Origin of the sequence: Nocardia caishijiensis NBRC 108228, from assembly GCF_001612825.1 — a bacterium.
GTDB classification, from domain to species: Bacteria; Actinomycetota; Actinomycetes; order Mycobacteriales; family Mycobacteriaceae; genus Nocardia; species Nocardia caishijiensis.
Map to the genome: position 1 here is coordinate 344,357 of NZ_BDBE01000025.1, position 230,686 is coordinate 575,042.

The 230,686-nt window shown below is 69.3% G+C and carries 211 protein-coding genes and 2 pseudogenes (2 of these 213 cut by a window edge); 140 read left to right on the forward strand and 73 right to left on the reverse strand.

The window, feature by feature from the left end; translation table 11 throughout:
* The 3 genes from NC7_RS08470 to NC7_RS08480 form a co-directional block, all read left to right on the forward strand.
* Nucleotides 1-117, forward strand: the 3' portion of a protein-coding gene (locus NC7_RS08470) for a sulfite exporter TauE/SafE family protein (protein WP_067981286.1). Its footprint begins 618 nt before the window's first position; 117 of the gene's 735 nt are visible here — the last part of the coding sequence; its start codon lies off the left edge, out of view; it ends in the stop codon at nt 115-117.
* A 41-nt stretch (nt 118-158) separates the two neighbouring features.
* Nucleotides 159-935 (forward strand): inositol monophosphatase family protein, encoded by a 777-nt coding sequence (locus NC7_RS08475; RefSeq protein WP_067980974.1) that lies wholly within the window; start codon nt 159-161, stop codon nt 933-935.
* A gap of 160 nt (nt 936-1,095) precedes the next feature.
* On the forward strand, nt 1,096-1,596 hold the full coding sequence (locus NC7_RS08480; protein WP_067980975.1) for a WKL family lipoprotein: 501 nt from the start codon (nt 1,096-1,098) through the stop codon (nt 1,594-1,596).
* Nucleotides 1,597-1,649: 53 nt separating this feature from the next.
* On the opposite strand, the gene NC7_RS08485 is transcribed toward NC7_RS08480, so the two are convergent.
* Nucleotides 1,650-2,261: a nucleoside/nucleotide kinase family protein gene (locus NC7_RS08485; RefSeq protein ID WP_067981287.1), complete on the reverse strand. Its 612-nt coding sequence runs from the start codon at nt 2,259-2,261 to the stop codon at nt 1,650-1,652.
* Between the two features lie 80 nt (nt 2,262-2,341).
* Between NC7_RS08485 and NC7_RS08490 the strand changes: the two genes are divergently transcribed.
* The 3 genes from NC7_RS08490 to NC7_RS08500 all read left to right on the forward strand — a co-directional run bounded on the left by NC7_RS08490 (nt 2,342) and on the right by NC7_RS08500 (nt 4,661).
* Nucleotides 2,342-3,163, forward strand: a complete 822-nt coding sequence (locus NC7_RS08490; RefSeq protein WP_067980976.1) for an acyl-CoA thioesterase — start codon at nt 2,342-2,344, stop codon at nt 3,161-3,163.
* A gap of 38 nt (nt 3,164-3,201) precedes the next feature.
* The gene (gene pdxT / locus NC7_RS08495) at nt 3,202-3,813 is read left to right on the forward strand and encodes a pyridoxal 5'-phosphate synthase glutaminase subunit PdxT (protein WP_067980977.1); all 612 of its coding nucleotides are present in this window, start codon (nt 3,202-3,204) and stop codon (nt 3,811-3,813) included.
* 92 nt (nt 3,814-3,905) lie between these two features.
* Nucleotides 3,906-4,661, forward strand: a complete 756-nt coding sequence (locus tag NC7_RS08500; protein ID WP_067980978.1) for a YebC/PmpR family DNA-binding transcriptional regulator — start codon at nt 3,906-3,908, stop codon at nt 4,659-4,661.
* Between the two features lie 55 nt (nt 4,662-4,716).
* Here NC7_RS08500 and NC7_RS08505 read toward each other — a convergent pair whose 3' ends face one another.
* Nucleotides 4,717-5,208, reverse strand: coding sequence for an SRPBCC domain-containing protein (locus NC7_RS08505; RefSeq protein WP_067980979.1), 492 nt, complete (start codon nt 5,206-5,208; stop codon nt 4,717-4,719).
* Between the two features lie 352 nt (nt 5,209-5,560).
* On the opposite strand from NC7_RS08505, the gene ruvC reads away from it, so the two are divergent.
* From ruvC to NC7_RS08525, 4 genes are read left to right on the forward strand one after another with little or no spacing between them, the layout of a single operon-like run.
* A complete protein-coding gene (gene ruvC / locus NC7_RS08510) occupies nt 5,561-6,130 on the forward strand; it encodes a crossover junction endodeoxyribonuclease RuvC (RefSeq protein ID WP_067980980.1) in 570 nt (189 codons plus the stop codon).
* A complete protein-coding gene (gene ruvA / locus NC7_RS08515; RefSeq protein WP_067980981.1) occupies nt 6,127-6,726 on the forward strand; it encodes a Holliday junction branch migration protein RuvA in 600 nt (199 codons plus the stop codon). Before ruvC ends, ruvA begins: the two co-directional genes overlap by 4 nt.
* 3 nt (nt 6,727-6,729) lie before the next feature.
* Nucleotides 6,730-7,815: a Holliday junction branch migration DNA helicase RuvB gene (ruvB, locus tag NC7_RS08520; protein ID WP_067980982.1), complete on the forward strand. Its 1,086-nt coding sequence runs from the start codon at nt 6,730-6,732 to the stop codon at nt 7,813-7,815.
* Nucleotides 7,816-7,866: 51 nt separating this feature from the next.
* Complete coding sequence (locus NC7_RS08525; RefSeq protein ID WP_236573355.1) at nt 7,867-8,379, forward strand: GtrA family protein; 513 nt, start codon at nt 7,867-7,869, stop codon at nt 8,377-8,379.
* 29 nt (nt 8,380-8,408) lie between these two features.
* On the opposite strand, the gene NC7_RS30375 is transcribed toward NC7_RS08525, so the two are convergent.
* Nucleotides 8,409-8,987, reverse strand: coding sequence for a DivIVA domain-containing protein (locus tag NC7_RS30375; RefSeq protein WP_067980984.1), 579 nt, complete (start codon nt 8,985-8,987; stop codon nt 8,409-8,411).
* 137 nt (nt 8,988-9,124) lie between these two features.
* Between NC7_RS30375 and NC7_RS08535 the strand changes: the two genes are divergently transcribed.
* From NC7_RS08535 to NC7_RS08560, 6 genes are all read left to right on the forward strand, one after another.
* Nucleotides 9,125-10,615 carry a flavin-containing monooxygenase gene (locus NC7_RS08535; RefSeq protein WP_067981288.1) on the forward strand — a complete coding sequence of 497 codons (1,491 nt, stop codon included), beginning with the start codon at nt 9,125-9,127 and terminating at the stop codon, nt 10,613-10,615.
* A 110-nt stretch (nt 10,616-10,725) separates the two neighbouring features.
* Nucleotides 10,726-11,067, forward strand: a complete 342-nt coding sequence (yajC, locus tag NC7_RS08540; protein WP_067980985.1) for a preprotein translocase subunit YajC — start codon at nt 10,726-10,728, stop codon at nt 11,065-11,067.
* 99 nt (nt 11,068-11,166) lie between these two features.
* Nucleotides 11,167-12,894 (forward strand): protein translocase subunit SecD, encoded by a 1,728-nt coding sequence (gene secD, locus NC7_RS08545; protein ID WP_067980986.1) that lies wholly within the window; start codon nt 11,167-11,169, stop codon nt 12,892-12,894.
* Nucleotides 12,891-14,069 carry a protein translocase subunit SecF gene (secF, locus tag NC7_RS08550; protein WP_067980987.1) on the forward strand — a complete coding sequence of 393 codons (1,179 nt, stop codon included), beginning with the start codon at nt 12,891-12,893 and terminating at the stop codon, nt 14,067-14,069. The genes secD and secF overlap by 4 nt, the downstream gene beginning before the upstream one ends.
* A 22-nt stretch (nt 14,070-14,091) precedes the next feature.
* A complete protein-coding gene (locus NC7_RS08555; RefSeq protein ID WP_067980988.1) occupies nt 14,092-15,804 on the forward strand; it encodes an ABC transporter substrate-binding protein in 1,713 nt (570 codons plus the stop codon).
* A 26-nt stretch (nt 15,805-15,830) separates the two neighbouring features.
* Nucleotides 15,831-16,403: an adenine phosphoribosyltransferase gene (locus NC7_RS08560; protein ID WP_067981289.1), complete on the forward strand. Its 573-nt coding sequence runs from the start codon at nt 15,831-15,833 to the stop codon at nt 16,401-16,403.
* Here the strand turns inward: NC7_RS08560 and NC7_RS08565 are convergent.
* Nucleotides 16,393-17,007: a GNAT family N-acetyltransferase gene (locus NC7_RS08565; RefSeq protein ID WP_067980989.1), complete on the reverse strand. Its 615-nt coding sequence runs from the start codon at nt 17,005-17,007 to the stop codon at nt 16,393-16,395. The two genes, NC7_RS08560 and NC7_RS08565, sit on opposite strands and share 11 nt — an antisense overlap.
* A gap of 61 nt (nt 17,008-17,068) precedes the next feature.
* Nucleotides 17,069-18,175, reverse strand: coding sequence for an NAD(P)/FAD-dependent oxidoreductase (locus NC7_RS08570; protein WP_067980990.1), 1,107 nt, complete (start codon nt 18,173-18,175; stop codon nt 17,069-17,071).
* A 240-nt stretch (nt 18,176-18,415) separates the two neighbouring features.
* On the opposite strand from NC7_RS08570, the gene NC7_RS08575 reads away from it, so the two are divergent.
* The 19 genes from NC7_RS08575 (at nt 18,416) to NC7_RS08665 (ending at nt 40,170) form a co-directional block, all read left to right on the forward strand.
* Nucleotides 18,416-19,993 carry an ABC-F family ATP-binding cassette domain-containing protein gene (locus tag NC7_RS08575; RefSeq protein ID WP_067981290.1) on the forward strand — a complete coding sequence of 526 codons (1,578 nt, stop codon included), beginning with the start codon at nt 18,416-18,418 and terminating at the stop codon, nt 19,991-19,993.
* 69 nt (nt 19,994-20,062) lie between these two features.
* On the forward strand, nt 20,063-20,686 hold the full coding sequence (locus tag NC7_RS08580; protein ID WP_067980991.1) for an NUDIX hydrolase: 624 nt from the start codon (nt 20,063-20,065) through the stop codon (nt 20,684-20,686).
* Between the two features lie 204 nt (nt 20,687-20,890).
* Nucleotides 20,891-23,260: a RelA/SpoT family protein gene (locus NC7_RS08585; protein ID WP_067980992.1), complete on the forward strand. Its 2,370-nt coding sequence runs from the start codon at nt 20,891-20,893 to the stop codon at nt 23,258-23,260.
* A 254-nt stretch (nt 23,261-23,514) separates the two neighbouring features.
* Nucleotides 23,515-25,113 (forward strand): cutinase family protein, encoded by a 1,599-nt coding sequence (locus NC7_RS08590; RefSeq protein ID WP_067980993.1) that lies wholly within the window; start codon nt 23,515-23,517, stop codon nt 25,111-25,113.
* 54 nt (nt 25,114-25,167) lie between these two features.
* Nucleotides 25,168-26,454: a DUF8176 domain-containing protein gene (locus tag NC7_RS29020; protein ID WP_157101895.1), complete on the forward strand. Its 1,287-nt coding sequence runs from the start codon at nt 25,168-25,170 to the stop codon at nt 26,452-26,454.
* Between the two features lie 11 nt (nt 26,455-26,465).
* Complete coding sequence (locus NC7_RS08600) at nt 26,466-27,317, forward strand: MinD/ParA family ATP-binding protein (protein WP_067980994.1); 852 nt, start codon at nt 26,466-26,468, stop codon at nt 27,315-27,317.
* On the forward strand, nt 27,314-27,964 hold the full coding sequence (locus NC7_RS08605) for a hypothetical protein (RefSeq protein WP_067980995.1): 651 nt from the start codon (nt 27,314-27,316) through the stop codon (nt 27,962-27,964). Before NC7_RS08600 ends, NC7_RS08605 begins: the two co-directional genes overlap by 4 nt.
* Nucleotides 27,965-28,058: 94 nt before the next feature.
* Nucleotides 28,059-28,352 carry a hypothetical protein gene (locus NC7_RS08610; protein ID WP_067493819.1) on the forward strand — a complete coding sequence of 98 codons (294 nt, stop codon included), beginning with the start codon at nt 28,059-28,061 and terminating at the stop codon, nt 28,350-28,352.
* A complete protein-coding gene (locus NC7_RS08615; protein WP_067493516.1) occupies nt 28,352-28,606 on the forward strand; it encodes a hypothetical protein in 255 nt (84 codons plus the stop codon). The genes NC7_RS08610 and NC7_RS08615 overlap by 1 nt, the downstream gene beginning before the upstream one ends.
* A gap of 25 nt (nt 28,607-28,631) precedes the next feature.
* Nucleotides 28,632-29,237 (forward strand): DUF8175 domain-containg protein, encoded by a 606-nt coding sequence (locus NC7_RS08620; RefSeq protein ID WP_067981292.1) that lies wholly within the window; start codon nt 28,632-28,634, stop codon nt 29,235-29,237.
* On the forward strand, nt 29,234-30,049 hold the full coding sequence (locus NC7_RS08625; protein WP_067980996.1) for a DUF8175 domain-containg protein: 816 nt from the start codon (nt 29,234-29,236) through the stop codon (nt 30,047-30,049). Before NC7_RS08620 ends, NC7_RS08625 begins: the two co-directional genes overlap by 4 nt.
* Before the next feature lie 53 nt (nt 30,050-30,102).
* On the forward strand, nt 30,103-31,506 hold the full coding sequence (locus NC7_RS08630; RefSeq protein ID WP_167352414.1) for a hypothetical protein: 1,404 nt from the start codon (nt 30,103-30,105) through the stop codon (nt 31,504-31,506).
* Nucleotides 31,503-32,999, forward strand: a complete 1,497-nt coding sequence (locus NC7_RS08635) for an SCO6880 family protein (RefSeq protein WP_067980997.1) — start codon at nt 31,503-31,505, stop codon at nt 32,997-32,999. Before NC7_RS08630 ends, NC7_RS08635 begins: the two co-directional genes overlap by 4 nt.
* Before the next feature lie 7 nt (nt 33,000-33,006).
* Complete coding sequence (locus tag NC7_RS08640) at nt 33,007-35,304, forward strand: putative type IV secretion/conjugal transfer ATPase (protein ID WP_084458179.1); 2,298 nt, start codon at nt 33,007-33,009, stop codon at nt 35,302-35,304.
* Nucleotides 35,304-35,609 carry a transposase gene (locus tag NC7_RS08645; RefSeq protein WP_236573354.1) on the forward strand — a complete coding sequence of 102 codons (306 nt, stop codon included), beginning with the start codon at nt 35,304-35,306 and terminating at the stop codon, nt 35,607-35,609. The genes NC7_RS08640 and NC7_RS08645 overlap by 1 nt, the downstream gene beginning before the upstream one ends.
* A gap of 61 nt (nt 35,610-35,670) precedes the next feature.
* Complete coding sequence (locus NC7_RS08650) at nt 35,671-37,320, forward strand: peptidoglycan DD-metalloendopeptidase family protein (RefSeq protein WP_067980999.1); 1,650 nt, start codon at nt 35,671-35,673, stop codon at nt 37,318-37,320.
* Nucleotides 37,317-37,898 carry a hypothetical protein gene (locus NC7_RS08655; RefSeq protein WP_236573353.1) on the forward strand — a complete coding sequence of 194 codons (582 nt, stop codon included), beginning with the start codon at nt 37,317-37,319 and terminating at the stop codon, nt 37,896-37,898. The genes NC7_RS08650 and NC7_RS08655 overlap by 4 nt, the downstream gene beginning before the upstream one ends.
* Nucleotides 37,899-37,933: 35 nt before the next feature.
* Nucleotides 37,934-39,760 carry a type IV secretory system conjugative DNA transfer family protein gene (locus tag NC7_RS08660; protein WP_067981001.1) on the forward strand — a complete coding sequence of 609 codons (1,827 nt, stop codon included), beginning with the start codon at nt 37,934-37,936 and terminating at the stop codon, nt 39,758-39,760.
* Nucleotides 39,757-40,170 (forward strand): DUF4913 domain-containing protein, encoded by a 414-nt coding sequence (locus NC7_RS08665; RefSeq protein ID WP_084458181.1) that lies wholly within the window; start codon nt 39,757-39,759, stop codon nt 40,168-40,170. The genes NC7_RS08660 and NC7_RS08665 overlap by 4 nt, the downstream gene beginning before the upstream one ends.
* 46 nt (nt 40,171-40,216) lie before the next feature.
* Here NC7_RS08665 and NC7_RS08670 read toward each other — a convergent pair whose 3' ends face one another.
* Nucleotides 40,217-40,801, reverse strand: a complete 585-nt coding sequence (locus NC7_RS08670) for a hypothetical protein (RefSeq protein ID WP_067981002.1) — start codon at nt 40,799-40,801, stop codon at nt 40,217-40,219.
* Nucleotides 40,802-40,906: 105 nt separating this feature from the next.
* A complete protein-coding gene (locus NC7_RS08675) occupies nt 40,907-41,794 on the reverse strand; it encodes a peptidylprolyl isomerase (RefSeq protein ID WP_067981003.1) in 888 nt (295 codons plus the stop codon).
* A gap of 320 nt (nt 41,795-42,114) precedes the next feature.
* Between NC7_RS08675 and hisS the strand changes: the two genes are divergently transcribed.
* A complete protein-coding gene (hisS, locus tag NC7_RS08680) occupies nt 42,115-43,389 on the forward strand; it encodes a histidine--tRNA ligase (protein ID WP_067981295.1) in 1,275 nt (424 codons plus the stop codon).
* 222 nt (nt 43,390-43,611) lie between these two features.
* Nucleotides 43,612-44,256, forward strand: coding sequence for a hypothetical protein (locus tag NC7_RS08685; protein WP_067981004.1), 645 nt, complete (start codon nt 43,612-43,614; stop codon nt 44,254-44,256).
* Between the two features lie 2 nt (nt 44,257-44,258).
* On the opposite strand, the gene NC7_RS08690 is transcribed toward NC7_RS08685, so the two are convergent.
* The 3 genes from NC7_RS08690 to NC7_RS08700 are packed head-to-tail and all read right to left on the reverse strand — an operon-like array spanning nt 44,259 to nt 49,095.
* Complete coding sequence (locus NC7_RS08690; protein ID WP_157101896.1) at nt 44,259-45,326, reverse strand: alpha/beta hydrolase; 1,068 nt, start codon at nt 45,324-45,326, stop codon at nt 44,259-44,261.
* 8 nt (nt 45,327-45,334) lie between these two features.
* Complete coding sequence (locus NC7_RS08695; RefSeq protein WP_067981006.1) at nt 45,335-46,897, reverse strand: ArnT family glycosyltransferase; 1,563 nt, start codon at nt 46,895-46,897, stop codon at nt 45,335-45,337.
* Entirely contained in the window at nt 46,894-49,095 is a 2,202-nt protein-coding gene (locus NC7_RS08700; RefSeq protein WP_084458183.1) for an MMPL family transporter, read from the reverse strand. Before NC7_RS08700 ends, NC7_RS08695 begins: the two co-directional genes overlap by 4 nt.
* Before the next feature lie 274 nt (nt 49,096-49,369).
* Between NC7_RS08700 and NC7_RS08705 the strand changes: the two genes are divergently transcribed.
* Genes NC7_RS08705 through NC7_RS08720 form a run of 4 tightly spaced genes read left to right on the forward strand, consistent with a single transcriptional unit; the run spans nt 49,370 to nt 59,350 of the window.
* The gene (locus tag NC7_RS08705; protein ID WP_084458185.1) at nt 49,370-55,792 is read left to right on the forward strand and encodes a type I polyketide synthase; all 6,423 of its coding nucleotides are present in this window, start codon (nt 49,370-49,372) and stop codon (nt 55,790-55,792) included.
* Complete coding sequence (locus tag NC7_RS08710) at nt 55,792-57,198, forward strand: condensation domain-containing protein (protein ID WP_067981007.1); 1,407 nt, start codon at nt 55,792-55,794, stop codon at nt 57,196-57,198. Before NC7_RS08705 ends, NC7_RS08710 begins: the two co-directional genes overlap by 1 nt.
* Nucleotides 57,195-57,911, forward strand: a complete 717-nt coding sequence (locus tag NC7_RS08715) for a hypothetical protein (RefSeq protein ID WP_236573352.1) — start codon at nt 57,195-57,197, stop codon at nt 57,909-57,911. The genes NC7_RS08710 and NC7_RS08715 overlap by 4 nt, the downstream gene beginning before the upstream one ends.
* Nucleotides 57,908-59,350: an MFS transporter gene (locus NC7_RS08720; RefSeq protein ID WP_067981008.1), complete on the forward strand. Its 1,443-nt coding sequence runs from the start codon at nt 57,908-57,910 to the stop codon at nt 59,348-59,350. Before NC7_RS08715 ends, NC7_RS08720 begins: the two co-directional genes overlap by 4 nt.
* 104 nt (nt 59,351-59,454) lie before the next feature.
* On the opposite strand, the gene NC7_RS08725 is transcribed toward NC7_RS08720, so the two are convergent.
* Together NC7_RS08725 and NC7_RS08730 are read right to left on the reverse strand one after the other, a co-directional pair.
* Nucleotides 59,455-60,468: an Rv2578c family radical SAM protein gene (locus NC7_RS08725; RefSeq protein ID WP_067981009.1), complete on the reverse strand. Its 1,014-nt coding sequence runs from the start codon at nt 60,466-60,468 to the stop codon at nt 59,455-59,457.
* Between the two features lie 31 nt (nt 60,469-60,499).
* A complete protein-coding gene (locus tag NC7_RS08730) occupies nt 60,500-61,474 on the reverse strand; it encodes an NAD-dependent epimerase/dehydratase family protein (protein ID WP_067981297.1) in 975 nt (324 codons plus the stop codon).
* A gap of 191 nt (nt 61,475-61,665) precedes the next feature.
* Between NC7_RS08730 and NC7_RS08735 the strand changes: the two genes are divergently transcribed.
* The gene (locus NC7_RS08735) at nt 61,666-61,995 is read left to right on the forward strand and encodes a type VII secretion target (protein WP_067981010.1); all 330 of its coding nucleotides are present in this window, start codon (nt 61,666-61,668) and stop codon (nt 61,993-61,995) included.
* Nucleotides 61,992-63,611 (forward strand): hypothetical protein, encoded by a 1,620-nt coding sequence (locus NC7_RS08740; protein WP_067981011.1) that lies wholly within the window; start codon nt 61,992-61,994, stop codon nt 63,609-63,611. Before NC7_RS08735 ends, NC7_RS08740 begins: the two co-directional genes overlap by 4 nt.
* Before the next feature lie 42 nt (nt 63,612-63,653).
* Here the strand turns inward: NC7_RS08740 and NC7_RS08745 are convergent, their stop codons facing one another.
* Nucleotides 63,654-64,148 carry a hypothetical protein gene (locus NC7_RS08745; RefSeq protein WP_067981012.1) on the reverse strand — a complete coding sequence of 165 codons (495 nt, stop codon included), beginning with the start codon at nt 64,146-64,148 and terminating at the stop codon, nt 63,654-63,656.
* A 45-nt stretch (nt 64,149-64,193) separates the two neighbouring features.
* The gene (gene ypfJ, locus NC7_RS08750) at nt 64,194-65,120 is read right to left on the reverse strand and encodes a KPN_02809 family neutral zinc metallopeptidase (RefSeq protein WP_067981013.1); all 927 of its coding nucleotides are present in this window, start codon (nt 65,118-65,120) and stop codon (nt 64,194-64,196) included.
* A 197-nt stretch (nt 65,121-65,317) separates the two neighbouring features.
* Between ypfJ and aspS the strand changes: the two genes are divergently transcribed.
* A complete protein-coding gene (gene aspS / locus NC7_RS08755; protein WP_067981298.1) occupies nt 65,318-67,120 on the forward strand; it encodes an aspartate--tRNA ligase in 1,803 nt (600 codons plus the stop codon).
* Nucleotides 67,121-67,188: 68 nt separating this feature from the next.
* Nucleotides 67,189-68,157, forward strand: coding sequence for a DUF389 domain-containing protein (locus tag NC7_RS08760; protein WP_067981014.1), 969 nt, complete (start codon nt 67,189-67,191; stop codon nt 68,155-68,157).
* On the opposite strand, the gene NC7_RS08765 is transcribed toward NC7_RS08760, so the two are convergent.
* Complete coding sequence (locus NC7_RS08765) at nt 68,154-69,173, reverse strand: DUF2189 domain-containing protein (protein WP_067981015.1); 1,020 nt, start codon at nt 69,171-69,173, stop codon at nt 68,154-68,156. The genes NC7_RS08760 and NC7_RS08765 overlap by 4 nt on opposite strands.
* Before the next feature lie 193 nt (nt 69,174-69,366).
* Here NC7_RS08765 and NC7_RS08770 point away from each other — a divergent pair, with 193 nt between their 5' ends.
* Together NC7_RS08770 and NC7_RS08775 are read left to right on the forward strand one after the other, a co-directional pair.
* A complete protein-coding gene (locus tag NC7_RS08770) occupies nt 69,367-70,536 on the forward strand; it encodes a phosphotransferase family protein (RefSeq protein ID WP_067981016.1) in 1,170 nt (389 codons plus the stop codon).
* Nucleotides 70,537-70,605: 69 nt separating this feature from the next.
* Nucleotides 70,606-71,430, forward strand: coding sequence for a siderophore-interacting protein (locus NC7_RS08775; RefSeq protein ID WP_067981017.1), 825 nt, complete (start codon nt 70,606-70,608; stop codon nt 71,428-71,430).
* A 41-nt stretch (nt 71,431-71,471) separates the two neighbouring features.
* Here NC7_RS08775 and NC7_RS08780 read toward each other — a convergent pair whose 3' ends face one another.
* Together NC7_RS08780 and NC7_RS08785 are read right to left on the reverse strand one after the other, a co-directional pair.
* Nucleotides 71,472-71,669 carry a hypothetical protein gene (locus tag NC7_RS08780; RefSeq protein ID WP_067981018.1) on the reverse strand — a complete coding sequence of 66 codons (198 nt, stop codon included), beginning with the start codon at nt 71,667-71,669 and terminating at the stop codon, nt 71,472-71,474.
* 174 nt (nt 71,670-71,843) lie between these two features.
* Nucleotides 71,844-73,511, reverse strand: coding sequence for an alkaline phosphatase D family protein (locus NC7_RS08785; RefSeq protein WP_084458187.1), 1,668 nt, complete (start codon nt 73,509-73,511; stop codon nt 71,844-71,846).
* Nucleotides 73,512-73,626: 115 nt separating this feature from the next.
* On the opposite strand from NC7_RS08785, the gene NC7_RS08790 reads away from it, so the two are divergent.
* The 6 genes from NC7_RS08790 (at nt 73,627) to NC7_RS08815 (ending at nt 81,070) form a co-directional block, all read left to right on the forward strand.
* Complete coding sequence (locus NC7_RS08790; RefSeq protein ID WP_157101897.1) at nt 73,627-74,973, forward strand: replication-associated recombination protein A; 1,347 nt, start codon at nt 73,627-73,629, stop codon at nt 74,971-74,973.
* Between the two features lie 80 nt (nt 74,974-75,053).
* On the forward strand, nt 75,054-77,720 hold the full coding sequence (alaS, locus tag NC7_RS08795) for an alanine--tRNA ligase (protein WP_067981019.1): 2,667 nt from the start codon (nt 75,054-75,056) through the stop codon (nt 77,718-77,720).
* Entirely contained in the window at nt 77,720-78,262 is a 543-nt protein-coding gene (ruvX, locus tag NC7_RS08800) for a Holliday junction resolvase RuvX (RefSeq protein ID WP_067981020.1), read from the forward strand. The genes alaS and ruvX overlap by 1 nt, the downstream gene beginning before the upstream one ends.
* Nucleotides 78,259-79,734: an endolytic transglycosylase MltG gene (gene mltG, locus NC7_RS08805; protein ID WP_067981021.1), complete on the forward strand. Its 1,476-nt coding sequence runs from the start codon at nt 78,259-78,261 to the stop codon at nt 79,732-79,734. Before ruvX ends, mltG begins: the two co-directional genes overlap by 4 nt.
* Nucleotides 79,727-80,536: a shikimate dehydrogenase gene (locus tag NC7_RS08810; protein WP_067981022.1), complete on the forward strand. Its 810-nt coding sequence runs from the start codon at nt 79,727-79,729 to the stop codon at nt 80,534-80,536. Before mltG ends, NC7_RS08810 begins: the two co-directional genes overlap by 8 nt.
* A gap of 69 nt (nt 80,537-80,605) precedes the next feature.
* On the forward strand, nt 80,606-81,070 hold the full coding sequence (locus NC7_RS08815) for a B-4DMT family transporter (RefSeq protein WP_084458189.1): 465 nt from the start codon (nt 80,606-80,608) through the stop codon (nt 81,068-81,070).
* Between the two features lie 166 nt (nt 81,071-81,236).
* On the opposite strand, the gene aroB is transcribed toward NC7_RS08815, so the two are convergent.
* The 4 genes and pseudogenes from aroB to NC7_RS08835 form a co-directional block, all read right to left on the reverse strand.
* Entirely contained in the window at nt 81,237-82,352 is a 1,116-nt protein-coding gene (aroB, locus tag NC7_RS08820) for a 3-dehydroquinate synthase (RefSeq protein ID WP_067981023.1), read from the reverse strand.
* Between the two features lie 1,175 nt (nt 82,353-83,527).
* Nucleotides 83,528-84,034: pseudogene (locus NC7_RS08825) on the reverse strand (shikimate kinase); the annotation flags it as partial.
* A 149-nt stretch (nt 84,035-84,183) separates the two neighbouring features.
* Nucleotides 84,184-85,392: a chorismate synthase gene (gene aroC, locus NC7_RS08830; protein ID WP_067981301.1), complete on the reverse strand. Its 1,209-nt coding sequence runs from the start codon at nt 85,390-85,392 to the stop codon at nt 84,184-84,186.
* Nucleotides 85,393-85,577: 185 nt separating this feature from the next.
* Entirely contained in the window at nt 85,578-86,051 is a 474-nt protein-coding gene (locus NC7_RS08835; protein ID WP_067981024.1) for a prepilin peptidase, read from the reverse strand.
* Nucleotides 86,052-86,260: 209 nt separating this feature from the next.
* Here NC7_RS08835 and NC7_RS08840 point away from each other — a divergent pair, with 209 nt between their 5' ends.
* From NC7_RS08840 to NC7_RS08855, 4 genes are read left to right on the forward strand one after another with little or no spacing between them, the layout of a single operon-like run.
* Nucleotides 86,261-87,382 carry a M24 family metallopeptidase gene (locus tag NC7_RS08840; RefSeq protein WP_067981025.1) on the forward strand — a complete coding sequence of 374 codons (1,122 nt, stop codon included), beginning with the start codon at nt 86,261-86,263 and terminating at the stop codon, nt 87,380-87,382.
* Nucleotides 87,383-87,431: 49 nt separating this feature from the next.
* Nucleotides 87,432-87,995, forward strand: a complete 564-nt coding sequence (gene efp, locus NC7_RS08845) for an elongation factor P (protein ID WP_067981026.1) — start codon at nt 87,432-87,434, stop codon at nt 87,993-87,995.
* A gap of 2 nt (nt 87,996-87,997) precedes the next feature.
* Nucleotides 87,998-88,507 carry a transcription antitermination factor NusB gene (gene nusB / locus NC7_RS08850; protein WP_067981027.1) on the forward strand — a complete coding sequence of 170 codons (510 nt, stop codon included), beginning with the start codon at nt 87,998-88,000 and terminating at the stop codon, nt 88,505-88,507.
* A 2-nt stretch (nt 88,508-88,509) separates the two neighbouring features.
* Nucleotides 88,510-88,773 carry a YciI family protein gene (locus NC7_RS08855; protein WP_201449867.1) on the forward strand — a complete coding sequence of 88 codons (264 nt, stop codon included), beginning with the start codon at nt 88,510-88,512 and terminating at the stop codon, nt 88,771-88,773.
* A 196-nt stretch (nt 88,774-88,969) separates the two neighbouring features.
* Here NC7_RS08855 and NC7_RS08860 read toward each other — a convergent pair whose 3' ends face one another.
* The 4 genes from NC7_RS08860 to NC7_RS08875 all read right to left on the reverse strand — a co-directional run bounded on the left by NC7_RS08860 (nt 88,970) and on the right by NC7_RS08875 (nt 95,523).
* On the reverse strand, nt 88,970-91,114 hold the full coding sequence (locus NC7_RS08860; RefSeq protein ID WP_159372857.1) for a nuclease-related domain-containing protein: 2,145 nt from the start codon (nt 91,112-91,114) through the stop codon (nt 88,970-88,972).
* A 99-nt stretch (nt 91,115-91,213) separates the two neighbouring features.
* Nucleotides 91,214-92,407: a serpin family protein gene (locus tag NC7_RS08865; protein WP_084458193.1), complete on the reverse strand. Its 1,194-nt coding sequence runs from the start codon at nt 92,405-92,407 to the stop codon at nt 91,214-91,216.
* Nucleotides 92,408-92,468: 61 nt separating this feature from the next.
* Nucleotides 92,469-94,442: a UvrD-helicase domain-containing protein gene (locus tag NC7_RS08870; protein WP_067981029.1), complete on the reverse strand. Its 1,974-nt coding sequence runs from the start codon at nt 94,440-94,442 to the stop codon at nt 92,469-92,471.
* Nucleotides 94,443-94,572: 130 nt separating this feature from the next.
* The gene (locus NC7_RS08875) at nt 94,573-95,523 is read right to left on the reverse strand and encodes a quinone oxidoreductase family protein (RefSeq protein ID WP_067981030.1); all 951 of its coding nucleotides are present in this window, start codon (nt 95,521-95,523) and stop codon (nt 94,573-94,575) included.
* A 119-nt stretch (nt 95,524-95,642) separates the two neighbouring features.
* On the opposite strand from NC7_RS08875, the gene NC7_RS08880 reads away from it, so the two are divergent.
* Nucleotides 95,643-96,221, forward strand: a complete 579-nt coding sequence (locus NC7_RS08880; RefSeq protein ID WP_067981031.1) for a TetR/AcrR family transcriptional regulator — start codon at nt 95,643-95,645, stop codon at nt 96,219-96,221.
* Nucleotides 96,222-96,231: 10 nt separating this feature from the next.
* On the opposite strand, the gene NC7_RS08885 is transcribed toward NC7_RS08880, so the two are convergent.
* Nucleotides 96,232-96,855 (reverse strand): alpha-ketoglutarate-dependent dioxygenase AlkB, encoded by a 624-nt coding sequence (locus NC7_RS08885; protein ID WP_067981032.1) that lies wholly within the window; start codon nt 96,853-96,855, stop codon nt 96,232-96,234.
* 100 nt (nt 96,856-96,955) lie between these two features.
* Here NC7_RS08885 and NC7_RS08890 point away from each other — a divergent pair, with 100 nt between their 5' ends.
* Genes NC7_RS08890 through NC7_RS08905 form a run of 4 tightly spaced genes read left to right on the forward strand, consistent with a single transcriptional unit; the run spans nt 96,956 to nt 100,338 of the window.
* Nucleotides 96,956-98,404, forward strand: coding sequence for an alpha-L-fucosidase (locus NC7_RS08890; protein WP_067981303.1), 1,449 nt, complete (start codon nt 96,956-96,958; stop codon nt 98,402-98,404).
* Nucleotides 98,401-98,979, forward strand: coding sequence for a TetR/AcrR family transcriptional regulator (locus NC7_RS08895; protein WP_067981033.1), 579 nt, complete (start codon nt 98,401-98,403; stop codon nt 98,977-98,979). The genes NC7_RS08890 and NC7_RS08895 overlap by 4 nt, the downstream gene beginning before the upstream one ends.
* Nucleotides 98,980-99,035: 56 nt before the next feature.
* Nucleotides 99,036-99,530, forward strand: coding sequence for a VOC family protein (locus NC7_RS08900; RefSeq protein WP_067981034.1), 495 nt, complete (start codon nt 99,036-99,038; stop codon nt 99,528-99,530).
* A 7-nt stretch (nt 99,531-99,537) separates the two neighbouring features.
* Nucleotides 99,538-100,338 carry a MerR family transcriptional regulator gene (locus NC7_RS08905; protein ID WP_067981035.1) on the forward strand — a complete coding sequence of 267 codons (801 nt, stop codon included), beginning with the start codon at nt 99,538-99,540 and terminating at the stop codon, nt 100,336-100,338.
* A gap of 21 nt (nt 100,339-100,359) precedes the next feature.
* Here the strand turns inward: NC7_RS08905 and NC7_RS08910 are convergent, their stop codons facing one another.
* On the reverse strand, nt 100,360-100,740 hold the full coding sequence (locus NC7_RS08910) for a hypothetical protein (RefSeq protein ID WP_157101898.1): 381 nt from the start codon (nt 100,738-100,740) through the stop codon (nt 100,360-100,362).
* A gap of 124 nt (nt 100,741-100,864) precedes the next feature.
* Nucleotides 100,865-101,044 (reverse strand): hypothetical protein, encoded by a 180-nt coding sequence (locus tag NC7_RS08915; protein ID WP_067981037.1) that lies wholly within the window; start codon nt 101,042-101,044, stop codon nt 100,865-100,867.
* 37 nt (nt 101,045-101,081) lie between these two features.
* On the opposite strand from NC7_RS08915, the gene NC7_RS08920 reads away from it, so the two are divergent.
* The 8 genes from NC7_RS08920 (at nt 101,082) to pyrF (ending at nt 110,236) form a co-directional block, all read left to right on the forward strand.
* Nucleotides 101,082-101,285 (forward strand): hypothetical protein, encoded by a 204-nt coding sequence (locus NC7_RS08920; protein ID WP_067981038.1) that lies wholly within the window; start codon nt 101,082-101,084, stop codon nt 101,283-101,285.
* A 215-nt stretch (nt 101,286-101,500) separates the two neighbouring features.
* Nucleotides 101,501-102,130, forward strand: coding sequence for a bifunctional pyr operon transcriptional regulator/uracil phosphoribosyltransferase PyrR (gene pyrR, locus NC7_RS08925; RefSeq protein ID WP_067981039.1), 630 nt, complete (start codon nt 101,501-101,503; stop codon nt 102,128-102,130).
* Complete coding sequence (locus NC7_RS08930) at nt 102,127-103,080, forward strand: aspartate carbamoyltransferase catalytic subunit (protein ID WP_067981040.1); 954 nt, start codon at nt 102,127-102,129, stop codon at nt 103,078-103,080. Before pyrR ends, NC7_RS08930 begins: the two co-directional genes overlap by 4 nt.
* Nucleotides 103,077-104,372 carry a dihydroorotase gene (locus NC7_RS08935; protein WP_067981041.1) on the forward strand — a complete coding sequence of 432 codons (1,296 nt, stop codon included), beginning with the start codon at nt 103,077-103,079 and terminating at the stop codon, nt 104,370-104,372. Before NC7_RS08930 ends, NC7_RS08935 begins: the two co-directional genes overlap by 4 nt.
* Before the next feature lie 12 nt (nt 104,373-104,384).
* Nucleotides 104,385-104,891, forward strand: coding sequence for a PH-like domain-containing protein (locus tag NC7_RS08940; protein ID WP_067981042.1), 507 nt, complete (start codon nt 104,385-104,387; stop codon nt 104,889-104,891).
* Complete coding sequence (carA, locus tag NC7_RS08945) at nt 104,888-106,003, forward strand: glutamine-hydrolyzing carbamoyl-phosphate synthase small subunit (RefSeq protein WP_157101899.1); 1,116 nt, start codon at nt 104,888-104,890, stop codon at nt 106,001-106,003. The genes NC7_RS08940 and carA overlap by 4 nt, the downstream gene beginning before the upstream one ends.
* Nucleotides 106,003-109,365, forward strand: a complete 3,363-nt coding sequence (gene carB, locus NC7_RS08950) for a carbamoyl-phosphate synthase large subunit (protein ID WP_067981044.1) — start codon at nt 106,003-106,005, stop codon at nt 109,363-109,365. Before carA ends, carB begins: the two co-directional genes overlap by 1 nt.
* A 46-nt stretch (nt 109,366-109,411) precedes the next feature.
* A complete protein-coding gene (gene pyrF / locus NC7_RS08955) occupies nt 109,412-110,236 on the forward strand; it encodes an orotidine-5'-phosphate decarboxylase (RefSeq protein ID WP_067981045.1) in 825 nt (274 codons plus the stop codon).
* Nucleotides 110,237-110,365: 129 nt separating this feature from the next.
* On the opposite strand, the gene NC7_RS08960 is transcribed toward pyrF, so the two are convergent.
* Nucleotides 110,366-110,710, reverse strand: coding sequence for a DUF6463 family protein (locus tag NC7_RS08960; RefSeq protein WP_236573348.1), 345 nt, complete (start codon nt 110,708-110,710; stop codon nt 110,366-110,368).
* 30 nt (nt 110,711-110,740) lie between these two features.
* Between NC7_RS08960 and NC7_RS08965 the strand changes: the two genes are divergently transcribed.
* The 9 genes and pseudogenes from NC7_RS08965 to NC7_RS08995 all read left to right on the forward strand — a co-directional run bounded on the left by NC7_RS08965 (nt 110,741) and on the right by NC7_RS08995 (nt 118,619).
* Nucleotides 110,741-111,331 carry a TetR/AcrR family transcriptional regulator gene (locus NC7_RS08965; protein ID WP_067981047.1) on the forward strand — a complete coding sequence of 197 codons (591 nt, stop codon included), beginning with the start codon at nt 110,741-110,743 and terminating at the stop codon, nt 111,329-111,331.
* A 348-nt stretch (nt 111,332-111,679) separates the two neighbouring features.
* Nucleotides 111,680-112,000, forward strand: a complete 321-nt coding sequence (gene mihF, locus NC7_RS08970) for an integration host factor, actinobacterial type (RefSeq protein ID WP_030203531.1) — start codon at nt 111,680-111,682, stop codon at nt 111,998-112,000.
* Between the two features lie 5 nt (nt 112,001-112,005).
* Nucleotides 112,006-112,593 carry a guanylate kinase gene (gmk, locus tag NC7_RS08975; RefSeq protein ID WP_174550209.1) on the forward strand — a complete coding sequence of 196 codons (588 nt, stop codon included), beginning with the start codon at nt 112,006-112,008 and terminating at the stop codon, nt 112,591-112,593.
* A 27-nt stretch (nt 112,594-112,620) separates the two neighbouring features.
* Complete coding sequence (rpoZ, locus tag NC7_RS08980) at nt 112,621-112,899, forward strand: DNA-directed RNA polymerase subunit omega (protein ID WP_067493623.1); 279 nt, start codon at nt 112,621-112,623, stop codon at nt 112,897-112,899.
* A gap of 28 nt (nt 112,900-112,927) precedes the next feature.
* A complete protein-coding gene (coaBC, locus tag NC7_RS08985; protein ID WP_067981304.1) occupies nt 112,928-114,145 on the forward strand; it encodes a bifunctional phosphopantothenoylcysteine decarboxylase/phosphopantothenate--cysteine ligase CoaBC in 1,218 nt (405 codons plus the stop codon).
* A 167-nt stretch (nt 114,146-114,312) separates the two neighbouring features.
* Nucleotides 114,313-115,524 (forward strand): methionine adenosyltransferase, encoded by a 1,212-nt coding sequence (gene metK / locus NC7_RS08990; RefSeq protein ID WP_084458205.1) that lies wholly within the window; start codon nt 114,313-114,315, stop codon nt 115,522-115,524.
* A gap of 14 nt (nt 115,525-115,538) precedes the next feature.
* A pseudogene (locus tag NC7_RS30105) lies at nt 115,539-115,907 on the forward strand (primosomal protein N' family DNA-binding protein); the annotation flags it as partial.
* 805 nt (nt 115,908-116,712) lie between these two features.
* Nucleotides 116,713-116,964 (forward strand): hypothetical protein, encoded by a 252-nt coding sequence (locus NC7_RS29025; protein WP_157101900.1) that lies wholly within the window; start codon nt 116,713-116,715, stop codon nt 116,962-116,964.
* A 14-nt stretch (nt 116,965-116,978) separates the two neighbouring features.
* A complete protein-coding gene (locus NC7_RS08995) occupies nt 116,979-118,619 on the forward strand; it encodes a primosomal protein N' (protein WP_456237899.1) in 1,641 nt (546 codons plus the stop codon).
* A gap of 281 nt (nt 118,620-118,900) precedes the next feature.
* Here the strand turns inward: NC7_RS08995 and NC7_RS09000 are convergent, their stop codons facing one another.
* Complete coding sequence (locus NC7_RS09000) at nt 118,901-119,746, reverse strand: SDR family oxidoreductase (protein ID WP_067981050.1); 846 nt, start codon at nt 119,744-119,746, stop codon at nt 118,901-118,903.
* A gap of 73 nt (nt 119,747-119,819) precedes the next feature.
* On the opposite strand from NC7_RS09000, the gene NC7_RS09005 reads away from it, so the two are divergent.
* The 8 genes from NC7_RS09005 to NC7_RS09040 all read left to right on the forward strand — a co-directional run bounded on the left by NC7_RS09005 (nt 119,820) and on the right by NC7_RS09040 (nt 127,981).
* On the forward strand, nt 119,820-120,410 hold the full coding sequence (locus NC7_RS09005; protein WP_067981051.1) for a TetR/AcrR family transcriptional regulator: 591 nt from the start codon (nt 119,820-119,822) through the stop codon (nt 120,408-120,410).
* 143 nt (nt 120,411-120,553) lie between these two features.
* Nucleotides 120,554-121,351: an acyl-CoA thioesterase domain-containing protein gene (locus NC7_RS09010; protein WP_067981306.1), complete on the forward strand. Its 798-nt coding sequence runs from the start codon at nt 120,554-120,556 to the stop codon at nt 121,349-121,351.
* Between the two features lie 156 nt (nt 121,352-121,507).
* Nucleotides 121,508-122,185, forward strand: coding sequence for a PadR family transcriptional regulator (locus NC7_RS09015; protein WP_067981052.1), 678 nt, complete (start codon nt 121,508-121,510; stop codon nt 122,183-122,185).
* A gap of 62 nt (nt 122,186-122,247) precedes the next feature.
* Entirely contained in the window at nt 122,248-123,264 is a 1,017-nt protein-coding gene (locus NC7_RS09020; RefSeq protein WP_084458209.1) for an esterase/lipase family protein, read from the forward strand.
* A gap of 75 nt (nt 123,265-123,339) precedes the next feature.
* Nucleotides 123,340-123,879: a peptide deformylase gene (gene def / locus NC7_RS09025; protein WP_067981053.1), complete on the forward strand. Its 540-nt coding sequence runs from the start codon at nt 123,340-123,342 to the stop codon at nt 123,877-123,879.
* Nucleotides 123,879-124,802 (forward strand): methionyl-tRNA formyltransferase, encoded by a 924-nt coding sequence (gene fmt, locus NC7_RS09030; RefSeq protein ID WP_067981054.1) that lies wholly within the window; start codon nt 123,879-123,881, stop codon nt 124,800-124,802. The genes def and fmt overlap by 1 nt, the downstream gene beginning before the upstream one ends.
* Nucleotides 124,803-125,790: 988 nt before the next feature.
* Nucleotides 125,791-127,149, forward strand: coding sequence for an RsmB/NOP family class I SAM-dependent RNA methyltransferase (locus NC7_RS09035; RefSeq protein WP_084458217.1), 1,359 nt, complete (start codon nt 125,791-125,793; stop codon nt 127,147-127,149).
* Nucleotides 127,150-127,642: 493 nt separating this feature from the next.
* Entirely contained in the window at nt 127,643-127,981 is a 339-nt protein-coding gene (locus tag NC7_RS09040; RefSeq protein ID WP_067981309.1) for an MmcQ/YjbR family DNA-binding protein, read from the forward strand.
* 27 nt (nt 127,982-128,008) lie between these two features.
* Here NC7_RS09040 and NC7_RS09045 read toward each other — a convergent pair whose 3' ends face one another.
* Both NC7_RS09045 and NC7_RS09050 read right to left on the reverse strand, forming a co-directional pair.
* A complete protein-coding gene (locus tag NC7_RS09045; protein WP_067981310.1) occupies nt 128,009-128,788 on the reverse strand; it encodes an RNA polymerase sigma factor SigF in 780 nt (259 codons plus the stop codon).
* Between the two features lie 110 nt (nt 128,789-128,898).
* Nucleotides 128,899-129,321 carry an ATP-binding protein gene (locus NC7_RS09050; RefSeq protein ID WP_067981055.1) on the reverse strand — a complete coding sequence of 141 codons (423 nt, stop codon included), beginning with the start codon at nt 129,319-129,321 and terminating at the stop codon, nt 128,899-128,901.
* Nucleotides 129,322-129,417: 96 nt separating this feature from the next.
* On the opposite strand from NC7_RS09050, the gene rpe reads away from it, so the two are divergent.
* The gene (gene rpe, locus NC7_RS09055; RefSeq protein WP_067981311.1) at nt 129,418-130,074 is read left to right on the forward strand and encodes a ribulose-phosphate 3-epimerase; all 657 of its coding nucleotides are present in this window, start codon (nt 129,418-129,420) and stop codon (nt 130,072-130,074) included.
* A 4-nt stretch (nt 130,075-130,078) separates the two neighbouring features.
* Here rpe and NC7_RS09060 read toward each other — a convergent pair whose 3' ends face one another.
* Complete coding sequence (locus NC7_RS09060; RefSeq protein WP_236573346.1) at nt 130,079-130,552, reverse strand: hypothetical protein; 474 nt, start codon at nt 130,550-130,552, stop codon at nt 130,079-130,081.
* Nucleotides 130,553-130,952: 400 nt separating this feature from the next.
* On the opposite strand from NC7_RS09060, the gene NC7_RS09065 reads away from it, so the two are divergent.
* From NC7_RS09065 to NC7_RS09080, 4 genes are all read left to right on the forward strand, one after another.
* Nucleotides 130,953-131,576 carry a riboflavin synthase gene (locus tag NC7_RS09065; protein WP_067981056.1) on the forward strand — a complete coding sequence of 208 codons (624 nt, stop codon included), beginning with the start codon at nt 130,953-130,955 and terminating at the stop codon, nt 131,574-131,576.
* Between the two features lie 203 nt (nt 131,577-131,779).
* Entirely contained in the window at nt 131,780-133,024 is a 1,245-nt protein-coding gene (locus tag NC7_RS09070) for a bifunctional 3,4-dihydroxy-2-butanone-4-phosphate synthase/GTP cyclohydrolase II (protein ID WP_067981057.1), read from the forward strand.
* Nucleotides 133,025-133,049: 25 nt separating this feature from the next.
* A complete protein-coding gene (ribH, locus tag NC7_RS09075) occupies nt 133,050-133,526 on the forward strand; it encodes a 6,7-dimethyl-8-ribityllumazine synthase (RefSeq protein ID WP_067981058.1) in 477 nt (158 codons plus the stop codon).
* Complete coding sequence (locus tag NC7_RS09080) at nt 133,523-133,981, forward strand: PH domain-containing protein (RefSeq protein ID WP_067981059.1); 459 nt, start codon at nt 133,523-133,525, stop codon at nt 133,979-133,981. Before ribH ends, NC7_RS09080 begins: the two co-directional genes overlap by 4 nt.
* Nucleotides 133,982-134,126: 145 nt before the next feature.
* On the opposite strand, the gene NC7_RS09085 is transcribed toward NC7_RS09080, so the two are convergent.
* Nucleotides 134,127-136,076 carry a gamma-glutamyltransferase family protein gene (locus tag NC7_RS09085; protein WP_067981060.1) on the reverse strand — a complete coding sequence of 650 codons (1,950 nt, stop codon included), beginning with the start codon at nt 136,074-136,076 and terminating at the stop codon, nt 134,127-134,129.
* Between the two features lie 75 nt (nt 136,077-136,151).
* On the opposite strand from NC7_RS09085, the gene NC7_RS09090 reads away from it, so the two are divergent.
* Nucleotides 136,152-136,841, forward strand: a complete 690-nt coding sequence (locus NC7_RS09090) for an HAD family hydrolase (RefSeq protein ID WP_067981061.1) — start codon at nt 136,152-136,154, stop codon at nt 136,839-136,841.
* Nucleotides 136,842-136,943: 102 nt separating this feature from the next.
* Here NC7_RS09090 and NC7_RS09095 read toward each other — a convergent pair whose 3' ends face one another.
* The gene (locus tag NC7_RS09095) at nt 136,944-137,354 is read right to left on the reverse strand and encodes a hypothetical protein (RefSeq protein WP_067981062.1); all 411 of its coding nucleotides are present in this window, start codon (nt 137,352-137,354) and stop codon (nt 136,944-136,946) included.
* Between the two features lie 122 nt (nt 137,355-137,476).
* Between NC7_RS09095 and uvrC the strand changes: the two genes are divergently transcribed.
* The 7 genes from uvrC (at nt 137,477) to tpiA (ending at nt 145,798) form a co-directional block, all read left to right on the forward strand.
* Nucleotides 137,477-139,474, forward strand: a complete 1,998-nt coding sequence (gene uvrC / locus NC7_RS09100) for an excinuclease ABC subunit UvrC (protein ID WP_067981063.1) — start codon at nt 137,477-137,479, stop codon at nt 139,472-139,474.
* A gap of 106 nt (nt 139,475-139,580) precedes the next feature.
* Nucleotides 139,581-140,537 carry an RNase adapter RapZ gene (gene rapZ / locus NC7_RS09105; RefSeq protein WP_084456406.1) on the forward strand — a complete coding sequence of 319 codons (957 nt, stop codon included), beginning with the start codon at nt 139,581-139,583 and terminating at the stop codon, nt 140,535-140,537.
* The gene (locus NC7_RS09110) at nt 140,534-141,598 is read left to right on the forward strand and encodes a gluconeogenesis factor YvcK family protein (RefSeq protein ID WP_067981064.1); all 1,065 of its coding nucleotides are present in this window, start codon (nt 140,534-140,536) and stop codon (nt 141,596-141,598) included. The genes rapZ and NC7_RS09110 overlap by 4 nt, the downstream gene beginning before the upstream one ends.
* Entirely contained in the window at nt 141,589-142,572 is a 984-nt protein-coding gene (gene whiA, locus NC7_RS09115; protein ID WP_067493655.1) for a DNA-binding protein WhiA, read from the forward strand. Before NC7_RS09110 ends, whiA begins: the two co-directional genes overlap by 10 nt.
* A 201-nt stretch (nt 142,573-142,773) precedes the next feature.
* Nucleotides 142,774-143,790, forward strand: a complete 1,017-nt coding sequence (gap, locus tag NC7_RS09120) for a type I glyceraldehyde-3-phosphate dehydrogenase (protein WP_067981065.1) — start codon at nt 142,774-142,776, stop codon at nt 143,788-143,790.
* A 4-nt stretch (nt 143,791-143,794) separates the two neighbouring features.
* Entirely contained in the window at nt 143,795-145,009 is a 1,215-nt protein-coding gene (locus NC7_RS09125) for a phosphoglycerate kinase (protein WP_067981066.1), read from the forward strand.
* Nucleotides 145,010-145,012: 3 nt separating this feature from the next.
* Nucleotides 145,013-145,798, forward strand: coding sequence for a triose-phosphate isomerase (gene tpiA, locus NC7_RS09130; RefSeq protein ID WP_067981067.1), 786 nt, complete (start codon nt 145,013-145,015; stop codon nt 145,796-145,798).
* Nucleotides 145,799-145,852: 54 nt separating this feature from the next.
* Here tpiA and NC7_RS09135 read toward each other — a convergent pair whose 3' ends face one another.
* Nucleotides 145,853-146,638: an META domain-containing protein gene (locus NC7_RS09135; protein ID WP_067981068.1), complete on the reverse strand. Its 786-nt coding sequence runs from the start codon at nt 146,636-146,638 to the stop codon at nt 145,853-145,855.
* Nucleotides 146,639-146,749: 111 nt separating this feature from the next.
* Between NC7_RS09135 and NC7_RS09140 the strand changes: the two genes are divergently transcribed.
* Genes NC7_RS09140 through NC7_RS09150 form a run of 3 tightly spaced genes read left to right on the forward strand, consistent with a single transcriptional unit; the run spans nt 146,750 to nt 149,222 of the window.
* Nucleotides 146,750-148,357 (forward strand): MFS transporter, encoded by a 1,608-nt coding sequence (locus NC7_RS09140; RefSeq protein WP_067981313.1) that lies wholly within the window; start codon nt 146,750-146,752, stop codon nt 148,355-148,357.
* Nucleotides 148,358-148,391: 34 nt separating this feature from the next.
* Nucleotides 148,392-148,625: a preprotein translocase subunit SecG gene (gene secG, locus NC7_RS09145; protein WP_067493884.1), complete on the forward strand. Its 234-nt coding sequence runs from the start codon at nt 148,392-148,394 to the stop codon at nt 148,623-148,625.
* Nucleotides 148,626-148,661: 36 nt separating this feature from the next.
* A complete protein-coding gene (locus NC7_RS09150; protein ID WP_157101901.1) occupies nt 148,662-149,222 on the forward strand; it encodes a hypothetical protein in 561 nt (186 codons plus the stop codon).
* Here the strand turns inward: NC7_RS09150 and NC7_RS09155 are convergent, their stop codons facing one another.
* The 3 genes from NC7_RS09155 to NC7_RS09165 form a co-directional block, all read right to left on the reverse strand.
* Nucleotides 149,223-153,407, reverse strand: coding sequence for a non-ribosomal peptide synthetase (locus tag NC7_RS09155; RefSeq protein ID WP_067981070.1), 4,185 nt, complete (start codon nt 153,405-153,407; stop codon nt 149,223-149,225). It abuts the gene before it with no gap.
* Between the two features lie 144 nt (nt 153,408-153,551).
* Nucleotides 153,552-154,028 (reverse strand): hypothetical protein, encoded by a 477-nt coding sequence (locus NC7_RS09160; protein WP_236573342.1) that lies wholly within the window; start codon nt 154,026-154,028, stop codon nt 153,552-153,554.
* Between the two features lie 119 nt (nt 154,029-154,147).
* Complete coding sequence (locus NC7_RS09165) at nt 154,148-156,571, reverse strand: transketolase C-terminal domain-containing protein (protein ID WP_067981071.1); 2,424 nt, start codon at nt 156,569-156,571, stop codon at nt 154,148-154,150.
* Nucleotides 156,572-157,273: 702 nt separating this feature from the next.
* Here NC7_RS09165 and NC7_RS09175 point away from each other — a divergent pair.
* Nucleotides 157,274-157,810 carry a hypothetical protein gene (locus NC7_RS09175; protein WP_157101902.1) on the forward strand — a complete coding sequence of 179 codons (537 nt, stop codon included), beginning with the start codon at nt 157,274-157,276 and terminating at the stop codon, nt 157,808-157,810.
* 93 nt (nt 157,811-157,903) lie between these two features.
* On the opposite strand, the gene pgl is transcribed toward NC7_RS09175, so the two are convergent.
* From pgl to tkt, 5 genes are read right to left on the reverse strand one after another with little or no spacing between them, the layout of a single operon-like run.
* Complete coding sequence (pgl, locus tag NC7_RS09180; RefSeq protein WP_084458221.1) at nt 157,904-158,701, reverse strand: 6-phosphogluconolactonase; 798 nt, start codon at nt 158,699-158,701, stop codon at nt 157,904-157,906.
* Complete coding sequence (gene opcA / locus NC7_RS09185) at nt 158,694-159,602, reverse strand: glucose-6-phosphate dehydrogenase assembly protein OpcA (RefSeq protein WP_174550216.1); 909 nt, start codon at nt 159,600-159,602, stop codon at nt 158,694-158,696. The genes pgl and opcA overlap by 8 nt, the downstream gene beginning before the upstream one ends.
* Entirely contained in the window at nt 159,599-161,167 is a 1,569-nt protein-coding gene (gene zwf / locus NC7_RS09190; protein ID WP_067981075.1) for a glucose-6-phosphate dehydrogenase, read from the reverse strand. The genes opcA and zwf overlap by 4 nt, the downstream gene beginning before the upstream one ends.
* 4 nt (nt 161,168-161,171) lie before the next feature.
* A complete protein-coding gene (tal, locus tag NC7_RS09195) occupies nt 161,172-162,308 on the reverse strand; it encodes a transaldolase (protein ID WP_067981076.1) in 1,137 nt (378 codons plus the stop codon).
* 4 nt (nt 162,309-162,312) lie between these two features.
* The gene (tkt, locus tag NC7_RS09200; protein WP_067981077.1) at nt 162,313-164,454 is read right to left on the reverse strand and encodes a transketolase; all 2,142 of its coding nucleotides are present in this window, start codon (nt 164,452-164,454) and stop codon (nt 162,313-162,315) included.
* Nucleotides 164,455-165,004: 550 nt separating this feature from the next.
* On the opposite strand from tkt, the gene NC7_RS09205 reads away from it, so the two are divergent.
* On the forward strand, nt 165,005-165,997 hold the full coding sequence (locus NC7_RS09205; RefSeq protein WP_067981078.1) for a heme o synthase: 993 nt from the start codon (nt 165,005-165,007) through the stop codon (nt 165,995-165,997).
* 59 nt (nt 165,998-166,056) lie between these two features.
* Here the strand turns inward: NC7_RS09205 and NC7_RS09210 are convergent, their stop codons facing one another.
* Nucleotides 166,057-167,514, reverse strand: a complete 1,458-nt coding sequence (locus tag NC7_RS09210; RefSeq protein WP_067981079.1) for an FAD-dependent monooxygenase — start codon at nt 167,512-167,514, stop codon at nt 166,057-166,059.
* Nucleotides 167,515-167,610: 96 nt separating this feature from the next.
* Between NC7_RS09210 and NC7_RS09215 the strand changes: the two genes are divergently transcribed.
* Nucleotides 167,611-168,213, forward strand: a complete 603-nt coding sequence (locus tag NC7_RS09215; RefSeq protein ID WP_067981080.1) for a TetR/AcrR family transcriptional regulator — start codon at nt 167,611-167,613, stop codon at nt 168,211-168,213.
* Between the two features lie 147 nt (nt 168,214-168,360).
* On the opposite strand, the gene NC7_RS09220 is transcribed toward NC7_RS09215, so the two are convergent.
* Nucleotides 168,361-169,326 carry a quinone oxidoreductase family protein gene (locus NC7_RS09220; RefSeq protein ID WP_067981081.1) on the reverse strand — a complete coding sequence of 322 codons (966 nt, stop codon included), beginning with the start codon at nt 169,324-169,326 and terminating at the stop codon, nt 168,361-168,363.
* A gap of 76 nt (nt 169,327-169,402) precedes the next feature.
* Here NC7_RS09220 and NC7_RS09225 point away from each other — a divergent pair, with 76 nt between their 5' ends.
* The gene (locus tag NC7_RS09225; RefSeq protein ID WP_067981082.1) at nt 169,403-169,768 is read left to right on the forward strand and encodes a hypothetical protein; all 366 of its coding nucleotides are present in this window, start codon (nt 169,403-169,405) and stop codon (nt 169,766-169,768) included.
* Between the two features lie 89 nt (nt 169,769-169,857).
* Here NC7_RS09225 and NC7_RS09230 read toward each other — a convergent pair whose 3' ends face one another.
* From NC7_RS09230 to NC7_RS09250, 5 genes are all read right to left on the reverse strand, one after another.
* Entirely contained in the window at nt 169,858-170,829 is a 972-nt protein-coding gene (locus tag NC7_RS09230) for a COX15/CtaA family protein (protein WP_067981083.1), read from the reverse strand.
* A gap of 67 nt (nt 170,830-170,896) precedes the next feature.
* Nucleotides 170,897-171,676 carry an ABC transporter permease gene (locus tag NC7_RS09235; RefSeq protein WP_067981084.1) on the reverse strand — a complete coding sequence of 260 codons (780 nt, stop codon included), beginning with the start codon at nt 171,674-171,676 and terminating at the stop codon, nt 170,897-170,899.
* On the reverse strand, nt 171,673-172,608 hold the full coding sequence (locus tag NC7_RS09240) for an ABC transporter ATP-binding protein (RefSeq protein WP_174550217.1): 936 nt from the start codon (nt 172,606-172,608) through the stop codon (nt 171,673-171,675). The genes NC7_RS09235 and NC7_RS09240 overlap by 4 nt, the downstream gene beginning before the upstream one ends.
* Nucleotides 172,602-174,317 carry a polyprenol phosphomannose-dependent alpha 1,6 mannosyltransferase MptB gene (gene mptB, locus NC7_RS09245; RefSeq protein WP_067981086.1) on the reverse strand — a complete coding sequence of 572 codons (1,716 nt, stop codon included), beginning with the start codon at nt 174,315-174,317 and terminating at the stop codon, nt 172,602-172,604. Before mptB ends, NC7_RS09240 begins: the two co-directional genes overlap by 7 nt.
* A gap of 124 nt (nt 174,318-174,441) precedes the next feature.
* Complete coding sequence (locus tag NC7_RS09250) at nt 174,442-175,356, reverse strand: rhomboid family intramembrane serine protease (RefSeq protein ID WP_067981087.1); 915 nt, start codon at nt 175,354-175,356, stop codon at nt 174,442-174,444.
* Between the two features lie 188 nt (nt 175,357-175,544).
* On the opposite strand from NC7_RS09250, the gene NC7_RS09255 reads away from it, so the two are divergent.
* The 10 genes from NC7_RS09255 (at nt 175,545) to NC7_RS09300 (ending at nt 184,826) form a co-directional block, all read left to right on the forward strand.
* Nucleotides 175,545-177,020: an FAD-dependent oxidoreductase gene (locus tag NC7_RS09255; protein ID WP_067981088.1), complete on the forward strand. Its 1,476-nt coding sequence runs from the start codon at nt 175,545-175,547 to the stop codon at nt 177,018-177,020.
* A gap of 312 nt (nt 177,021-177,332) precedes the next feature.
* Nucleotides 177,333-178,109, forward strand: a complete 777-nt coding sequence (locus NC7_RS09260; protein ID WP_373861240.1) for a helix-turn-helix transcriptional regulator — start codon at nt 177,333-177,335, stop codon at nt 178,107-178,109.
* Nucleotides 178,106-179,542 (forward strand): Fe-S cluster assembly protein SufB, encoded by a 1,437-nt coding sequence (gene sufB, locus NC7_RS09265; protein WP_067981090.1) that lies wholly within the window; start codon nt 178,106-178,108, stop codon nt 179,540-179,542. Before NC7_RS09260 ends, sufB begins: the two co-directional genes overlap by 4 nt.
* A complete protein-coding gene (gene sufD, locus NC7_RS09270; protein WP_067981091.1) occupies nt 179,542-180,720 on the forward strand; it encodes a Fe-S cluster assembly protein SufD in 1,179 nt (392 codons plus the stop codon). Before sufB ends, sufD begins: the two co-directional genes overlap by 1 nt.
* Nucleotides 180,721-180,753: 33 nt before the next feature.
* The gene (sufC, locus tag NC7_RS09275) at nt 180,754-181,521 is read left to right on the forward strand and encodes a Fe-S cluster assembly ATPase SufC (RefSeq protein WP_067981092.1); all 768 of its coding nucleotides are present in this window, start codon (nt 180,754-180,756) and stop codon (nt 181,519-181,521) included.
* A 5-nt stretch (nt 181,522-181,526) separates the two neighbouring features.
* Nucleotides 181,527-182,789 (forward strand): cysteine desulfurase, encoded by a 1,263-nt coding sequence (locus NC7_RS09280; RefSeq protein ID WP_157101903.1) that lies wholly within the window; start codon nt 181,527-181,529, stop codon nt 182,787-182,789.
* Nucleotides 182,790-182,792: 3 nt separating this feature from the next.
* Complete coding sequence (gene sufU / locus NC7_RS09285) at nt 182,793-183,269, forward strand: Fe-S cluster assembly sulfur transfer protein SufU (protein WP_067981093.1); 477 nt, start codon at nt 182,793-182,795, stop codon at nt 183,267-183,269.
* Nucleotides 183,269-183,661: a metal-sulfur cluster assembly factor gene (locus tag NC7_RS09290; RefSeq protein ID WP_067981317.1), complete on the forward strand. Its 393-nt coding sequence runs from the start codon at nt 183,269-183,271 to the stop codon at nt 183,659-183,661. The genes sufU and NC7_RS09290 overlap by 1 nt, the downstream gene beginning before the upstream one ends.
* A 128-nt stretch (nt 183,662-183,789) precedes the next feature.
* A complete protein-coding gene (locus NC7_RS09295) occupies nt 183,790-184,221 on the forward strand; it encodes a DUF4189 domain-containing protein (protein ID WP_067981094.1) in 432 nt (143 codons plus the stop codon).
* 176 nt (nt 184,222-184,397) lie between these two features.
* Entirely contained in the window at nt 184,398-184,826 is a 429-nt protein-coding gene (locus NC7_RS09300) for a DUF4189 domain-containing protein (RefSeq protein WP_067981095.1), read from the forward strand.
* A gap of 49 nt (nt 184,827-184,875) precedes the next feature.
* Here NC7_RS09300 and NC7_RS09305 read toward each other — a convergent pair whose 3' ends face one another.
* Complete coding sequence (locus NC7_RS09305) at nt 184,876-185,508, reverse strand: TetR/AcrR family transcriptional regulator (RefSeq protein ID WP_067981096.1); 633 nt, start codon at nt 185,506-185,508, stop codon at nt 184,876-184,878.
* A gap of 147 nt (nt 185,509-185,655) precedes the next feature.
* On the opposite strand from NC7_RS09305, the gene NC7_RS09310 reads away from it, so the two are divergent.
* A complete protein-coding gene (locus NC7_RS09310) occupies nt 185,656-186,936 on the forward strand; it encodes a PucR family transcriptional regulator (RefSeq protein ID WP_084458223.1) in 1,281 nt (426 codons plus the stop codon).
* A 21-nt stretch (nt 186,937-186,957) separates the two neighbouring features.
* On the opposite strand, the gene NC7_RS09315 is transcribed toward NC7_RS09310, so the two are convergent.
* The 3 genes from NC7_RS09315 to NC7_RS09325 are packed head-to-tail and all read right to left on the reverse strand — an operon-like array spanning nt 186,958 to nt 189,498.
* On the reverse strand, nt 186,958-187,620 hold the full coding sequence (locus NC7_RS09315) for a methionine ABC transporter permease (RefSeq protein WP_067981097.1): 663 nt from the start codon (nt 187,618-187,620) through the stop codon (nt 186,958-186,960).
* Nucleotide 187,621: 1 nt separating this feature from the next.
* A complete protein-coding gene (locus NC7_RS09320) occupies nt 187,622-188,629 on the reverse strand; it encodes a methionine ABC transporter ATP-binding protein (protein ID WP_067981098.1) in 1,008 nt (335 codons plus the stop codon).
* Complete coding sequence (locus NC7_RS09325; RefSeq protein WP_084458286.1) at nt 188,626-189,498, reverse strand: MetQ/NlpA family ABC transporter substrate-binding protein; 873 nt, start codon at nt 189,496-189,498, stop codon at nt 188,626-188,628. The genes NC7_RS09320 and NC7_RS09325 overlap by 4 nt, the downstream gene beginning before the upstream one ends.
* A 161-nt stretch (nt 189,499-189,659) precedes the next feature.
* Between NC7_RS09325 and NC7_RS28425 the strand changes: the two genes are divergently transcribed.
* Nucleotides 189,660-189,800 (forward strand): NADAR domain-containing protein, encoded by a 141-nt coding sequence (locus NC7_RS28425; RefSeq protein ID WP_236573341.1) that lies wholly within the window; start codon nt 189,660-189,662, stop codon nt 189,798-189,800.
* Between the two features lie 95 nt (nt 189,801-189,895).
* Nucleotides 189,896-190,396 (forward strand): DUF4189 domain-containing protein, encoded by a 501-nt coding sequence (locus tag NC7_RS09330; protein ID WP_236573338.1) that lies wholly within the window; start codon nt 189,896-189,898, stop codon nt 190,394-190,396.
* 51 nt (nt 190,397-190,447) lie between these two features.
* On the opposite strand, the gene NC7_RS09335 is transcribed toward NC7_RS09330, so the two are convergent.
* Nucleotides 190,448-190,981, reverse strand: coding sequence for a GNAT family N-acetyltransferase (locus NC7_RS09335; RefSeq protein WP_067981101.1), 534 nt, complete (start codon nt 190,979-190,981; stop codon nt 190,448-190,450).
* A gap of 14 nt (nt 190,982-190,995) precedes the next feature.
* Nucleotides 190,996-191,904 carry a non-homologous end joining protein Ku gene (gene ku, locus NC7_RS09340; RefSeq protein ID WP_067981318.1) on the reverse strand — a complete coding sequence of 303 codons (909 nt, stop codon included), beginning with the start codon at nt 191,902-191,904 and terminating at the stop codon, nt 190,996-190,998.
* A 182-nt stretch (nt 191,905-192,086) separates the two neighbouring features.
* On the opposite strand from ku, the gene NC7_RS09345 reads away from it, so the two are divergent.
* Together NC7_RS09345 and NC7_RS09350 are read left to right on the forward strand one after the other, a co-directional pair.
* A complete protein-coding gene (locus tag NC7_RS09345; RefSeq protein WP_236573336.1) occupies nt 192,087-193,148 on the forward strand; it encodes a lycopene cyclase family protein in 1,062 nt (353 codons plus the stop codon).
* Nucleotides 193,149-193,331: 183 nt separating this feature from the next.
* Complete coding sequence (locus NC7_RS09350) at nt 193,332-195,746, forward strand: MMPL family transporter (protein WP_084458227.1); 2,415 nt, start codon at nt 193,332-193,334, stop codon at nt 195,744-195,746.
* 34 nt (nt 195,747-195,780) lie between these two features.
* On the opposite strand, the gene NC7_RS09355 is transcribed toward NC7_RS09350, so the two are convergent.
* A complete protein-coding gene (locus tag NC7_RS09355) occupies nt 195,781-196,545 on the reverse strand; it encodes an SDR family oxidoreductase (protein WP_067981103.1) in 765 nt (254 codons plus the stop codon).
* A gap of 149 nt (nt 196,546-196,694) precedes the next feature.
* Here NC7_RS09355 and NC7_RS09360 point away from each other — a divergent pair, with 149 nt between their 5' ends.
* Nucleotides 196,695-198,326: an ABC-F family ATP-binding cassette domain-containing protein gene (locus NC7_RS09360; RefSeq protein ID WP_067981104.1), complete on the forward strand. Its 1,632-nt coding sequence runs from the start codon at nt 196,695-196,697 to the stop codon at nt 198,324-198,326.
* A gap of 140 nt (nt 198,327-198,466) precedes the next feature.
* Nucleotides 198,467-198,736 carry a helix-turn-helix domain-containing protein gene (locus NC7_RS09365; protein WP_067981105.1) on the forward strand — a complete coding sequence of 90 codons (270 nt, stop codon included), beginning with the start codon at nt 198,467-198,469 and terminating at the stop codon, nt 198,734-198,736.
* Nucleotides 198,737-198,758: 22 nt separating this feature from the next.
* Here NC7_RS09365 and NC7_RS09370 read toward each other — a convergent pair whose 3' ends face one another.
* The 4 genes from NC7_RS09370 to NC7_RS09385 form a co-directional block, all read right to left on the reverse strand.
* Nucleotides 198,759-199,718 (reverse strand): MvdC/MvdD family ATP grasp protein, encoded by a 960-nt coding sequence (locus NC7_RS09370; RefSeq protein WP_067981106.1) that lies wholly within the window; start codon nt 199,716-199,718, stop codon nt 198,759-198,761.
* Nucleotides 199,719-199,732: 14 nt separating this feature from the next.
* Nucleotides 199,733-200,149, reverse strand: a complete 417-nt coding sequence (locus NC7_RS09375; protein ID WP_067981107.1) for a hypothetical protein — start codon at nt 200,147-200,149, stop codon at nt 199,733-199,735.
* A 322-nt stretch (nt 200,150-200,471) separates the two neighbouring features.
* On the reverse strand, nt 200,472-200,891 hold the full coding sequence (locus NC7_RS09380; RefSeq protein ID WP_067981108.1) for an acyl-CoA thioesterase: 420 nt from the start codon (nt 200,889-200,891) through the stop codon (nt 200,472-200,474).
* Between the two features lie 83 nt (nt 200,892-200,974).
* Nucleotides 200,975-201,391, reverse strand: coding sequence for a cupin domain-containing protein (locus NC7_RS09385; RefSeq protein WP_167352417.1), 417 nt, complete (start codon nt 201,389-201,391; stop codon nt 200,975-200,977).
* A gap of 140 nt (nt 201,392-201,531) precedes the next feature.
* Between NC7_RS09385 and NC7_RS09390 the strand changes: the two genes are divergently transcribed.
* Both NC7_RS09390 and NC7_RS09395 read left to right on the forward strand, forming a co-directional pair.
* Nucleotides 201,532-202,032 (forward strand): MarR family winged helix-turn-helix transcriptional regulator, encoded by a 501-nt coding sequence (locus NC7_RS09390; protein ID WP_067981110.1) that lies wholly within the window; start codon nt 201,532-201,534, stop codon nt 202,030-202,032.
* 114 nt (nt 202,033-202,146) lie between these two features.
* Nucleotides 202,147-202,920 carry an alpha/beta fold hydrolase gene (locus NC7_RS09395; protein ID WP_067981319.1) on the forward strand — a complete coding sequence of 258 codons (774 nt, stop codon included), beginning with the start codon at nt 202,147-202,149 and terminating at the stop codon, nt 202,918-202,920.
* Nucleotides 202,921-202,932: 12 nt separating this feature from the next.
* Here the strand turns inward: NC7_RS09395 and NC7_RS09400 are convergent, their stop codons facing one another.
* The 4 genes from NC7_RS09400 to acnA all read right to left on the reverse strand — a co-directional run bounded on the left by NC7_RS09400 (nt 202,933) and on the right by acnA (nt 209,313).
* Nucleotides 202,933-203,538, reverse strand: a complete 606-nt coding sequence (locus NC7_RS09400; RefSeq protein WP_067981111.1) for a response regulator transcription factor — start codon at nt 203,536-203,538, stop codon at nt 202,933-202,935.
* The gene (locus NC7_RS09405) at nt 203,535-205,706 is read right to left on the reverse strand and encodes a sensor histidine kinase (protein WP_157101904.1); all 2,172 of its coding nucleotides are present in this window, start codon (nt 205,704-205,706) and stop codon (nt 203,535-203,537) included. The genes NC7_RS09400 and NC7_RS09405 overlap by 4 nt, the downstream gene beginning before the upstream one ends.
* A 97-nt stretch (nt 205,707-205,803) precedes the next feature.
* Nucleotides 205,804-206,373: a TetR/AcrR family transcriptional regulator gene (locus NC7_RS09410; RefSeq protein ID WP_067981113.1), complete on the reverse strand. Its 570-nt coding sequence runs from the start codon at nt 206,371-206,373 to the stop codon at nt 205,804-205,806.
* 132 nt (nt 206,374-206,505) lie between these two features.
* Nucleotides 206,506-209,313: an aconitate hydratase AcnA gene (gene acnA, locus NC7_RS09415; RefSeq protein WP_067981114.1), complete on the reverse strand. Its 2,808-nt coding sequence runs from the start codon at nt 209,311-209,313 to the stop codon at nt 206,506-206,508.
* A gap of 290 nt (nt 209,314-209,603) precedes the next feature.
* On the opposite strand from acnA, the gene NC7_RS09420 reads away from it, so the two are divergent.
* Nucleotides 209,604-210,155, forward strand: coding sequence for an Rv1476 family membrane protein (locus tag NC7_RS09420; protein WP_067981115.1), 552 nt, complete (start codon nt 209,604-209,606; stop codon nt 210,153-210,155).
* Between the two features lie 265 nt (nt 210,156-210,420).
* Nucleotides 210,421-211,848, forward strand: a complete 1,428-nt coding sequence (locus NC7_RS09425) for an NlpC/P60 family protein (RefSeq protein WP_067981116.1) — start codon at nt 210,421-210,423, stop codon at nt 211,846-211,848.
* Nucleotides 211,849-211,866: 18 nt separating this feature from the next.
* Here NC7_RS09425 and NC7_RS09430 read toward each other — a convergent pair whose 3' ends face one another.
* Nucleotides 211,867-212,682 carry a barstar family protein gene (locus NC7_RS09430; protein WP_067981117.1) on the reverse strand — a complete coding sequence of 272 codons (816 nt, stop codon included), beginning with the start codon at nt 212,680-212,682 and terminating at the stop codon, nt 211,867-211,869.
* A 9-nt stretch (nt 212,683-212,691) separates the two neighbouring features.
* Nucleotides 212,692-214,653, reverse strand: a complete 1,962-nt coding sequence (locus tag NC7_RS09435) for a Hint domain-containing protein (RefSeq protein WP_067981118.1) — start codon at nt 214,651-214,653, stop codon at nt 212,692-212,694.
* A gap of 430 nt (nt 214,654-215,083) precedes the next feature.
* Between NC7_RS09435 and NC7_RS09440 the strand changes: the two genes are divergently transcribed.
* The 8 genes from NC7_RS09440 (at nt 215,084) to NC7_RS09475 (ending at nt 221,950) form a co-directional block, all read left to right on the forward strand.
* Nucleotides 215,084-216,250 (forward strand): AAA family ATPase, encoded by a 1,167-nt coding sequence (locus NC7_RS09440; protein WP_067981119.1) that lies wholly within the window; start codon nt 215,084-215,086, stop codon nt 216,248-216,250.
* Between the two features lie 23 nt (nt 216,251-216,273).
* Complete coding sequence (locus NC7_RS09445) at nt 216,274-217,230, forward strand: DUF58 domain-containing protein (RefSeq protein WP_067981120.1); 957 nt, start codon at nt 216,274-216,276, stop codon at nt 217,228-217,230.
* Nucleotides 217,227-218,231, forward strand: coding sequence for a VWA domain-containing protein (locus NC7_RS09450; protein ID WP_067981121.1), 1,005 nt, complete (start codon nt 217,227-217,229; stop codon nt 218,229-218,231). Before NC7_RS09445 ends, NC7_RS09450 begins: the two co-directional genes overlap by 4 nt.
* 84 nt (nt 218,232-218,315) lie before the next feature.
* Nucleotides 218,316-219,032 (forward strand): 3-oxoacyl-ACP reductase FabG1, encoded by a 717-nt coding sequence (gene fabG1 / locus NC7_RS09455; protein ID WP_067493761.1) that lies wholly within the window; start codon nt 218,316-218,318, stop codon nt 219,030-219,032.
* 70 nt (nt 219,033-219,102) lie between these two features.
* A complete protein-coding gene (gene inhA / locus NC7_RS09460; RefSeq protein WP_067981122.1) occupies nt 219,103-219,939 on the forward strand; it encodes an NADH-dependent enoyl-ACP reductase InhA in 837 nt (278 codons plus the stop codon).
* Nucleotides 219,939-220,988, forward strand: coding sequence for a ferrochelatase (locus NC7_RS09465; RefSeq protein ID WP_067981123.1), 1,050 nt, complete (start codon nt 219,939-219,941; stop codon nt 220,986-220,988). The genes inhA and NC7_RS09465 overlap by 1 nt, the downstream gene beginning before the upstream one ends.
* Nucleotides 220,989-221,073: 85 nt before the next feature.
* Nucleotides 221,074-221,466: a hypothetical protein gene (locus NC7_RS09470; protein ID WP_067981124.1), complete on the forward strand. Its 393-nt coding sequence runs from the start codon at nt 221,074-221,076 to the stop codon at nt 221,464-221,466.
* A gap of 91 nt (nt 221,467-221,557) precedes the next feature.
* Entirely contained in the window at nt 221,558-221,950 is a 393-nt protein-coding gene (locus tag NC7_RS09475) for a hypothetical protein (RefSeq protein WP_067981125.1), read from the forward strand.
* Nucleotides 221,951-221,997: 47 nt separating this feature from the next.
* On the opposite strand, the gene NC7_RS09480 is transcribed toward NC7_RS09475, so the two are convergent.
* Entirely contained in the window at nt 221,998-222,813 is an 816-nt protein-coding gene (locus NC7_RS09480) for an Rv1486c family protein (protein ID WP_067981126.1), read from the reverse strand.
* A gap of 58 nt (nt 222,814-222,871) precedes the next feature.
* A complete protein-coding gene (locus NC7_RS09485; protein ID WP_067981127.1) occupies nt 222,872-223,684 on the reverse strand; it encodes a DUF3097 domain-containing protein in 813 nt (270 codons plus the stop codon).
* A 142-nt stretch (nt 223,685-223,826) separates the two neighbouring features.
* Between NC7_RS09485 and NC7_RS09490 the strand changes: the two genes are divergently transcribed.
* On the forward strand, nt 223,827-224,258 hold the full coding sequence (locus tag NC7_RS09490; RefSeq protein WP_067981128.1) for an NfeD family protein: 432 nt from the start codon (nt 223,827-223,829) through the stop codon (nt 224,256-224,258).
* Between the two features lie 5 nt (nt 224,259-224,263).
* A complete protein-coding gene (locus tag NC7_RS09495) occupies nt 224,264-225,493 on the forward strand; it encodes an SPFH domain-containing protein (protein ID WP_067981129.1) in 1,230 nt (409 codons plus the stop codon).
* Nucleotides 225,494-225,515: 22 nt separating this feature from the next.
* Here the strand turns inward: NC7_RS09495 and NC7_RS09500 are convergent, their stop codons facing one another.
* Nucleotides 225,516-226,760: a molybdopterin-binding protein gene (locus NC7_RS09500; RefSeq protein ID WP_084458231.1), complete on the reverse strand. Its 1,245-nt coding sequence runs from the start codon at nt 226,758-226,760 to the stop codon at nt 225,516-225,518.
* Nucleotides 226,761-226,902: 142 nt separating this feature from the next.
* Here NC7_RS09500 and NC7_RS09505 point away from each other — a divergent pair, with 142 nt between their 5' ends.
* Nucleotides 226,903-227,766, forward strand: a complete 864-nt coding sequence (locus NC7_RS09505) for an isocitrate lyase/PEP mutase family protein (RefSeq protein ID WP_174550210.1) — start codon at nt 226,903-226,905, stop codon at nt 227,764-227,766.
* Between the two features lies 1 nt (nt 227,767).
* Here the strand turns inward: NC7_RS09505 and NC7_RS09510 are convergent, their stop codons facing one another.
* Together NC7_RS09510 and NC7_RS09515 are read right to left on the reverse strand one after the other, a co-directional pair.
* The gene (locus tag NC7_RS09510) at nt 227,768-228,394 is read right to left on the reverse strand and encodes a DUF305 domain-containing protein (RefSeq protein WP_067981132.1); all 627 of its coding nucleotides are present in this window, start codon (nt 228,392-228,394) and stop codon (nt 227,768-227,770) included.
* Nucleotides 228,391-229,953, reverse strand: coding sequence for an LVIVD repeat-containing protein (locus NC7_RS09515; protein ID WP_067981133.1), 1,563 nt, complete (start codon nt 229,951-229,953; stop codon nt 228,391-228,393). The genes NC7_RS09510 and NC7_RS09515 overlap by 4 nt, the downstream gene beginning before the upstream one ends.
* 216 nt (nt 229,954-230,169) lie before the next feature.
* On the opposite strand from NC7_RS09515, the gene NC7_RS09520 reads away from it, so the two are divergent.
* Nucleotides 230,170-230,686, forward strand: the beginning of a protein-coding gene (locus NC7_RS09520; RefSeq protein ID WP_067981134.1) for a BCCT family transporter. It continues 1,211 nt past the right edge of the window; 517 of the gene's 1,728 nt are visible here — the first part of the coding sequence; its start codon is at nt 230,170-230,172; its stop codon lies beyond the right edge, outside the window.

Consider the following 230,686-nt stretch of genomic DNA (forward strand, 5'->3'; position numbering starts at 1 on the left):
GGGGCGCTGGTCGGTGGGTGGTGCGGGCCGCCGGTGGTGAAGGTGATCCCGCCGAACCTGCTGCGGGTCGCGGTCGGCGTACTCGGACTCGGGCTCGCGGTGTACCTGGCGCGCTGAACCGGACCCCGAGCACCACCGGACTCCGTAGCCTGAGAACGGTGCACCACTCCGATGTCGACATCGCGATCCGCGCAACAGAACTCGCGTCACAGGTGATCCGGTCGTCGTTCCACGCACCTGTCACCCGCTACGCCAAACAGGGCGACGACTTCGCCACCCAGACCGACCTGGCCGCCGAACGCGCCATCCTGGAGGTCCTCGCCTCGGCCCGCCCGCACGACCGGTTCGTCGCCGAGGAATCCGGCACCACCGGCGCGCCGGACAGCGACCGCACCTGGTTCGTCGACCCGCTGTGCGGCACGAGGAATTTCGCGGTCGGCACGCAACTCGTCGCGGTGAATGTCGCCTTGCGAGTCGGTGACACCGTCCGCGTCGCGGCTGTCGGGGCGCCGTTCACCGGCGAGGTGTTCTGGACCTCGGGTGAGGACGCGTTCCGCCGCCACGACGGTCACGACACCGTCCTGCGCCCGGACGCGGGCAGTCGCCTGATCGACGTCGACCTGGACAACCCGCTGCCCTGGTCGAGGCCCACCCAGTTGCTCGACCGCCTCGCCGCCGACTTCCACCCGCGCGTGCTGTCGACCTCGCTCGCCCTGGTCTGGGTCGCGGCGGGCAGGCGCGCCGCCTATGTCGCGGGCGGCGACCACCGCGACGACGTCCACTTCACCAGTGCGGTGGCCGTCTGCCGTGCGGCGGGCTGCGTTGTCACCGGAATCGCCGGTCAACCATTGCATTCGGCGCCGCACGGACTCCTCGCCGCCGCCGATGCCGACACGCACGCCCGCCTGGTCGAGGCGGTCCTGGCGTTGCGTTGAGCAGCTGGTCACGGCGGGTTACCGGCCAGTCTCAGACTTTCCTCAATAACGCTGGGTAGCGTCCTGGCCGAGGCACCGTGGCCCGCGTCGTGTGGCGCCGGTACCGTGCCGTTGGCGCCCACTGGGCGAAAACCGTTGACCCGACGCAAAGGACGAGTGGATGAAGCTTCGTAGGACCGGACGTGTCGCGATCGCAGGCCTGGCCGTGGTCGCCGCATTGGGAATGAGTGCGTGCAGTGACGACAAGGGCGACAAGCCCGCCGCCAAGTCCACGACCAGTGCTCCGGCCACGACCACGGCCGCTGCCGCGAACCTGCCTCCCGTGCCGACGGTGGAGGAGCTCAACGCCCAGCTCAACACCGCACTCGACCCCTCGGTGCCCAACGAGCAGAAGCTGGACTTCGTGCAGGGCGGCGAGGCCGACCCCGAGCTGCCCAACCGCCTGGCCGTCGCCGCCCGCGACGCCGGGGCACAGGTGCAGGTCACCGAGGTGACCTCCTTCGGTGACAGCGTGAACGCCAAGGCCAACTTCACCGTCAACGGCCAGACCAATGTGGTCGACGTGCCGTTCGTCGCCGAGGACGGCAAGTGGAAGGTCCAGAAGTCGTGGGCCTGCACCATGCTCACCAACCTGGGCCAGCAGTCGGTCGCCTGCGCCTGACATCGCCCCGGTGAAGCCCCGGTCGCGTTCGCGGCCGGGGCTTCCCCTGTTTCTCAGCCGGTGCGCAGGGCAGCGCGGTCCGGATGATCCCAGCGCACGGTCCAGGTGGCGGTCTCGGGATGTTCCGCGTCGTGGTCGCGCAGCGCGGGCAGAGTCCACTGCTGTTCGGGTGGGGTGCGGCGGCGGGCCGCCGGTTCGCTGAGCTCGAGCCGCACGGACAGGTCGACGTCGAGCCCGCGACCGAGCAGCATCGGCCCGGCCACGATCAGCACCAGATCGGCCGGAGCGGTTCGGATGCCCGCCCGCGCCGACCGGTCGTTGGCCTCGTCCCAGAGCGCGGGCAGCCAGCGCCCCTCGGTCCGCAGCGGAACGAGAACCTCCCGGTGTAGCGCGTCGTAGTCGAACCACGCTGTGCGATAAGACCATTCATCGGTTCGGCCGTACTCCATCCGCAGCGAGGCGGGGCGGACGAAGGCGTGCAGCGACACCACCTCGGCCGACCGGCCCTGTCCCCGCAGCGCGTCGGCGACGAGCTGGGCGAGGGCGACCGGTTCGGCGGCATCGGCGGCGTCGACGACAAGTACCCGGCGACCGGGCAGCTCGGACAGCCGCTCGGCGACCGAGCGAGCCAGGGTGGTGGGGGAGACGGGGATGAACGACGGCACCACCCCATCTCAGCAAATTCCCGCCACTCGCCGCCGAGCCGGACATACCGCGCGGTTCGCCTAGCGATAATCTCGTCCGCATGGCGACAATCGAAGAGGCGCTCGAGGTCGAGCGGCTGGAACGCGACATCTTCCGTGGGGCGGCCACGGAATCCCAGCTGACCCGCACCTTCGGCGGTCAGGTCGCCGGACGCGCGCTGGTCTCGGCGGTGCGCACGGTCGACCCCGCCTACCAGGTGCATTCGCTGCACGGCTACTTCCTGCGCCCGGGCAATCCGGAAGAACCGACCATCTACCAGGTGGAACGCATCCGCGACGGGCGTTCGTTCTGCACCCGCCGGGTCACCGGTGTGCAGGACGGCGAGGCGATCTTCACCATGGCCGCCTCCTTCCACCGCGGCGACGTCGGCCCGGAGCACCAGGATGTGATGCCCGCCGTCGAGGGCCCGGAGAACCTGCCCGACGCCAAGACCACGCTGAGCCCGGAGCGCCTGTGGGCCATGCGCGAATGGGAGCACTGGGACATCCGCACGGTCCCGCAGGAGCAGGTCGCCCGCCGCGAAGGCACCGTGTCCCCGCAGCAGGTGTGGTTCCGGTACCGGCACCCGCTGCCCGACGACCCGATGTTCCACGTCTGCACCCTCGCCTACATGAGCGATATGACGCTGCTCGGCTCGTCGAAGGTGACCCACCCCGGCGTGCCGACCCAGGACGCGTCCCTCGACCACGCCATGTGGTTCCTGCGCCTCTTCCGCGCCGACGAATGGCTGCTCTACGACCAGTCCTCGCCGTCGGCGGGGTTCGGGCGCGCGCTGACCGGCGGCCGGATCTGGGACCGCGAGGGCAACCTGGTCGCCGCCGTCGTGCAGGAAGGCCTCATCCGCACGCCCCGGGAGGCGTGAGCGGGCCCACACGGGCCGGGCTCGTAAGCTCAGCGGCTGTGAACGCAACATCAACGCCGACGATCGGTGTCCTCGCGCTCCAGGGTGACGTGCGCGAACACGTTGCCGCGCTGCGCCACTGCGGGGCCGAACCGGTGCTGGTGCGGCGTGAGTCCGAGCTGGCCGCCGTCGACGCGCTGGTGCTGCCCGGTGGCGAGTCGACCGCCATCTCCAAGCTGCTGCAGGCCTTCGACCTGCTCGAGCCGTTGCGCGCCCGGTTGCGCGAGGGGCTGCCCGCGTTCGGGTCGTGCGCGGGCATGATCCTGCTCGCCTCCGAGGTGCTCGACACCCGGCCCGACGCGCAGCACCTGTCCGGCATCGATATGACCGTGCGCCGCAACGCGTTCGGCCGTCAGGTCGACTCCTTCGAGACCGACCTCGACTTCACCGGCCTGGACACGCCCGTGCGCGCGGTGTTCATCCGCGCGCCGTGGGTGGAACGGGTCGGCGACGGTGTCGAGGTGCTGGCGCGGGTCCCACACGGTCCGGCGCAGGGCCGGATCGTGGCCGCCAGGCAGGGCAATGTCGTGGCGACCTCGTTCCATCCCGAGGTCACCGGTGATCTTCGCGTGCACGAGCTGTTCGTCGACCTCGTGCGCAAGGCCGGGTGAACCTCCGCGTCCACCGGCGTGGCGGGCACGAGTAGGCTGGTTCGAGCTTGTCCGCCCGGGCAGACGCGCAACCGACCTGAAGGAAGTAGGGCATGAGCGGCCACTCCAAATGGGCCACCACCAAGCACAAGAAGGCGGGAATCGACGCCAAGCGCGGCAAACTCTTCGCCAAGCTGATCAAGAACATCGAGGTGGCGGCTCGCACGGGTGGTAGTGACCCGGGCGGCAACCCGACGCTGTACGACGCCATCCAGAAGGCCAAGAAGTCGTCGGTCCCCAACGACAACATCGAGCGCGCCCGCAAGCGCGGCGGCGGCGAGGAAGCCGGCGGCGCCGACTGGCAGACCATCATGTACGAGGGTTACGGGCCCAACGGTGTCGCCGTGCTGATCGAGTGCCTCACCGACAACCGCAACCGTGCCGCGGGCGAGGTCCGGGTCGCGATGACCCGCAACGGTGGCAACATGGCCGACCCCGGTTCGGTGGCCTACCTGTTCGCCCGCAAGGGCGTGGTGACCCTCGAGAAGAACGGCCTGTCCGAGGACGACGTGCTCGAAACGGTGCTCGACGCGGGCGCCGAAGAGGTCAACGACCACGGCGACGCCTTCGAGATCATCAGCGAGCCCGGCGATCTGATCGCTGTGCGAACCGCGCTGCAGGACAAGGGCATCGACTACGACTCGGCCGAATCCGGTTTCCAGGCGTCGGTGTCGGTGGCGGTCGACGCCGAGGGCGCCCGCAAGGTGCTCAAGTTGATCGACGCGCTCGAAGACAGCGACGACGTGCAGAACGTGTACACCAACGTCGACATCTCCGACGAGGTCGCCGCCGAGCTCGACGACGAGTAGATCGTAGGTTCAGGTTCCGCCCCGGCCGTGCGTTCGGCTGGGGCGGTTCGTGTTCCTACTCCCGGTAGTGGTCGGCCAGCGCGGGGTAGTAGTCGGCGAAATCGGGTCGTTCGGTGTTGGTGCAGGCGGCGACGAACATGTCCGCGTAGTACTCCCAGCCCGGCCCGATCTGGGAGGTCTCGGCCAGCTGGTACTCCGAGGTGAGGTGGTGGACCAGGCGCACCTGGGTGGCGGTGCCGGTGTCGAGCAGGGTCACCTCCATGCGCCACAACCCGATCTGATCGGACGAGGACAGGGCCAGGCGCATCGGTGGGGTGCAGTCGTCGATGCGCATCTCGGTCCACGGCTGCCCGTCCTCGAACCGCAACTGCACCTGGATCATGTTCCCGGCGCCGGGTTCGCCCTCCCAGGTGCCGTACCAGCCTGCGGTGAGATCGGGGTCGGTCAACCGCCCCCACACTTCCTCGATCGGTAGCGCCAGCGACCGGGTGATGACCAGGTCGCGACCTTCCTCGGTGGACACGATTTCGCCGGTCGGCATGGGCATGACGCGGTTCTCCCTCGCTCGAACGCCTCGGACAACAGCTCGACATCGACGGTACGCCGCCCGGAATCCGGTGGCGGGGATATCCGCGTGACCAGCACAATGTCGGTATGACACGGATCGAGGCGGTACGCGGGCGACCCCTCGCCTCCTGCAATCGCGAATCCTTGTGAGTGGCAGACGAACTGGGCGCTCGCACGGTGGTGTCTCCGGCATCTCCTCCGGCATCTACGGCCGGCCGCGCGCACGCTGCCGTCGGGTCCTCGGGCCGGCGGTCGCCGTGTCGCTGGTCGGGTGGTGTGCCGCAATGCCTTAGACTTTCGAACAACTGTTCGTGTCTTCGAAGGGGCTGCCGGTGCGGGTGATGGGCGTCGATCCCGGGCTCACTCGGTGCGGGCTCAGCATGGTCGACAGCGGTCCCGGTCGGAAGGTCGTCGCCCTCGACGTGGGCGTGGTGCGGACACCGCCGGAGAGCGAACTGGCCATGCGGTTGATGGCCGTGGCCGATGCGGCCGAGGAATGGATGGACACCCATCGGCCGGAGGCCGTGGCGATCGAGCGGGTGTTCGCGCAGCACAATGTGCGCACCGCGATGGGGACCGCGCAGGCGGGTGGGGTGATCGCGCTGGCTGCGGCGCGGCGGGGGATCCGGGTGGCGTTCCATACGCCCAGTGAGGTGAAAGCCGCTGTCACGGGCAATGGTTCGGCCGACAAGGCGCAGGTCACCGCCATGGTCACCAGAATCCTCGGGCTCCAGGTCGCACCGAAACCGGCCGATGCCGCCGATGCGCTCGCCCTGGCGATCTGTCATTGTTGGCGGGCGCCGCTGCTGGACCGGATGGCGGCCGCGCAGGCGAAGGCCGACGAGGTACGTCGCCGCTACGAACAACGGCTCGCCGAACAACGGAAGGTGGTGCGCGGGTGATCGCGTCGGTACGCGGTGAGGTCCTCGAGATCGCGCTCGACCATGTGGTGATCGAGGCCGCGGGCGTCGGCTATCGACTCAATGTCACCCCGGCCACCCTGGCGGGACTCACCCGAGGCGAGGAAGCCCGCCTCTACACGGCGATGATCGTGCGCGAGGACTCGATGACCCTGTTCGGGTTCGCCGACACCGAGGCCCGCGACCTGTTCGGCCTGCTGCAGACCGTCTCCGGTGTCGGCCCCCGCCTGGCCATGGCCGTCCTGGCCGTGCTGGAACCCGAGGCGCTGCGCAAGGCCCTGGCGGAGAGCAATGTCGCCGCGCTCACCCGGGTGCCCGGCATCGGCAAACGCGGCGCCGAACGCATGGTCGTGGAACTGCGCGACAAGGTGAACCTGGTGCCCGTACCGGCAGGCCCACCCGGCGCCGAAACGCCGAGCACCCCGGTGCGCGAGCAGGTCGCCGAAGCGCTCGTCGGTCTCGGCTTCCCGGCCAAACAGGCCGAACAGGCCGTCGACACCGTCCTGGCCGACCAGCCCGCCGCCACCACCTCTGTGGCCCTGCGCGCCGCCCTCGGCCTGCTCGGCAAGAACAGGTAACCCATGGACGACGAGTACGACACCGACGAATCCGCCCTCGCCGCACGCTATCTCAGCACCGACGGCGACACCGAGACCGGTCTGCGCCCCACCTCCCTCGACGACTTCATCGGTCAACCGCGCGTGCGCGAACAGCTCGCCCTCGTCCTGCGCGGCGCGCGGCAACGCGGCGCCACCCCCGACCACGTGCTGCTGTCGGGTCCGCCCGGGCTCGGTAAGACCAGCATGGCGATGATCATCGCGGGCGAACTGGGTACCGCCCTGCGCATCACCTCCGGGCCCGCCCTCGAACGTGCGGGCGACCTGGCCGCCATGCTGTCGAACCTGGTCGAAGGCGATGTGCTGTTCATCGACGAGATCCACCGCATGGCCCGGCCCGCCGAGGAAATGCTGTACCTGGCCATGGAGGATTTCCGGGTCGACGTGGTGGTCGGCAAAGGCCCCGGCGCCACCTCCATCCCGCTCGACATCGCGCCGTTCACCCTGGTCGGGGCGACCACGCGGTCGGGCGCGCTCACCGGCCCGCTGCGCGACCGGTTCGGTTTCACCGGCCACATGGACTTCTACGACCCCGACGAACTGCTGCGGATCCTGCTGCGCTCGGCCCGCATCCTCGGCGTCCACATCGAACACGACGCGGCCGCCGAGGTCGCGGGCCGCTCCCGGGGCACGCCACGCATCGCCAACCGGCTGCTGCGCCGGGTGCGTGACTTCGCCGAGGTCCGTGCCGACGGCGTCATCACCCGCGAGATCGCCCAGTCCGCGCTCGAGGTCTACGACGTCGACGTGCTCGGCCTCGACCGGCTCGACCGGGCCGTGCTCGGCGCGCTGGTGCGCGGTTTCGGCGGGGGACCGGTGGGAGTGTCGACGCTGGCGGTCGCCGTCGGCGAGGAGGCCGCCACCGTGGAAGAGGTGTGCGAACCGTTCCTGGTGCGCGCCGGACTCGTCGCCCGTACCCCCCGCGGGCGGGTCGCCACCGCCGCCGCCTGGGAGCACCTCGGCCTGGTCCCGCCACCGGATCTGGTCTTCGGCGCCATCGAAGTGCGTGGCCGCGAACCACAACCGAGCCTCGACCTGTTCGACCGGTGAGGGCACCCACCGGACGGGCGCGTCGCCGATCTGTCGTCTAAGGTCGGCCGAGTGGCAGTCCAAGCGGTGGTCCAACACGTTCCCGAACCGTTACGCTCCCTGCTGCTCAAGCACCGGGAGCTGCTGAAGTTCGCGATGGTCGGCGCCATCACCTGGTTCATCGACACCGGCGTGGTGTACGCGGTGAAACTCACCGTGCTCGGCGACAAGCCGCTCACCGCGCGTCTGCTCGGCGCGCTGATCGCGACCATCGCCTCCTACATCCTCAACCGCGAATGGTCCTTCCGCACCCGAGGCGGGCGGCAGCGCAGCCACGAGGCTGCCCTGTTCTTCACGGTCAGCGCCCTGGGCATCGTGGTCACCATGATCCCGCAGGCACTGTCGCTCTACGCGCTGAATCTGCGTGTGCCGCACGTGGATCCGATGGTGCAGATGGTCGCCAACTTCATCTCCGGCCAGATCCTCGGCGTGCTGCTGGCCATGGCGTTCCGCTTCTGGGCCTTCCGCCGCTACGTCTTCCCCGACGACCTCCGCGAAGCAGAGCTCCACAGCATTCAGGGTTGATTTGCGGCTGGCGCCGCGGGTTGTCGGGCCTAATGTGACCGTTCGAGGTTTTCCAGGGCGGCGATGACCAGGTCGACGAACGCGTCGACCTCCTCGCGGGAGTAGCCGCGCGTGCCGAGGCGGCTGTCGGTGAAGCGGACACCGCGCACGTCGGCGGCGGTGAGGCTGCCCGGGCCGTTGTGGGCCAGGGTGGCCGCGACCAGGTCGAGGAAGGCGTCGACCTCCTCCTCGTGGTAACCGCGGCGGCCGACCGCCGACTGACTGAACCGCATGCGGTGCACGTCGTCGGGGGTGAGCATCGCGGCGTGCTCGTCGCCGGTGCGCGGCGCCGGAACCGGGGAGCCGCCCTTCTGACGGTGTTCCAGCTCGGTCCGCACGCGGTCGAGGAAATCGTCGACCTGATCGGCCTGGTACCCGCGACCGCCGAAGCGGGGCGCGCCGAAGTGGACGTGGCGGACGTCGTCGGCGGTGAGGCCGCCGTGGCCGTGCAGGGTCGCCGACACCTTCTCCAGGAAAGCGTCGACCTCGTCGGCGTGGTAGCCACGATGGCCGAGGGTGGGCATGGCGAAGTGGGTGCGGCTCACATCGTCGGGCGTCACAGCGGTCATTGTGTCAGGATTGCCCTTCTATCCCAGAGGTTTTCGACGGCGGCGCATCGCGACTGTACACCGGCGAAGCGGCCGGTCGCGGGCCACGAAATTATGTGTCATGCTGTAACACATACATCGGTGTGTGGAGGTTCGACGTGGCACCTCAGCGGGACGCGGTCATCGTCGGGGCGGGTTTCGGCGGTATGGGCGCCGCCATCGAACTCGACCGGCTCGGGCTGCGCGATTTCGTCATCCTGGAACGTGAGGACGACCTGGGCGGTACCTGGCATGTGAACCGGTACCCGGGTCTCGCCGTGGACATCGCCTCGGTCACCTACTCCTACTCCTTCGCACCGAATCCGTACTGGAGCAGGTTGTTCGCGCCCGGCGCCGAGCTGAAGAAATACGCCGAGCACGTCGCGGACAAGTACGGGTTGCGTGCTCGGATGCGGTTCGGCACCGAGGTGCGAGGCGCGCGCTGGGACGACGACAACCAGCAGTGGGTGGTGAGCATCGCGGGCGGCGAACCCGTCACCGCGCGGTATCTGGTCACCGCCACCGGGTTCCTGTCCCAGCCCTACACGCCGCCGTTCCCGGGCATCGAATCCTTCGCGGGCACGATCATCCACTCCACCGCTTGGGACGCGGACTACGACCTCACCGATCGTCGCGCGGCGGTGATCGGGACCGGTGCCACGGCGGTGCAGCTGGTCCCCGAGCTGGCGGCGAAGGTGGCGTCGCTGACGGTGTTCCAGCGCACACCGATCTGGGTGGTGCCCAAGGTCGACACTCCGATTCCCGAGGTGGTGCAGCGCGCGTTCGCGGCGGTCCCGCTCACCCAGAAGGCCGCGCGACTGGCCAACACCGCCCTGCTCGAGGCGATCATGCTGGTGGGGGTGCTGCACTACAAGCAGGCCAAACCGCTCAACACCGCCGCCGCCCTGCTGGCCAAGGCGCACCTGTTCGCCCAGGTGCGCGATGCCGACACCCGGGCCAAGCTCACCCCGCACTACGACTTCGGCTGCAAGCGGCCCACGTTCTCCAACGCCTACTTCGCGACCTTCAACCAGCCGCACGTGCGCCTGGAAACCGAGTCGATCGACCACGTCGAACCCGATGGCATCGTCACCGCCGACGGGCACAAGACGGTGATCGACACCCTGGTCCTTGCCACCGGCTTCAACCTCTGGGACGCGAACTTCCCGGCCATCGAGGTGATCGGACGCGACGGGCTCGATCTCGGAAAGTTCTGGCGCGACAACCGCTTCCAGGCCTACGAGGGCATCACGGTGCCGAAGTTCCCGAACTTCCTCTCGCTGAACAGTCCCTACTCCTACAGCGGGCTGTCGTACTTCACCACCATCGAGACCCAGATGAAGCACATGGGCAGGCTGTTCACCGAACTCTCGCGACGCGGCGAGCACACCTTCGAGGTCACCGAGGAGGCCAACGCCCGTTTCCTGGACCGGGTGACCGCCGACCTCGGTTCCTCGGTGTTCTACGGCGGCGACTGCTCCGGGGCACGCAGCTATTACTTCAACCAGCACGGTGAGGCCGCGTTGCTGCGGCCGACCAGCACCCTCACGGCGCACCGGGAGGCCGTCGGCTTCCCGCTCGACGACTACACCTACGGTCGCGGTGCGTGACCGGCGTTTCGCCGCGCGCGACGGTGTCCGGTGTGTCGGCCCGGCGGGGAACTGGCAGACTGTCAGTCGTACCTGCACCGTCCACCACTGACTAGGGACTGACTTCGACGATGGACTTCCTGTTTCCGCTGCTGATCCTGGCCCTGCTCGTGCCGATGTTCTTCGGTATCCGCAAACAGAAGCGCGAGGCCGAGAAGGTCGCGAGCATGCAGGAGACCCTGAAGGTCGGTGACCAGGTGATCACCACCTCCGGTCTCTACGGCACCGTCGTCGAGGTGGACGATTCCTCCGTCGACCTGGAGATCGCCGAGGACGTCGTCACCACCTGGCTGCGTCAGGCCATCCGTGAGGTGCGCAACGAGGAGACGGTGGCCGCCGAGACCACCGAAGCCACCGACGCCCCCGTCGAAGAGGCCGTCGATCAGACCGAGACCCGGCTGACCAAGGACTGAGCAGTTCCCTTTCCCGCCGGGCGACGTACGAGCGCGCCCGGCCGGGCACCGTTGTGCCCACCGATTCGGCCTCGACTTCCGCCTAGGAGATGACCTGCTGTGCCACCTTCCCAAGGATCGGCGCATCCGTTCCGGCTGCTCGGCGTCTACGCCGCGCTGCTGGCCGTGATCTACGCGCTGGTGTTCTTCACCGGTGACCATTCGCCCAAGCCCAAGCTCGGTATCGACCTGCAGGGCGGCACCCGCGTCACGTTGACCGCGCGCACGCCCGACGGCAACGATCCGACCCGCGAGAGCCTGCAGAAGGCGCAGGAGATCATCGAGAACCGCGTGAACGGTCTCGGCGTCTCGGGCTCCGAAGTGGTCATCGACGGCACCAACCTCGTGATCACGGTTCCGGGTGAGGAAAGCCAGCAGGCGCGCGCCCTGGCCACCACCGCCAAGCTCTACATCCGTCCGGTGCTCTATGCCGCCCCGCCGCAGGCCGGTGGCGCCGCCGCGCCGGGGCAGCCGGTGCCCGGCGCCCCGTCCGTCGACCCGAACGCGCCCGCGCCGGGTCAGGCGCCCGCGACCGGTGACCCGAACCCGCCCGCGACCGGCGATCCCGCCACCCCGGCACCGGAGACGACCGCCCCCGCGCCGCAGTCGCGCGTGTTCCCGGCCCAGGCCCCGCCGACGCCGACCCCGCCGCCCGCCGATCTCACGCCCGCCCAGCAGCAGGCCAAGGAGATCGCCGACGCCAAGGCACTGCGGCAGAGCGCCGACCAGAACATGCAGCAAGTCGCGATGATGAGCATGGACTGCACCAAGCCCGATCCACTGGCGGGCAACGACGACCCGGCCCTGCCGCTGGTCACCTGCTCGCAGGACGGCACCGAGGTGTTCCTGCTCGGCCCCAGCCGCATCGACGGCCAGGAGATCGCCGACGCCACCTCCGGCTTCAACGCCCAGCAGGCCCGCCACGAGGTGAACCTCGAGTTCCGTTCCAGCGGCACCGAAGCCTGGGGCGCGCTCACCGGTGAGTACGTCAACAAGCGGGTCGCGTTCGTGCTCGACTCCAAGGTCGTGAGCGCCCCGCAGGTGCAGCAGGGTCCGCAGCTCGGCGGCAGCACCTCCATCTCGGGCAGCTTCACCGCCGACAGCGCAAGCGAGCTGGCCAATACGCTCAAGTACGGTTCGCTCCCGTTGTCGTTCACGACGTCGGAGGCCGAGACGGTGTCGGCCACGCTCGGCCTCGCCGCGCTCAAGGCCGGTCTGCTCGCCGGTGCGGTCGGTCTGCTCGCGGTGCTGTTGTACTGCCTGTTCGTGTATCGGATGCTCGGCTTCCTGGCCGGGTTCTCGCTGATCGCCGCCGGTTTCGCCGTGTACGGCATCATCGTGCTGCTCGGCCGCTGGATCGGATTCACCCTCGACCTGGCCGGTATCGCCGGTCTGATCATCGGTATCGGTCTGACCGCCGACTCGTTCGTCGTGTTCTTCGAACGCATCAAGGACGAGATGCGCGAGGGCCGCAGCTTCCGCTCGGCCGTGCCGCGCGGTTGGGCACGGGCCCAGCGGACCAACCTCTCCGGTAAGACGGTCAGCCTGATCGCCTCGGTGGTCCTGTACCTGCTCGCCGCCGGTCAGGTGAAGGGCTTCGCGTTCACCCTCGGTGTCACCACCGTGCTCGACGTGATCGTGCTCTACCTGGTCACCGCCCCGCTGCTGATGCTCGCCGCGCGGTCGCCGTTCTGGGCGAAACCGTCGGTGAACGGTTTGGGTTCGGTGCAGCAGATCGCCAGGGAACGTGGCGCGGGCCAGGTCCGGCCGAAGGAGATGTCACGATGAGAAACGCCGATCCGACGACCGAATCGCTGAGCCTGGACAAGGCCGAGCCGACGGCGTCGCCGCAGCACGGGTTCTTCGAACGCCTCTACACCGGCACCGGTGGCTTCCCGATCGTCAGCAGGCGCAAGTTCTTCTACACGATGTCGGCGGTGTTGCTGCTGATCTCGATCCTGAGCATCGCGGTGCGCGGTTTCACCCTCGGGATCGACTTCGAGGGCGGCACCCGCATCCAGGTTCCCGCGCTGGCGAACGTCAGCACCCAGGACGTGGAGGACACCTACGCCGAGACCCTCGGCCACGGCCCGGTGACAGTGCAGGAGGTCGGGTCCGGTTCCGCCGCCACCATCCAGGTGCGCTCGGAGACCCTCGACAAGGACCAGACCGACCAGCTCCAGGGTGCGTTGCGCGCGATGCTGGAAAAGGAGTCCGAGACCTCGGTCGGCCTCGACGCCATCAGCATCGCCGAGATCAGTGAGACCTGGGGTGGCCAGATCACCCAGAAGGCGCTGATCGCGCTCGCGGTGTTCGTGGCGCTGACGATGGTCTACATCGCCATCCGCTTCGAACGGGACATGTCGATCGCGGCGATCGTGTCGCTGTTCTTCAACCTCATCGTCACGGCGGGCATCTACTCGCTGGTCGGATTCGAGGTGACCCCGGCCGCGGTGATCGGTCTGCTCACGATCCTCGGTTACGTGCTCTACGACAACGTGGTCGTCTTCGACAAGGTCGAGGAGAACACCCGAGGCATCCTGCATCTGAACAAGCGCACCTACGCCGAACAGGCCAACCTCGCCGCCAACCAGACCCTGATGCGCTCGATCAGCACCACCGTCATCGGCATCCTGCCGATCATCGGCATGCTGGTGATCGCGGTGTGGATGCTCGGCGTCGGCACGCTCAAGGACCTCGCGCTGGTGCAGTTGGTCGGCATGATCGTCGGCGCCTACTCCTCGATCTTCCTCGCCGTGCCGGTGCTGGTGTCGATCAAGGAGCGCTGGGGTCCGGTCGCCGCGCACACCAAGAAGGTGCTCGACAAGCGCGCCGGTATCGGCACCACGCGGGTGCCGGTGACGGCGGGCGCTCGGGCCGCGCGCGGTCCACGCCCCACCGACGCGGGCGCGCCGAGGCCAGGTGCGCGACCGAGCGGAAAGCGGCACAAGGGCAGGCACTGACGGCACGAGCAGGGGTCTCATCATGCGACGCAGCACGATTCGGCTGATCACCGTCCTCGCCGCGACCGGCCTCGGTGCCGGTCTGGTCACCGGGTGCTCGACCAAGAACCAGGTGCCCTCGATCGGTTACGCCGTCGACGCGACCGTGGCCAGTTACAACGGTGGCAGCACCCTCGGTGCGACCAGCGGTGCGGCGGCGGTGTTCGGCCGGGTGCTCACCGGGTTCTTCTACACCGGACCCGACGGTCAGCAGGTCGCCGACACCGACGCGGGCACCGCCAAGGAGGTGCCGGGCGAGACGCAGACCGTGCAGTACCGGCTCAATCCCGACGGGGTGTACTCCGACGGGGTCGCGACCTCCTGCGACGATCTGGTGCTGGCCTGGTCGGCGCGGTCGGGCCGGTTCACCCGGCCCGGCGACCGCGCCCAGGCGCCGCTGTTCGACGCCGCGAGCACCGACGGTTACGACGACATCGAGCGGGTGGACTGCCAACCGGGATCCAAGGACGCCACCGTGGTGTTCCGGCCGGGCAGGCACTACCTGCCGTGGCGCACCCTGTTCACCGCCGCCGAGCTGATGCCCGCGCACGTGGTCGCCCAGGCCGTCGGGGTGCCGAATGTGGTCGACGCGCTGCAGTCCGGTGACGGTGCGGTGATCGGCCGGATCGCCGATTTCTGGAACTCGGGCTGGACCATGGCGCCGGGGGAGCTCGATCTCACCAAGTTCCCGTCGTCGGGTCCGTACCGCGTCGAATCCTTCTCCGCCACCGATGGTCTGGTGCTGGTGATCAACGAGAAGTGGTGGGGCTCGGCCCCCCAGACCAGTCGGATCGTGGTCTGGCCCAAGGGCACCGACTACGCGGCCAAGGCCGAGGAGAACGCGCTGGGCGTGGTCGACCTCGGTGCGGGCTCGGTGACCGACCTGTCGCTCGCGGGTTTCGACGAGCAGACCGTTCCCGGCCGCGGTGTCGAGCAGCTCGTGCTCGGGACGGCGGGCGTGTTCGCCCGGGTGGAGACGCGCCGCGCCTTCGCCCAGTGCGTCCCGCGTCAAGCGTTGTTCGACACCCTCGGCAAGGCCGGTGAGGTCCCGCCGCGTGGTCTGGGTTCGGGAACCCTGAATTCGCGGCTGGTACAGCAGGACTCGCTCTACTACGGCGCGGTCTCCGGGTCGGGGGACCGCTATCGCGGCACCGACATCCCCGGCGCCACGGCCACCCTCGCCTCGGCGGGCACCGCGCAACCGACCATCCGGATCGGCTACCGGACCCCCGACGCACGCCGGGCGAAGACCGTGGCGATGATCGCGGAATCCTGTCGCGGCGCTGGCATCACCGTCGTCGACGCGGGCGCACCGGATTTCACACCGACCACGCTCGGCGCGGGCGCGGTGGACGCGGTGCTCGGCAGCACGGCGGCGGTGCCGGGACCGGCCGGATCGGCGACCGGTGTCGCCGCGTTCGCCGCGTTGCGGGCCGGTAACGGGCTCGATGCGGGAGGTTTCGGGAACGCTCGCTACGATGCCATCACCGATCAGCTTGCGGGCGAGACCGATTCGACCGCGACGCTGAATCTGCTGACCGAGGCCGAGAACCTGTTGTGGGCGCAGCTGCCGAGCATTCCGTTGTTCGCCACCCCGCGCACCATCGCGTTCGGTAGCGGCATGCAGAACGGGATCCCCGGCCCCACCCAGGCGGGGACAGGGTGGAACATGGATCGCTGGGTGTTGCAGCGATGAGTCGTGGACGTGAGACAGAGGTGGCGATGAGCAAGCACGCGGTGGTGGAATCCGCCGATCAGGTCGGCGAACGGACCGAGAAGGCCGCCGCCGCGGTCGCCCGGCTCACCCGCTGGCACGACGACTTCCCGACCCCCGGTGTGCGTTTCGCCGATCTCACCCCCGTGTTCGCCGATGCCGAGGGCTTCCGCGCCGTCATCGACTGCTTCGCCGCCGTTGCCACCGACGTGGACCTGGTCGCCGGGGTGGACGCGCGGGGATTCCTGCTCGGTGCCGGGGTGGCCGCCACTCTCGGCACCGGTGTGCTCGCCATCCGCAAGGGCGGCAAACTGCCCCCGCCGGTCGTCTCGCGCGAGTACGAACTCGAATACGGCAGTGCCGCACTGGAAATCCCCGCCGACGGGGTGGAGTTGGCGGGCAAGCGCATCCTGCTGCTCGACGACGTCCTCGCCACCGGCGGCACCCTGGCCGCGGCGGCGGGTCTGTTCACCGAGGTCGGTGCCGAGGTGGTCGCGGCGGCCGTCGTGCTGGAACTGGAGTTCCTGAAGGGCCGCGAGCATCAGGGCGACTACCCGGTGACCTCGATCGTCAAGCTCTAGGTTCGCGCCACATCGGCCACACCGACGGGCCGTCGGGCAGGTGCAGTTCGTCGGTGACGACGAAACCGAACCGTTCGTAGTAGGCGAGGTTGGTTGGGCTGCTCGATTCGAGGTAGGCGGCGGTGCCCTCGGTGTCGCAGCGGTCAAGGCGCGAACGCAGCAGGGCACTGCCGTAACCGCCGCCGCGCACGTCGGGGGCGGTGCCGATCACCGACAGATACCAGTGTGGTTCGCGCGGGTGGTGTTTCTGCAGCAGGTCGCCGACGGTTTTGCCCGCGAGCATCCGCCGCCCGAACGCACGCCACAGCCCGGGCATCGCGCGCAGGTCGGCGCCGAAGGAACCGTAGGGTCCCGGAGGCGCCCACAGCGTCGCACCGCCGATGGTGCCGTCGGGTCGGGTCGCGAGTTCACACGCGCCGAGGGGAACGAAGTAGTGCCTGGCCAGGGTGCTGAAGAACCAGGGCAGACCGTCGGCGCGGCGCCGCGGGTCCGGCAGGATCCAACTCATCACGGGGTCGTGCTGGAACGCCGAGGCCAAAGTCTCCGCCAACGCTCCCACGTCGGCCTGTTTCGCCGCGCGCACTGTCGTCAACACATCTGTCACCTTCCTGACGGTGGACGCTGTTCGCCCGCCGATTGTCCATCGCGCGTCGCCGGGCCGATGTTCACCATGTCCAGCTCGTCCGCAGCGGTCCGATCTGCCCGCCGCGTACCGTCGAACGGCAGACCTGCTCTTTCACCAGCGCGGCCGGGCGGCCGGTGAGAATCGAGGGGAGCGGACGGTCGGCGAGATCGGAGAGCTGGACGAGCGCCTCGCGCCGCCCCAGGCTCAGCGCCTGACCGACGTATTTGCGGCGCAACGGTTTCGGTTCGCGACCCGCGAGCACACGCAGGACGGTCTCGGCGGCGTGCACGCCGCAAGGCACGGCGGCCTGACAGCTCATCCGCAGCGGATTCGTGCCGAGAGCGACCGCGTCACCGGCGCCGACGATGCTTGGTGTCGACGTGCTGACCAGGGTGTCGTCGACGAGCAGGGCCCCGGCCGCATCCACTTCCAACCCGCTGGACCTGGCCAGGTCCGAGGGCGCGAACGCGGTGGCGGTGATCGCGAGGTCGGTGTCGAGGACGGTGCCGTCGGCGAGGGTGATCTCGGCTCCGGTGATCGCCACGACCGCCGCCCGGTCGACCACCGTCACCCCGAGCGCCGCGAAGACCGTGCGCACCCGGGCGCGGGCGCGCGCGGACAGGCTGTGCCCCAGCTCGCCGGTCACCAATCGCACCCGGACAGCACCGGTTTCGGCGAGCTCCGCGGCGGTTTCGATGCCGGTGAGGCCGCCACCGATCACCGTCACCGTCGCACCCGTTGGCAGGTCGGCCAGGCGCGACCGGGCACGGTCGGCTTCGGCGCGGGTACCGAGCGAGACCGCGTGCTCGGCCGCACCGGCGATGTCGGTGGCGTCGGTGTGGCTGCCCGGGGTGTAGACGAGGTGGTCGTAGCCGATGTCGTCGCCGGAGTCGGTCCGCACGTGCTGGTGTCGCGCGTCGATGAGCCGCGCGGTGGCGGTGACGATGCGCACGGCATCGGGCAGGACGTCGCGCAGCGGCCGGTGGGCGGTGTGCGTGCCCGCGAGGTACTGGTGCAACCGGATTCGTTCCACGAAGTCCGGGACGGGATTGAGCAGCGTCACCCGGACACCGGGCCGACGGGCCAGGCGCTTCGCGGCGCTGATCCCGGCGTAGCCACCGCCGAGGACGAGCACGTCGGCGTTCATTTGCGACCCCCTTTGTCCGCGTTCGACTTTCACGATAGTGATCGGACGCGCACCGGGGGTATGCGGGTGAGCGGGCTCACCTGAGGAAAAGAATGCGGTGGCGTGCGGCGGGGGAGAGGTGTTATCAATGAAGGGTCTTGTTCCCGGCGATCGGAGTCATGCGTTGATTTCTTGAGGTAGCGCTTCCGGGCGGTCCGCATCGTGCGCACCGCGTATCCGTCGCACCTCGAGGTGGTCCGCATGTCTACCCTGTCTTTTTCCGATCTCACGTTCCACTGGCCCGACGGCACCGTCGTCTTCGACGGGCTCGACGCCACCGTCGGTCCCGGCCAGATCGGTCTCGTCGGTGCCAACGGCGCCGGGAAATCCACGCTGCTGCGCCTGGTCGCCGGTGAACTGCGCCCGATGCGCGGATCGATCAGCGTGCCGGGCGACCTCGGGTACCTGCGCCAGGATCTGGGTATGCGCACCGGTCAGCGGGTCGACGCCGTGCTCGGCATCGACATGCTGCGAGCGGCGCTGCACCGCATCGAGGACGGCACGGCCGACGCCGCCGACTTCGACACCGTCGGCAACCACTGGCAGGTGGAGGACGAGGCGATCGCCCTGCTCGGCAAACTCGGGCTCGACTACGTCGCCGGTTCGGTGGCCGACCTCGATCGCACCCTCGACACCCTCTCCGGCGGGGAAACGGTGCTGCTCGGCCTGGTCGCCGAGCTGCTGCGCGAACCCGACATCCTGCTGCTCGACGAACCGACCAACAATCTCGACGCGGTGGCGCGCACGCGCCTCTACACGGTGATCCGCCAGTTCACCGGCACCGTGATCGTGGTCAGCCACGACCGCGAACTGCTCGACCGGATGGACGGCATCGCCGAACTCCGGGCGCGCGAGATCCGGGTGTTCGGTGGCAATTTCACCGACTACGAGCGCATCGTCGACGCCGAACAACAGGCCGCGCTCGCCGCCGTCCGCGACGCGCGTAGTGACGTCCGCAAACAGGCACGCGAACTGGAAGCGGCCCGGATCAAGCTCGACCGCCGCAAGCGGTACGGGCAGAAGATGTCCGACACCAAGCGCGAACCGAAGATCGTGATGGGCAACCGCAAACGCAGCGCCGAGGTCGCGGCGGGCAAGCTACGCAATTCCCACATCGACAAGCTCGACACCGCGCGCGAAACCCTGGACCAGGCCGAGGAATCGGTGCGCGCCGACCGGGAGATCCGCATCGAACTGCCCGGCACCCGGCTGTATCCGGGGCAGGACGTGCTCGACCTCGAGCAGGTGCGCCTGGCCAACGGACCCGTCGTCGACCTGCGCGTGAGCGGGCCCGAACGGATCGCGCTCACCGGACGCAACGGCGCGGGCAAGACCACCCTGTTGCGGCACATCGTCGCGACGGGTCCCAAGGTGGCGTGGCGGTTGCTACCCCAGCGACTCGACGTGTTCGACGACACGCGAACGGTTGTCGAGAACGTGGCCGCCGCCGCGCCGCACGCGTCGGCCGAGCGGATCCGGGGACAACTGGCACGCTTCCTGTTCCGAGGTACCGACGCCGACATCCCGGCCTCGGCGCTGTCGGGCGGTGAACGTCTGCGGGCGGCACTGGCGACGCTGCTGCTGGCCGAACCGGCGCCCAAGCTCCTGATGCTCGACGAGCCGACCAACAATCTCGACCTGCCGAGCCTGGCGCATCTCACCCAGGCCCTGGCAAGCTTCGAGGGTGCCCTGATCGTGGTGAGCCACGATCAGCGTTTCCTCGACGACATCGGGGTGACCCGGACCCTCGAACTCACCCCCGACGGGCTGATCGAATAGGCGCGGGCATGATCGGGGGCGAGACGAGACCCGGGTCGTTGCCCGGAGCCGACGAACAGATGGGGTGACGTGGAGCAGTCCGTTGTGTCGATCGACGTGGTGACGCTGCGATGCTGGGACGAGGACACCGGCGTCCGGGTGGGGATCGCCGCCAGGGAGTTCGAGCCCTTCACCGGACAGCTGGCACTGCCCGGTGTCCTGCTCGGGCGCGGTGAGCGCCTGGCCGAGGCGGCCCGGCGCGCGGTCCGCGACAAGCTCGGGGTGCCCGACACCGCCGTCGTCGCGGTCGGCCAGCTGCGCACCTTCGACGAACCACATCGCGACCCGCGCGGACCGACCCTCGCGATCGCCATGTGGGCGGTGGTCGCCGCCCACGAGGGCCCTGCCGAATGGGTCGGCTTCGACGAGATACCCCCGCTGGCCTTCGACCACAACCACATCCTCGAGACCACCCGGCCCGCGCTCGCCGCCCTGCTCTGGAAGGACCCGGCGTTCACCCGCGCCCTGACCGGCGCCGAGTTCCCCGCCACCCGCGCCGTCGACCTCACCACCGCCCTGCACGGCGCCAGGCCCGACCCCGCCAACCTCAACCGCACCCTCGCCGCCATCCCCGGCCTGCGTCGCACCGGCGAACGCCGCCGCGTCCGGGCCACCGGTCGTCCCGCCGTCGTCTGGGCCTTCGACGAGGGCTGATGGGGCCCGTCGTCACCCGCGACGCCGCGGCCGGGGAGAGCGCGGCGGGTGGTCGAGGCGGTTCGTGTCGCCGCGTCGTACTACCGTCGCGTGTCTGTGACCCCGGGGAACCGAACACCAGGTCGGTGTGGGGACTAAAGTTGGTGGTCCGGGCGGTTGCGGCAGTCGACTGACATGGTCGAATGCGGCGTGAGAGGTGGTGGCATGACTCGACAACTCGGCGAGGCGAAGGTTGGGCAGGGGTCCACCGGCGCCGCGCCCGACGGTGGTGCCCAGGGCAAGCCCGAACCCGCGAAACAGTCACCGACCGCCGCGGTGCCGAGTTCGGCGTCCCGGCGCGTGCGCGCCCGGCTGGCCAGGCGGATGACCGGGCAGCGCGGGATCGCGGCGGTCAAGCCCGTCCTCGAACCGCTCGCCACGGTGCACCGCGAGCTGTACCCGAAGGCCAACCTGGCGCTGTTGCAGCGCGCCTTCGACGTGGCCGACGAGCGCCACGCCAAGCAGTTCCGCAAGTCGGGCGATCCGTACATCACCCACCCGCTGGCGGTCGCCAACATCCTCGCCGAACTCGGCATGGACACCACGACCCTGGTCGCGGCCCTGCTGCACGACACCGTCGAGGACACCGGCTACTCGCTCGACCAGCTCAAAGAGGAATTCGGCCAGGAGGTCGCCCACCTCGTCGACGGGGTGACCAAGCTCGACAAGGTCAACCTCGGCGCGGCCGCCGAGGCCGAGACCATCCGCAAGATGATCATCGCCATGGCCCGCGACCCGCGCGTGCTGGTGATCAAGGTTGCCGACCGGCTGCACAACATGCGGACCATGCGGTTCCTGCCGCCGGAGAAGCAGGCCAAGAAGGCCAAGGAAACCCTCGAGGTCATCGCGCCGCTGGCGCATCGACTCGGGATGGCCACGGTCAAGTGGGAGCTCGAGGACCTCGCGTTCGCGATCCTGCACCCCAAGAAGTACGACGAGATCGTGCGGTTGGTCGCCGACCGCGCGCCGTCGCGCGACACCTATCTGGCGAAGGTGCGCGCCGAGATCGTCAACACGCTGGCCGCGTCGCGGATCAACGCCGTGGTCGAGGGACGTCCCAAGCACTACTGGTCGATCTACCAGAAGATGATCGTCAAGGGTAAGGACTTCGACGACATCCACGACCTGGTCGGCATGCGCATCCTGTGCGAGGAGGTCCGCGACTGCTACGCCGCGGTCGGTGTGGTGCACTCGCTGTGGCAGCCGATGGCGGGCCGGTTCAAGGACTACATCGCCCAGCCGCGCTACGGGGTCTACCAGTCGCTGCATACCACGGTCGTCGGTCCCGACGGCAAGCCACTGGAAGTGCAGATCCGCACCCACGACATGCACCGCACCGCCGAGTTCGGCATCGCGGCGCACTGGCGCTACAAGGAGACCAAGGGCAAGCACTCCGGTGACGCCGCCGAGGTCGACGACATGGCCTGGATGCGTCAGCTGCTCGACTGGCAGCGTGAAGCCGCGGACCCGGCCGAGTTCCTCGAATCGCTGCGCTTCGACCTGAAGTCGCCGGAGATCTTCGTGTTCACCCCCAAGGGCGACGTGATCACGCTGCCGCAGAAGTCGACTCCCGTCGACTTCGCCTACGCGGTGCACACCGAGGTCGGCCACAAGTGCATCGGCGCCCGCGTGAACGGCAGGCTCGTCGCACTCGAACGTCAACTGGAGAACGGCGAGGTCGTGGAGGTCTTCACCTCCAAGGCGCAGAACGCCGGACCGAGCCGGGACTGGCAGAACTTCGTGGTCTCGCCCCGGGCCAAGGCCAAGATTCGCCAGTGGTTTGCCAAAGAGCGGCGCGAGGAGGCACTCGAGAGCGGCAAGGAGCAGATCTCCAAGGAAGTCCGTCGGGTCGGACTCCCGCTGCAACGGCTGATGAGCGTCGACGCCATGACCGCGGTGGCGCACGAACTGCACTACACCGACATCTCCACCCTCTACACCGCCGTCGGCGAACACCAGGTGTCGGCGCACCACGTGGTGCAGCGGCTCATGGCCCAGCTCGGCGGCATCGGCGACGTGGAGAACGAGCTCGCCGAACGGTCCACACCGTCGACCACGCCCAGCAGGCAGCGGGTCACCGGCGACGCGGGCGTGCTCATCCCCGGCGCCCCCGGCACCGTCGCCAAGCTCGCCAAATGCTGCACGCCCGTACCAGGTGACGAGATCATGGGCTTCGTGACCCGTGGTGGCGCGGTGAGCGTGCACCGCACCGACTGCACCAACGCGGGCTCGCTGCAATCGCAGTCCGAACGGATCATCGACGTGGAATGGGCGCCGTCGCCGTCGTCGGTGTTCCTCGTGGCCATCCAGATCGAGGCGCTGGACCGCACGCGGCTGCTCTCCGACGTCACCAAAGTGCTCGCCGACGAGAAGGTCAACATCCTGTCGGCCTCGGTGGCCACCCATGGCGACCGGGTGGCGATCAGCAAATTCACCTTCGAGATGGGCGACCCGAAGCATCTGGGTCACCTGCTCAACGTGGTGCGCAATGTGGAAGGCGTGTACGACGTCTACCGCGTGACCTCGGCAGCTTGACCGCCTCCCCGGCCCGGGCGCATGCGAATCGCAGCGCCCGGGCCGTTCACTGTGCACGCTTCGCTCCGAGTGATCGCCGGAAAGTTGCTGGCGGGAAAGGGTTTGCTGGGGGCAGCGGAAGGGCCGGTTAGGGCAGGGGTTGGGATACCCGGAATCTGTTACGGTTTACTGCGTTTCAACGTTCCACTGGTCAGCCGAAACGGACTGTGATGCGGATCGATATGGCTCGGTGCACGACACGACTCACGGTGACGATGATCGCGATCACCGTCGCCTCGGCGTCGGTGTCGGCGGGGGTGGCCGCCGCGGAAGAGGCCACCCCCGTCGCACCGTCGACCCGTGTGGTCATCGATGCCTGTCCTGCGTTGTACGCCTTGGGAATTCAGGGCACGGGGGAGTCCTCGCCCGACGCCGCGCCGAGCACCGACACCGGCATGTTGAGCACCGTCTTCCGGCCGTTGCTCGCCGCGGCCGCCGAACCGGGGCTCGTCGATCGCGCCTACGTCCCCTACGAGGCGGGTTTCGGCGGGGCCGTCCCCGGCGGGGTGGTGCCCTACACCGAATCGGTCGACGGCGGGCTCGAGCGCCTGCGGTCGATGGCCACCCAGGTAGCTCAGCGGTGCCCGGACTCGCGCATCGCCGTGGTGGGGTACTCGCAAGGCGCTCACGTGGCTTCGCTGTTCGCCCAGGAGGTCGGTGCGGGCACCGGTGTGCTGCCCGCCGACAAGGTCGCCGCCGTCGCGCTGTTCGCCGACCCGACCCGAGGTGAGAACGCGCCGCTGTTCCCCGGCGCGCCCGACCGCGACACCCCACTCGCCGCGCCCGGCACCGATGGCACCGCCGTCGCCGACCTCGGCCAGGTGCGACAGGCCCCCGCGCCCGGCGGCGGACTCGGCTCCCGCTACGACCAGGCGGGCGACTACGGCAAACTCACCGGCCGCGTCGCAAGTTTCTGCGCCACAGGCGATCTCGCCTGCGACGCACCACAGAACGCGCCACTGATGCGCGCGGTGACCAATCTGGTGAGCCAGGCCGAACTGTCCGGCGGCGACCCCATCGGTTCGCTGGTCTCCATCGCCCAGGCGCTCGCCTTCACCTCGATCAAGACCGCGACGGCCGTGGTCGAGCAGGACATCACCGGCAGTACGCTCGCCGATCTGTCGCTCGCGCCGAAGAAATCGATCTCCCAGCGCCTCGCCGACGCCGCCGACCCACGCAGCACGCTCGACGTGAACGCGGCGTTCCGGGCGCTGCTGAAGGTCGGGATGATCGGCCTCAACTCCGTCGCGACCGTGGTGAAGACCGTGCTCACGCCCGCGAGCATCGCCGAATTGGCCACCGCGGCGCTGTCGAATCCGCTGGCCGGGCTCACCCTGCTCGGCACGAAGCTCGTCGGCGCCGTCGCCCAACTGATCCCGCCGACCACCGGCGTGCGCCTGGTGAACGAGGCCTTCACCGCGGTGGCCCAGAACATCACCGACAATCGGGAACTCCTCGACGTGACCACCTGGGTGCGGTACTGGGATTCCATGCAGCGCCACGTCGCGTACTCGCAGATCGGTGTCGGCGCCGAGGGTGCGACGCCGACCCGGTACGTGGCCGACTGGTTCGCCGCGATCGCCCGCGACGCGGCGGCGACCTCCGGGCGCGGCGCGACACCGCTCGGCGGGCCCGACACGCCCGACCCCGGCATCTTCACCAGCCGAACCGGCGAGCCTACGACATCGAAACCCGGTAATGGGGGACAATTTCCGTTCGGGACAGGAGCCGATGGCGCCTCATCCGGCGGCGCGACGACTCCGCCTGCCGCGACACCCGAACCATCACCTACCAGCCTGTTCTCAGTGAACTGAGTACCGAGAGGTATCGATGCGAATCCATGTGCCCGGCGTAGCGGAAAGGGGGGAATGTTGAAGTCGTACAACGAACTGTCGCGCTGGTATTCGGCGCTGGAGCCGGAAACCGACACGGCCGACCCTGCGCGCCAGGACACCACCGACCAGGTGGCGGCCGACGACGAGGCCCCCGCCCGATATTCGCAGCGCCCCGAGCGCGCCCCGACGGCAGAGCCACCGGCCGACCCCGTCGCGCGCCCCGGGCAGTCCTGGACCAAGCCGGACCCCGACGTCGTCGAAACCTCCGCCGAGGACTTCGTCGACCGTGATTTCACCAAGCCGGAACAGACCCCCGGGTCTTTCGACCCGGTGCCGTGCTCGGCGGAGCAGGAGCCGACCCCGCGCACCGAGGACCCGCGGTGGGAACCGGATCCCGTACCGGTCGCCGGATTCCCGACGCGCGAGCGCGACTCGTTCGCGGTCGCCGACCGGGAGCGGACCCATGGCACCGACGACGACGCCGAATCGGGCGCGAACGAAGAGACACCCCGCGACGAGACGGAGATCGACTACTACGCGGTCGAGCAGGAACCGGCGCCGATCATGGAGGCACGGCCCTACGTGCCGGAACCCGTGCCGCTGGCCGAACACGCCGCGCGGCGCAGCGAATTCACCGGCGGCTGGGCGGACTGGGTGGATCACGCGCCCGGACCCGAGGACGACTACGACGCCGAACTCGTCCAGTTCCCCTGGGCCGACCCCGCCGACGACTACGACGAAGCGCACGTGCTCGAACCCTCCGGTGCCCTGCGGGAACGCCGGACCAGGCAGCGCAACCGCTCCTGGGTCGTGCTCGCGATCGCCGTGCTGGTCCTGGTGGTCGCCGCGACCGGTGTGATGTTCCTGTTGTTCGGCCGCGGCAATACCCATGCCGCCCAACCGGCCACCCCGCTGCACTTCACGGCGGGCAACCTCACCGCCGACACCGTGGGCGCCTGCCCGACCGAACGCACCGAACTCGTGGTGCGCAGCGCGGAGGCGGGCGGTACCGGATCGGGCCCCGACGCGGTGCTGGCCTTCCAGTACGCCTACTACGTGACGCGATCCGGGACGGCGGCGCGCGCGGTGGTCACCCCCGACGCCGAGGTGTCCTCGGCCGCGGTGATCCAGCGCGGCATCGATTCCATCCCGGTCGGCACCACGCACTGCGTGCGGATCACCACCGTCGCTCCCGACCGGTACACCGTTGAGGTCACCGAATTCCGGCCCGCGGGGGCGCCGGCCACCTACACCAAGCAGTTGGTGCGAACGACGCGCGTCGGCGATCGCACGCTCATCGCGGGCATCGCGGCAGGGTAAGGAGCAAGGCGATGACAGACGACTGGAGCCGATGGCTCGACGAGGCCCCCGAGGGGGACCCGTCGGACGACCTCGCGCGTGATCCGGCTCCGGTGGTGCGGTTGCGACGCCGAGGTGGGCGCTCCGGCGGTGCGCGCAGGCCGATCCTCGTCGTCGGCGGCTGCGGCGGCGCGGGCACAACGACCACCACTCTCGGCCTGGCGGCCGCCTCGGCGATCGACGGCGCGACGACCGTCGCCGTCGACGCCACCGCCGCGGGCAGCGACCTCGCCCTGCGCGGCGCCGACAAACATCTGCACCCGGTGAACCTGCAGTCGTGGGTCTACGGGCGCGGCGACGACGAACCGGCACCGATCGAGGACTGCCTGTCGCGCTCCACCTCCGGGTTCGGGCTGCTGTGGCGCGACGCGACCCCGCTGCGACGTCGCGCGACATATCTCACTGTCGCCAGGGCTTTGGACGCCGGTGGCTACACGGCGATCTACGACGGCGGCAACCCGATTGCCGGACGGCAACTGCGTCCCCTGCTCGACGACGCCGATATCGCGCTGGTGCTGACGATTCCGGCCCGGGTCGACGCCGCCAACCGGCTGCGGGTGACGCTGGAATGGCTCGACGACCACTACGGTGACGACGGCGCTGGAGTCGTCGCCGATACCACCATCGTTGTCTCCCATCAGTATTCGCAGGACGATTCGCGCGTTGCGGAGCATTTGCGCGAACACCTGTCCGGCTGGGTACGTGAGGTCGTCGAGATCCCCTACGACCCGCATCTGGCGCGTGGCGAACTGGTCAGGCACAGCGAGCTGGCCGAGGCGACGCGTGCGGCATATGGGAGCTTGCTCGCGGGGGTGGCATCATGACGGCAGCTATGAATCTTCGTCGTCGTCGTGAACCGGATGCGCCCGCCGGTGTCGTCGCGCCGCCTGAATCGTTGCGCGCCAAGATCTGGGAGCGCCCGGTCCCCGGGGTGGGACGGGCGCCGCTGGTCTGGTTGCTCGGCGTGCACGGCGGGGCAGGCGCCACCACGCTGGCCCATGTCTTCGCTCCCGCCGCGGACGCCCGTGGCCGCTGGCCGGGTGTCTTCGATCGGGAATCGCCCTACGTGGTGCTCGTCGCGCGCGAGACCATCTCGGGGCTCACCCGTGCCCACGATCTGCTGCGCCAGCATCACGCGGGGCTGGCCGGACCGTCGCTGGTGCTCGGCCTGATCACCGTCGCCGCCCGGCCCGGCCGGATGCCCGCCGAGATCCGCCGCTATCGCGACGTGGTCGGGTCGCTGGCCGGGCACGTCTGGCAGGTGCCGTGGATCGAGGAGTGGACCCTCGTGGAATCCGAGGCGCTGCCGGTGTGGTCCCCGGGTGAGGTGGTGGTGGCGCGCAAACGCAGGCCCGACCCGCTCGCGGAGGTCCCGATCGAGATCAACGAGCTCGGAACCGACCTGGTCGCCGCGATCAGGACGAGTCTCGGGTCGCCGATCTCGTCGGCGGCGCAGCGAGGTCGATCATGACGGCCGGGCGCGTCGGCCGTCTGTGGTGTACAAACGTGTGTCGGCGTCGAAGTGTTTGTGGCACAACACCTTTACAGTGGGAGAAAGGCACCCGATGAGCATGCTCCTCCTCGCCGTGCAGGACACGTACGGCACCGTGCTTGCCCAGGTCGGTAACCCGACCCCGGAAGCTCCTCCCGGCTCGGAGAAAATCCTGCAGCTGGTGCGCTACCTCACCTGGTTCGTGCTGCTGTCGGGTATCTGCGGCATCACCTACGCGGGCGGCAAGTTCGCGTGGGAGCGCTGGACCGGCGGCGGCCTCGAGTCGCCGAAGATGGTCGCGGGCGCGATGATCGGCGGCGTCGTCGCCACCAGCGCGGGCACGATCATGAATGCGGTCATCGGTTAGTGATCGCCGTGCTCGCCTACAAACAGATCCCGGCCGACGTGCTGGCGCCGCTGATGCAGTTGCTCAACTGGCTGCTGTGGTTCGTGCTGCTGTCGTGCCTGGCCTGGATGATCCTGTCGGCGGGTCGGCTGTGGATCGCCTTCCGCAGCGACCTCGCCGTGAACGACGCCTCACACGGTGTGCTGATGAGCCTGATCGGCGCCGCGGTCGCCAGTACCGCGTCGGCGATCGCGCTGGCCTTCCTGCCGGCGTGAGGTGACGGACGACGAAGGCCCGACCATGAATTCCACAGTGACGCGACCGGTGCTGGTCGGTATCGCCCTGCTCTCGGCCGCAGCGGGCTGCGGTGAGCAGGACGCGGGCCCCGACCTGTCCTCGGCACCGACCGGAGTGCGCTGGCAGCACTACCAGGGCATCGCCCTGCCCCACGCCGATCAGGGGCCCGCCGAGGTGCGCCAGGGCGCCGCGACCGGCTTCGAGCACTCGCCGCGCGGGGCGGGGCTGGCGGCGCTGACCCACACCATCCGGTTGTCGGTGGCACCCGACGACGACTGGGCCACCGTCGTCAATCGAGGCCTGGTCCCCGGACCGGCCCGCGACGAGTGGGCGATCAACCGGGTGCAGTTGTCGATCACCGGGCCCGCCGCGCCCGAGTACGCACCGAAATTGTTGGGTTACAAAATCACCGAATATCGCGACGAGCAGGCCGGTGTCGATGTGTACACCGAGTACTCGGACCGTTCCCGTGCGGTGAACCACACCGCGGTGAGTTGGTACGGACAAGACTGGCGACTGCGCTTACCCGACCCGGAGTCCACCACCCGACCCGTCGACGCGATCGACGAATTACCACCCGACATCGTGACATTGGAGGCACCGCAGTGAGCGAGAAGGAGGCGTCGACACGCGACCGCGCGTCGTTCGGCATGATCGCCTCTGGTGCCCTGCTCGCCCTGATCCTGGTCGTCGGCGCGGTCGTGTACTTCACCAGCAGCGGCGAGGCGGAGATCGACGCCGGACCGCCGCCCGCGCAGGCGGCGGGCGGTACGGGATTCGCCGAACCCGAAGTCGACCTGTTCGGCAGGCGCGTCGACGTGCCCAACAATCCGGCCGGGCAACCACTGGCCCAGGACCCGAGCACGCGACGCGCGCCCGACGACCCGGACTGGCTCACCGCCGCCCCGGCGGGCACGACGAAACCGCACGGCTGGCAGCGGGTCTACGGCGCGTCGGTGCCGTTCTCCACCTCCGACGGGCCGTCGCGGATCGAGGCCGGGCTGGCCGTCGGCTACGCGCACACCCCGCAGGGCGCGGCGCTGGCCGCCGCGCAGATCACCTACCGGCTCAACGCTCGACCCGCCGACCGCGATCTGTACGTCACCCAATTGCGGGTGAGCTCCACCCAACTGGCCGCCTACGACTCGGCGTTGGCCGCCGACAAACTGCCCGAGCAGCAGCCGGAGAAGGTGACGCGCTACTTCGTCGCCTCCGACGCCTTCCGCATCGACGACTACGCCGACGACATGGCGATCGTGCGACTGGCCTCGCGCGGTCCCGTGGTCGACGGCAAGCAGCTGTACGCGGCGATGCGGCTGATCGTGGTGTGGGACGACGGTGATTGGCGGCTCAAACCGTCGACCACCACCAACAACCGGACCGAATACGTGGAATCGCTGGCGGGGTGGACGACATGGTGACCAACCATCGAGGGGTGCCGACAATGCTGAGGCGGATAGTCACAATATTCGCGGTGATCTTCACCGTGATGATCGCGACCCCGACCGTGGCCTACGGTCAGACCTACGGCTTCGACGAGGCGTGCAACGAACTGCACGACACCCTCGACAGCGTCGCCATTCCCGGTGTGTCGCTGGGTGATGCCGCCTCGGCCGTCTGCAAGGCGGGCAACGCCGCCACCCACCCGGGCGACGCGGCGACCGCGGTCAAGGACAAGGCGTGGGACTCCACCTTCGGCAAGGTGGTCGACTCGCTGATGAAGGGCCTCGGTGAGGCGCTGATCCTGGCGCTGACCTTCTGGATGAAGGTGCCCAACGAGGCGGTGAGCGATTCGGGCGCGTTGTTCACCAAGATCAACGACTACACGTATCAGATCCAGCTACTGCTGTTGATCGCGTCGGTCATCATCACCGGCGGCCGATTGGCCGAGGCCAGACGCGGCGCGGCCGTGAGCGAGGCCGCCGAATCGTTCCGGCTGTTCGCCCGCGTGGTGTTCAGTTCGTGGATGCTCGGCGCCGTGATCGTGGCGGGCACGCGCGCCTCGGACAAGTTCTCCGAATGGATCATCGCCGACGCCACCGGCGGCAACGCCAAGAACATGGCCGAGCTGATGGTGAAAACCTCGAAGCTGCAAGCCTTCTCGCCGGGTCTGGTGCTCATCATCGCGATCGTCGGCCTGCTCGGCGCGCTCGCCCAGATCGTCCTGGCCATCGTGCGGCAGGGCCTGCTCGTGGTCGCGGCGGGTGTGCTGCCGCTGGCCGCGGCGGCGTCGGCGACCAGTACCGGCAAGCAGTCGTATCAGAAACTGGTCGGCTGGATCATCGCGTTCATGCTGTTCAAACCGGTGGCGGCGATCGTGTACATGATCGCGTTCACCACGGCGGGGCACACCGACGAGACCACCGCCTCGGGTGGGCTGCCCAGTGGTGAGGACGCCCAGCGGATGCTGGTCGCGCTGGTGCTGCTGTGCAGCGTGGCGTTCGTGCTGCCCGCGCTGATGCGGCTCGTCGCGCCCGCCGTCGCCACCGTCGGCACCGGCGGCTCGGGTCTGATCGCCGCCGGTGGTGTGGCGCTCGGTGCGATGGCGCTCGGTGCCGTCGGCACCAAGGCCGTCGCCGCGCGGCCCGTCGCGGCGCCGGGTACGGCAGGCTATTTCGGCAACCAGGCGGGCGGTACCGGCGGAGCGGCCGCGCAGCGCGGCGGCGCACCGCGACCCACGCCGCCACCACGAGGTGGCGGCTCCGCACCGCCACCGGCCAGTTCGGGCTCGGTGCCCTCGGGCGCGGCCCGCAACATGGCCGCCGCGCGGGCCGCGGCCGCAAGCGCGTCGCGCGCCGACGAACGGGCGGGCGACGTGGCCGGTGACCGCTGGGCCAACCGTTCACCCGACCTCGGTAGGAGCACGATTCCGCGATGAGCACCTCCGCGACCGACACCTACGAGCGCCGCTCCTACGGGCTGTGGCAGAAACCGCGCAGCGCGGGCCTGTTCGGCCTGCGTTGGGAAGAGACCGTCATCGGTTTCGTCGTGGTGATCACGGCACTGATCTGTGCGATGGTCGGCGGATTCAAATGGGGCTTCATCGTCGGCGGCCTCGGCGCGCTGGTGATGGTGCCGCTGGTGTGGCGGACGGGGGGCCGCTCGGGCTATGAGACGGGACTGATGATGTTCAACTGGATGCGCTCGCGCCGCAACGGCGAGCACGTGTACCGCGGCGGCCGGTTCTCCCGGATCCCCGGCGGCGTCACGAAACTCCCGGGCCTGCTGGCGCCGTCGAAGCTCTACGAGGGCATCGACGCGGGCGGCTACCACTTCGGGATGATCCACCTGCCCGCCTTCGCGCAGTACACGGTCGTGCTGCGCGCCTGGCCGCAGGGCCACGAGGCGGTGGACCAGCCGGTGATCGACCGCTGGGTCGCCGCGTGGGGCACCTTCCTCGCGTCGGTGGGCCAGACCAGCGACATCGTCGCGGTGGTTCCGGTGATCGACACCGTGCCCGAGACCGGTAACCGCCTGCTCAACGAGGTCTCCACGATCACCCGCCCGGAGGCACCGGATCTCGCCCAGCAGGTGATGTACGAACTGGCGACCGAATTGCCGCAGGAGCGCGTGCAATTGCTGCCGCGCGTGGCGATCACCTTCAAGGCAACCACCGCCGAACGGCGCAAGAACCCGGCCGAGGAGGCCGTGGAGATCGGGCGACGGCTGCCCGGCATCTGCGCGGCGCTGGCCGAGGCGGGCGTGCGCGCCCAGCCGATGTCGGCCGAGGAGGTCATCTCCTTCATCCGGCGCAGCTACGACCCGGCCGCCCAGGCCGATCTCGAGGTGGCCGCCGCCGACCCCGGCGGGCACGGCCTCGGCTGGGACGACGCGGGCCCGGTGTCCTACGACGAGAAGTGGGACCACTTCATCCACGACGGCGGCCGCTCGGTGACCTGGGAGATGGACGCCGCCCCCGAGGGCGCGGTCGACGAACGGGTGTTGCAGCGGTTGCTCGCGCCGAATCCCGAAGTGCCACGCAAACGCATCGCCATCGTCTACCGACCGCACTCGGCCGCCGACGCCGCCGAGATCGTCGACGACGACTTCAAGAACGCGCTCGTCGCGCAGCAGAGCGAACGCGGCGTGGTGTCAGCGGCCGCCACGCTGCGGGTGGGCGCGACCCAACAGGCGCGCGAGGAACAGGCGCGCGGCCACGGTGTCACCCGCTTCGGCGCCCTGGTGACCATCACCGAACCGCTGCGCGGTGACCTGCCGCGCATCGAGGCCATCACGCGCGACCTGTCCACGCAGGCGCGCCTCAAGATCCGCCGGTGCTACCGGTACCAGTCCGCGGCGTTCGCGGCCTCTCTCGGTTGCGGTGTGATCCTGCCCGAACACGCGACCATTCCGAAGGCATTGGCGGGGTGAGGCGATCATGGGACGCGACTACGAACCCCCGGTGCGCGACCGCGACGACATCGCGTTGCGCCCGGTCCACCGGCCACCACGCATCCGAGGCGAACGCGAGCCACGCCCCTCGGGGAGTACGTCGCGCGTGAGCGACGACGTGCTCGGCCTCGACGAGCGCACCGACCGCGACGACCGCGGCCGGGACGACCAGGAGTGGTCGCAGGACCGCGCCCCGCGCCGCCGGGGCGAGGAACCGCGCAGGTCACGCGAGGACGCCGCCCGACCGCGTCGCGAACCGGCCGACGGCGACCGCGCGCCACGCGGCGCGGAGAGCGAAACCCGCCGACGCGGCGACCGGACCGGTCGGTCGCGAGACGACGCCGGACGCCCGCGTGCGGACCGCCGCCCTCGACCCGACACGGTGCGGAGTCTGCGCGACGAGGACCACGGCCCACGGCTGGAACACGAACGACCACAACCCGATCCGCGCCGCCGTCCGAAACCGCCCGCCCCGAAGCAGGCGCGCAAGCAGCGTCCGGTGCGCGCGGTGCGTCCCGACGACGCCGCCGACCGGGCCATGGGCACCGGTCGTTCGGCACGCTCGAAGGCCGGGCCCGAACGCCGCCAGGGTCCGGCGCTGCTCGACGACGCCACTCGCGCCCGCTACGAGATGATCGCGCGCGAACAGTCGGGTCTGCGCGCGGCCTGGGCCACCTTCCGCATCCACACCGACGACCTGCGCCGCAACAACGCCCAGGCGCGCAGCGAGGCCGTCGTCAAGGACGGATTCGACCGCACCACCGCCGAATTGACCGACCGGGGCTACTCCGGTGCGGGCGGCGGCAAGATGAACGTCGTCGGCCGCCCCGTCGAGTACCGGGCGACCACCGCGCAGGTCGCCGGTCTGTGGCCGTGGTCGGTCGGCGCGGGCGCACCGCTGATCGGCACTCCGCTCGGTTCGCACCTGCACACCGGCGCCCCGGTGTGCTTCGACCCGATGAACTGGTTCATGCGCGGCAGTTTCATCACCGCGCCCAGCCTTTTCGTCCTGGGACTCAACGGTTTCGGCAAGTCCTCGCTGGTACGCCGGATCGTGCTCGGCGGCATCGCCCAGGGCATCACCCCGCTGATCCTGGCCGACGTGAAGCCCGACTACCGCAAGATGGTCGAACTCGTCGGCGGTCAGGTCATCGACCTGGGGTACGGCCACGGCAAATTGAACCCGCTCGCCGCCGGTGTGCTCGGTTCGGTGGTGCCGCGGCTCGAGGAATTCCCGGCGCTGCAACTGCAGGTGCTCCAGGATCTGCGCGCCCGGCAGGTCACCCTGATCGCGGGTCTGGTCGAACTGGTGCGCGGGGCGCGGGTGGCCGACTTCGAGGAAACGCTCATCGCCACCGCGCTGCGCATCCTGTACCAGCCGGGCAGCGGCTACGCGCCCGACAAACCGCCGATCATGGAGAACCTGCTCGAGGTGATCGTCGCGGGCGGACCGGAACTCATGCTCGACGCGGGCGCCGACGACGAGGACGAATACGCCCACGCCATCAAGCATCTGCGCCGCTCGCTGCGCGCGCTCACCCAGGGACCGTTCGGCGCCATCTTCAACGGCCAGACCAGTGTGCCGATCGACACCGGGGCCGTCGCCGTGTGCATCGACGTGTCCCACATCCCCACCGGTGACAAGAAGCTCAAAGCGGCCGTGATGCTGGCCTGCTGGGCCGACGGATTCGCCTCGGTGGAGGCCGCGCACGTGCTCGCCGACGCGAAACTCGGCCCGCAGCGCTACTTCCAGGTGGTGATGGACGAGCTGTGGCAGGTGCTCGGTCTCGGCGACTTCATGGTCGACCGGGTCGACGAGCTGACCCGTCTGCAGCGTGGTCTGGCCACCGCCCTGATCATGATCAGCCACACCATCAAGGACCTGCAGGCGCTCGGGTCCGATGCCGCGATCGCCAAGGCCATCGGCTTCCTGGAACGCGCCCGCGCCAAGATCTTCGGCGCCCTGCCCGCCGAGGAGATCTCGCGACTGGATTCGACGGTGCCGTTCACCTCCGCCGAACAGGAGATGGTCACCGGATGGTCGGCGCCGCAGGCGCTCACCGGGGAGGCGCTGAAGCCGGGCCAACAGCGGCCGTCGCCGCCGGGTACCGGCAAGTTCCTGCTCAAGATCGGTGAGGATCGCCGCCCCGGCATCCCCTTCCACATGGAGTTCACGGTGTCGGAGAAGGAAAGCGGAATCCACGACACGAACCAGCGGTTCAGCGAGTTCGGCGACAATCCGAGAGGCACTCCCGAGCCGCGAGGGGAGGAGGACCAGCCGTGATGCCGCACCGGTCCTACCGTCGCGTCTCACCCGAGGTGCGCAACGCCGCCGTCGAACAGGTGCTCGCGCTCACCGACAAGCTGCGCAGCGAGTCCGAGGCGTGCCGGGTGGTCGCCGATCAGATCGGCGTGCACGCCAATTCGGTGCGCAACTGGGTGCGCGCGGCGCAGGGACCGAGTCTGGACCGGATGGACGCCAACGCCCTGCGCCGCAAAGTGGTGCTGCTGCAACAACAACTGGCCGCGGCGGCCGAGATGAACCGCACCCTCGCCGACACGCTCAACGAAACCCGGCGACGCACGTGAACACCGCCGCGGCGGACGAGTGTGTCCTCGCCGCCCGGCGCGTGACCCGGGGCGGCCGCCGATGAACGCCCGCTCGGTGATCGTCGGCACCTTCGGCGCGGTCATCGGACTGGTGGCGATGGTGCTGGTGATCGTGCTGCCGTCCTCGGACGAGACCTGCGAGACCGGTGACGTGCTGGTCGGCTCCTCCGCGCCGACGCTGCCCCAACTCGGCGCCGACACCCGCGCGGGTGCCACGAGCGCCACGGCGACATCGAACGCGACCGTCACCGGCACACCGTCGTTGGCCGCCGGGGTGGGGCCGCTGCGCCGCACACTGCCGATGGAGGTCGGCACCTTCACCATCTCCGATGTGTTCGGGTCGCGTGGCGGTGGGCACAAGGGCATCGACATGGCCGCCGCGGACGGGACGACCATCTACTCGGTGTCCGACGGGCGCGTCGTCGCGGCCGGGCCCGCGTCGGGGTTCGGCAACTGGATCGTCGTCGACTCGGTCGACTACAACGGACGCGCCTACTCCTCGGTGTACGGGCACATGTGGGATCACGGGGTGAAGGTGCGCACCGGTGACACCGTCACAGCCGGTCAGCCCATCGGCATGGTCGGATCGGCGGGCGAATCCAGCGGTCCCCACCTGCATTTCGAGATCGTGCCAGGTGGGCGTTTCACCGGTGGCCGCCAGATCGACCCGATGCCGTGGCTCGACGGCGCACCGACTCCGGATGTCGGTGGGGCGCGCGCCTTTTCCAACGACCCGAGCTGTGTGCGCGGATTCGGTAGCGCCGGTGGCCTGCTCGCCGACGGGAAAGTGCCCGCCGAACTGGAGATCTGGTACCGGCGCGCGGGCACGGTCTGCCCGGAGATCTCCTCCTCGTTGCTGGCCGCCCAGGCCAAGCAGGAGTCGGGTTTCCGGCGCGGGCTCACCTCCCCGGCGGGCGCGCAGGGCCTGGCCCAGTTCCTGCCGGGTACGGCGGTGAGCATCAACCCCGACGACGGTCAGCCCTACATCATCGACGCCGACGGCAACGGCACGGCCAGCGTGTGGGACGACGGTGACGCCATCATCGGTCAGGCCCGCTACATGTGCGCCATCGCCCACAAGATCGCGGGCTGGATCGCCGAGGGCAAGGTGTCGGGCGACCTGGCCGCGCTCACCCTGGCCGGATACAACGCCGGTGAGGGCGCGGTGCTGGCCTCGGGCGGCATGCCGAACCGGTACGCGGCGCACTATTCCGAGACCCGCCCGTATGTCACCAACATCCTGGCGATGGAACCGCAGTACCGCGCCGCGGGCGCACAGGGCCGGTTCACCCCGGAACCCGGCGGCGGCGGTCCGCAGATCGCCGAGGCCGCCCACGACTGGCTCGGCGTGCCCTACGTGTGGGGCGGCGGCGGTCCGCAGGGGCCGAGTGGCGGTGGCTTCGACGGGCCGGGCCTGACCGCCGCGGCGGTGTTCGCGGCGACGGCGGGGGAGGTGGACCTGCCCCGCACCGCCGAACAGCAGTGGGAGGCGGGCGTCGAGGTGCCGCTCGGTCGGATCGCCGTCGGCGACCTGGTGTTCAGTGATTTCGGTCCGCACGGGCCCGCCCAGGTCGGGATCTACGCGGGCGACGGCCAGGTGATCCAGGCCGTCGCGCCGAGCGGACGCAGCGGGGGCGGGGTCGCCGAGGTGGCGGTGCCCGGTGACGCGCGAGCGAGGAGGGTCGTGTGACCACACCGGTGGCCCCATCAGGGATAACCTGGTGGCAGACAACACGAATCCGCACGATCCCGGCGGTGATGCTCGTGGCGTTCGTGAGTACGGCGCTCGTCGCCTGCGGTGGCGACGCCGATTCCGCGCGCCCGCAGGCGAGTTCGACCACCCGGCTGCTCGAGGCGGCCGCCACCGTCGACCCGACCACGCCCGACGGGGTCGCGGTGGTGGCGCTGCGCGAGGTGTACACCTGGCACCCGGTCACCGAGGAGCCCGGTGAGTCGTTGGGGCGCGCACGAAAATGGCTGGGGCCGAGCATGTTACGTATGCTTGACGCGCCGACCGGCACGGCGGCACCGAAACCCTCACTGCAGTGGGCCGATTGGGCGAAGGCGAAAGCGAACGTGACGGCCTTCACCTTCGCCTCGGGGGAGAAGGCGCCGCCGAGCGCCGACCCGGCCGTGGCGCAGTTCAAGATCGGCATCGAGCAGACCGTCGTCTACCCGAACGGGCGCACCGAAGACCTACCGCCGAGCACGGTCATCGCGACCGTGGTGCAGACGCCGCAAGGCTGGCGCCTCGACGGGTTCCGCTGAGATCCCTATCCCACCAGGTCCCCGAGGAGGCAAACGTGGCGAAGAAAAAGGTGAAGGACCCGGCCGCGGTCGGGCCCGACACGACGCTGATCCTGATCGTGTTCGGCTTCGCGACGCTCGGCGTCCTCGCCGTCGCCCTGCATCTCGGCAACGCCCTGTCGGTGCAGCCGCAGAACGTGCCCGTCAATCCGATCGCGGTGGTCGCCGACCTCGCCCGAGGCAAACTGCACTGGCCGCGGGCCTCGACGGTGATCGTGCTGCTGGTGATCGCGGCCGCGTTCGCCTACGTCTACCTCCGCAAGCAGATGAAGAAGCGGGCGGTCGTCGGTCGGCTGGCGATCGACGACAAGGCCGACTACATGGGTAGCGGCAGTGCGATCGCCTCGATCACCGAGGACGGGGTGCGGCAGAAGGCCAAGGACCTCGGTATGCGACTCGGCTCCGAGGACGCGCCCGGTGTGCCGATCGGGATCGCCGTCGCCGACGGTTCGCCGCTGTACGGTTCGTACGAGGATCTGCACCTCGACATCTGGGGCCCGAGGCAGGGCAAGTCCACATCCCGGGTGATCCCGGCCATCCTGTCCGCCATCGGTCCGGTGCTGGCCACCTCGAACAAGCGGGACGTGGTCGACGCGACCCGTGATGTGCAGGAGGCCAAGGGCAGCAAGACTTTCGTCTTCGACCCGCAGGGCGTCGCGGGCGAGCGCGCGACCTGGTACTGGGACCCGCTCTCGTGGGTGAACCCGCGCACCGAGGGCTGTGAGATGCGGGCGGCGCGCCTGGCGGGCCACTTCGCCGACGCCGAGACGAGCTCGAGCTCCGACGACGGCGACAGCTACTTCGGGCCGGAAGCCGAGGACCTGCTCGCGGCTCTGTTCCTCGCCGCCGCGATCGCCGGGAAACCGATCACCCAGGTGTGGGAATGGGTGACCAACCCCCAGGACCCCGAGCCCATCCAGCATCTGCGCGATGTCGGCCAGCATTTCATCGCCTCCGGCCTGGCGATGCAGTACAACGCCGAACAGCGCACCAAGGCAGGCATCTTCGGCTACGCCAAGAAGATGATCCGCTGCCTGCAGTTGTCGAACGTGCACGCCTGGGTGACGCCGGGCAGCGATGCGCGACCGCAATTCGACGAGCTCGAGTTCATCGAACGCAACGGCACGCTGTACTGCCTGTCGCTGGAGGGGCGCGGCTCGGCGGCCCCGCTGGTCAGCGCTCTCACCGAGGCCGTGATCGATGTGGCGATGCGCAAGGCATCGATGTCGTCGGGCGGCCGATTGCCGATCCCGCTGCTCGCGGTGCTCGACGAGGCCGCCAACGTGGTGCGCTGGAAGGATCTGCCCAAGCAGTACAGCCACTTCGGTTCCCGTGGGATCGTCGTGATGACGGTGCTGCAGTCGTGGGCGCAGGGGGCTCGCTGCTGGGGCGAGGACGGGATGAACGCCCTGTGGTCGGCGGCCAACATCAAGGTGCTCGGCAGCGGCGTCGACGACATGGCCTTCCTGCGTGACCGTTCCGAGGCGATCGGCGAGTACGACTCGATCTCGGCCTCGGTGTCGCAGTCGGGCAACAGCAAGAGCTACTCCCGTTCGCTCAGTTCGTCGGTGACGTTCACCCCGCAGGGGTTGGCGACCCTGCCACGCGGGCGCGCGGTGGTGTTCACCTCCGGCCAGCCCGCGGTGCTCGTGCGGACGGTGCCGTGGTGGGAGTCCAAGTACAACGACGCGGTGAAGCGGTCGATCGAGAACAACGACCCGACCCGCAAGACGCGTATCGACGATCTGTACGGATCGCCTGCGCTGGCGAAATCAGTTCCGCCGGATGAGATCGGTGAAGTCGAGGAGGTCAAGCCGCTGTGAGCGACGATATTCCGAACGTGCAGCAGGGACGGGTCTACGCCGGGGTGACGGAGTTCGTCGGTGAGTACCTGAGCCAGCTCTATCAGCGTCAGGTCACCGATATCAGTGACACGGTGTGGTGCCCCGAATGGTGGCGTCACCCGGAGGCCGCGGTGCGACTGGACGCGGTGTGGCAGGCCTGGGAACACTTCCGGATGAAGGGTGGCCCTGGTATCAGCGTGTGGTTCCTCGAGCACGCCGACCCGCACATGACCAAGCTGTTCGATCCGCGTGGTCCGTTCAAGTACTGCAGTGTGCGCAACGGGCACAAGGAGATGCTGTCCTCGTTGCCGCTGAAGAAGCCGGAGCAGGATCAGTGGTCGGAGCCGAACAACGGGCTCTGGGACAAGGGCGGCAACTACCCGGCCTGAGGGTGGCGCTGCCACGGTGCTCACCGGCACCGTGGCAGGGTCAGGCTCAGCGTCCCCGTTCGATGCCGCGTTCGACGCCCAGCTCGAGCCCGCGTTCCAGGCCGCGTGCCCGCACCTGCGGTGACCGTGCCGCCGCGTCGCGCAGCCGGATCGCCTCGTCGGGGGAGATGCCGTGTCCCATTTCGACGAGCATGCGTACCTGGCTCAATTCCGGTGCGACACCGGCACGTTGCAGATGCGCCGCGATCGCGGCTCGCCGTTCGGTCGAGTCGTAGCTCGGTGTGGCGCCCGCGAACGGTGACGCCGCGTCCTTGACGAGATTGACCCCGCGCGATTCCGTCGAGCGTGATTCGAGCCCGCGCGACTCGAGTCCACGGGACTCCACCGTGCGCGTGCCCACCGTCATCATCTGTTTCAGCTCGATATTGCGCGGATCCTTGGCTTTCAGATCGCGCGCCTCGCGGATCTGCAACTCGCGCGCTTCCTTCATCTTCGCCTCGATCGCCTTCGCGCGGGACTCGGCTTCTTTCTGACCGTGTTCGCGCGACTTGAGGGCGACCAAGGTGGCCATCTGCAGCATGGTGCGCATCATCGCCGCTGTTTCGCTGCCGATGTCGTCGAGCTCCGCCATGACTGCTCCCCGATGCCGCTGTGGAAGTGGACATCTGAGCCTACCCTGAAAACGACGAACGGGCCGGACACCCGAAGTGTCCGGCCCGTGTCGTGGTAGCGGGTGTCAGCCCACCTTGACGGTGTTGAACGAGATCGGCAGCTTCGGCTTGCCGCCGCCCGCCGGGTTGGACCCGTCGTCGCCCTCGGCGCCGACCTTGGCCAGCGTCTGCAGGCCCGGTTCGTCGATGGTGCCGAAGATCGTGTACTTCGGCGGGAGCGTGGTGTCACCGAAGACCAGGAAGAACTGGCTGCCGTTGGTGCCCTCCGGGGTGAGGCCGGAGTTGGCCATCGCGATCACGCCGCGCTTGTAGGTGACCGGGCTGTTCAGCGCCGGGTCGGACGGGTCGTACTGATCCGTCGGGTACTCGTTGGCGAAGGCGTACCCGGGACCGCCCTGGCTGGAGGCGGTCGGGTCGCCGCACTGCAGCATCTCGAATCCCTGCTGGGCCGAGATCCGGTGGCATTCGGTGTTGTCGAAGTAGCCCTGGCGCGCCAGGCTCACGAAGCTGTTCACCGTGCACGGCGACCCCGTGCTGTCGAGTTCGAGTCCGATCGGGCCCTGGGTCGAGTCGATGGTCACCGTCGTCCTCGGCGCGTCGGGACCCGCGGCGACCGAGGTCTCCGTCGGCGGGGTCACCGGCTTGGCGGCGGGCTCGGCTCCGGTGGGGTACGCGCAGGTCACCGTCTTGGACTCGGTCGGTAACGCCGGTAGTACACCGGGCTCCTGGGGCTTCTTCGTGCTGACGTTCGTCGTTTCCGACGCGGTCGGCGTGCCGTCCTCGCCCTTGGTGAGGAAGTACACCCCGACACCCGCGGCCGCGACCACGATCACGCCGAGCACCGACCCGGCGATCGTCAGGCGCTTGCGCTTCTTCTCCTGCTCGGCCCGTCGTGCCAGCTGGCGCTCCAGCTTGCGCTTGGCCGCCGCCCGTCGCTGTTCGTTACTCGGCACTACCGCGTTCCTCCCGTGTCGTCAGGTTCGCCTAGAGGGTAGTACGTCGTCCGGCGCACGCCCGGGCAGGAAGATGACGAAGAGCGCAATTCGGGCCGATACCGGCGTTGTCAGGTCACCGCGATGACGACCTCGCCCGCCGGGTGGCCGCTGTCGACGGCGGCGAGGGCGTCCGGAGCGTCGGCGAGTGCCGCTGCCCGGTCTCGGAGCGCCTACGTCGCGTCCGATGCCGGGTTCGGCCCGTCGATCACGGTGGTCACGGACGGCTCGTCGGTAACCGGTTGGACTCGGAGGGCGCCCGTGGGGAAAACTGGGTGATCGTGACCAAGACCAGCAGCTTCAGTGCCCCGAAGGGGGTTCCCGATTACGTGCCGCCCGGTTCGGCCGAGTTCGTCGCCGTGCGCGACGGGTTGGTCCATGCCGCCCGACTGGCCGGGTACGGGCACATCGAGCTGCCGATATTCGAGCTGACCGCCCTGTTCGCGCGGGGTGTCGGCGAGTCGACCGACGTGGTCAGCAAGGAGATGTGGACCTTCGCCGACCGCAAGGGCGAGAGCTTCACGCTGCGGCCCGAGGGCACCGCGGGTGTGATGCGGGCGGTGATCGAGCACGGGCTCGACAAGAGCGGTCAGCTGCCGATCAAGCTGTGCTACGCGGGTCCGTTCTTCCGGTACGAGCGGCCGCAGGCCGGGCGGTACCGGCAGCTGCAGCAGGTGGGTATCGAGGCGATCGGCGTGGACGATCCGGCGCTCGACGCGGAGGTCATCGCCGTCGCCGACGCCGGTTTCCGGGCGCTCGGTCTGGACGGTTTCCGGTTGGAGATCACCTCGCTGGGCGACGAGACCTGTCGCCCGCAGTACCGGGAGCTGTTGCAGCAGTTCCTGTTCGACCTGCCGCTGGACGAGGAGACCCGGCGCCGCGCCGAGATCAACCCGCTCCGGGTGCTCGACGACAAGCGCCCCGAGGTACGCGAACTCACCGCCGACGCGCCGCTGATGATCGATCACCTCTCGGAGTCGGCCAAGGCCCACTTCGAGCAGGTGCTGGCCCACCTGGACGCCCTCGGCGTGCCGTACGTGGTGAACCCGCGCATGGTGCGCGGCCTGGACTACTACACCAAGACCACCTTCGAATTCGTGCACGATCAGCTCGGTGCCCAGTCGGGCATCGGCGGCGGCGGGCGCTACGACGGGCTGATGGCCGAGCTCGGCGGGCAGCCGCTGTCGGGTATCGGCTTCGGCATCGGCGTCGACCGGACCGTGCTGGCGCTGGCGGCCGAGGGCAAGTCGGCCGCCGATCCGGCGCGCTGCCAGGTCTATGGCGTGGCCCTCGGTGACGCCGCCAAGGCGCGGATGGTCGCGCTGGCCGGTGAGCTGCGCGGCGCGGGCATCAGCGTCGACCTGGCCTACGGCGGGCGCGGCATGAAGGGTGCGATGAAGGGCGCCGACCGTTCCGGTGCCACGTACACCCTCGTTCTCGGCGACCGTGACCTCGAGGAGAAGGCGATCGGGGTCAAGGAGATGGCGACGGGCGATCAACGACAGGTCCCGCTCGGCGAGGTCGTCACGGTGCTGCGCGCGGGTCTCGCCCGCTGAGTTCGTCGCGGGTACCCGTGCGCCGATGACTCGGCAGGCCGTCGGCCCGTCCGAGATCGCCGCACGGTGCCGGTCGGTGCCTTCGAGTACGTGCTCCGGGTAGCCGTGTGGTCGATGCGGCAGCTGTGCGATGCGGCACTCGGGCACCGACCGCGGGCGTGGGGCGCGGTACGCTGACCGCGCCCCACGCCGGGTGGGCCGGTGGCGGTGAGAGGGACTGTGGTGAGCGGGGATTCCGGGCGGGCGGCGACGGAACCGATCGGCATCGACTTGGTCGCGCCCGAAGTGTTCGCCCCGATGCTGCGAAAACTCTCCCTCGGCGCGTTCGCCGTCGGTGTCGTGGTGACGCTGGTGGCCTCGCTCTGGTTGGGCCGGTCCTATGCCGTGCTGCTCGGCCTGATCGTCGCGGTGCCGACCCTCGCGTACGCGACGGCGTTCAAACGCAGGCGAATGTGGTTGCAGGGCACGGTGATCCATGCCCGCCGCCTCGTCGGTGAACGTCGGATCGACCTGGCCGACACGGCCGGTGCGCAACTGCTGGTGTTCCCCGGCAGGCTCAGCCGCATCGTGCTGCGTGTGACGGCGGGCGAGGACACCCAGCTGGTGCCGCTGGCCATGTACACCGACGCGGGCAGCGGTCGCGAGCTGCACCTGCTCGGCCTGCGCAAGCTGGCCGACGCCCTGGCCTCGGCGCCGCTGGCCGCCGCGGTCGCCGTCTCCGAAGTCCTGGTCGCACAGTTGCGCGCCGAGGCGCGTGACGCCGGGCTCGACGAACGACCGCTGTATCGCGGCGTCCGCCTGGTCCGCGCGCAGGATGCCGTGTCACCGGTGGTGCTCACGGATTCGCAAGTGGCCGAACTGGTCTGAGCCTACGGCTCGAGCAGCGGGGCGACGCGCTCCCAGTAGGTGTGCATGTCCTGTTCCCAGTAACCCCACGAATGGGTGCCCGCCGGACGGAAGTCGAAGTCGGCCGGGATGCCGAGTGCGGCGAGCCGGTCACGCAGGAGTCGAGTGCACACCACGGTGATCGCGTCGAGCACGCCGCCGATCACCAGTTGATCGATCAGTTTGACCGGACTCCGCCCGATACCCGGCCCGTCGAGGGTGTCCAGCGGACCGGGCAGGCCGTTGCCGGTGCTCACATACACTCCGACGCCGCGCAGCTTCTCGGCATGGAGCGCCACGTCGTTGGCACCCCAGGCCGGGTCGGTGGGCGGTCCCCACATGTTCAGCGGGTTGCCGCGGCGCGCGGTGACGATGGAGGCGACCATCGCCTGACCCGCCGGATTGCTGGTCTGCACGCACCCGCTGAACGAGCCGACCATCTGGAAGCGGTGCGGTGCTTCCTGTGCCATGCGGAAGACCGCCGAGCTGGCCATGGACAACCCCGCGACCGCGTCGCGCCCGGTGCCGTGGAACGCGGAGTCGATGATGGGCGGCAGTTCGGTGGTGAGGAAGGTGAGCCAGCGGTTGCGTCCGGTGCCGGGATCGTCGGACCGCCAGTCGGTGTAGAAGGTGCCCGCACCACCGATCGGCATCACGACGGTGGCCTGCTTGCCGGTGAAGAAGTTCAGGGCGTCGGTTTTGGTGAACCAGTTGCTGCCCTCGCGCCAGTCGAGGGTGTCGGTGCCGCCGTCGACGCCGTTGATCAGATACAGCGACCCCGCGGGCGCGTCCGGATCCGCGGCCGGGATCACCGCGACGGTGACCGGTCGGTTCATCGCCGCCGAGTGCACCGTCAGGTCGATCACCCGGCCCGGACCGTTCGCCGTGGCGGCTACCGCGAACGACCCGTTCGGTGCGGGCCGGGCCGCGTCCATCGCCCGGGCGGCCACCAGTTCCGGCGCCGCCTGGGCGGACACGGCGACGGGCAGACCCGCGACGGTGAGCGCCACCGCCAGGACGAGCCGTCGCACCAGCGTCTTCACCACTGTCATCTCTCCGTTCATCGCGCGTGCCTGGTGGTTCCGTCGACGAGCCGCAGCTCCCGGGCATCGGGCCACAGCGCCGACCACGGTCTGCTCGGCCCGGTGCACAGCCACACCGCGACACCTCGGTTCACGCCGGGAAAGCCGAGCGTTTCGTCCACGTGGCTGAGCAGGGTGGTGCTCGCGAAACGAGTACGCAGGCCCGTTTCGGGGCCGTCGACCCCGACGTAGAGGACCGTCGTCGCGCTGTCCGGGGGTGCGCCGAAGTAGCCGTAGCCCCGATTGGGGCTGTACACCGTCGGCAGTCCGGCCGCCGGACCGTATTCCTCCAGTGCCGCTGCCTGCCAATAGTTCTGGGTCACGATCACCAATCCGGCGCGCTGCCGCGCGGTCAGCTGCGCGTGTGCCCAGGTCACCGAGTCGACCAGGTCCTCCCAACCGCTCGGCCCGAACAGCACACTGCGCGAGTGGATCTGGGCGTAGTCCTCGGTGGCGGTGCGCAGCGCCGATTCCGGCCGGGGCAGCGCGAGGACGAGTGCGACACAGATCGTCGTGGCCAGACCGGCGACCGCCCCGCCGAAGACCAGTCCACGCCGCGACAGTCCCCGGTCCGTCAGATACACCGCGCCCGCGGCGAACAGACCGGGGAAAGCCCCCGCCACGAAGTAGGGCCGAAGTCCCGCGAGCACCACCGCGCTCAGCCCGATCGCGATCATCGGGATCAGAAACCGGTACGGCCGGAACCGCGGCGACCGCAGTCCCGCCCACATCCCCACGAGCAGCAGCAACCCGCCCACCCCGGTGACCTGGATCATCGTCCACGGTGCCGCGAGCACGCCCGCCGTGGCGAGCTGCTCGGCCCGCACGATCGCGCCCATCGCCAGCTGCGGCCACCCGTTGCGGTGCTGCCACCACAGGATCGGCACGGCCGAGCCGACCAGCAGTGCCGAACCGAGCCACCAGGCGGGCCGCCGCAGCATCGCGCGCGGACCGAACACCGCGACGCCGAACGCGAGGACCGCCCAGATGATCGGAATCAGCCACTTGACCTGGAAGTCGAGCGCGGCCACCGCCCCCGCCGCGAGCAGCAGCCCGTCCGCGCGCGTGCGCACCCACCGGATCCACAGCCACGCGATCACAGCCGTGAGCGTGATGTCGAGCGCGAAGGTGCTCAGCATCGCCGACTGCATCACCGCCATCGGCGTGGTCGCGTAGGCCAGGGCGGCGACGGTCTGCGGGAGCCGCCCGCCGCCGAACTCCCGGACCATCACCGCGCTGAGCACGACGGCCGCCACCGTGCACAGCAACGCGGGCAGGCGCAACGCCACGACCGACCCCGCCGCGAGCTGATCCGACAGTGCCGCCAACAGCGGTACCAGGGGTCCCTGATCGGCGTAGCTCACCGACGGATGTCGCCCGGCCGCAAGGAAATACAGCTCGTCGCCGCCGACGCGGTAGCGATCGAGGCGGGTGAGGAACAGTACTCCCGCGACGGCCGCCACCACCGACACCTCCCGCCAGGCCAGGGCGGGCAACGCGGTATCGGGCGCCGTGGGCGACTCGACGCCGCGCAGGCTCATGTGTCCCGGTCCCGCTCGCCGTGAGCCATGCTCTTCGCGGGAACCCCTGGGGGAGAAGATGATTCGACGACTGGCCGCTTCAGCCAGGCAGGTGCCCACCAGCACGCCTCGCCGAGCAATCGCATCGACGCGGGTACCAGCACCAACCGCAGCACGGTGGCGTCGATGACCAGCGCGGTGACCATGCCGAAGGCGATGTACTGCATCATCAGCAGTTCCGACAGCGCGAACGCGCCGGTCACCACCAGCAGGATCAGCGCGGCGGCGGTGATGATCCGTCCCGTCCTTGCCACTCCGGCGCGCACGGCCTCGGTGGTCGACGCCCCGGCCGCCCTGGCCTCGACGATGCGCGAGAGCAGGAACACCTCGTAGTCGGTGGACAGGCCGTAGATCACCGACACGATGATCACCAGCACCAGCGCCATCACCGGTTGCGGCGTGAACCCGAACACGCCCGCGCCGTGACCCTCGATGAACACCCAGGTGAGCACCCCGAGGGTGGCGCCGAGCCCGAGCAGGTTCAACGCGGCGGCCTTCAACGGCAGCACCACCGACCCGAAGGTCACCGCCAGCAACAAGGTGCTCGCGAGGAAGACGAACGCGATCATCAGCGGCATCCGCGCCACCAGCGCGTCGATGCTGTCCTGCTCGACGGCGGGCTGACCGCCGACCATCAGTGTGGCGCCCGGCGGCAGCGGCATCGAGCGCAGATGGTCGATCGTCACCTCGGCCTCGGCGCCGTCGGCCAGCACGGTGCCGGTGGTGAGCACCTGGGGCTGGAACGGTGAGCGCAACGGTGCGGGGAACGGCGCGGCCAGACCGGGTGCCCGGTTGGCGTCGGCACGCACGATGTCGGCGGTGTCGGGATCGAAGGTGACGATGACGAGGTCGATCGGGTCGATCTGGCGCAGCGGGAACGTCGCGTCGAAATGCTGCTGGGCCAGCCGGGTGGGGTGATCCGGCGGCAGGAACTTCTCGTTGATCGACCCGAAGGCCAGGTGCTGGATCGGGAGGATCAGCATCAGCAGGCCGAGACACACCGGAACAGCCACTGCCAGTGGACGTCTCATCACCGCGCCCGCCAGCCGACCCCAGGCGTTGTCGGTCGCCCGGTCGCGCGTGAGCGGTGTGCGGAACCATGCGACACCGAGCAGATCGACCCGCCTGCCCAGCACCGCGAGCATGGCGGGCAGCAGCGAGATCGAAGTCAGCGCGGCCAGCGAGATGGTGATCATCGCGCCGTAGGCGAACGAGCGCAGCAGACCCTGCGGGAACACCAGAATGCCCGCCGCCGCGACCACCACGATCAGCGCCGAGAACAACACGGTCCGCCCCGCGGTGGACACACTGGCGCGCACCGCGTCCTCCACCGAGCGACCGTCGGCCAGTTCTTCCCGGAACCGGCTGAGCACGAACAGGCCGTAGTCGATGGCCAGGCCGAGCCCGATCATCGAGACCACCGGGGACACGAAGGAATTCACCTCGGTCACCGTCGTGAGCAGGCGCAGCAACCCCCAGGCGCCGAGCATGGTCAGCCCGCCGACGATCAGTGGCAGCGCGGCGGCGACGACGCCACCGAAGACGAAGAACAACAGGACCGCGACGGCGGGCACGGCGAGCAGTTCCACCCGCCGCTGGTCCTCGACCATCGTGTCGTTCAACGCGGCCGCGACCGGTTGCCCGCCCGCCACCGCCATCTCGACCCCGGGAATCGTGAGCTCGTCGGCGATCTCCCGATAGTTGCGGCCCTGCTCGGTGGGGTCGAGCCCGCTGACCGCGATCGAGGCGAAGGCCTTGTCGCGCGTGGGCGAGCCGAAGACCTCGGGCATCGCTGTCCCGGTGTCGGTCGGCCAGTACGCGCCGTTGACCCGGTCGATGCGGTCGGGGAACCGCTGCGGCAGGCTGTTGAGCCCCGCCACCACGGTGGCGGCGAAGGCGGGGTCGTCGACGGTGGTGCCCTCCGGTGCGTGGAACACCAGCAGCAGGTCGGAACTGTGGTCGCGGCCGAAGGCGTTGTCGCGCACGTGGGCCGTGCGCACCGACTCCGAGGACGGGTCGTCGAACCCGCTCGAACTCAGGTCGGCGCCGAGCCCGAGACCATAGGCGCCCAGCGCCAGCAATCCCGCGACCACGGCCACGATGACGGCGTATTTGCGCCGCACGACGAAATCGCCCCACTGCCTCGAATCGGCGTACACATCCGGCTCCCAACGATATTTCGCGATGGGGTCGAACTTGTCACCGCCGATGGTCCGATGGTCGGTGAAACACCGATATTGCGGTCGGTCACAACGAATTACGGAATTGCCTTGTGAACCGTGACCTCGCGATATAGGGCCGGTCACAGGCGCTCGCGCGACCCGCAGTCAGAAATTCCAGACGTCGGTTATCGAACGATCGACACGGTGGCGGCCTTCTACGTTGACAGCAACGGTCTTTTTGCCACGGACCGGTCGAACCGGAGGAAATTGCGTGTCGGATATTGCCATTGTCGGAATCGGTTGTCGGTTCGCGGGCGGAATCGATTCGCCCGAATCGTTCTGGAACTTCGTCGTCGACAAGCGCGACGGTGTCGTGGAGATGCCCGCCGATCGCTGGGACTGGCGCCGCTACTACGACCCCGAGCCACGCACGCCCGGGCGCAGTTACACCAAGCACGGCGCCTTCATGACCATCGATCCCTGGGAATTCGATCCCGACTTCTTCGGGATCTCTCCGCGCGAGGCCACCGTGCTCGACCCGCAGCAACGGTTGATGCTCGAGGTGACCTGGGAGGCACTCGACGACGCGGGCATCGCCGGACGAGTCGCTGGCGAGCGGGTCGGGGTGTACGTGGGTGGTTTCGTGGTCGACCAGTCGGTGATCGGCGTGGTCGGGCCCGCGCTGTTCCACACCGACATGCACACCCCGGCCAGCGCCTCCTACACGATGCTGTCCAACCGCATCGCCTACGCGCTGAACCTGGTCGGCCCGGCCATCACGGTCGACACCGCGTGCTCGTCGTCGCTGGTCGCGCTGCACCTGGCCTGCCAGGCCCTCGACAACGACGACTGCCGCGTCGCGGTGGCGGGCGGGGTCAACGTGATGCTGCAGCCCGAGACCTTCGTGCTCATGTGCAAGGGCGGCTTCCTGGCCGCCGACGGCCGGTGCAAGTCCTTCGACGCCACCGCCGACGGCTACGGCCGAGGGGAGGGCGCGGGCATGGTTGTGCTCAAGAAGCTCGACGACGCCGTGCGCGACGGCGACCGGGTGTACGCGGTGATCAAGGCGACGGGCTCGAATCAGGACGGGCGGACCACCGCGATCACCGTGCCCAATGTCGATTCCCAGGAGGCGTTGGCGCGCACCGTGTGCGAGCGCTCGGGCATCGCCCCCGACCAGATCACCTATCTGGAGGCGCACGGCACCGGGACCCTCGTCGGCGATCCGGTCGAATTGCGGGCCCTGGGCCGGGTTTTCGGCGCCCCGTCGGGTCGCACGGGCACCATCGGGGTCGGTTCGGTGAAGGCGACGATCGGCCACACCGAGGCCGCCGCGGGCGTCGCGAGCGTGATCAAAGCCGCCCTGGCGCTGCGTCATCGCACGCTGCCGCCGCAGGGTTGGCTCGACAATCCCAATCCCGACATCCCCTTCGCCGAACTCGGCCTGCACGTGCAGACCGAGGCGCAGCCGCTGCCCGCCGACGCGGGGCCGATGTCGGTGGCCGTCAACGGTTTCGGCTACGGCGGCACCAACGCGCACGCGATCCTGCAGGAGTTCCGCGCTCCGGCCCCGGTGCGGGCCGAACCCCGCCACCTCGGCATCCTGCCCATCTCGGCCCGCAGCACCGGCGCGGCGCGCGCCCTGGCCGGACGGTTCGCCGACCTGATCACCTCGGGTGCCGACCCGCAACGTCTGGCCGAGGCGGCCTGGACCCGCATGGCCCACCATCCGTTCCGCACCGGCGTGCTGCTCGACGGCGACACCGGCGAGCTGGTCCGCGAACTGCGCGAATACGCCTCGGGCGGTGGTCGTGACGCGAGCCGCACAGTGTCCTCGGCCGCCGCCGAACCGGTGTTCGTGTTCTCCGGGATGGGACCGCAGCACTGGAAGATGGCCCGCGAACTGCTCGCCGCCGGTGGCGTGTTCGCCGACACCGCGCACGAGATCGACACCGAGTTCCGCGCGCTGTCGGGCTGGTCGATCATCGAGGAGCTGAACCGGCCCGAGGACGAGTCCCGGGTCACCCGCACCGAAGTCGCGCAGCCCGCCAACTTCCTCGTCCAGGTCGGGCTGGTCCGCGAGCTCGCCGAATACGGCATCACCCCGGCCGCCATCGTCGGCCACAGCGTCGGCGAGGTGTCGGCGGCCTACGTCAGCGGCATGCTGTCGTTGACAGACGCCGTGCGCGTGGCCTTTCACCGGGCCCGACTGCAGGCCACCACGGCGGGCACCGGCGGCATGCTCGCGGTCGGCATGAGCACCGAACAGGTGACCGCGCTCATCGGCGACGACCCGAGCGTCGACATCGCGGCGATCAACAGCCCGACCTCGCTCACGCTCTCCGGTGATGTCGACCGGCTCGACGAGATCGCCGAAAAGCTCACCGAAGACGGGATCTTCGCGCGCCGCCTGCGGGTGGAGGTGCCCTATCACAGCCGCCTGATGGACCCGATCCACGACGAACTGGGCGAGGCGCTCGCCGCCCTGACACCCCAGGCGCCCACCGTGCCGCTGTACTCCTCGGTGACCGGTGAACTCGTCACCGAAGGTGACTGGAACGCCGAGTACTGGTGGTCCAATGTCCGTGAGCCCGTGCGGTTCTTCGCCGCGATCACCACCCTGCTCGTCGCGGGCAACCGGGTGTTCCTCGAGGTCGGGCCGCATCCCGTGCTGTCGGGCAACATCCGTGAGGCGATGGTCGACGCCGACGTCAACGGCACCACCGTGCCGACCCTCGACCGCGAACAGTCCGACTCGCACAGCCTCCGGCGCACCCTCATCGGCCTGCACGCGGCCGGTGTGCTCGACCGCGAACGGCTGTTCCCGGCGAGCGCGACCGCGCACGTGCCGCTGCCGCGCTATCCCTGGCAGCGCACCCGTCTGCACTCGGCGCTGCCGCTGTTCGAACAGGCCCGTCTCGGCACGCCCGGCGCCTACGCCATGCTCGGTGACCCCGACGTCGAGGGCCGTCCCGAGTGGCTGCTGCAGGTCGGTACCCAGCTGCTGCCCTGGCTGGCCGACCACGTCGTCAACGGCGTCAAGATCATGCCGGGCGCGGCCTACCTCGACGCCGCGCTCAGTGCCACCGCCCAGCGGATCGGCAGTCGGCAGGTCGCGCTGGAAGGTGTGCGGTTCGTCGCGCCGCTCGTCATGGGCGCGCCCGACGTGCCGTTGGTCGCGATGAGCGTGGAGGAGGCCAGCGGCCGGTTCCTGATCCGCTCCCGCAGCGCCACCGGAACGGCCTGGACGGTGCACTCGACCGGGCGCACCCTGTCCGGCGCGCACGAACAGACCGAGGTCGAGTTGCCGACGATCGATGTCGGTGTCGACGTCGACCCGGCGATGTTCTACGCGGGCCTGGCCTCGGCGGGTCTGCAGTACGGTCCGTCGTTCCAGCGGGTGACCTCGGTGCGCGTCGGCCGCGACGTGGTGCTGGCCACCGTCGACGGCGGTATCGCCGCCGACTCCGGGCACCTGGCGCATCCGGCCGTCGTGGACGCCGCCATGCAGTGCGCGGCGATGCTGTTCACCGACGAACGGATCAACGAGGGCGTCATGGTGCCCGTCGGGGTCACGGCGGTGCGCCTGCTCGCCGAGCTGCCCGCGCGGATCACCGTCGTCGCCCGCCGTGACCCGAGAGCCCGGCTGCGCGCCGATGTGGACCTGCTCGATGAGGACCGGAAGCTGGTGGCGCGATTGACCGGACTGCAGATCGGCGCGCTCAAACCCGGCGACGACCCGCTGCACCGGATGGCCGACTTCTACTACACCGAGACCCTCGAGGAACGCGAGCCGCTCGACCCGGCGGCGCTGGCCGAGGCCGGGACGGTGTCCACGGTGATCGTCGCGCTCGGTGAGAGCCCACGCACCGCGCAGCTCGCCGCGGCCTTCCCCGACGCCCGGGTGCGGGTCGTCGACCCGGCGAGCGAGCGACTCGAAGCGGATCTTCTCGCCGACCTGACCGCGGCCGCGGCCGAGGACACCCAACGCGTGCACGTCTGTGTGGTCGCCGGGGCGGGCACCGACGATGTGGCCGACCTGTGGACGCTCAAGCGCGTCGCCGTCGCGATCTCGGAGTACGTCACCCCCACCGTGGAGGGCGCCGCACCGCAGATCCACTTCGGTGACGGCACCGTGCACGCCACCCTGGTCACCGAATCCGCCTTCGCGACTCCGGGCGGCGGCCAGGCGCCCGACCCGCGTCACGCCGCGTTCGCCGGTGCCCGCCGGGTGCTGCTCAACGAGCAGACCCCCTTGCGTTGGCGTCTGATCGACACCGAACCGGGCACGCCGATCGACGAGCTCGTCACCGAACTCGGTGTGCCCGGGGCATTCTCGCTGGACAACACCGACGAGGTGTTGCTGCGCGACGGCACCCGCCTCGCCCCGGTGGTGACCAAACCGCTGCCCGACCGCATCGAGGAACTCGAGACCGCGCACCCGCTCACCGACCCCGAGGCCAACTTCGAGCTCGACATGCCACGCACCCGCCTGCTCTCGCAGGTGGCCTGGCGCCAGTGCCCGCGCGTGGCGCCGGACGCGGGGGAGATCGAGGTCGCGATGGCGGTGATCGGGTTGAACTACAAGGACCCGCTCAAGATCATCGGCCTGCTCGGTGAGCGCGAACTCGCCCCGACCTATTTCGGCACCGTGCCCGGCATGGAGGGGATGGGCACCGTCGTGCGCGTCGGCACGGGCGTCACCGACGTGGCGGTGGGAGACAAGGTCGCGGTGGCGTCCAAGGGCATGATGCGCCGATTCGCCACCGTCGACCGGGAACTCGCGGTGGTCGTTCCGCCCGACACCGATCCCGCCTACTGCACCAGCACCATCGCCTTCGGCACCGCCGAATACGCTTTGCACGACCTGGCTCGGCTCGAACCGGGGGAGACCGTGCTGATCCACGGCGCCGCGGGCGGTGTCGGTACCGCGGCCATCCAGGTGGCCAAGGCGATCGGCGCCCGCATCATCGGCACCGCGAGTTCGCCCGAGCGGCGCGAGCACGTGCTGGCGATGGGCGCGGACTTCGCGGTGAACTCGCGCTCGCTCAACTTCGTCGACGACGTCCTGGCGTTGACCGGCGGCGCGGGCGCCGACGTGATCATCAGCAGCGCACCCGGCGAGATCCTGCGCCAGAACTTCAACGCCGCCGCCGAATTCGGCCGCATCGTCGAGGTCGGCAAGGCCGACATCTACACCGGTGGGCTGCTGGAACTGGCCAACTTCGACAAGAACCTCGCCTACTACTCGATGGACCTCGACCGCCTGGTCGCGGTGCGGCCACAACGTCTCTCGCGCCTGCTGCGGCGGGTGTTCGAGAAGGTCACCGAGGGTGTCTACACACCGCTGCCGTACCAGCTGTTCGAGACACACGAGGTGAGCCAGGCCTTCGAGGAGACGCTGCGGTCCTCGCGGGTCGGTCGGGTCGCGCTGCGGATGGACGACCCGCGACCACCTGTCCGCCCCTACCTGCCGCCGCTCGACATCGACAGCGCCGCCAGCTATCTCGTCACCGGCGGGTTCGGTGGTTTCGGCATGGCGATCGGCCGTTGGTTGGCGATGCGCGGTGCGCGCAGGCTGGTGCTGGTCGGGCGCGGCGGCGCGAGCACCGACACCGCGCGCCGTCAGCTCGAGGTGTGGCGCTCGGTCGGTATCGAGGTGATCGAGGAACGCGCCGACGTCACCGACACCGCCGCCGTCGCGGCGATCATCGAGCGCGCGCACAGCGACGAGCACCCGTTGCGCGGGGTGTTCCACGCCGCGGGCGCGGTCGCCGACAACCGGCTCGCCAAGATGGAGCTGGGTGAACTCGACCGCGTGTACCGACCCAAAGTCCAGGGCGCGCAGGTGATCCACGAGGCTGTCGCGGACGCGGGCATCACCCTCGACATGTTCGTGCTGTGCTCCTCCGGCGGCTCCATGTACGGCATCTACGGCCAGTACAACTACTGCGCCGCGAATGTCGCGGTGGAAACCCTGGCCCGGCGCTGGTCCGCGGCGGGCGAGCGGGCCCTGTGCGTCGGGTGGGGCCACCTGTCGGGTGCCTCGGGCGGCATGGCCTCGGATGAGACCGCCGAGAAGTATCTCGACCTGGTCGGTTTCGGCCCCATCGACATGGCCGACGCCACCGCCTACCTGGAACAGACCCTGCGGCTCGGGGCGTCCAACGCGGCGATCATCCCCACCGACTGGGTGAAACTCACCGGCACGTTCCCCCAGCTGATCCGCACCGGCCGCACCGCCGGACTGGCGAAGTCCTCCGCCAAGGACACCTCCGAGCTGGCCAGGCTGCGCGCGGAACTGGCGGCGATGGAGGAGGCCAAGCGGGGACCGGCGATCGCCAGGAAGATGGCCGAGGAACTCGCCGTCGTCATGGGCGTGCCCGTGGAGTCGATCGACATGACGGTGCCGGTGCCCGAACTCGGACTCGACTCGTTGATGGCGGTCGAGCTGGGGGCGCGGGTCACCAAGACACTCGGCATCGACCTGATGTCGATGCAGATGGGGCGCTCGTTCAGCCTGGAACAGGCCGGTCCGAAGGTCGCGGAGCTGATTCTGGCTTCGGAACCCGCTGCCACACCGCCACTTCCGGACGTGGTGGCGGTACCGGGTAGCGACACCGCACCGGCCGAGGTACCGCAACAGTGGACCGTCGACCGTGCCTCCGAGGTCTCGATGGCGGGATCGCACTGATGGTCGAGTTCGGACTCATCGATGAGTGGCGGCCCGCGCCGGGACGGCTCGTGACCTGGTTCGCCTCGGCGGACTCGGTCGCGCGCGCGGCCCGGGCCCCGGCCCACCCGGCGCCGCCGTCACTGCAACAGGAACAGTATCTGCGTCTGGCCGCCCGGCACGCGGGGGCGGACTTCCGTTTCTCGGGCCTGTGCCTGGTGACCGCGCGGATCCCCACCGCCGACCTGGATCATGACGCCATCACCCGGGCCATCCACAAGTTCCTGCTGCGCCACGACACGTTCCGCACCTGGTTCACCGTCGAACCGACCGGTGCGGTGCGTCGTCACCTGGTGCCCGAGGCCGATGTGGAGTTCCTCCCCGTCGACTACGGTCACATCGACGACCCCGAGGCCATCTGCCGCCACGTCGAGAAGACCACACCCGGTCCGTTCCAATGGGATTGCTTCACCTTCGGCGCCATCGAGCACGAGGACTCGACCACCGTCTACCTGGCCGTGGACCACCTGCACACCGACGGCCTCGGCCAGTACCTCTCGGCCGCCGACTTCGCCCAGCTCTACGCCGCCGAGCTGTGGCCCGACGCCGACCCGCTCGCCCCCGCGGCGAGCTACCTGGACTACTGCCGCAACGAACGGTTCCTCAGCGATCAGCAGACACTGGCCTCGGCCGGGGTGAAGAAGTGGCTGGCGTTGTTGCGCGGCAACGACAACCGGCTGCCCGGCTTCCCGCTCGACCTCGGGAAGAAGACCGACGGATACCACCGCAGCGCCCACCGCGGCATCGTGCTGCTCGACGAGGAACAGGGCGAGCGCTTCGAGGCGGTCTGCCGCGCCAACAGCGCCGATTTCGCCGGTGGGGTGTTCGCCGCGGCCGCGCTGGCCGAACGCGAACTGGTCGGGTCGGACTACTACTTCGGCATGACCCCGGTGAGCACCAGAACCTCGGCGGCGGAGAACAATTCGGTCGGCTGGTACGTCACGCTGGTCCCCGTCGCGTTCCCACTGCCCGAACGGCTGACGATCGGTCGCGCGATCAGGACCGCCCAGCGCGCCTACGACAGCGGGCTGCTGCTGGCGCCCACCTCGTTCCACCGCGTCCTCGAGCTGTTGCCCGCCGACTCGGAGATCAAGACCGAACCGGGCTGGGTCACACCGATGATCTCGTTCATCGACGCCAGGGACTTCCTCGGCAACGAACTGTTCGACAGCCTGCACGCCGGTGTGTTCGCCAACCGCGCCGCGTCCGAGGAAGCGCTGATCTGGATCAACCGGTTGCCGGGGCAGACCTCGCTGAGCGTCATCTTCCCCGACACCGCTATCGCCCAGGAGAACGTTGGCCGCTACCTCGACACCATGAAGTCCGTGTTCGGAGCCATCATCGACAGTGCCGCGGAGATCCAGTGATCCGAGAAGAATTCGTTCCCTCCGTCTTCCGTGACCCGTTCATCCCCGACGGCGAGAAGTCGATCTATCACGTCGGCGTCGCCGGTGCGCCCGCCGAGGTCGAGGTGTCGCAGGTGGTCGCGCACCATCGCGGCGGCTACCAGACGACACTCGAGGTCGGCCCCGTGCGACGCGACCGTGGCGGGCGCGAGCCGGTGATGACGATCGAGCAGCACATCGGCCGCATCGACGGTCGCCTGCACGCGGAAACCTATCGCGCGCAGACCTACTCGGGCGCGACGCTGGTGTCACGGGAGGAGGCGAACTTCGTCGACACCGTGCACCTGCGGCCCGGTGGCCCGGCCGAACCGTACCCGGCGAACGTGATGCCGATCGCCGCCGGGCTCACCCTGCTGCGTGGCCTGGACTTCGCCGAGGGACTGATGGAGACCGTGGACGTGTGGTTGGCGTTCTCGGTGCACTGGCCGCTGCTGGTGCGGGTGGACAAGCAGGTGGTGCTGGCCGGGCCCGCCGGAGTGTTCTCCTGCTGGCAGGTCCGGTTGCGGCCGGGGTTCGAGCACGTGAACGGGATGCTGGACAAGATGGTCGGGTCGGTCGTCCCGCCCTTCCTCGCCCATTTCGAGGTGGCCGCGCCGCACCGGCTGGTGCAGCTGAGTTTTCCGACCCAGATGTCGATGTCGGCACCGCGCGCGACGATGGAGTTGGTGTCGTGAGCAGCGGGTCGCGTCCGCCCGAACTCGGCGCGTGGCTGGCCTTCGGCGCCTGTCTCATCGCGGTGTTCATGCAGATGATCGACGTGACGATCGTCAACACGGCACTGCCGAACCTGACCGCCGACCTCGGCGCCTCCCGCGCGGCGCAGCTGCTGGTGATCTCGGGCTATGCCCTGGCCTTCGCCTGCACCCTGCTCACCGCCGCCCGCATCGGGGCGATGGTCGGCAGGCGAACCATGTTCCTGGTGTCGGTCGCCGCCTTCACCGCGGCCTCGGTGTGGTGCGGAGTGGCCGACGGCGCGACCGAACTGGTGATCGCCCGGGTGGTGCAGGGCGCGGCCGGGGCGGGGATGGCCGCGCAGACGATCGCGATCCTCACCGCCGGGTTCCCGCGCGAACGCCACCCCCTGGTGTTCGCGCTGTACGGGGGCGTGGCCGGGTTCGCCGGAATGCTCGGGCCGATCGTCGGTGGCGTGCTGCTCACCCTCGACATCGGTGGCTGGGGGTGGCGTTCGGTGTTCCTGATCAACCTGCCGATCGGGCTGTTCGCGTTCGCACTGGCCTGGAAATTCCTCGACCGCACCAGACCCGAAGGGCGGCACCGGCTCGACCTCCTCGGCGCCGCGCTGTCCGGGCTCGGCCTTTTCGCCCTGATCGCGGGCATGGCCCGGATCCAACAGTACGGGTGGCGCCCCGATCTGATCGCCGTCGTCGGTGCGGGCCTGGCACTGACCGCGGTGTTCGTGGCCCAGCAGCGGCAGCGGACCGCTCGGGGCGCGTCGCCACTGGTGCGCCTGGACCTGTTCCACAAGACCGGATTTCGCGTGGGTTCGGTGCTGGTCGGGGTATTCTTCGGCCTGTTCACCGCGTTCGTGTTCGCCGCATCGATCACGATGCAGGACGTGCTCGGCTATTCACCGCTGCTCACCGGCATGGTGATGACCCTGTTCGCCCTCGGCGCCGGGGCAGGGGCGATCGGATCGCTGATCCTGGTGCCGCGCTTGGACATCTGGGCGCTGGCCGGGGGAATCGCGCTGTTCGGCGGCTGCATCGGCGCGGGCGGGGTGTACCTGTACCTGGTGGACGGGATAGCGAGCGCGCTGCTGTGCGCGGGGCCGGTGTTCGCGGCGGGGTTCGGGGTGGGGGTGTTCGGCGTACAGCTGCAGCCGATGATGCTGTCGGGGCTCGACGGCGACCGGATGGCCGAGGCGTCCGGGGTGCTGCCCACCATCGAACAGGTCGGCAACGCGGTCGGATTGGCGGTGTTGACCACAGTGTTCTTCAGGTCGCACAGCCTCGGCGGCGCGATCATGATGATGGGCGCCATCTGCGGTGTCGCCCTCCTTCTCGCCGCGCTGACCTTGGCGATGCCCGGGCGAGAGCAGCGCGAGGCAGCCGCTGTCGGCGTTTCCACCGAGGAGGTGCTCGACGGCGCCTGACGAGGTGGAGCCCGATGTGCACGGCGACAGCGGTCGGCTCGGTCGACGTACCGAGGCCGAGCCCTGGAATGTGGTTGTCGCGCGACGCGGCTCACGCCGGGCACTCAGCCGAACAGGGCGAGTTGCGGGTTCGTCGGCGCGGGAGCGACGGTCGGCGGAGTCGTAGGGCCCTGCTCGCGGCGGAGCCCGTGCGCGGTGAGCAGCGGGTTCACCCGGTCTCGCAACCAGTCGCGGTAGGTGGGGGTGACGTTGGCGCCCCGGTTGTAGAGCTGGCGGTAGCGGCGCATCAGGGCGGGATGTTCGGTGTCGAGCCAGGCCAGGAACCAGTCGCGGGTGGGGCCGCGCAAATGCATGGGGAAGGCCGTCGCGCTGGCGGCGCCCGCGTCGGCGATCGCGGCGAACAGGGCATCGAGGTGAGCGCGGCTGTCGGTGAGGCACGGAATGATCGGGGCCGCCATCACGTGCACGGAGAAACCCGCGTCGGCCAGAGCACGCACGAGGTCGAGGCGGGCGCGGGGTTCGGGGGTGCCCGGTTCGAGACTGTGGTGCAGGTCGGGGTCGAGAATCGCGATCGACACCGCCACACTCACTTCTACCCGCCGCGCCGCTTCGGTGAGCAACGGCAGATCCCGGCGCAGCAGCGGGCCCTTGGTGAGAATCGAGAACGGCGTACCGGATTCGGTGAGCGCGCGAATGATGCCCGGCATCAACCGGTATCGCCCCTCGGCCCGCTGATACGGATCGGTATTGGTGCCGAGCGCCACCGCCTCGCGCTGCCACGATCGCCGCCCGAGCTCGCGGCGCAATACCGCGGCCACATTGGTCTTCACCACGATCTCGGAATCGAAATCGCGTCCGGCGTCCAGCCCGAGATATTCGTGACTGCCGCGCGCGAAACAGTATCGGCACGCGTGCGAACACCCGCGCATCGGATTGATGGTCCACCGGAACGGCAACGCGCTGCTCTCGGGCATCTTGTTCAGCGCGCTCTTGCACAGCACCTCGTGAAAGGTGATGCCGTCGAACTCGGGCGTGCGCACGGTGCGGACGAGCCCCGCCCGGCTCAAACCGGGCAGGGCACCGTCATCGGCATCGAGGGTCTGGGGCTGCCACCGCACCCTCTGAGTCGAACATGCGTTCGATCGACTGTCAAGCGTGGCGCGGGGCGAGGGCGAAGTCGACGAGATCGTGGATGCTTTCCTGGATCGGGCGCGGCCGGTAGCCGAGTTCACGTTCGGCTTTGCCGTGGTCGACGACCGGTGCCGAAATGATCGCGCCGAGCGCGGCTTTGGAGATCACGTCCGAACCGAGGCGCTTGCTGATCGGTTCGAGCACGGGCATGAGGGCGCCGATGAGACCCGCGGGGATCGCGAAACGCGGCCCGGCGACGCCCGCGTGCCGCGCCGCGATCCGGCACAGCTCGATCAGGGTGATCATGTGCCCGCCGAGCAGGTAGTTCTCGCCGGTGCGGCCCTTCTCGCCCGCCAGGATCAGGCCGAGCGCCACATCGCGCACGTCGACCATGTCGAAGCCGCCGCCGATCATCACCGGAACCCGGCCGCGCGCGGAGTCCACCGTGGTGCGGTTGACGCGCGAGAGCTGGCGCAGGTTGTCCACCGGGCCGAAGACGCCGGTCGGGTTCACGATCACCGCGTCGAGGCCCCGCTCGATCGCGGGCCGCAACGACAGTTCGCCCGTCCATTTGGAGCGGTCGTACACCGGCAGGTCGGGATCGTCGGATCGCTGCGAGGTCTCATCGATGTGCCCGCCCGCCCGGTACTGGTCGAAGGCGTGGATGGAGCTGGTGTGCACGAACCGGCGAGCGCCCACCTCCAGCGCGGCCTCGGCGGTGACCCGCACGCCCTCGGTGTTCACCCGCCAGGCCAGGTCGTTGTTCTTGGCCAGCGTGATCAGCGCGACCAGGTGGTACACCACCTCGGCGCCGTCCAGCGCCGTGCGCATCGACGCGGCGTCGAGCACGTCGCCCTCGACCCAGGTGACGGCCGGATCGGTGGTGGCGGGGGCGACGCGGTCGATGGCGACCACCTCGTGTCCGCGCTCCACGAGCTGGGGGATCAGGTTGGACCCGAGGTAGCCGGCTGCGCCGGTCACTGCGACCTTCATGCGGCCGAGGATATAGAACATGTTCTAGTTTTGCCATGGAATCCCGCGGATCGAGTCCGTCGCGAGTCGAAACCGGTGGGGGTGTTCGGCTATATTTGGCGCACTGCGCAAACGGGCGGTCGCGTCGGGAGTTGCGCGGCTACCCGATCGTGGTCTCGGGACCGACTTTTCACGACGAGTGGGGGATTCGCATGACCGATCTCTCGGTGCAAACCGAAGGTGTCAACGCGTTCGCGACGACCAATGCCGGGGTGGCGGGGCAGATCGCGGCGGCGGGCAATTTCGACCTGGTGGCCAACGTCTCCGCGATGACACCCGTGTTCGGGCTCATCGGCGCCGACTACCTGGCGATGTTCGCGGCCGCGCAGGTGTTGCAGGCCAAGGACATCAACGACCTGTCGGCCAAGTTCGGCTCGCTGTCGGACGCCGCGTTCCGCTCGTCGGTGACGTTCGACGCCACCGACATCGACAACGCCGCGGAGCTCGCGCGCCAGGCGGCCGGTATCGGGGGCGGGGCATGAAGCCGTTGAGCACGGGCGACACCGGCGTCATCAGCCCGGAGGCGTCGCTGGCCACCGCCGAGTCCGCGACGCAGTCGGCGCTGGGCGCCGTGCCGCGGGAACTGGCGGGCCAGGCCATCCTCGACGTGCCGCTGGTGCAGCTGCCCGAGGACGTCGAGGAGCCCGTCTTCGCCCTCGCCCAGAAGATCACCGAGGAAACCCAGCAGGCAGGTGTGCCCGCCGGGCTGCCCGGCATGTCCGGGCTCGGCACCGGCACGGACGCCCAGGACATCCTCTCGGGTGTCTCGGACGACGCGTCCTCGGCGCTCACCGAGGTGCAGGGCGCGTTGAGCCAGGCCACGATCGACCCGTTCGGTACCGCCCAGACCCTGATGAACCAGGCCAAGAGCGCGGTCACCGGGGCGACGGGCGGCGCCGCGAACACGAGCACCGGTGCCACCAACTCGGCCGCCGCGACGACGCTCACCGATGACCCGGTCGCGGCCCTGATGAACGGTCTGTCGCTGCCCGCGCTGCCCGGCATCGAGACGCTGTTCCAGCCGTTCCTCGACCTGCTCAGCAGCTTCGGCACCGGCGTGTTCGGCTCGCTCGACCCCACCTCCATCCTGAGCAACTCCTCGGCCGTCATCGAACAGGCCATGACCTTGGCCCAGGGCGGTGTGAAAACCGTGCAGCAACTGTGGGAAGGCCAGTCCGCCGACGCCGCGACCGCGGCGAGTCAGCAGGCACAGGTCGAGGGGCAGGAAACCAGTCAGCGCGGCATCGACATCTCCGCGCTCACCCAGCAGGCGGCCGCGGTCGTGCAGACGGGCAACGCCCAGCTCACCTCCATCGCCACCGCCTTCGCCGCGCAGGCGACGGCACTCGCGCCGACCATCATGCTGCCGCCGACCCAGGCCACGCTGATCGGTCTGGCCACCACGCACCTGGGCGAGGCGGTCACCGTCGTCAACGCCACCCGAGGCCAATTGGCCGGGTACACCGGGGAACTCAGCGGGGTGGTCGGTCAGCTCGCGAGCCAGAGCGGACTGCCCTCGCCGGAGGAGGTGCTCCAGGCCGCCTCGGAGAACATCGGCGAACCGCTGCTCACCCAGGCCGAGGACGCGCTCAGCAGCGCCACCGAGACCAGTGCGGCCAGCACCGGTGGCACCGGCGCAACCACCACGTCCCCGGCGGGCACCAGCCCGGCGGGCACGGGCGGCGGCGGTGGCTCGAGTGCCGCGCTCGGCGCCCTCGGTACCGCGCGCGGTGGCGGCGGTGGCGGTGGCGGTGGCGGCAGCTCGAGTGGCACTCCGAGCACCGGCTCGCCGAAGTCGACGGCACTGCCCGGCTCCGCGATGCCCGCCGCCGGTCGTGTGATGGCGACGAGCCTCGGCACCGGCATGGGCGGTGCGAGCACCACGCCCGCGAGCGCGGGTTCCGGGTTCATGGGCGGCAGCCCGGGCGCGGCGGGCGCGGGCCAGCGCGGCAACGACGAGGAACACGGCCGCACGGTGCAGCCCTACCAGAGCCGCACCGGAAACGAAGACCTCACCGGTCTCCTCGGCGAAGCCACGCCCGAGGTCATCGGCGCCGTCCACGAGGACGAACGCACCGCCGACGAAGACCGGTTCTGATCGAGGTTCGCCCGCGGCCCGGTGCCGCGGGCGAACCTGGACTCACTTCTCGAAGGCGTCGACCAGCTTCTTGGTGAGGTCGGTGAAACGCTTGCGCGCGGCCTGCTGTTCAGGGTTGAGGCCGTCGGCCGCGTCGGGGGAGTAGACCACCAGGTGGGCGTCCTCGGCCGGATCCTCGGTGAGCAGGTCGACGATCTGGGCGCCCTTGCCCTCCCCGGCGGGGATGCCGAAGTCGGTCTCCTGGAGCGCGTCGATCTCCGCGCGCGCGGCCGAGATCACGTCGGCGGCGACCTTTCCCCGCTCTTCCTTCGGCGTGGTCTCGGCCTTGCGGTCCTTGCTCACCGCGTCGGGCCGGTAGACGGCCGTGCCGTCATCGAACACCTGCAGCACCGGTCGCAGGTCCGTGCGGGTCGACCACCCGGCGGGGATCGTGGTGACGCTGATCAGGGGTAGCGGTGCCGGGTCGGCATGGGAGAGCGCGCCCGCACCTGGCAGGGCGAGCGCGCAGACGAGCAGACCGATGATGGGCAGGCGCATGGTTTCCCCTCGATGAAAAACGCTGTGTCGGATCGGGTTCGAGGGTCAGCGTAACCCGGGGGGATTGTTCAGGTCGGTGGCGGAATAGGTATCGCAGGACTGCACCGAGCCGCTGCGGTACCCCGCGAGGAACCACTTCTGGCGCTGGTCGGAGGAACCGTGCGTCCACGACTCCGGGTTCACACCACGACCAGCCGCACGCTGGATGCGGTCGTCGCCGACGGCGTTGGCGGCCGACAGCGCGTCCCGGATGTCGTTGTCCGACAGCGGCTTCAGGAACGGTTGATTGCTGCCAGGAGCGTTCTGCTTGTCGGCGTAGTGAGCCCACAAACCCGCGTAGCAGTCGGCTTGCAGTTCGGTACGCACCGCGCCCGATTCGGGTCCGCGCGGATCCTGCTGCGCGCGGCCGATGTCGCCGAGCTGGTTCTGGATGTGATGACCCACCTCGTGGGCCACCACGTACTCCTGGGCCAGTGGTCCCGCGCTGGCGCCGAACCGGTCGACGAGTTCCTGGAAGAAGCTGGTGTCGAAGTAGGCGGTGCGATCGGCCGGGCAGTAGAAGGGGCCGACATCGCTGGTCGCGTTGCCGCACCCGGTGTTCACCGCGCCGGTGAACAGGACGAGCTCGGGCCGCACGTACCGCTGACCGGTCTGTTTCGGCAGTTCCGCGCCCCAGACCGCGTCCAGGCTCTGCGCGGTGAGCACGACCCGGCAGTCGACGTACTTGTTCGCATCCGCACCGGTCTTGCAGTGTTCGGGTGTCCCGGCGGTGGCGTCCCCGCCCTGGTACTGCCCGTCGGACAACCCGGTGCCCGTGCCGGAGCCGGTCAGGTCGACGCCGAACAGCAGGCCGACAACCAGCAGGATCAGACCGCCCGCACCACCGCCGACGGCCAGCTTGCCGCCCATCCCCGGTCCGCCGCCCGAGGACGCCCGGCCCGGATCGATCTGCATACCCTCGTTGAAGGTCATCGCGGTACTCGCCTTCGCTCGGTTGTCCAGCTGCCGTGCAGCATCATTCGCCGTCGCGCGCCTGGCCGTGGCGCAGGGCGCGCGACAAGCTTGACACGGCGCGGAAGATATCGGTTTTCCCTCGCCCATCGTGTCTCACTACGATGGTCGTGCACCGGGTGTTCTCCACGGTGCGACAAATCGTCGAAAGGAATACCGTGCTGCGCACCCACTTGGCTGGTTCGCTGCGAAGCGAGCACGCCGGTCAGACCGTCACCCTCACCGGCTGGGTGGCCCGGCGGCGTGACCACGGTGGCGTGATCTTCATCGATCTGCGTGACGCCTCGGGAGTCGCGCAGGCGGTGTTTCGCGAAGGCGAGGCGGCCGAACAGGCCCACAAGCTGCGCGCGGAGTACTGCGTGCAGATCACCGGTGTGGTGGAGCAGCGTCCCGACGGCAACGAGAACCCCGAACTGCCGACCGGCCAGATCGAGGTCGACGTGCGCGAACTGGTCGTGCTCAACGAGAGCGCGCCGCTGCCGTTCCAGCTCGACGAGACCCCCGGCGACGAGGCCCGCCTCAAGTACCGCTACCTCGACCTGCGCCGCGAGGGCCCCGGCCACGCCATCCGCCTGCGCTCCAAGGTCAACGCCGCCGCCCGCGAGGTGCTCGGCGCCCACGAGTTCATCGAGGTCGAGACCCCGACGCTCACCCGGTCCACCCCCGAAGGCGCCCGCGACTTCCTGGTCCCCGCCCGCCTGCAGCCGGGCAGCTTCTACGCGTTGCCGCAGAGTCCGCAGCTGTTCAAGCAGCTGCTGATGGTCGGTGGCATCGAGCGCTACTACCAGATCGCGCGTTGCTACCGCGACGAGGACTTCCGCGCCGACCGTCAGCCGGAGTTCACCCAGCTCGACATCGAGATGAGCTTCGTGCGCCAGGAGGACGTGATCCTGCTGGCCGAGGACATCCTCACCGCGCTGTGGAAGCTGGTCGGCCACGACATCGTCACCCCGATCCCGCACATGACCTACGCGGAGGCGATGCGCCGCTTCGGTTCCGACAAGCCCGACCTGCGTTTCGGCGTGGAGATCACCGAGCTCACCGATTACTTCAAGGACACCCCGTTCCGGGTGTTCCAGTCCGAGTACGTCGGCGCCGTCGTGATGCCCGGTGGTGCGAGCCAGCCGCGTCGTCAGCTCGACGCCTGGCAGGAGTGGGCCAAGCAGCGCGGCGCCAAGGGTCTCGCGTACATCCTGATCAACGAGGACGGCACCCTGGGCGGCCCGGTCGCCAAGAACCTGTCCGATGCCGAACGCGAGGGGCTGGCCAAGCAGGTCGGCGCCGAGCCGGGCGACTGCGTCTTTTTCGCGGCGGGCGCGACCAAGTCCAGCCGTGCCCTGCTCGGTGCCGCGCGTGGCGAGATCGCCCGCAAGTGCGATCTCATCGACCCGAACGCCTGGGCCTTCGTCTGGATCGTCGACGCCCCGATGTTCGAACCGGCCGCCGAGGCCACCGCGAGCGGCGACGTGGCCCTTGGCCATTCGTCCTGGACCGCGGTGCACCACGCCTTCACCTCGCCCAAGCCGGAGTCGATGGACACCTTCGACACCGACCCGGGTTCGGCGCTGGCCTACGCCTACGACATCGTCTGCAACGGCAACGAGATCGGTGGCGGTTCCATCCGTATCCACCGCCGCGACGTGCAGGAACGCGTGTTCAAGGTGATGGGCATCGACCACGACGAGGCACAGGAGAAGTTCGGCTTCCTGCTCGACGCCTTCTCCTACGGCGCTCCGCCCATGGGCGGTATCGCCTTCGGCTGGGACCGCATCACCGCCCTGCTGGCCGGGGAGGACTCGATCCGCGAGGTGATCGCGTTCCCGAAGACCGGTGGCGGCGTCGACCCGCTCACCGACGCGCCCGCGCCGATCACCGCCCAGCAGCGCAAAGAGGCGGGCATCGACGCCAAGCCCGAGGTCAAGGGTGCCGACGCGCCGAAAGCCGTTGCCCCGCAGAAGTAGCGACCGGAAAGCAGCACCGGTAGTTTCTGGAGTGGTCCCGACAGGGGCCGCGGACCAGGAGGCTATCGGTGCTGCATCTGCGCATTATCAGTCCACCCGAGAAGACCGCTGAGCTGGTCGGCATTCTCGAGGCCGATGCGGGTGTCACCCACCTGACCGTGGCGCCCGGCATCGCGGTCGACCCAGGCGGTGATCTGGTCCAGGCCGACATCGCCCGCGAGGCGGCCAACAAGATCCTGCACGACGTGAAGTCGCTCGGACTCGTCCACTCCGGCGGTATCACGCTCGGCCCGGTGGAAGCCGTGCTGTCCGACGCCGCCGACCGGGCGGTCCGGGCGGCACCCGGCGACCCGAGCGACGCCGTGGTCTGGGAACAGCTGCTCGTGGAGACGCACGAGGAATCCTCGCTCAACTCCACCTTCCTCGCGTTCCTGACCATCGCCTGCCTGCTCGCCTCGATCGGTGTGGCGACGAATTCGCCCGTCACCATCGTCGGCGCGATGGTGGTCGGCCCGGAGTTCGGGCCACTGGCGGCGTTGTCGGTCGCACTGGTGCGCCGCAATTGGCGGTTGGCGCGGCGGTCGATGATCGCGCTGGCGGTGGCCTTCCCGGTCGCGATGGTGATCACCTTGTTCGCCACGATGCTGTGGGAGCGGGTGGGCTGGATCACCGTCGAGGGCGTGATGGACGCGCACAATGTCGACTTCATCTACCAGGTCGGGCCGTTCTCCCTGGTCGTCGCCCTGCTGGCCGGTGCGGCGGGCATGCTGTCGCTGGTCACCGCGAAATCGGCGGCCCTGATCGGGGTGTTCATCTCGGTCACCACCGTGCCCGCGGCGGGCTATGCGGTGGTGGCCGCGACGCTCGGTCAGTGGCAGCGAGCGTTCGAGTCGGCCGGTCAGCTCGCGGTGAACCTGGTCGGCATCGTGGTGGCCGGTGTGCTCGTGCTGGAACTGCGGCCGCGCGCGGGCGACGAGTCAGGCCCCGTCGGACGGTTCAAGCGGGCGATCGGCATGAAGACGCCGCTGCGGCACTAGACGCGGGCGACCGGTCCCGCGGTGAGCATCCGGTAGGCGTAGGTGACCGCGATCGTGCACACCGGCCCGGCGACGAACAACCCGATCCCGCAGGCGAGTACACCGACGAAGGTGACGAGTGCGACCGTGAGGAACAGCAGCACGCTGGCCCACAGGTTGGCGAGCACCAGCATGCCGCTCGCCTTGATCGCCTCGACCGGGCCGTAGTCCTGGTCGATCACGAAGTGCAGCGAGAACATGCACAGGAACCCGACGATCACGCCAGGCGCCAGGCACAACGCCGAGGCGAGCAGGGTCGCGGTGAAGGCCAGCAGCGCCGTGAGCAACACGTTGCCCGCGTTCACGAACCGGAAGAACGACCCGAAAGCCGGTGGGTATCCGTCGGTTTCGTACAGCGCCCCACGCACCATCGCCGCCTGCAGCAACCACAGCGCAACCAGTACGAGCAGGAACAGGAACAGCACGCTCAGCGGCGAGGTGGGGTTCACGATCTGCACGATCGCGAGGGCCCCGAGATAGATGAGCACACCCACGCCGATTATCCCGAGCCACGGTCCGGGATTGGTGCGGAAGCGCTCGACGCCGTAGCTCAGGGACTGCCCGATGTCGAGGGCCTGTGCTCCCGAATGGAGGTAACCCGACGGCTGCCCGGACTGCGTCGGTGATACGCCACCGGCGGGGGGAGTCGCGTAACCCGAGGTCTCCGATTTTTCCTGGGGCACCGCGTAACCCGGACCGGTGCCCGGCTGACCGTAGTGCGGTGCGCCCATTCCCGAACCGGCAACCGGAGGTGGGGGCTCGACCGGCTCGGTGCCGTACTGGGCGGCGCCGGGTCCTTCGAATTGCGGATAGCCTGCGCCACCGGCCATTCCGTGCCTGCCCGTTCCCGAGCTCGGTGCGGCCGGGCGAGCGATGCCCTCGTGGTGTCCGGTGCCGTGGGCGAATTGCCCGCTACCGCCGGGCGCAGGCGACCCACCCGGTGAATCGCTCGATGCGGCGGACGGTGTGTCGGTCACTGTGGTAGACCTTTCGACTCAACCGGTTTGCGGTGTGGCGCACTGCAGTTGACGTCGAGAAAACCCGACGAGCGACAGATGTGTCAAGCGAACAGGCACACGCGCGCAACCTCGGCGCCAACACGCCGGGCGACGCGGAAAGGTTGCGTAACCGCTCGCTAGAAGTGACCAGGTACGAGTAGCTTGAGAGGCGATGACCGCACTATTGGCCGAACGCGCCGCCGACGTCGTGTCCGCAGCACAACAGTTGCTCACAAAGCGAATGGGTGCTGCGGTGAAGCTGAGTGATCCAGTGGAGCTCAGCGGTAGTGGCAGGACCACAGTCCTGCGGGTGCGTGTCGCGGAGAACGCTTTCTCGCTCCCGCGCACGCTGATCGTGAAGCAGGTGCGTGGCGCCGCGCAGGATCGCGTCACCGGTGGCATGGCGCCCGGTGTCGCCAGCATCGACGCGGCATTCCTGCGCGAGGCGGTGTCCTACCAGTTCACCACCGCCCTGAGCCGCGAACAGCGCCCCGGTGCCTACCTCATCGCGCACAGCGTGCCCGACCGCATCCTCGTGCTCTCGGATCTCGGCGACAACGCGCTGCTCACCTCGCTGCTCGCCGCGCGCGTCGAACCGAACACCCGCAACGCGCTCATGGCGTTCGCGCAAGCTCTCGGGCGCATGCACGCGGCGACCGTCGGCCGGGAACCTGACTTCATCGCGCTCATGCGCCGGGTCGACTCCGCGCACCGCGTCGACGGCATCGCCCAGCAGGCCCAGGCAGCGATCGCGGAGGTGCCGGGCTTGCTCGAGGCGGAACTGGGGATCGAGGTGCCCGGCGAGATCGCCGAACGCATCGTGCACGGCAACCGGTTGTTCACCGCGGGCCGCTACCGCGCGTTCAGCCCGTCGGATCTGTGCCCGGACAACGTCATCATGAACGACGAGGGCGCCCGGTTCCTCGACTACGAGTGGGGCGGTTTCCGCGACGCGACCCTCGACATCGCGTACGCGCTGGTGTCGTTCCCCGGGTGCCTGTGTGACTTCGAACTGTCGCGCGGCCGGGCCAGGGAGATGGTCGAGGCCTGGCGTTCGGCCGTGGTCGGGGTGTGGCCCTCGCTGGCCGACGACACGGTGCTCGCCGAACGGATCCTCGAGGCGCGCCTGATCTGGGTGTGGTTGTCGACCTACTGGTTCCTGCCCGCCGACCACACCCGCATCGCCACCGCCCGCGAGCACGGGCTGTCGGTGCCGCGCTCCGAAGCCCTGATCAACCGCTGGTCGGCGCTGGCCGAGGACGCGCGCGTCACCGGCGACGACGCGGTCGGCGACTTCGCCGAACAGGTGTCGGCGATGCTCGAGGAACGCTGGTCGGAGTGAGAACGTAGCTCCCCACATGGTCCCCGATGCGGAGTAGCGTAGGCGGGGATCCGAGAGTTGGGAGCAGACGTGCCGCAGTCGATCACCGTCCGCGTCATCGGCAAGACGTGGCTGACACCGCACCTGGTGCGCGTCGTCGGTACCGTCACCGATGGTGTGTTCACCCCGAACGCCTTCACCGACGCGTATGTGAAGCTGATTTTCCCGGTGCCGGGTGTCGACTACCCCGAGCCGTTCGATCTGGACTCGGTGCGCGAGACGATGGAAGCCGCCAGCCAACCCGTGCTGCGCACCTACACCGTGCGTTCCTACGAGCCGTCGCGTCGTGAACTCAGCATCGACTTCGTCGTCCACGGCGACGAGGGCATCGCCGGTCCGTGGGCGGCCTCGGTCGAGCCGGGCGCGGAATTCCGCCTCTTCGGCCCCGGCGGCGCCTTCGCACCCGACCCGGCCGCGGACTGGTTCCTGCTGGCCGGTGACGAATCGGCGCTGCCCGCCATCGCCGCCGCCGTCGAGGCGCTGCCCCCGGGTGTGCCCGCCCAGGTGTTCGTGGAGGTCGGCGGCGCGGAGGACGAGATCGCCCTGGACTCGGCCGCCGATCTGCGGGTGCACTGGGTGCATCGCGGCGTGTCCTCGGACGCTGTCCCCGACGAGCTTGCTGGCGCGAACTCCCCACTCGTCGCCGCGGTGCGCTCGGCCGACTGGCTACCCGGCCAGGTCCAGGCATTCGTGCACGGAGAAGCGGAGGCCGTCATGCGCAACCTCCGCCCCTACCTGCGCAAGGAACGCGATGTCGCACCGAAATGGTTGTCCGTCTCGGGCTACTGGCGGCGCGGCCGCACCGAGGAAGGCTTCCGCGAATGGAAGCGTGAGCTCGCCGCCGAGAACGCCTGAGCCCAACCGAGACGGCCGTCGTCGCCTGACCGGCCGGTCTGTCACCCGGACAGGGCGGCCAGCTTGCCTCGAAGATGGGTTCGTTCCACCGCGTTGTCGGTGAGCCGCAGCGCGTCCTCGTAGGCGGCGACCGCCTCCTCGACCCGACCGAGTTCGGCGAGGAAGGCCGCCCGGGCGGCGTGCAGAGAGCCGTAGGTGGCCGGAGCCGGTTCCGCGCCGAGCGGACGCGGCAATTCCAATGCCCGCGCCGGATCACCGCCAAACCGACCGCACGGCGGCTGATGCCCTCGGTGATCGCCGTGTGTCCCAGCGGATGCGGTCCTCGTGTTCGAGCGAGCACAGCTCGCCCGCCACGTGCTGATCGACGGCTACTTCGACGAATTCTGCGCCTGTTCCCGCGTCGCCTCGCCCGATCAGTGCACCGGTGTGGGGCGTGGTTCGAGGCGGCCGCCGGAGGGCACCGCGAACGAGACGCCGTGGCGGATGCCCGTGGCGGGGTCGGTGACGTCGAAGGCGTAGAACCAGTCCATCTGGGTTGCCTCGGGGGTCACATCGAGGACGCCGAACCCGTGTGAGTCCAGTTCCACGTACCGCAGGTGATGGTTGGCGGCCTTGATGGCTTCCTCGGCCGCGATCGAGGTGGTGCGCGGCGGAGTCTTCGTCATGTCGGCGACGCTGGCCGAGGTGACCGACGGGATGACGAACTCCGCGCCGACCGTCGGCCCGCCCGGGTAGTTCGCGGCGTTCAGTGGCAGGTCAGCGGCCCAGGAGGTGTGGATGTCACCGGTCAGGAACACGACATCGCCGACCTGATCGTCCGCGATGGTCTCGAACAGGGTGCGGCGGTCGGCGGTGTAGCCGTCCCACTGGTCGCCGTTGACGGTGATGCCGCCCTGCGGGATGCCCAGCGCTGCGGTGATGGCCTCGGTGGTCGCCGGTTCCAGCGGCGGGAACACCACCGGCGCGATCATCACCGAATTGCCGACGAGCTTCCACTGCGTCGGTGACGAGACCAATCCCGCTGTGAGCCAATCCATCTGGGCCCGGCCGGTGATCGTGCGCGACGGGTCGTCGGCGTGCCGCCACCCCGCGACCGGCCCCGCCTCCTCGTCGCGGTAGCTGCGCAGGTCGAGCATCGACAGCTCGGCGAGGGTGCCGAACCGCAGCCGCCGGTAGATCTGCACCGCCCCGTCGGACCGGGTGGCGCGCACCGGCATCCACTCGAGGTAGGCCTTGGCCGAGGCCGCGCGACGGTCGGCCCAGGCGCCCTGGGTGGCGGGGTCGTGGTCCTCGGAGCCCTCGCGCCAGGAGTTGTCGGCCGACTCGTGGTCGTCCCAGGTGCAGATGAAGGGCAGTTCGGCGTGCAGCGCCATCAGGTCCGGGTCGGTCTTGTACTGGCCGTGGCGGATCCGGTAGTCGGCGAGGGTGACGATCTCGTGCGCCGGATCGTGCGCACGCACCGCTCCGGCGCGGCCGACGTACTTCCCGCGACCGTATTCGTAGATGTAGTCGCCGAGGTGCACGATGGCGTCGAGGTCACCGCGCGCGGCCAGGTGCCGGTAGGCGCCGAACCAGCCCGCTTCCCAGTTCGAGCACGACACCAGGCCCAGGCGTAGCCGGTCGACGGAGCTGTCGGCGGCGGGCGCGGTGCTGGTGCGTCCGATCGGGGAGGTCTGGCCGAGCGCGTGGAAGCGGTAGCAGTAGCCGGTGCCCGCCGACAGACCCTTCGCATCGATCTTGACGGTGTGGTCGGTGTCGGCGGTCGCTGTCACGGTGCCGGAGGCGGCCACCTGGGTGAAGGTCTCGTCGGTGGCGATCTCCCAGCGCACCGAGGTCGCGTCGCCGAGGCCCGAGCCGGGGGTCGCGTCGTCGTCGACGCTCACGCGCGTCCACAGGATCACCGCGTCGGGCAGTGGATCGCCCGAGGCCACACCGTGCCGGAACACCGCTCCGGTCGCGTGAGCCCGCGCCGAACCGATCAGCACCGCCGCCGCGGCCGCTGTGCTGCCGGTGAACAGGGTGCGGCGGGCGAACAGTCCTGCGGGCACGACCTCGTTTTCGACCACGATCAGCGATCTCATCCCAGCGCGGCCCGGTGCGCAAGTCGGACACACATAATTCGGTCATCTGTTCAGGTTTGCTGCCCGTACCGGCGGTCGACCGGATGTGTCCGAGGGTCTCGGTACCCTGCACGACGTGAGTGATCAGCTGTTCGACGTGCCGGGCGAACCCGCCGAGCCCGAGCGTGGACTCGACGCGGTGGTGCGGCGCGATCCCGGGGCGCCGCTGGCGGTCCGGATGCGGCCGCGCTCGCTGGACGAAGTGATCGGTCAGCAGCATCTGCTCGGTCCCGGTTCGCCGCTGCGCAGGCTGGTCGAGGGGTCCGGTGCCGCATCGGTGCTGCTCTACGGCCCGCCCGGCACCGGTAAGACCACCCTCGCCTCGCTGTTGTCGCAGGCCACCGGGCGCCGGTTCGAGGCATTGTCGGCGCTGTCGGCGGGTGTCAAAGAGGTGCGTGCGGTCATCGACCTCGCGCGCAAACGGCTGGCCGTGGGCGAGCAGACCGTGCTGTTCATCGACGAGGTGCACCGGTTCTCCAAGACTCAGCAGGACGCGCTGCTCGCGGCGGTGGAGAACCGGATCGTGCTGCTCGTCGGCGCGACCACCGAGAACCCGTCGTTCTCCGTGGTGTCGCCCTTGCTGTCGCGCTCGCTGGTGCTGCAGTTGCAGTCGCTCACCACCGACGACATCCGGGCGGTGCTGGAACGCGCGATCGCCGACGAGCGGGGACTGGCGGGGGAGTACACGGTCACCGAGGAGGCGCTCGACCACATCGTGCGGGTCGCCGGTGGGGACGCGCGCCGGGCGCTCACCGCGCTCGAGGCCTCGGCGGAGTCGTCGCTCGACGGCACCGTCGACCTCGAACTGGTCGAGGCCAGCGTCGACAAGGCCGCCGTGCGCTACGACCGCGCGGGCGACCAGCACTACGACGTCATCAGCGCCTTCATCAAATCCATCCGAGGCTCCGACGTGGACGCGGCCCTGCACTACCTGGCCCGCATGCTCACCGCGGGCGAGGACCCGCGCTTCATCGCCCGGCGCCTGATGATCCACGCCAGCGAGGACGTCGGCATGGCCGACCCGATGGCGCTGCAGACCGCGACCGCCGCCGCCCAGGTCGTGCAGCTCGTCGGCCTGCCCGAAGCGAAACTGGCGCTGGCGCAGGCGACCATCCACCTGGCCACCGCGCCGAAATCGGGTGCGGTCACATCGGCGCTGGCGGCGGCCATGTCCGACATCACCGCGGGCAAGGCGGGCGCGGTGCCACCGCACCTACGCGACGGGCATTACGCGGGCGCCAAGGCCCTGGGTCATGCCAAGGGCTACAAATTCCCGCACAAACACCGCGGCGGCGTGGTCGCCCAGCAGTACCCGCCCGACGAGATCGTCGGCACCGACTACTATGAACCCACCGACCACGGCTTCGAACGCGAGGTCGGTTCCCGCGTGAGCAAGCTGCGCCGCATCATCCGAGGCGGCTGAGCACGTCACGTGCGGATCGTCGCCGCGACCACCGACTCCCGCGGAAAAGCGGTGGATCGCAGACGGTAGGCTGGTCAGCTGTGCAGACCCACGAGATTAGACGGCGTTTCCTGGACCATTTCGTCCGTGCCGGACACACCGAGGTACCCAGTGCCTCGCTGATCCTGGCCGACCCCAACCTGCTGTTCGTCAATGCGGGCATGGTCCAGTTCAAGCCGTATTTCCTGGGTCAGGAAGCAGCGCCGTACGCGCGCGCCACCAGCGTGCAGAAGTGCGTGCGCACCGGTGACATCGACGAGGTCGGCGTCACCACCCGCCACAACACCTTCTTCCAGATGGCGGGCAACTTCTCCTTCGGCGACTACTTCAAGGAAGGCGCCATCACCCTGGCCTGGGAGCTGATCTCCAAGTCCCAGGAAGAGGGCGGTTTCGGTTTCGACCCCGAACGCATCTGGGTCACCGCCTACGAGTCCGACCCGGAAGCCGCCGAGATCTGGGAGCGTGTCGCCGGAATCCCGAAGGAGCGCATCCAGTTCCGCGACGGCAAGGACAACTACTGGGACATGGGCGTGCCCGGTCCCGGCGGTCCGTGCTCGGAGATCTACTACGACCGCGGTCCCGCCTACGGCAAGGAAGGCGGGCCGGTCGCCGACGAGGACCGCTACCTCGAGATCTGGAACCTGGTGTTCATGCAGGACATCCGCGGTGAGGACAGCCCGAAGCTCGGGTTCCCGCCGGTCGGGTCGCTGCCGCGCAAGAACATCGACACCGGCATGGGCGTCGAGCGCGTCGCCATGCTGCTCCAGGGCGTGGAGAACGTCTACGAGACCGACCTGCTTCGCCCCATCATCGACAAGGCCGAGCAGCTCACCGGCCGCTCCTACGGTGTCGAGCACGCCGACGACGTGCGCTTCCGCGTGATCGCCGACCACGTGCGCAGCTCGGCCATGCTCATCGCCGACGGCGTGAACCCCGGCAACGACGGCCGCGGCTACGTGCTGCGCCGCCTGCTGCGCCGCATTGTGCGCTCGGCCCGCCTGCTCGGCGCCGAGAAGCCGGTGATGGCCGAGCTGATGAAGGTCGTCTCCGACCTGATGTCGCCGTCCTACCCGGAGCTGGCCACCGACTTCTCCCGCATCGAGACCGTCGCGGTCGGTGAGGAGACGGCCTTCCTGAAGACTCTCAACACCGGCGAGACCCTCTTCGAGAATGCCGCGTCGGCGGTGAAGTCCAAGGGCGGCAAGCAGATCGCGGGCAGTGACGCCTTCGCGCTGCACGACACCTACGGTTTCCCGATCGACCTCACCCTCGAGATGGCCGCCGAGGCGGGACTTTCCGTGGACGAGGCGGGGTTCCGTTCGCTGATGGCCGAGCAGCGTCAGCGCGCCAAGGACGACGCCCAGGCCCGCAAGCACGCCCATGCCGACCTGACCGTCTACAAGGAACTGGTCGACCGGGGTGCCACCGAGTTCACCGGTTTCGACGAACTCACCTCCGAGGCCAACGTGCTCGCCCTGATCTCCGGTGGCGTGCGGGTGCCCGCCGCCCAGATCGGCGAGGACGTCGAGGTGATCCTCGACCGCAGCCCGATGTACGCCGAGTCGGGTGGTCAGATCGCCGACCGAGGCGCGATCACCGCCTCGGGGTTGAAGCTGCGCGTCAACGACGTGCAGAAGATCGCCAAGAAACTGTGGGTGCACAAGGCCACCGTGGAGCAGGGCCAGATCACCGAGGGCGATGTCGTGCTGGCCCAGGCGGATCCGTCCTGGCGTCGCGGCGCCACCCAGGGCCACTCCGGCACGCACATGGTGCACGCCGCGCTGCGCCAGGTGCTCGGCCCCAACGCCGTGCAGGCCGGTTCGCTGAACAAGCCCGGCTACCTGCGTTTCGACTTCAACTGGCAGGGCGCGCTGTCGGATCAGCAGAAGGCCGATATCGAGGCCGTGTCCAACGACGCGGTCGGCGCCGACTTCGCCGTGAACACCTTCGTCACCGACCTGCCCAAGGCCAGGGCCATGGGCGCGATGGCGCTGTTCGGCGAGAACTACGGCGACGAGGTGCGGGTCGTCGAGATCGGCGGCCCGTTCTCGATGGAGCTGTGCGGTGGCACCCACGTGGAGCACTCCTCGCAGATCGGCCCGATCACCGTCCTCGGTGAGTCGTCGGTCGGTTCGGGTGTGCGGCGCGTGGAGGCGTTCGTCGGCCTGGACTCCTACAAGTACCTGGCCAAGGAACGTGCCCTGCTCGCCGGTGTCGCGTCGTCGCTGAAGGTGCCCTCGGAGGAGGTGCCCGGTCGCGTCGAGCAGCTCGTGGAGCGGCTCAAGGTGGCCGAGAAGGAACTCGAGCGCACCAAGATCGCCGCCGTGCTCGCCTCGGCGGGCACGTTCGCCGAGCAGGCCGAGCGGGTCGGTTCCGTGCGCCTGGTCGCCGCTGCCGCGCCCGAGGGCGCCTCGGCCGGTGACCTGCGCACCCTGGCTACCGACATCCGTGGCCGCCTCGGCAGCGACCCGGCGATCGTCGTGCTGCTCGGCAATGTCGACGGCAAGGCGCCGTTCGTGGTGACCGTCAACAAGGCCGCCCAGGACCTCGGCTTCAAGGCGGGCGATCTGGTCGCCAGCTTCGGCCCGAGCATCGCCGGACGCGGCGGCGGCAAGCCGGAGATGGCGCAGGGCTCCGGCTCGGACCCGTCCGGTATCCCGAACGGTTTGACCTCGGTCCGCGCCCGGGTGGCCGAACTCGCCGCCTGATGAGCACCCCCGCCTCCGACGAGGCCCCGGCCGATCGACCCGATCCGGCGACCGACCCCGGTCGGGGCCGCCGGATCGCGGTCGATGTCGGCAGTGTCCGCATCGGCGTGGCGTCGAGTGACCCCGACGGTGTGCTCGCCACACCGGTGGAGACCGTCGCGCGCGCCAAATCCAGCCGTCAGGGCGGTCCACCCGCCGACATCGCAAGAATTGCCGAGATTGTGCGGGAGTACGAAGCCGTCGAGGTGATCGTCGGCCTGCCCAGGACATTGCGCGGTGAAAACGGCACCGCCGCGGGGATCGCCCGCAAGTTTGCCAAGCAGTTGCGCCGGGTGATCGGCCCGATTCCGGTGCGCCTTTCCGACGAACGTTTGACTACGGTGTCTGCTGCACGTGCGTTGCGCGAGAGTGGAGTTCGCGCACGTGGCCAGCGGCAGATGATCGACCAGGCGGCAGCGGTGTCGATCCTGCAAGGATGGTTGGACGAGCGGAGTTCGATGGTGAAGGACGCAGCAGACACAGCGGTCGGAGATGATGCATGACCGACCGATGGGCCAGGGCCGAGGAGCGGTACCGGGCGCGTGAGGCGGACCGGCGTTACCCGCGCCGCGACGACTGGGGCCTGGACCCCCGTGCGTCGCGCGAGGAGCCCGAGGTCCCCGAATGGGACGACTTCGACGACGACACGAACGTCATCCCGCGCTACGAGGACGAGTTCGACGAGCCGGAACCCGAGCCCGAACCCGAACCGCCGCGCCGGGTGGGTCAGCGCCGACCGCGCGCGACACCCGCCGGGCGTGGCCGCGCCAAATCCGGTGGGGGGCGCGGCAAACGGTCGCGGATCGCCTCCCGCAAAGCGGCCGAACGCAAGCGTCGTCGCCGCAACATGTGGGTGGTCGCCGCGGTCTTCGCGCTGCTGTTCGTGTCCGCGGCGGGCTTCGCGGGCTACAAGCTGATGGGAAGTCTCACGCCCGCCGAGGATTTCGCGGGCCCGGCGGGCAAACCCGTTGTCGTCCAGGTGCATCCCGGCGACACCGCCACTCAGATCGCCGAGGCGATGCACGAACGCGGGATCGTCGCCAGTTCCGAGGCCTTCTACGAGGCGGCCGTGCAGAACGTCGGGATGAACAGCGTGCAACCCGGCTTCTACGCGATCGGTGAGCGCAGTCCCGCCGCCGACGCCGTCGCCGCACTGGTCGGTGGCAAGTCCCGCGTGGGCAATGTGGTCGTGTCCGAGGGCAGGCTGCTGCACGACAAGCACGACGTGAGCACCGGCGGCCGCTACGACGGCATCTACCGCAAGATCGCCGACGCCAGCTGCGTCGGCCCCGAACGCAAGTGCGTCACCTACGAGCAGCTCGACGCGGCGGGCGCGAGCCTCGACCTGGCCGCCCTCGGTGTCCCGCAGTGGGCGATGCAGGCGGTCAAGGACTGCCCCGACCGGGCCAGGCAGCTCGAAGGCCTGATCGCGGCGGGCACCTGGGACTTCGATCCGAGCGGCACACCGCAGCAGATCCTGAAACAGCTGATCACCGCGAGCGTGCAGGCCTACGAGGCCACCGGACTGTTGCAGTCCGGCGCCGACACGAAACTGTCGCCCTACGAGACCCTGATCGCCGCGTCCCTGGTGGAACGCGAGGCGAAACCCGAAGACATGGGCAAGGTGGCCCGGGTGATCGTGAACCGCCTCGAGGTCGGCCAGATGCTGCAGTTCGACTCCACGGTGAACTACACCCTCGACACCACCGAGGTCGCCACCACCGACGCGGACCGCGCCCGCGTCACCGCCTGGAACACCTACGCCATGGAGGGCCTGCCGCAGACGCCGATCGCCGCGCCGTCGGTGGCCGCGTTGCAGGCGATGGAGAAGCCCGAGCCGGGGCCGTGGCTGTACTTCGTCACCGTCGACAAGCAGGGCACGACGAAGTTCACCGACTCCTACCAGGAACACCTGCGGCTGGTCACCCAGGCGCAGCGCAGCGGCATTCTCGACAGTTCCCGGACCGGTGGCTGAGCCGCGCAAGGCGGCGGTGCTCGGCCAGCCGATCGGGCACTCGCGATCGCCGCAACTGCACTCGGCCGCCTACCGCGCGCTCGGCCTGCCCTGGACCTACGAGCGCATCGAATGCTCCGCCGAGCAGCTGCCCGGTCTGGTCGACGGCCTCGGCCCGGAGTGGGTCGGGCTGTCGGTGACGATGCCCGGCAAGGAAGCGGCACTCGCCTACGCCGACCGGCGCACCGACCGGGCCGAACTGGTCGGCTCGGCCAACACCCTGCTGCGCACCGACGACGGCTGGCTGGCCGACTGCACCGATGTCGACGGCGTCCTCGGCGCGCTGCGCGACGGCGGGGTCGAGCGGGTGCGCGAGGCGGTCGTGCTCGGTGCCGGTGGCACCGCGCGGCCCGCTCTGCTCGCGCTGTCGCAGCTCGGCGCGGAATCGGTGACGATCGTCGTCCGCGACGCGGGCCGGGCGCGTGGTGCGCTCGACCTGGCCGATCGGCTCGGGATGTCGGCCGCGACCGCGTCGTTCGACGCCGATTCGCTCGCCACGATCTGTGCGCGTGCCTCGGCGGTGGTCAGCACGGTGCCCCCCGCGGCGGCGGCCGTGGTCGCGGCCGCGGTGGCAACGGCGCCGGTGGTGCTCGACGCGATCTACAACCCGTGGCCGACACCGCTGGCGACAGCGGTCGGCGAGGCCGGGCACTCAGTGGTCAGCGGGCTGCGGATGCTGCTGAATCAGGCCTACGGGCAGGTCGAGCTGTTCACCGGGCAACCCGCACCCCGTGCGGCGATGGCGGCGGCGCTCGAACTCTGATCCGTCTCTGGGCCGTGCCGATCCGCGAATTGGTACCGGTTCTAGTTTTGTCCGATTAGGGTGATGCCCATGACCACTTGGCTGTTGCGTGCCATCGCGTTCGGTGCGACCGTCGTCGTCCTGCGGGTTCTGCTCGGATTCGCCATGGCGGCGCTGCCGACCTACGGCGTCGTCTGGCGGGCGGCCTGTCTGATCGTGATCGTCGCCGCGGGCATCGCCTGGGGCGCGCGCGACGCCCGCTCCGCCGACGGCACCGACCTCACCGTCCGCTGGCTGGCGTCCGGCATGATCGCCGGACTCGGTAGCGGCGCGGTGTGCTGGATCCTCGACCAGATCTCTGGCATCGAACTCGGCGACGCGGGCGCGCTGTTCGAACTCACCTCCGCCGCGTCGTTCATCATGCTGCTGGTGTTCCTGCCCGCGATGATCGGCGTGGGCTACGCCCGCGCCCGGGCGCGCAGCTCAGCCGCGAAGCCGCAAGCCGCCGCGAAGCCGCAAGCCGCCACGGAGCCGGTCCCCGCTCACGCGGGATAGGCGGACGACGAAGAGTTGAAGATGTAGCCCGGCGGTCGACGCGGCCGGTGCGCTGTGGGCGGCCGCGTCGACTCGGAGCGAGGCGTGCCACCTGCCTACGCGAGGTTGACAGGCGGCGTCTCCGAGCGCGTCGCTCGGCCACGCGTGGTGCAGGTGCGGTCCGTGCTCAGAGCAGGATCGCGCCGCTCGCCGGTGTTTCGCGGGCGATGGCCGAGTAGGCCGCGGCGAGCAGGCTCGGGTCGGGGCCTTCGAGGCGACCGGGCTTGGCCAAGCCGTCGAGCACCACGAAGCGCAGCACGCCGGAACGGGTCTTCTTGTCGGTCTGCATCGCGTCCATCAGCTGCGGCAGCGCGTCGGCGTCGTAACTGACCGGCAGGCCCACGCTCTCCAGGATGGTGCGGTGACGGTCGGCGGTCGCGTCGTCCAGACGACCGGCGAGGCGGCCGAGCTCGGCGGCGAACACAAGACCGACCGACACCGCCGCACCGTGGCGCCAGCGGTACCGTTCGCGCCGCTCCACGGCGTGGCCGAGGGTGTGGCCGTAATTGAGGATCTCGCGCAGGCTCGATTCCTTGAGATCCGCGGCGACCACATCGGCCTTCACCTGGATGGCGCGGCGGACCAGCTCGGGCAGCACCTCGCCGGTGGGGTCGAGCGCGGCCTCCGGATCGGCCTCGATCAGGTCGAGGATCACCGGGTCGGCGATGAAACCGGCCTTGATGATCTCGGCCATGCCCGCGACGATCTCGCTGCGCGGCACCGTTTCCAGCGTCGCCAGGTCGACGAGCACGGCGCTCGGCTCGTGGAAGCTGCCGACGAGGTTCTTGCCCGCCTCGGTGTTGATGCCGGTCTTGCCGCCGACCGCCGCGTCGACCATGGCCAGCAGCGTGGTCGGCACGTGCACGATGCGCACCCCGCGCATCCAGGTGGCCGCCACGAACCCGGCGAGGTCGGTGGCCGCGCCGCCGCCGAGACTCACCACGGCGTCGTTGCGGGTGAGCCCGATCCGGCCGAGCACCTCCCAGCAGAACCCGGCCACGGCGAGGTCTTTGCCGTCCTCGGCGTCGGGGATCTCGATGCGGTGCGCGTCGATGCCGGTCTCGGCCAGTGCCTTGCGTACCGCTTCGGCGGTCTCGGCCAGTGGCGGCTGGTGGAAGATCGCCACGGTGCGCACCGCGTTGCCCGCGGTGACCGCCTCGACGAGGTCGCCGAGCAACCCGCGTCCGATGATCACCGGATACGGATCGGCGGTGCGGACCTGAATGGTGGTCGGCTCTGTCACGTGCGCTGCTCCGATTCTCTCGGGTCGTTGGTCATCCGTCTTGTCGCTCGCCGCCGGGGCCGCGCCCGCCACGAACCGGGCACCGGTTCCCCCGCGCCGGGGGCCGCCGCGCGCCCGCGCGCCGGGGGTTGCTGCGCGCCACGCGGATCGGTGTCGCCGACCGAGCTGTCGATGCGATCAGTGTCCGCGTGAGTGCCGGGTCGGTCGGTCGAGTCACCGGCCGCGCGGGTGCCGGGTCGGTCGGTCGAGTCACCGGCCGCGCGGGTGCCGGGTCGGTCGGTCGACTCACCGGCCGCGCGGGTCCCGGGTCGGTCGGTCGAGTCGAGCGATATGTCGCGCCCGGAACGCGTGTCGATTCGGCCTGTGTCGTGTGCCGGGGTGCTGCCGGTGTGCGTGTCGGTTCGGCGTGCCGATCCCGTGGATGGTTCGGCACCGTGATCGGTCGACGAGCGGCGACGACTTTGTCGCGCACCGCCGCGGCTTCCGCGTCCGCCCCGCCTGCGGCGTGACGATTCCGGGCTGCCGGAAGTGCGACCGGTCGCCGCGGGCGTGGCACCGGTGGTGTCGACGGCGTCGGTGGGGGCGCCTGGTGCGGAGTCGGTGCGGCTGCCCGGCTGGGCTGCGCGGCCGCGTCGGGTCGGGCGGGTGGCGCGGGCATCCTCGGTGTGTTCCGCCGAACTTTCGGCGCCGGAATCGGCGGTGCGCCGAGCGGTGCCGCCTGCCCGCTCGCCGACACCGGTATCGATGTGGCCCCGATCGGTGGGCTGAGGGCGATCGTCGGTGTGATCACCGGGCCGCGCGTCATCGGCCGATGCGGTGCCGGTCTTCTCCGCGGAACGGGTGGAGTCGGTGGCGCCACCGACCGCACGGGACCGGCTGCCGCGACGGCGCGAGCGGTTGCGGCGTGAGCGCCTGTTCTCACCGGGCGGTGCCTCCCCGGAAACGGCCCGACCCGACGCGGATCGCGCTGCGGCAGCGGTTGTTGCGTCGTTGTCGCCCTGAGTCCCGGATGCGGCCAGCATCTCGCCGCGCCGGGCCGCGGCCGCTCTGGCGCGGGACCGTCTGCGGGCTTTGGAGCGGCTGCTGCCCGATCCCGGTGCGGTGGAAGACAACGGGGGAGTGGGGTTCACGGCGTCGGCGGTGCGCGCGATGTCGGTGCGAACCGACTCGAGGCCCAGCCGCCCCAGAATCATGCGCACCACCCGGCCGGGACTACGGCCGTCGGTGCGCACCCGCACCGTGGCGACCTCGCGGTAGAGCGGGCGACGCTGCTTCATCAACTCGCGATACTTCGCGGCGGGGTCGGCCCCGTTGAGCAGAGGGCGGGCAGTGCTCGACCCGGTCCGCCGAAGCCCTTCGCCCACACTGATCTCCAGGTACACCACGGTGGCGCCGCGCAGCACCTCCCGCGTGCGCGCCGACAGCACCGAGCCGCCGCCGAGCGAGACGACGCCTTCGTGCTCGAGCACCGCCCGGCGCACTACCTGCTCCTCGATGCGGCGGAACTCCGGCTCACCGTCGGTCGCGAAGATCTCGGGAATGCTCCGACCGGTCTCGACCTCGATCCCGGCATCGGTATCGAACAGCTCGACACCGAGTTCCCTTGCCAGCTTGCGCCCGATCGTCGACTTCCCCGACCCAGGCGGCCCGACCAACACCACCCGAGCACGCGCGGCGACCACGGTCTCGTCTCCGGCCTTCGCGCCGGAACCGTCGGACGCATCGGCGCCACTGGTCGTCGTGTGGTCGGTGGGCTCCGTTCCGGGTGCGGCGGTCGTCGATGAGGGGCCCGCGTCGGCGTCGCGCGCGGTCCCCTCCTGGCCCGGCGTGGTCACGACGTGCGGCTGTCCGCGGGCACGTGTGGACGGCTGCTGATCCGCTTGACGTAGCTGGTGATGTTGTCGACGGTCTCGGCCAGCGAATCCCCACCGAATTTTTCCAGCGCGGCCTGCGCGAGTACCAGCGCCACCATCGATTCGGCGACGACGGCGGCGGCGGGCACCGCGCACACATCGGAGCGCTGGTGGATGGCGACGGCTTCCTCGCCGCTGGACATGTCGACGGTCGACAGCGCCCGAGGCACCGTCGAGATCGGCTTCATCGCCGCGCGCACCCGCAGCGCCTCGCCGTTGGTCATGCCGCCTTCCAGCCCGCCCGCGCGGTTGGTCGAGCGCAGCACACCGTCGGGGCCGGGACGCATCTCGTCGTGGGCCTGGCTGCCTCGGCGGCGGGCGGTCTCGAAACCGTCGCCGACCTCGACACCCTTGATCGCCTGGATACCCATCAGCGCGGCCGCCAGGCGCGAGTCGAGCCGCTGCTCGCCGCTGGTGAACGAGCCGAGTCCGATGGGCAGCCCGTCCACGATCACCTCGACCACGCCACCGAGGGTGTCGCCGTCCTTCTTGGCCGCCTCGATCTCGGCGATCATCGCCGCCTCGGCCTCGGCGTCGAACGCGCGCACCGGGCTGGCGTCGACGGCGTCGAGATCCTGCGGACCCGGCACGACACCGGTGGTGTTCGCGGCGGTACCGATCGACACGACGTGCGAGATCACCTCGACGCCGAAGGCCTGGCGCAGGAAGTTCCGAGCGACGGTGCCCGCCGCGACCCGAGCGGCGGTCTCGCGGGCGCTGGCGCGCTCGAGCACCGGCCGCGCGTCGTCGAAGCCGTACTTGAGCATGCCGGAGTAGTCGGCGTGTCCGGGGCGCGGGCGCGTGAGGGGAGCGTTGCGGGCCATGCCGTCCAGGGCCGCCGCGTCGACGGGATCGGCCGACATCACCTCGGTCCACTTGGGCCACTCCGAATTGGCGATCTCGATCGCGACCGGACCACCCATGGTCCGCCCGTGACGCACGCCGCCGACCAGCGTGACCTTGTCGGCCTCGAACTTCATTCGGGCGCCGCGCCCGTAGCCGAGCCGACGGCGCGCGAGCTGTGCGGAGACATCGTCCGATGTCACCTCGACTCCGGCGACCATCCCTTCCAGGAGGGCGACGAGAGCGGGACCATGGGATTCTCCGGCAGTTATCCAGCGCAACACGCCGACCATCTTCCCACGTCGGCGCCCGCAGTTGGGCACGTGGTCGGCAGTGACGAGCAGCACGCCGCCGGTGTGCCTGCTCACGCGGCACCGGCCACCGCCCTGTCTCGCCTACCCCGACGCTCACCGGGCCCTCGTATCGGGGCGCGTGGACGGCGTCGAGCACCGGCGCGTCGCCACCTTCGTCACGTCAGCGCCATCGCCGTCACCGTGGCCAGACACATCGCCGGACCGTGCGGCACGACCCGGGGAGACGACGCCCGCCGCACGCTCTCGACCGCGCGGCCCGACATCCGGCGCACCCAGTGCCGCCCGAGCACGACGGCGGCCGCCAGCCCCGTGAGCAACGGCGCCACGATGGCTGCCCACGTCCATGCGGGCGGGCCCGCCAGTGCGGCCGCCGCTCCCAGCGCGATCGCCAGCTTCACATCCCCGGCGCCGAGGGCGGCGGGTGCGATCAGGTGGGTCACCAGGTACGGCATGGTCAGTAGGGCGGCACCGATCAGCGCCGTGGTCAATTGCCCGGTGTACCAAGCGAACCCGAAGACGGCGACCGCGCCGGTTCCGGTGAGCGCGTTGGGCAGGCGGCGGGCATGGACGTCGATCACGCCGAGGAGCAGGCACCAGGCGATGAGCAGGCAGAACGCGGCAGTTGTCATGCGTCGATCGTGCTGGCCCGTGTGGCGGCGAGCGAGGCCTCGATCGCCGAATGTGGACAACTTCGACACATGTGGACAGCCGGGTCTCCAGAAGTGCTGTCGCGCAGCGCTTCCACCGAGGTCGGCACGCGAAAAGGCGTGGCGCGCCCGGAACCGACGCCCGCGCACTCGATGCCCACGTGTTCGTGGTTCGGCGGTAGCGTTGACTCATGTGTGCTGACTACACGGGTCCCGACCACGCGGCACGGCGTGGCGCCCTGCGGAGCCTGCTGGTGGAGAACGGCGTCGACGCGCTGCTGGTGACCGATCTGGTCAACATCCGCTATCTCACCGGCTTCACCGGCTCCAACGCCGTCCTGCTCGTGCACTCGTGGGACATGCGCGGCGCCGAGGACCGCACCGTCATCGGCACCGACGGCCGCTACGCCGCCCAGGTGGCCGCACAGACCCCCGATCTGCGTGCCGAGATCTCGCGCGCCACCGCCCGGCGCATCCTCGAACTGGCCGGTGAGTGGCAACTCGGTCGGGTCGGTTTCGAAAGCCACGTGGTGACCGTCGCCGAGCACGAGGCGTACGTGGGGCTGCGCACCGGACTGCAGTTGGTGCCGACCTCCGGGTTGGTCGAACAGCTGCGCATGGTCAAAGACGCCTACGAGGTCGAGCAGCTGCGGGCCGCGTGCGCCGCCGCCGACGCCGGGCTGGCCACCCTGCTCGACCGCGGACTGCTGCGTCCAGGTCGCACCGAACGTCAGGTGGCGAGGGATCTCGAGTGGGCGATGTTCGAACACGGCGCCGAGGCCGTCTCGTTCGAGACCATCGTGGCCGCGGGCGCCAACTCGGCCGTGCCGCACCACCGGCCGACCGGCGCGGTCCTCGCCGAGGGCGACTTCGTGAAGCTCGACTTCGGCGCGGTCGTCGACGGCTACCACTCCGACATGACACGCACCCTCGTCCTCGGCGTGCCCGCCGAGTGGCAGCGCGAGATCTACGAACTGGTCGCCCGCTCACAGCAAGCGGGACGGGAAGCACTCGCGCCCGGGGCGAAGACCGCCGAGGTCGACGCCGCCGCCCGCACGGTGATCGAGGACGCCGGTTACGGCGCGCAGTTCGTGCACGGCCTGGGACACGGCGTCGGACTGCAGATCCACGAAGCGCCCGGAGTCGCCAAAACGAGTACCGGTACACTTCTCGCAGGCGTGGCGGTGACCGTCGAACCAGGTGTGTACCTTCCCGGCCGCGGCGGGGTCCGGATCGAGGACACGCTCGTGGTGCGCGAAGGGGGCCCGGAACTGCTCACCCTCACCAGCAAGAACCTGACCGTCGTCGAGTGACGACGGTGCCACCGAGACACGCAGTAACGAACGAGGAGATCCGAAGACAGTGGCGGACACCAGCGACTTCAAGAACGGCCTTGTGCTGAAGATCGACGGTCAGCTTCAGCAGATCGTCGAATTCCAGCACGTGAAGCCGGGTAAGGGCCCTGCCTTCGTGCGGACCAAGCTGAAGAACGTCGTGTCCGGCAAGGTCGTCGACAAGACCTTCAACGCGGGTGTCAAGGTCGAGACCGCCACGGTCGACCGTCGTGACATGACCTACCTGTACCACGACGGGTCCGATTACATCTTCATGGACGGCGAGACCTTCGACCAGATCTCCATCCCGGAGGCCACCATCGGTCAGGGTGCGCGCTTCCTGTTGGAGAACATGGGCGTCCAGGTCGCCGTGCACGAGGACGCGCCGCTGTTCGTGGAGCTCCCCGTCACCATCGAGCTGCTGGTCCAGCACACCGACATCGGTCTGCAGGGCGACCGCTCCACCGGCGGCACCAAGCCCGCCACCCTGGAAACCGGCGCCGAGGTTCAGGTCCCGCTGTTCATCAACACCGGTGACAAGCTGAAGATCGACTCGCGCGACGGCAGCTACCTCGGCCGCGTCAACGCCTGATCGTGGCGGACTCCCCGGCGGACAAGAAGGGCTCGTACAAGAAGCTCGGTGCGCGCCACAAGGCGCGTCGCCGTGCCGTGGACATGCTGTTCGAGGCGGAGGCGCGTGACGTCGACGTCTCCGATCTGCTGGCCGAGCGCGCCGAGCTCGCGACCCGCGATCAGAGCGTGGCACCTGTGCACCCGTACACCAACACCCTCGTCGAGGGCGTCGCCGACGACCTCGACCGTGTCGACGGCACCATCGAGTCCTACCTGCAGGACTGGACCCTGACCCGGCTACCCGCCGTGGACCGGGCCATTCTGCGGATCGCGGTGTGGGAGCTGTTCCACGCCACCGATGTGCCCCCGGTCGTCGCGGTCGACGAAGCGGTGGAGCTGGCCAAGGAGCTGTCCACCGACGACTCCCCGTCGTTCGTGAACGGTGTGCTCGGTCAGGTCGTTCAGGTGGCACCGCAGGTGCGCGCGGCCGCCGCCGCGACACGGGCGCCGAGGCCGGACCCGGAGGCCTGAGCGTGCCCAAGTACCTGGTGATGGCCCGGCGTACGCCCGGGTTCGACGCCTCGGTCATCGAGCCGCATCGCGCATTCCTGCGTGACCTGCTCGCGAAGGGGCAGTTGCAGGAGAGCGGTGGCTTCAGCGACGGCACCGGTGGCGCCTATGTGGTGCTGGTCGATGACCTCGATACCGCGACGACGATCGTGCGTTCCGACCCCCTGCACACCATGGGTGCTTCGGAACTGACGATTCACGAATGGACGATCACCGTCTCCGCGTGAACCCCGCTGGACCCGACAGCCGTGCGCTCGAACGAGCGTGCGGCTGTTCGTCATTCGGGTCAGGTGTCCCGACGGCCTCCGCCGGTGGGTGTACGAGGAAACCGACGGAGGCGCGACCGCGCCGGGTAGCGCGGTGCCGGGGTGTGCCTGGGCACCCGATGATCCTGCAACCTCGAGTGGGCTCGAGGTCAAGCGGTCAGCGTCTGGCGTGGACGAGGGGCGCGAGGAAGTTCTCGACCTGCGCTCCCGACGGCTGACCGAGCCGCCTGCCCAGATAGTCGGGCGCGTCGCCCGCCGCGCGGCACCGGTCGGGGTCGGTGTTGGCCGGGTCGTTGGAATAGCGTTCGCCGAGCATGGTCGCCTTGGCGACTTCGCGCCCGGTGCGTAGCTCGTAGACGATCACCTCGTAGGTGGCGCGGAACAGGTTGACCGTGCGTCCGACCGGTGCGCCGGGCGCGGGCCCGTACTGGCAGGTCTGGACGAGGTCACGCAGCTCCAGCTGCTTCATGCAGGCGATGAGCTGGACCGTCGCCGGGTCGGTCGGGCGCCAGGCGGGCGAATCCTCCGGTCGGACCATGGTCGTGAGATGCCCCGAGAGGTAGATCGGCGCCACGTCACCGCGCTGGTAGGGCGCGGCGTTCGGGAAGGGTTTCTTGTCGGGCCCGCACATGCGGTCGTAGTCCGACATCTCGAACCGGCTCGCCTGCACGGCCGTGATGGCGAAGAACCCGGCCCCGAACAAGACGATGAACAGGACCAAGCCGAGTCCCGCCCCGATCTTCGGCAGGCGCCTGCCACGCTCCGCGCGTTCACGGACGGGCCGGTTCTGCCAGCGTTCACGCAGCGACGGCCCGTCCGGCGCGGTACGCCGCAGCGTCCCGCCGCCCCGGAGGTCGCGCCAGCGGCGGCGTAGTGACGGACGTCGCGCGGTTTGCTCGTGTCCGACCCAGTCGGTCCAGACACCCGAGTTCGAGCTGTGCGTATCGGTGCTCGACGGCACGCTCCAGGATGCGGCGGCCGCACTGGACGACGTGCTGGCGCCGTGCCTCACCGAGGAATCCTCGTGTAGCTCATCTTGTTCCACGCCCGCGATCGCCGGAGGTTCCGGCTCGGGAGCGGTACGTCGCGGTAGGCCACTGTCGCTCTTGTGCAGTGAGATGAGGTCGGAATCGCGACCGTCGACCTCGTCATCCGATCGCTCGTCATCCCGGTTCACCGTGTCGTGCCCGGGCGGCGGTGCGCTGGCGTGATGCGCCACGACCGCCTCGCTGTCCGGCGCCGCACCGAGGTCCGCGTTCTTCGTGCGTTCGATATCGGGCAGGCCCGGGGGCGGCGCGGTCGGCGGCGACACCGCCGCGGTGCCGCGCTCGTCGGCCGAACCCGGATCGGTCGAGACTTCGGCCGAATTCGGCGACGGCGCATGCTTTTCCGCCTCGACGGCGCGCTCCGCACCGGCCGGTTCCTGCTCGACAGGCGCGGATTCCGCCGTGGCGGAGGTTTCGTCCGAGGCGGGCGCGGAACGGGACGGCCGGTTGGCCATTCGGTCGATCGCCGCCAGGAACGCGGGCGTAGGAGACTGGATCGGACCCACCGGATCATTATGCGCTGTGTCGGGCGCCGCGGCCTCGGAATGCGTTGCGGCGGAAGCGGATAGCGAACCGATCTCGGCGGAGGACGTCGGCGCGGCGGGCCGACTGGTCGCGGCCGCTTCGAGTTCGGCCGGGAACCCCTGTGCTGTCAGGTCGTCGGTCGAGGGCAGCAGGTGTGCGAGATTGAGGGCCGTGAAGACCCGCGCGACGTCCTCGACGCTGAGCCGCACGGTGCGCCCGATCTCGGCCTCGAAATAATCGTGCAGGGCCGTGAAGTCGTCGCGGTCCACGATCACCGCGCGGTACCCGTCGGCGATGCGTGTCTCCTCGATGGTGATCTCGGCGCCGGGCTGGGGGACCAGTGCGATCACCGCGTTCACCCAGCCGAAGATCCCGGACTGCTGCAGCAGGCTTTTCGCGGCGAACACCTGCCTGCGCACCTGCACGAACGGGTTCGGTACGCGCGCCGCGTGATACAGCGCCGCCGGGGCGCCGTCGACCGTCCACGGCCCGTTCGGTGGGGTGGCGAGGGTGCCTTCCTGGCGGGTGGTGAACCCCTTCACCTCCAGGATGGTCACCGTCTGCGGGGTGCACACCAGCGCGTCGACCTCGACGGCGCCGCCCCGGTTCTCCGGCACATGACAACGGAAGACCGCGACGCCACCGGCCCGGAATGCCGCGTCGCGAATCGCCGCACCGACGATCTGTTCCGCGCCTTCGAGTTCGGTCTCGTCCGCGACAACGACGATCACCACGACCCCCTGTGCACCAGACTGCGGACTACCACCAGAGTACGGTGTCCCCCTGCCGTTCCGAATCTCGTTGTCGAGCAACGAATCCGGTAAGAACGATTACCCATCTCGCCACAGTGTGCTTCCTGGCGGCCTCAGGTCGTCGCCCGACGGACGGTCCCAGGTGAGCGGCGGCGTGGTGACCTGCCCCGCGACCAACGCCAGCCCGGTCGGCCGGTCGACGGCGAGGAATCCGAAGGGGCGATCGATCCGCACCGAGGTGATGGTCGCCGTGTTCGGCTGCGGGATGCCACCCGGGAACATAGCGACGGCGGCCACCGCGGCCGCCTCGAAACCGGCGGAGTCGAACCGCGCCACCACGCTCTGCGCCGCGGCTTCGACGGCGAGCGGGAACGAGCTGATGCCGGGGAAGTGTCCGCGCGAGGAGTCACGGGCGGCGGAGAGGCCGAACAGGTCGGCTCGGTCGAGCAGGTCGTGGTGCGCGCTGATGTCGAACGGCGGCAGCGTCACGACGACGGAGTCGCCGCCGTAGGTTTCGCGCCGTTCGACGGCCAGACAGGGGCCGGTCGTTCCGACCGGGAGGTCGGTCGTCACGGGTAGCGAGCCGTCGATCGCCGCGATACCCGCCGCGATCGCGTGGTTCGGGTCGGCGCCGATCAGCAGGTGAACGTCGAGGTCGCCGCGCCCGGCGACGATCACCCGGGTGACGTCCGAACCGAGCACGGACACACTGCCGTCGGGGTAGTTGCTCCGGGACAGCCCGATGCCGCGTTGTCCTTGCCACGGACCGGTTTCGGGCGTCCACAGGATCTCGTCGAACGGCTCGACCCATTTGGTGCGTGCCAGCAACGCCGTGGCCAACGCGAAGATGGTCATCGTGGAGATCGGTACCGGAAACTTCTCGATCGAGCCGTCGGTCTGCTCGCGCGCCCACGCGTCCAGCGCCGCGGGATCGCCCAGCTCACCGATAGTTCCGGCGGGCAGACTCTCGATCCATTCCGGACGCACCGGCAGACCCGCTTTCGCCCAGGCGCCGATCGCGGTCGACACTTCCCGCGAAGCGTCGAGCGTTTTCAGCATCGCCAGCCCGGCCGTATGTGCCTCGTCGGCGGAAATACCGAGGGCGGCGGACAATTCGGTCCTGGCCGCTCCGTCGGCCGCGCCCGCGAGCACGGCCAGCAACGGCCACACCCCGGCCGCCGACACCGCCGTGTTCGCGCCCCCGAAAGTGGTGCACCACCGCGTCGTGAGCTCGTTGGCCGAGCGGACGTGTGGCATCAGCAAACTCCCCATGGGCGCCGATCTTACGACCAACCACCGACAACTCGCCGTCTTCCCACGGCCGTGCGGCGGATCAGTCGCGCACGATTCCCAACCAGACGTAGTCCCTGGCCCGGGTCACCGCCACGAATTGCTGACGCATCAGCAGGTCGTGGCGTTCCTGCTCGGCATCGGTGCGCGGCGGCGGCGACGGCGCGGTGAACGGATGGATCACCGCCCGGAAGTCCAGCCCCTTGGCCCGGTATACGGTGCCGACCTTGACGCCGCTGTCGGTATCGGCGCACCGGTAGTCGAGGAGTTCCTGTGCCGCGACACCCCAGGCGCGCAGGATGCGCAGGACGGCGTCGGCCTCGGCATTGGTGATCGTGATGACGGCCGTGTCCGACAGCGAGATGCCCTCGGCCACGATGCGATCGAGCTGGCCGCGCAGATGATCGGGCAATTCGGCGCGGGTGCAGGTGATCTGTTCGGCGTAGCCATCGGGCAGGGCGGCGTCGGTGAGGTCGAGACCGTGGCGGTCGGGGGTGTCGATATCGTCGACGGGGGAGGCGCCGTCGAGGCTCGCGGCCAGTTTCAGGACCGCGCGCCGGTTGCGGTAGTTCTTGGTGAGCTTCTCGCTGCGACCGACGATATTGATGTCGGCGTCGATGAAACGCCAACCGCCCGCGTAGATCTGCTGCTGGCGGTCGCCGACGAACAGCAGCGAATTCGGTTCGTCGCCGGTGAGCGCGTGCACCAGGCGCACCCCCTGCAGGCTCATGTCCTGCATTTCGTCGACGACGACCATCGCGTACGGCCGAGGCAGCGGGTTCACGCGCAGTTCCTCGAGGGCGGCGGTGATGACGTCGTTGCCGTCGTAGCACTGGCGGTCGGTGCGGATCCGCTCGTACTCGACGTACAGCTCCCACACGTGTTCGCGCTGGCTGGTGCGCAACGCGACGCGCCTGCCACGACGATCCAGCCCTTCGTAGGCGCGAAATCCGGCCTCGGTCGGTGGTATTCCGCGACCTTTGATCACCCGGTCGATCTCCTCGCGCCAGTACCTGGGGTCGGGGGAGGCGTTCGTGAGCGGGCTCGACCGCCCGACCTTCGCCCAGGCGCGGTTGAACGCGGTCTCGGTGCGGCGCAGCTCCATCCGGCGGTGGATGCCCCGTTCGGCGAGGAAGTCCTGTGCCCAGGAATGCAGGTTGGTGAATTCCGCACGCCCCACCGTCGGCAGCAGGCGCGCGAACGCCGATTCCTGGCACGGCGGCAGGTTCTTCACCAGGGTGGTGAACAGCAGCGGGCCCGTGCTGCGGCGCGCCCGGTGCGCCATCCGGTGCAGCGCGAGCACGGTTTTTCCCGATCCGGCCGGGCCGACGATGCGCGCCGGGCCGTTGTGGTTGCGGGTCACCAGGGCGAGCTGGTCGGGATCGAGGAACGACAGCCAGGTGGGGAACGGTTTGGCCAGCGCACCGCTCAGATGGTCTGTGCGCAGCGACTCCACGTCGAGCAATCCGTCGGTCTCGGCGGGTGTCCGCGCCGGTTCCACACGCGGGACCGCCCGGTAGTCGGAGTCGCGTCGCGCGGTGTGTTCGGCGAGCGCACCGGCCAACCGCGCGGGCATCACGGCCTTGCGGTTCAGCAACGACCGCACGGTGGCATCGGTGCACACCACGAACCGCCCGTCCGCGCCGGTATGGCGGCCCGGTGGCAGCACGAACACCAATTCCACCGTCTCGCGGACGAACTCGTTCCCGTTCGGGCCGATCCGCACCCCGGTGAACATCTGCTCGGCCTGTGCCCGCAACCGCCGGATCTGTGCCTCGCCGGGCAGTTCGTCGACCACATTCACGGCGAACACCCCGGCGGGTCCGACCAGCACCGCGTCACACCGCCCCGCGGGCGCGGGCTGTCGCAGGTGCGTCAGCAGCCGCCAGCGTCCGCCTCCCGCCAGCAGCACCGAGGCGTAGATGCCGCGTGAGCGCCGTGGCAGCTCCGCGACGGTCTCGGTGAGCACCTCCTCGGTCCGCACCCGCAGAGCCTCATGATCATTGCTGGAAACCATCACGCCACCCCCGCTGTTCCGCGCACTTCGACGTCTCTCAGTATCGTCCGATACTCAAGCAACAGAACGCTTTTCGGGCCAAGAGGTGACAACGGAGGCGCACCCGACCGGTCGGAATGGCGCGCCTTGTTCAGGGCCGCAACAGCACGCTGCCCAGGGCGACCCGCTCCTCGAGCAGCCGATGCGCCTTCGCGGCGTCGGTCAGGGGAAGCACCGTGTCCACGACCGGAACCAGCTTCCCGGCTGCCGCCGCCGCCAACGCGGCGCCCTGCCGAGCGGCCACCGTGCCCAACCAGGCGGGTCCCGCGCAGCCGGTGAGGGTGAGTCCGCGCAGGATCAGGTCCGCCGCACCGACCCGCGCCGGTGCCCCGGCGAGCCACCCGTAACTGAGGATTCGGCCGTGTAGCGCGGTGACGAGGTCGAGCAACGGCGCCAGCGAGTCACCGCCGATCGAATCGAAGACGACGCCGAGGGTGTCGCCGTCGAGCAACGCGCCCAGTCGAGCCGCCCAGCCGGGCGCGTTGTGGTCGATGACCTCGTGCGCGCCGTTGGCACGCGCCAGTTCGGCTTTCGCGGGACCGCCCGCGGTGGCGATCACGCGCAGTCCTGCCGCGACGCACAAGCGGGTGAGGCTCGCGCCCACCCCGGTCGCGGCCGCCTCGACGAGCACGGTCTCGCCCGCGCTCGGTGTCGCCGCGTCGAACAGCGCGATCGCCACCGACCCGGCCATCAGGATCGCCGCCGCCGCGTCCGGTTCGAGGCCGTGCGGAATCCGGGTGACCGAATCCGACGACGCCACAACATATTCGGCATACGACCCGTGGCCGGGCGTGGACACCACCACCCGTTCGCCCACGAGTCCTCGATCGGCACCGGCGCCGACTTCGACGACGGTGCCCGCCGCCTGGAACCCGAACACGGCGGGAAGCGGCGCGGGGAACGGGAAGGTCCCCGACCGCATCAGGGTCTCCGGGTAGAGCACCGGGATCGCCTCGGCCCGCACCAGCACCTCGCCGGTCGCTGGTCGCGGTGTGTCGACGTCCTCGGCCACCAGCACTCCGGGGGCGCCAACAGTGGTCATTACGATTGCCTGCAACAGAACTCCATAAGTTGACTGACGGTCCAGTTCTCTCGTCGAGAGAATATGGACCGCCGGTCAACTTTGTCAACGAGTCGGCGGGTGCCGAGGGAGCGGGTGCGATGAGCGAGGGTCGTCGGGTCGAACGAGCGGATGCCGCGCGCAACCGACGGGCAATCCTCGAGGCGACCATGGCGCTGCTCGACGAGCACGGTGCGGCCGGGGTGACCATGGACCGGGTCGCCGCCGCCGCGGGCGTGGGAAAAGGCACCATCTTCCATCGTTTCGGCAGCCGGTCCGGCCTGCTCTACGAGCTCGTCGCGGAGGGTGCGACCGAGTTGATGGAGCGGGTGTCCAGTGGTCCTCCGCCGCTGGGTCCTGGCGCTCCGGCCGCAGAGCGACTCCTCGCCTTTTTCGACGCCATGACCTGCCTCGTGACCGATCATGTCGAGTTGATCGCCGCGTACCGGGCGATGCCGCCGCATCCGCGCACCGAGGAGTTCCACGCGTTCTGGGCCGTGCACATCAGCACTCTCCTGCGTGAGGTCAGGCCGGATATCGACGCCGAAACCGTCGGCGCGCTGCTGCTGTCGTCCATCGGGGGCGATCTCGCCCAGCATCTGGCCAGGGCGGGCGAAGTCACCCGGCTACGCGCGGCCGTACAGGAGATGGTCCGGGCCGTGCTGAACGTGCCGTCGTGACGCGCGGTGGTCAGCGGACGCCTCGGGGGCGGAACTGGATGCTGATGCGGGGGCCGACCGGGCGGGTGGTCTTGGGGACCGCGTGCTCCCAGGTGCGTTGACACGCGCCACCCATGACGAGCAGATCACCGTGACCCGCGGTGAAGCGGACGCTGGCGCCGCCGCCTCGGGGGCGGAGCAGTAGCGCGCGCGGTGCGCCGACGGAGACGATCGCGACCATGGTGTCGTGGGTGGCGCCGCGGCCGATGGTGTCGCCGTGCCAGGCGACGCTGTCGCGGCCGTCGCGATAGAAACAGAGGCCAGCCGTGCGGAAGGGTTCGCCCAGTTCGGCTCGGTAGTGCTCGGAGAGGGCGTCGCGGGCCTCGACCAGAATCCGATCGGGCAGTGGATCGTGCTCACCGAAGAAGGAGATCAGGCGCGGTACGTCGACGACCCGGTCGTACATCGGCCTGCGCTCGGCATGCCATGGCACCCGTTCGGCGAGCCGGTCGAACACCTCGCTCGCCCCGCTCAGCCAGCCCGGCGCGACGTCGACCCACGCGGTGGCGTCGAGCCGGGTCCGCTGGGGAGCGCCCAGTGAACCCAGCGCAACCGACTCACCGTCGAACAGTGAACCTTGCAGGGGCATCGACATGAGCGCCAGTGTAGCGCGTGTTCGAACGTATGTTCGTATTCGAAGGGGCTTGCTCGAGCGTGCTATTTTTGCTCGCACAAGCAAAATTGGAGGAGTGGTCGTGGCCTATGTCCCGGACCGGGAATCGCTCGGGCGGCGTCCGCTTCCCGAGTGGTACCGCAATGCCAAATTGGGCATCTTCGTGCACTGGGGCCTCTACTCGGTCCCCGCGTTCGCCGAGCGCACCGAGCTCGACTACCCCCGGTTCATGCGGGATCTGACAGCGGGGGAGACGACCGCCGACCGGATTCCGTATGCCGAGTGGTACCTGAACTCGATGCGCGTCCCCGGCTCGCCGACCGCGGTCCACCATGCGGCGACCTACGGGGAACAGTTTCCCTACACCGGGTTCCGGTCGACCTTCGACGCGGCGGCCGAATCGGTCGACTTCACCGAGTGGGCGAGCCTGTTCGCCGAGGTCGGCGCCCGTTACGTCGTGCTGGTCACCCGCCATCTCGACGGGTATCCGTTGTGGCCGACGCGTGTCACCAACCCGCACACCGCTGACGACTACCACGCCCGACGCGATCTGGTCGCGGACCTGACCACGGCGGTACGGGCCGAGGGCATGCGGATGGGGCTGTACTACTGCGGCGGAATGGACTGGACCTTCCGGAAGCAGCCGCTGCGGACAATGACCGACCTGCTCCGCCACCAGGCGCTCGGGCCGGAGTACGCGCGGTACGCGGCGGCGCAGTGGCGCGAGCTGATCGACGCCTATCGGCCGTCGATCCTGTGGAACGACATGGGTTGGTCCGCCGATACCGACCCACACGAGGTCATGGCGCACTACTACGACACCGTCGAGGACGGCGTCGTCAACGACCGCTGGATGCGCACCCGCCTCCCACGCAACCGTGTCGCGCGGGCAGCGTATCTGAGCTTCATCGGGGGCGTGGCCAAGGTGATGACCAAGTGGGGCAACGGCATTCCCGAGCAGCCGAAGAACTTCCACTACGACGTGGAGACCCGCGAGTACGCCGTCCCCGACACCGCTCCCACCGGCGCGTGGGAACTCACTCGTGGACTCGGCAGGTCGTTCGGGTACAACGCCGAGGAGACGAGCGCCGACATCCTCGACGGCGGCGAGCTGATCCGGCTGTTCGTCGAGGTGGTCGCCAAGGGCGGGAATCTGCTGCTCAATGTCGGTCCCGACGATGCGGGCCGAATTCCGCGACCGCAGCTGCTGCCGTTGTGGGCTCTCGGCACCTGGCTGGCTCGCAACGGTGACGCGATCTACGACACCGTGCCCGCCCAGCAGGCGGCGACGACCACGGCGACCGGCGATCAGGTCCACTTCACCGGCAAGGGGTCGGCGCTGTTCGCGATCGTGCTCGCCGACCAGCCGACCGGCGACATCGTGCTGCGCGGGGTGCGGGTACCGGCGTCGGCCACCGTCGCGTTGCTCGGCGGGCCCGAACTCCGCTGGAGCGCGCGCGACGGCGACCTCACTGTCGAACTGCCCGCCGTCGCTCCCCAGCGGCACGCCTACGTGGTGGCGATCCGGTGAAGGGCACGGCCATCGAGCGCGCCCGCCGCGCCCAGATCGTGCGCGCCGCGATCGACACCATCGCCGAATCCGGTTACGCGGGCGCTTCTTTCAGTGCCATCGCGGACGCGGCCGGACTGAGCAGTACCGGTCTCATCTCCTACCACTTCGCGCGCAAGCAGAACCTGATGGACGAGGTGATGCGCACGATCCTCGCCGAGTTCACCGCGTTCGTCGCCGCCCGCAGCGAGCACGGCGGCCCGGCCGAACGGCTCGCCGCGTTCATCATCGCCAACTGCGAATTCGTCCGCGACCACCGCAATCACCTGGTGACCATGCTGCGTCTGCAAGCCGCCGCACCGGACCCAGAAGCGCGGGCGCGGCAAGCCGAATCCGATCGGGCGAAACTGGCCGACCTGTTCGTACGTGGCCGCGCCGCGGGCGAGTTCCGCGAGTTCGACCCGGACCTGATGGCCGGATTCGTGCTCTCGCTGCGCAACGGTGTCATCCTGCGCGCCGCCGCCGAACCCGGATTCGATCTGGCGACCTGTACGACCGAACTGCTCACGACGATCCGGCTCGCGACCGCACGGTAGGTCTTCGCCGTGCCAGGCTTGACCCTGACGCGACGTCAGGGTCGACGATCGCTCGTATGAACTTTCCCGCGTTCGATCTGAGTCCCGTTCCTGTTCCTGGTCCCGATGCTGTTGCGCCCGAACCCTTCCGCGGCATCTACGGCATGCCGATGTTCGTGATCGTGCCGTGCCCGGATATCGCGCGGTCGGTGGAGTTCTGGACGGAGGGACTCGGGTTCTTCGAGCTGTTCGCCGCCCCGGGGCAGGTGACGCATCTGCGACGGTGGGCATTTCAGGACGTGCTGCTGGTGCCGGGGGCACCCGCCGACCGGCCGGGTGGTCTCACGGTGAGTTTCTCCTGTGTGCTCGGTGAGATCGAGGCGATCGCCGCGGCATGCGAGCGGGTCGCGCCCGGGTGCACGGTGGGGCCACGGGTGATGCCGTGGAATTCGATGGAGCTCGAGGTGAGGACACCCGAGCGCACACGCGTCGTGATGACCGCCGCGCAGCCCTACGACCCGGACAGTCCGGCCGCCGAGCACCTGCGGTCGATCGGCATCGAGGGGCCGTGACGGCACAATGGTGGCCGTGACCACGTCGCCACGCACCGTCGGCGCCACGGCGCGGCTGCTCGGTGTCACCACCCGCACCCTGCACCACTGGGACGCGATCGGGCTGGTGTGTCCGTCGGAGCGCAGCCCCGGCGGGTACCGGCTCTACAGCGCGGCCGAGGTGGCACGCGCCCACCGGGTGCTGGTGTACCGCGAACTCGGTGTGCCCCTCGACGACATCGCCGACCTGCTGGACGCGACGACCGCCGACGCGGTCACCACCCTGCGCGCACAACGCGCCGAACTCGAGGCCCGCATGCGGCGACTGCGGGGGATGGCCGAGGCGGTGGATCGGCTGATCGACGCCCGCGAATCGGGTGTCCGGCTCTCCGCCGAGGACCAGGTCGCGATCTTCGGCGACGGCTGGGAACCGGCGTGGGTCGAACAGGCCCGCGAACGATGGGGTGAGACCCCGCAGTGGGCGCAGTACGCGGAACGCGTGGCCGACCGCACGCCCCAGGATTGGCGGGCGATCACCGATGCCCTGACCGCACTGCACGACGACCTCGCCGAGGCCCTGCGGCGCGGGGTCGCCCCGGGCAGCCCCGAAGCCGACAGCCTCGCCGAACGCCACCGCGCCTCCCTGGCCACCTACTTCGACTGCACCCATGCGATGCACGTCTGTCTGGCCCGTCGGTACGTCGGTGATCCCGGGTTCACCGCCTTCTACGAGGACATCGAACCCGGTCTGACCCGCTGGTTGCGTGCCGTGATCGATGCCAACGCCCGCGCCAACGGTGTCGACCCCGAGCACGCCACCTGGTGTTGAGCGGCGGGTTCGAGGCCGGTTTCAGCTCGTGGCCCAGACCAGACCGGCGGCACCGATCAGGGCCGCGAGCGCGACCACGTCGACCCGGGCCACCCGGCGGGTACGCGCGTCGAGCTGCCGTGGTCCGATCACTGCGGTGAGCACGAGAAACGAAGCCGTACTGACGATTCCGGCCACGATCGTGCCGCCTCTGGCAGCGGGAACCGCCGCGCCGACGAGCAACCCGATCCCCACCATCGCGAGCAACACCGCGCGATGACGCAGGAGAAGTTCCAGATCCCGGCCCGTGACCGCGGTCCCGTAGGCGGTGCGCGCCCGCCGCGGCGAGAACGCGACCACCCCCGGAACGATATGCAGAATTCCGACGCCGACCAGCAGCGTCACCACCATGCCTGATCCCACCGTGCTCCTCTTCTCACCGACCTGACGTCGAACAAGCATGGTCGGTACGGGCCGACCACCACTTCCGTAAACGTGTCGTGATCGCCTACCGTGAGCCGACACCGACCCGGCTGCCGAGCCTCGCCTATGCGAGGCGGTCGAGGATTCCGAGGGCGATGTCGGTGGCGGCGTCTGCCATCCGGTCGTCGGGCAGGTCCAGGTCGCCCATCATCGAGACACTCCAGCTGATGGCCAGGAGCGCCTGGCGGGCGTAGTAGATATCCAACGGGGTTCGTTCGGGCTCTGTCATCAGGTCGGCGAGCACGCGGAATTGGTAGCGCAGGCCAGCGCCGAAGAGGCTCGTGTCGGGCGACGAGAAGGCGCCCGGGCCGAGGTTCGACGGCGAACGCCCCGATCGGCGGTGGCTCACCGACAACGGGTGGCACACCGAGTTCCGCGCCTGGGACGACATGATCGTTCCGCTCGGACGTGCGGTGGCGATGGGCGATCCACGAGTCGGCATCGTGCACGCTGTGCGTGACGAGCGCCCGGCGTCACGGGAGTAACGGGCGGTCCGTGTCACCGGCCGCGAAACGCCCTCACTCGCAGGGCTTTCGGTGCCCGTGTGATCGGCGGCGCAGCGGTGTGGTCGACAACGCGCCCGTGGCCGTGCTCACAGGCGGCCCCAGCTGGTCAAAGGTCGCTCGCGGCGCTGATAAGCTGACGGGCGAGTGAGACATCCTTTAACGGACCGTCCGGTGAGGCGGGGAAGGAGGTCGGCATGGCTGTGCCCGAACGGGCGGCCAGAACCGGCGCGGGCGAAACATCCCAGCGGCACACCCCGGAGTGGGTGGCGGCCGGGCGGGAGCTGTTGTCGCCGTCGGACGTGCAACGCACCGTGGCGCGGATCGCGCACCAGATCATCGAGAAGACCGCCTTGGATTCCGGCGACGCCGACGCGCCGAGGGTGGTTCTCATGGGGATCCCGACCCGGGGCACCACCCTGGCCAACCGGCTGGCGGACAAGATCGAGGAGTTCTCCGGCGTGCGGCCCGCGCTCGGTTCCCTCGACATCACCCTCTACCGCGACGACCTGCGCAGCCGCCCGCACCGCCCGCTGGAACGCACCTCGGTGCCCGACGGCGGCATCGAGAACTCCCTCGTCGTCCTCGTCGACGACGTGCTGTTCTCCGGCCGCACCGTCCGCAGCGCCCTCGACGGCTTGCGCGACCTGGGCCGCCCCCGCGCCGTGCAGTTGGCGGTCCTCATCGACCGGGGCCACCGCGAACTGCCGATCCGCGCCGACTACGTGGGCAAGAACGTGCCGACCTCGCGTGCCGAGGACATCTCCGTCCTGCTCACCGAACACGACGGCCGCGACGGCGTCTACCTGCACCAGGAGGCGAAATGAAGCACCTGCTGACCGTCGCCGACCTGGATCGTGCCGCCGCAACCGAACTGCTCGACGAGGCACAACGCTTCGAACAGGCCCTGCTCGGCCGCGAAGTGAAGAAGCTGCCGACCCTGCGTGGGCGCACCGTGATGACGGTGTTCTACGAGAACTCCACCCGCACTCGCGTCTCCTTCGAGGTGGCGGGCAAGTGGATGAGTGCCGACGTGATCAACGTGAGCGCGTCGAGTTCCTCGGTCTCCAAGGGTGAATCGCTGCGCGACACCGCCCTCACCCTGCACGCGGCGGGTGCCGACGCGCTGATCGTGCGTCACCCCGCCTCGGGCGCGGCGCACCAGATCGCGCGCTGGATGGAGCAGTGGGCGAAGGAGGAGAACCGGCAGGCCCCGTCGATCATCAACGCGGGCGACGGCACCCACCAGCACCCCACCCAGGCCCTGCTCGACGCGCTGACGCTGCGTCAACGCCTCGGTGACATCGAGGGCAAGCGGGTGGTGCTGGTCGGCGACATCCTGCACAGCCGGGTGGCCCGGTCCAACGTCATCCTGCTCAACACCCTCGGCGCCGAAGTGGTGCTGGTCGCGCCGCGCACGTTGCTGCCGGTCGGGGTCGAGTCCTGGCCCTGCCGGGTCGCGACCTCCCTCGACGCCGAACTGGCGGGCGCCGACGCGGTGATGATGCTGCGCGTGCAGGCGGAGCGGATGAACGGCGGGTTCTTCCCGTCGGCCCGCGAATACTCGATCAACTACGGGTTGTCCGAGCGCAGGCTCGCGCTGCTCGACGACGACGCGGTGGTGCTGCACCCCGGCCCGATGCTGCGCGGCATGGAAATCGCCTCCGCCGTCGCGGATTCGCCGAAAGCCGCTGTGCTGCAGCAGGTGTCGAACGGAGTGCACATGCGGATGGCCGTGTTGTTCCGGCTGCTCGTCGGTCAGGAGGAAACGGTATGACTGAGCTGCTTCTCAAGAACGTCAGGCCCTACGGTGAGGGTGAGCCGGTCGACGTGCTCGTACGCGGCACCGTCATCGCCGAGATCGGGCCCGGTCTCACCGCCGACGACGCCGAGGTGATCGAGGGCAACGGCCAGATCCTGCTGCCCGGCTTCGTCGACCTGCACACCCACCTGCGTGAACCGGGCCGCGAGGACACCGAGACCATCGAAACCGGTTCCGCCGCAGCCGCTCTCGGCGGGTACACCGCCGTGTTCGCCATGGCCAACACCAGCCCGGTCGCCGATTCGCACGTCATCACCGATCACGTGTGGCGGCGCGGCCAGGAGGTCGGTCTGGTCGACGTGTTCCCGGTCGGCGCCGTCACCGTCGGGCTGAAGGGCAAGCAACTCGCCGAGATGGGCACCATGGCCGCGGGTGTGGGCCAGGTGCGGATGTTCTCCGACGACGGCCACTGCGTCTACGACCCGCTGATCATGCGGCGCGCGCTCGAGTACGCGAACTCGCTCGGGGTTCTCATCGCCCAGCACGCCGAGGAGCCGCGCCTGACCGAGGGCGCCGTCGCCCACGAGGGCCCGACCGCCGCCCGGCTCGGTCTCGCGGGCTGGCCGCGCGCCGCCGAGGAGTCGATCGTCGCGCGCGACGCCCTGCTCGCCCGCGATGCCGGGGCCCGCGTGCACATCTGCCACGCCTCCACCGCGGGCACCGTCGAACTGGTGAAATGGGCAAAGTCCCAGGGTATTTCGATCACCGCCGAGGTCACCCCGCACCACCTGCTGCTCGACGACTCGCGCCTCGAGACCTACGACGCGGTCAACAAGGTGAACCCGCCGCTGCGCGAGGCCTCCGACGCCGCCGCGCTGCGTCAGGCCCTGGCCGACGGAATCATCGACTGCGTCGCCACCGATCACGCCCCGCACGCCGAGCAGGACAAGTGCTGCGAGTTCGCGGTGGCCCGGCCCGGCATGCTCGGCCTCGAGACGGCCCTGTCGATCATCGTGCAGACGATGGTGGCGCCGGGTCTGCTCGACTGGCGCGGTGTCGCGAAGGTGATGAGCGAGAAGCCCGCCGCGATCGTCGGCCTCGACGACCACGGCCGACCGATCGCCGTCGGCGAACCCGCCAACCTCACGCTCGTCGACCCCGACGCCGAGTGGACGGTGCGTGGCGCCGAACTGGCGAGCATCTCGAACAACACACCGTTCGAGGACATGACGTTCCCGGCCGAGGTCACAGCCACCGTGCTGCGCGGCCGGGTAACTGCCCGCGAGGGCAAGGCGGTCGGGATCTAGGGAGGCCAGGACGTGGAGAGAACGCTGTGGGTGGTCGGGCTGCTGGCGGTATTCGTACTGTGCCTGTGGCTGATGTACCGGGCCTGGCAGAAGAAAGCCGCGAGCCAGCAGTCGCGGATCGGTGACCTGCCGACCGTGCCCGCCGAACTGGGTGCGCAACTGCTGGAGCCGACCACCGGCCTGTACCTGGGCAGCACCTTCGCGCCCAGCTGGCAGAACCGGATCGCGGTCGGTGACCTGGGGTTCCGCGCGACCGCCGAACTGACGCGGTTCGAACGCGGGATCCTGCTCGAACGCGACGGGGCGACGCCGATCTGGATTCCGCAGGAATCCGTGACGGCCGTGCGCACCGAGCGCGGACACGCGGGCAAAGTGATGACAGAGAATGGTGTGCTGGTAATTCGCTGGACACTGCCGACCGGAACCGAGATCGACACCGGATTCCGGGGCGACGACAAGACGGTGTACCCGGCATGGACCGCGGATGCGACCAGGGCGACGACGGGAGACGACGAATGAGCAAAGTAAAGGCAGCCCTCGTGCTGGAGGACGGCCGCGTGTTCCGCGGTACGGCCTTCGGCGCGCAGGGGCAGACCCTGGGTGAGGCGGTGTTCTGCACCGCGATGACCGGATACCAGGAGACCCTCACCGACCCCAGCTACGACCGCCAGATCGTGGTGGCCACCGCCCCACAGATCGGCAACACCGGTTGGAACGACGAGGACGACGAGTCCGGCAAGATCTGGGTCGCCGGGTACGCCGTGCGCGACCCCTCGACGATCTCGTCGAACTGGCGCGCCACCGGCACCCTGCAGGATCAGCTCGACGAGCAGAACGTGGTCGGCATCGCCGGTATCGACACCCGCGCGGTCGTGCGCCACCTGCGCACCCGCGGGTCGATGAAGGCGGGCATCTTCTCCGGTTCCGCCCTGGCCGGTGACGAGGAACTGCTCGCCCGCGTGAACGGTCAGCAGTCCATGCTCGGCGCGGACCTGGCCGAAGAGGTCAGCACCGACGGCATGTACACCATCGAGCCGGTGGGTGACCACCGCTTCACCGTCGTCGCGGTCGACCTGGGCATCAAGACCAACACCCCGCGCATGTTCGCCGAACGCGGCGTGCGCACCCATGTGGTGCCGTCGAACACCTCCCTCGACGACATCCTCGCGCTGAACCCCAACGGCGTGTTCCTCTCCAACGGCCCCGGCGACCCGGCCACCCAGACCGGCGCGATCGCGCTCACCCAGGGTGTGCTCGAGCGCGGGATCCCGCTGTTCGGCATCTGCTTCGGCAACCAGATCCTCGGCCGCGCGCTCGGTCGCGAGACCTACAAGATGAAGTTCGGCCACCGGGGCATCAACATCCCGGTCGTCGAGGCGGGCACCGGCCGCATCTCCATCACCGCGCAGAACCACGGCTTCGCCCTCGAAGGCGAGAAGGGCGAGGTGTTCGACACGCCCTTCGGCAAAGCCGAGGTCTCCCACATCTGCGCCAACGACGGCACCGTCGAGGGTGTGCGACTGATCGACGGTCGCGCCTTCTCGGTGCAGTACCACCCCGAGGCCGCCGCAGGCCCGCACGACGCCGCATACCTGTTCGACCGTTTCGCCGGTCTCATGGAAGGAGCCTGATGCCTCGCCGCGAGGATCTGAAGCACATCCTGGTGATCGGCTCTGGCCCGATCGTGATCGGCCAGGCGTGCGAATTCGACTACTCCGGTACCCAGGCGTGCCGGGTGCTGCGGTCCGAGGGACTGCGCGTGTCGCTGGTGAACTCCAACCCGGCGACCATCATGACCGACCCCGAGTTCGCCGACTCCACCTACGTGGAGCCGATCACCCCGGAGTTCGTCGAGAAGGTCATCGAGAAGGAGCGTCCCGACGCCATTCTCGCCACCCTCGGCGGGCAGACCGCGCTCAACACCGCGGTCGCGCTGCACGAGCGCGGGGTGCTGGAGAAGTACAACGTCGAGCTGATCGGCGCCGACTTCGACGCCATCCAGCGCGGTGAGGACCGGCAGAAGTTCAAGGACATCGTCGCCAAGGTCGGCGGCGAGAGCGCCCGCTCCAAGGTCTGTTTCACCATGGACGAGGTCCGCGAGACGGTCGCCGAACTCGGCTTCCCGGTCGTGGTTCGCCCGTCGTTCACCATGGGCGGCCTCGGCTCGGGCATGGCCTACAACGACGAGGACCTCGACCGCATCGCCGGTGGCGGCCTGGCCGCCTCACCGACCGCGAACGTCCTGATCGAGGAGTCCATCCTCGGCTGGAAGGAATACGAGCTCGAGCTCATGCGCGACGGCCGCGACAACGTGGTCATCGTCTGCTCCATCGAGAACGTCGACCCGATGGGCGTGCACACCGGCGACTCGATGACCGTGGCCCCGGCCATGACCCTCACCGACCGCGAGTACCAGAAGATGCGCGATCTGGGCATCGCCATCCTGCGCGAGGTCGGCGTCGACACCGGTGGCTGCAACATCCAGTTCGCGGTCGACCCGAAGGACGGTCGCCTGATCGTCATCGAGATGAACCCGCGCGTCTCGCGCTCCTCGGCACTGGCGTCCAAGGCCACCGGCTTCCCGATCGCCAAGATCGCCGCCAAGCTGGCCATCGGCTACACCCTCGACGAGATCGTCAACGACATCACCGGCGAGACCCCGGCCTGCTTCGAGCCGACCCTCGACTACGTCGTGGTGAAGGCGCCGCGCTTCGCGTTCGAGAAGTTCCCCGGCGCCGACGCCACGCTCACCACCACCATGAAGTCGGTGGGCGAGGCGATGTCGATGGGCCGCAACTTCTCCGAAGCCCTCGGCAAGGTGCTGCGCTCGCTCGAGACCAAGGCCGCCAGCTTCTGGACGGCCGAGGACGGCAAGTGGGCCCCGAAGGACCCCAGCGATCCGGCGTCGGTTCGCGAGGCGATCGAGGCGATCCTCGCCGACCTGCGCGTGCCCACCGAAGGCCGCATCTACCAGGTGGAACGGGCGCTGCGCTTCGGCGCCTCGATCGACGAGGTCGCCCTGGCGTCCGGCGTCGACCCCTGGTTCGTGGCCGAGGTCGCCGGTCTGGTCGCGCTGCGTCAGGAGATCCTGGACGCGCCGGTGCTCGACGAGGATCTGCTGCGCCACGCCAAGCACTACGGCCTGTCGGACCGGCAGCTCGCCGCATTGCGGCCCGAGCTCGCCGGTGAATCGGGTGTGCGCGCGCTGCGCCACCGCCTGGGTGTGCGCCCGGTCTACAAGACGGTCGACACCTGTGCCGCCGAGTTCGAGGCCAAGACCCCGTACCACTACAGCGCCTATGAGCTCGATCCCGGCGCCGAGTCCGAGGTCGCGCCGCAGCGTGAGCGCGAGAAGGTCATCATCCTCGGCTCGGGTCCGAACCGCATCGGTCAGGGCATCGAGTTCGACTACTCCTGTGTGCACGCGGCGCAGACGTTGTCGGACGCCGGGTACGAGACCGTGATGGTCAACTGCAACCCCGAGACCGTCTCCACCGACTACGACACCGCCGATCGCCTCTACTTCGAGCCGCTGACCTTCGAGGACGTGCTCGAGGTGTACCACGCCGAGTCCGAGTCGGGCACGGTCGCCGGTGTGATCGTCCAGCTCGGCGGCCAGACCCCGCTGGGTCTGGCCCAGCGGCTCACCGACGCCGGTGTCCCGGTGGTCGGCACCTCCGCGGCCGCGATCGACCTGGCCGAGGACCGCGGCGAGTTCGGTGACGTGCTCGTCGCCGCCGGACTGCCCGCCCCCAAGTACGGCACCGCCACCACCGTCGAGCAGGCCAAGAAGATCGCCGCCGAGATCGGCTACCCGGTGCTGGTTCGCCCGTCCTACGTGCTCGGCGGGCGCGGCATGGAGATCGTCTACGACGAGACCTCGCTCGAGGGCTACATCTCCCGCGCCACCGAACTCAACCCGGACCACCCCGTGCTGGTCGACCGCTTCCTGGAAGACGCCATCGAGATCGACGTCGACGCCCTGTGCGACGGCGAGGAGGTCTACCTCGGCGGCGTGATGGAACACATCGAGGAAGCGGGCATCCACTCCGGCGACTCCGCCTGCGCGCTGCCCCCGATCACCCTGGGCCGCAGCGACATCGAGGCCGTGCGCCGCTCCACCATCGCGCTGGCCAAGGGCATCGGCGTGAAGGGCCTGCTCAACGTGCAGTACGCCCTCAAGGACGACATCCTCTACGTTCTCGAGGCCAACCCGCGCGCGAGCCGCACGGTGCCGTTCGTCTCCAAGGCGACCGCCGTGCCGCTGGCCAAGGCGTGCGCGCGCGTCATGCTCGGTGCCACCATCGCCGACCTGCGCAAGGAAGGCATGTTGCCGCCCGAGGGCGACGGCGGCCACGTGCCGCTGGACGCGCCGGTCGCGGTGAAGGAAGCCGTGCTGCCCTTCCACCGGTTCCGTCGCGCCGACGGCTCCGGTGTGGACTCGCTGCTGTCACCGGAGATGAAGTCCACCGGCGAGGTCATGGGCATCGACGCCGACTTCGGCACCGCCTTCGCCAAGAGCCAGGCCGCCGCCTACGGCTCACTGCCCACCGAGGGCACCGTGTTCGTCTCGGTCGCCAACCGCGACAAGCGCGCCATGGTGTTCCCGATCAAGCGCCTGCACGACCTCGGCTTCCGCATCCTCGCCACGGCGGGCACCGCGGAAACGCTGCGCCGCAACGGCATTCCGTGCGAGCAGGTGCGCAAGCACTCGGATCCGGCGACCACCGATCCGGCCACCGGTATGCCGGAGGCCTCCATCGTGGAGCAGATCCGCGACGGCGAGATCGACATCGTGTTCAACACCCCCTACGGCAACTCGGGCCCCCGCGTGGACGGCTACGAGATCCGCACCGCCGCGGTGGGCGCGAACATCCCGTGCATCACCACGGTGCAGGGCGCGGCGGCCGCGGTGCAGGGCATCGAGGCGGGCATCAACGGTGGTCTCGGCGTGCGTTCGCTGCAGGAACTGCACTCGAAGCTGCGTGGCTGAGCGCACGACCATCCGCGACACGACGACAACCCCGGGAGCAGGATCGATGACGACGTTCGGTAGCCGATTGCAGCACGCCATGCGCGAATTCGGCCCGGTGTGCGTCGGCATCGATCCCCACCCGGCCCTGCTGCGGGCGTGGGGACTCACCGAGGACGTCGAGGGGCTCGAGGCGTTCGCCGAGATCTGTGTCGAGGCCTTCGACGGCCGCGTCGCCCTGGTGAAGCCGCAGGTCGCGTTCTTCGAGACCTACGGTTCCGGCGGGATCGCGGTCCTGGAACGCACCATCTCGGTGTTGCGCGCCTCGGGCACCCTGGTGCTCGCCGACGCCAAGCGCGGCGACATCGGTTCGACCATGGACGCCTACGCGCACGCCTGGCTCGGTGACGGGCCCCTTGGCTCGGACGCGGTGACAGTCTCGCCCTACCTCGGTTTCGGGTCCCTCGACCCGGCGCTGAGCCTGGCCGAAACCAACGATCGTGGCGTATTCGTCCTGGCCGCGACCTCCAATCCGGAAGGTGCGCGGCTCCAGGGGATCACGGCGGCAGACGGGCGGACGATTGCGCAGACGATGGTCGACGAGGCAGCCGCCCGCAACACGGGCGACGGCTTCGGCTCCGTCGGTGTGGTCGTCGGCGCGACGCTCACCGAGGCGCCCGACCTGTCGAAGCTCAACGGGCCCATCCTCATGCCGGGAGTGGGCGCCCAGGGCGGGGGAGCGGCCTCGATCCGCGGGCTCGTCCCCGAGACGAACCTGTCGGCGGTGGTCCCGAATGTGTCGCGTGAGGTGCTCAACGCGGGCCCGTCGGTGACGGCGTTGTGCGACAAGACCGCTCGGCTGCAGGAGGAGTTCGCCTTCCTGCAGGCCTGATATCTGCTGTGACGGAGCCGGAGTGGCGCGCGAGCCGCTCCGGCTCCGTTGTCGTACCCCGTAAGGGTGCCGAAATGGCCTCTGGCGCAATTCTTTTCGAGTTCCCGACGTCTGGGTGGATCGACGCGTTCAGGCGGCGACGAGGGCGTTCCTGGCCCGCCACCAACCGAAGGCGCCGACCCCGACCGGGACGAGCAGGGTGACGAACCCCGACAGTGGCTGGTAGATCAGCCCGCACGCCGTCACCAGTGCCAACGTGCCGAGCACCGGCGCGGGCACGAACCCGCGTGCCCGTTCCAGGTCGATCATGGCCAACCCCAGTCCGACGCCGACCACGCCGAACAGGGTGAACCAGAACGACAGCTCCGTGTCCTGATCACCCGCCGCCAGCAGTGCGACGCCCATGACCGTGTGCACGCTCGCGATGAAGATCAACGACGCTCCGGCGAGCGGGAAACGAGTTTTTGAATTCATATTCATAAACTGTGCCACTAGGCTGACGCGGTGGCAAGACCCCGTCTCTTCACCGACGATCAGGTGCTCGACGCCGCCCGCGACCTGCTCGCCGATCCGGCCGTCGCCCGTCCGTCGATCGCCGCCATCGGCAAGGCCGCGAGTGTGCATTCCGGCTCCATCTATGTGCGTTTCGCCTCACGTGACGAACTCCTCGCCCGGTTGTGGCTGCGTTCGATCCGGCGCTTCCACGAGGGTTTCGTCGCCGCGCTGCGCGGGCCGGAGCCGCTGCTGTCGGCGGCCGTCTTCCTGCCTCGCTACTGCCGTGAGCGCCCCACCGAGGCCAGGGCGATGAAGATGTTCCATCAGGACCAGTTGCTCGAGGTGGGGCCCGAGGAGCTGCGCACCGCGATCGCGGGGGTCAACGACGAGATGCAGGCCGCACTGCTGGCTGCCGTGTCAACCGAATTCGGGGTCGTCGACGACGAATCCCGCGCGGTCGCCGAGGCGGCGGTGAAGGCGATTCCGTACGGATTGGTCCGCGACTACATCGCCCGCGCGGCGCCGATCCCACTCTGGATCGACGACGTGACGGCGACGGCCTCGGGAGCGGTGCTCGACCGATTTCGTGCCCGAATGTGACGACACGCGGTGCAAAATCGTGCGACACGCGGATGAATTCCGGAAAGTCGCTGGTCGCGCCTCGCCGGGTTTGCCGGACCGGCCGACCGTGCTCACGCTACCGGTTGGCTATCATCGCCCAAATCGGTATAACCGCAGGTCCGAATGGGTTTCCGGAATTCGACAATACGTTCGGACGGCGGGAATCCGACCTCACCGCATCATGCCCGCGCGCGCCATACGGCATCCGTAATCCGCCCCTGACCTGGGGGTCGGGTTCGCAATCGGCGGGCACCGTGGGTACGGTCGCACAGACCGTCCGGGTAACCGGCGGTAGATCTAGCAATGAACGATGAGACGGAGGAACCCGTGGCCCTTCCCCAGCTGACTGACGAGCAGCGCGCCGCTGCTCTGGAGAAGGCGGCTGCCGCTCGCCGCGCTCGGGCAGAGCTCAAGGAGCGCCTGAAGCGAGGCGGCACCAACCTGAAGCAGGTCCTCACCGATGCCGAATCCGACGAGATCCTCGGCAAGATGAAGGTGTCGGCGCTGCTCGAGGCTCTGCCGAAGGTGGGCAAGGTCAAGGCCGCCGAGATCATGACCGAGCTGGAGATCGCCCCCACCCGGCGTCTCCGTGGCCTGGGCGACCGTCAGCGCAAGGCGCTGCTGGCTCGCTTCGACTTCGACTCCTGATCCAGGTGGTCGAACAACACACGCGGAAGGGTCGACTGGTTGTACTGGTCGGCCCCTCGGCCGTCGGCAAGTCCACGGTCGTGCGGTGCGTGCGGGAACGTCTGCCCGAGCTGGTTTTCAGCGTCTCGGCGACCACCAGGGCCCCGCGGCCCGGTGAGGTCGACGGACGCGACTACCGCTTCGTTTCCCGAGCCGACTTCGACGCCATGATCGCGGCGGACGAACTGCTCGAATGGGCGGACATCCACGGGGGGTTGCAGCGATCGGGCACCCCCGCGGCGCCGGTGCGCGAGGCACTGGACGCCGGACGATCGGTACTGCTCGAAGTCGACCTGGCCGGTGCGCGGTCGGTCCGCCACGCGATGCCGGAAGCGCTGCTGGTGTTCCTCGCTCCGCCGAGCTGGGAGGAACTGGTCTCGCGCCTGCGTTCGCGCGGCACCGAGACCCCCGAGGTGATCGAGCGCCGACTCGAGACCGCCCGGGTCGAATTGGCCGCACGTGACGAGTTCGACACGGTCATTGTGAACGCCGAGGTGACGACCGCCTGCGAGCAGTTGGTATCCTTGTTCGTTAGCACAAATTCGAGTTCTTGACCCACTAAACCGCAGGAGCCTCCCCTAGTGAGCACGGACATCACCGCTGCACCCGCGTACGACACTCCCATCGGCCTGACCAACCCGCCGATCGATGAGCTGCTCGAGCGCACCTCGTCCAAGTACGCCCTCGTGATCTACGCGGCCAAGCGCGCCCGCCAGATCAACGACTACTACAACCAGCTCGGTGACGGCATCCTCGAGTACGTCGGTCCGCTCGTCGAGCCGGGCCTGCAGGAGAAGCCGCTGTCGGTCGCCATGCGTGAAATCCACTCCGACCTGCTCGAACACACCGAGGGCGAGTGACAATCCCCAGTCGGGAGGCGTGAAGACCATGCGGATCGTCGTCGGGGTCGGCGGGGGCATCGCCGCCTACAAGGCGTGTGCCCTCGTTCGCCGGTTCACCGAGACCGGACATCAGGTGCGGGTGATTCCCACCGAGTCGGCGCTGCAGTTCGTCGGCAAGGCGACCTTCGAGGCGCTGTCCGGTCAGCCGGTGCACACGGACGTGTTCACCGACGTGCCCGAGGTGCCGCATGTGCGGCTCGGCCAGGAGGCCGATCTCGTCGTCATCGCCCCCGCCACCGCGGATCTGATGGCCCGCGCCGCCCAGGGGCGCGCCGACGATCTGCTCACCGCCACCTTGCTGACGGCCCGATGTCCGGTGATGTTCGCGCCCGCGATGCACACCGAGATGTGGGAGCATCCGGCGACGGTGGCCAATGTCGCGACGCTGCGCGCGCACGGCGCCACCGTCATGGAACCCGCGTCGGGCCGGTTGACCGGTGCCGACACGGGCCCGGGACGGCTGCCGGAGCCGGAGGAGATCTTCGGTCTGGCCTCGCTGCTGCTCGAGCGCGCCGACGCACTGCCCCGCGACCTGACCGGTCGCCGTGTGGTGATCACCGCAGGCGGGACGAGGGAACCCCTCGACCCGGTGCGCTTCCTCGGCAACCGCAGCTCCGGTAAGCAGGGCTACGCCCTGGCCAGGGTCGCCGCCCAGCGTGGCGCCCAGGTGACGCTCATCGCGGGCAACACCATCGAGCTCGCCCCGCCCGCCGCGGTCGAGCTGGTCCACATCACCACCGCCGAACAGCTCAAGACGGCCGTCGACAAGCACGCCGTCGGTGCCGATGCCGTCGTCATGGCCGCCGCGGTCGCCGATTTCCGTCCGACCCATGTGGCGGCGGCGAAGATCAAGAAGGGTGCCGACGAGCCCGACGTGATCCCGTTGACCAAGAACGCCGACATCCTCGCCGGTCTGGTCGACGCCCGCACCGAGGGCAGGCTCGACGGCACCGCGATCGTCGGTTTCGCCGCCGAGACCGGCGACGACAACGGTGACGTGCTCACCCACGCCCGCGCGAAGCTGGCCCGCAAGGGCTGCGACCTGCTCGTGGTCAACGCGGTGGGTGAGGGCAAGGCGTTCGAGGTCGACACCAACGACGGATGGCTGCTCGGGGCCGACGGCACCGAGGTGGCACTCGATCACGGCTCCAAGGCGCTGCTGGCGAGCCGGGTGCTCGACGCACTGGTCCCGCTGCTGCGCTGACCGGGTACGACCGCCGTTTCGAGTGTGAAAACCGTTGCGCCGCAACGGTCTCGCGCAGTGTACCGCGCACGGGTGGGTTCGTGGTGTGGCTTGTCCTAACCCGCCACCTTGTCGGTGGTTTGGAATAGTCTGAAGAGAAGTAACCCGTTGAGGGAGAGGGAATAACTGTGCGTACGACAGGTAGTCGGCTATTCACCAGTGAGTCTGTGACCGAGGGCCATCCGGACAAGATCTGTGACGCGATCAGCGATTCCATCCTCGACGCATTGCTCGCCGAGGATCCGGGCAGCCGCGTCGCGGTGGAGACCCTGGTCACCACCGGTCAGGTCCATGTCGCGGGTGAGGTCACCACGTCGGCCTACGCCGACATCCCGCGGATCGTGCGCGAGAAGGTCCTCGAGATCGGATACGACTCCTCCGCAAAGGGTTTCGACGGCAACTCCTGCGGTGTCAACATCGCGATCGGCGCGCAGTCGCCCGATATCGCCCAGGGTGTCGACACCTCGCACGAGGCGCGTGTCGGCGGGTCCGACGACGAGATCGAACGTCAGGGCGCGGGCGACCAGGGCCTGATGTTCGGCTTCGCCACCATCGACACCCCCGAGCTGATGCCGCTGCCGATCGCGCTCGCGCACCGGCTCTCGCGCAAGCTCACCGAGGTGCGCAAGTCCGGTGTGCTGCCCTACCTGCGGCCCGACGGCAAGACCCAGGTGACCATCGAATACGACGGTGACCGCCCGGTCCGCCTCGACACGGTCGTCATCTCCACCCAGCACGCGGCCGACATCGACCTGGACAACCTGCTGGCTCCCGATATCCGCGAGAAGGTCGTCGACGCGGTCATCGGCGATCTGGAGATCCCGTCGCTCGACACCTCCGACATCCGCCTGCTGGTCAACCCGACCGGCAAGTTCGTGCTCGGTGGCCCGATGGGTGACGCCGGTCTGACCGGTCGCAAGATCATCGTCGACACCTATGGCGGCATGGCCCGCCACGGTGGTGGCGCGTTCTCGGGCAAGGACCCGTCGAAGGTCGACCGTTCGGCCGCGTACGCCATGCGCTGGGTCGCCAAGAACGTGGTGGCCGCCGGTCTGGCCGACCGCGTCGAGGTGCAGGTCGCCTACGCCATCGGCAAGGCGGCGCCGGTCGGTCTGTTCGTCGAGACCTTCGGCACCGAGAAGGTCGATCCCACCCGCATCTCGACCGCCATCTCCGAGGTGTTCGACCTGCGTCCGGGCGCGATCATCCGCGACCTCGACCTGCTGCGCCCGATCTACGCGCCGACCGCCGCCTACGGTCACTTCGGCCGCACCGATGTCGACCTGCCCTGGGAGCACACGGACCGCGCCGACAAGCTGCGCGCGGCCGTCGGCCTGTAGTACCCACGGCCCGCGTGACCGCGGACGAACCATCGACAGCAGCGGGACACCCGATCGCTCGGGTGCTCCCGCTGCTGTCGCCCGCGCACCTGGACCGCGACTTCGACTACCTCGTCCCACCTGAACTCGACGAGATCGCCCAGCCCGGCGTGCGGGTGCGGGTGCGCTTCGCCGGGCGCCTCGTCGACGGCTATCTCCTGCAACGACTTCCGCGCACCGAGCACACCGGCAAAATGGTGAAGCTCGAGCGCGTCGTCTCGCCCGAGCGCGTCCTCACCCCCGAAATCCTGCGCCTGGCGACCACCGTCGCCGCCCGCTACGCGGGCACCCGAGCGGATGTCCTCCGCCTGGCCGTCCCACCCCGCCACGCCCGCACCGAAGCGAGCGGATCACCGGCCACCACATCGAAGAAGTCCGCTGCCCGCGCGGGGGGCACGCGCGCCACGGACAAGGACGCAGCCCCCGGACCCGCGCGCGCCCTCCGCGTCTCGGCCACACCAGCCGACGACACCCGCAGGCTGCCGACAGCCGATACCGCCGCGACCGAATCTTCCGAGGGCGTATCCGAATCGGTCAGTGCGGCAACTGAATCCAGCGCTGAGCTCGCTCAGCCTTCTGTTGAATCCCGCGCCGCCGACCGCGCGGGCGGCCCTACTTTCGACGGCACCGGCAACGCGATCGAAGCTGGCGACGGCGCCGCCGATTTCGCTGAGGCGATGGGTACCGCCGACAGTATCACCGGCTCTGTGGCCGGAGGTAGCGGCGGCGAAACTCGCTGCGCCGCCGCGACCGACCCTTCCGAGGACGTATCCAAATCGGTCGGTGCGGCAACGGAATCCAGTGCTCGGCACGATCGACCTTCTGCTGAATCCAGTGCCCCGGACCACGCGGGTGGCGCTGCTACCGACCGCACCGGCGACGCGATCGGAGCTGGCGACGGCGCTACCGATTCCGCTGAGGCGATGGATACCGCTGAGAGTGCTACCGCCGCCGTGGCCGAACAGAACATCGGCGCACATGGTTCCCGTGCCGAGAGCGCGGCGGATTCTGCGACCGACCGCACCGCTGTCAAAAGGGCAGCTGGTGCCGCGCCCGGTCCTGCTGCTGTACCTGACCGGGCTGCCGACTCGCTTGGCTTCCCTGCGTCTGGGCGCGCCGCCGCCGCGCCCAGTTCTTCCGTGATATCCGATGACGCTGCCAATGCGCACGGTTCCCCTGAGTCTGGCCGCATCGCCCCCGCGTCCGGTTCTGCGGCGGCTGGGCGCGCCGCGGCGTCCGGTTCTGCTGCTGTATCCGACGGTGCTGTCGGCGCAAATGGTTCACCTGAGTTTGGACGTATCGCCCCTGCTCCAGACTCTGCGGCGGCTGGGCGCATTGCCGGTGCGGGTGGTTCTGCTGAGTCTGGTCTGGTTGCGGGCGAGGCAGGTGTCGGCGGTGTGACTGGAACCATCGCCGTGGCCGCCGAGTCCGATTCAGCCGCAACGGAATCGGCGGTGGATGTCGATGTGTCGGCCTGGGAGCGGTATCTGCACGGTGGGGCGTTCGTGCGTGCGTTGCGGCAGGGGAAGGGGCCTCGGGCGGCGTGGCAGGCGATGCCGGGGGAGGACTGGGCGGCTCGGTTGGCCGAATTGGCGGCGACGGTGGTCGCGGCGGGGCGCGGGGTGGTGTTGATGGTGCCGGATCAGCGGGATCTGGATCGGCTGCTCGCGGAATGTGTTCGGCTGGTGGGGGATTCGGCGGTCGGGTTGTCGGCGGGGTTGGGGCCCGCCGCGCGGTATCGGCGGTGGTTGGCGGTGTTGCGGGGGCAGGCGCGCATCGTGGTCGGTACGCGTGCGGCGGTGTTCGCACCCGTGCGTGACCTCGGGCTGATCGCCCTGTGGGACGACGGGGACGACACCTACGCCGAACCGCGCGCACCGTATCCGCACGCGCGTGAGGTCGCGATGTTGCGGGCCCACGAGACCGGCGCCGCGTTCGTGGCCGCCGGTTTCGCGCGCACCGCCGAGATCCAGGCGGTCGTGGAAACCGGCTGGGCGCATGATCTTCTCGCCGAACGCGCGACCCTGCGCGCGGTGATGCCGCGCATCAGCGCGCCCGGCGACAGCGACTTCGCCCTGGAACGTGACGCCCTGGCCAGGGCAGTGCGCATCCCCGGGGTGGCCTTCACCGCCGCCCGCGCCGCCATCAAGGAGAACGTCGCGGTGCTGGTGCAGGTGCCCCGCCGCGGCTACGTGCCGTCGCTGGCCTGCGCCAAATGCCGCACCCCGGCACGCTGCCGACACTGCAACGGCCCCTTGGCGTTACCGCAGTCCGGCAACGGTGAGGCAGCCAGTCCGCACTGCAAATGGTGCGGTATCACCGAGGCGGCGTTCCGGTGCCAGGCGTGCGGATCGCGTGCGTTGCGGGCGATGGTCATCGGCGCCGCGCGTACCGCCGAAGAACTGGGCCGGGCCTTCCCCGGCGTGCCGATCCGCTCGTCCGGCGGTGGGGAAGTGCTCGACAGTGTGGAGCCGGGCGCTCAGGTGGTGGTCGCCACCGTCGGTGCCGAACCCGTGATCCCGGGCGGATACGGCGTGGCCCTGCTGCTCGACGGCTGGGCGCTGCTCGGCCGCGCCGACCTACGCGCCGCCGAGGATACGCTGCGCCGCTGGATGGGTGCCGCGGCCATGGTCCGCCCGCGCGGGCAGGTGATCGTGATGGCCGAACCGTCCCTGCCCACCGTCCAGGCGCTGGTTCGCTGGGACCCGGTCAACCACGCCGCCGCCGAACTCGCGGCCCGCGCCGAAGTCGGCTTCCCCCCGGCTGTCCGGATGGCCGCGATCGACGGGACCAGCGAGTCGATCGCCGAACTACTCGCCGCCACCGACCTTCCCGACCGCGTCGAAGTGCTCGGTCCGGTGCCGCTCCCGCCCACCGCCCGCAAACCATTCTCCGGCACCGACGAACCCGCCGAGGTGGAGCGCATGCTCCTGCGCGCCCCCCGCTCCTCGGGAGCCCCTCTGGCCCGCGCCCTCACCGCGGCCCAAGGGGTGCGCAGCTCCCACCGATCCGATGCCCCCCTCCGCGTCCAGATCGACCCGGTCGACATCGGCTGACACATCCGTCCCGCCCCAAGTTGCGGCGGGACGTGTCCGCTCGCCTGCCCGGGCCGAGACCGGCGTCGACCCGTCGGTTCTCGGACCACGGCTGGGAGTTGCCCTGGCAGACTTGTGAACTGCGCCCGCTGCCCAGCTGCCGACCGTGCGTGAACAGCCCGCCCAGCTTCGGCGTGGGTCCGGCGATCGTGAGCCCCGGACAGTCGGCGCCTTCCCACCTGCCCGCGTCGCGTGTCAGTGGCGAACAATCCGGCACCGACACCGCAGACGCGCGCGGTGGATCAGCGGAACATCGCCTGATGACGCCGCGCCCACTCGGCATAGGAGGTGGCCGGGCGGCCCAGTACCCGCTCGATATCTCCACTGACCTGCTGCTCGTCGGGCGTGGGTGTGCCGAGGATGGAGAGTGTGTGGTCCACCACCGCCTCGGGCATGAACTGGAGCATGTTCTGCTTCGCCTGCGCGGGGGTCAGGTCGACGAAGGTGATCGGTGACTCGATGGCTGCGGCCAGCGCGGCCGCCTGATCGCGCGGACTCACCACCGCTGGCCCGGTGAGCGTGTAGGCGTGTCCGTCGTGTCCGTCTTCGCGCAGGGCGGCCGCGGCCACGGCGGCGATATCGGCCGGGTCGACGCCGGGAAGACCGATATCGCCGAACGGTGCGGCGACGGTGCGCGCGGTCCGTACCGACTCGATCCAGGCGAAGGTGTTGGAGAAGAACGCGCCCGGGCGCAGCGAGGTCCAGGTCAGCTCGGACTCGGCGAGTGCCTGTTCGAAGGCGCGGGTCCGCGTGTATCCGGCCGCTGTCGGCCGGGTGACCGCGCCCTGTGAGGACACGAACACCACTCGCCGCACGCCCGCCGCCGACGCCGTTTTCACCACCTGTTGCGGTTCCGGTCCGCTCATCAACTGTTCGCCCGTGATGAGCAGGAACAGTGCGTCGGCGCCGACGAGGGCGGCGGCGACGCTGTCGAGGTCGCCCAGATCGGCCGTGACGTGCTCCACGCCCGCGGGCAGGTCGACGGGGGTGGCGCCGCGCGACACCGCTCGCACCGGCTCTCCCGCCGCGTGCAACTGCCCGACCAGCTGACGTCCGATATTGCCGGTCGCGCCGGTGACTACGATCATGATTCTCCTGAGTTAGTTAGCTGACTGACACGACCATAGCGACACTGTCGGCCACTTGTCTATAGTTAGTTGTATGACTGACTCACAAACGCGGGTTGCGCCGAGGGCGGGGAAGCGGGAACGTCTCGTCGAGGCGGCCGCGCGGGTGTTCTACGAGCAGGGCATCGAGAAGACGACCATCGCGGATATCGCCACGGCGGCCGATGTCCCGGTCGGCAATGTGTACTACTACTTCAAGACCAAGGACCAGTTCGTCCACGCCGTCATCGAGACCCACGCGAACACGCTGGCCGAGATCGTCGCGAAGCTCGCACCGCTGCCCGGGCCTGCCGAGCGATTGACGGCGATGGTCGATTCGTGGGTGAACCAGCGCGACCTCGCCGCCCGGTTCGGCTGCCCGACCGGCTCGCTCGCCGCCGAACTGGACAAGCGTCCCGATGCCTTCGGTGGTGAACCGGCGCGGTTGATGGGCCTGCTGATCGACTGGGCGCGCGATCAATTCGCCGAGCTCGGCAGGTCCGACGCCGGGGAGCTCGCGGTCGCCTTCGTCGCCGCCTATCAGGGGATCTCCTTGATCACCAACACGTTTCGCGACCCTGACCTCATGGCGACCGAAGGTGCCCGGCTGAAGCGCTGGATCGATGAGGTCGCCCGCCGGGACTGATCGTGCCCGTGGCGGCGGCGCGCGGACGGCCGGGTCGTGGCCACCGAGGGCGGGGAAGGCGACCGCGCTGTGGTAAGACCGGATGACCCTGCCCGATGATGTGCGGCGGGCCTGCGGAGAGGACCGTGGTGGAGTTCTTCAGGATGAGTGACGGCGAGTTCGTGCCGACCGAGGTGGCGATCAGCCGCTGGTCGCCCAACCAATTACACGGTGTCGCGGTCTGCGGTCTGCTCGCGGTGGAGGCCGAGAAGCACGCTCCAGGAGCGGGTTTCGTGCCCGCACGGTTCACCGTCGACCTCTTCCAGCAGGTGACCACCGACCCCATCTCGCTGCACAGCGAGGTGGTCCGCGCCGGCAATCGCATCAAAGTCGCCGACGTACGGCTCGTGCAGCAGGGGCAGGCGCGGGCCCGCGCCACGGTCACCTTCCTCGCGGCCACCGACGATCCGCCCGGCACCGTCTGGGAGCCGGAACTGGAACTTCCCGTCCCCGAATGGCGCATCGACGAACCGGGTGGCGCCGCACCGCTGTTCAAATCCGGTGCGGGCGAGTGGCTCACCGACTTCCGCACCACGCGTGACGCGCAGCGCAAGGTCACCTGGCACAACCTGCCCACCCTTGTAGCGGGGCTGCCGTTCTCGCCCTTCCAGCGTGCCGCCGCCACCGGTGATCTCACCAATCTTGTCTGCCACTGGGGTTCGCACGGGGTCGGCTACATCAACGCCGACATGACCCTCAGCCTCTCGCGGCTGCCCGAGGGCCCGGAGCTGGGCCTGCAAGCCCTCGACCACACCTCGCACGCGGGTGTCGCGGTGAGCAGCGCTGTGCTCTACGACCGCCGGGGCAAACTCGGCACCGCGACGATCACCGCGATCAGCAACGACCGCCGCCGGTCCCCCTCGGCAGCCGTGAGCGAACCGGTCGCGGTCGCCGCCGAGTAGATCACGCCACGATCCAGCAACCCCTCCGCGTCGGCGGCCAGGGGTGATTCGGCGTTGCCGTGAGGCGGCACACAGCAAAAACAACCTTGCGCTAGATGCATTGTCGATATATCGTCGATAACGTCAAGTACAACGAACCGGCCCGAGGAGGCTGTTATGCACAACAATCGACAACGAGAATTCGGACACTTCGAGCGCGGGCGCGGTCCCGGACACCCGGAGTTCGGACCCGATCGAGGGCACTTCCGGCGCGGCGGCCGACACGGCCACGGACCGGAGTTCGGGCCGGGTTTCGGCCCGGGATTCGGGCCCGGTTTCGGTCCGGGATTCGGCCGGGGGCGCGGTCGCGGCGGCCGGGGCAGGCGCGGTGACGTCCGCGCCGCGGTCCTGCTGCTGCTGGCCGAGCGACCCATGCACGGTTACGAACTGATCCAGCAGATCCGCGAGCGCAGCGACGACATCTGGCGCCCGAGCCCGGGCTCCATCTACCCCGCATTGGCCCAGCTCGAGGACGAGGGACTGGTCCTCATCGAGAAGGTCGCGGGCCGCAAGACCGCCCAACTCACCGAGGCGGGCAAGGCCTATCTCGAGACCGAACGCGACGAACTCGGCGACCCGTGGGCCGAGGTCCGGCAGGATGTCGGTGCTCAGGCACTCGATCTGCGCGGACTCGTCGGCCAGGTGATGGGCGCGGTCGGGCAGGTCGCCCAGGTCGGTACGCCGGAGCAGGCCGCGCGAGCGGCCGAGGTGCTCACCGAGACCCGCCGGGCGCTGTACCGGATTCTCGCCGAGGACGACATCGCCGCCGCCGGTGACGCAACCCCCGAGAAATGAGGGCGGCGTGAACCCCCCTTTCGAGGTGCTTTTGCCCAGGCAATGGAGTAAATCATTGGGGTATGGAACAACCGCGAGGTTTGTGGGTTTGGGGACCGTCACAATGGGGAAAGGTGGCGTCGCGGGTGGCGCTGGCCTGCGCGGCGGTGATCGGTGCGACGCTCGCGCCGATCGCCGCCGCTGAACCGCCGGGCTACCGTCCGGCGATCATCCCGAGCGAGCCGGGTCCGGCGCAGACCGACCACCTCGCCGCCGCCCGCTACATCGAGAACCATCCCGACGCGGTTCCGTTGGGCGTCAACGACTTCAGCTGTCGGCCCAGTGCCGCGCACCCGCGTCCGGTCGTGCTCGTCCACGGTACCGACTCGAGCGCCTACTCCGACTGGTCGGGTATCGGCCCGCAACTCGTGGGGGCGGGCTTCTGCGTCTTCGCGCTGAACTACGGTGGCGCGATCGGCGCCACCACCTACGGCACCGAGGACATGCGCGTCAGTTTCGCCCAGCTCGCGGCCTTCGTTGAGCAGGTGCGCACCGTGACCGGGGCGGCCGAGGTCGATCTCGTCGGTTTCTCGCAGGGGGCGAACGTCAGCCGGTACTACGTGAACAAGCTCGGCGGCGCCGACGTCGTCAACACCTGGGTGGGGCTCGCGTCCCCGAGCTACGGCGGGGTGATGTACGGACTCGTGCCGGTCGGTCAGGCGGTGCCCGGCATGATGGACGTGTACGCGAAGGTGACCTCCACCGCCGCCGTCCAGCAGGCACAGGGTGAACCGATCATGGTCGAGCTGAACACCGGTGGTGACACCGTGCCCGGTGTCCGTTACGTCACGGTGGGCAGCCGGGTCGATGAGATGATCCAGCCGTTCGACAACATCGCCCTGCGCGGGGCGGGCGCGGAGAACCTCGTCCTGCAGGACCTGTGTGCCGACGATCTGACCGGGCACTTCAACCTCGTCTACGACCCGTTCGTGCAGCAGTTGCTGCTGCGGGTGCTCGACCCGGGCCAGCCCGCGCCGGTCTGCGCACCGGTGCCGCTGGGGACCGGCATCCCGCAGGTCATCATCGCCGGTAACTCCTGACGGCCGCGCCGGTCGGGACCACCCCGGCGGGTCTCTAGAATGGGACGACCGCACATCGTCCAGTCTGGAGCCGCCGTGACCATTCAGCCCGTTCGCCTGTTCGGCGATCCGATCCTGCGCTCGCGTGCCGACGAGGTCACCGAGTTCGGTGCCGAGCTGGCTCAGCTGGTCACCGATCTCACCGAGACCATGCACGACGACGGCGGAGTCGGGATGGCCGCACCGCAGATCGGTGTGGGGCTGCGCGTGTTCGTCTACGACACCGGCGACGCGGCCGGGCACGTGGTCAACCCGGCGTGGTCGGCGATCGACGAGGACGAGCAGGTCGGGCCGGAGGGCTGCCTGTCGATCCCCGGTGTGCGCTACGACGTGCGCCGGGCGCTGCGGGTGCGGGTCAGCGGCGTCGACAAGACCGGTGCGCCGGTCGAATTCGAGGCCGACGGACTGTTGGCCCGCTGCGTGCAGCACGAGCACGACCACCTCGACGGTGTGCTGTTCGTGAACCGGCTCGAGGCCGCCGATCGCAAGGAAGCGATGCGGACCATCCGCGAATCCGATTGGTTCCGTGCCGGTGTCACCGTGCGTGAGTCCAGCGGTGTCGGCGGTGGCCGCTGATGCGTCTCGTCTTCGCGGGCACGCCCGAACCGGCCGTTCCGTCGTTGCGGCGGTTGCTCGACAGCGAGCGGCACGAGGTGGTGGCGGTGGTCACCCGGCCCGACGCCGTCGCCGGTCGCGGACGCAAGATCATGCGCTCACCGGTCGGCCAGTTGGCCGACGAACACGGCATTCCGGTGTTCACCCCGCGCAAGCCGTCGGAACCGGAGTTCGTCGAGGCCCTCGCCGCGCTGGCCCCGGACTGCTGCCCGGTGGTGGCCTACGGCGCCCTGCTGCCCCAGCAGCTCCTCGACATTCCCGCGCACGGCTGGATCAACCTGCACTTCTCGCTGCTGCCCGCGTGGCGCGGTGCGGCGCCGGTGCAGGCCGCCATCCACGCCGGTGACGAGATGACCGGAGCGAGCACCTTCCAGATCGAGGCCGGTCTCGACACCGGACCCGTCTACGGCGTGATGACCGAGAAGATCGGCCACACCGACACCTCCGGTGAACTGCTGGCACGGCTGGCCGAGGCGGGCGCGGTGCTGCTGGAGAAGACCATGGACGGTGTCGAAGACGGGACGCTGCGGGCGATCCCGCAGTCCAACGACGGCGTGTCCTACGCGCCGAAGGTGACCGTCGAAGCGAGCCGCATCCGGTTCGACGAGCCCGCCCTGGCGATCCACCGCCACATCCGCGCCGTCACCCCGGCGCCCGGCGCGTGGACCGAGGTGAACGGGCTGCGCCTCAAACTCGGCCCCGTGGAACTGGTGGAGGAAACCTTGCCCGAAAGCGAGATCGAGGTACGCAAATCCGGCGTCTTCGTCGGCACGTCGACCACCGCGGTACGCCTCGGCCAAGTCCAGCCACCCGGCAAGAAGATGATGAACGCCCTCGACTGGGCCCGTGGCGCCCGCCTGGCACCGGGCACGGTGATCGGATGAACGCGCGAACGATGAACGCCGCCGCATCGCACCCGAGCGAGGTGCGGGCATGAGCGCATCCGACCGCAGGCGTCGGCGCGAAGCCGACCAGCGCAGCGGCGCCCCGCGTGACGACCGCAAGGTCACCGGCAAGAACGTCGACGGTGGCTGGGCCGCTCGCGCAGCCAAGGGTGACAACAGGGCGCCACGCGCCGACGACCGTCGCCCGCGTCGTGGCGACAGCGAGACCGGCGGGTGGGACCACGACCGCCGTGGCCAGGACCGTGACGACACTCGACGCCCGTCCGCTGGTCGCGGTCGAGATTCCGCCGACCGTTCCCGTGCGGCTCGCGACGACCGTGGCTACGGCGTTTCCGGACAGTCCGGCGCCTCGCGCGATGAGCGTGGGTCGCGTGCTGATCGTGACTATGGTGCGGCTGGGCAGCCCGGCGCCTCGCGCGATGAGCGTGGGCCGCGTGCTGATCGTGGCGATGGTGCGACTGGGCAGTCCGGCGCCTCGCGCGACGATCGTGGGTCGCGTGCTGGTCGCGACGACCGTCGGTCCGGTGCGACCGGACAGTCCGGCGCCTCGCGCGGAGTCGATCGTCAGCCGCGTGGCGCGGGACCTCGTGGTGCCGAGGATCGGCCGCGTGGACGCGACAGGGACCTCGGTCGCGCCGACACCGCGGAACGGTCCGGTCGTCGCGCAGACCGCGGTACGCCATCGCGTGGTTCATCGGAAAGTGTTGAACGCCAGTGGTATTCGCGCGCGGATGGCGGTACCGAGCAGTTCGGTGACACCAGCCGATCCGGTGGTGGGCGCGAAGGGGGTTCGCGGGGAGCTCGGCGTGGGCAGGCGGCCGATCGCGGCGGTCGGGTCGGCCGTGATTCCGCGTCGGCGCCCCACGGTGGGCAGCGAAGCGAGCGTTCCGGTGGCACACGGCAAGGTGGTGGGAAGCCGACCGGGCAGCGCAGTGAGCGGCAGCGGGCCGATCGTCCTGATCCGAGTGTGCCCAGTCCGCGCAAGCGGCGGGGTGAGCCGGTGGATGTGGCGCGGGAGGTGGCCCTTGACGTGTTGCGGGCGGTGCGCGAACGCGACGCCTACGCCAACCTGGTGCTGCCGAAGTTGTTGCGGGAGCGCAAGATCAGTGGCCGTGATGCCGCGTTCGCGACCGAGCTCACCTATGGTGCGTGCCGGTCGCAGGGGCAGCTCGATGCCGTGATCGCGGCGTGCGCGGGTCGTCCGGTCGGTGAGATCGACGGGCCGATTCTCGACATCCTGCGTCTCGGTGTCTATCAGCTGCTGCGTACACGGACCGGCGCGCATGCCGCCGTCGACACCTCCGTCGACCTGGCCCGTGCCGAATTCGGCCAGGGCCGTGCGGGTTTCGTGAACGCGGTGCTGCGGAGGGCGGGGGAGAAGACCGCCGAGCAGTGGGTCGCCGAACTGGCGCCCGCCGATCCGGTCGGCAAGCTCGCCTTCGAATACGCGCATCCCACCTGGATCGCCCAGTCCTTCGCCGACGCGCTCGGTGCGCAGGCGGGTGAGCTGTCGGACCTGCTGGCCGCCGACGACGAGCGCCCGGTGGTGCACCTGGTCGCCCGTCCCGGCGAGATCACCGCCGAGGAATTGGCGCTGGTCACCGGCGGCGAGGAAGGCCGCTGGTCGCCGTACGCGGTGCACCTCGACGGCGGCGACCCCGGTCAACTCGAGCCGGTGCGCGAGGGCATCGCCGCGGTGCAGGACGAAGGTTCTCAGCTCGTGGCGCTGGCACTGAGCCGGGCACCCCTCGACGGCCCCGATCAGGGCCGCTGGCTCGATCTGTGCGCCGGGCCAGGCGGCAAGGCGGCGCTGCTCGGCGCGCTCGCCGCGATCGACCTGTTCACCGTCGACGCGGTGGAACCGTCCGAACATCGTGCCGAACTGGTTCGCAAGTCCACCCGCGACCTGCCCGTCACGGTGCACGTGAAGGACGGTCGCGACACCGGGCTGGAACCCGGCTACGACCGCATCCTGGTCGACGCCCCGTGCACGGGCCTGGGCGCGCTGCGCCGCCGCCCCGAGGCGCGCTGGCGCCGCACGCCCGCCGACGTCCCGGAACTGGTCACCCTGCAGCGCGAACTCCTCACCGCCGCCTGGGATCTTCTGCGCCCCGGCGGCGTGGTCGTGTACTCCACCTGCTCCCCGCACCTGTCCGAAACCGTCGCGGTGGTCGCCGATTTCGTCCGCCGCACCGGCGCCGAGCAACTCGACACCCGTGAGCTGCTCCCCGGCGTCACCGACCTCGGCGAAGGCCCCTCGGCCCAACTGTGGCCCCACCGCCACGGCACCGACGCGATGTTCCTGTCTGCCCTGCGCAAGAAGTAGTCGGCCGACTCCGATCGTGTGTGGGCGAGGTCATTCGAACCGGCGTCGCCACCACAGCGTCGATCGGATGGCCGAGTGGCCTGTGCGGGCAGCAGACGTCGCCCGGCGCTGGTGGCGAGTCGTATCCGGCCGTACCGCTACCGCGCCGATCGGATGCCCGGGTGGCCTGTGCGGGAAGTTGTCAGCAGTCATCGCCGTGTGCTGGTGAGGCGGTGCGAGATTCATATCCGGCTGTACCGCTACAGCGTCGATCAGATTTCTGGGTGGGCCTTTGCTCCCAGCAGGTACCGGCGATGTCGTGGAACGGTTCGGATCCCTCGGCAGCGCCCCGGGGTCGACGGGGGGCTCTCGATGGGGGTGTCTCGCGCACAACGGACGCACCGCGAATCCGTATGACGGGTGGTACGACCGTTTCGGGTCGCGCACGGCAACTCGCCCCAGGGTGGTGTCATTCGTCCAAGGCGCGGCGGGTTTCGCGGGGGAGAATTCGCTCATGGCGATGACGTGGGAACAGGTGGTGGAGATCGCGACCGCCCTGCCAGGGGTAGCGGAGGGGACGTGGTGGCGCAGTCCGGGGCTTTCGGTCGGCGGGAAGAGCTTCGCGCGGCTGCGCTCGGAGGCCGAGGGTGGGCTCGTGTTGCTGTGTGAGCCGTCGGAGAAGGAGGCGCTCCTCGCCTCGGGAGATCCGGCGTTCTATACGACACCGCACTACGACGGGCACCCGTATGTGCTCATCGATCTGGACGTGGTCGACCGCCAGCAGCTCGCCGAGCTGATCGACAGCGCGTGGTGGTTGCGCGCACCTGCGAAACTGCGGCGCGAACGCGCGTAGGGGGACACCGTTGTCCCCGCGGCGGATTCAGTCCCGCTCGGACAGATCGCGCAGACGCGCAAGGGTTTTCGCGAGAATACGCGAGACGTGCATCTGCGAGATACCGAGCTGGTTCGCGATCTGGGTCTGGGTCATCGACTCGAAGAAACGCATCGTGAGGATCCGCCGCTCCCGCTCGGGCAGGCCCGCCAGCAGCGGGCGCACCGCGATGTACTCCTCGACCCGGTCGAACTGCGACTCCTCCTCGCCAAGGGTGTCGAGCAGCGAGGCGTCGCTGTCGCGCCCGACCGAGGCCGCGTCGATCGAGGTGGGTTGATAGGCGTTGCCCGCGATGACCGCCTGGGTCACCTCGTCGGGGTCGACATCGAGTTCGGCCGCGATCTCCTTGGCCGTCGGCGAACGTCCCAGTCGCTGCGAGAGCTGATCCACGGCCGCGCCGATACGGAGATGGGTTTCCTTCACCCGGCGCGGTACCCGCATGGCCCAGGTGTTGTCGCGGAAGTACCGGCGAACCTCACCCATGATCGTCGGCACCGCGAACGACAGGAAGTTCGAGCCACGGCTCAGATCGAACCGGTCGACCGCGTGCACCAGCCCGACCCGCGCCACCTGCGACAGGTCGTCGAACGGTTCACCTCGGCCGCTGAACTTGCGGGCGATGTGGTCGGCCAGCGGGATACAGCGGTTGATCAGCGCGTCCCGGGCCACGGCGTGCGCGACGCTGCCGGGTTCGGTCGCCGCGAGTCGTTCGAACAGCGCGCTCACATCGTCGTAGCCGGACCCGGGCGCGGGCGCCTGCTCCGTCAACTGTTCTTCGACGACCTGTTCCTCGATGGCCTGCTCGTCGAGCGCGGCGTCGGTCGGCTGTTCGACGATGTCCGGATCGGGCTTGTGCTCCTCGTTGGTTTCGCCGTGCACTACGCCTTCCCCCGGACCCGACGGATACGGACACTCGTCGGATACCCGGACCGGGCGGCGTCGAATCCTTCCTGGTCGGCGTTCACCTCGTCGCTGAGCGTGCGCAGCACATGCCAGCCGAAGCTGCGCTGGTCGGGCAGCCCCTCCGCGGCGGCGACACCTTCGACCCGCACGACGAGTTCGGTGTCACCGACGACGAACTCGCAGGTGAGCTGGGAGCCGGGCGCGGCGATCGCGATGAGGGTGGAGCACACCTCGTCGACCGCCAGGCGCACGTCGGCCACTTCGTCCAGGGTGAAATCGCTGAGCAGGACCAGTGTTTCGGCCAACCCACGCAGGATCGGCAGCTGGGTCACCGACGCTGCCACGCGAATCTGCACCGGATCGCTGAACAGTTCTTGTTCCGCCGAAATATTGGTCACGCTCTGTAGGCTACCCACAACGGGCCGCTGATCACCACGCGGTCGCTACACTGGCGCGCTGTGTCCACACCGACGTTCACCCGCCCGGCCAAGCCGATGATCGCCCCGTCCATCCTGTCCGCGGACTTCGCGAACCTGGCCGCCGAGGCCGCCGCTGTCGAAGGTTCCGACTGGCTGCACGTGGACGTGATGGACGCCCACTTCGTGCCGAACCTCACACTCGGCCTTCCGGTGGTGCAGAGCCTGCTGAAGGCCACCGACATCCCGTTCGACTGCCACCTGATGATCGAGGACCCGGGCCGCTGGGCGCCGGGCTACGCCGAGGCGGGCGCCTACAACGTCACCTTCCACGCCGAAGCCACCGACGACCCGATCGCCGTCGCCCGCGACATCCGCGCCGCGGGCGCCAAGGCGGGTCTGTCGGTCAAACCGAACACCCCGATCGAGCCGTACCTGGAAATTCTGCGCGAATTCGACACGCTGCTCGTGATGAGCGTCGAACCCGGTTTCGGTGGGCAGTCGTTCATCGCGTCGGTGCTGGAGAAGGCGCGGATCGTGCGCAATCTCGTGGACGCCGGGGAATTGAACCTGGTGGTCGAGATCGACGGTGGCATCAATACCGACACCATCGAACAGGCCGCCGCGGCGGGCATCGATTGTTTCGTGGCCGGGTCGGCGGTCTACAACACCGCCGACCCGGGCGCGGCCGTGCGCAATCTGCGCAGCCTGGCGACCGCCGCCTGGTTGTCCTGACCGGTCAGCGCGGGTGCAGGGCGTGGCCGCCCAGCGCCCGCGCGGCCGCCACGACTGCCTCGAGTGGTGGTCGGTCGTCGGTCGCCTCGGGTGCGCGCACCCAGGTGCGGTAGCCGGTGCGTTCGTCGTCGGGGGAGGGCAACACGATGTGGCTGCCCGCGCACGCGACGCTCGCGTAGAGGCGGAACAGTTCGGCTTCGGTTGTCGGCGTGAGGGTGTCGAGGTGGCACGGGCCGGTGAGGAAGGTCCAACAGTGGGCGCGCGGATGGTCGACGACCGGTCCGGCGATACCGTCGGCGCACAACTGTTCCTGTACCCGCTCGCCCAGGTCACCCGGCATGGTCACCGCACCGTAGTGGGTGCCGATCTGCAGGAGGATGCGCCGGGAGTCGGGGTCGACCGTCGCGGGCAGGTGTAGCTCCCGCCGGTAGTGGACGCAGCGACTTTCCAGCGTGGAATCGAGCAGTGGGTAGCTCACAGTGTTGTCTCCCGGTATCGCATCGTTGAACGTCGGGAATCGTTGACGTAACAATATTGCGTCAGTGCCACGGGGGTGGCAAGTACGCAGATGTCCGCGTTTCCTTTTTCGGCGCCGTGGGTACAAAACGCCGAGGTCTCGGCCGGAAATCTTATTGCACCGGCATTCAGGAAAATCGAACGAAGGATTGCCGCCGCATGACATTTCGGCGGGATTTCTTTATGTCTGTATTCTTTTCTTGCGATTTTCCGGCATCGTGCGGGTTTCGCGGCCTCCCGCTCAGCGCGCGGTCGGATTCCGCCCTCACCTGTGCCGCCACTAGGCTGTGCGGCGAGCGGGAATAGCGGTCGTCTACCCGCTGTTGGGCCCAACGGGTACGGATGACGCAAGGGAGTCGGACATGTTCACAGGGATCGTCGAGGAACTCGGCGAAGTCGTGGCCACCGAGCAGCTGGCCGACGCCGCCCGGCTGACGATCCGCGGCAAGCTGGTGACTTCCGATGCCGGGCACGGTGATTCGATCGCGGTGAACGGTGTCTGCCTCACGGTCGTCGATGTGCTCGACGGCGACAGCTTCACTGTCGACGTCATGGCCGAGACCCTCGACCGGTCGAGCATCGGCGCCCTCGTGCCCGGCTCCCGGGTGAACCTCGAACGCGCCGCCGCGATCAACAGCCGTCTCGGCGGACATCTCGTCCAGGGCCACGTCGACGGAACCGGCACCGTGCTGGCCCGCACACCGTCCGAGAACTGGGAGGTGGTCCGCATCTCCCTGCCCGACGCCATCGCCCGCTATGTGGTGCAGAAGGGCTCGATCACCGTCGACGGCGTGTCGCTCACCGTGTCGAACCTCGGCCTCGGCGACGAACCCGCCGCCGACGGCAACCGCGACTGGTTCGAGGTTTCGCTGATCCCCACCACTCTCGCCCTGACCGTCCTCGGCACCGCCCCGGTCGGTACGACCGTGAACCTCGAGGTCGACGTCATCGCGAAGTACGTGGAGCGCCTGGCACAGCGAAGCTGACACACCCGCGTCGGGCGCCTCGGAGAGACCCCCGCGCACGCCGTACTGTAGTAGTGATTGCCATCCCGGAGCCGTTTCTCGGCCGCCTCGATCTGGACTGACCAGAGGGTGCGACGAAGGAGTGCCCGCCGGGAGGGAAGATCGAGGCCCCCAGGGCCGAGAAACCCGCGGCGCCAGCCGCCAATATTACGGAGCAAGCAGACGTGACCAGGTTGGACAGCATCGAGCGCGCGATCGCCGACATCGCGGCCGGCAAGGCTGTCGTCGTCATCGACGACGAGGACCGTGAGAACGAAGGCGATCTCATCTTCGCGGCCGAGAAGGCCACCCCGGAGCTGGTCGCGTTCATGATCCGCTACACCTCCGGCTACATCTGTGTGCCGCTGACCGCCGACGACTGTGACCGCCTCGGTCTGCCGCCCGCGTACGCCATGAACCAGGACAAGCACGGCACCGCCTACACCGTGTCGGTCGACGCGCGTGAGGGCATCACCACCGGTATCTCCGGCGCCGACCGGGCCGTCACGATGCGGCTGTTGGCCAGCGCCGAGGCCAAGGCCGACGAATTCACCCGCCCCGGTCACGTGGTGCCGCTGCGTGCCAAGGACGGCGGGGTGCTGCGCAGGCCCGGGCACACCGAGGCCGCCGTCGACCTGGCCCGCATGGCCGGGCTGCGGCCCGCCGGTGTGATCTGCGAGATCGTCAGCCAGAAGGACGACGGGCACATGGCCCGCACCGATGAGCTGCGCGTGTTCGCCGACGAGCACGATCTGGCGATGATCTCGATCGCCGACATGATCGCCTGGCGGCGCAAGCACGAAAAGCATGTGGTCCGGGTCGCCGAAGCGCGCATCCCGACCGCGCACGGCGACTTCAAGGCCGTCGGCTACCAGAGCATCTTCGACGAGGCCGAGCATGTGGCGCTGGTGCGCGGTGACATCGGCGACGGTGAGGACGTGCTGGTCCGGGTGCATTCGGAGTGCCTGACCGGGGACGTGTTCGGTTCGCTGCGCTGCGACTGCGGCCCCCAGCTCGACGCGGCGCTCGAGATGGTCGACAAAGAGGGTCGCGGCGTGGTGCTGTACATGCGCGGGCACGAGGGCCGTGGCATCGGTCTGATGCACAAGCTGCAGGCCTACCAGTTGCAGGACACCGGCCGCGACACCGTCGACGCCAACCTCGACCTCGGCCTGCCCGCCGACGCCCGCGACTACGGCACCGGCGCGCAGATCCTGGTCGACCTCGGCATCCGGTCGATGCGGCTGCTCACCAACAACCCCGCCAAGCGCGTCGGTCTCGACGGGTACGGCCTGCGGATCACCGAGCGGGTGCCGATGCCGTTGCGCGCCAATGCCGAGAACCTGCACTACCTGCGGACCAAGCGCGATCGCATGGGCCACGACCTGGTCGGACTCGACGACCTGGATCTCGGCGAAACCGCGCAGTAACTCTCCCGAAAGGCAGCATCAGACGATGAGCGGCACCGGCGTACCGGAATTCGCGCTGGCCAAGGCCACCGACCTCAAGCTCGCCATTGTGGCGTCGCGCTGGCATACCGAGATCTGCGACACCCTGGTCGCGAACGCGGAGCGCGTCGCGAAGGAGGCCGGAGTCCAGCACGTCACCGTCGTGCGCTGCGCCGGGGCGATGGAATTGCCCGTCGTCGCACAGGAATTGGCGCGCAGCCATGACGCTGTCGTCGCGCTCGGTGTCGTGATCCGTGGTGGCACACCGCATTTCGAGTACGTGTGTGATGCGGTGACCGCCGGGCTCACCCGGGTGTCGCTGGACGAGTCGACCCCGGTCACCAACGGCGTACTCACCACCAACACCGAGGAGCAGGCGCGCGACCGTGCCGGGTTGCCCGGTTCGGCCGAGGACAAGGGCGAGCAGGCCTGCGCCGCCGCGCTGGACGCCGCGCTCACGCTGCGTGCCTTGCGATCGGCGTGAGCGTGCCGGTGGAACAGCACGCGGAGTGGGAGCTGGAGGTGCGTCCTCGACGCGCGATCCGGACCGCTGTGGTGGTCGCCGTGCTCGTGCTCGCGTTCTTCACCGTGGGCGGGTTGCTGTTGCGTACCGGGTCGACGGGAGTGAACTTCCGGGTCGCCGACCAGGTCGCGATGATCCTGATCGGCGTCCTCGGTGCGGGTGCGGTGCTGCTGCTCACCCGGCCACGAGTGCGCGCCGGTGCGCGTGGGGTCGCTGTGCGCAATATCCTCGGCTACCGCGAGTACCCGTGGGTCGTCATCCGCGGCGCCGCCTTCCCCGACCGCAAGGCGTGGGCGCGCCTCGAACTCGTCGACGACGATTACGTGCCCATGCTGGCCATCCGGTCCAACGACAAGACCTACGCCGCCGACGCCATCGAGCGTCTGCGCGAACTCGGCGCCCGCTACAGCGCCTGAGTCCGCTGTGCCGGAGTTCGAGCGCTGCGGGAACCGAGTTGGACACCTGCTCACCACGCTCTGGTGGCGTTCGGTTCTCGGCCGTTGCCGCCACCGCAGCGTGGTCGCGGTGCGCTCGAGTCGTCGAGTGGGGATCGTGCGGCGGTCAGCGGGTGTCGCCGAGTACCGCACCTTCGCGGCGGGGGTCGGCGCCGCCGATCCAGCCGTCTTTGCCGTCGCGCTGCAACGCGCTCAGGCCACTGGACTGAGGTGCCACCGTCACCTGGTGACCCATCTCGCGCAATTTGCGCACGAGGGGGTCGTTGTCGCCGTTGGCGGTGGCGTCGATCGCCGGATGCTCGCCGCCGACACCCGTGCTCGGCGAATTGCCCGCGCCGAAGGACACGCCGGACACCGCCTGCTGCGGATCCAGGCCCCAATCGAGCGCGCCCACAAGGGTTTTCACCACGAACTGGATGATCACTGAACCGCCGGGTGAGCCGGTGACGAGGGCGAGTTCACCACGGTTTCCCTGGTCGTCGCGATCGAACACCAGGGTCGGGCTCATCGAGCTGCGCGGCCGTTTACCGGGCTGCAAGCGGTTGGCGACAGGGATGCCGTCGGGGTCGAGCGGGTCGGCGGCGAAGTCGGTGAGCTGGTTGTTCAGCAGGAATCCGTCCACGAAATGGAACGAACCGAACGCCGATTCGACCGTGGTCGTCATCGCGGCCGCGTTGCCGTACTTGTCGACCACCGAGATGTGGCTGGTGCCGTGCTCGGGCGGCTGCGGGCCGTTGCCCAGCGGCACCGGGCCCAGATTGCCCGGTTGGGCCGTCCCCATGCTGCGGTCGGGGTTGATGAGCGTGGAGCGTTCCTTCAGGTACTGCGGGTGGACCAGCGACAGCGCCGAATTGCCCGGCAGCGGAATGAAATCCGGATCGGCGACGTACTTGTTGCGGTCAGCGTAGGCGAGGCGTTCGGCCTCCGAGATCAGGTGCACGGCGCGGGCATCGGGCTTGCCGCCGTTGCGGTTCACGTCCTGCGGTCCGAGCGCGGCCAGATCGAAATTGGCGAGGATGCCCATCGTCGCCGCCACGGTGCTGCCACCCGAGGACGGCGCGGGCATGCCGCACAACTCGAACTTTCGGTACCCGGTGCACAGCGCGGTGCGCTTCTTCGGTTCGTAGTTCGCCAGGTCGGTGGTGGTGAGCAGGCTCGGTGTGCGCCCGCCCGCCGTGCTGCCCGCCGCCTCGACGATGTCCTGGGCGATGGGGCCGCTGTAGAGGGCCTCGGCGCCGTCGGCGGCCAGGGCAGACAGGGTTTTCGAGTAGGCGGGGTTGGTGAGCACCGTGCCGGTGCGTTTCGGCGCGCCGTCCGGTTCCAGGAAGTAGGCGCGGGCGCCCTCGTCGGTCGCGAGATCCTTGGCCGATTCGGCGATCTGGCCCGCCAGCCGCGGGCTGATCTCGAAACCGCTGTCGGCCAGGTCGATCGCGGGATCGAACAGTTCCTTCCAGGCGGTCATGCCGTGCTCGCGGTGCGCGAGCTCCAGCATCCGCACCACCCCGGGGACCCCGATCGAACGGCCGCTGGCGCGAGTGTTCGGCGCCGGTTCGGTGCGGTCGGTGTCGCTCACCCAGCGCAGGTAGTTCTCGGTGGCGGCGGCGGGTGCGGTCTCGCGGCCGTCGTAGGCCTCGACGGTGCGTGACTTCGCGTCGTAGTACACGAGGAACGCGCCGCCACCGATGCCGGAGGCCTGCGGTTCGACCAGACCGAGTACGGCCTGCGCGGTGACGAGGGCGTCGGTGGCGGTGCCGCCCGCGCGCAGCACCCGGCACGCGGCCTCGGTGGCGATCGGGTTCGCTGTCGACACCGCGTAGGTGCTGGTGCGCACCGGTGTCATGTCGGTGCGGTAGCCCGAGGCGATCTCGGGGTTGGTACTCAGATTCTGGGTGGTCGGGCCCGCGGCGGTCGCGGGGGCCGCCGTGATCGGGGTGCCGTTGGGCGGGCCGGCGCATTCCGCCGCCTCGGTGTCGTCTGTCGAACAACCGGCCAGCAGTCCCACCGTGAGCACTGCGGCCGTCGTGGCCCCGATCCACGTCCGTCGCCTTGGCGTCATCGTGGCAGCGTAACCCCGAACCGTCGTCGCGCACAGGCATTTCCGGGTGGGCGCGGCAGCGTTACCCTGGCTGACATGGCGATCGATGCGGTGCTGTTCGACTTCTCCGGCACGGTGTTCCGACTGGAGGACGACCCGACCTGGGCCGACGTCCTGGTCGGCGACGACGGCACGCCGTTCGACGTGGCGGCCAAAGCCGAGGTGCTGCGACGGATGACGGCACCGGTGGAACAGTTCATGACCTTCGACGCACCCGGTCAGCACGCCTGGGACAACCGCGACCTCGACCCCGCCCTGCACCGCAGGGCCTATCTCGAGGTGCTGCGCGGTTCCGGCGTTCCCGAAGCCCAGGCCGCCGACCTGTACGGGCGGCTCATCGACCCGCTGGCCTGGACGCCGTACCCCGACACCGGAACGGTGCTGAAAGCTCTTGCGGCTCAGGGTATCCCTGTCGGGGTGGTGAGCAATATCGCCTTCGACATCCGGCCCGCGTTCGCCACCCGGGGCTGGGACACGTTGATCGGCGCGATGACCCTGTCCTACGAGGTGGGTGCCATCAAACCGGACGCACGGATCTTCCGGGACGCGATCGACCGCCTCGGCGTCGACCCGGACCGTGTCCTGATGATCGGCGACAGCGCCGAGGCCGACGGTGGCGCGACCGCACTCGGTGCGCGATTCGCGCTCGTCGAACCCCTTCCGATCGCCGACCGTCCCCGCGCTCTCGTCGAGGCGCTCGCCGTCCACGGGATCACGACAGAGTAGGCGTCCACGTTCGGCGCCCCCTCGACCGGTCGCGCGGCCTGGGAATTCGCGGACGCGTGGAGCACGCGACGAGGCGCTACGCGTGATCATCGGTGGTGCGTTTCAGCGTTCGCGGACGAACCAGGCCTTGGCGGAGGGGCGGAGCAGCAGTGCCGCGACGGCACCCGAGGCGACGATGCCGACGGCGCCCGGCGGGAGGCCGGTGAGGATGCCGGTGCACGAGGTGAGCGCGCCGATGACCGCTAGGGTCACCGCCGCGACACGTACACGGTCACCGGCCCGGCCGAAGAGCACGACCAGCGGAATCAGGGCGAAGGTCGGGAGATAGCCGACCACCACGCCGAGTGGGCTCTGCTTGCCGAGCGCGGCGCCGATCACGATCAGCACCACACCGACCGCCGACGACACCAACGCGATCAGGCGCGCGCCACGCACCGTGGCAGGCATCAGCCACGACGGGCTCGTCTCGTCGTCCAGGTCGTCGTGGGAGTTCAGCGCGGGGGCGTTGGTCATCGGGCATCCTTTCCGGCGCAGGCCGAACATCCACGCTACACACGAGCCCTCGCGTCACCGCCGACGGATTCCGACCCGGCCGGGACGGCGGGGTTGTCGGTGGGTCTCGCTACCCTTGAGACGTGGCAGATCCCGCGACATACCGGCCTGCGCCGGGCACGATTCCCGTCGAACCCGGTGTGTACAAGTTCCGGGACGGCTACGGGCGGGTGATCTATGTCGGCAAGGCCAAGAGCCTGCGCAGCCGGTTGAACTCCTACTTCGCCGACGTGGCGTCGCTGCATCCGCGCACCAGGCAGATGGTGACAACGGCCGCGAGCGTGGAGTGGACGGTGGTGTCCACCGAGGTCGAGGCGCTGCAGCTCGAATACAACTGGATCAAGGAATTCGATCCGCGCTTCAATGTGCGCTACCGCGACGACAAGTCCTACCCGGTGCTCGCGGTGACCTTGAACGAGGAGTATCCGAGGCTCTTCGTCTACCGGGGCGCCCGCAAGAAGGGTGTGCGCTACTTCGGCCCGTACGCCCACGCCTGGGCCATCCGGGAAACCCTCGACCTGCTGCTGCGGGTGTTCCCCGCGCGCACCTGTTCCAACGGAGTCTTCAAGCGACACAATCAGATCGGGCGCCCCTGTCTGCTCGGCTACATCGACAAGTGCTCGGCGCCCTGCGTCGGCCGGGTCAGCGCCGACGAGCACCGCCACATCGTCGACGACTTCTGTGACTTCCTCTCCGGCAAGACCGACAAGATGGTCCGTGCCATCGAACGCCGCATGCACGAGGCCGCCGACGATCTGGACTTCGAGACCGCCGCCCGCCTGCGCGACGACGTGCAGGCCCTGCGCCGGGCGCTGGAGAAGCAGGCGGTTGTGCTCGGCACCGGCACCGACGCCGATGTGATCGCCTTCGCCACCGACGAGCTCGAGGCCGCCGTGCAGATCTTCCACGTGCGCGACGGCCGCGTGCGCGGTCAGCGCGGCTGGGTGGTCGACAAGTCCGGTGACGCGCTCGACGTCGCCGAATCCGGCACCGAACTGGCCGCTCTGGTGGAGCAGTTCCTCACCCAGTTCTACGGCGAACAGGCCGCGATGGCCGACCAGAGCGTTGAGCCCGAGGCGGCGACGGTCGTTCCGCGCGAGGTGCTCGTCCCGGTGCTGCCCGCCGACGCGCCCGAGATCCAGGCGTGGTTGAGCAAGCTGCGCGGTTCGGCGGTGTCGTTGCGCATCCCGCAGCGCGGTGACAAGAAGGCGCTGGCCGAAACCGTGCAGCGCAACGCGGGGGAGGCGCTGGCACAGCACAAACTCAAGCGGGCCGGTGACCTCACGTCGAGATCGCAAGCGCTGCAGGACATTCAGGACGCACTCGAACTCGACAGCGCCCCGCTGCGCATCGAATGTGTCGATATCAGCCATGTGCAGGGCACCGATGTGGTCGCCTCGCTCGTGGTGTTCGAGGACGGTCTGGCCCGCAAATCCGAGTACCGGCACTTCGCGATCAAGGAGGCGGCGGGCGGCGGCCGCTCCGACGATGTCGCCAGCATCGCCGAGGTGACCCGCCGCCGCTTCGCCCGGTTGGCCCGCGAACGCCAGCAGCCCGTCGACCTCCCCGAGGACCCCGACGACACCGAGGAGCCCGGCTCGCGCCCCGGCATCGACCCGACCACCGGCAAGCCGCGCCGCTTCGCCTACCCACCCAACCTCTACGTCGTCGACGGCGGCGCACCCCAGGTCGCCGCGGCCGCCGAGGTGCTCGACGAACTCGGCATCACCGATGTGGCGGTGATCGGCCTGGCCAAACGCCTCGAGGAGGTGTGGGTACCCGGCGAACCCGATCCCGTCATCATGCCGCGCACGAGCGAGGCGCTGTTCCTGCTGCAACGCGTGCGTGACGAGGCGCACCGCTTCGCCATCAATTTCCATCGCAGCAAGCGTTCCCGTCGGATGACCGCGTCGGCGCTGGACTCGGTGCGCGGTCTGGGCGAGACACGCCGGGCCGCGCTGGTCACCCACTTCGGCTCGGTCGCGCGGATCAAGGACGCGACGGTCGACGAGATCACCGCGGTGCCCGGTATCGGCGTTTCCACGGCCAAGGCGGTACTCGAGGCACTCAACAGCACTTAGCGATCAGCGAGACGCAATAGTGCGAGTGCCGTACGTTGTGTCTGCGCCCGATACCCGAACCGGTGCGGGATGATCGAAAGGCACCCAGAAACGGATCCGGTAGGACATGACAAGCGTCGAATCGAACAACAAGGCGGGGGCGGCACCGGACAACGCCGGGACAGTCACCGACACACAGCAGCCAGTAGAAGTGGTCATCGTCACCGGCTTGTCCGGCGCGGGCCGCGGCACCGCCGCGCGCGTGCTGGAGGATCTCGGCTGGTACGTCACCGACAATCTGCCACCGGAACTGATCGGCCGGATGGTCGAACTCGGTGCCGCCGCCGACCCGCCGATCCGGCGGCTCGCGCTGGTCATGGACGTGCGCAGCCGCTTCTTCACCGGTGACCTCTCCGGTGTCACCGAGCAGTTGCGCGCCGCGGGCATCCGCACGCGGGTGCTGTTTCTCGAGGCCTCCGACGACGTGCTGATCCGGCGCTTCGGCTTCGCCAGGCGCAGGCATCCGCTGCAGAGCGACAGCCCCGACGGCACCCTCTCGGCTGGCATCACCGCCGAACGGGTGCGCCTGTCGGCGGTGAAGGCCGCCGCCGATGTCGTCATCGACACCACCGAGCTGTCCATCCACCAGTTGCACCGCAAGCTGGAGGAGGTCTACGGCGCGGGCGTGCCCGCCGCACTGCAGCTCACCGTGCAGTCCTTCGGTTTCAAGTACGGTGTTCCCCTCGACGCCGACACGGTGTTGGATGTGCGTTTCCTGCCGAATCCGCATTGGATTCCCGAGTTGCGGGAACACACGGGCCAGGAGTCGGTGGTCAGCGACTACGTACTGTCGCAGCCTGGCGCGCAGGACTACCTGCGCACCTGCCACCACCTGGTCGACCTGACCACGACCGGATACCGGCAAGAGGGGAAGCGATACATGACGGTGGCAGTGGGGTGCACCGGCGGCAAACACCGCAGCGTCGCGATCGCCGAGGCGCTCGGGGAACGCATCGGTGCCGACACCGGCCCCGCGGCGGTCGACGTCGTGCGCGTGGTGCACCGGGACCTGGGGCGCGAATGAGTGGATGGGAAGCCGACCCAGCCGTCGTCGCGCTGGGCGGTGGTCACGGCCTGTACGCGACGCTCACCGCGGTGCGCAGGCTGACCAGGCGGATCACCGCCGTGGTCACCGTCGCCGACGACGGCGGGTCCTCCGGACGCCTACGCGCCGAACTGGGCATGCTCCCGCCCGGTGATCTACGGATGGCGCTCGCCGCGCTGGCCGAGGACGCCGACGGCATCTGGGCCACCACCGTGCAGCACCGCTTCGGCGGATCCGGCGCGCTCGCCGGGCACTCGCTCGGCAACCTGCTGCTCGCCGGGCTCACCGACATCCTCGGCGATCCGGTCGCCGCGCTCGACGAGGTGGGCAGGCTGCTGCGCGTCACGGGCCGGGTGTTGCCGATGTCTCCGATCCCGCTCGATATCGAGGCGGAAGTATCCGGGCTGGAAGCGGATCCGCGGATCGGGCGGTGTGTACGCGGTCAGGTCGCGGTGGCGACCACACCGGGTAAGGTCCGCCGGGTGCGGCTGATTCCCTCGGATCCACCCGCCGGCCCGGCGGCCGTCTCGGCGATCGAACACGCGGATGTCGTTGTGCTCGGGCCGGGTTCGTGGTTCACCAGTGTGATCCCGCACGTGCTCGTCCCCGGTCTGCGCGACGCGTTGGTCCGCACCAGGGCGCGTAAGGTACTCGTGCTGAATCTGGCTGCGGAACCGGGGGAGACGGCTGGCTTTTCCGCCGAGCGACATCTCCATGTATTGTCCCAGCACGCACCGGGTTTCGCGGTCGACGAGGTGCTCGTCGACTCGGCGTCGGTGCCCGAGGGGCGGCAGCGGGAACATGTGTCAAGAGCCGCCGAACAGTTGCGTGCACGGGTAACGTTCTGCGATGTGGCCGAGCCGGGAACGGATCGGCATCATCCCGGAAAACTAGCCGCCGCACTGGATCAGCTGATTCGGTCGCCGCGGTCGCAACTGGCTGGGCTTCGAGTCGAGAGACAGCACAGTGCCACGGATGTGCACGGTGTTGCAGAAGAGCGTTCGGGGTCGGTGGGAAAGGAGCGCGTCTCGTGGCGATGACAGCCGAGGTGAAGGACGAGCTGAGCAGGCTCGTGGTGTCGCAGGTCAGCTCACGCAAGGCGGAATTGTCGGCCCTGCTGCGGTTCGCGGGCGGTCTGCACATCGTGGGGGGCCGGGTGATCGTGGAGGCCGAGGTGGACATGGGGTCCATCGCCCGCAGGCTGCGCCGCGAGATCTTCGAATTGTACGGCTACGGCTCCGATGTCCACGTGCTCGGCGCGGGTGGCCTGCGCAAGACCTCCCGCTACGTGGTCCGGGTGTCCAAGGAGGGCGAGGCGCTCGCCCGCCAGACCGGGCTGCTCGACGTGCGCGGCAGGCCGGTGCGCGGGTTGCCCGCCCAGGTGGTCGGCGGCAGCATCGGTGACGCCGAAGCCGCGTGGCGCGGTGCGTTTCTCGCGCACGGTTCGCTCACCGAGCCGGGGCGGTCCTCCGCGCTCGAGGTGAGCTGCCCGGGTCCGGAGGCGGCGTTGGCGCTGGTCGGCGCGGCGCGGCGGCTCGGGATCACCGCCAAGGCCCGTGAGGTGCGCGGCACCGACCGGGTGGTGGTGCGCGACGGCGAGGCGATCGGCGCGTTACTCACCCGCATGGGCGCCCAGGACACCCGACTCACCTGGGAGGAGCGGCGCATGCGCCGCGAGGTGCGCGCGACCGCCAACCGGCTGGCCAACTTCGACGACGCCAACCTGCGCCGTTCGGCCCGCGCGGCCGTCGCGGCGGCGGCCCGGGTGGAACGCGCACTCGAGATCCTGGCCGACGACGTGCCCGATCATCTGGCCGCGGCGGGCAAGCTGCGCGTGCAGCACCGGCAGGCCTCGCTCGAGGAACTGGGTCAGCTCGCCGAGCCGCCGATGACCAAAGACGCTGTCGCGGGCCGCATCCGGCGCCTGCTGTCGATGGCCGACCGGCGCGCCAAGGACCTCGGTATCCCCGATACCGAGTCGGCGGTGACGGCCGAACTTCTCGACGACGCCTGAGGATTCGCGCCACCCGGCTGTGGCGTATCCGACGTTTAGGGCATAGCGGTCATGTGCGATCGCTATGCCCTTTACGCTGTGCATTCCAGGTGCTCAGAGGCGCGCGACTCACAAACCGCAGGTGGCTGTCGGTGGGGTTGGGTCGGCTACTACTGTGGTCATCGTCGGAATGAATCCGCTTGAAAGCTGAGGAGCGATAACGTGACTGTCCGGGTAGGTATCAACGGCTTCGGTCGTATCGGACGTAACTTCTTCCGTGCGGTGGAGGCGCTGAAGGCTGTCGGCAAGACCGATATCGAGATCGTCGCGGTCAACGACCTCACCGACATCAACACTCTTGCGACGCTCCTGAAGTACGACTCGATCCTGGGTCGCCTGCCGCAGGACGTCTCCGTCGACGGTGACACCATCGTCGTCGGCGAGCAGCGCATCAAGGCGCTGGCCATCAAGGAAGGCCCGTCGGCGCTGCCGTGGGGCGACCTGGGCGTGGACATCGTCGTCGAGTCCACCGGCATCTTCACCGACTCGGCCAAGGCCAAGGGCCACCTGGCCGCCGGTGCCAAGAAGGTCATCATCTCCGCGCCGGCCTCCGGCGAGGACATCACCATCGTGATGGGCGTCAACGACGACAAGTACGACGGCAGCCAGAACATCATCTCCAACGCCTCGTGCACCACGAACTGCCTCGGCCCCATCGCCAAGGTGCTCAACGACGAATTCGGCATCGTCCAGGGCCTGATGACCACCATCCACGCCTACACCCAGGACCAGAACCTGCAGGACGCGCCGCACAAGGACCTGCGTCGCGCCCGCGCCGCGGCCCTCAACATCGTGCCCACCGGCACCGGTGCGGCCAAGGCCATCGGCCTGGTGCTGCCCGAGCTGCAGGGCAAGCTCGACGGCTACGCGCTGCGCGTCCCGGTCCCGACCGGCTCGGTCACCGACCTGACCGCCACGCTGGCCAAGTCCGCCACCATCGACGAGATCAACGCCGCGATGAAGGCCGCCGCCGAGGGCCCGCTGCAGGGCATCCTCAAGTACAACGTGGACCCGATCGTGTCGAGCGACATCGTCACCGACCCGCACTCCTCGATCTACGACGCCCCGCTGACCAAGGTCATCGGCAACGAGGTCAAGGTCGTGTCCTGGTACGACAACGAGTGGGGCTACTCCAACCGCCTCGCCGACCTCATCGGTCTCGTCGGCAAGTCGCTCTGACGCGATGACGGTCAAGACACTCCAGGATCTCCTGGCCGAGGGTGTCGAGGGTCGGGGCGTACTCGTGCGCTCCGACCTGAACGTCCCCCTCGACGACAACGGCCGGATCACCGATCCGGGCCGCATCATCGCCTCGGTGCCGACGATCCAGGCGCTGGTCGAAGCGGGCGCGAAGGTCGTCGTGATGGCGCACCTTGGCCGTCCGAAGGGCGAGCCGGACCCGAAGTTCTCGCTGGCCCCCGTGGCCGCGAAGCTGGCCGAACTGCTGGGCCGCAATGTCCAGCTGGCCGGTGACGTGGTCGGCTACGACGCCCTCTCGCGCTCGGAGGGCCTCACCGACGGCGACGTGCTGCTGCTCGAGAACGTGCGTTTCGACGCGCGCGAGACCAGCAAGGACGACGCCGAGCGGGCCAAGCTGGCCGCCGCCTACGTGGAGCTGGTCGGCGACGACGGCGCGTTCGTGTCCGACGGTTTCGGTGTGGTGCACCGCAAGCAGGCCTCAGTCTACGACGTGGCCCAGGTGTTGCCGCACTACGCGGGCACGCTGGTCGCGGCCGAGGTCGAGGTGCTGCAGAAGCTCACCCAGGACCCGGCGCGTCCCTATGCCGTGGTGCTCGGTGGGTCGAAGGTCTCCGACAAGCTCGCGGTGATCGAGGCGCTGGCCCCCAAGGTCGACACCCTGGTGATCGGCGGCGGTATGTGCTTCACCTTCCTTGCCGCACAGGGCATTTCGGTCGGCAGCTCGCTGCTGCAGGAAGAGATGATCGACACCTGCAAGAGCCTGCTCGAGCGCTTCGGTGACGTGCTGCACCTGCCGGTCGACATCGTCGCGGCCGACAAGTTCGCCCCCGACGCCGACAGCAAGACCGTCGCGTCGACCGAGATCCCCGACGGTTGGATGGGCCTGGACATCGGCCCGGAGTCGGTGTCACGGTTCGCCGCGCTGCTCACCGAGGCCAAGACCGTGTTCTGGAACGGCCCGATGGGTGTGTTCGAGTTCGAGAAGTTCGCCGCGGGCACCCGCGGCGTCGCCGAAGCCATCGTGACCGCCACCGGCAAGGGTGCGTTCACGGTCGTCGGCGGCGGTGACTCGGCGGCTGCCGTGCGCACCCTCGGCCTGCCCGACGACGGCTTCTCGCACATCTCCACCGGTGGTGGCGCGTCCCTGGAATACCTGGAGGGCAAAGAGCTGCCCGGTATTTCGGTGCTGGAGGGCTGAGGCATGGCACGTAAGCCGCTCATCGCGGGCAACTGGAAGATGAACCTCAACCACCTCGAGGCCATCGCCCTGGTGCAGAAGGTGGCGTTCGCGCTGCCGGAGAAGTACTTCGCGAAGGTCGACGTGGCGGTCATCCCGCCGTTCACCGACATCCGCAGCGTGCAGTCGATCGTCGACGGTGACAAGCTGCTGCTCACCTACGGTGCGCAGGACGTGTCGGTGCACGACTCGGGTGCCTACACCGGTGAGATCAGCGGGTCGATGCTGGCCAAGCTCGGCTGCGCCTTCGTGGTGGTCGGGCACTCGGAGCGTCGTCAGTACCACCACGAGGACGACGCCACGGTGCTGGCCAAGGCCAAGCAGGCGCTGAAGAACGACATCACCCCCATCGTGTGCATCGGTGAGGGGCTGGGCGTTCGCGAGGCGGGCACGCATGTCGAGTTCAACCTCGAGCAGCTGCGTGGTTCGCTGAAGGGCCTGTCGGCCGAGGAGATCTCGAAGGTCGTCATCGCCTACGAACCGGTGTGGGCCATCGGTACCGGCAAGGTCGCCTCGGCGGCCGACGCGCAGGAAGTGTGCGGCGCGATCCGTGGCGAGCTGGAGAAGCTGGCCTCCCCGGAGGTCGCCGCCGGTGTCCGCGTGCTCTACGGCGGGTCGGTGAACGCCAAGAACATCGGCGAACTGATCGGTCAGCCGGATATCGACGGCGCGCTCGTCGGCGGTGCCTCGCTCAAGGGTGACGAGTTCGCCACCCTGTCCGCGATCGCCGCCGGTGGTCCGCTGCCCTGATCCGTACTGTGCCGAGGGGCCGGAATCCGTGGAAACGGGTTCCGGCCCTTTCGGTTATTGCTGGGCGCGCAGTTCCAGGCCGGTGCCGTCGGTGTTGCGCAGGGTGAGGGTGTCGGCATCGATGGTGGAGTCGGTGTGACCGTCGAGAACGCCGAGGACGTGCCGTTCGACGTCCATCACCTCCGGAGCGCACATCATCTTCGTCGTGGCGACATCGAAGCTCACCTGGCCGCCCGGGCCGAGTTGTGCGGTGCCGGTCAGGCGATTGCAGCCGGTGGTGCCGCTGACCGTGCCGTCGTCGGAGATCGTCAGGGTGGGTTTCGCCTCGTCGAGCGCGGCCGAGCGGATCTTCGCGTCCGGGGTGATCAGGGTCGTCGCGATCCAGGTGGTTCCGGTCAGCGATCTGTCCGGGGTGACGATTTTCTTGTCCGTGAGGTGGACGGTGACGTCCGCGCCGGTGAGGGTCAGGTCGTCGCCGTCGAGCCGCCAGGTGGGGCCCGCCTCGAGGAAGGTGGTCTGCCACGCGTCGGCCTGACCGCGTTCGCCGGGGCAACCCATCAGGGTGCCCGCGAGGCGGGAGACGCGCAGCACATTGTCGCTCAGGTCGACGGCGCCGCCGCTGGTGTTGCACCCGGAGTTCGCGGTGATCCGGCCGTCGTCGAAGGTGAGCGTCATCGGACCGCCGCCGGGGATCGCCCCGCCTTCCACCCGCGTCGACAGATAGGTGTGCCCCATCGGCGTCGGCTTCGGCGGCTGGTCGCCCGAGTCACCGGACGAACAGGCACTCGCCGCGACGGCGAGCGCACACAGGGCGGCGAGGCGGAGCGGGAATCCCGGCATCGGCCCATCGTACGTCCGCCCGTCGGCTGTCGATCACGCTCACCATGCGCTGGTGGCGGTCGATGCCGCCACCGCGTGGTGAGCGTGGGGCCACGGGCGGTGGGCGGGGATATGCTCGGGAATGTGACGGGTGTGGCGGGTGAGCGGGTGTCGACCTGGGCTCCGCTGCGGTCGCCGGTGTTCCGGGCGTTGTGGATCGCGCAGCTCGTGTCGAATCTGGGTACCTGGATGCAGACTGTCGGGGCGCAGTGGATTCTCGTCGATCAGCCGAATGCCGCGGTGCTCGTCTCCTTCGTGCAGACCGCGATCACACTGCCGGTGATGTTGCTGTCCATTCCCTCCGGGGTGCTGGCCGATCTGCTCGATCGGCGCCGGTTGCTGCTCGGTGCGCAGGCAGGCATGGCGCTGGCCTCGCTGACGTTGACGATCTTCACCGCGACCGGCCACACCACGCCCGCGGTGCTGCTCACCCTGTTGTTCCTGCTCGGCTGTGGGCAGGCGCTCACCGCACCCGCCTGGCAGGCGATCCAACCCGAACTCGTGCCGCGCGATCAGATCACCTCGGTGGCGGCGCTGGGCAGTATGAGTGTGAACATCGGGCGCGCGGTCGGGCCCGCCGTGGCCGGTGTGCTGGTGTCGGTGGCCGGTCCGACCGTGGTGTTCGGGTTCAACACGCTGTCGTTCGTCGGCATCGTCGCGGTGCTGCTGGTGTCGAAGTGGCCGGTCCGGGTGCGTACGTTGCCGAGCGAACGCCCGCTGGCCGCGTTGCAGGCGGGCACGCGGTTCATCCGGGCCGCGCCCGCCATCCGGCGGGTGTTGTTCCGCTCCATTCTGTTCATCGCGCCCGCCAGCGCGGTGTGGTCGTTGCTGCCGGTGATCGCGCACGACCGGCTCGGGCTGGCCTCGGACGGCTACGGCCTGCTGCTCGGTGCGCTCGGGCTCGGCGCGGTGTGCGGTGCGCTCGGGCTGTCGCGGCTGCGGGTGCTCTTCACGCCGACCCAGCGGTTGGCGTTGGCGGCAGTGCTGTTCGGGCTCGGTGCGGTGGCGACCGCGCTGGTGCACAACGTCGTGCTGGTGCTCGTGCTGCTCGTCGGCGCCGGGCTGGCCTGGTTGCTCGCCATGTCGACTCTGAACTCGACCATGCAGTTGTTGCTGCCCGCGTGGGTGCGGGCACGTGGGCTGTCGGTGTACATGCTGGTGTTCATGGGCGGGCAGGCCATCGGCTCGCTGCTGTGGGGCCTGGTCGCCGGGGCCTACGGCGCCGTCACCGCGTTGCTCATCGCGGCGGTGCTGCTCGGGGCGTGCGCGGTGAGCACCCTGTGGTGGCCGATCCGGCACAACGTCGAGGAGATCGACCTCTCACCGGCGGCGTACTGGCCCGAACCGCAACTCGTCGTCGAACCCGATCCGGCCGACGGGCCCGTGCTCGTGTTGCGCGGTTACGATGTGCCGCCCGAGGACATACCGGCCTTCACCGACGCGATGGCGCTGGTCGGGCGGTCGCGGCAGCGCACCGGGGCGATGGAGTGGCGGCTGTACCGCGATGTGGGGACCGTCGACCGGTTCGTCGAGGCGTTCGTCGTGCGCTCGTGGGCCGAGCACATGCATCAGCATCAGGTTCGGCTCACCGCGCGCGATCGGGAGATCGAACAGGCCGTGGCGCACTACGCGGCGGGGGCCGAGACCGTCTCGCATCTGGTCGCGGTCGAGCCTGGTTAGACCGGGCGCCCGCCCAGCACCTAGGATGGTCGCCATGTCGCTGTTCCTCGATATCCTCCTTGTGATCACCAGCGTGCTGTTGGTGCTGCTGGTGCTGCTGCACCGCGCCAAGGGCGGCGGCCTGTCCAGCCTCTTCGGCGGCGGCGTGCAGTCGAGCCTGTCGGGTTCCACCGTCGTGGAGAAGAACCTCGACCGCGTCACCATCTTCGTCGGCATCGTCTGGCTGATCGCGATCCTCGGCATCGGCCTGGAGATCAAGTTCTCCTGATTCCCCTGCGGTGACCCGTCACGTACGGTGACGGACATGAACTCTGGGGGAGTCGTGCGGTCACGTCGGTCGGTGCCGACCTGGTGGACCGTTGTCATGTGCTGCATCGCGGTCGCGACCGCACTGAGCTGTTGTGCCCTGCTCTGGCAGAACACGGTCGATGGGCCGATCGAACGTCTGCTGGTCGCCTTCGTGGTGCTCGGCGCGGTCGGTGTGCTGTGGTTCGCCTTCGGGATCGTCGGGCTGGTGGCGTTCCGTGGTTCCTGGCTGACCGTGGTCGCACCGTTGATCGTGGTGCTCACCGCTGTGCTCGGCGGGACAGGCGCCGCGCAGCGATTCGGTTGGTCGCTGTCCAAACCCGATTTCGAACGGGCCGCGCAGACATGCGAGCCGTCCACCACCGACCAGCGCATCGGACTGTTCACCGTCACCGAGGTTCACCAGGAAGACGGCGGATGCCTCTTCCGGACACCCGGTGGCTTCATCGGCAGTGTCGGCTACGCCTACCTGCCCGGCGGTGCACCCGAGCCGACGGGGGAGTACGACGAGACCTACCGGCCGTATGACGGTGTGTGGTACCGGTTTTCGGGATGGTGATCACCACGGTTCCTCGGCTGCGGTAGTCGCGAGCGCAGGTTCGGAAGGTTCTTCCACCCGGTCGAGGTGGTGGGCGAGCAATGGACCGATATGGGCGAAGACCGAGGTGTTGGTGAGCTGGGCGTGGGTGGCCTCGACCGGATGCTCGATCACCTCGCCGGTGAGGAACGGTTGCCACATGTCGCCGTCGAACATCGCCGTGATGCCGCGCGTCGCCGAGAAGTACAGCAGATCACCGTCGAATCGGGCGGGGCGGTAGGTGTGTGACAACCGCACGCCCGCGATGTAGCCCCGGTGCAGGCGTTCGAGCTGACTGGCCGAAAGCCCGGTGCCGAACGAGGTTTTCGTGCTCGCGAGGATCGCGGCCGCCTCGGCGGCGGTGACCTCCGGGGCGGCGTCGGCGTCCTCGGGTTCGTCACCGAGCAGGTGGGTCAGCAGGTCGCGCATGCGCGGTGTCGGTGGTTCCTCCGGGGTGAAGACGACGCTGTCGAGCATGGTCAGCACACCGACCCGGGCGCCGGTATCGCGCAGGCGGACGGCGAGGGCATGGGCGATCTGGCCGCCGAGCGACCAGCCGAGCAGGTGGTACGGGCCACGGGGTTGTCGTTCGAGGACTGCCGCGAGGTAGTGCTCGACCAGGTCGTCGATGGTCGGGGTGCCCGTGAGTTCGGTGGCTTGCAGGCCGTAGACGGGGCGGTCGGGGAGGTAACCGGTCAGGCCCGCGTAGCACCAGGCCAGCGGCACCGCCGAGTGCACGCAGAACAGGGGTGGGCGAGAACCCTTGCGGCGCAGGACGAGAACTGTGCCGAGTGCGTCGTCGTCGCTGTGGCCGTCGAAGGTGGCGATGCGTTCGGCCAGCGCCGCCACCGTCGGTGCGGTGTAGAGCCAGCGCACGGTGACGGGGACGCCGGTCGCGGCGGCGATGTCGGACGAGACGAGCACGCCGAGAAGGGAATTGCCGCCCAGTTCGAAGAAGTCGTCGTCGAGGCCGACGGGGGTGCCGAGCGTTGTGGTGATGCGGTCGGCGATCAGGCGTTGGAGCTCGGTGGTCGGTGGGCGGGTGGGGTTCGCGGTGATCGTCGGTGCGGGCAGGTCGGAGCGCACGACTTTCCCGTTGCCGCCCAAGGGAAGTCGGTCGATTTCTATCAGCATGCTCGGGACGAGGGCTTGTGGCAGCGCGGCACGCGACCGGGCCAGGACGGCGGCGGCGTCGACGTGCTTTCCCGGTACGGGAACCACGTAGCCGATCAGACGCGCGCCCGGTGTGCCCGCATCGGCCGCGGTGACCACGGCGTAGGCGATCTCGGGTTCGGAGAGCAGCACCGCCTCGATCTCCGCGGGTTCGATACGCCTGCCGTTGACCTCGAGCTGGGCGTCCAGCCTGCCGAAGAACTCGAACTCCCCGTCGGGACGCGCACAGACCAGATCGCCGGTGCGGTACAGGCGGGAGCCGTCACCGAACGGGTCTGCGACGAAGCGTGACGCGGTGGCGGCCGGGTCGTTCAGATACCCGTCGGCGACGCATGCGCCGCCCACGTAGAGCTCACCCCGCGCGGTGACCGGGGTCTGCCGCAGGCGCGTATCGAGGACCCACGTGGACACGCCCGGCAGGGGCTGGCCGACCGTCACAGCGCCCCCGGGGCGCATGGCATCCGTCTCGGTCACCATGATGGTGGTCTCGGTCGGTCCGTACCCGTTGAACAACCGCACCTGAGGCGCCCACTCGGCCATCAGCGCCGCCGGGCACACCTCGCCGCCGATCGCGACGACCTCGACGGCCGGAAGCTGCTGGGGTGACAGCGTGGCGAGCACGGCAGGCGCGGTCTGGAAGACGGTGCAGCCGGTGGTGCGGATCAGCTCGGCCATCTCCTGACCGGCCACGACCGTCGGCGGGGCGACGACCACCCGGGCGCCTGCCGCGAAACCGGCCAGCAGCTCGAGCAGGTGCGCGTCGTAGGTGGCGCTGTGGGAGTGCAGAAGAACCGAATCACGGTCCAGCCCATACTGTTTCAACAAGTAGTCGGTAAGGTAGCCCAGTGCGTGGTGGGCGACGACGACCCCTTTGGGTGTGCCGGTGGTGCCCGAGGTGTGGATCACGTACGCCGGATCGCCCGGCAGCAGCGGGCGAGGGCGATCGTGGTCACCGACCGGGGTGCCCGAGTAGCGGTTCGCCTCGGCCGGGTCGTCGATGGCGAGCCACGTGATCGCATCGCAGCCGACGCTCACCCACGAAACCGTCACCCCGACCGGCGCCCCACAGCGCGCGACGACCGTGGACAACCGGTTCGCGGGTTCGTCCGGATCGACGGGGACGAAGCAGGCTCCGGTCTTCGCCACCGCCCACAACGCCACCACCGATTCCAGCGAACGCGGAATCGCGACGACGACGAATGTCCCGGGGCCGACGCCGCGCGCGAGGAGTGCCCGAGCCCACCGCGACGAGTTCTCGTCCAGCTCCGAGTAGGTGAGGGTACGGTCCCGATCTTGCAGTGCCACTGAGGAATACGCCGCCTCGCGGGTTGCTCTGTCACCCGCTGTGTCCCGCGACCGCCGGGTCGGCTCAGGTGGGGCGTGGGGTGACCGGGGCGCTCGGTCCGACGACGACCTGTCGGTTGTGGCAGGGCCGGGGCCGAGGCGCTGCCGAACGGGTGCCGCCGCCGGGTTGTCGGTTGTCGAGAGCGCCGAGCGCAGGAGCTCGGGCAGGGTTCGGGTCGGTGTGTTCGGGCGTATTGCCTTGGGGAACACCCGGTTCGGTGACCGCATGGCGGAATCGGCGGCCGGGTCGTCGATCGTGATGGGGTCGTGCGGGTGGGCGGTGAGGAAGTGCGTGAAGTAGGTGAGGAACGTGTGGTGGTGGGTGAGGACAGCGTCGTGGGAATAGCGGGCGGGGTTGGCCTGGAAGTCGATGGAGACCTCGTCCGGGCCGATCTGGACGCCGTTGACATGCAGATCCGTGACCGGACCCAGGGCGAGCAAGCGCACCTGACCCGACAGGGGGCCCAGGTGTAAGGGCTCGGTGAAGGCGAGGGTGTTGACCACCGGGCCGAACCCCTCCCGCAGGGTGGGATGGTCGGCGCGGATGTCCTCGTGCCGATGCCGTTGATGACGCAACGCCCCGATCACCGCCGCCCGCACCTGTGCGATGACAGCGCCGACGGTGATGTCGTCCAATCCGGACAGCCGCAGCGGAACCACATTCGACATCGAACCCGCCGAACGACGCAGCACGGCGGTCGGTCGCGCGGTGACCGGGATGGTGAGAGTCACCTCGGCGCTGCCTGTCATCCGCGCCAGATAGCAACCGAAAGCGGCGATGACCAGCTCGGGGAACGTGGCCCCGTGCCGTGCCTTCGCCTCCGTGAGCAGCCGCACGGCCCCGGCGTCCAGGGTGGTGCTCACCTGATGTGGTCGGGTTGCGGGCGCTGCCACCCGCCGCGTCAAACTCACCGGTTCACCGACGCCCGTCAACTGCTGCCGCCAATACTCACGGTCCGATGCGGCGCGCGACGACGACCGGTAGGCGCGGTCCTCGTCCAGCAGTTGCGCGACGGTCAGCGGTCCCCGGCTGGCTTCGGCCGCCCTGCCACGCTGCGCGGTGGTGTGCTTGGCGGCTCCGTCGGACGGCTCCGGTTCGTGTCGTGCGGTCGCGCGTGGCATCGACGAGGCGCTTGCGCTGACCTGTCGTTCGGGGGATGCGGCGCGGTAGAGGTCGCCGGTGCGGGTGAGGAGGGCGGCGGCGCCCACGCCGTCGAGGACGATGTGGTGGCTGCGCAGGTAGAGGAGATGACGGGTAGGGGCGATGGTGAAGAGGGAGGCGACGGTGAGGAGAGGGGAGAGGGGATCGAGCGGAGCGCTGTGGTCGCGTTCCATGTGGTCGAGGGCCACGGCGACGGGGTCGGGGAGAGTGGTCAGGTCGACGATGTCGAAGGGGAAAGGTGCTGTGGGGTCGACGAATTGGTGTGGGACACCGTCGACGAGCGTGAACCGCACCTGCGGGGACTCGAGTTCGGCGGCGGCCCGCCGGGTGCAGCGGACGAGCAGGTCGAGGTCGGCCTCGCCCGCCAGATCCAGATACATCGCGACCGTCGCGGGGACGTCGGGGTGCAATTGCTGGGCCAGCCACCAGCTCCATTGTGCTTGCGACAGTGGACAGGTGATCCCGACATCCGACCGCACCGTGAACACGCCTCCATGGGTTGACACCGCACCGCTGAAATGTTCCCGGCAAACCTACGGCACATCGCCCGCCCGTGACCCGGTTTCGGCGGCGGGTGTGTCTTCCGGCGGAGGGCCGAGGCGGCGGTTCGCGCGCCTCGGCGACAGCGGGGGTCAGCTGATGTCGATCGTGCCGTCGAACATCAGTGGTGTCGCGCCGGGCAGACAGTCGGTGAACGAGCTGCTCGGCATCGGCAGGCCGTAGCCGATCATGTTCGGTGCACCGTTCTCGCCCTTGCGCACGGTGATCTGGATGGCCATCGAATCCGGTGCGAAGACCATCACCGGTTCGGCCGTGGTGATCGGGTATACCAGCGACACGGTGTTGCCCTGAACCCGCAGGCAGGTGACCGGTCCGGTGACCTGCACCGGTAACGGCGTGTTCCCGATCTGCCCGGTGGCGACGTAGGTGCCGGTGGCGGGACCGTCGCCCTGTCCCTGTGCGTCGACGTGCAGGATGTTCAACCCGAGTACCTGCATGCTGCCGTCGATCGACACCGTCGCCGGTGCGGCCGCGGCCTGCCCCGCACCTGCGGCCAGCGCCGCTGCCGCCACCGTCGCGATGCCGAATCGTGTGAGCCCTTTCCTCATGACGAAATCCTCCGAGTAGACGAGTGTGTGCGGCGTGTACCCGGCTCACGGTCGCCAAACCGCGCCGAACACGTACTTCTCGACGGGTTTCGGCGAATTCCTCGCAAAGCGGACAGGATTCAGTGCAGCAGGGCCAGCGCCGCCTTGTCGATGTCCGTTTCGCCGAGTAGGACGGTGTCGGCCGCGGGTCCGAGCGGCACGAAACTGTCGGCGCTGGTGACGCGGGCGAGGGCGCCACGGTACCCGGCGTCGACGAGCGCGGTACAGATCGATTCCGACACGCCACCGCTGCGGCGGGTCTCGTCGGCCACCAGCACCCGGCCCGTGGCGCGCGCGTGGTCGAGCAGGTCCTCGACCGGCAGGGGATTCAACCACCGCAGATCCAGCACGCGCGCGTGCACGGCCTGGGCGGCGAGGCGGTCGGCGGCGCGCAGGCTCATCGGGACGCCGTTGCCGAAAGTGACGATGGTGAGGTCGGCGCCGTCGCCGTAGACGCGGGCGCTGCCGATCGCTACGTGCTCGGCGTTGGGCGAGGCGAGCCATGCTTCGTCGCCGGGATACAGGTCTCGGGTGTGATACAGCGCGATCGGCTCGACGAAGACGCACACCCGCCCGTCCACGCGCGCCGCCGAAACACACGTGCGCAGCAGGGCTGCGGCGTCGTCGGCGCGCGCCGGGACCGCCACCACGAGTCCGGGGACATCCCGCAGTGCGGCAAGAGAATTGTCGTTGTGGAAGTGCCCGCCGAATCCCTTCTGATAGGCGAGGCCCGCGATGCGAACGACCAGGGGATTGCGGTACTGCCCGTTGGAGAAGAACTGCAGCGTCGCCGCTTCGCCCCGGATCTGATCGGCCGCGTTGTGCACGTACGCCAGATACTGGATTTCCGGAATGGGCACGAACCCGGCCAGCGCGGTGCCGAGTGCGGTGCCGAGCACGGCCTGCTCGTCGAGCAAGGTGTCGAAGACTCGACGCGCCCCGAAACGCTTCCGCAGACCCTTCGTCACCCCGTACACCCCGCCCTTGCGACCCACGTCCTCACCGAAGACCAGTACGTCGGGGTCGCGGGCGAGAAGTTCGCCCAGGGTGTGGTTGATCGCCTGGGCGAGGGTCATCGGGGTGCTGTCAGCTGAGCCCTTGCCGACAGGTTCGGTTGGTGGCACTCCATTCCGCATCGGTGCAGTGGGCGGCGCCTCACTGCTTGCGAACTCGGCGGGGCCCGATCCCGTGGCGAGCGGAGCCGAGTCGACATCGGGCGGCGATGGCTCAGCGGAGACGGTGGGTCGAGCGAGTGCGGTGGGCGTCCTGGGAATGGGCTCGGCCGACTCGGCCTCGACGGACGTGAGTGCGTCGGCGTCGGCATCGGTCGGTGATGGTGTGGCGGCGAACGCAGACGTTGTGGGGGCCGATGCGGTGGTGCGCAGAACGTCCGCGCGGATGGCGGACGGGTGCACGGGGGCGAGGGGGGCCGTGACGGCCGTGGCCGAGGGCAGGCGTGCCTCGTGCACCACCTCGGCGCTGATCTCGCGCACGTGTTCGCCGATGCGGTCGTAGCGGGCGAGCAGGTCGGAGGTGTCGGTGACGCCGGTGGCGAGGAGGTAGCGGGCGGTCCCGAGCAGCGGGTCGCGGGTCAGGTCGGCGGCCATCTCGGCGGGGCCGCGGTAGCCCGCTTCCATATCCGAACCGGCGTGTCCGCCGAGCCGGACCGTGCGCAGGTGCAGGAAGACCGGAACGCGCCAGGTGCGAGCGAGGTACACCGCGTCCTCGGCGGCGCCGAGGACATCGGGCAGGTCGCAGCCGTCGGCGGCGAGGTAGGTCAGGCCGGGGCGGGGGCCGTAGGCGCGTTCGATCCAGTCCGGGGGTGTCGGGACGCTGATACCGAGCCCGTTGTCCTCGCACACGAAGACGATGGGCATCGGCACACCCTGGTGGGAGGCGTGCACGGCGGCGTTGATCGCGCCGGTCGCGGTCGAGTGGTTCGCCGAGGCGTCACCGAAGCTGCACACCACCACCGCGTCTCGTGGCCACGGGCACGACACACCCTGGCGCGCGGCTCTTTCCAATGCGAAGGCGAGGCCGACCGCACGGGGCAGGTGCGAGGCGATGGTCGAGGTCTGGGGAATGACGGACGCGGCCGCGCTGCCGAACACCTTGTGCCGCCCACCGGAGATCGGATCGCTCGCCGCCGCGACTACCCCCAGCAGCACATCCCTGATCGGATCGAGCCCCGGAACCCGCTTGCACCGCTGGACGAAGAACGCGCCGGACCGGTAGTGCAGCAGCGCGGGATCGTCCACCCGCAACGCCGCCGCCACAGCCGCATTCCCCTCGTGCCCCGAGGACCCGATGCTGTAGAACCCCTGCCTAGCAGCCCCCAGTCGCCGGGCCGCCAGGTCGAGGTGCCTACTCGCGACCTGCGATTCGAACAGCTCCAGCCCGAACGCGGCATCGATCCCGGCGTCGACCGCCGCCACCTCGAGCCCGACCACCGCCCTGCGAAACGCCGCGTCCAGATCGACCGACCCCGCACCCACCTCGCCCATTGCCACTCCTCGCCCGAAGTCGAGCCGACGCGGACCCGCCGCCGTGCCGAGAGTCCCGATGCTATCGCCGCGACCACCCGTCCATCGTTGACTCGCGCGAACGACTCGTCCGCCGCGGAGCGCGCGTCGAGGGCCGACCCTCACCCGATCGGACACCGCAGGGCGGGCTTGTTCGACCGCGATCGACTCCTGGCGTCTCCGGCGTGAGCGGCGGCGGGTACGAACACAGGGTCGCGCGTAAGCGGTAGGGTCCGTGCGGGACTTGTTGAAGGAGGGGGCATGACTGCAGGTGGGCCGGTGGACCGGTTCGAAGAAATCGGCCACGGAGCATTTCCGCCGCCGAATCCGCAGCAACACGGTCGATTCGGTGTGCCGCCGCAGCGCACACCGAACGGCGGACCGCCACAACCGGGGCCATATGGTCAGCCTGCGCAATCGGCAGCTCCCGGTCAGCGGCCACATCCGGGGCCCTGTGTTCAGCCGCCGCAACCGGCGGCTCCCGGTCAACCCAAGCAATTAGCGGCCGCCGGTCAGCCGCCGCAGCCGGGGTCTTATGGCCAGCCGCCGCATGCGGGGCCATACGGTCAGCCGGTGCAACCGACGGCCCCCGGTCAGCCCGGGCACTATGGACAGCCGCCGAACGGGCCGCACGGTGCACCGCCGCATGGTGTTCCCCTGTCTCACCCTGGCGCGAATCATGGTGTGCCGCAGCAACCTTCGTTGCCGACCGGGCCGGAGGAAAGTCCTGTCGTCCGGGCGTACCTCGCCGCCGTCGCCCAGCACATGGCCATGGGCGGTCTGCAGGTGAGTCGCAACTGGGTTGGTCCGGTATTCACCACCATCGGCATCGGGGCGGTGATCAAGAGCGCCCTGAACCCGATCGAATTGGCCGTGTGCGTCGGCTACGTCGGTGAGATCTCCCCGGCCACCGTCGCCGGATTCACCCGTCAGGTGGACGAGTTCGCTCGCGCCATTCGCCGCCCGAGTGCGTTCGCGGTGAAGGGCGGAGCCTGTGCGGTCGCCGCCCTGGTGTCCGAACGGGTGCACCCGGCCGCATTCGGTGCGGTGACGAACAAGCCCATGAGCTTCGGCACCGTGGTGGTTCCGGCCGTCGTCGACCTGAGCGGCCGCCAGCGGGTGATCGCGCAGAACACCCCGATGATCGGGCTGGCGCTGTGGAGCACGGTCCGCAACAAGGCCGCCGGTTATCTTCCCGACCCGCGCGTCGTGCTCGGCTGACCGGCCGGTGAATCCGTGCCGGTGTCGATGCCGGGTACGGCGTCTTTCGGCGACTGACGGTGCCGATCACATCGGCACCGTCAGCGCGCATGGTCACTCGTCTTCGTCGTCCACGTCGACCAGCAGGTCCGTGGCCGCGGCCTCGTCGATCACCCAGGTGGTCGACTCGATGCCGACCGCGCCCGCGGAGGGGACATCGTCGGGGGAGGCGCCGTTGACCGCCGCGGCCACGGCGGCGGCCTTGCCTTCACCGCTGACGACCAGCATGACGTGCCGCGAGCGGTGCACGGCGGGCAGCGTCAGCGAGACGCGGGTGGGTGGCGGCTTGGGGCAGTCGTGAACCGCCACAACGTAATCCGTCTGCTCGCGGACGGCGGGGGAGTGCGGGAAGATCGAGTCGATGTGCCCCTCGGGGCCCATGCCGAGCACTGTCAGGTCGATGTCGCCACGCTCGTCGAGTTCGGTGTGGAGCAGCTGGGCGTATGCGGCCGCGGCGGCCTCCGGCGAACCATAGGCGCCGTCCGACGGCGCGATCGGGAACACCTTCGCCGGATCCAGCGCGACGAAGTCGAGCAGCGCCTCGCGCGCCTGCAGTTCGTTGCGGTCCGGGTCGCCCGCCGGGACGAAACGTTCGTCGCCCCAGTAGACGTACAGATTCGACCAGTCGATGTCGCCGGGGGCCTGTCGCACCTTCTCCAGCAGGCGGATACCGTCGCTGCCGCCGGTGAGCGACACCGACGCGCTGCCGCGCTCGGCCTGGGCGGCGACGATCACGGCGACGAAACGTTCCGCGGCGGCGTCGGCGAGCAGTTCCTTGTCGTCGTGCACCTCGACGGTGTTGGCGGGGAATTCCTCGCCCAGCTCGTCGTGCAGGTCGATGCGGTCACTCATAGGTCACCTTTTCGATTCCGGCGAGCGCCTCGGCGTAGATCTCGTCGGCGTCGAGCCGACGCAGCTCCTCGGCGAGGCAATCGCGAGTTTCCCGGCGCGCCAGCGCGATTCGCTGGTCGGGGGCACCGGTGCGGGTCAGCGTTGCCGTCCTCCCCAATTGCGGTCGAGCGATGGCGATCGAATCGGTGGCGCGGCGGATCTCGACCCGCAGCTCACCGGTCCGGCGGACGACCGGGCAGTCCAGGCGCGCGGCCAACCACCCCGCCAGCGTATCCAGCGCGGGCTCGCTGGCCAGCCCGGACACGCTCACCGACAGCACCGGCTCGAACGGCGGTTCGTCCAGCGCGGCGGCCAGCAGCGCCCGCCAGTAGGTGATGCGGCTCCACGACAGATCCGTGTCACCCGAGGCGTAGGAGGCGCGTCGCTTGGCCAGCGCGGCCTGCGGGTCGGGCGCGAAGGTGGCGTCGGTGATGCGGCGCTTGGCCAGCTTGCCCACCGAGTCCTGCGACGGGAAGTCCGGCGCGCCACGCGGCCACCACGCCACCACGGGCGTGTCGGGCAGCAGGAACGGGGTGACCACGCTGCTCTCGTGATTCACCAGCGGCCCCTGCAATCGCAGCACGATCACCTCGGCCGCACCGGCGTCGCCGCCCACCCGGATCTGGGCGTCGAGGCGGGTCTCGGCGTCACGGTCGCCGCGCGCGAGGACGATCACGCGGCAGGGGTGTTCGCGGCTGGCGTCGTTGGCGGCGTCGATCGCGTCCTCGGCCTCCGACGAATCCAGCGTGCACACCACGAGGGTGAGCACCCGGCCCTGGGTGATGACACCGTTAGACTCGCGCAACTGCACCATCCGCTTGGCGACATCGACGGTGGTCGTGTCGGGCATGTCGACGATCACGGGCGCCGCCATTCGCGTCCGCTGCGCGCGAGCATCTCGTCGGCCGACCCCGGACCCCAGGTACCGGCCTCGTACGGTTCGGGTTTGCCCTCGGCCGCCCAGTGCGCGATGACCGGATCGAGGATGCGCCAGGACAATTCGACCTCCGCGTTGACGGGAAACAGGGACGGCACCCCGAGCAGCACGTCGAGGATGAGTCGTTCGTACGCCTCGGGGGAGGACTCGGTGAACGCCTCTCCGTAGCTGAAGTCCATGTTCACATCGCGCACCTCCATCCCCGAGCCGGGCACCTTGGACCCGAAGCGCAGCGTGATGCCCTCGTCCGGCTGCACCCGGATGACCAGGGCGTTCTGGCCGAGCTCCTCGGTCATGGTCTGGTCGAAGGGCAGGTGCGGCGCGCGCTTGAACACCACCGCGATCTCGGTGACCCTGCGGCCGAGGCGTTTTCCGGTGCGCAGGTAGAACGGCACCCCGGCCCAGCGGCGGTTCTCCACGTGCAGGGTGATCGCGGCGTAGGTCTCGGTGCGCGACTGCGGGTCGAATCCCTCTTCCTGATGCAGGCCGATCACGTGTTCGCTGCCCTGCCAGCCCTCGGTGTACTGACCGCGCGCGGTCGTCTCGTCCAGGGGCTCGACGAGTTTCGTCGCCGACAGTGCCTTGATCTTCTCGGTGGTGAGCTGCATCGGTTCGAAGGAGGTCGGTTCCTCCATGGCGGTGAGCGCCAGCAGTTGCAGCAGGTGGTTCTGGATGACGTCGCGCGCCGCGCCGATGCCGTCGTAATAGCCCGCGCGCCCGCCCAGGCCGATGTCCTCGGCCATGGTGATCTGCACGCTGTCGACGAAGTTGGCGTTCCAGATCGGCTCGTAGAGCTCGTTGGCGAAGCGCAGCGCCAGGATGTTCTGCACCGTCTCCTTGCCGAGATAGTGGTCGATGCGGAACACCTGCTCCTCCGGGAACACCCGGTTCACCAGGGCGTTGAGCTCCTTGGCGCTGGCTAGGTCGTGCCCGAACGGCTTCTCGATCACCACGCGCCGCCACGGCGTGTACCCCTCGGGGCGCGGGGCGGCCTTGGCGAGGTCGTGTTCGGAGAGCTGGTCGAGAACCACCGGGAACATGTTCGGTGGAATCGACAGGTAGAAGGCGTAATTGCCGCCGGTGCCCCGGGTTTCGTCGAGGTCGGCCAGGGTGGCGGCGAGAGTGGCGAAGGCGGTGTCGTCGTCGAAACTGCCCTGCACGAAGCGCAACCCCTCGGCCAGGCGGTCCCAGACCTCCGGACGGAACGGGGTGCGCGCGTGCTGCTTCACCGCGCTGAGCACGACATCGGCGAAATCCTGGTCGTCGTAGTCGCGCCTGGCGAAGCCGACCAGGGCGAAACCAGGGGGCAACAGCCCCTGGTTCGCCAGGTCGTAGATGGCAGGCATCAGCTTCTTACGGGACAGGTCTCCGGTGACACCGAAGATCACCAGGCAGCACGGGCCCGCGATGAAGGGGACCCGCTTGTCACGTTCGTCGCGCAGCGGGTTGTGCCACAGCCCCGCCTGATCCGTCGTTGCTGTGCCTGCCATCGGTTCAGTTGCCTCCTGCCGCCGCGGTGCGCAGTTCCTCGGTGGTGGCGTCGATCAGTTCGCCCCAGGAGGCCTCGAACTTGTCGACACCCTCGCGCTCGAGCAGTTCGAACACCTCCGCCAGGTCGACACCGGCGGCTTCCAGATCGCCGAAGACCTGCGCGGCCTCGACGGCCTTGCCGCTGAGCGTGTCCCCGCGCACCTCGCCGTGGTCGGCGAAGGCCTGCAGCGTCTTCTCCGGCAGTGTGTTGACCGTGTTCGGGCCGACCAACTCGGTGACGTACAGGGTGTCGGGGTAGTCCGGGTTCTTCACCCCGGTGGAAGCCCACAGCGGCCGCTGCCGGTTGGCACCCTGCGAGGCCAGGTGGTTGTAGGTGGAGGTGTGCGCCCCACCGTCGAACACGTCCTGGTACTCGGCGTAGGCCAGGCGCGCGTTGGCGACACCGGCCTTGCCGCGCAGCGCCAGCGCCTCGGGGGTGCCGATGGCGTCCAGGCGCTTGTCGATCTCGGTGTCCACGCGGGAGACGAAGAACGACGCCACCGAGTGGATCTTGGCCAGGTCGTGTCCGGCCACCTTGGCCTGCCGCAGACCGTCGAGGTAGGCGCCCATCACCGCGCGGTAGCGCGGCACCGAGAAGATCAGCGTCACGTTCACGCTGATGCCCTCGGCGATCACCGAGGTGATCGCGGGCAGGCCCGCCTCGGTGGCCGGGATCTTGATGAACAGATTCTTGCGGTCGACGATCTTCCACAGTTCCACCGCTTGCGCGACGGTCTTGTCGGCGTCGAAGGCGAAGCGCGGGTCGACCTCGATCGACACGCGGCCGTCGACACCGTTGCTCGCCTCGAACACCGGGGCGAGCACGTCGCAGGCGGCGCGCACATCGTCGGTGGTGATGGTGCGGATGGCCGCGTCGGCGTCGGCGCCCTGGGCCGCAAGGTCTTTCACCTGCGCGTCGTAGGCGTGTCCGACGCTCAGCGCGGCCTGGAAGATGGACGGGTTGGTGGTGACACCGACGACGCTGCGGGTCGCGACCAGGTCGGCCAGGTTGCCGGACTTGATGCGGTCGCGGGACAGATCGTCGAGCCACACCGAGACCCCCGCTGCCGCGAGTGCGGCGAGATTCTCGTTCTGTGCCATGGTTTTACCCCTTCACCTTGTCGAGCGTGCGCTGCGCGGCGGCGACGACGGCATCGGCGGTGATACCGAATTCGCTGTAGAGCTTCTTGAAGTTCGCGGACGCGCCGAAGTGCTCGATCGACACGACCTCGCCCGCGTCACCGACGAGCCGGTGCCACGGCATCGCGATCCCGGCCTCGACGACGACCCTGGCGCGCACGGCGGGCGGGAACACCTCGTCGCGGTAGGCCTGGTCCTGGGCGTCGAACCATTCCACACACGGCATCGAGACCACGCGGGTCGGAATGCCCTGTGCTTCCAGGGTAGTGCGGGCCTCGACGGCCAGCTGCAGCTCCGAACCGGTGCCGACCAGGATCAGCTCCGGGGTGCCGGTGGACGCCTCGGCCAGCACGTAGCCGCCGCGGCGCACGCCCTCGTAGCTGGTGCCCTCGAGGGTCGGCACGTCCTGGCGGGTCAGCGCCAGCGCGGACGGACCGTCCTGGTGGGGGGCGTCGTAGGTGTGGAAGTGCGAGGCGTGCTCGTCGGAGTCGCGCTCGAGGATGGTGCGCCAGGCGTAGGCGGTCTCGTTGGCGTCGCCGGGGCGGACCACGTTGAGGCCGGGGATGGCGCGCAGCGCGGCCAGGTGCTCGATCGGCTGGTGCGTCGGGCCGTCCTCGCCGAGGCCGATGGAGTCGTGGGTCCACACGTAGATCGCGGGCACCCGCATCAGCGCGGCCAGGCGGACCGCCGGGCGCATGTAGTCGGAGAACACCAGGAAGGTGCCGCCGTAGGGGCGGGTCGGGCCGTGCAGGGCGATGCCGTTGAGGATCGAGCCCATGGCGTGCTCACGGATACCGAAGTGCAGGGTGCGGCCGTAGGGCTGCGCCTTCCACATACCGGTGGAGATCGCCTCGGGACCGAAGCTGGGCTGACCGGGCATGGTGGTGTTGTTGGACTCGGCCAGGTCGGCCGAACCGCCCCACAGCTCGGGCAGCACGTCGGCGAGCGAGGCGATCACCTTGCCGGAGGCCTTACGGGTGGCCATGCCCTTCGGGTCGGGCTCGAAGATCGGCAGGCTCTCGGTCCAGCCCTTGGGCAGCGACCGGGTCAGCAGGCGGTCGAACAGTTCCTTGTTCGCCGGGTTCGCCTCGGCCCAGGCGTCGAAGTCCTTCTGCCACTTCGCCTTCGCCTCGGCGCCCCGGGTCAGCGCCTTGCGGGTGTGCTCGATGACGGCCGGGTCGACATCGAAGGACTTGTCCGGGTCGAAGCCCAGCGCCTTCTTCACCGCGGCGACCTCGTCGGGGCCGAGCGCGGCGCCGTGCACGCCACCGGTGTTCATCTTGTTCGGGGCGGGGAAGCCGATGATGGTGCGCAGGATGATGATCGACGGCTTGTCGGTCACCGCCTTGGCCGCCTCGATGGCCGCCTCGATCGCCACCACGTCCTCGCCGCCCAGGACGGTCTGCACGTGCCAGCCGTAGGCCTCGTAGCGCGCGGCCACGTCCTCGGTGAAGGCGATGTCGGTGTTGTCCTCGATGGAGATCTCGTTGTCGTCGTAGATCAGCACGAGGTTGCCCAGCTGTTGGGTGCCCGCGATCGAGGAGGCCTCGGCGGTGACGCCCTCCTGCATGTCACCGTCGGAGGCGATGACGAAGATGTGGTGGTCGAACGGGCTCGCACCGGTCGGGGCGTCGGGATCGAACAGGCCGCGCTCGCGCCGCGCCGCCATCGCCATGCCCACCGCGGAGGCCAGACCCTGGCCGAGCGGGCCGGTGGTGATCTCGACACCGTCGGTGTGGCGGAACTCGGGGTGGCCGGGGGTCAGCGAATCCCACTGGCGCAGCTGCTCGAGGTCCGACAGTTCCAGGCCGAAACCGGCCAGGTACAGCTGGATGTAGAGGGTGAGGCTGGAATGGCCACACGAGAGCACGAAGCGGTCGCGCCCCGACCAGCTCGGATCGGCCGGGTCGTGGCGCATGACGCGCTGGAAGAGGCTGTAGGCGACGGGGGCGAGGCTCATCGCGGTGCCCGGGTGACCGTTGCCCGCCTTCTGCACCGCGTCGGCGGCGAGAACACGGGCGGTATCGACGGCCTTGGTGTCCAGGTCCGTCCAGTCGCTGGGGTAGTTCCGCTGAGTGAGGGCGCGAATGTCGTCTGTGACTGACACGACCGTGGTTCTCCTGACCTAGGTTTCGTCGACGGCGAGTAGATGGCAGCGGCGATGATGTCGTTCGGACCGCACGCGGCCGAGGGACGTACCGATGTACAGGAATACCCTAGAGGTGTTGCTCCACCTGATCGGCGCGAACCCTGAGTGTGAGTCTAGTTGCCCTTCCCGCGATCACGCTCGGGGTCGTCTCCGGGACCCGGCGCGGCGCGCGGCACGCCGTTCACCTGCGTGTCGGGACCGGTTCACCCCGCAGACAGCGGCGCGAATCGGTCACGGTCGCGGCGCGCCTCCGCCTCTGGACCGACCGGAGGGCGCGACGAAGGAGTGCCCGGAGGGAGGGAAGAGGCGGAGTCAAGCGCCGCGACCCGCCGCGCCAGCGGCCGATGACACCGCGCGACCCGCCGCGCCAGCGGCCCATGACACCGCGCGACCCGCGGCGCCAGCCGCCTGTGTCACCGTCTACCATCGTCTGTAGTAGTGGCCGCGCCGCAGCCGCGCGCTGCTCGTTCCAATGCCGGATGCGAAGCACAGCGTGCGAGGAGAAACAGTGCGGATCGGTAACCAGCCGGGTAGTAGCGGTGCGCACGGTTCCTCGTCGACGGCCCTGGCCGATCGGCTCGCGGGCCACAGCGTGTTCGCCCGGATCGTGCGTAAGCCACTGGCCTACATCGCGCTCACCAAGCCGCGGGTCATCGAGCTGTTGCTCGTCGCGACCATCCCGACCATGCTCCTGGCCGATCGGGGCAATGTCGACATCCGGCTGATCCTGGTCACCCTGTTCGGTGGCTGGATGGGCGCGGCCAGCGCCAACACGCTGAACTGTGTCGCCGACGCCGACATCGACAAGGTGATGAAGCGGACCGCGCGTCGCCCGCTGGCCCGCGACGCGGTGCCGACCTCCCATGCCTTCGTCTTCGGTGTGACGCTCGGGATCATCTCCTTCGCCTGGCTGTGGTGGCAGGCCAACCTGCTCAGCGGCGTGCTCGTGGTGGCGACGATCCTGTTCTACGTCTTCGTCTACACCAAGGGCCTCAAGCGCCGGACCTCACAGAACGTGGTGTGGGGTGGCGCGGCGGGCTGCATGCCCGCCCTCGTCGGCTGGTCGGCGGTCACCGGGACCATCGGCTGGCCCGCGATCGTGCTGTTCGCGGTGATCTTCTTCTGGACGCCGCCGCACACCTGGGCGCTGGCGATGCGCTACAAGGAGGACTACCGCGCGGCCGGGGTGCCGATGCTGCCGGTGGTCGCGACCGAGCAGGTCGTCACCAAGCAGATCGTCATCTATACCTGGCTCACCGTGCTGGCCACCCTCGCGCTCGTCCCGGCGACCGGTGTCGTCTACGCGGCGGTCGCCCTGGTCGCCGGTGCCTGGTTCCTGCTGATGGCCCACCAGCTCTATGCCGGTGTACGCCGCGGCGAATCGGTGAAGCCACTGCGGCTGTTCCTGCAGTCCAACAACTATCTGGCCGTGGTCTTCTGTGGTTTGGCGGTGGACTCGGTGCTCGGCTGGACCACGCTGGGCAGCATCGTCGGCCTCTGACGCCGTCGAACACCGGTGGCCGGGCACGGGGTGCTCGGCCACCGGTGTGTTCGGACGGTCTACCGCCGGTGGGCGAGGTGGCCGTCCGGTCGGATCAGGATCCGGGTGCCGGGGGTGGCCGCGTAGGCGGAGAAAGCGTGCCCGCCGGTGTCGAAGAGCGTCGTGGACGCGGTGGCTTCGGGATGGTCCGGGCGAGCGGCTCGCCGAATCTCGATCGTGCGAACAGTCGGGTCGTCAGCGGGTGTGGAGCCGCGGTCCGTCGGGCCCGTGAAACGCAGCAGGGTGGCGTGGGGGCCGCGGAAGACGTCGAACAGGCGGATCGGGCGGCCGGTCGCGTCGTGGAGCGGGGCGTCCGGTGCGCGATCGCCCGCGACGAGCGGACCGTGGTCGTCGGGGGAGCGGTAGGTGATGCCGAGCTGGCGAGTTTCGGGGCCGCGGCGCATCGCGTCCGGGTCGCCGTCGACGAGTTTGTCGAGGAGTTCGGTGCTCAGGTCGAGGACGCGCGCCGCGACCGTGCGGCGCTCGGATTCGTAGGTGTCGAGCGGGGCGGTGTCGCCGTCGAGGGCGGCGGCCAGCTTCCAGCCGAGGTTGTAGGCGTCCTGGACGCCGGTGTTGAGGCCTTGTCCGCCGGTCGGTGGATGGACGTGGGCGGCATCGCCCGCGAGCAGGACCCGGCCGACGCGGAAGCGCTCGGCGAGGCGAATGTTGGGGCGCCACACCGTGATCCAGGATAGGTCGCGCGGGGTCAGCCCGAGTGCCGGGGCGTGGCGGTCGGTCAGGTCCCGCAGGGTGGCCAGGTCCGGGGCCCGGTCCTCGACCAGTGGTGCGGCGAACTGGAAACGCCGCCCACCCGGAAGCGGTGACAGGCTGAAGCCGTTCATCGGCTGGTCGGGCGCGGCGGCGAACCAATAGCCGAATTCGTGGTCGAGTTCGTCGACACGGACATCGCCGAGCAGCATCTCGACCGACTCGTCGGTGCGGCCCTCGAACGCGATCCCGAGACGTTTGCGCACGGTGCTCGCCCCGCCGTCGGTGCCGACGAGATACCGCGCGTGGACGATCTCCTCGCCGCCATCGCGTCGCAGTCGCGCCGTGACACCGCTGTCGTTCTGGGTGAAGTCGACCAGCGCCGTGCCGAATTCGGCCCGCACACCCAGCTCGGCCAGCCTGGCGCGCAGAATCGCCTCGGTGTCGGATTGGCCGAGGACCCACCCGTTCGGGTACGGCACGTCCGGTGTCGGTGCCACCGGTTCGGCCATGCGGTGCTCGCCGACGAACTCACCCGCGAAATAGGCGCGAATGACCGGGACGTCGCGTCCGGCCGCCGATACCGCATCGAGGACGCCGAGATCGTCGAACACCTCCAGCGTTCGTGGCTGGATCCCGTCACCGCGCGAGCCCTGGAAGGGCCGCGCGGCGCGATCGACGAGCCGGACATCCATCCCGCGCCGCGCGAGATCGATGGCGAGGGTGAGGCCGCTCGGACCCGCACCGGCGACAAGTATCTGATCGGACATGAGGACTTCCTCCCGAAACGATAACTGAATCCACATTCAGTGAAGATGAATTCAGTTTCAGTATTGGTAGCGTGCCTGTCAAGGAGGTGACCTCGAATGGGTGGCAGCAGGCGCGAGAAATCCGCGGAGACCGAGCAGGCGCTCAAGGACGCCGCGCGGCAGGTGTTCGCCGAACATGGCTACCTGAACGCGAAGATCACCGACATCACCGCCGCCGCGGGCCGGGCCGCGGGCTCGTTCTACAACCACTTCGCGAGCAAAGAGGAACTGCTCCAGGCGTTGCTCGCCGATATCGCCGCTGCTGGGGACGAACGCGCCGTCGATCCCGAACACAGCGGGGACTTCGCCGATCCGGCCGCCGTGCGCTACCACGTGCGCGGCTACTGGACCTTCGCCAGAGAGAACACCGCCGTGCTCCGCGCGATCGGGCAGGCCGCGCAGGTCAGCCCCGAATTCGCCCGGATCGTCGCGGGTTTCGGCACCGCGCAGCGCGCCGACATCGCGGGCCACGTATCCGATTTCCCCGATCGTGGCCTCCGCCTGCCGGGTTCGGTCGACGCCAGCCTCGCGATGATGTTCGCCGCGGTCGACGGGACGCTGCGCATGGTCGAGGACGGATCGGTGACGCTGACCGACGAAGAGGCCATCGAGTCGATCACACGGTTCGTCTACCGAGGGCTCACGGGCCGCGACTACTGACGAATGCTCGACGCAGGCGGCGTAGCAGCCGGTACCGGCTGGGCTGGGGACCGGCGCCGACTCGTGGTGGGGCCCGAGGTAGGCGACGGAAACGGCCGGTACGGGCTGGGTGCAGGTACCGGCCGGGGTCGGTGTGACGCGGTAGGGCTAGGGGAGCAGGACGATGGAACCGGTGGTTGTGCGGGCCGCCAGGTCGCGGTGGGCCTCGGCGGCGTCGGCGAGGGGGTAGGTGGCACCGACGCGCAGCTTCAGCGCGCCCTCGGCGATGGCGTTGAAGACATCTGTTGCGCGCCACAGGAATTCGGTGCGGTCGCGGGTGTAGGCGCCCAGCGACGGGCGGGTGAGCCAGAGCGAACCGGCGGGGTTGAGGCGTTGCGGATCGAACGGCGGGACCGGGCCGCTGGCCGCACCGAACAGGGCGAGGGTGCCGCGCACCCGCAACGAGGCGAGACTCGCCTCGAACGTGCTCGCGCCGACACCGTCGTAGACCGCGGCCACCCCTTGACCGTCGGTGAGGTCGCGGACCCGGGCGGCGAGGTCGTCGTCGTAGCGCAGGACCTCCGTGGCGCCCGCCTCGCGCGAGAGCTGCTCCTTGGCATCGGTGGAGACCGTGGTGACGACCCGGGCGCCCTTGGCGGCGGCCAGCTGGGTGAGCAACAGACCCACACCCCCCGCGCCCGCGTGCACCAGCACCGCATCGCCCGGTTCGGGGGTGAAGACCGATTCGACCAGGTAGTGCGCGGTCATGCCCTGCAAGAGGGCCGCCGCCGCGACGGTCGGTTCCACGCCCTCGGGCACCTTCACCGCGACGGCCTCGTCGACGGCCACGCGCTGCGCGTAGCTGCCCGGTGCCGCCGCCCACGCCACCCGATCGCCGACGGTGAACTCGGTGACCTCGGGTCCGACCTCCGCCACCACGCCGGTGCCTTCGGAACCCGGGATATATGGGGTGGCCTGCGGATACAACCCGGTGCGGAAGTAGATGTCGATGTAGTTCACACCGATGGCGTCGGTGTCGACGAGCAGTTGTCTCGGCTCGATTCGCGGAGCCTCGACCTCCACCGACCGCAGAACCTCGGGACCACCGTGCTCGGAAACCTGAATCGCGCGCATGAGATCTCTTTGTACACCCCGTGTCCGCTGTCACTCGGGGGTGGACGCGAAACTACCCCCCGGTAAACTATCGCCCATGAGTACAACCGCCGCGCCCGAGGCCGTGAAGGTGCCCGCCGAGGTCGAGAAGTCCATCGCGAAGTTCGTCGCCCAGCACGGCGGTTCGGGCACGGCGGTGCTGCAGTACATCGGCGAGCAGGGTGTGCGCATCACCCTCGTCGGCGAGGACGGGGTGCTCGGTGACCGGGTCGTGGCCGACCTGGCGACCGCCAAGGCCATCGTCGAGCGCGTCGACGGGCTCACCGAAGCCGACGAGTGGGACCGCGAGCTGGTCTCCAAGGTGACCCCGGCCAAGGGCCACTGGGCCAAGATGGCGGGCTGGGTCGCTCGCTCGACCAAGTTCCCGAAAGCCCGCAACGCGAACGCGTTCCCGGGAGCCTGATCCCGCGACGTCGATCCGAGCGTTCCGAACCGGTCGCCGCAGCCCTCGCGAGGTGAGGTCGCGGCGACCGTGTGGTTTCCGGAGGGTGGTCAGTGCGTAGCCGCGGCGGTGACGGCCGGGGCGGCGACGGTCTCGCGGGTGCGCAGGGACGCCCACAGGGCGGCGGTGGCGGCGGTGCAGGCCGCGGCGCCACCGACGTGGATGGCGACCAGCGCGGCGGGGACGTCGGTGAAGTACTGCACGACCCCGACCAGTGCCTGCGCGAGGACGATGCCGAGGAGCACGAACAGCCGCTTGCGGATCGCCGGTGTGATGCCGACGGCGTAGAGACCGAAGGCCAAGCCGATGAGCAGGGCCAGGTAGCCGATGAGCAGTTGCGAGTGCAGATGCACGAGGGTGACGATTTCGACCTCGAGGCGGGCCACCGGCCGGTCGATGCTCTTGTCACCCGCGTGCGGTCCGGCGGCGGTGACCAGCGTGCCCGCGATCAACACACCCGCCAGCGCCACACCGCTCAGCGCGGTGAGCCAGCGTAGGGGCGCGGGGACCTGCACGGTATCGATGCCGTCGTCGGGCTGGCCGATCTTGGCGTAGAGCACCACCGCCAGCCACACCATCACCATCGAGGCGAGCAGGTGCACGGCCACCGTCCACCACAGCAGGCCGGTGCGCACGGTGATGCCACCGATGATCGCCTGGACGACGGTGCCGCCGGGCATCAGCCAGGCGTAGACGAGGACTTCCTTGCGCCGCCGCGCCCGGACCACGGCCAGCACGATCAGCGCCGCGCACAGCGTCACCACGAAGGTGAGTAGGCGGTTGCCGAACTCCACCGTCTGGTGCAGCACGGGCACCTCTGACACCCCGACGGGGGTGAAGCTGCCGGGGAAGCACTGCGGCCAGGTGGGGCAACCGAGACCGGACGCGGTGACGCGCACGATCGCGCCGGTCACCGAGATCCCGGCCTGGCTCAGAATCACCGCGAGGGCGACGAGCCGCTGGGTCCGCAGCGAGGGGAGTGGCAGCCGGTCGACGAGGCCAACGAAGGCGCGATACAGCACGTCACGATGGTACTGGCAGGAAATTCCGGCTCGATACCCGGGCTACTACAGTGCGTCGTTGGTCACGTCAGCTGAAGCGGAACAGCCGGGTGGCCAGCCAGCCGCACAGCACGCCCCACGCAGCGAGCACCGCGACACCGAACCAGTCGATCGCGCCGGTCAGGGCCGCTTCCAGGGCGTAGGCCAGTGCGCCCGACGGGACCAATCGCGCGATCACCGTGAGCGCGTCGGGCACGGTGTCGACGAGCACGAGGCTGGCGATGCCGAGCATCACGAACCACAGGATATTGGCCAGCGCGAGCACGATCTCGGCCTTGAGGGTGCCGCCGAGCAGCAGACCCATCGCCGCGAACGTCGCCGTGCCCAGCGCGATCACCAGGGCACCGAGGGCGAGCCCACCGACACCCGGCCGCCAGCCCAGCGCCATCCCGATGGCCCCGAGCAGCACCGCCTGCAGCACCACGACGATCAGGACGGCCGCGCATTTGCCCGCGATGACACCCCAGCGCGGCAACGGGGTGGCGCCGAGCCGTTTGAGGGCGCCGTAGCGGCGGTCGAAGCCGACCGCGATGGCCTGACCGGTGAACGCCGTCGACATCACCGCGGTCATCATCACCATCGGCACGACCCGGTTCACCCGGTCCGCGCCGAGGTCGCCGAACGGGAGCAGCGTGAGCCCGATCAGCAGGGTGATCGGGATGAACATGGTGAGCAGCAGTTGTTCGCCGTTGCGCAGCAGCAGTTTCAGCTCGAGTGTGGTCTGCGCGGTGAGCATCGCGGCGCGCGAGGCGGGGCGGGGGTCGGGGGTGAAGGTGCCGGGCTGGAACCGGCTCACGGTCTCGGTCATCCGCGCAGGTCCCGTCCGGTGAGTTCGAGGAAGACGTCTTCGAGACGCCGCTGATCGATGCGGATGTCGGTGGCGAGCACGTCCATCCGCGCGCACCAGGCGGTGACCGTCGCCAGCACCTGCGGGGTGATCTCACCCTCGACCAGGTAGGTGCCCGGCGTGGTCTCGTGCGGCGAGAACCCTTCGGGCAGCGCGGATTTCAGCAGAGCGACATCGAGTTTCGGTGGAGCGCAGAAACGCAGCTGCCCGGCGGCGCCGTGCGCGGTGACCTCGGCCGGGGTGCCCTCGGCGACGATCTCGCCGTGGTCGATGATGACGAGTTGGTCGGCGAGCTGTTCGGCCTCGTCCATCAGGTGCGTGGTGAGCACGACGCTCACGCCGTCGCGGCGCAGGGCGTCGATGAGCTCCCAGACGATCAACCGGGCCTGGGCGTCCAGTCCGGCCGTCGGTTCGTCGAGGAACACGATCTCCGGCCTGCCGACCAGGGCGCACGCGAGCGCGAGGCGCTGTTGCTGACCGCCCGAGAGGCGCCGGTAGGGGGTGCGGCGGTTGTCCCGCAGGCCGAGAGTGCGCAGCAGCCAGTCGGGGTCGAGGGGATTCGCGGAGTAGGCCGCGACCAGGTCGAGCATCTCGCCCGCGCGGGCGCCGGGGTAGGCGCCGCCGCCCTGCAGCATCACGCCGATACGTGGCCGCAGCTGCTCGGAGTCGGCGATCGGGTCGAGGCCGAGCACCCGGACCGCGCCCGCGTCGGGGCGCACGAAGCCCTCGCACATCTCCACGGTGGTGGTCTTGCCCGCGCCGTTGGGGCCGAGCAGCGCGAAGACCTGCGCCCGCTCCACGTCGAAACGCAGGCCGTCCACCGCGGTGGTGTCGCCGTAGCGCTTGACCACGCCGTCGACGCTAACGGCGGGTCCCGGGCTTCTCGTCACGATGTGACACGGTAAGCCGTGCCCTCCTGTGACGGAGCCGACACCCCCGCCTGGGCCCGCCACGGCAGGGTGTGCCGGGTGAGGACGTAGAACAGCGCGAAGCACACCGCGGCCGCCAGGGCAGCACCGATGATCTGGAAGACCTGGAACTCGGCGCCGCGCGGCATGACGAGCATCGATACCACCGCCGAGAACGCCACGGCGGGAACGCGGAACACCGGTTGGGTGGCCCAGGCGGCCAATGGAACGATCGCCCACAACAGGTACCAGGGCTGGACCACCGGGAACAGCAGCACGATCGCGCCGAGCGACACCCCGAGCGCCCCGACCGGGTGCAGTCGGCCGGTGCCGGTCGCCACCAGCATGCGCACCGTCACCAAGCCCGCGACGAGGCCCGCGATGGGCCGGGTGATCGACAGCAGCGCGGTGGTGTGGTCGCCGAGACCGAGCAGTACCCCGCCGAATCCGGTGATGACGCCGATCACCGTCGGCAGCGACATCCAACTGCGTACCGCGTTGGCGACGCTGAGCGTGTGCATCCAGCCGAAACCGAGTCCGCTGGCCGAACTCACGAGAAGCGTGGTGACCCCGGCGATCACCGCGAGCAGGGCAGCGGCCTTGGCGACGGCGAGCAGGGTGCCGCCCCAGCGTCGCGCCAGTGCCATACCGACGAAACCCAGCGCGATGATGGAGGTGAGTTTGATCGACGACGACAGCGTGATCACCACCGCGCCGCCGATCAGCAGGGCGTAGCCGCGGGCGTCGAGCGGGGGCATGTGCCCGGTGAGCGTGTCGCGGGTACCGCCGTCGCCGTAGATGGCGCGCAGCGTGAGTTCCATACCCGCCAGCATCAGGCCGATCATCAGCGCGTCGTTGTGCACGCCGCCGACCAGGTGGAACAGGACGAGGGGATTGGCCGCGCCGAGCCACAACGCGCTCACCGGCGCCACCCCGCAGCGCACCGACAGGCGGGGCAGCGCCCACACGATCAGCGCGACACCGGCCAGGGCGAGCAACCGGTGCACCCACACCCCGGCGATGATGTTGTCGCCGGTGAGTTCGGCGATGCCGCGACCGATCCACAGGAACAGCGGGCCGTACGGCGCCGGTGTGTCACGCCAGATGGTCGGCACATTGTTGGTGAGGACGTTGTCGATGCCGAGCCCGGCGACGGGCCCCTCGGCGTAGGGGTCGATGCCGCGCGCGGCGATCTCGCTCTGGGCCAGGTAGGAGTAGACGTCGTTGCTGAACATCGGCGGCGCCACCGACAGTGGGATGATCCACAGCAGCAGCGTGCGGTCGAGTTGGGAGCGGGTCAGGCGGTGCGGCGGTGATCCGGCGAGACCGCCGATCGCGAAGCGGCCCAGCAGCAACCACGCCCCGATCACCAGCACGGTGCCGAACATGCACATCGCGAGCGATCCGGTGTGCGCGCGGGCGAAGATGCCGAGCACCCGCACCCCTGATACCGGATTCTGATGGACCGGCTGGGCGCCGATGCCCAGTGCGGCGATGGCCATCAGCACGGTGCCGGTGGCGCCCATCAGCCGAATGCGGTCCAGTTGGGCGCGTTCGCGTTTGTCGAGGCCGGGGACCTCGGTCTCGTCGCGGTGCAGGGCCGCGACGGTGTGATCGGGCGCGGGTACGTCGAACCCGAGGGCTCGTCGCCCGAACGCCAGTGTCTTGCGCGCCGCGCCCTCCAGTACCGCCACGGAGTCGAAGCCTAGTGCGCTCGGCGCCGATCGTTGCGCCACCGGCCGCCGTGGACGTCCCCACCAGCGGGAACCCGGCGCACCTGTGCGCCACCGGCGGCGGACGTCGACGTGACGGCGGGAGCTAGGCGGGCACGGTGACCATCGGGGGAGTGATGAAGGGTGGTTGCGTGCGCAACCAGAGGGCGGCCGCGATGATGACGGCCAGGCAGATCACCGTGACCAGGCCCATCGCGATCCATCCGAGGCGCTGCGCCGAACGTAGATCCCGTGCTGACAGCCAGCCGGGGACGAACAGGATGCCCAGCGCGCTGAGCGTGCCCGCCGCGAGTCCACCGAGGTGACCCCACAGCGAGATCCCCGGCAGCGAGAAGCTGATGAGCACGTTGACGCCGATCACCACCAGCATCGGAGTCGGGCTCTGGCGCAACCGGATGAGCGTCACCGTCACGGCGCCGAACAGGCCGTACACCGCGCCCGACGCGCCCGCGGTCATGGTGTACGGATCCGACAGCGCCATCACCGCCGCCGAACCGCCGAGCAGCGAGACCAGATACAGGCACCCGTAGGTGACCCGGCCGAGCACTTGCTCGAGATCGCGTCCGACGACGTAGAGCGCGAACATGTTGACGAGCAGATGGATCGCGCCGTAGTGCAGGAACCCCGAACCGAGCACCCGCCACCACTCACCGTCGGCGACCAGCAGCGGGACCAGCACGAACTCGCCGAACACCGACGAACCGCGATGGTTTTGCATCGGGTTGCCCGCCTGCGCGGCGGTCACCAGGTAGAGCAGGACATTGATCGCGATGAGCCCGTAGGTCACCATCGGTACCGGCGACGCGCCCGCCCGCGCGCCCGCGACGGTGCGCACCTGCCGTACGTCGCGCTGACCCTGCCGGACGCAGTCCACACAGTGCTGGCCGACGGCGGCCGAGCGTAGGCATTCGGGGCAGGCGGGGCGGCCGCAGCGAGTACACGCGAGGCCGGTCGGCCGGTCGGGGTGGCGGACGCACGTCTGTGCGGGCGGGTGTGACACATGGTCATCGTGCCATGAGTCACCGACACGAGGCGGGCTGTGAGAACGTCGTCGGTCGGCGGCTCGCCCAGGTTCCCGGCGACGGGAGACGATCTGTACCTCGGCGAGGCGCACGGGTCGGCCGAGGGGTGCGGCGGTCCGGTGGGCGTGTCCGGTTTCGACCGGCCAGGCCGGGCTATGCGCTCCCCATGACGTCTCTGTGGTTGAACAACGCCGAAGTCCCCGCCCGGTTACGGCTGACCCCCGGTTCGCACTTCGACATCGTCGTCCTCGGCGCGGGCATCGTCGGGTTGACGACCGCGCTGCTGCTGGCCCAGCAGGGCCGGGAGGTGGCGGTGCTCGAGGCGAAGCGGGTCGGCGCGGGCACCACGGCCGCGTCGACGGCGAAAGTCTCACTGCTGCAGGGCACCCGGGCCCAGACCATCGCCCGCAGGCACGGCATCGCGACCCTCTCGCGCTACCTCGCCGCCAATCTCGACGGGTTCGACTGGCTGCTGGATTTCTGCGCCGGTCGCGACCTCGCCGTCGAGCGCGTGGCCGCTTACACCTATGCCCAGAACGAATCCGAGATGTCCGCTGTCCGGGCGGAATTCGAGGCGACGCGGTCGGCCGGTCTGCCCACCGACCTGGTCGACGACGTCGACGTACCGTTCCCGCTGCACGGTGCCGTGCGGCTGCGCGAGCAGGCCCAGCTCAACCCGATGGCCTTCCTGGCCGCCCTCGCCGCCGAAGTCGAAACCCAGGGCGGGTCGATCTTCGAATCGACGCGCGCGCAACGGCTTCGCCACCACGACGGCCGGGTGGTGATCGGTACCGAACACGGCGAGGTGGACGCGAACAACGTCGTCGTCGCGACCGGAACACCGATTTTCGACCGGGGTGGCTACTTCGCCCGCGTCACCGCCCAGCGCTCCTATCTGGCCGCGTTCAAGGTGCCAGGGCCGGTGCCGGAGGAGATGTACATCAGTGCGGGACAACCGATCCGGTCGCTGCGCCGCTACCCGGCCGACGACGTGCTCCTGGTCGGCGGCAGCGGTCACGAGGTGGGCCGCGAGGACTCCGCCGAGGCACATGTGCGAGACCTGCTCGACTGGACCGGTCGGTGGTTCCCCGGCGCGGAGCTGCTGCACCGCTGGTCGGCGCAGGACTATCACCCCGTCGGCGAGCTTCCCTATGTCGGCCCGCTCGTGCCCGGGCGCGAGGAAGTCCTCGTCGCCACGGGCTTCGCCAAGTGGGGTTTCACCAACGGCGCCGCCGCCGCGCTCGCTCTCGCGGGCCGCATCACCGGCGACGCTCCGAAATGGGCCGACACCCTCTCCGCCTGGCGGCTCGGCGAAGTCGCCTCCCTCCCGGCGGGCGCCCGCGCCAACGCGACCGTCGCTCGCTACCTGTCCACCGGCTGGCTGCACCTGCTCGGCGCCGACGGGCACAGCATCCCTCCGGAAGGCTGCGGCCGCGTCGAACGCCACGGGCTGGCTCCCACTGCCGTCTCCACCGTCGACGGCGTCACCACCGAGATCTCCGCGATCTGCCCTCACCTGGGCGGCATCCTGCACTGGAACGACGCCGAACGCACCTGGGACTGCCCCCTGCACGGCTCCCGCTTCGAACCCGACGGCGCCGTCATCGAGGGACCGGCCACCCACCCCCTCTCTCCCCGCTGAGCTGGACATCCGATCACCACGCTCTGGTGGCGGCGTCTCGCGAGAGCCTCGCGCCCGCGGAGCGTGGTGATCGAGTCCAGGGCGGATGTGTGCTGGTCTCGGAGTTGCTCGCCGGTGCGTGCGGGGATCTGCCCGGTGTGCGATGAGTCACCTCGTGCGGGCCGTGCGGGTCGGCGGGGGTGGGTCGCACCTGGGGTTTTGTCGAGGCGTGGCGGTGGCGGGATGTCTTCGTCGCAGGTCAGGGTGCCCTTGGCAAGGTGACCCTTATTAGATTTAGGGAAGTAATTCCGCCACACTGGTGTTGTGAAAACCGTGGGTTTGCGGACAGGCGTGGAAGGGACCGGTCGTAAGGCGACCGGCGCCCGGTCGTCTGCCGTGCCCGCGCACGAGGGGCAGACCCGGGCGGCCATCGTCCAGCTACTGCTCGAGCAGGGTCCCATCACCGCCACCGCCATCAGCGCCGAACTCGGGCTCGCGCCCGCAGGGGTGCGCAGGCACCTCGACGCGCTGATCGACGCAGGTCAGGCGCGCGCGAGCCGGTCGGCGCCGTGGCAGCAGAAGGGGCGCGGCAGGCCCGCCAAGCAATATCAGCTCACCGCCGCCGGGCGTGGCAACCTCGGCCACGCCTACGACGACCTGGCAGGCGCCGCGATCCGTCAGCTCGGTGAGATCGGTGGCGACGAGGCGATCAGCGAGTTCGCCCGCAAACGGGTGCGCACGATCGTCGACGGCATCGAGCCGGTCGCCGAGCACACCGCCCCCGTGATCGAGGCCAAGGTCGAGGAGATCGCCGAGGCGTTCGCCGACGCCGGTTTCGCCGCGACCACCCGCCAGGTGGGTGCCGGAGTGCAGATCTGCCAGCATCATTGCCCGGTGGCCCACGTGGCCGAGGAGTTCCCGCAGCTGTGCGCGGCCGAACTGGACGCTTTCCGCGACCTGCTCGGCACCCACGTACAGCGACTTGCGACGATCGCCAACGGCGATTGCGCCTGCACCACCCATGTGCCGCTGGTCGCGGTGCCGAAGATCCCATCCGCCGCACAGCCCGCGGCGGGACGAACGAACGACTCCGGAAGGAGCGCCGAATGACGACGACCACCGACCAGGCGCAACCGCTGACCCAGGACGAGACCATCGCCTCGCTGGGTAACTACGGTTACGGCTGGGCCGATTCGGATGTGGCCGGTGCCAGCGCGCAACGCGGCCTGTCGGAAGCTGTCGTTCGCGACATCTCGGCCAAGAAGAACGAGCCCGAGTGGATGCTCGACATCCGCCTCAAGGCGCTGCGCATCTTCGACCGCAAGCCCATGCCGAACTGGGGTTCCAACCTCGACGGCATCGACTTCGACAACATCAAGTACTTCGTGCGCTCGTCGGAGAAGCAGGCCGAGAGCTGGGAAGACCTGCCCGAGGACATCAAGAACACCTACGACAAGCTGGGCATCCCCGAGGCCGAGAAGCAGCGCCTCGTGTCCGGTGTCGCCGCGCAGTACGAGTCCGAGGTCGTCTACCACTCCATCCGTGAGGACCTGGAGAAGCAGGGCGTCATCTTCCTCGACACCGACACCGCGCTCAAGGAGCACCCGGAGATCTTCCAGGAGTACTTCGGCTCGGTGATCCCCGCGGGCGACAACAAGTTCTCCGCGCTCAACACCGCCGTGTGGTCGGGCGGCTCGTTCATCTACGTGCCCCCGGGCGTGCACGTCGACATCCCGCTGCAGGCCTACTTCCGGATCAACACCGAGAACATGGGCCAGTTCGAGCGGACGCTGATCATCGTCGACGAGGACGCCTACGTCCACTACGTCGAGGGCTGCACCGCGCCGATCTACAAGTCCGACTCGCTGCACTCCGCGGTCGTGGAGATCATCGTGAAGAAGGGCGGTCGCTGCCGCTACACGACCATCCAGAACTGGTCCAACAACGTCTACAACCTGGTCACCAAGCGGGCCAAGGCCGAGGCGGGCGCCACCATGGAGTGGGTCGACGGCAACATCGGCTCCAAGGTCACCATGAAGTACCCGGCGGTCTGGATGACCGGCGAGCACGCGCACGGCGAGGTGCTCTCCGTGGCGTTCGCGGGCGTCGGCCAGCACCAGGACACCGGCGCGAAGATGCTGCACCTGGCCCCGCACACCTCCTCGACCATCGTGTCGAAGTCGGTGGCGCGCGGCGGCGGTCGCGCGTCGTACCGCGGTCTGGTGCAGGTGAACAAGGGCGCCCACGGCTCCAAGTCGACGGTGAAGTGTGACGCGCTGCTGGTCGACACGATCAGCCGCTCCGACACCTACCCCTACGTCGACATCCGCGAGGACGACGTGACCATGGGCCACGAGGCCACGGTCTCCAAGGTGTCCGAGGACCAGCTGTTCTACCTGATGAGCCGCGGTCTCACCGAGGACGAGGCGATGGCCATGGTGGTGCGCGGCTTCGTGGAGCCCATCGCCAAGGAACTGCCGATGGAATACGCACTGGAACTGAACCGGCTCATCGAGCTGCAGATGGAAGGGGCCGTGGGCTGATGTCGACGCTCGAGACGCCGACCCAGAACCCGGGCGCGGGCGCCGCGGTCAACAAGGGCGAGGTGTTCGCCTCGTTCGACGTGGACGCGTTCGAGATCCCGTCGGGTCGTGACGAGGCGTGGCGGTTCACCCCGCTGCGTCGTCTGCGCGGCCTGCACGACGGCACGGCCGTGCGTGACGGTCAGGCAGGCGTCGAGGTGACCGAGGTCGCCGGTGTCACCGTGGAAACGGTCGACCGCACCGACACCCGCCTCGGCCAGGCCGGTGTGCCCGCCGATCGTGTTGCCGCCCAGGCCTATTCGGGCTTCGAGACGGCGACCGTCATCACCGTCGGCAAGGAGACCGAGGTTTCCGACCCCGTCACCGTGACAGTCACCGGTCCCGGCGAGGGCAAGACCGCCTACGGCCACCTGCAGATCCGGCTGGACAACTTCGCCGTCGCCACGATCGTGCTCGATCAGCGCGGCAGCGGAACCTACGCCGAGAACGTCGAATTCGTGCTCGGTGACAGCGCCAAGCTCACCGTCGTCGCCGTCCAGGAATGGGCCGACGACGCCGTGCACGTCACCGCGCATCACCTGAAGCTGGGTCGCGACGCGAACCTGCGGCACGTGTCGGCGACCCTCGGCGGCGACCTGGTCCGCCTGTCGGGCACCGTGCGCTACGCCGGTCCCGGCGGCGAGGCCGAGTTGTTCGGCCTGTACTTCGCCGACGCGGGCCAGCACTTCGAGCAGCGGTTGCTGGTCGATCACGCCGAGCCCAACTGCAAGTCCAACGTGCTGTACAAGGGTGCGCTGCAGGGTGACCCGTCCTCGCCGAAGGGCGACGCCCGCACGGTCTGGATCGGCGATGTGCTGATCCGCGCCGCGGCCGAGGGCACCGACACCTACGAGGCGAACCGCAACCTGGTGCTCACCGATGGCGCCCGCGCCGATTCGGTGCCGAACCTGGAGATCGAGACCGGTGAGATCGCCGGTGCCGGACACGCGAGTGCCACCGGCCGCTTCGACGACGAGCAGCTGTTCTACCTGCGCGCTCGTGGCATTCCCGAGGACGTCGCCCGCCGCCTGGTGGTGCGTGGCTTCTTCTTCGAGATCATCCAGAAGGTCACGGTTCCCGAGGTCCGGGAGCGGCTCGAGGCGGCCATCGAGGCCGAGCTCGCCACTGTCGGTATCTGACACCCACTTACTGCAACGAAGGATTCGAATTCGATGACCACCTTGGAGATCAAGGACCTGCACGCGGAGATCACCACCCCTGAGGGTGAGTCCAAGCAGATCCTCAACGGCGTGAACCTGACCGTGAAGTCGGGCGAGACGCACGCCATCATGGGCCCCAACGGCTCGGGCAAGTCCACGCTGTCCTACGTGATCGCCGGACACCCCAAGTACACCGTCACCCAGGGCACCATCACCCTCGACGGCGAGAACGTCCTGGACATGTCGGTCGACGAGCGCGCCCGCGCGGGCCTGTTCCTGGCCATGCAGTACCCGGTCGAGGTCCCCGGCGTCTCGATGTCGAACTTCCTGCGCACCGCCGCCACCGCCGTGCGCGGTGAGGCGCCGAAGCTGCGCACCTGGGTCAAGGAGGTGAAGGAGTCGATGGCCGAGCTCGACATCGACGCCGCCTTCGCCGACCGCTCGGTGAACGAGGGCTTCTCCGGCGGCGAGAAGAAGCGCCACGAGGTCCTGCAGCTGGGTCTGCTCAAGCCGAAGATCGCGATCCTCGACGAGACCGACTCCGGCCTGGACGTCGATGCGCTGCGCATCGTGTCCGAGGGCGTGAACCGCTACAAGGAGCGCGAGAACGGCGGCGTCCTGCTGATCACGCACTACACCCGCATCCTGCGCTACATCAAGCCCGACTTCGTGCACGTGTTCGTCAACGGCAAGATCGTCGCCGAGGGTGGTTCCGAGCTGGCCGAGGAACTCGACGCGAACGGCTACGTGCGCTTCACCTCCGCGACCGCTGGAGCCTGACAACCATGACCGCTGTGTCCGTCTCGGGGCCCGCCCTCGACGTCGCCCGGATCCGGGCCGACTTCCCGATCCTGAACCGTACGGTCCGGGACGGGAAACCGTTGGTGTACCTGGATTCCGGTGCGACCGCGCAGCGTCCGCTGCAGGTGCTGGACGCCGAGCGCGACTTCCTGCTCACCCGCAACTCGGCGGTGCACCGCGGTGCCCACCAGCTGGCGGAGGAGGCGACCGACTCCTACGAGGACGCCCGAGTCGCCATCGCGCGCTTCGTCGGCGCCGACGCGGGCGAGATCGTGTTCACCAAGAACGCGACCGAGTCGCTGAACCTGGTGGCCAACGCCTTCGGTGACGACCGGTTCCCGCACCACGTGGGCCCCGGCGACGAGATCGTCATCACCGAGCTCGAGCACCACGCCAACCTGGTTCCGTGGCAGGAGCTCGCGCGCCGCACCGGTGCCACGCTCAAGTGGTACGGCATCACCGATGACGGCCGCATCGACCTGGACTCGCTCGAACTGTCGCCCGCGACAAAGGTTCTCGCGTTCACCCACCAGTCGAACGTGACCGGTGCGGTCGCGCCGGTGGCCGAATTGGTCCGCCGCGCAAAGGAAGTCGGCGCGCTCGTCGTGCTCGACGCCTGCCAGTCGGTGCCGCACATGGCAGTGGACTTCCGTGCGCTCGGCGTGGACTTCGCCGCGTTCTCCGGGCACAAGATGTTCGGCCCGATGGGCGTCGGTGGGCTGTACGGGCGGCGGGCGCTGCTCGAGGAGACCCCGCCGTTCATCACCGGCGGGTCGATGATCGAGACCGTCACCATGGAGCAGACCACCTACGCGCCGCCGCCGCAGCGCTTCGAGGCGGGCACGCCGATGACCTCGCAGGTCGTCGGGCTGGCCGCCGCGGTCCGCTACCTGGAAGACCTCGGCATGGACGCGATCGCCGCCCACGAGCACGCACTCACCGGCGCCGCGCTCGAGGGTCTGCGCGGCATCGAGGGCGTGCGGATCATCGGCCCCACCGAGAACGTGGACCGCGGTGGCGCGGTGGCGTTCGTGGTCGACGGGATCCACGCCCACGACGTGGGCCAGATCCTCGACGATCAGGGTGTCGCCATCCGGGTCGGACACCACTGCGCCTGGCCGCTGCACCGCCGCTTCGGCGTCGCGGCGACCGCGCGGGCGTCCTTCGCCGCCTACAACACCCTCGACGAGGTCGACGCACTGGTGCAGGCCGTGCGGAAGGCTCAGACCTTCTTCGGAGTTGCATAAGACATGCGCATGGAGCAGATGTACCAGGAAGTGATCCTGGACCACTACAAGCACCCGCACCACCGCGGTCTGCGGGAGCCGTTCGGCGCCGAAGTGCACCACGTGAACCCGACCTGCGGTGACGAGGTGACCCTGCGCGTGCACCTCGACGACGCGGGCGAGGTCGCCGACGTCTCCTACGACGGTCAGGGCTGCTCGATCAGCCAGGCCGCCACCTCGATCCTCACCGATCAGGTGATCGGGCTGCCGGTACAGCAGGCGCTGAAGGTCGTCGACTCCTACAGCGAGATGATCTCCAGTCGCGGCACCGTCGAGGGCGACGAGGACATGATCGGCGACGGCATCGCACTCGCGGGCGTCGCCAAGTACCCGGCGCGCGTGAAGTGCGCACTGCTGGGATGGATGGCGTTCAAGGACGCCGTCGTGCAGATCGCCACGGCCGAAGATGCCAAGCCCGCCATGGGAAATGGGGAAGCGTGATGAGTGAGACCAAGGCTGAGGAAGCCACGACCGAAACCGCCGCGCCCGCTCCCGAAGCGGAGTTGACGCCCGAACAGATCCAGCACATCGCCGATCTGGAAGAGGCCATGCGCGACGTGGTCGACCCCGAACTCGGGATCAATGTCGTCGACCTCGGCCTCGTCTACGGCATGTCCGTCGACGACGCCAACATCTGCACCCTCGACATGACGCTCACCTCGGCGGCCTGCCCGCTGACCGACGTGATCGAGGACCAGTCCCGCAACGCCCTGGTGCGCAGCGGCCTGGTCGAGGACCTGAAGATCAACTGGGTCTGGATGCCCCCGTGGGGCCCCGACAAGATCACCGACGACGGCCGCGAACAGCTGCGCGCCCTCGGTTTCACTGTCTGACCAGGTTTTTCAGTTATGCCACTGTGCGGCTCGATGTGATCCTTTGCCGCACAGTGGTTCGACACGTCGATTCGTGGTCATCTGGAGCGTTCCGGGCATCCGGAACAGTTTCAGAGGAGAACTTTCGAATGAGTTTCAAGGGTAAGGCCGGTCTCGCCGTTGTGGCGCTCGGTCTCGCGGCCGGGTCGGTGTTCGGTGCCGGGTCGGCGAACGCGGTGCCGCTCGACCAGTGGGGCGCGATGGCCGTGGACGCGGACTGGTCGAACTACGGTCGCTCCGTCGACTACCCCTCCCGCGCCGAGGCCGAGGCCGCCGCGTTGGAGCAGTGCGGCGCGGACGGCTGCGCGATCGAGGTCGCGTGGGTGAACGGCTGCCTGGCACTGGTGGAGAACGAGCAGTACATCGCCTGGGGCAAGGGCGCGAACCGCGCCGAGGCCGAGCGCGAGGCGTACCTGGCGCTGACCGAGGGCACCCCGCAGAACCTGCTGGTCAACCTCGGCTCGTCGCAGATGGCGGGCGGCACCGTGATCGAAACGGTCTGCACCACCAACGCGAGCTGAATGCCGTAGCGATCGGGCCCGGATCTCCGAGGAGATCCGGGCCCTTCCACGTCCGTGCGTCATTCGCCGTGGTCGTCGATATGACCTTCACCCCTGGAGTTGGCTATTGCCGATCTTTCGATGATGATCTGGAAGGTTCCGGACTTCCGGAACAGTTTCCAGAGGAGAACATTCGAATGAGTTTCATGAGGAAGGCCTGCTTCGCCGTCGCGGCACTCGGCCTTGCGGCCGGGTCGGTGCTCGGTGCCGGTTCGGCGAGCGCCGCGGGTGACCAGTGGGCGTCGGTCGCGTTGAGCGACAACGAGGCCATCTACGGCATCAGCGTGAACGAGGGCAGCGCCGAGGCCGCCATCGCCGCGGCGATCGCCGACTGCCACCTCGCCGACTGCAACGAGGTCATGACCTGGGCCAACGGCTGTGGCGTCCTGGTCCAGAGCAACGACGGCCTCGCCTGGGCATCGGGTCCCACCCGGGCCGACGCCGAGCGCACGGCCTACGAGAGCCTGACCGAGCTGACCCCCACCGCCATGCTGGCCAACACCGGTTCGGCGAACCTCAGCGGCGCCCACGTCGTCGACGCGATCTGCACCGCCAACGCGCGCTGATCGTCGCCCGATTCCGGCCCGGATCCCCAGGGGGTCCGGGCCTTTCGTGTCACCGGGCCAGTTCCGAATCCAGCGCCGAGGCGATCCAGGCGCCGATCATGTCGGCGGTCTGGTCGATCACCACGTCGCGGTCCAGGCCCTCGTCCTCCATCTCCACCGACCGTAGCGCCGTGGCGAATCCGGCGTTGAGCACCACGAACGCCATCGTGTCGATATCGATGCTCTTGGTCGGGCCGAGCAGATGGATCAGGTACAGCTTGATGATCATGCGCAGCCGAGGCTCGAACTCGGGGATGCCGCTGCCGTAGAACTGCAGATCGGCGACCAGCGCGCGGACCAAGGGCCCGTTGGCGACGAGAATCTCCACGGCGGTGCGGATCACCTCGGCCACCGAATCGCGCGGTGTCTTGTCGGCGGCGACGGTGAGGAACTTGCTGTATCGCTCTTCCACCTGCAGGAACAGGCTGTCGGTCAGCTCTTTCACGATCTCGTCGCGGTCGTTGAAATACCGGTACAGCGTGCCGATGCTGATACCCGCCTCGTTCGCGATCCGGTTGGTCGAGGTGTTGCCGATCCCTCGGGTGCCGAAAAGGTGAGCGGATACCTCCAGAATGCGTGCCCGCGTCTCTCGTGCTCGGTCCTGCTTCGGACGTTTGCGCTGCTTGTCGGCTTGTGGGGGCATCGGAGTACCTCGCGGGAAAGAGGAGTAGAAGGTGAGCGGTTACTCACCCTACAGTCATGTCACGAAGAAGACCTCGGTGTCGGCCATCACGTTCGGTTCGCTCCGGGGAAGCAGCACCGACACGGTGTGTAGAAGGAGGAGTCGACGATGACGATCCCATTGGACAGGGGGCTGACATCCACGCTGGTCACCCATTTCGTGAACAACGTGGCGACCTGTCGAACGTTGCCCGGCGACGCGATCTCGGGCGAGGTCACCTCGGTGACCAGAATGTGCCTCGAGATCTGCGCCGGACTGCTCGACGGGCGTGACGAGGAGGCCAAGCTGCACCGGCTCGCGGTCGCGGCCTCCGGATGGGCGCGCGAGGGCGTGCCCATCGACACCATCCTGCACGCGTTGCACGAGGGTTTCCGGATCGGTTTCGACGCGGCGTGCGCGGGGATGAGCCTGCCCGACGAGTTCCGTCGGCTGATCGCGATCTCGGATGTGCTGTGCACCACCGTGACTCGCGCCTACATTCGCGAGCACCGGGAGATCGCCGGTGAACACCACACGGCCGTGCACACGCTGACCTCGGCGCTGCTCGCCGGGCAGCCGACCATCACGATGGCCCGCGAGTGCGGCATCTCGGTGGCCGAATCCTATGTGGTGCTCGCCCTTTCGATCGCCGAGCACCCGGACGAGCACGACACCCGCCTGAACTCCTCGGTGGTCGCCCGGCGCAAGTTGCGCCGGGTGCAGGCCGCGCTGGCGCACCGGTGCGGGGAGCAGGCGCTGTCGCTGCTGTCGGTGGACGGTGGCACGCTGCTCATTCCGGCCGACCTGCTCGCCGACGATCAGCTCGACGGTCTGGTCGAGGCCCTGTCCCGGGCCGCCCGGGTGGACGTGACGGCGGCGCTCGTGTCCGCACCGGCCGCCGAGATTCCCGACGCGGCCCAGCGCGCCCACGAACTGCTCGACATGGTGGAGCGCCTCGACTGCGAACCCGGCCTGTACCGCTTCGGTGATCTGGCACTGGAATACCAGCTCACCCGGCCGGGGCCCGGCCGCGCGCGGCTCGGTGAGCTGCTCGCGCCGCTGGACAAGCACCCCGAGCTGTACGAAACGCTGCGCGTGCACATCGCCAACAACATGAACCGCCAGCGCACGGCCCGCCTGCTGCACATCCACACCAACACCGTCGACTACCGGCTGCGCCGCGTCGCCCAGCTCACCGGGCTCGACCCGGCGCAGGCCTCGGGGTTGTGGCAGTTGCGGTCGGCGATGATCGCGCGCAGCTTCCACACCGGGCCGAAGGCGACCGCCGAGCCGGTGCAGGCGACCGGTTTCGGCGCACCTGTCGGATTGGGGACCAGCGGTGCCCGCCGGGCCCGGGTGGACGCCGAGGTCTGCCCGGTGCCGGGGCTCGGCGGGGCGCGTTCGGCCTAGGGTCGGCCCGGAGTGGGTGGTTCAGCGGCGCAACACCTTCCGGGCCAGCCAGTTGCCGAGGAACTGCACGGCCTGCACCCCGGCGATGATGATCAGGACGGCGACGAGGGTGACCTCCCATTGGAACTGCTGGTAGCCGTAGACGATGGCGAAGTCGCCCAGTCCGCCGCCGCCGACGGTGCCCGCCATGGCGGAGATGTCGACGATCGAGATGACCACGAAGGTGTAGCCGAGGATCAGCGGCCCGAGGGCTTCCGGGATCAACAGCGTGAGGACGATGCGCAGCGGTCCCGCACCCGCCGCGCGGGCCGCCTCGATCACCCCGGGGTCGACCGTGACGAGGTTCTGCTCGACGATGCGGGCGATCCCGAAGGAGGCGGCAACGATCATCACGAACAGCGCCGCCTCGGAACCGATGGTGGTGCCGACCACCTCGAGGGTGACCGGGCCGAGCGCGGCGAGCAGGATGATGAAGGGAATCGGGCGGACCAGATTGACGAGCACATTGAGCACCAGATGGATCGGCGCGTTGGCCAGCAGCCCGCCTTTGCGGGTGGTGTAGAGCGCGGTGCCGAGGACCAGCCCGATCAGGCCCGCCACCACGAACGTCACGCCGACCAGGTAGACGGTCGTCCCGATGGACTCGAACAGGATCGGGCGCAGTTTCGTCCAGTCGGTCTCCATCTCAGCCCTTCCGTTCCAGGTCGGCGACGACGCGATCCACCGCGTCGCCCGGTCCGTGCAGGGCCAGGGTGATGCTGCCGAACGTCTTGTCCTGCAGGGTGCTCACACCGCCGTAGACGATCTCGAAGCGCACCTCGGCGGCGGTCGCGGCGGCCAGCGCCGCGCCGATGCCTCGGTGGTCGTCGATGTCGACGGTGACCAGCCTGCCGCCGTGCACGTCCCGCAACCGCTCCAGCTCGCGCGCATCGGGGCGGTCGCGCAGGACGGTGGACACGAAGGAGCGGGTCGACGCCGCCCGCGGCGCCGCGAAAACATCGAAGGTGGGCGCCAATTCGACGATCCGTCCCTCGGCGAGCACCGCGACCCGGTCGGCGACCGCGCGGATCACGTCCATCTCGTGGGTGATCACCACGATGGTCACGCCGAGTTCGGCATTGATCTTCCGCAGCAGCCGCAGCACCTCACCGGTGGTTTCCGGGTCGAGCGCTGAGGTGGCCTCGTCGGCGAGCAGCAGCGACGGCGAGGTGGCCAGCGCCCTGGCGATGCCGACGCGCTGCTTCTGCCCGCCGGAGAGCTGATCGGGATAGGCGCGGGCCTTGTCGGCGAGCCCGACGAAGTCGAGCAGCTCGGCCACCCGTGCCTTGCGCGCGGCCCGCTTCCACCCCGCCACCTTCAGCGGATACTCGACATTGCCCGCGGCCGTGCGCGACCGGAACAGGTTGAACTGCTGGAACACCATGCCGATATCGCGGCGCAGCGCGCGCACGGCCGATTCCGGCACCCCGGTGATGGGGGTGCCGGAGATCGTGACGGTGCCCGACGTGGGCTTCTCCAGGGCGTTGATCAACCGCACCAGGGTGGACTTGCCCGCGCCCGAATAGCCGATCACGCCGAAGATCTCACCGCGTTCGATCCGCAGATCGATGTCGTCGAGCGCGACGTGCGCGTCGGCGCCTCGGCCGAACACCTTGGTGACCGAACGGAATTCGACCGCGGCCGGGGAACTCACTTGTTCGTCCGGATGCCCTGCTGCACCCGGTCGAGGATCTGTTCGAGCTCGGCGCCGGGTCGGGTGACGGCGACGGCGGTGTTCTTGGTGACCTCCGCGTGCGCGGCGGCCACGGCCGGGTCCTTCCAGATCTCGACCAGCTTCAGATAGGTCGGGTCGGTCTTGTCCTCGGCGCGGGTGACGATCACGTTGATGTAGGGCTCGGCGGCCGGGTTCTTCGGATCGTCCTTGTAGAGCGCCGAATGCGGGTCGATGCCGGAACGCTCGAGGAAGGTGTTGTTGATCACCGAACCGTCGACGGAGGCCAGCGAGAGCGCGGTCTGCGCGGCGTCGACCGGGGTGACCCGCACCTTGGACGCGCCCTTGTCGATATCGGCCGGGGTGGGTTGGGCCGAGGTGCCGGACAGTCTCAGCAATCCGGCGGCCTGCAGCACGAACAGGGCGCGCGCCTGGTTGGTCGGATCGTTGGGGATCGCGATCTCACCGCCCTGCGGGATGTCGGCGACCGCCTTGTGCTTCTTCGAGTACAGCCCGAGCGGGACGATGTAGGTCGAACCGATCGGGGTCAGCGTGTCCGAGCTCGCCACGTTGTACTGACCGAGGAACTGCAGATGCTGGAACAGGTTGACGTCGATCTGCTTCTGCGACAGCGCCACGTTGGGCTGCTTGTAGTCGGAGAAGTTGGTGATCTTCAGCGTGATGCCCTGCTCCTTCGCCTTCTGCTCGAAGACATCCCAGGCCTTGTCCTTGTCGGTGGTGCCGATCCGGACAACGGTGCCCGATTCCGCCTCACCCGATCCGCACGCCGTGAGGGTCAGGGCCGCGGTGGTGACGAGGACCGGGATCGCCAGTACCCTACGGAATTTCACTTGTACTCCCGAGTTGCTCGCTTCGATGAACTCGGTCATCCAAGCCGCGTCCACCCCACACCGACAACGGTTCGAATTGTCTCGAGCCAAACCCTCACCAAGAGTTGGACGACCGTCTAGTTTGAGCGCGGGAGGCGTCTTGCGATCTGGGCGGTGTGCTCGTGGAAGCGAGTCCGCTGGATCGGGTGTGGGGGATCGGGTTGTCGGCACAGGACGAGCGGGCCGTCGATCCCCGGCGGTGGCGGGGTCTGAATCTGTTGGGATTCGCCGTGATGCGGGCCCGCGACGAACTCGGCCGGTAGAGCTATTCGGGAAAGGTATTTCTCGGCGAGCTTGTGGGCGTTCATGATTGAGGGTGGTCCCGATCTGGGGCCGAACTTCGATGGGGAGAATTCTGATGTCTGTTGTGGGCAAGTACGCCCTCGGTGTGGCCGCCATGTCTGCGGTGGCCGCGTTCACGGTGGTCGCCGCGGGTCCGGCCTCCGCCGGTGCCAGCGGTGTGGCCATCGCCGAAGCACCCGGCTACACCGCGGTGTCACGTGATGGTGGTTTCCAGGCCGCCGCCGGTGACCTCTACGGCGCGCTGGCGCTGTCCTCGGACGAGGCCGTGGTCGCGTCCGCGGTGAACTACGGCAGCTGGGCCGACGCCCAGCACGCCGCGCTCGCCGAATGCGGTGTGTGGGACTGCCAGGTGGTCGTCTCGTTCCGCAACGCCTGCGGTGCCGTCGCCCAGGGCGCGGACTACCGCTTCGGCTGGTCGTGGGATCACTCGCTGGCCGCGGCCGAGCGGTCGGCGGTGGACGTGCTCGGGCTGAGCGCCCCGCCGTTCCCCGACCTTGGCTCGGCCTCGCCGCGCCCGGCGCGCGTCATCCTGTCTGCCTGCACGGCCAACGTCTGACCGAGTGAACCGAGGGGCGCGAACCTGAACGGTTCGCGCCCCTCGCTCGTGTCAACGGCGCGGGTGGTCCAGCGAGAGACGTCCACGCCGAACGAGATCGTGCTTGGCGATCGGCGGCAGCGGCTCGTCGGCTGGGGTCTCCGGATTGGTGCGGACCAGCAGGGTGACGGTGGCGGCGGGCACGAAACCGCTGCGTCGCATCAAGGCCGCCGAGGCGCTGTTTCGCTCCTCCACGTCGGTGACGATGTGCTGGGCGCCGCGTGCGAACAACGCCTCCGAGCAGACGTCGACCAACCGCCGGGCGATGCCGTGTCCCTGCATGTCCGGCGCCACGGCGATCCACTCGAGATACGCCCAGTCGTCACGGTGCTCGAACTCCATCGACCCGAGCACGAACCCGACCACCCGGTCCGAATCCAGGGCCACCCAGCAGGCGTTGTCGGGGCTGTCCAGATGCTCGGCGACGGCCGTCAGCGACCAGGACGTGTACGGCTTGGTGGTCGTGTCGAAAACCTGATGCCCGAGGTCGAGGACCTGACGCAGATGCCCGAGACCCATGGGGACGACAGCGATCGCATGGTCCATGGGGCCAGTGTGCCCTAGGCCCCCTTGCGGGCCGTGGACTTGCTCGCCGTGGATTTGCTCGCCGACTTGCGCGGTGCCGCCTTCTTGGCCGCCGCTTTCTTCGCCGGTTTCTTCTTCGGCGCGGCGGACTCGCCCTCCCGGCGCCCGCTCGCCTCGAGGCTGCGCTGCAGGGCGGCGACCAGATCCACCACCTCGGCATCGGGCTGCTCGGCCGGTTCGGCGGCGGTCGATTCGACCTTGCCGGTGCCGCTGGCGATCGCCTCGTCCAGCAATTTCTGCAATTCGATCTGGTATTCGTCGGTGTATTCGCCCGGATCGAAATCACCCGACATCGACTCGACCAGGGTTTCGGCCATCTTCAATTCCTGCGGGCGCGGGGTCGGCGCGTCCTCGAGCGACGGGAAATCGACCGCGCGCACCTCGTCGGGCCACAACAATGTCTGCAGCACGAGTACACCGTCGCGCACGCGCAGCGCGGCCAATCGGGTCTTCTGCCGCAGTGTGAAATGGACGAGGGCTGTCTTGTCGATCCGTTCGAGCGTGGCGGCCAGCAGTTGATATGCCTTCGGCGTCGCGGAATCGGGTTCGAGATAGTAGCTCTTGTCGAACAGCACCGGGTCGATCTGATCCGACGGCACGAATTCCAGTACCGGGATCTCGTGCTTCTCCGCGGCGGGCAGCTTGGCAAAGTCCTCGTCGGTGAGCACCACCTGTTCACCGTCGGGCGAAACATACGCCTTGTCGATATCGGAATACTGCACCGATTTGCCACACACCTGGCAGACCCGGTCGTATTTGATCCGGCCCCCGTCCTTGGCGTGGACCTGATGAAACCGGATGTCGTGGTCCTCGGTCGCGGTATAAACCTTGACCGGGACATTGACCAGCCCGAAAGCGATCGAGCCCTTCCAGATCGACCTCATAGACCCCATCATGATCGATCCGTGCTTCCGGGGCGAGCAGGCGATGCACAACCGGTGCTCCGTCGTGATGCGCGCGCACTTGATTCCGTGTTCACCACGGTCGGTGCTGGTGATAACGGCGACAACGACAATGCGGGACACGACCGGCGGCGTTTCGTCGGGAGTCTGATCCAATTGTGCGCGTGCGCGCTGAGTTGATCATTTGTGGACTGGGGCCCGCGGGCCGGGCGGCGGCCCATCGGGCGGCCGGGCGGGGAATGTCGGTGGTGGCGATCGATCCGCACCCGGAGCGCACCTGGACGGCGACGTACGCGGCGTGGGCGGACGAGGTGCCGGAGTGGGTGGGCGACGAGGTCTTCGCCGGAGACGGCGTCGAGCCGACGGTGTGGGCGGTGGGGGAGCATCGGGTGCGGCGCGACTATCGGGTCTTCGACACCGCGCGGTTGCGGCAGGCGCTCGCGCTGACGGGGGTCACGGTGTGCGCTGATCGGGTCACCCACCTCGACGCGCGCCGCGGGATGGTGCGAACCGCGGGTGGGCGGACATTCGAAGGTCGCGTGATCGACGCGCGGGGCGTCGGGCGCGCGCGAGGGCGGGCCGAGCAGACGGCTTACGGGGTGACGGTCGAGGCGGACGGGCCCTGCGTGTTCATGGACTGGCGGCTCGACAACGGCGCCGGACCCGATGAACCCCGGTCGTTCCTGTACACGGTGCCGGTGGGGCCGGGTCGGATGCTGTACGAGGAGACCTGTCTCGTGGGGCGCCCGGCCCTGACACCCGAGGTGTTGCGCACCCGGTTGGAGCACCGGCTCGGGCAGCGGGGAATCGCGATCGGAGGCACGGAACCCGTTGAGCGCGTGCGTTTCCCCGTGGAGGGCGGACAGCCCGGCGGCGGCCGGTTCGGCGCCGCGGGCGGCCTGATCCACCCCGCCACCGGATACAGCGTCGCCGCGTCCCTGGCCGCCGCCGACACCGTCGTCGACGGGGCCTCACTGTGGACGCCGCGCGCCCGTGCGGTCGCGGCCCTGCGTCGCGCGGGACTGCGGGCGTTGCTGGCCCTCCCGCCGCGCGAGGTACCGGTCTTCTTCGAGGCGTTCTTCGCCCTCGCACCGGCCCGGCAGCGTTCGTACCTGTCCGGCCACGACGACCTGACAGGTACCCTCGCCGCGATGCGGGCCCTGTTCACCGAGCTGCCCCCACGGGTGCGCCGCACCGTCGCGATCTCCTCGCTCGGACTCCGCTGAGCCGCAGCGGTACCGGGGATATCCGAGCGACGGCGCGAACGCCGCCGGGTTGCTAACATCGCCGGGCGAACGCGCCGACCCGCCAGCAGGATCGGGCCGACGAGGCGGGCCGACCGGGTGACACCGAGTACCGCACGTCGAGACGCGTGCCGCAGCGTTGCTCGACGAGACAGGGGTATACCGGTGTTCGAATTCACCAAGCGGCGTGGCCGCTGGGTGCTCGGTGTTTTCGCAGTGCTCGCGCTGGTGCTCGGAGCACTCGGCGCCACCCTGTTCGATCGGGTGGAGGGCGGCGGGTACACCGACAGCGGCAGCGAGTCCAGCCGGGCGCTCGACGTGCTGCGCGACGAATTCGGCCAGGGCCCACCCAATCTGGTGTTGCTGGTGGAAACCGAGGACTCGGTCGACGACCCCGAATCCACCGCCGCCGCGACCGCGCTCGTCGCCAACCTGCAGGAACGCGCCGGTGTCACCGATGTGGTGTCCTACTGGACCACCCATCAGCCCGCGCTGCGCAGCGTCGACGACAAGCAGGGCCTGATCGTGGCCACCGTCCTCGGCAGCGAACGCGAGATCGATGAACGGGTCGCCGCCGTCGCCGCCGACCTCACCGGTACCCAGGGCGAACTGCGGGTCCGCGTGGGCGGTTTCGCGATGCTCATGCACGAGACCGTCGAACAGAGCAAGACCGACATCGTCAAGGGCGAGGCCATCGCGTTCCCGCTCACGCTGCTGGCCCTGCTGTTCGTGTTCGGCGGGCTGGTCGCGGCGAGCCTGCCGCTGCTGGTTGCCGTGGTGACCGTCGTGATGACGATGGGCACGCTGTGGTTGCTCGCTCTGCTCACCCCGCTCGCGGTCACCGCGACGAACGTGGCGACCCTGCTCGGGCTCGGCCTGGCCATCGACTACAGCCTGCTGATCGTCAACCGCTACCGCGACGAACTCACCGAGGGCCGCGCCCCCGCCGACGCCGTCCGCGCCACCATGCGCACGGCGGGCCGCACCGTCGCGTTCTCCGCCCTCACCGTCGCGGTGGCGCTGGCCGGTCTGGTGTTCTTCCCGCTGTTGGCCATCCGGTCGATGGGGTACGCGGGCGTGCTCGTCGCCGGTCTCGCAGCCCTGGTCTCGCTGACCGTGCTGCCCGCGATCCTGCTGCTGCTCGGCACCAACATCGACCGTGGTCAGCTCGGCTGGTGGTTCCTGCGCGCGCCTCGACCCGCGCCGGGCGAGGGCGCCTGGCACAAGTTGGCCACCGCCGTCATGGGCAGGCCGATCCCGATCGGTCTCGCCGTCGCCGCGGTGCTGTTGCTGCTCGGCACCCCGTTCCTCGGGGTGAAGCTCGGCTTCCCGGACGAGCGGGTGTTGCCGCCGTCGATGAATTCGCGTCAGGTCGCCGAGACCGTGCAGCGCGACTTCGGCGACAGCGACCAGGACACCCTCGTCGCCGTCCTACCCGACAGCGCCTACAGCGCCGAGGGCCTGGACGCCATCGCGCGCACCATGTCCGATCTGGACAACGTGCGCCGCGTCGACACCGCGACCGGCAGCTACGCCCAGGGCGGTCTGCTGGCCGAGCCGACCGCGCTCAACGCCCGCTTCCGGGCCGAGCGGGCCGCCTACCTGTCGATCGTGCCGTCGACCGGTGACAGCCACGAACTCGCCACCCTGGTGGAGCAGTTGCGCGCCCAGGAGGTGCCGAGCGAGATCCTGATCGGCGGGGTCGCGGCGGCCAACGTCGACTCGGTTGGCGCCATCGAGGACGCCCTGCCGTGGGCGCTGGGCTTCGTGGTGATCCTGATGCTGATCGTGCTGTTCCTGCTCACCGGCAGCGTGGTGCTCCCGGTGCTCGCGGTGGTGCTCAGCGCGCTCAGCCTCACCGCCACCTTCGGCGCCCTGGTCTGGATCTTCCAGGACGGGCACCTGTCGGGGCTGCTCGGTTTCACGGTTACCGGTGACCTGTCGGCCACCGTTCCGGTGATGCTGTTCGCCGCCGCGTTCGGCCTGGCGATGGACTACCAGGTGTTCCTGCTCTCGCGCATCCGCGAGGAATACGACCGCACCGGTAAGAACGAGGCGGCCGTCGCCCTCGGCCTGGAACGGATCGGGCGCATCGTCACCGCGGCCGCCATCCTGATCTCACTGGTGTTCCTCGGCTTCCTCGCCTCCGACATCACCTTCATGAAGGCGTTCGGCATCGGACTGCCGCTGGCGGTGATCGTCGACGCCACCCTGGTCCGAGGGTTCCTGCTGCCCGCCGCGATGAAGGTACTCGGCGAGGCCAACTGGTACGCACCGGGATTCCTGCGCAGGCTGCACGACAGGTGGGGGCTCGACGAAGGTGGCTCGCGTGCGAATCACCCGGTGCCGGTGCGTGATCCGCTCGGCGTCACCGGCAAGCCGACCGTCGAGGTGATCGACCCGCTCGCCCGTGCCGAGGCCGAACGTGCCGCCGCGGCCAAGGTGGACGACCCGCTCGCCCGTGCCGAAGCCGAACGTGCCGCCAAGGGTGACGAGGCGTCGTCGGCGTCCGCGCGGACCGCGCAGAGCAGGCGCGCCGCCGCGAGCGATGAGGCGCTGGCGGGCGCGCGCGAGGACTGAGTGGGGGCGGGGCCGGTGCGGCCCCGCCCTCGGTTCAGATGCCGCCGGTGGCCAGCAACCCGCCGTCGACGCGAACACAGTCACCGGTGATCCAGGACGCCTCGTCCGACACCAGGAAGGTGATCAGGCGCGCCACGTCCTCGGGCGCGCCGAGCCGCTTCATCGGGTACACGCCGGCCGCCCGTTCCTCGTCGGCGGAGAACAGGGCATCGGCGAACTTGGTCTTCACCACCCCGGGTGCCACCGCGTTCACCCGGATGTTCGGCCCGAGCTGCCACGCCAGTTCCTCGGTGAGCCGGATCAGCGCCGCCTTGGAGGCACCGTAGGCCGAGATCACCCCCGACGAGCGGATACCGGCCACGCTCGCCACGTTCACCACGGCACCTCCGTGTTCACGCATCCACGCCTTGTAGGCCTCCTGGACGTAGCCGAGCGCGGCCACCACGTTCACGTCGAAGATCTTGCTCACCGCACCGAGATCGGCGTCCATCAGCGCACCGTAGACCGGGTTGATGCCGGTGTTGTTGATCAGGATGTCGAGCGAACCGAACTCGGCGACCGCCCGGGACACGGCCTCCGCGCGCGCCTCGGCGTCACCGGAGTTGCCCGCGACGGTGCTCACCTGACCCTTGTGGCCGAGGTCGCGCAACTGCTGCGCGGCGGCGTCGAGCGGTTCGGGTTTGCGGGCGGTGATCAGCACATTCGCGCCCGCGCGCAGCAGTTCGGCGGCCGTTGCCAAGCCGATGCCCCGGCTTGCGCCGGTGACCAGAGCGGTACGGCCAACTAGATCGGTAGTCATGCGATGAGAGTAACCACGCTCACATCCGTCGGCGCCAGGTTCGAAGCGCTCTCGGTGGGGCGGTAAAATAAGTGGTTCTTGTCGGAACCGTCGGTGCACCATGGAGACGGTTCGGCGACCACCTGCTTTCGACATCGAGGAGAAGCTCTGTGATCACGGCGACCGACCTGGAGGTCCGGGCCGGAGTCCGCACCCTGCTCTCGGCCCCCGGGCCGGCGCTGCGGGTGCAGTCCGGCGACCGGATCGGGCTGGTCGGGCGCAACGGCGCGGGCAAGACCACCACCCTGCGCATCCTCGCGGGCGAGGGCGAGCCCTACGCCGGGAAGATCACCCGCTCCAGCGAGATCGGTTACCTGCCGCAGGATCCCAAGGAGGGCGATCTCGACGTGATCGCCCGCGACCGCGTGCTCTCGGCCCGCGGCCTCGACGCGCTGATCCGCGACATGGAGAAGCAGCAGCTGCGCATGGCCGAGGTCGCCGACGACGCCGAACGCGAGAAGGCGATCCGCAAGTACGGGCGCCTCGAAGACCAGTTCTCCTCCCTCGGTGGTTACGTCGCCGAGAGCGAGGCCGCGCGCATCTGCAACAGCCTCGGCCTGCCCGACCGCGTGCTCGACCAGCAACTGCGCACCCTGTCCGGTGGTCAGCGCCGCCGGATCGAACTGGCCCGCATCCTGTTCTCCGCCTCCGACGGCAGCGGCGGGCGCTCCGACCGCATCCTGCTGCTCGACGAGCCGACCAACCACCTCGACGCCGACTCCATCACCTGGCTGCGCGGCTTCCTGCAGAACCACGACGGCGGCCTCATCGTCATCAGCCACGATGTGGAACTGCTCGACGCCGTGGTGAACAAGGTGTGGTTCCTCGACGCCGTGCGCGGTGAGCCCGACGTGTACAACATGGGCTGGAAGAAGTACCTCGACGCCCGCGCCACCGACGAGCAGCGTCGCGTGCGCGAGCGCGCCAACGCCGAGAAGAAGGCGAGCGCGCTGCGTCAGCAGGCCGCCAAGCTCGGCGCCAAGGCCACCAAAGCCGCTGCGGCACACCAGATGGTGCGTCGCGCCGAACGGCTGATCTCCGAACTCGACGACGTGCGCGTGGCCGACAAGGTGGCCCGCATCCGGTTCCCCGAACCCGCACCGTGCAGCAAGACACCGCTGATGGTGAAGGACCTGACCAAGCTCTACGGTTCGCTCGAGATCTTCACCGGCGTGAACTTCGCCGTGGACAAGGGATCTCGCGTCGTGGTGCTCGGCCTCAACGGCGCAGGTAAGACGACCATGTTGAAACTGCTCGCCGGAGTGGAGACGCCCACCGCCGGTGGTGTCGAACAGGGCCGCGGCCTCAAGGTCGGCTACTTCGCCCAGGAACACGACACCCTCGACGACCAGGCGACGGTGTGGGAGAACATTCGGCACGCCTCACCGGACGCGGGTGAACAGGAACTGCGAAGCCTGCTCGGCGCCTTCATGTTCAGCGGCCCGCAGCTCGAGCAGCCCGCCGGAACCCTGTCCGGCGGTGAGAAGACCCGCCTCGCCCTGGCCGGTCTGGTCTCCTCGGCGGCCAATGTGCTGCTGCTCGACGAGCCGACCAACAACCTCGACCCCGTCTCGCGCGAACAGGTCCTCGACGCGCTGCGCACCTACGCGGGCGCGGTGGTCCTGGTGACCCACGACCCCGGCGCGGCCGAGGCACTGAACCCGGAGCGGGTGATCCTGCTGCCCGACGGCACCGAGGATCACTGGTCGGCCGAGTACGCCGAACTCATCGACCTCGCCTGAGCAGACTCACGCCGACACGGAGATCGGTGTGTCGCGTGGGAACTCGCGGGCAGTTCGTGAGGTTCGTCACTGTTTTTCGTTGATCACCGGGAGCGGAGTGTCTAGCCTGGAATGAGCTGCTCGGCGACTCGGAGGAAGCCATGAGCGACAGTGCGAGACAGGCCGCTCGGTCGGCCAAGGCAACATCGACAGGCAAGGCCGCGCTGGGGAAGGGCACCCGCGTCACGGGGAAGTCCCGCGACAGGTTGCAAACCCAGTTGAAGAAGCAGTACGAGGCGGGAGCGAGCATCCGTTCCCTGGCCCGGGCGACGGGCCGCTCGTACGGCTTCATTCACAATGTGCTGGTCGAATCGCATGTCGAACTGCGCGGGCGCGGCGGCGCCAACCGGCGCAAGGCTCCAGAGGCATAGCGGCCGTTGGAGCGGGATCCGATCACCAACCGGCCACGGCGCCGTCGCCGCAGACCAGCAGGTTCGCCAGGCTGGTGAACAGGGGCAGCCCCGTCTTGATCTCCAGGTAGGCGAACTGCCCCTGCGGGTTCACCTCGAGGAAGTAGTACTCGCCGTCGGCACCGAGCCGCAGGTCGATCACGCCGAAACTCAATCCGAGCGCGCCCATCAGGGTGGCGAGCGATTTGCTCACCGAGGCGGGTAACCGGTCCGGTGCGAACGCCACCGAGGTGTCGAGCCGCGAATCGACCCGGCCCACCCCCGCCTGCGAGTCGATGCGCACGGTCCACTCGACGCCGTCGACCCACACCACCCGCAGATCGCAGGTGGCATCCACGTAGTCCTGGAAGGTCGTCGGCGTCGAACGAATCGACGCGAGCCTGCCCAGCTCGGCCCGGGTGACGATCCGGGTCTCGGAGAACTCGCCCCGGCCGGTGCCGGTGCGCTTGTAGATCACCGGGACCGAACGGGATTCGACGAAACTGCGCGCCTCGTCCGGGTCGTTGGTGATCAGGGTTTCCGGGACGGCGAACCCGGCCCGGTGCGCGGTTTCGAGCTGCACGATCTTGCGGCTCGCGGTGCGCTCGGCGGCCGGGTCGTTGACCCAGTACGCCGGGATCGACCACAGCATCCCCTGCAGGAACCCGTCGCATTCGGCCTGCCGGAACTCGTCGTCGGCGGCGCGCACGCCGTGCGGGACGCGGCACGGGTGCGGCCTGCGCCACCACACCGCGCGCACGTCGTCCAGGCCGTGCACATGCGACAGCGCCCGATTCGTTCCGGTCTTGTCGAGACGGAAACTGCCTGTCTCGGTGGGGAAGTCGCGCAGGTCGAGCCGGATCGGATCGAGGCGGTGGTGCTCGCGCAACGTGACGGCCAGTGCGTCGGCGTGCAGGTCGTCGGTTTCGGAGACGATGAGCACCGCGTCGGTCGCGCGTTCCATGACTGTGTGCCGTTTCAGTCGAGGCTGTCGCAGTTGATGCCGTCGTGGAAGGTGAACGTCGCCCCGGAGGTGCCGCCGCGCTCGGCGATCCGCAGTTTCGCGGCCCAGCTGCGGGTGGCCTCGGCGAGCTGATCGTCGCCGAGGGCCTCCGAGGGCGCGGGAGCCAGCGTGATGGGCCGTTCGACGAGCTCGACCCGCATCCGGCGGGTGAAATCGGCGGTGGCGCCGGGCCGGATGTCGACCTGTACCTGGCGCCCCTCCGCCGCGCGTTCCTCGGTGAGCCGCACGATGTCGCGGCGATCGAAGGTCCAGGTCCCGCCGTCGACCCGAACCGAGACATCCCGCTCGGACTCGGCCACCAGTTGTCCGCGTAGCGCGGGGCCCCGGCTTCGGGACGACGCGGTAGCGGGGAGGTGGATGGCGTCGGTCATGGGCACTCACTCCGATCTTCTCGTCTGCTCGCGATTTGCCAGAACCCCTCTAGGCGCTTCGGATCATAACGTGAGCGAACCCGCCGCCGAGGGGGTTCGCGAGATTTGCGGAGCGCCGGGCAAACCGCCGAGCGGCGCGTGATCGCCTAGCGGGACGAGAATTTCGGGCAACCGAGGAGCGCGCAGGTGTCCGACGTGGGCAATCGATCAGCAAACGGAGGTGGCAACGACGCGACAGGCGTCCCGGCGAAGTTGCCGGTCGATACCTGTCGCGCCCGCTGTCAGGTGTTTCGGCCGAGAACCCGCGGCGCCAACCGTCATGTCACAGCCCGAGGACTTCAGGATTCTCGGCGAGGGAACGGAAGTGGCCCGCTGGGTCGGCGACGAGCTTGCGGGTGGTCAGGTCCATCGCGCCCGCGGTGACGGTGATCTCGGCGGCCACGGTGCCGTCGAGCTTGATGATCCGGTGGTGGAAGCGGAACACCTTCTCGCCGTCGCGCCAGTCGAAGGCGCAGGTCACGGTGACCTCGTCGCCGCCGCGCAGTTCGCGCTTGTACTTGATCGTCGACTCGAGCACCACCGCGCCGATCCCGCTGGCGATGAACTTGTCCTGGGGGATGCCCGCCGCGCGCAGCAGTTCCCATCGGGCGTGCTCGCCGTACTGGTGGTAGACGGCGTGATTGAGGTGGCCTTGGGTGTCGAGCTCGTAGCCGCGGACGAGGACCGGTACCGAGAACGTCATACGCTGTACAACCGGCGGCTTCGCGGCGCTTGTTCCCGATTCGCGTGCAACCTCGGACACATTCGCCACGCCCCGCGCATGGCTCAACGGCGCTGGGCGGCGCGCTCGGCGGTCCAGGCAGGGGCGTCGATGAAGTAGTTGTCGAAATCCTCTTGGGCGGCGAGGAATTCCTCGTGGGTGGCCGTTCCTTTGGTGAGCCGGTCGAGCAAACGGAAATAGTCGAATCGCTGCACCCCTGGCATCAGGGCGATGAGGACCCGCGCACCGCTGTCGGGCGTAGCGCCGAAGGCGTGCGGCATGCGTCGCGGCACGACCAGCGAGCCGCCCGCGCCCACGGTGAGGATGCGGTCGCCCGCCATGACCTGTAGCTCGCCGTCGGCGACGTAGAACAGCTCGTCGGAGCGGGTGTGGTAATGCGGTGCGGCGCCGTCGGCGCCCTGGTCGAGGGTCACTTCCAGGGTGCTGACCGTGCCGTCGCTCGCGTCGGAATCGGTGAGCAGTCGCAGTCGTACGTGGTCGGTGCCGAGTGTCTCGGCGTCGTCGGGCAGGCAGAGGGCGATGTCACGCGTGGTCATGCCGAATCCATTCGTCGGTTGATAATTCGTCACCGAACTATATCCCGTCGAATAGAATCCTGTCCATGGATGAACCGCCCGCCGACGTCGTGGACGCGATCGCCGCCCAATGGCGCCGCGAACGACCGGATCTCGACCTCGAGGCGATGGCGGTGTTCGGCCGCCTCGGCCGTCTCCTGAACGTCGCCACGGCACGCATCGAATCGGTCTTCACCGCTCATGGTTTGCAACGGGGTGAGTTCGATGTCCTTGCCGCACTTCGCCGTTCGGGCGAACCGTTCGCCTTGAACCCGTCGGTTCTCGCCGACACCCTCATGCTGTCGCGCGCGGGCATGACCGGCCGGATCGACCGGCTCGAGGCGGCGGGGCTGGTGCGGCGCACCGCCGACCGGGTCGACCGGCGCGCCGTACGAGTGGCGCTCACCGAGCGCGGACGCACGCTCGTCGACGAGGTGGTGGTCGCGCACACCGCGAACGAGACGGCCATGCTCTCGGCGCTCGATCCGGCCGACCGAGCGACGCTGGACCGCATCGCGCGCACCCTGCTCGCCGCCTGGGAGGGCTGACCGCGACACCGATGACAGATGTCATCGGTGTCGCAGGACAACGGCATCTACTCGCACGCGCTCGCCGCTGCGATTCTCGGTCGGGAGACCCGACCACCCCGAGAAGGACACCTGATGCCCGAGTTCCGAATCGCCCTGGCGGCCCTGGCCGCACTCACCGTCGTCACGACGACAGCGTGCGGCAGCGATCCAGAATCCACCGCCGAGCCGACCGTCGTCCTGGTCCACGGCTCGTTCTCCGACCGTTCCGGCTGGGACCGGGTCGCCGATCTCCTGCGTGACAAGGGATTTCCGGTGATCCAGCCGGACAACCCGCTGCGTGGCCCCGGCGCGGACGCGGCGGCGGTCACGGCCGACATCGCGAATGTCACCGGCCCGGTCGTGTTGGTCGGGCATTCCTACGGTGGGGCGGTGATCAGCAACATCCGCCGCCCCGATATCGCGGCGCTGGTCTTCGTGGCCGGGTTCGCCCCCGCGAAAGACGAGACAGTGCAGGCACTGTCGGACCCGGCGACCTATCCCGGCAGCAGGATCGGTCCGGCGTTGCGCATCCAGCCGACCGGCCAGGGTGCCGAGGTGACGCTCGCGCCGGAGCACTACCGTGACGTCTTCGCCCACGACGTGAGCGCCGAGGTGGCGGCGGAACTCGCCGCGCGCCAACGGCCGACCGCCGCGGCCGCCCAAGCCGAACCCTGTGGCGACCCGCTGTGGGCCTCTGTTCCCTCGTGGTATCTGGTGGCGACCCAGGACCGGATTCTGCCGCCCGCCTCGCAACGATTCCAGGCCGACCGCGCGAAAGCTCGGGTGCGCGAGGTGGAGTCCTCGCACGCCGCGCCGATGTCACACCCCGAGGACGTGGTGGCGGTCATCGCCGCCGCGGCCCGCTGAGCTTCGCAGCGGTCACAGCCACCCCGCATCGCGGGCGATGCGAATCGCGTCGATGCGGTTGCGGCCACCGATCTTGGTGATGGCGTTGGACAGATAGTTGCGTACGGTCGCCGGTGACAGGAACAGGGCAGCCGCGATCTGCTCGGTGCTGATCCCTGTCTCGGCGGACCGGATGACATCGGTCTCGCGGGCGGTGAGCGGGCTCGGCCCGGTTTCCAGCGCGGCGGCGATCAGTTCGGCATCGATCACCCGCTCGCCCGCGGCGACCCTGCGGATACTGGCGGCCAGTGTCGACGCCGGTGCGTCTTTCACGACGAAGCCCCGCACGTGGGCTCGGAGGGCCCGCAGGAGATAGCCGGGTCTGCTCAACCCGGTGAGGATGAGCACCCGGCACAGCGGCGCCCGGGCGTGGACGAGTTCGGCGACAGCGAGACCGTCCAGGCCAGGCAGGTCGATGTCGAGCAGGGCGATATCCGGTCGGGTGCGCAGGATCTCGTCGAGCACCCGGTCGCCCCGGTCGAGTTCGGCGACCACGGTCATGTCGTCTTCGTGGGACAGCAGGGCGACGAGGGCACCGCGGATCATGTGCATGTCCTCGGCGATCAGCACACGGATCATGATGTCCCCCAGGGTATCTCGACGAACAGTCGAAACCGGTCGTCGTCGGTGCGCCGAGCCGACACGGTCCCCGAGCAGGACGCGGCGCGCTGTGTCAATCCTGCCAGCCCATTTCCGGTGCGGGGTTCGTGCACCGCGCCGTCGTTGACGATCTCGACGAAAGCCGTTCCCCGCCGCTGCCCGGCGACGATCGAGCAGGCGCGGGCGGTGCTGTGGCGCACCACATTGGTGACGGCTTCGCGCACCGTCCACGCGAACAGCTCTTCGGCTTCCGGCGGCAGCGCGGGCACGTCGATCCGCTGCTCGACGGCGATTCCGGCCGCCGCGAGGAGCGCGGTGGCACCGGCCAGCTCCGCATCGAGCGAGACGACGTGGTCGCCGAGGGTCACCTGCCGGATCGCGCGATCGGTGTCGTCGGCGAGGGCGGCGATATCGGTGATCTCGGTGTGGGCCGCGCGCGGGTCGCGGTGCGCGAGGGTCGTGGCGAGGTCCCCTTTCAGGGCGATCGCCGACAGGCTCTGTCCGAGCAGGTCGTGCAGGTCGCGGGAGAGCCGAGCCCGTTCGCGGCGCACGGCCTCGTCGGCGAGCGCGGTGCGGGTGCGCTCGAGGTCGCGCACTACGCGCACGAGGTGAGCGACACCGACGAGACAGCCGGTCAGCACTGTGAACACGACGATCACCTCGGCGGCGCCGGTCAGGGGGCGCTGCTCGGTGGCGAACAGGGTCATGATCGCGGTGCCGACGATCGGGGACGCGACGAGGGCGCCGCGAGCCACCCCGCGGAAGAGAAAGTAGGCCGAAGCGGTGACGAAGACCTGGCTGATCCCCCACGATGCCGCCGACCAGCACATCGGCAGATAGACGAGAACACCGAGTAGCCCGAAGGTGACGATCCGACCGCGTGACGCGACATCGTTCACCGCGTCCGCCACGTGACGCAAGTGGACGGCGACGACGCACGCGCCGAGCAGCCACCACCCGACGGCGGCTCCGCTGTGCTCGTCGAGGGTCACCCGCACGGGTGCCAGAAGGCCGGTGGCGCAGGTCGCGACGACGAGCAGCACTCGTGCGCTGCGGGTGGTGAGCCACGGGCCCGCGAGCGGCCGGGAACGTACGGTCCGATCCGGCTGTCTTCGTCGGCCATCCCGCGCGACCGGAGCGGGCAGCGCCTGTGCGGCACGGGTTTCCGTGCGGATCCGCCACCCGTAGGTCGACCGGTGAGCGGTGATCAGCACGGGCCCGGGCTCGCTCGCACCGAGCAGCTCCGACACGAGCTCGCCGAGCCCGGCGCGCAGCGATTCCTCGTCGTGCTCCGACAGGTACTCCTCGGGTAGTTCGAGATGAGCGGTGATCCCGGCCGCCGCGAGCAATCGGGCCGTCGCGGTGGCCTCGCGAACGACATCGGGCCGACCGACGCCGCGGATCAGGTGACGTGCCTGCGACAGGCCGTCGCGGGCGGCCCCGGTGATCGCGCGCAATTCGTGTCGCACCCGGCGCGGGTCGGTGGATCCGGTTGCGCGATGGGCGGATTCGGCGATCTTCACCAGTGCCGAGCGCACGGTGGCGGTGACGGTGCCATCGATCCGCCGCCTTTCCTCGGCGACGGCGTGTGCCGTGAGTTCCACGCTCGCCTCGTGCGACCGCCGCAACGCGACGACCAGCCAGATCAGGGTGTAGACCGCGATCACCCGCATCCCGGTGGTCACCGTCAGCCAGACCGCCTCGGATGTCGACGCGCCGAGCCATCGCGCGGACGGGGCCACGGCGAGAACCGTCAGCACGGCGAGGGGGAACGCGAGGATCGATCGCACCGTCAGCACCACGACCACCGCGACGACGTGCGCCATCGTCGACCACGCGGGATCCGGGTCCAGCGCACCGCCGACCACCAGCACCGCGAGCAGGACCGCGCTCACCCCGGCGCCGGGCGGGCTCGCATCGCGGACGGCGAAGACGAGGTGGCGCGCGTAGAGCGCAAGACAGGCGACGAGCAACGCGGCCGCGGGCAGCGGTTCGGCGAGGGTGAGCAGCGGCAGCGCACCGAGCGACAGCGCGGCGAGAACCGTCCCCGCCGCGGCGACGTTCACGGCATCCGTCGGCGCCCACCATCCGGCAGTGCGCGGTCGCGGCTTGTCCGCCGCGACCATCCGTTCCGCTCCGACCGCCACCACCCCATGACCCCCGATTGGACCGTCACCGCGAGATCACGAACGCCGGGAAGGATCCCGAGGCGTTCCTGGCGGAGCCGGTGCCGCCGAGCCTAGCTCAGGCTTCCCGGCGCCGCACCGACGCTTCCACGAGATCCAGTACGGCGGAGAGGTTGTCGTCGGTGTGGCCCGAGGCGATGCGGGCGATCAGGCCGTCGAGAACCAGGTCGAGGTAGCCCAGCAGGACGTCGGTGGGGACGTCGTCGCGCAGGGCGCCCGCGGCCTTGCGGCGTTCCAGGCGGGCGAGGGTGGCCGCGGTGAGTTCGGCGGAGCGCTGGGTCCAGCCCGCGCGGAAATCGGGATCGGTGCGCACGCGGCGGGCGATCTCGAGGCGGGTGCCCAGCCAGTTGAATTCCTCGGGGCGGGCGAGCATATCGCGCATCACCTGCACGATGCCCTGGTTGGCCGCGACCTCGGCCATGCGTTCGGCATCGTCCTTGGCCAGCGCGAAGAAGAGGGCGTCCTTGTCCCGGAAATGGTGGAAGATGGCGCCACGGGACATGCCGATGGCCTCCTCCAGGCGGCGCACCGTCGCGCCCTCGTAGCCGAATTCGGCGAAGCAGCGCCGGGCACCGTCGAGGATCTGGCTGCGGCGGGCGGCGAGGTGGTCGTCGCTGACCTTGGGCATGATTCCTCCAGTGACGCAATACGCGGACCCCCGCCCCGGAACACCGAGGCGGGGGACTCACAGCATGACGAGCATCCGTGTGAATGCTCATGTGGGGCAGCGTCATTCGACGCCGCCCCACCGATCGGGCTATCAGCCGCGGATCATGTTGCGCAGCACGTACTGCAGGATGCCGCCGTTGCGGTAGTAGTCGGCCTCACCGGGGGTGTCGATGCGGACGACCGCGTCGAAGGTGGTGACCTTGCCGTCTTCGGCGGTGGCGGTGACCTTGACGGTCTTGGGCGTGACACCCTCGTTGAGGGCGGTGATGCCCTCGATGTCGAAGGTCTCGGTGCCGGTCAAACCCAGCGACTGCGCCGACTCGCCCTGCGGGAACTGCAGCGGCACCACGCCCATACCGATGAGGTTGGAGCGGTGGATGCGCTCGAACGACTCGGTGATGACGGCCTTCACGCCCAGCAGGCTGGTGCCCTTGGCGGCCCAGTCACGCGAGGAGCCCGAACCGTACTCCTTGCCACCGAGCACGACCAGCGGGATGCCCGCGGCCTGGTAGTTCTGCGAGGCGTCGTAGATGAACGCCTGCGGGCCACCGTCCTGGGTGAAGTCGCGGGTGTAACCACCCGAGACGTCGTCGAGCAGCTGGTTGCGCAGCCGGATGTTGGCGAAGGTGCCACGGATCATGACCTCGTGGTTACCGCGCCGCGAGCCGAGGGAGTTGTAGTCCTTGCGCTCCACGCCGTGCGAGTCCAGGTACTGCGCGGCCGGGGTGCCCGGCTTGATCGGACCGGCCGGGGAGATGTGGTCGGTGGTGACCGAGTCGCCGAGCAGCGCGAGGACGCGGGCGCCCTTGATGTCGGTGACCGGGCTCGGCTCCATCTCCATGCCGTCGAAGTACGGCGCCTTACGGACGTAGGTCGAGTTCTCGTCCCACGCGAAAGTGTCGCCCTCCGGGGTGGCCAGGTTCTGCCAGCGCTCGTCGCCGTCGAAGACGGTGGCGTAGGAGTTGCGGAACATGTCCTGGTTGATCGCCGACTTGATGGTGTCGTCGATCTCCTGGGCCGAGGGCCAGATGTCGCGCAGGAACACGTCGTTGCCGTCGGAATCCTTGCCGAGGGCGTCGTTCTCGAAGTCGAAGTCCATGGTGCCCGCGAGCGCGTAGGCGATGACCAGCGGCGGGGAGGCCAGGTAGTTCATCTTCACGTCGGGGGAGATGCGACCCTCGAAGTTGCGGTTACCCGACAGCACGGCGGTGACCGACAGGTCGTTGTCGTTGATCGCGGCCGAGATCTCCTCGGGCAGCGGGCCGGTGTTACCGATGCAGGTGGTGCAGCCGTAACCACCCACGTAGAAGCCGAGCTTCTCGAGGTAGGGCCACAGACCGGCCTTCTCGTAGTAGTCGGACACGACCTGCGAGCCGGGCGCCATGTTGGTCTTCACCCACGGCTTGGTCGACAGGCCCTTCTCCACCGCGTTGCGGGCCAGCAGGGCGGCGCCGAGCATGACCGACGGGTTGGAGGTGTTGGTGCAGGAGGTGATGCCCGCGACGACGACGGCGCCGTGGTCGAGCACGAAGTCGCCACGCTCGGCCGAGCGCACGGTGACCGGCTTGGACGGACGGCCCTTGGCGCCGTTGGCGGCCGAGTGCGCGGGGGTGTAGGAGTCACCGGCGTGGTCGGCCGAGACCGAGACGGGGTCCGAGGCCGGGAAGGTCTCGTCGACACCCTCGTCGAGCGCGGTGTAGTCGCCCACGTAGTCGACGATGTCGGAGCGGAAGGCCGACTTCGACTCGCTGAGCAGGATGCGGTCCTGCGGACGCTTCGGACCGGCGATGGACGGCACGACGGTGCCGAGGTCCAGCTCCAGGTACTCCGAGTAGGCGGGCTCCTTGGCCGGGTCGTGCCACATGCCCTGTTCCTTGGCGTAGGCCTCGACGAGCGCGAGCTGCTCGTCGGTGCGGCCGGTCAGGCGCAGGTAGTTGATGGTTTCCTCGTCGATCGGGAAGATCGCCGCGGTGGAACCGAACTCGGGGCTCATGTTGCCCAGGGTGGCGCGGTTCGCGAGGGGCACCTCGGACACACCGGCGCCGTAGAACTCGACGAACTTGCCGACCACGCCGTGCTTGCGCAGCATGTCGGTGACGGTGAGCACCACGTCGGTGGCGGTGACGCCGGGCTTGATCTCACCGGTCAGCTTGAAGCCGACGACGCGCGGGATCAGCATGGAGACCGGCTGGCCGAGCATCGCGGCCTCGGCCTCGATGCCGCCGACGCCCCAGCCCAGCACGCCCAGGCCGTTGACCATGGTGGTGTGCGAGTCGGTGCCGACACAGGTGTCGGGGTAGGCCTGGCCGTTGCGGACCATGACGGTGGGCGCCAGGTACTCGATGTTGACCTGGTGCACGATGCCCATGCCCGGGGGGACGACCTTGAAGTCGTCGAAGGCGCCCTGGCCCCAGCGCAGGAACTGGTAACGCTCGCCGTTGCGCTCGTACTCGAGTTCCACGTTGCGCTCGAGGGCATCGGCGCGGCCGAAGACGTCGAGGATCACCGAGTGGTCGATGACCATGTCGGCGGGGGAGAGCGGGTTGACCTTGCTCGGGTCGCCACCGAGGGTGGTGACGGCCTCACGCATGGTGGCCAGGTCGACGATGCAGGGCACGCCGGTGAAGTCCTGCATGATCACGCGCGCGGGGGTGAACTGGATCTCCACGCTCGGCTGCGCCGAGGGATCCCAGTTCGCGATCTCGCGGATGTGATCGGCGGTGATGTTCGCGCCGTCCTCGGTGCGCAGCAGGTTCTCTGCCAGCACCTTCAGGGCGTAGGGCAGCTTCTCGGTGCCGGGAACAGCCGAGAGACGGAAGATCTCGTAGGAGTTGCTTCCGACCTCGAGCGTGCCCTTGGCGCCGAAGGTATCAATCTTCGTCACGTCAGCTCCACTCATGTGTGAGGGTGTGCCACCGGCGGGGCTGTGCCGGTGACTCGCGTCTTCGGAGGGGATCCGGCGCCGTGAGATGCCGGTTTCCTCGTCGTACGAGCCTAACAGTACGCTTGTCCTATGAAATAATCGGGGCGCCGCGACGGCCTCCGGCGTGCCGTGGCGACCGGATCCCGCGCGTCGTCGCGTACTGTGCCTGTCGAGCGAGTCGGGGACAGACGCAGTGACGCTCACCTTGGCAGTGTTGGATGCCCGTCGCAACGCACGCGACCGGGGCTCGACAGACCGGATGGAAAATGACCGTCTTGCACACCTTTGCGCCGATGGCCGTCGAACTGCCGCCGAACACGGACCTGGGCAGTCTCCGCTCCGACCTCGCCGACGACCACGTGGCCGCGCCCAAGGGCAAGGACCAGCAGGAACTGGCGGCGATCGTCGCCGATGCGCGTGCGGACGGCTTCCCGCTCAGCGTCGTCGTCGTCCCCGGCAACCCCGGCCACGACTCGAGCCTACGTGACCTGGCCACCGAGCTGGGCAAGAACACCGAGGGCACGGTCGCGGTACTCAGCGACGACTGGATCGGCACCTACAGCGACGACATCAGCCGGGTCCGGCTCGAGTGGGCCGAGGACGTGGCCAAGTACCGGGGCAACCACCCCGAAGAGGCCGTCGCGGCGTTCGTCGGCCGACTCGAGCAGCCCGAGGGCGTCTCGTGGGGCGCGATCACCGGCCTGCTGCTGACGCTGACCGTGTTGGTGATCGCGGGCCTCTACGTCGTGAAGGCCCGTCGCGGGCCGGACGCCGAAGCCGTCGTCGCCCCGGGCGACGATGCGGGTTCTCTCCGTTAACTGGTTTCTCTCCAGTCACATTTCCAGGCCTCCGGTCTGTTTTCGCGCGTCAAAACCTGACGCTCCTCAAGCTAATGCCGGGCTATCGCCGAATTGATGTCCCACCGGGCCGTGGCAGATGTTTCCTTTGTGAAGTATGTGTCGTACGGTAGCGATGATCGCGATCGGGAAAGCAGTGGTACAGGGGGCATCGGTCGACCCTTGGAGTCGCTGAGTCGACTGATGCGCCAGTGGCGTATGTCGAGTCGAGTCACTCGGAGGTGCCGTGCGCGGTGCGAGCGGGCAGGATCATCCAAGGCGATTACGGGTAACGATCGGTTTGCTGGCGGCACTCGCCGTCGTCATCTCCGCGGGCCCGACCACGGCGGTGCCGCCCTCGCCGCCACCGAACCCCTCCGACAGTGAGATCGCGGGCGCGGGCGCGCAGGTCGACGCTCGCGTCGGCGAGATCGGCGTGCTCATCAACCAGGTCGCCGCCGCCGATCAGCAGTTGCGCGCCCTCGACGATGTCCTCGCGGGCAAGCGCGAGGCGGTCAACCAGGCGCTGGTCGACCTGCGGACCGCCCGTGACGCCGCCGACGCGGCGGCCGCCGCCGTGGCCGACAGCCAGACCCAGCTCGCCGACGTGGGCGCGCAGGTCGTCGCGGCCCGCGGCGATTTCGATCAGCTCGCCACCCAGGCCTATGTGCGCCCCTCGTCCAGTTCGGTGGTCACCTACTTCGCCTCGTCCACCCCGGACGCGGCGATGGATCGCGCGCGGGTGCTGAACATGGTGGCCAAGAATCAGCGTCAGGTGCTCGACGACCTGCGCCGCGCCCAGATCGCCCAGGCCAACCAGAACGCCGCCGCCCGCCAAGCCAAGGCCGACGCCGATGCCGCGGCGGGTGCGGCCGAGCAGAAGAAGCACGACGCGCAGGCCGCCGTCCAGGTCGCCCAGGCCGAATTCGACACCCAGACCGCCGCCCGCGACACTCTCCAGCGCGACCGGGCCGCCGCCCAGATCGCTCTCGACACCGCCCGCTCGACGGTGGCCGGACTGCAGAGCCAGCGCGAGATCTTCCTGGACTGGGACGATCACCAGAAGGCCCAGCTGTCCGCCCTGCTCGCCGCCGCCAACGCGGCCGCCGCCCGCGCCGCCGCCGACCAGGCCGCCCGCGATCGCGCCGCCCGCCTCGGCGAAGACCAGCGTCCACACACCGACCTGGAATCGACCCCGGCATCGCCGCGAAGATCCAAACCGAGATCGACGCAACCGCAGATCACCGGATCGGCCGCGATCGAGACCGTCATCGACCGCGCGATGTCGCAACTCGGCGTGAGCTACGCCTGGGGCGGCGGCGACGAGGAAGGCCCGACCCTCGGCATCCGCGACGGCGGCGTCGGCGACTCGCACGGCGACTACAACAAGGTCGGCTTCGACTGCTCGGGCCTGATGCTCTACGCCTTCGCGGGCATCGGCGTCTCACTGCCGCACTACAGCGGCTACCAGTACAACGCGGGCACCCGTGTCCCCGTCGACGAACGCGAACGCGGCGACATGCTGTTCTGGGGCCCCGGCGGCAGCCAGCACGTCGCGCTCTACCTCGGCGACGGGACGATGATCGAGGCCCCCGAATCCGGTGACGTGGTGAAGATTTCGCCCGTGCGCGAAGGCGGCATCATGCCGTACGCGGTGCGCATCGTCACCGAGTGAACGCCGCGGTACCGGCCGCTACTCGAGTACGACGGTCGCGCCTGCGTCACGGAGGGTGGAAACGGCCAGCTCCATCCACGTCATCGGCCCGGCGAGCGTCTCGACCACGGTATCCAGGTGCCGCGCCGAGGCGTCCGAATCGCGCCATCGAACGGTCAGTCCGGGGCGATCCCGCGCGCACTCGCGCAATGCCATGAAGTTGGCGCCGAAATAGCCGCCGGGGCCATTGGCCGCTTCGCCGATGGCGCAGTAGAAGCCCGCGAGGTCGGTGATGTCGCCGCCGTTCACCGTGATCACACAGGGCGGGGGCTTCGGTGGAAGGTGGCGTTCGTAGCGCATCGCGACCTCGAGCCAGCCTTCTCGCTCTGCCTGCGTCAGCCCGACCCACTGTCCGGCGAGTGTCAGCCGCCCGCGACGAAGTCGATCCCACGCGGCATCTGCGGATCGATGCGGGAGTCGGCTCACCCATCCGGTCATCGAGAACGAGGGGCCGTGATCCTCGGCATCGGTCAGCGCGACTGCGCCGACCCAGTACCGTCCGATGGTGTTTCCGGCCTCGTCGAGTACGTCGAGGTCGAGGTCACCGAGGTCGGCAGGCCGCCGCATCGACTCGACGCTCGCTCGGAGCATCGGGCCGACCGACCGGATGCCGTCCACCCGGAAATGTACCGGTACCAGGCCTTCGGGGGCACAAGCATCGAACTCGTCGCCACTGTTCGCGTCGCCGACGAAGAAGTCGTCGAGGCGATCGAACGCGGCGAGCAACGGGTGGTCGGCATCTTCCGAGCGGAGCGCGAATCGCGCCCTCGGGCGCGGGTTCCCAGTGATTGTCATGCTCCACCATCAGTCGGCATAGACGATAATTCGCCCGTAGTGGTTGTCCGTCCAACCCACATCGCCATAGGTATTGCGAAGAAGCCGGAACTGATTACCGAGGCCGGGAACCTCATAGATCGATGAATCCGCCCATTTGCGGGCCACAGACGCTGGTGTGCCTGGCCGGCCTTCGAAGATGTCCGGCGTGCCGTCGGGGTTCAGTCGCTGCGGCAGTTGCCCGGCACGCAGTAGTTCGACAGCATTGCGAATCTCCTTCCTGGCGGTCGGCGGTCCGCCCTTCGGCGCAGGGCAATTGTGCACGAGCACGCTCGTGTTCCCCGCGACCACGTAGTACGTGTGTGGGCCGTCGACCTCGAGGTTGTAGACCGGTGCGTGCGATACCTCCCGGCGCGCTTCGACGACATGTGGTCGTTCGTCCGCACGACCGGCGAGCAGCGTGCCCGGCTTCAGATCGCCTGCGTCCACCCACCGCGACAGGGCGGGCACCCAGAACGGGTGGTTGGTCGTCGCGGTGATGATCGCGGTTCGGTCGCCGTCGGTGATCGTCAGGATGACGAGTTCGCGGGATCGTCCGCCGATGCCGTGGACGACAGACCGCACCGACGACGTCGACCGCAGCCCTGCCGACGGCGCCGCCGCGGCGACCGGTGTCCCCACGGTGATCTGTTGAATCGCACGAACTGTGCCGTCGGCCAACAGGACCGGAGTATCTGCGACGAAACTGTTCGCGGCGTCGCAGTCGGGTTCACGCAGACCTTCTTCGATCGCGTCGAGCAGACCCTGCACCTGCGCCTGCCCGACGGCCTCGGCGACCACCTCGGTGTCCGCGGCGAAGCGGGTCTCGTAGTTCACGGTGCGGCGTTCGGCTTGTGCCTGACGCTCGGCGGCGGCCTGTTTCTCGGCGCTGACCGCGGCGTAGACCGCACCGGCCTCGGGCGCTGTGCACGTGAGCTCGCCGGTGAACCCGTTCGTCTCGAGCGGGAACGAACCACTCGCACTGCAGCGTCCACCGTGGCGGCCTTCGACCGAGATCGTCGCGGTGAGGGTGACCGTCGCCGTTCCGGTGACGCGGGCTCGGTCCGAGCGGGCGATCCGGCCGGTGAAAGGTTGCCGGACAGAGCATCCCGCCGTGCTGCAGGTCAATGCGCCCTGGCCGGGACGGAAGGTGAAGTCGCTGTTCACCGCGCCGGCGAGCCGGCCGATCGCGTTCTGCAACGCGGCCCGCACCTGATCGAGCGAGTCCGCGACTTCGGTGAGAACCAGCTCGGCAGCGTCGGTATCGTCGGCCGGCGCCCACCGCAGCACCCGATACGGTTCCGAGACCGAGATATCGAGCGTGCCTTCCTCGGTTTCCGCGCGCAGCGCGGGTTCGTCACCCACCTGGACGCGGCCGCGGAGGTCCGCGCGGTCCAGCTGGGCTGCCAGCCAGCTCGCCAGCAGCGCGGGGGAGGAGAACACGGCGGCTTCGGTCTCGATGGCCTCGGGTGCGGTCTGCCATTTGTCCCGATTCGCCGCACTGACCGGTGCCCGCCCCAGGTCGTTGCTCGTGCCCGCGGCGGGCCCGAGGTAGAGCTGCCCGCCCGCGCGCACGATCTCGGAGGTCTGCCCGGCGACCGACACCGTTCCGGTGGTGTCACCGGTCGCGGTGACGGTCACGTCCCAGGTGTGGGCGCTGCTCGGCACGGTGGTCCGGTACCGCAGCGCCGGTTTGGACGACAGCGACGACAACGCCTGGTAGAACGGCGCGCTGCTACCCGCCGGTTCCGGCCACGCCAGCCACACCGCCGCGCCGACGACCAACGCGAACACCGTCACCACCGAACCGACGACCAGCCCGATCACCCGCCCGCGCGGGCGTGGCTTCCGGAAATCGAAGACCGGCTGCGGTGGGTACTGGATCGGAGGGCCACCGTACGGCTGCCCCCGACCGAACTGCCCCTGATCGAACTGCGGATTCCCCGGATACATCGCCAATCGTTCCCCCCGGCCCGAGAATTCTTCGGGCGCAATGTGTTTCGCGTGGGAGGGTAACAAGTCGGCCGGAGTCGGGCGAGTCGGCGGCGAAATCGCCCGAATTCGAGGTGTCCCCGCGTGGTCCGGCTGCGGTTCGGCAAGGCCTGCCGTCGCTGTCCGCGCAGCGAGGAAACGCGCCGCGCACACCCGTCGTGCGACAACAACGACACCGTCGGGCGAATTCATGCGATGTCGTCGGACCCGTCGCGCACCCGGCGGATTTCGGCAATGATGCAGGTAGTGTCCCCGCACTCCGCGCTCACACCCGTTCGGGCTGTCGCACCGAGCGAGCCGAATTGCCGCCGAGTCATGGCCGGTTGCGGCGCACCGGGCGATTCAATGGAATAGTTGGGGCCGCACGCACAGGACCAAAGCGAAAGCGGGGATGTTGGTGACTTCGACGGAAGGTGTGAGCGGGCCGAAGCTGGCGAAGGACGCCGGTACGGCAACGCCGAGCACCCTGGAGCGTGACGTCCAGACTCTCGAGAAGGCGATCTACGAGGTCAAGCGGGTCATCGTCGGTCAGGACCGACTCGTCGAGCGGTTGCTCGTGGGTGTGCTCGCGCGGGGCCACGTGTTGCTCGAGGGTGTGCCCGGCGTCGCGAAGACTCTGGCCGTGGAAACGTTCGCCAAGGTCGTCGGTGGGTCGTTCTCGCGGGTGCAGTTCACCCCCGACCTCGTGCCGACCGACCTGATCGGTACCCGCATCTACCGCCAGGGCCGCGAGGAGTTCGACACCGAACTCGGCCCGGTCGTCGCCAACTTCGTGCTCGCCGACGAGATCAACCGCGCGCCAGCCAAGGTGCAGTCGGCCCTGCTCGAGGTGATGGCCGAGCGCAAGCTGTCGATCGGCGGCAAGACCTACCCGATGCCCGATCCGTTCCTGGTCATGGCGACCCAGAACCCGATCGAGAGCGAAGGCGTGTACCCGCTGCCCGAGGCGCAGCGCGACCGCTTCCTGTTCAAGGTCGTCGTGGACTACCCCTCCGTGGAGGAGGAGCGCGAGATCATCTACCGGATGGGTGTGAGCGCGCCGGAACCCAAGCAGATCCTCGAGCCCGAGGACATCATCCGCCTGCAGAAGGTGGCCGCCAACGTCTTCGTGCACCACGCGTTGGTCGACTACGTGGTCCGGGTCATCAGCGCGACCCGCACCCCGGCCGAGTTCGGCATGCCCGATGTGGCGAGCTGGATCTCCTACGGCGCCTCCCCGCGCGCCAGCCTCGGCATCATCGCCGCCGCCCGCGCGGTCGCGCTGATCCGCGGCCGCGACTACGTGGTGCCCCAGGACGTGGTCGAGGTGATCCCGGACGTGCTGCGCCACCGCCTGGTGCTGTCCTACGACGCACTGGCCGACGAGGTGTCGCCCGAGGACGTCATCAAGCGGGTGCTGCAGACCGTCGGTCTGCCGCAGGTCGCGCCGCAGGCGGTCAGCGCACCGCAGAACGCGCAGTCGCCGGTGCCCCAGCCGCCCGTTCCCCCACAGCAGCCTGCGCCGCAGCCGGTGAACGGGCAGCAGTCCCAGCCCGCCGGCCACGTCGCGCCCCAGTGAGTGCGCCGGAACCCGTTGCCCGCGTGCCCGAGCCGTCCCACGCACCGCCGTCGTTCCGGGCGGGGGAACTGACCGATCCGAAGCTGTCGGCCGCGTTGAAAACGCTCGAGCTGACAGTGCGCCGCCGCCTCGACGGCGTGCTGCACGGCGACCACCAGGGCCTCATCCCCGGTCCCGGTTCCGAGCCCGGTGAGGCGCGGCTGTACCAGCCGGGTGACGACGTGCGCCAGATGGACTGGTCGGTCACCGCCCGCACCACCCACCCGCACGTGCGCCAGATGATCGCCGACCGCGAACTCGAGACGTGGCTCGTGGTCGACCTGTCGTCGAGTCTTGACTTCGGTACCGGGCGGGTGCAGAAGCGCGATCTGGCGATCGCGGCGGCCGCCGCCGTCACCCACCTGACCTCCGGCGGCGGCAACCGCATCGGCGCCGTGGTCGCGACCGGCCAGGACCTGGTCCGGATCCCCGCACGCGCCGGACGGCTGCACGCGCAGACCATGTTGCGCGGGATCGCCACCACCCCGCACGCCCGCGACGGTGTCCGCGGTGACCTGAAGGCGGGCATCGAATCGTTGCGCCGTCCGCAGCGCAAACGCGGGCTCGCGGTGGTGATCAGCGACTTCCTCGGTGACGTGGACTGGCAACGTTCGCTGCGCGCGATCTCGGCCCGCCACGACCTGCTCGCGGTGGAGGTGCTCGATCCACTCGATATCGCCCTGCCCGACGGCGGCGACGTGGTGCTGCACGACCCGGAGACCGGGCACACCCGCGAGTTCAGCGTCACCCCCACGCTGCGCGCGGATTTCGCCGCCGCGGCCGGTGCCCAGCGTGAACAGGTGCATCAGGCGCTGCGCAGTTGTGGCGCGCCGGTGCTGACCCTGCAGACCGATCGGGACTGGATCGCCGACGTGGTCCGGTTCGTGTCCACCCGGCGCCACAACCTCGGCGCCCCGAGCGGGCGGGTGCCTCGCCAGTGAGTATTTCGCATTTCACCGCTGCCGCCTGGCTCGGCTTCCTCCTGATCGTCGCGCTGCTGGTCCTGGGCTATGTGCTCGTGCAGCGGGCCCGTCACAAGCGGATGCTGCAGTTCGGCAACATGACGGTGCTCGAGCGGGTCGCCCCGTCGCGCCCGAGCCCGGTGCGGCACGTGCCGATCGCGCTGATCCTGGTCGGTCTGATCCTGCTCACCATCGCCGCCGCCGGGCCGACCGCCGTGCAGAAGGTGCCACGCAACCGCGCCACGGTGGTGCTGGTGATGGACGTGTCGCTGTCGATGGAGGCCACCGATGTGCCGCCGAGCCGTCTGCAGGTCGCCCAGGAAGCGGGCAAGGACTTCGTCGAGGGCCTGACGCCCGGTATCAACCTCGGTTTCGTCACGTTCGCCGGAACCGCCTCGGTCATGGTGTCGCCGACCACGAACCGGGAGGCGGTCAAGCACTCCATCGACAACATCAAGCTGGCCGAGCGCACCGCCACCGGTGAGGGCATCCTGACGGCCCTGCAGTCGATCGACACCCTGGCCGCCGTGCTCGGTGGTGCCGAGACCCCGCCGCCCGCGCGCGTGGTGCTCATGTCCGACGGCAAGCAGACCGTGCCCGACGACAAGGACATCGACAATCCCCGCCACGGCTTCACCGCCGCCCGCCTCGCCAAGAACAAGGGCATTCCGGTGTCGACCATCTCCTTCGGTACCGAATGGGGCACCGTCGAGATCCCCGATTCCGACGGTGGCGGTTCGCAGCGGGTGAAGGTGGCCGTGGACAACGATTCGCTGCGCGAGATCGCGGAGTTGTCCGGTGGCGACTTCTACACCGCCTCGTCGCTGGCCGAACTCACCGCCGTCTACGACACCCTCGAAGAGCAGATCGGCTACGAGACCACCCGTGGCGATGCCAGCAGGCCGTGGCTGCTCGGCGGCATGTTGTTCGTCGCGGCGGGCGTGCTCGTCAGCTTGCTCTATCGTCAACGCCTGCCCTAGCTTGCCGTGCCCGGCGTTGTGAGCAGTCGCAACGGTGCGACCCTGACGCCGGGCCAAGGAACCAGAACAGATAGGTTGGACCCTATGTCGAACGTCACATCCCGGTCGGTGCTGGTCACCGGCGGTAATCGCGGAATCGGTCTCGCGGTGGCCCAGCGCCTGCTCGCCGACGGGCACAAGGTCGCCGTCACCCATCGCGGGTCGGGCGTGCCCGAGGGACTGTTCGGGGTGAAGTGCGATGTCACCGACAGCGAGTCGGTCGACCGGGCGTTCACCGAGGTCGAGGAGCACCAGGGTCCGGTGGAGGTGTTGGTCGCCAACGCGGGCATCACCGATGACACGCTGCTCATGCGCATGACCGAGGAGCAGTTCACCAAGGTCATCGACGCGAACCTCACCGGTGCGTTCCGCTGTGCCAAGCGCGCCAACCGCGCCATGTTGCGCGGTCGCTGGGGTCGGATGATCTTCCTCGGTTCGGTCGTGGGTATGAGCGGCCAGGCCGGTCAGATCAACTACGCGTCCTCGAAGGCCGGTGTCATCGGTCTCGCGCGTTCGGTGACCCGTGAACTGGGTTCGCGTTCCATCACCGCCAACGTTGTCGCCCCCGGTTTCATCGAGACCGACATGACCGCGGATCTGCCCGAGGACATGAAGGAGATGGCGAAGAAGTTCATCCCGCTGCAGCGTCTCGGTCAGCCCGAAGACATCGCCGCCGTGGTCAGCTTCCTCGCTTCCGAGGACTCCCGCTACGTCTCCGGCGCCGTCATCCCGGTCGACGGTGGCATGGGCATGGGCCACTGACCCGCTGACCGACTTCCCGCGGCGCCGAACCGGTCGCCGCGTCCACGAATCGCAGGAGAACCGAAAACCCATGGGCGGACTGCTCGAAGGCAAGACCATCCTGATCACCGGCATCATCACCGATTCCTCGATCGCGTTCAGCGCGGCGGCGGTCGCGCAGGAGCAGGGCGCGAAGGTGATCATCACCGGCATCCCCGAGCGGCTGCGGCTGATCGACCGCATCGCCAAGCGGCTGCCGCAGGAGGTGCCCCCGGCGATCCCGCTGGACGTCACCAACGAGGAGAACCTGGCCGCGCTGGCCGACGCCGTGCGTGCGCTGGCGCCCGAGGGCATCGACGGTGTGCTGCACTCGATCGCCTTCGCGCCCAAGACCCTGATGGGTCCGGACGCGGTGCCGTTCCTGGAGGGCCCCGGCCCCGATGTGGCCAAGTCCTTCGAGATCTCCGCCTGGAGCTACGCCTCGCTGGCCCGCGCCGTGCTGCCGGTGATGAACGAGGGCGGCTCGATCGTCGGCATGGACTTCGATCCGCGCGTGGCGATGCCGTACTACAACTGGATGGGCGTGTCCAAGGCCGCGCTGGAGTCGGTGAACCGGTACGTGGCCCGGGAAGTGGGCTACGCCAAGAAGATCCGCTCCAACCTGATCGCCGCGGGCCCGGTGAAGACCCTCGCGGCCAAGGCCATCGCCGGTACCGCCACCGACGACGCCAAGCAACTGCGTCAGCTCGACGAGTACTGGGACGGCGCGTCGCCGATCGGCTGGGACGGCGCCGACGCGCGTGCCGTGGGCAAGTCCATCGTGGCGCTGCTCTCGGATTGGCTGCCCGCCACCACCGGCTCGATCATCTATGTCGACGGCGGCGCGAGCCACAACATGTGGTTCCCGGAGAACTTCACCGCCAACTGATGGCCGACGCGCTGCTGCTGCTGTCGTTCGGCGGCCCCGAGGGCCCCGAGGACGTGCTCCCGTTCCTGGAGAACGTCACCCGGGGCCGAGGGGTGCCGCCCGAACGGCTGGCCGAGGTCGCCGAACACTACCTGCATTTCGGTGGGGTGTCCCCGATCAACGCCCTCAACCGGCAGATCATCACCGCGCTCGAAACCGATCTTGCCGACGCCGGACTCGACCTGCCGGTGTATTTCGGCAACCGCAACTGGCATCCGATGGTGGAGGACACCGTCGCCACGATGGCCGCCGACGGTGTGCGCTCGGCACTGGTGTTCCCCACCTCCGCATGGGGTGGGTACTCCGGCTGCCGTCAGTACGACGAGGACATCGCCCGCGCCCGCGCCGCCGTGGGTGACGACGCGCCCGAACTGGTGAAGCTGCGCCAGTATTTCGACCACCCGTTGCTGATCGCGTCCTTCGCCGACGCGATCACCGCCGCGGTGGACCGGCTTCCGGCCGACCGACGCGAGCGTGCGCGCCTGGTGTTCACCGCGCATTCCATCCCGGTCGCCGCCGACGCCGTCGCCGGTCCGCCCGCCGACGGTGGTCGCCTCTACAGCAGGCAGGTCGCCGAAGCCGCCCGATTGTGCGCTGCCGCAGCCGGTTTCACCGAGTACGACGTGGTGTGGCAGTCGCGATCCGGTCCGCCGCAGGTGCCGTGGCTCGAGCCCGACATCGTCGATCACCTGGATGTGTTGCACGGCAAGGGCATCGATGCCGTCGTCGTGTGCCCGGTGGGGTTCGTCTCCGACCACCTCGAGGTGATCTGGGATCTCGACAACGAGGCGTCGACCAGGGCCGACGAACTCGGCATGGCCTTCACCCTCGCCGCGACACCCGGTACCGATCCGCGATTCGTCCGGATGATCGTGGAACTGATCCGGGAACGGCTCAGCGCCGGTGACGTGCGTGAGCTGGGCGAAGTCCCCGGCTACGGCTGCACCGTCAACGGTGCGCTGTGCGCCCCGGGCTGCTGCGAACTGCCCCCGCGCCCGCGCGCACGGTGAGCACAACCGCATAACCATTCACCGCCCGCGTCGTGATCGCGGGTAGGCTGGGCGGTTGTTGTGATCGACAGATCGGAGGCATCCGATGCGCTCGACGAAACGCCGTCACGCGGCCGCGCTGCTCCTGCTCCCCGTCGCCGCGACGCTCACCCTCGCCGGGTGCGGTGGTGACTCCGGCTACGAGACCGGCCCCGAACCGACCGAGCCGACCATGTCCCAGCCGACGGTCGACAGCCTGTGCAGCATTCTCGACTCCCAACAGGGCACCTGGAAGGCCCTCGGCCCGGAGGTCGGGCGCGTGGCGTTCAACGGGGTGATGCGCCTGTGGGCGCTGCGCGACACCACCGCCAACGCCGCCATCTCCTATGACCGGTACGTGGTCGACGACGTCACCGGGCGCAGCTGCCCCGAGGTGCGCACCGACACCCTCGCCGTCCTCGACTATCCGGACATGAAGACCGCGTTGAACGGATTCTGAAGCGGCGGTTCCCCGTTCGCGGATCGGGTGGGTTAGCATCGCCGGTGTTCTTCGGCCGGGAGGGCCGAACATCCGCGACGGGGGAGGCCCGATGAAGACTGTCGACACGGCGGAATCGTTGTTCGCCAAGCGAGGTGGCGGCGGCGGTGTGAGCGTCGGCGTCGGCCTGCCCGACTGGGTGTGGCTGATCATCATCGGCGTGATCGTGCTCATCGTGGTGATCGTGCTGATCCGTAAGTTCAGTGGCGGCTCGGATCAGGGTGCGCCCCAACAGATGCCGCAGCAGTTCGCGCAGCATCAGCAGCCGTACCCGCAGCAGATGCCGCCGAATTACGGCTATCAGGGCGGCTACGCGCCGCCGCAGGCCCCGTACCCGCCGCAGTACCCGCAGGGGCAGTACCTCCGCCCGTACCCGCCGCAGCAGCCGATGCCCTACCCGCCGCAGCAGGCGCCGTACCCGAACCAGTACCAGCCCTACCGCTGACCGCACCCGGCTCGGTGAATCAGCCTCCGGGGCATCAGGTTCCGGTCTCAGCTCCCAGGCCGCGCGGCCGCATGGATGGCGACCAGCCTGGCCTGGCGAATCGTGTTCCACAGCGGACGCAGCAGCGATTCGTGTGCCCCGATGGCGGTGGCCGAGGTCGGTGACGACGCCGGTTCGTGTTCGGCGACCGTGAGAATCGCCGCGACATGGTCGGCGGTGTCGAGAATGCGCTTGGCGCGCAACGGGATCGAGTCGGGGTAGGCGTGCTTGGCGTAGGCGGCGAGCTGGGCTTCGATCTGCTCGCGCGGGTCGGCGTCGGACGGGCCGATCGAGGTGGTGTGCAACTGCATGAGCGCGTCGGCGGCGTCGCGGACCGCTTCGCGCATCGTGTACTCGGCGGCGCCGAGGGTCAGGTCCGGGTCGCTGATCGGCGGAACGACCACGCTGTACACGGTCCACTGCAGGGTCTCGTCGTCGTCCCAGTGCGGGATCAGGCCGGTGCCCTCCTGGCCGGGGACACCGATCAGGATGCCTTCCTCGGCGTCGATCGCGTCCGCCGCGAAGGCCGTGCCGACCGGCAGGCCGCGCACGTCGCCCGGCGCGGGCAGAACCAGGCGCAGGTGCGCGTCCGCGGGTGCCATCGCCTCCCGGATGACCTTGAGCAAGGGCATGGCGCCGGTGCCGGGGATGCCACCGCGGGAGGTCCACGGCAGGTCGCTGCGGCCACCGGTGGCCGGGTCGCCCGCGGCGATGGTGTGGCGGGGCGCCCAGGCGTGCAGCGACTCCAGCACGTCGTCGGGCGCGCTGGTACCGGCCAGCCAGGAACCGGCCCAGACCGTCAGCGTGGCACTGGGAGAGCACATAATCATCGAGCATAAAGGTTCGCCCGGATCCTTGTGCCGGGTCTGACCTGGGGTCGAGCTACTCGGGTTCGGTGACGAAGTCGATGAGCCGTTCCACGGCGCCGATCAGCGGTGCCTCGAGATCGCGGAACGAGTCGACCGCGTCGTACACCCGGCGCCACCCCTCCTGCGGCGTGCCCCAGCCGAGCCTGCGACAGATGCCGGTCTTCCAGTCCTCGCCGCGCGGCACCGTCGGCCAGGCCTCGATGCCGACGGCGGCCGGGCGCACCGCCTGCCACACATCGACGAAGGGGTGTCCGGTGACCAGGACGTGTGGGCCGAGTCCGGTGGTGAGCTGGGATTCCTTGGAACCGGTCACCAGGTGGTCGACGAGCACCCCCACCCGCGCTCCCGGGCCGGGCCCGAACTCGGTCAGCCGGGCACCGAGGTTGTCGAGGCCCTCGAGATGTTCCACGACCACGCCCTCGACCCGCAGATCGTGGCCCCACACCCGCTCGACGAGCGCGGCGTCGTGCACGCCCTCCACCCAGATGCGGCTGCCACGCGCCACTCGCGCGCGCAAGCCTTCCACCCGCGTCGAGCCGGACGCGGAGCGGGTGGGCTGCTTCGGCGCGGCGACCTTCGGGCGGACCAGGGTCACCGGCCTGCCGTCGATCAGGAACGCGGCCTCGCGCAGCGCGAACAACCGGACCGCGCCGCGCCCGTCCTCGAGCTTCACGAACTCGCCGTCGTAGCTGCGATCGAAACCGACTACGGCGCCGCAGAATCCGCTCGCCGCGTCTTCGACCACCAGATCTCGTTCGGCCGCCACCTGCGGAACGGGGGTCTTCTTCGTCCGGTTGTGGCCTGCGTAGATATCGCCGCCGTACATGTCACGCGCACTCACCCGCCCGAGCTTAGAGCCGCCGGGGCCGGGGCAGCGGGAGCGCCGCGCGAAAACCCTTGGACCACAAGATCGGCTCCGAGGGCGGCGACCCTGCCCGTGACGGGCCGATCGGGGCTAGGCTTGGGGCGTGGCCGCAATAGTCTGGCTGATCGCGGGCCTCGTGCTGGCGGCGGCCGAAATGCTCACCGGGGATCTCACGCTGCTCATGCTCGGTGTGGCGGCACTGGCCACCGCGGGCATCAGCGCCGCCGCCGACCTGCCGCTGTGGGGTGACGCGCTCGTGTTCGCGGCGATGGCCGGGGTGTTGTTCCTCGGCGTGCGCCCGGTGCTGCGCCGTCGATTCGGCACCCCGCCGCCCACACCGACGAATGTCGATGCGCTGACGGGGAAGTCGGCGCTCGTTCTCGAGGACGTCGCCGAGTATTCGGGTCGGGTCAAACTCGGTGGCGAAGTGTGGACGGCACGTCCGCTCGATCCGAACGAAGTCTATGAAGCCGGTGTGACCGTCTATGTGATGAAGATCGACGGCGCCACCGCCGTCGTCTGGAAGGGTCCCTAGAGTCCATGGTTGCCTTGATCGTGGCCGCTGTCCTCGTCCTGTTGGTCGTGGTGGTGGTCTTCAAATCGATAGCGCTCGTTCCGCAGGCCGAGGCGGCGGTGATCGAACGGCTCGGTCGGTACTCGCGCACGGTGTCGGGACAGCTGACGTTCCTTGTCCCGTTCGCCGACCGGGTGCGCGCCAAAGTCGACCTGCGCGAACGGGTCGTGTCGTTCCCGCCGCAGCCGGTGATCACCCAGGACAACCTCACCCTGCAGATCGACTCGGTGGTGTACTTCCAGGTCACCAGCCCGCAGGCCGCGGTGTACGAGATCAGCAACTACATCGCCGCCGTCGAGCAGCTCACCGTCACCACCCTGCGCAACGTGGTCGGCGGCATGACGCTCGAGGAAACGCTGACCTCGCGCGACCAGATCAACAACCAGCTGCGCGGCGTACTCGACGAGGCCACCGGCCGCTGGGGTCTTCGGGTGGCCCGGGTGGAGCTCAAGTCCATCGATCCGCCGCCGTCGATCCAGGAGTCGATGGAGAAGCAGATGAAGGCCGACCGCGAGAAGCGGGCCATGATCCTCACCGCCGAGGGCACCCGCGAATCGCAGATCAAGACCGCCGAGGGCGCCAAGCAGGCCCAGATCCTGTCCGCCGAGGGCGCCAAGCAGTCGGCGATCCTGTCGGCCGAGGGCGAGCGGCAGAGCCGCATCCTGCGCGCCCAGGGTGAGCGGGCCGCCTCGTACCTGCAGGCCCAGGGTCAGGCCAAGGCCATCGAGAAGGTGTTCGCCGCCATCAAGAACGGCAAGCCGACCCCGGAACTGCTTGCCTACCAGTACATGCAGACGCTGCCGATGGTCGCGCGCGGCGACGCCAACAAGGTGTGGTTGGTCCCCAGCGATTTCGGCAAGGCCCTCGAGGGTTTCGCCCAGAACTTCGCCACCAAGGGCACCGACGGTGTGTTCCGGTACGAACCGAGCGACGAGAACACCCCGCCGGTGAAGATCGAGGACGACTCGGACGTGGCCGACTGGTTCGAGACCGCCTCGGACCCGAAGATCGAGCAGGCTGTTCGCGCCGCCGAGGCCACCGCTCGTCAGCCGGTCGAGGGTTTCGAGCCGACACTGCCGAAGAATCTCGGCCCCAAGCCGGAACGAAATCTGCCCGAACCGCCGCCGGTCGGACCCGACCAGGCGCAACCGGGCGACCCGTACGGTCGTCCGTGGCAGCCGCCCCAGCAGGGGTAGGGGAGCCGCGAGCTTCGTTCCGTCAGCGGGGGAGGGGCAGGAGTTCGACGAGGGTGCCTCGGCCCGTTCCCGGTGGGAGGACCGCCAGGGCCTGGCAGCCGATGAGCCCGGCCAGGTGCGGTGTGTGGGCGGGGCCGGTGCTGCGCCAGACGCCGCCTGTCTGTTGCTGGACGGGGACGATGCGGGTGGCCTCGCCCGCCATCACGCCCGCGTCCGAGAGCCTGCCCCACATGGTGGGGCCGGGGACGCGCAGGGTGAGGGCGTCGATGACGGCGGGGCCGACGGCCAGCAGCGCGGCGACGGCCGCGAGCGGGTTGCCGGGCAGGCCGAGCAGGACACGTCCGTCGGGGAGTTGGGCGACGAGTGTGGAGCCGCCGGGGCGGATCGCGACCCGGTCCACGACGATGCGGGCACCGAGGTCGGCGAGCAGGGTCCGCAGGTGGTCAGCGGCGCCCCGGCCGGTCGCTCCGACCATCACCACCAGGTCGGCGTGCGATTTCAGGGCCAGCCAGGAACGCAGCAGGTCGCGTTCGTCGGCCAGATGCCACAGCCCCGTGCTCTCGATATCGCAGCAGCGCAGGAACTCCGGTAGCACCGGGCCGAGCGAATCGCGGGTCTCGCCCGGGCCGAGCGGCCCGACGGCCCGGATCTCGTCGCCGGTCATCACCACATCCGCGCGCAACGGCCCACGCACCGTGACGGTTTCGGCTTCGGCGCTGAGCGCGGCCGACACCAGCGCCGCCGATACCCGCGTGCCCGAGGCCGCCAATTCTGTTCCACTGGACCAGTTCTCGCCTTGGCGTCGAGTGTCGTCCCGCACCGGTGCGTCGGGTGCCCGCAACACCACCGGCTTGCCCGACACCACGGTGGTGACGATGTGTTCGTCACGCAGGGTGGCCGTGGTGCCCAGCGGGGTGGCGGCACCGGTCGCGATCCGCACCGCCTCGCCCGGCGCGAGCACCACCGAGCAGGCCCGTCCGGCGTACCCGACCTGCTCGTGCACCCGCCACCACGGCCCGGGGCCCGCGACCGCGTACCCATCCATCGCCGCGGTGTCCACCCTCGGCAACGGCGTCGCGGCCCGCAACGGCACCGCCAGCGTGGCCCCCAGCGCCTCGGCCACCGGTAGCTCACGCACCCCTACCGGCTCCAGACCCGCCGCGATCCGCGCACGCACCTGCTCCAGCCCGCACCGCATCACCGGAACGATCTCCGCCCGCGCGCTCACCACCACGTCCAACCTTCCGCCCGCCGCTACTGCGCCCATCGTCCGCACCCCCCATTGCCCCCGATTTTCTCCCCAGTTGCCGCCCGATGACGTTGTCCTCACCCCCACCCGCCCCGCCCGGTGCGATGTGGATCGGCGTGGTCGTGGTGCGGGGAAGGGGATGGCGTGGCTGAATGGAGGGGTGGACACGGGACAGCGGGCGCGGGCACAGTCGTTTGTCGAGCTGCATCGGTCGGGGTGTTTTCTGCTGCCGAACGCGTGGGATGCGGGCAGTGCGCGGGTGCTCGAGGCGGCGGGGTTCGCGGCGATCGCCACCACCAGTGCCGGTGTCGCGTTCTCCTACGGCAGGCCCGACCACGATTTCCGCGCGGAGGCGGAGGAGGGGCGGGTCGATCAGGCCACGATGATGCGCCGGATCGGCGAGATCACCGGTGCCGTGGGGATTCCGGTGAGCGCCGATCTCGAGGAGGGGTTCGGGCCGGACGTGCAGGCGGTGGCCACCACCATCGCGGAGGCCATCGCGGTCGGTGCGGCGGGCGGCAATATCGAGGACTTCACCGGCGTGCGCGCGGCGCCACTGTTCGACGAGGTACACGCCGTGGACCGGGTGCGGGCCGCCCGCGCGGCCGTCGCCGCCAGCGGGGCGCCGTTCGTGCTCGTGGGCCGCACCGATGCCCTGCTCGTCGGCGCCGGACTCGACGAAGCGATCCGCCGGAGCAACGCCTACCTCGCGGCGGGCGCCGACTGCGCCTTCGTCCCCGGTGCCGCCGACGCCGACACCATCGCCACCCTCGTCCGCGAACTCGACGGTCCCCTCAATGTCGTCATGGGTCTCACCGCCACCCTCACCATGGCCGAACTGGCCGATCTCGGGGTCCGCCGGGTCACCGTCGGCGGCAGCATCGCCCGCATGCTCTACCGTCACCTGTTCGACGCGGCCCGCGAACTGGCCGACCACGGCACCTTCGGCTACGCCGACGACCAGCTCGGCCAGGACACGCTGAACGAGCTGTTCACCCGCCGGAACCGCCCGGGCGCCGAGTAGTTCACGGCCGCACCCCCCGCACTTCGAGCAGCACACCGAGCGAGCCCATCTCCCGGCTCTGCGACTGTGCCATGGACCGCGCCGCCTGTTTGACCGGCCCGTCGGTCAGTAGCGCGTCCACGGCTCGAGCCATCGTGATCCCGCCCGCGTGATGGTGGTACATCAGCCGAAGGAACAAGACTTCCGCCGCCGAGCCCCGTGCCGAGGTGAGGGCGTCGAGTTCGGCCTGTGTCACCAGCCCCGGCATCACCGTGGGACCGGTCGAATGGTGGTGTGCGGTCATCCAGCTCATCGGTGTGTTGGCGGTCGGCGCGGCACCGGCGAGTTGCGTCCAGCCGAGCAGCGTGCCGATCTCGACCCGCTGGGTGTCGGCGATCTGTTCGGCGAGCGCCAGCACCCCGGCGTCGACGGCCGGGTCGAGTCGTTGCACGAGGAGCATCGCCTGTTGGTGATGTGCTGTCATGTCCTGCACGAACCCCAGCTCGGTCGGGCTCAGCACCGGTGCGGGAGTGGCTCTCTCGGGAACGACCAGCGGACGCAGCGCGGCGCCGAGCACCAGCAGGAACACCGCGACGGCCAGTGCCGCCGCCGCCCCGAGCGCCCGCCGGGGACCGTCGGGCATCGTCATGACCCGAGCGTCGAAACCTGGTCGGCGGGTGCCCGATACACCGCCTCGTCCAGGTGCAGCACCATGAACCCGTTGTCGGAACAGGTGACATAGAGCTGATTGCCCCGCCATTCCGGCGGTGACATGCACCAGTCCGCCGACAGGTCACCGAACGCGACCCGCCCCGCCCGCGCCGACAACACCTGCGCCGGGTCGAACAGCCCGTCGGCCATCGCCCGCAGCGCGGCGGGGGCACTCATCGCGGGGATGCCGATGATCGAGGCGAGCGCGTGCGGTGAATTCCAGATCTCGAGGTTGCGCCCGGTGCGGGCGGGCGGATTGAAATAGGCGATCTCGCGGATCGCCTCGGGGTCGCGCACATCGAAGACCCGGATGCCCGAGGAGGTCCAGCCGCAGGCGAGCGCGGTCGGATTCGCGGGCCGGTCCGCGGTGCAGTAGTGCGGATCGTAGGAGAACAGCGAATTGCCCATGGCCGAACCGATCTGAGCGTCGATGTGTTCACCGAGATTGATCTCGAGTTTGATCTTGTTCACGATGCGCGGCGCGGTGTCGTCGGAGACGTCGATGAGCTTCACCCCACCGGAACCGCCCTCGTCGACCGTGAACAGGTGCGGCACACCGTCATAGGTCACCGGCACGCTGTGCTGGGTGGCCCAGCCGTCGGTCCAGAAGGTGCGCCCGAGGTGGGGGACCTGCGGATTCGGGTCGCGGCGTTGCACGGCACTCACATCGAGCACCGTGAACCCACCGAGCGCGGAGATGTAGACCCGGTTGCCGTCCGGGCTCACCCCGAAACCGTGGGCCTCGATGCCGGTGAGACCCTGCCAGATCACGTGCGGATTCGTCGGATCGGTCAGATCGATCGCGCTGAGCAAGCCGGGCGCGATACCCGACGCCCAGTACGTGCGGCCGTCGGGGGAGAAGCCGCCCTCGTGCGTCGTGATCGGCAGCGGCATCAAGGGATTCGTGCCGGGCCCCGGGTTCAACAGCCGGGGATGGGCGCAATCGGAGATGTCGTACACCGACAGCAGGCCCGCGCCCAACGCGAGCGGAACACCGGTGCCAACCAGCAGCTTGCGGGTCGTGTTGACCTTCAACGTCTCCCAGGTGCCCGCCAGCATCGCGGGCTCGGCGAGCGTCGCGGTGTGCCGGGGGTTCGCCGGATCGGAGACATCGAGTACCTGAACGCCCGGATGTTCACCGAGCAGGGTGCCGGGGAAGAACGACCCGACATAGGCGCAGTGTTCGAAACTGGTCGAGGTGATCCCGGCGCCGCGTCCGGTGTACCCGCCGACCATCGACATGTTGCAGTGATAGCCCTGGGCGCTGCGACCACTGTCCCGGTCGGCGGCGGGCACGTCGCCCTGCATCCCGGTCTCGGGCGCGGAACCGGGACCACAGTCCGCGCGTGGCACCGGTGTGCGCCCGATGTCGAAGAATTCGTGTACCAACTGCTCGAAGGCCGGATCCGCGGCCGCGCCCGAGGGCAGTCCGATCGCGACCAGCGCGGCCACCGCCGCGAAGACGGTCGCGCGCACGACCCGAGTCCACAGGTGCATCGTTGCCTCCTCGATCCCCCGACGACAGCTGACTCAGACAGTCGTCTGCGCGAATCGTAAAGCAACCGAAAGATTGCCGGACGGAATTCCGGGGAACCCGTTCAGGGCTGGGTCGTGCCTTACCCGAGGTCCGCACCGATGCGCTGTACGGTTGCTGCGACCGGCCGGTTCGTCTGGGCGGGCCGGGTGCGTGCGGCCGGAAAGGATTACCGATTCATGTCGAACAACGTTGTTGGCAGTTCCGGTGGCGCGACACCGGGTGCGGTACCCGGAGGCGCCTCGCGCAAACCGGGGATCGATCGATTCGTCTTCGCCGCCACCGCGATCGGCGCGCTGGCCTTCGTCACCTGGGGCGTCCTCGACGACGAAAGCCTCGCCGCCGCGGCGAGTTCGGCCCAGAAATGGGTCATCACCAATACGGGTTGGCTGTTCGTGCTGGTCGCGACCGCCTTCGTGGTGTTCGTGATCTGGCTGGCGGTCAGCCGCTACGGCCGTATCCCGCTCGGCGCCGACGACGAGCAGCCCGAATTCCGCACGGTCTCCTGGATCGCCATGATGTTCAGCGCGGGCATGGGCATCGGTTTGATGTTCTGGGGTGTGGCCGAACCGTTGTCGCACTTCGTGAATCCGCCGCCACACACCGTCGAGCCGGGCTCACCGGCCGCAGCCGAAGTCGCGATGGCGACCACGCTGTTCCACTGGACGCTGCACCCGTGGGCGATCTACGCCGTCG

Bases quoted from the DNA above. Each gene is read 5' to 3' on its own strand.
- NC7_RS09330 (WP_236573338.1), top strand. From the start codon at position 189,896: ATGTCTGTTGTGGGCAAGTACGCCCTCGGTGTGGCCGCCATGTCTGCG.
- NC7_RS09440 (WP_067981119.1), top strand. From the start codon at position 215,084: ATGTTGGTGACTTCGACGGAAGGTGTGAGCGGGCCGAAGCTGGCGAAG.
- carA (WP_157101899.1), top strand. From the start codon at position 104,888: ATGAGCAAAGTAAAGGCAGCCCTCGTGCTGGAGGACGGCCGCGTGTTC.
- NC7_RS09435 (WP_067981118.1), bottom strand. From the start codon at position 214,653: ATGTATCCGGGGAATCCGCAGTTCGATCAGGGGCAGTTCGGTCGGGGG.
- carB (WP_067981044.1), top strand. From the start codon at position 106,003: ATGCCTCGCCGCGAGGATCTGAAGCACATCCTGGTGATCGGCTCTGGC.
- NC7_RS09280 (WP_157101903.1), top strand. From the start codon at position 181,527: ATGACCGCTGTGTCCGTCTCGGGGCCCGCCCTCGACGTCGCCCGGATC.
- NC7_RS09135 (WP_067981068.1), bottom strand. From the start codon at position 146,638: ATGCCGGGATTCCCGCTCCGCCTCGCCGCCCTGTGTGCGCTCGCCGTC.
- NC7_RS08905 (WP_067981035.1), top strand. From the start codon at position 99,538: ATGGTGGCCGTGACCACGTCGCCACGCACCGTCGGCGCCACGGCGCGG.
- NC7_RS09355 (WP_067981103.1), bottom strand. From the start codon at position 196,545: ATGACTACCGATCTAGTTGGCCGTACCGCTCTGGTCACCGGCGCAAGC.
- NC7_RS09210 (WP_067981079.1), bottom strand. From the start codon at position 167,514: ATGTCCGATCAGATACTTGTCGCCGGTGCGGGTCCGAGCGGCCTCACC.
- NC7_RS30375 (WP_067980984.1), bottom strand. From the start codon at position 8,987: ATGACCGCTGTGACGCCCGACGATGTGAGCCGCACCCACTTCGCCATG.
- NC7_RS29025 (WP_157101900.1), top strand. From the start codon at position 116,713: ATGACGCTGCCAATGCGCACGGTTCCCCTGAGTCTGGCCGCATCGCCC.
- NC7_RS09235 (WP_067981084.1), bottom strand. From the start codon at position 171,676: ATGACCGAGACCGTGAGCCGGTTCCAGCCCGGCACCTTCACCCCCGAC.
- NC7_RS09150 (WP_157101901.1), top strand. From the start codon at position 148,662: ATGAACTCTGGGGGAGTCGTGCGGTCACGTCGGTCGGTGCCGACCTGG.
- NC7_RS08740 (WP_067981011.1), top strand. From the start codon at position 61,992: ATGAAGCCGTTGAGCACGGGCGACACCGGCGTCATCAGCCCGGAGGCG.
- NC7_RS08570 (WP_067980990.1), bottom strand. From the start codon at position 18,175: ATGAACGCCGACGTGCTCGTCCTCGGCGGTGGCTACGCCGGGATCAGC.
- ypfJ (WP_067981013.1), bottom strand. From the start codon at position 65,120: ATGACCTTCAACGAGGGTATGCAGATCGATCCGGGCCGGGCGTCCTCG.
- NC7_RS09365 (WP_067981105.1), top strand. From the start codon at position 198,467: ATGAGCGACAGTGCGAGACAGGCCGCTCGGTCGGCCAAGGCAACATCG.
- NC7_RS29020 (WP_157101895.1), top strand. From the start codon at position 25,168: ATGTTGAAGTCGTACAACGAACTGTCGCGCTGGTATTCGGCGCTGGAG.
- NC7_RS08555 (WP_067980988.1), top strand. From the start codon at position 14,092: ATGCGACGCAGCACGATTCGGCTGATCACCGTCCTCGCCGCGACCGGC.
- NC7_RS08645 (WP_236573354.1), top strand. From the start codon at position 35,304: ATGCCGCACCGGTCCTACCGTCGCGTCTCACCCGAGGTGCGCAACGCC.
- NC7_RS09215 (WP_067981080.1), top strand. From the start codon at position 167,611: ATGGGTGGCAGCAGGCGCGAGAAATCCGCGGAGACCGAGCAGGCGCTC.
- NC7_RS08490 (WP_067980976.1), top strand. From the start codon at position 2,342: ATGGCGACAATCGAAGAGGCGCTCGAGGTCGAGCGGCTGGAACGCGAC.
- NC7_RS08735 (WP_067981010.1), top strand. From the start codon at position 61,666: ATGACCGATCTCTCGGTGCAAACCGAAGGTGTCAACGCGTTCGCGACG.
- rapZ (WP_084456406.1), top strand. From the start codon at position 139,581: ATGACAAGCGTCGAATCGAACAACAAGGCGGGGGCGGCACCGGACAAC.
- NC7_RS09335 (WP_067981101.1), bottom strand. From the start codon at position 190,981: ATGGACCATGCGATCGCTGTCGTCCCCATGGGTCTCGGGCATCTGCGT.
- NC7_RS08770 (WP_067981016.1), top strand. From the start codon at position 69,367: ATGACCGCACTATTGGCCGAACGCGCCGCCGACGTCGTGTCCGCAGCA.
- pyrF (WP_067981045.1), top strand. From the start codon at position 109,412: ATGACGACGTTCGGTAGCCGATTGCAGCACGCCATGCGCGAATTCGGC.
- tal (WP_067981076.1), bottom strand. From the start codon at position 162,308: ATGGCACAGAACGAGAATCTCGCCGCACTCGCGGCAGCGGGGGTCTCG.
- rpe (WP_067981311.1), top strand. From the start codon at position 129,418: ATGATCGCCCCGTCCATCCTGTCCGCGGACTTCGCGAACCTGGCCGCC.
- secF (WP_067980987.1), top strand. From the start codon at position 12,891: ATGAGAAACGCCGATCCGACGACCGAATCGCTGAGCCTGGACAAGGCC.
- NC7_RS09500 (WP_084458231.1), bottom strand. From the start codon at position 226,760: ATGGGCGCAGTAGCGGCGGGCGGAAGGTTGGACGTGGTGGTGAGCGCG.
- NC7_RS08835 (WP_067981024.1), bottom strand. From the start codon at position 86,051: ATGACAACTGCCGCGTTCTGCCTGCTCATCGCCTGGTGCCTGCTCCTC.
- NC7_RS09430 (WP_067981117.1), bottom strand. From the start codon at position 212,682: ATGACAATCACTGGGAACCCGCGCCCGAGGGCGCGATTCGCGCTCCGC.
- ruvX (WP_067981020.1), top strand. From the start codon at position 77,720: ATGAGCACCCCCGCCTCCGACGAGGCCCCGGCCGATCGACCCGATCCG.
- NC7_RS09090 (WP_067981061.1), top strand. From the start codon at position 136,152: ATGGCGATCGATGCGGTGCTGTTCGACTTCTCCGGCACGGTGTTCCGA.
- NC7_RS09475 (WP_067981125.1), top strand. From the start codon at position 221,558: ATGAAGACTGTCGACACGGCGGAATCGTTGTTCGCCAAGCGAGGTGGC.
- NC7_RS09370 (WP_067981106.1), bottom strand. From the start codon at position 199,718: ATGGAACGCGCGACCGACGCGGTGCTCATCGTCTCCGAAACCGACGAC.
- NC7_RS09510 (WP_067981132.1), bottom strand. From the start codon at position 228,394: ATGACGATGCCCGACGGTCCCCGGCGGGCGCTCGGGGCGGCGGCGGCA.
- NC7_RS09085 (WP_067981060.1), bottom strand. From the start codon at position 136,076: ATGACGCCAAGGCGACGGACGTGGATCGGGGCCACGACGGCCGCAGTG.
- NC7_RS09165 (WP_067981071.1), bottom strand. From the start codon at position 156,571: ATGGGCGAGGTGGGTGCGGGGTCGGTCGATCTGGACGCGGCGTTTCGC.
- NC7_RS08480 (WP_067980975.1), top strand. From the start codon at position 1,096: ATGAAGCTTCGTAGGACCGGACGTGTCGCGATCGCAGGCCTGGCCGTG.
- coaBC (WP_067981304.1), top strand. From the start codon at position 112,928: ATGCGGATCGTCGTCGGGGTCGGCGGGGGCATCGCCGCCTACAAGGCG.
- NC7_RS08605 (WP_067980995.1), top strand. From the start codon at position 27,314: ATGACGGCAGCTATGAATCTTCGTCGTCGTCGTGAACCGGATGCGCCC.
- NC7_RS08620 (WP_067981292.1), top strand. From the start codon at position 28,632: ATGAATTCCACAGTGACGCGACCGGTGCTGGTCGGTATCGCCCTGCTC.
- sufB (WP_067981090.1), top strand. From the start codon at position 178,106: ATGACGACGACCACCGACCAGGCGCAACCGCTGACCCAGGACGAGACC.
- inhA (WP_067981122.1), top strand. From the start codon at position 219,103: ATGGGCGGACTGCTCGAAGGCAAGACCATCCTGATCACCGGCATCATC.
- yajC (WP_067980985.1), top strand. From the start codon at position 10,726: ATGGACTTCCTGTTTCCGCTGCTGATCCTGGCCCTGCTCGTGCCGATG.
- NC7_RS09125 (WP_067981066.1), top strand. From the start codon at position 143,795: ATGACGGTCAAGACACTCCAGGATCTCCTGGCCGAGGGTGTCGAGGGT.
- NC7_RS09040 (WP_067981309.1), top strand. From the start codon at position 127,643: ATGGCGATGACGTGGGAACAGGTGGTGGAGATCGCGACCGCCCTGCCA.
- NC7_RS08590 (WP_067980993.1), top strand. From the start codon at position 23,515: ATGATCGCGATCACCGTCGCCTCGGCGTCGGTGTCGGCGGGGGTGGCC.
- NC7_RS09495 (WP_067981129.1), top strand. From the start codon at position 224,264: ATGGTTGCCTTGATCGTGGCCGCTGTCCTCGTCCTGTTGGTCGTGGTG.
- NC7_RS08690 (WP_157101896.1), bottom strand. From the start codon at position 45,326: ATGACAGTGGTGAAGACGCTGGTGCGACGGCTCGTCCTGGCGGTGGCG.
- NC7_RS09470 (WP_067981124.1), top strand. From the start codon at position 221,074: ATGCGCTCGACGAAACGCCGTCACGCGGCCGCGCTGCTCCTGCTCCCC.
- NC7_RS08575 (WP_067981290.1), top strand. From the start codon at position 18,416: ATGTCTACCCTGTCTTTTTCCGATCTCACGTTCCACTGGCCCGACGGC.
- NC7_RS09290 (WP_067981317.1), top strand. From the start codon at position 183,269: ATGAGTGAGACCAAGGCTGAGGAAGCCACGACCGAAACCGCCGCGCCC.
- NC7_RS08695 (WP_067981006.1), bottom strand. From the start codon at position 46,897: ATGAGCCTGCGCGGCGTCGAGTCGCCCACGGCGCCCGATACCGCGTTG.
- NC7_RS08960 (WP_236573348.1), bottom strand. From the start codon at position 110,710: ATGAATTCAAAAACTCGTTTCCCGCTCGCCGGAGCGTCGTTGATCTTC.
- zwf (WP_067981075.1), bottom strand. From the start codon at position 161,167: ATGGCAGGCACAGCAACGACGGATCAGGCGGGGCTGTGGCACAACCCG.
- NC7_RS09020 (WP_084458209.1), top strand. From the start codon at position 122,248: ATGGAACAACCGCGAGGTTTGTGGGTTTGGGGACCGTCACAATGGGGA.
- NC7_RS09305 (WP_067981096.1), bottom strand. From the start codon at position 185,508: ATGCCCCCACAAGCCGACAAGCAGCGCAAACGTCCGAAGCAGGACCGA.
- NC7_RS08785 (WP_084458187.1), bottom strand. From the start codon at position 73,511: ATGAGATCGCTGATCGTGGTCGAAAACGAGGTCGTGCCCGCAGGACTG.
- acnA (WP_067981114.1), bottom strand. From the start codon at position 209,313: ATGAGTGGAGCTGACGTGACGAAGATTGATACCTTCGGCGCCAAGGGC.
- ruvB (WP_067980982.1), top strand. From the start codon at position 6,730: ATGGACGACGAGTACGACACCGACGAATCCGCCCTCGCCGCACGCTAT.
- NC7_RS08875 (WP_067981030.1), bottom strand. From the start codon at position 95,523: ATGACCACTGTTGGCGCCCCCGGAGTGCTGGTGGCCGAGGACGTCGAC.
- NC7_RS09380 (WP_067981108.1), bottom strand. From the start codon at position 200,891: ATGACGTTCTCGGTACCGGTCCTCGTCCGCGGCTACGAGCTCGACACC.
- NC7_RS09110 (WP_067981064.1), top strand. From the start codon at position 140,534: ATGAGTGGATGGGAAGCCGACCCAGCCGTCGTCGCGCTGGGCGGTGGT.
- NC7_RS08710 (WP_067981007.1), top strand. From the start codon at position 55,792: ATGGTCGAGTTCGGACTCATCGATGAGTGGCGGCCCGCGCCGGGACGG.
- NC7_RS09065 (WP_067981056.1), top strand. From the start codon at position 130,953: ATGTTCACAGGGATCGTCGAGGAACTCGGCGAAGTCGTGGCCACCGAG.
- NC7_RS09255 (WP_067981088.1), top strand. From the start codon at position 175,545: ATGACGTCTCTGTGGTTGAACAACGCCGAAGTCCCCGCCCGGTTACGG.
- NC7_RS09480 (WP_067981126.1), bottom strand. From the start codon at position 222,813: ATGTGCTCTCCCAGTGCCACGCTGACGGTCTGGGCCGGTTCCTGGCTG.
- NC7_RS08610 (WP_067493819.1), top strand. From the start codon at position 28,059: ATGAGCATGCTCCTCCTCGCCGTGCAGGACACGTACGGCACCGTGCTT.
- sufD (WP_067981091.1), top strand. From the start codon at position 179,542: ATGTCGACGCTCGAGACGCCGACCCAGAACCCGGGCGCGGGCGCCGCG.
- fabG1 (WP_067493761.1), top strand. From the start codon at position 218,316: ATGTCGAACGTCACATCCCGGTCGGTGCTGGTCACCGGCGGTAATCGC.
- ku (WP_067981318.1), bottom strand. From the start codon at position 191,904: ATGAGGTCGATCTGGAAGGGCTCGATCGCTTTCGGGCTGGTCAATGTC.
- NC7_RS08635 (WP_067980997.1), top strand. From the start codon at position 31,503: ATGAGCACCTCCGCGACCGACACCTACGAGCGCCGCTCCTACGGGCTG.
- NC7_RS08640 (WP_084458179.1), top strand. From the start codon at position 33,007: ATGGGACGCGACTACGAACCCCCGGTGCGCGACCGCGACGACATCGCG.
- NC7_RS08885 (WP_067981032.1), bottom strand. From the start codon at position 96,855: ATGTCGATGCCCCTGCAAGGTTCACTGTTCGACGGTGAGTCGGTTGCG.
- mltG (WP_067981021.1), top strand. From the start codon at position 78,259: ATGACCGACCGATGGGCCAGGGCCGAGGAGCGGTACCGGGCGCGTGAG.
- NC7_RS09295 (WP_067981094.1), top strand. From the start codon at position 183,790: ATGAGTTTCAAGGGTAAGGCCGGTCTCGCCGTTGTGGCGCTCGGTCTC.
- NC7_RS08585 (WP_067980992.1), top strand. From the start codon at position 20,891: ATGACTCGACAACTCGGCGAGGCGAAGGTTGGGCAGGGGTCCACCGGC.
- NC7_RS09485 (WP_067981127.1), bottom strand. From the start codon at position 223,684: ATGTACGGCGGCGATATCTACGCAGGCCACAACCGGACGAAGAAGACC.
- NC7_RS08505 (WP_067980979.1), bottom strand. From the start codon at position 5,208: ATGCCCATGCCGACCGGCGAAATCGTGTCCACCGAGGAAGGTCGCGAC.
- NC7_RS08745 (WP_067981012.1), bottom strand. From the start codon at position 64,148: ATGCGCCTGCCCATCATCGGTCTGCTCGTCTGCGCGCTCGCCCTGCCA.
- NC7_RS09095 (WP_067981062.1), bottom strand. From the start codon at position 137,354: ATGACCAACGCCCCCGCGCTGAACTCCCACGACGACCTGGACGACGAG.
- secG (WP_067493884.1), top strand. From the start codon at position 148,392: ATGTCGCTGTTCCTCGATATCCTCCTTGTGATCACCAGCGTGCTGTTG.
- NC7_RS09395 (WP_067981319.1), top strand. From the start codon at position 202,147: ATGCCCGAGTTCCGAATCGCCCTGGCGGCCCTGGCCGCACTCACCGTC.
- NC7_RS09225 (WP_067981082.1), top strand. From the start codon at position 169,403: ATGAGTACAACCGCCGCGCCCGAGGCCGTGAAGGTGCCCGCCGAGGTC.
- NC7_RS09315 (WP_067981097.1), bottom strand. From the start codon at position 187,620: ATGGAGACCGACTGGACGAAACTGCGCCCGATCCTGTTCGAGTCCATC.
- NC7_RS09375 (WP_067981107.1), bottom strand. From the start codon at position 200,149: ATGACCGACGCCATCCACCTCCCCGCTACCGCGTCGTCCCGAAGCCGG.
- pyrR (WP_067981039.1), top strand. From the start codon at position 101,501: ATGGCTGTGCCCGAACGGGCGGCCAGAACCGGCGCGGGCGAAACATCC.
- NC7_RS08500 (WP_067980978.1), top strand. From the start codon at position 3,906: ATGAGCGGCCACTCCAAATGGGCCACCACCAAGCACAAGAAGGCGGGA.
- NC7_RS09400 (WP_067981111.1), bottom strand. From the start codon at position 203,538: ATGATCCGTGTGCTGATCGCCGAGGACATGCACATGATCCGCGGTGCC.
- NC7_RS09390 (WP_067981110.1), top strand. From the start codon at position 201,532: ATGGATGAACCGCCCGCCGACGTCGTGGACGCGATCGCCGCCCAATGG.
- NC7_RS08930 (WP_067981040.1), top strand. From the start codon at position 102,127: ATGAAGCACCTGCTGACCGTCGCCGACCTGGATCGTGCCGCCGCAACC.
- NC7_RS09410 (WP_067981113.1), bottom strand. From the start codon at position 206,373: ATGCCCAAGGTCAGCGACGACCACCTCGCCGCCCGCCGCAGCCAGATC.
- NC7_RS08650 (WP_067980999.1), top strand. From the start codon at position 35,671: ATGAACGCCCGCTCGGTGATCGTCGGCACCTTCGGCGCGGTCATCGGA.
- NC7_RS09015 (WP_067981052.1), top strand. From the start codon at position 121,508: ATGCACAACAATCGACAACGAGAATTCGGACACTTCGAGCGCGGGCGC.
- NC7_RS09000 (WP_067981050.1), bottom strand. From the start codon at position 119,746: ATGATCGTAGTCACCGGCGCGACCGGCAATATCGGACGTCAGCTGGTC.
- NC7_RS09300 (WP_067981095.1), top strand. From the start codon at position 184,398: ATGAGTTTCATGAGGAAGGCCTGCTTCGCCGTCGCGGCACTCGGCCTT.
- sufC (WP_067981092.1), top strand. From the start codon at position 180,754: ATGACCACCTTGGAGATCAAGGACCTGCACGCGGAGATCACCACCCCT.
- ribH (WP_067981058.1), top strand. From the start codon at position 133,050: ATGAGCGGCACCGGCGTACCGGAATTCGCGCTGGCCAAGGCCACCGAC.
- NC7_RS08670 (WP_067981002.1), bottom strand. From the start codon at position 40,801: ATGGCGGAGCTCGACGACATCGGCAGCGAAACAGCGGCGATGATGCGC.
- NC7_RS09310 (WP_084458223.1), top strand. From the start codon at position 185,656: ATGACGATCCCATTGGACAGGGGGCTGACATCCACGCTGGTCACCCAT.
- NC7_RS09420 (WP_067981115.1), top strand. From the start codon at position 209,604: ATGACCGTCTTGCACACCTTTGCGCCGATGGCCGTCGAACTGCCGCCG.
- NC7_RS08560 (WP_067981289.1), top strand. From the start codon at position 15,831: ATGAGCAAGCACGCGGTGGTGGAATCCGCCGATCAGGTCGGCGAACGG.
- NC7_RS08870 (WP_067981029.1), bottom strand. From the start codon at position 94,442: ATGGTTTCCAGCAATGATCATGAGGCTCTGCGGGTGCGGACCGAGGAG.
- NC7_RS08840 (WP_067981025.1), top strand. From the start codon at position 86,261: ATGTGTGCTGACTACACGGGTCCCGACCACGCGGCACGGCGTGGCGCC.
- NC7_RS08935 (WP_067981041.1), top strand. From the start codon at position 103,077: ATGACTGAGCTGCTTCTCAAGAACGTCAGGCCCTACGGTGAGGGTGAG.
- NC7_RS09140 (WP_067981313.1), top strand. From the start codon at position 146,750: ATGCTCGGGAATGTGACGGGTGTGGCGGGTGAGCGGGTGTCGACCTGG.
- NC7_RS08865 (WP_084458193.1), bottom strand. From the start codon at position 92,407: ATGGGGAGTTTGCTGATGCCACACGTCCGCTCGGCCAACGAGCTCACG.
- NC7_RS09010 (WP_067981306.1), top strand. From the start codon at position 120,554: ATGAGTGACGGCGAGTTCGTGCCGACCGAGGTGGCGATCAGCCGCTGG.
- NC7_RS09465 (WP_067981123.1), top strand. From the start codon at position 219,939: ATGGCCGACGCGCTGCTGCTGCTGTCGTTCGGCGGCCCCGAGGGCCCC.
- NC7_RS08730 (WP_067981297.1), bottom strand. From the start codon at position 61,474: ATGAAGGTCGCAGTGACCGGCGCAGCCGGCTACCTCGGGTCCAACCTG.
- NC7_RS08880 (WP_067981031.1), top strand. From the start codon at position 95,643: ATGAGCGAGGGTCGTCGGGTCGAACGAGCGGATGCCGCGCGCAACCGA.
- NC7_RS09515 (WP_067981133.1), bottom strand. From the start codon at position 229,953: ATGCACCTGTGGACTCGGGTCGTGCGCGCGACCGTCTTCGCGGCGGTG.
- NC7_RS09005 (WP_067981051.1), top strand. From the start codon at position 119,820: ATGACTGACTCACAAACGCGGGTTGCGCCGAGGGCGGGGAAGCGGGAA.
- NC7_RS08815 (WP_084458189.1), top strand. From the start codon at position 80,606: ATGACCACTTGGCTGTTGCGTGCCATCGCGTTCGGTGCGACCGTCGTC.
- NC7_RS09220 (WP_067981081.1), bottom strand. From the start codon at position 169,326: ATGCGCGCGATTCAGGTTTCCGAGCACGGTGGTCCCGAGGTTCTGCGG.
- pgl (WP_084458221.1), bottom strand. From the start codon at position 158,701: ATGAGTGACCGCATCGACCTGCACGACGAGCTGGGCGAGGAATTCCCC.
- NC7_RS08900 (WP_067981034.1), top strand. From the start codon at position 99,036: ATGAACTTTCCCGCGTTCGATCTGAGTCCCGTTCCTGTTCCTGGTCCC.
- NC7_RS09160 (WP_236573342.1), bottom strand. From the start codon at position 154,028: ATGAGGAAAGGGCTCACACGATTCGGCATCGCGACGGTGGCGGCAGCG.
- fmt (WP_067981054.1), top strand. From the start codon at position 123,879: ATGCGTCTCGTCTTCGCGGGCACGCCCGAACCGGCCGTTCCGTCGTTG.
- tpiA (WP_067981067.1), top strand. From the start codon at position 145,013: ATGGCACGTAAGCCGCTCATCGCGGGCAACTGGAAGATGAACCTCAAC.
- NC7_RS08600 (WP_067980994.1), top strand. From the start codon at position 26,466: ATGACAGACGACTGGAGCCGATGGCTCGACGAGGCCCCCGAGGGGGAC.
- sufU (WP_067981093.1), top strand. From the start codon at position 182,793: ATGCGCATGGAGCAGATGTACCAGGAAGTGATCCTGGACCACTACAAG.